Genomic DNA, 230,686 nt, shown 5'->3' with positions numbered 1-230,686 from the left:
GCGATCGTCCCCGATGGACCGGGCGAATGCGGTGATCGCCGGCGGCCCGCCGATGGTGCGCAGCAACATGTTGGCGGCGGTGTTGTCGCTGACCTGCAGCGCAGCTGCGCACAGATCCGCAATAGCCATGGGCTGACCGGCATTGGGCTCGGTACGCGGCGAGTTGGGCTTCAGTTCCGCGGGATCGACCAACATAGTGTCCGTCAGCCGCAACTCCCCGGCCTGCGCCTTCTGCAGCACCCGGGCCGAGAGGTAGGACTTGAACGTCGAGCACATCGCGAACGGGTCGCCGTCCCGGTGCGCCAGATCCACCTTCGAATCCAGGTTCTGGGCATAGAGCCCGACAAATGCGTTATGCCGCTTCTCCAGATCGGCGATGCGCTGCTCGACGGGCGGCAACGGCTCGGCCGGGTCGCTGAGAGTCGGGCGGGCCGGAGAGGGCTTGACGCCACAGGCCGCGAGTACGGACACCGCGGTGCCGGTGACCAGAAGGCGTCGGCGGGACAGGCTCACCGGGCATCCCCGGCCAAAGCCGCCACGATGCCGGCTGCGCTGCCTCCGCTGATCTCCCGCCATGCGGTACCCGCCCACAGGTTGGTGCCGTGCGGATCGCCGGCGGCGACGGCGGCGCGGCGCAGCGGACCGGTCATCTGGTTGACTTCCGGATAACCCAGCGGCGCCACATCGTCATAGCGCGCGGTGAAGTCATTGGCCAGGCCGCGCGCATACCGACCTGAAAAAGCCCGTGTCACAACAGTTTCGGTGAAGTTCTCATCGGTCAGCGCCGCGCGGTGGGCGGCGTTGGTGCCCGCCTCCTCGGCCAGCAAGAACGCCGTGCCCGCCTGCGCCGCGACCGCTCCCCCATCGAGCACCCGCCGGACATCCGCCGCACTGGACAGGCCACCCGCCGCAATCGCCGGCAGGTCGTAGGCCGCGATGATCGCGGACAGCAACGAATCCAACGGCTCATCGCCGGGCCGGACGACGGGATCGAACGTCCCCCGATGCCCTCCCGCTTCTGGGCCCTGCACCACCAGAGCGTCGGCGCCCGCGCCGACAGCCACTGCCGCCTCGTCGAGCCTCGTGACCGTCACCACGACCAGCACACCCCGATCACGTAGACGGGCAATGGTTTCCGGCGCCGGGCAACCAAAGGTGAACGACGCCACCTCCGGTGCGGTATCGGCAACCACGTCGAGCTTGGCCTGCCATGCGTCGTCGTCGGGATGGGGCCGCGCGATCTCGGCACCGTAGTGTTCGGCGAGCGGGGCGAGCAGGTCGCGGTAGCGCTCCAGCTCACCGGCATCTGCCGCCGACGGCTGCGGCACAAAGAGGTTCACACCGATCGGTGCCGACGTCAACGCCCGGGCGCCGGCAATCACCTCGGCGAACTTCTCCGCAGTCAGATAGCCGGCTGCCACGAAACCCAGACCACCAGCGTCGGACACCGCGGCCGCCAAGGCGGGCGTGCTCGGACCGCCTGCCATTGGTGCACCGAGAATCGGTACCGCCAAATCCTGCAGGCTGAAAGGCACGGCTAACTCCTGATCGTCCGAAGTGGCTGCGGTAGAGATCGTTTGGACTTGTGCGGGCCTAAGACGGCCGCACCGAACGGCTTGGTCAGCACCTGGCGGGCAACCGCGTTGACCTGATCCAGGGTGACTTCGTCGATGCGCTCCAGCGTGCTCGCGACACTGCGGTACTCACCGTAGTTCAGCTCACTGCGACCGAGACGGTGCATCCGCGACGCCGAGTCCTCCAGGCCGAGCACCAGGCCGCCCCGGATCGAGCCCTTGGCAATCCGGCACTCCGCCTCGGTGATGCCATCACGGGCGACGCCTTCGAGGACCTCGGTGGTCAACCGCACCACCTCGTCGAAGCGCTCGGGAAGGCAGGCCGCATACACCGACAATGCCCCGGCATCCGAGAAGCTGTCAACCGAGGAGTACACCGAATAGGCCAACCCGCGGTTCTCCCGAATCTGTTGGAAGAGCCGGGAACTCAGACCGCCGCCGAGGGCGGTGTTGAGCACCGACAGGGCCCAGCGGTGCGGCCAGTGCCGCCCCGGCACGCGAACGCCCAGCGACAGATGGGTCTGCTCGGCCTCACGACTGATCAGCTCCAGCCGGGGTGCGCCCGCTGGTCGGCTGGTGCCCTTGCGCGGAGCCTGCGGTGTGCGGCCTTTGACCAGATGCGCCTTGAAGTGCTTGCGCACCAGCCGGACTACCTCGTCATGCTCGATGTTTCCTGCGACCGCCACGACCATTCGCTCCGGGGTGTAGCGGCGCACGTGGAATGAATGCAGCTGCGATCGGGTCATTCCCGACACCGAATCGACACTGCCGATCACCGGCCGCCCGACCGGATGGTCCCCGAACATCGCCGACAGGAACACGTCGCCGAGGGCGTCTTCGGGATCGTCGTCGCGCATCGCGATTTCTTCGAGCACGACGTCACGTTCCAGTTCGACGTCATGGGATGCGCACACACCGTTGAGCACCACATCGGCCACCAGATCGACGGCCAACTCCAGGTCGTCGTCCAGCACGTGGGCGTAGTAGCAGGTGTGTTCCTTGGCGGTGAACGCGTTGAGCTCACCGCCGACGGCGTCGACGGACTGCGCGATCTCCACAGCGGTGCGACTCGGCGTCGCCTTGAACAGCAGATGCTCCAGGAAATGCGCGGCACCGGCGACAGTCGGACCCTCGTCGCGGGAACCCACGTTCACCCATACGCCCACCGAGGCCGATCGCACCGAGGGCACATACTCGGTGACGACCCGCAGACCACCGGGAAGAACGGTGCGCCGCACCGCAACCGGCGCCTCACTGGAGAGGCGCCGGCCGCGGCGAAGTGCGGCTGTGTTGATCCCCGTGTCGCTTCGCTCCTGCCCGCCGGAACTAGCTGCTGGCGGTCGCGGCATCGGCATCAGCGGGTGCCGGTGCAGCGTCCTCGGGAGCGTCTGCCCCGTCTTCGGACACCAGGATCAGCGAGATCTTGCCGCGGTTGTCGATGTCGGCGATCTCCACGCGGAGCTTGTCACCGAGCTTGACGACATCCTCGACCTTGGCGATCCGCTTGCCCTTGCCCAGCTTCGAGATGTGCACCAGGCCGTCGCGACCGGGCAGGAGCGAGACGAAAGCTCCAAAGTCGGTGGTCTTCACCACGGTTCCGAGGAACCGCTCGCCGACCTTGGGCAGCTGCGGGTTGGCGATCGCGTTGATCATGTCGATCGCCGCCTGCGCCGACGGGCCGTCGGTGGCGCCGACGAACACGGTGCCGTCATCCTCGATGGAGATCGACGCGCCGGTCTGCTCGGTGATCGAGTTGATCATCTTGCCCTTGGGGCCGATGACCTCGCCGATCTTGTCCACCGGCACCTTGATGGCGGTGACGCGAGGCGCGTACGGGCTCATCTCGTCGGGCTCGTCGATGGCCTCGGCCATCACGTCGAGGATCGTCAGGCGAGCGTCCTTGGCCTGAGCCAGAGCGCCGGCCAGCACCTGCGAGGGAATGCCGTCCAGCTTGGTGTCCAACTGAAGCGCGGTGACGAAGTCCTTGGTGCCTGCGCACTTGAAGTCCATGTCGCCGAAGGCATCCTCGGCACCGAGGATGTCGGTCAACGTGACGAACCGACGCTCTCCATCGACATCGTCGGACACCAGGCCCATGGCGATACCGGCAACCGGGGCCTTCAGCGGCACACCGGCGTTCAGCAGCGACAGCGTCGAGGCGCACACCGAGCCCATCGAGGTGGAACCGTTGGAGCCCAACGCTTCCGACACCTGGCGGATCGCGTAGGGGAACTCTTCGACACTCGGCAGCACCGGCATCAGAGCGCGCTCGGCGAGCGCGCCATGGCCGATTTCCCGACGCTTCGGGGAGCCGACGCGACCGGTCTCACCGGTCGAATACGGCGGGAAGTTGTAGTGATGCATGTAGCGCTTGGAGGTTTCCGGCCCGAGCGAGTCGATCTGCTGGGCCATCTTGACCATGTCGAGAGTGGTGACACCCATGATCTGGGTCTCGCCGCGCTCGAACAACGCGCTGCCGTGCGCCCGCGGGATGATCGCGACCTCGGCGGACAGCGCGCGGATGTCGGTGACGCCACGGCCGTCGATGCGGAAGTGATCGGTCAGGATGCGCTGGCGCACAAGCTTTTTGGTCAGCGAGCGGTAGGCCGCGCCGATCTCCTTCTCTCGCCCGGCGAATGTCTCGCTGAGCTCGCCGAGGACCTCGTTCTTGATCTCGTCGGTGCGCTCGTCGCGCTCCTGCTTGCCTGCGATGGTCAGCGCCTCCGCCAGCGGGCCGCCGGCCACGTGCGAAACGGCCGCGTACACGTCGTCCTGGTAGTCCGGGAACAGCGGGTAATCGGCGACCGGCTTGGCGGCCTTGTCGGCCAGCGCCTGCTGCGCGTCGCAGAGCGCGGCGATGAACGGCTTGGCGGCTTCGAGACCTTCGGCCACCACGGCCTCGGTCGGTGCGCCAGCGCCGCCGGCGATGAGCTCGATGACGTTGTCGGTGGCCTCGGCCTCGACCATCATGATCGCGACGTCATCGCCCGCCTTGCGGCCCGCGACGACCATGTCGAACACCGCTCCCTCGAGCTGCTCGACGGTCGGGAACGCCACCCACTGGCCGTTGATGAGGGCGACGCGGACGCCGCCGACCGGACCGGAGAACGGCAGACCGGAAATCTGAGTGGACGCCGACGCGGCGTTGATCGCCAGCACGTCGTACAGATCCTTGGGATCCAGGCTCAGGATCGTGACCACGACCTGAATCTCGTTGCGCAGGCCCGAGACGAACGTCGGGCGCAGCGGCCGGTCGATGAGCCGACAGGTCAGGATCGCGTCGGTGGAGGGACGGCCTTCGCGGCGGAAGAACGAGCCGGGGATGCGCCCTGCGGCATACATCCGCTCCTCGACGTCGATCGTCAGCGGGAAGAAGTCGAAATGATCTTTGGGGGTCTTGCTGGCGGTGGTCGCGCTCAGCAGCATGGTCTCGTCGTCGAGGTAGGCGACGACGGAGCCTGCGGCTTGCTGCGCCAGCCGGCCGGTCTCGAAACGTACGGTGCGGGTGCCGAAGCTCCCGTTGTCGATGACGGCGGTCGCTTCGAATACGCCTTCGTCGATTTCAGCTACAGACATGGATGCCCGTTCAGCCTTTCTGAATTCACTGTTCAGCTGTTTCGCGCCATCACAGGTGCATCCAGTCGGCTACGGCCGTCGATCGAAGCGGCCGGGCGCTCCCCAAATCATTTGGGGCCCGGCAGCCACTACCGAAGACCGCCCGATCAGGGAAGCTTCGCTGTGACACGCAGGAACGGGACACGCGGATCTGCATGCACCGCACCCGTTGTTCGAGCCGCAATCCGGCTCGCAACGCCCCTATGTTACACGGCGGGTCGTGCGCCTCAGCGGCGCAGACCGAGCCGCTCGATCAGTGAGCGGTAGCGCGCGACGTCCAGGTCGGCGACGTACTTGAGCAGCCGGCGACGGCGGCCGACCAGCAACAGCAGACCGCGCCGCGAGTGGTGGTCGTGCTTGTGCTGCTTGAGGTGCTCGGTGAGATCGACGATGCGCTTGGTCAGCAGCGCCACCTGGGCTTCCGGCGAACCGGTGTCGGTCTCGTGCAGACCGTACTGGCCCAGGATTTCCTTCTTCTGCTCGGCGGTAAGCGCCACGAAAACATCTCCATCAATCGGTGCCGCGAGGAATCGAATACGTGGGCCGCCGCGGACTGCAGCTCACGCCAGAACGACGACTTTACCAGCGCACACGTCGTGAATCGAAATCGCCGAGGGCCCACCCCTTGACAACATACAACCATTTGGTTGTATGTTGGATCGGTGACCGTAGCTGCCGAAGACCGTGCGGACGCCCTGTTCCACGCTCTCGCCGACCGGACCCGTCGCGACATCATGCGCCGGGCACTGGCCGGTGAGCATTCGGTGTCCGCGCTCGCGCTGAAGTACGACATGAGCTTCGCCGCAGTGCAAAAACACGTCGCCGTCCTGGAGAAGGCCGGCCTGCTCACCAAGCGACGCCACGGCCGCGAGCAGTTGGCCAGCGGTGACGTCACCGCAGTGCGGTCCGTGGCGGCGATGCTCACCGAACTGGAAGAGGTCTGGCGCGGCCGCGTCGGCCGTATCGACGACCTCATCGCATCCGAGAAGAAGGAGGACTAGCTGATGCCTGTCACCGACGTGAAGCATGATCCGGAGAACCTGACGCTGACCATCACCGCTGACTTCGCGGCACCGGTGCAGCGGGTCTGGCAGATCTACGCCGACCCTCGTCAGCTGGAGAAGGTATGGGGGCCGCCGTCGCATCCGGCGACCTTCGTCGACCACAGCCTCACCCCCGGCAGCCGGGTCACCTACTTCATGACCGGCCCGGACGGTGAGAAATACGCCGGGTACTGGGACATCACCAGCGTCGACGAGCCGACGAGCTTCGCATTCCGGGACGGGTTCGCCGACGCGGACCTGAACCCGAACCCCGATATGCCGGTCTCGGAGAACGTCTACACCTTCACCGAACACGACGGCGGCACGCGCGCGGTCTACGTCAGCACATTCGCCTCCGCCGAAGGGCTGCAGCAGGTACTCGACATGGGTGTGGTCGAGGGCTCCACGTCGGCGATCAACCAGATCGACGAGCTGCTGGCGTCTTGAAGGCGGTCAGTCCTGCGCGGACAGGATCGCCCGAGCTTTCTCGGTGTCCTTGCCCATCGCCTGGATGAGGTCATCCACCGAATCGAATTTCAGCTGCCCACGCAGTCGGGCGACGAAGTCGACCGCAACATGCTGGCCGTAGAGGTCGGCGGCGGTGTCGAGGACAAACGCCTCCACGGTGCGGGTGCGCCCGGAGAACGTCGGGTTGGTGCCCACCGACACCGCGGCCTGATACCGCTCCCCCGGAATCACCGAACCGGTCACCGGGCCGTGGCCCAGCACGGTGAACCACGCCGCATACACCCCGTCGGCGGGAATCGCGGAGTACATCGGCGGCGCGACGTTCGCGGTCGGGAAGCCCAGCACCCGGCCACGGCCGTCGCCGCGCACCACCACGCCCTCGACGCGATGCGGGCGGCCCAGCGCCTCGGCGGCCGTCACCACGTCGCCGGCGTCGACGCAGGACCGGATGTAAGTCGATGAGAACGTGACGGTTTCGCTCTGGTGGTGTTCAGCGACCAGCGACAAGCTCTCGACGGCGAAGCCGAAGCGTTCACCTGCCTTGCGCAAGGTGCCGACGTTGCCGGCCGCCTTCTTGCCGAAGGTGAAGTTCTCGCCGACGATCACCTCGACGACGTGCAACCGCTCCACCAGCAGTTCGTGGATGTAGCGCTCCGGGGTGAGCTTCATGAAATCGGTCGTGAACGGCACCACCAGGAAGACGTCGATGCCCAATTCCTCGGCCAGTTCGGCGCGCCGGGTCAACGTGGTCAGCTGTGCCGGATGGCTCCCCGGGAAGACCACTTCCATGGGGTGCGGGTCGAACGTCATCAACACCGTCGGGACCCCGCGCGACCGGCCGGCCTTGACCGCTCGGCCGATCAGCTCCGCGTGCCCGCGGTGCACACCGTCGAAGACGCCGATGGTCACCACGCATCGGCCCCAGTCCGAGGGGATCTCGTCCTGTCCGCGCCACCGTTCCACGACGGCAAGCCTACGGCGCGCCGAGCCGTCCGGACACGCCAGATCCCCAGATCAGGTGATGATTGCCTAAACTTTTGGATGTGAGTCCTGACGACAACCCCAACCCCGGGGTACACGACCTGACAACGGTCGCCCAGGACTACCTCAAGACGATCTGGTCGGCCCAGGAGTGGTCGCTCGACAAGGTCAGTACCAAGCTGCTCGCCGAGCGCATCGGGGTGTCGGCCAGCACCGCCTCGGAATCGATCCGCCGGCTCGCCGACCAGGGCCTGGTGGACCACGAGAAGTACGGAGCGGTCACGCTGACCGAACGCGGACGGCTCGCGGCGCTGGCGGTGGTCCGGCGACACCGGCTGTTGGAGACGTTCCTGATGCGCGAGCTCGGCTACAGCTGGGACGAGGTGCACGACGAGGCTGAGATTCTCGAGCACGCCGTCAGCGACATGATGCTCGACCGCATCGACGCCAAACTGGGTCATCCCGTTCGCGACCCGCACGGTGACCCCATCCCGACCGCCGACGGCCGGGTCCCCACTCCGCCTGCCCGGCAGCTGTCCGCATGCGTCGATGGCGAACTCGGCACCGTGGCACGGATTTCCGATGCCGACCCGGAGATGCTGCGCTATTTCGACACGGTCGGCATCAGCCTGGACTCGCGGCTTCGGGTGCTCGCGCGGCGCGACTTCGCCGGTGTCATCTCGGTATCGGTGGAAGCACCGGACGGCGCGGCCAACACTGTGGATCTGGGAAGTCCTGCCGCACAGGCCATTTGGGTCGTCGGCTAGTTCCCGCGCCGGCGACTACAGCGTGGCCGGCCGGATCACCACGACTGATCTCGTCCGACTGCCCTTGTCCTCCAGCAATGCGATGACGCGGCGCTCGGGATCCGTTGCGGCATAGACCCCGTCGATTCCCGCCGCGCTCAGTGGCCGCCCGTGGCTGGCGTCCTCGGCCTCGGCAGCGGTGATGTCGCGGCGCGGGAACGCCAGAAGGCACGCCTCGTCAAGCGAGTAACTCAGCCGCGGATGTTCGGCTAGTTCGTCCAGCGACCGGGCGTGGTCGAGCCCGTAACCGCCAACGCGGGTGCGGCGCAAGGCCGTCAGATGCCCACCGACACCAAGTGCATCACCGAGGTCGCGGGCCAGTGCCCGGATGTAGGTACCCGACGAGCAGTCCACCGCGACGTCGAGGTCCACGAACGCGCCATCGCGCCGGACCTCGCACACGTCGAACCGATCGATGCGCACGCTGCGCTCGGCCAGCTGCACGTCCTGGCCCTCGCGTACCAGTTGGTAAGCCCGCTTGCCGCCGATCTTGACCGCACTGACCGCGGACGGCCGCTGCGAGATGTCGCCGCGCAGGTCCGCGATACCGGCGTGGATCTGTTCGTCGGTGATATCGGCCGCGGAAACATCGTGCAGCACTTCACCTTCGGCGTCATCGGTAGTGGTCGACCGGCCCAGCCGGATGGTTGCGGCATAGGACTTCGAGGTGGCGGTCAGCAGCCCGAGGATCTTGGTGGCCCGCTCGATCCCGATGACCAGCACGCCGGTGGCCATCGGGTCCAAGGTGCCGGCATGACCGACCTTGCGGGTTCCGAAGATCCGCCTACAGCGGCCCACCACATCGTGACTGGTCATACCACCGGGCTTGTCGACGACGACGATCCCGGGCTCCGGTGCGCCGGACGTCACAACACGATCGCCGTCAGCACCAGGCCACCGCCCACCGACCACCGGCCGGCCAACTCGGTCAGCGGCGGGCCGGAGCGCGCGGCCGGGTCGATCAGGATCCGCGACACGAACGTCCCGGTGACGCCGGACGGATCGACACCGAACGTGATGTGGGCATCTTCGAACCCCAGCCAGCGCTCGGTCAGCGGGAACCACACCTTGTAGGTTGCTTCCTTGGCGCAGAACAAGATTCGATCCCAATGTAGTCCACCAGGAAGGGCACCCAGCTCATATCGCTCGGCGGGAAGGCTGACCGCGTTGAGCACCCCGTCCGGCAGCACGCCGTGCGGTTCGGCGTCGATGCCGACCGAGCGGACCGCCGTCGTGCGCCCGACCACCGCGCCCCGATAGCCCTGGGTGTGCGTCAGGCTGCCCACCACGCCGTCGGGCCAGCACGGCTCACCTTTCTCCCCTTTGAGGATCGGTGCCGGCGGGATCCCGAGCTGCCCCAACGCCACCCGCGCGCAATGGCGGACGGTGATGAATTCGTTGCGCCGCTTGGCCACCGACTTCGCGATCAGCGGCTCTTCCTCGGGCAGCGGAGCCAAATCCGGCGGATCGTCGTAGGTCTCAGCGAACACCAGACCGTCGCGGTCGGGCAACACCGCCCGCATGAGCTCGCTCATTCGCGCCGGCTTCGCAGCCGCTCGCGGAGCTTCGTCGACTGTTCCTTCATCTCCTCGGTGATGACGAAGTGGCCGCCGAAATCGTTCAGGTAGCCCGGCGCGTACTGCGGGTCGGGCAAGATCTGGCGCAGCCAGCGATAAGGCTTGCGGCGCCGCCACTCTCGCGGATAGCCGACGGACACCTCCTCGAAGCGCACGTCGTTGTACCAGGTGGTCCGCGGGATGTGCAGGTGGCCGTACACCGAGCAGACCGCGTTGTAGCGGGTGTGCCAGTCGGCGGTCTCGGTCGTGCCGCACCACAGCGAGAACTCCGGGAAGAACAACACGTCGCAGGGCTCGCGGCGCAACGGGAAGTGATTCACCAACACCGTTGGCGTCATCCAGTCGAGCTCGTCAAGCCGAGCCTTGGTGTGGCGCAGCCGATCCCGGCACCATACGTCGCGGGTGGCGTAGGGCTCACTGGACAGCAGGAACTCGTCGGTGGCCACCACATTGCGTTCCCGGGCGATCGCCAGGCCCTCGGCCTTGGTCGTCGCGCCTGGAGGCAGAAATGTGTAGTCGTAGAGCAGGAACATCGGCACGATGGTCGCCGGCCCACCCTGCTCGGTCCACACCGGAAACGGATGTTCGGGGGTGACGATGCCCATCTCGTCGCACATGTTGACCAGGTAGTCGTAACGGGCCCGGCCGAACACCTGGACCGGGTCCTTTCCGGTGGTCCACAGTTCGTGGTTGCCCGGCACCCAGATCACTTTGGCGAAGCGCCTGCGCAGCAGATCCAGCGCCCAGCGGATGTCGTCGGTGCGCTCGGCGACGTCACCGGCGACGATCAGCCAGTCGTCCGGCGTCGAGGGATATAGCGATTCGGTGACCGGCTTGTTGCCGGTGTGACCCGTATGAAGGTCACTGATCGCCCAGAGCGTGGGTGCCACAACACGCCAGCCTACTTGCGCACGTCACGCCGCCCCAGTTCCGGGTGATGAAGCCCACCGTTGGAACAAGCCGGCTACGCACTACATATTCTGAACGCGTGCGCAGCAGTCGGGTTCGGAAGATTGTCGACCGATCCCTTTCCCGCGCGCTTCGCATCACGGCGCCGACCACGGACTATGCCGTGCATCGCGGCGTCGAGGTGCCGATGCGCGACGGCGCGATCCTGCGCGCCACCCACTACGCGCCCACCAGCACACCGCTGGGCACGATCCTGGTCCGCTGCCCGTACGGCCGAGCCTTCCCGTTCTCCCTGGCCTACGCACAGCTCTACGCTGCCCGCGGCTATCACGTCCTGCTGCAGAGTGTTCGCGGCACATTCGGCTCCGGCGGCGAGTTCGTGCCGATGGTCCACGAAGCCGACGACGCCGCCGACACCGTGGCCTGGCTGCGCCACCAGCCGTGGTTCACCGGCACCTTCGCCACCATCGGGCTGTCCTACCTGGGCTTCACCCAGTGGGCGCTGCTGTCGGACCCGCCGCCGGAGTTGGTCGCCGCGGTGATCACCGTCGGCCCGCACGACTTCCACGCCTCGTCGTGGGGCACCGGCTCGTTCTCGCTGAACGACTTCTTGGGCTGGTCGGACATGGTCGGTCATCAGGAGCAAGCCAACCTGCGCCGGCTGGCCTTCCAGACCCGTGCGGCGCGCCGGCTCGAACAGGCCACCCTGGGGTTGCCGCTGGGGGCCGCCGGTCGCGATCTGCTGGGGTCCGCATCACCGTGGTACGAGTCGTGGATCGACCATCCCGACGCCGACGACCCGTTCTGGGACACCATGCGGATGACCGCCGCTCTCGACCGCTGCGAGGTGCCGGTGCTGTTGCTCAGCGGCTGGCAGGACCTGTTCTTGGAGCAGACCCTCACGCAGTATCGCCACCTGCGCGGGCGTGGGGTCGACGTCGCGATGACGATCGGGCCGTGGACGCACACCGACATGATGATGAAGGCGGGGGGCACCGCCACCGCCGAGACGCTGGACTGGCTCGGTACGCATCTGGCCGGTGCTCCCGCCAGCGCCCGGCGCAGCCCGGTGCGGGTGTACGTCGCCCATCACGGCTGGATCGAGCTGCCGGACTGGCCGCCGCCCACCGGCACAGGCGTGATGTACCTGCAGCCGGGCGGGCGGCTCGCCGCCACCGCTCCACCGGCCGACTCCGCCCCATCGACGTTCCGTTACGACCCCGCTGACCCGACCCCGACGGTCGGCGGCCGCCTGCTGTCACAGCTGAGCGGCTACCGCGATGACGCACCGCTCGCCGAGCGCGCCGATGTGCTGAGTTTTACCAGCGGCCCGCTGGACGCCGATCTGTATGTGTTCGGTGAGCCGGTGATCGAACTGGCCCACCACGCCGATATCGATCACGTCGACGTGTTCGTACGCGTCAGCGAGGTCGACGCGCGCGGGCGCTCCCGCAACGTCAGCGACGGCTACCGGCGGCTCACGGCCAGGACACCCGGGCCGACTCGCGTCGAACTCGACGCGGTCGCGCATCGCTTCGCCGCCGGAACCCGGATCCGGGTGCTCATCGCAGGCGGCTCGCACCCGCGGTACGCCCGCAATCTCGGGACCGGCGAACCAGTGCTCACCGGAGCACGGATGGTCCCTTCGCAGCACACCGTGCACCACGGGGCGGGTGGGTTGTCCATGCTGCTCCTGCCCGCGTCGGCGGACCTGCCCTCAGGCGACGGCAGCGCGAACGCGGGCGGCGATTCCGGCGAGGGCGGCGGCGTCGTGCACCGGGGCGCCGACCGCGGCGGTCGCGGGTAGCTGCACCCAGCTGGTGCAGCCACGGTACTGCGGTTCCCGCGGCAACCGGATCGCCTCGGCGAGCGGAAAGGCCTGGACCACCAGCACGGTCAACTGGTGACGGGGCCGGAAGTCCAGCCGGTCGGCCTGCACCGATTCGGCGGTCCAGATGTGCAGGTCCTCGATGTCGGTCAGCCCCTGCGGTTCGGAAACAGCAACGGCGGCAACTACTTTGGCGGCGGCCCTGATGACCACATGATCATCGGCACTGTCCGGTTCCGCCCCGGCAAGTAAGTCCCGATGTTCCGGGCGTACTCGTTCGGCATGACTGTGCGCGACGGTGGGGAACAGCAAGAACTCCTCGGCCGCGACAGCGAACCGCTTCTCGTGGATACCGCCCTTACGCAGCAGCACGGTCTGCCTGCCGTCCAGCAGTGCGTGCACCGCCGCGCTCCACTCCTTGAGCGCAGTGGTCATGTCGCAAGCCGCGCCCGCACTTCGGGGCGCCGCAGCGGCGGAATGGTTTTCGGTGGCTGACGCCGGGCGGGCAACCCGTCCAGCAGCCGGGTCGTGGTGGCCGCGACCTCGGCGACCGCGATCTCGAAGACTTCGGCAACAGCATCAGACGGCCGGGTGATCCCGCTGACCTTGCGCACATACTGACGGGCCGCCGCCGTGATCTCTTCCTCGGTCGCCGCCGGTTCCAGGCCACGCAACTCGGTGATGTTTCGGCACATGACACCCAGCATGCCCGCCTTCACCCCGGACTTCACGGCCGAAGTGCTGATCGGATTGATATCCGGCACCCATCTGGCTCACACGTTCGCGATCTAGCCTGGCCGCCGAGCGTGTCGAATTCGTGTGACGAGAAGGGTGCACCATGACCGCGGGAGTGGCGTCACCTCGGCCTCGAGTGACTAAGCGGGCGGTCGGCCGGCCGCGCGGCTCGAACACCGATGCGCGACGCGAGATGATCATCACCGCCGCGATCCGGGTCTTCGCCTACCGCGGATATGACGCCGCCACGGTGCAAGAAGTCGCCGATCTCGTCGGCATCACCCGACCGGCGATACACCACCATTTTCCGGGCAAAGCGCCGCTGTACCGGGCCGCGCTGGACCGGGCCTATGACATCGCCATGACGCCGGCCGGCATCGGAGCGGAGCGGTTCACCAGCCCCGACCATGACGAATTACGCATGGGCTGCGCACTTTTGGGAACGTCGCTCGCACACTCACACCGAATCGCCGACGTCGCACCCCGCATCACCGGCGTCTCGGCCGACCTGCGGCGAATGTGCGCCCGGTCAGTGGGCCCGCACGATGGCGCGGATCAGGTGGATGCCCTGATCACCACGATCGTCGGCCGATGGGTACTGACCGCGTGCGAGCTCACCTGGATCGATCTGCAGATGGACGTAGACGTGCTGTGAGCAAACTCCCGGCTGCCGGTTCGGCACGGTTGCGACCCAAGGACGCTGCGCGGGAGTAGATTTGCGCCTGGTCTGATGAGTGCGTCACGCAGGCCGCAGTGCATGCGACGAAGGGTTGGAGGTCCCGTTGCGAATGCGACGATGGGGCCGAACCCTTTCCGCTGTCGCTCTGCTCGCCGGCGCGGCTGTCGTCCCGGCCTGCGGCGGTCCCGGCAACCTCACCGAGATCGCCAACAACCTCCAGTCTGAGCTGATGTCCATGCCGGGAGTGACCGACGCGTGGGTCTATCACGACCAGAGCTACGCCGAAGGCATCGTCTTCACCGTCGCGGTCGACGTCCCCGACGCGACTCGGTCTCAGCTGGTCGCGGTGGCGGACAGGATCGCCGAGACCCCGATCAGTCTGGTCTCGAATTACATCGAAGACGTCGAGTTCTGGGTGACGCCCGACAAGCCCGTGACGGTCAGACGGCAGTCGCACCTCGATTCCGCGCAGATCGCCGACGATGCAGAACGATTACGGATGATCGCCGCGCACACCGACGGCAGGATCGACTGGTTCCGGGACGACGACGATGCCAACCAACTGGCGGTCACCGACAGCCACACCGCGGGATCCGACCTCCTCGACACCGTCCGGCGAACCGCGGGCGACACCGGCCTGACGTTGACGGTGTCGCCGGCGTCGCCCTCGCCAAGGACACCGCGGATGCGGGTGTCGTTCCCGCTCACCGCCGAGAGCCGAAACTCGGTCGGGCAGTTCCTCGACACCGTCCCGGTCGATGTCTTCGGAGTGCGGATCGACGACGGTGGCGTCCGCGTGCTGCAGGCCATGGTGCCCGCCGACCCGGCCGTCGCCGAGCAGAAACTGTCCGCTGTCATCCAGGAGAGCAAAGCTGTCACGGCAGGCCCGATGTGGTTGGCGTGGTACGTCCCCAGTGCACTCGGCGGCGTACCGATGTTCGGCGGCGTCGTCGAAGTTCACGACTGTTCGGTTACGGCAGCGGCGATTCATCAGGCGTCCCTGCGCTCGGAACACCAACCGGGTCCCTCGTTGCAGGACCGTCTGCAGTCCATGATCGACACCTGCGCGGCGCCGGCGCAGATCGGCGCCGCCGCGGCCGTGCCATCGACCGGCCAGCCTAACTCTGACTCTGCCTCTGCCTCTGCCCCAACAACATTGGTTGATCGTCAGGCGCCCGACCGGGCACGCGTCCCCGATGCCGTCGCCGTCGCCGTCGCTCCGGCACCGAGCGGCAGCACAGCCCACCGCACCTCGCCCGCGGGGGCCATGCCGCCCCTGCCTGGACGAACCGCCGCGGTGCCCCCGCGCCCGGCGGCGGCCGTCAATCCAGGGGCGCCGCAGCCCGATAGCGGTCCGGCCGTCACCACCGGCGGTTCACCGCATCCCGCGACGGCACCTCATCGCCCGACGAGCCGGAGCGCACGCCCGGGTCGTTAGGGGTGCCGATACGGTGTCCGTATGACCGGCGACGACATCCTTCTCATTGAGACCACCGACCGCGTCCGCACGGTGACGCTGAATCGGCCCAACTCGCGCAACGCGCTGTCGAGCGCGCTGCGCAGCCGTTTCTTCAGCGCGCTGCGCGACGCGGACGCCGACGACGGCGTCGACGTCATCATCGTCACCGGCGCCGACCCGGTGTTCTGCGCGGGGCTGGACCTCAAGGAGCTCGGGGACACCACCGAACTGCCCGACATTTCCCCCAAGTGGCCGCCCATGACCAAGCCCGTCATCGGCGCGATCAACGGCGCTGCGGTGACCGGCGGACTCGAACTCGCGCTGTACTGCGACATCCTGATCGCCTCCGACAACGCCCGCTTCGCCGACACCCACGCCCGGGTCGGGCTGCTGCCGACGTGGGGCCTGAGCGTGCGGCTGCCGCAGAAGGTCGGCGTCGGAATGGCCCGGCGGATGAGCCTCACCGGGGATTACCTGTCCGCTGAGGACGCGCTGCGAGCCGGCTTGGTGACCCAGGTCGTCGCCCACGATGAGCTGCTCCCCACCGCGCGGGCGGTGGCCGCCTCGATCGTCGGCAACAACCAGAAGGCCGTGCGCGCCCTGCTGGCGTCGTATCACCGCATCGACGAGGACCAGACCGGCTCGGGTCTGTGGATCGAGGCGATGTCGGCACGGAAGTGGATGGCGGCGACGTCCGGTGACGACATCGCCGCCAGCCGCGCCTCGGTGATCGAACGTGGTCGCAGCCAGGTGAAATAGCTTCTCGCTACACCGCTTTCGCGGCGGCGATGAGGCTCTGCCATTTGGCCAGCGTGCCGGCGTCCTTGGCGATGATGTTGCCTGCCTGCAGTTGACTGAGCGTCACGCCGGCCAGTGTGTACGTGTGGTTGTTGCCGACGACGGAGATCACCACCGAACCGCCCTTCTCGGTGACGTCGAACTCGCTGGGCTGCATCCAGACGAAGTCCAGGGTGTCTTTTGCCGGGTTGAAACTCAGCACAGGGTCGCTGCCCCAGCCCCACGTGATCGTCGTGGTGGTGCCGCCGGTCACCGGGGTCACGCCGCCGGTTCCACCGGTGCCTCCGGTTCCACCGGCGCCTCCGGCGTTGCTGTAGTCGACGACGTTGATCGTGCCGTAATCGTTGAACACCGTGCTGAATGCGCCCTGCGGGTCACTCAATCCGGAGGCCCCGGTGCTCGCCTGCCCCAGTGTCCCCGGGGTGTCGCGGAGAACCTGCCACATCGACAGCATGCCGATCCCGTTGGCGCGGGCGAAGTCCTCGAGCGCCTGCGCGTCGGCCACCGTGAACACCTCGGTGAGGACGTCGTTGACGCCGAGCATCGGAGTTACACCGATCTGGCTGTAGCCGAAACTCTGTCCGTACTTGCCGTACAGCGCTGTCAGCTGCGTGTAGGTCGATTGGGCTGATTGAATTGCATACGCGCCCATGGTCTTTGCGCCCGCACCGCTGGTGGGGGCGGCGGACTCGCCGTAGTCCATCGCCATTACGTTCACGCCGTCGAGTGTGACGCCGGCCTTGACTGCGGCGTCCACGACGTTGAGGCCGTCGGCGGTCAGCCCGGTCGGCAAAACCGGCAGCGTGTACCAGATGTGCACGTCCGGCTTCTGCTTCTGCAGCAGTGCGAGCGCTTGGCTATTGAGCGCAACCGACGCCGGGTCGGCGACGGCGGCACCTTCGATGTCGAAGTCGATGTGAGTGACGCCGTAGGTGTCGATCACCGCGGCATAGGCGTTGGCCAGCTCCTGGGCGCTGCGACCCTTGGCCGCGTACGCCTGGGCGAGGCTGGTGCCCGACGCACCGCCGAACGAGATCATCACGTCGCCGCCGGCCGCCTTGAACGTGGCGATCGAGGTGTTGATGGCGACGGCCTGTTCGTTGGTCGAACTCGGTTCCAGCGCAGCCAATCCCGCCCAGGCGAGGTTGCCGTTCTGGTCGGCTTGCATGAAGCCGAGAGTCACCAGCGAGGTGCCGTAGGTCTTCGACAGCGCGAGCAGGTTCGGCACCGGGTAGGCGCCCATGTCGACGTAGGGCGCGAAGAAGCTCGTCCCCCACTGCGCGGTTCCGCCCGGTGTGGTCGCGGTGTCGTCGTTGGTGATCGTGCCGACCGCGGAGCCGTCGGCGATGGTGGCGCCGGACGCGTTCGACAGCGTGACGGTGAACGTCTCGGTCGGCTCGACCGTCGTATCCCCCAGCACGCCGACGTTGATCACCTGCGAGGTCACGCCGGGCGCGAACGTGACCGTGCCGGAGCCGGCCGTGTAGTCCTGCCCGGCGGTCGCGGTGCCGTTGGCCGTCGTGTAGTTCAGCGTGACCGTTGTGGTCGAGGCTGTGGACAGCGTCACGGTGAACCCCATCGAGGTGCTGCCGCTGTTGCCCTCGGCCACAGTGGCGTCGGCGATCGAGATGCTCGGCAGCACCGGTGCGGTGTCGTCGTTGGTGATGGCGCCCGTGGCGGTGGCTCGACCGAGGGTCGCACCCGACGGATTCGAGAGCGTGACGGTGAACGTTTCGGTGGGTTCGACCGTGGTGTCGCCGAGCACGCCGATATTCACCACCTGCGAAACCTGCCCTGCGGCAAACGTCACGGTGCCGGAGCCGGCTGTGTAATCCTGGCCGGCGGTGGCCGAGCCGTTGGCGGTCGTGTAGTTCACCGTCACCGGTTTGGTGCTTGCCTTGGACAACGTGATCGTGAACGCGGCGTTCGTGGTGCCGCTGTTGCCTTCGGCGACCGTCGTGTCAGCGACCGACACACTGGGAAGCGCGGTCTGCGCACCGCTGATCAGCGACTGCCACTTCGTCACGGTGCCCGCGTCCTTGGCAACGATTTTGGTCATCGAGAGCTGACTCAGGCTGACGCCCTGCAGCGTGTAGGAGTGGTTGTTGTCGACGACCCCGATCACCACGGATCCGGACTTCTCGACGACGGTGAACTGGCTCGGCTGCATCCAGCCGAAATCGAGCTTGTCGGTGGCCGGGTCGAAGGCCAGCACCGGGTTCGAGCCCCACGCCCAGGTGACCGTGGTGGTCGTGCCGGTGGTGGCGGCGGACAGGCTGCGGGTGGCCGGAGCGGCCGTCCACGCCCTCACCTGGTTGACCACCGACTCGATGTCGCGCCTGATCAGCGCCAGCGCACCGGTCAGCAGTTGAATCGGGGCCGGCGGCAGGCCGGTGCCCGGCCTCAGACCGAAGATCGAGAGGAATCCCGACACGATGCTCGGTGGGCGAATCGCGGAGGCCGCGGCGTGCCGCGCCGGGGCAACGAGCGCCGCCGGTACGGACACAGTGGCGGCGGCTGGCAAATCCTGCTCGGTTGCAGGCGCTACGGCGGCGGCAGGGTTCTGCACGTCGAGATCCGTCCGATCACCGGCCTGCACCTTCACCGTGGGCGTTGCGCCTAACGGGGTGGTCACCGACGCGTCCGACCGAGCCGCGGCACTGGGCCGCGTTGCCGACGGTCGGCCGTTCGACTTCTTCTGCGGGCTGCCGGCTCCGAGGGGCTGCTGCGCCGCACGCCGGGACGAGCCGACAGAGCGCGGCCCTGATCGGTCCGAATCAGCGGAGTCTGACGAACCGGTCGATTTTGACGACGTCGAGGAGTGCGCGGTAGAACCGGAGTCCGGGCCTTCAGCTACGGCAACTCCGGGGTTGCTGGCAACTGCCACACCCAGGCCCATGGCGAACGCTGCGGAACCGATGCGAAATCCAAAGTTGGTCGAACTCATGGAGCCCCCGTCACGAATCGATGTACCAGCAACGTCATTAATAGCCCACCGGCGACCCACGGGGAAGTAACTCAGCAAAAATCGATACATAGCCACGCAACATATTTGACGGGCTATTCATTTACGCTTGCCCACATGAATGAGGCGCACGAGGTCTGCGGCAGTGACGAATGGCGCACGATCATGCGGGAGCAGATCCTGCCGTGGGTCCTCGGTGACGCCGACCTCGGCGATGACGTCCTGGAAGTGGGGCCGGGCTTCGGCGCGGCCACCGACGTGTTGAGCCGGACTGTGCCACAGGTGACGTGCGTCGAGATCGATGAGCGGCTCGCGACGATGCTCGGCGAGCGGTTCGCCGGGGTGCCGTCGGTCCGGATCGTGCGCGGCGACGCGACCGCACTGGAGTTTCCCGACGCCCGGTTCTCGGGTGCGGCGTGTTTCACGATGCTGCACCACGTTCCGACCCCCGAGCTGCAGGACCGACTGCTCGCCGAGGTGGCTCGGGTGTTGCGGCCGGGTGCCGTGCTGGTGGCCAGCGACGGCATCGGTGACGACGACATGGCTGCCGCACACGTCGGCGACACCTACAACCCGATCGATCCGGCCGGCCTCGCGGACAGATTGACCGCAGCTGGATTCGAGCGAATCGACGTGCGCACCAACGACTTCGGCTGGGCGGCGATCGCCCACCGCTAGTTGGTGCCGGGCACCAGCCAGCGCCCGGAGAACGCCCGCCATCCGACGAACACCAGTCGCAGCACCATGAACGTGCTCAGACCCGACCAGATACCGAGCAACCCCCAACCGAACGCCAGCGACAACCAGATCAGCGGCAGGAAACCGACCAGGGCGCTGACCAACGTCGCGGTCCGCATGAACGCGGCGTCGCCGGCGCCCAGCAGCACTCCGTCGAGCGCGAACACGACTCCGGCGATGGGTAATTGGGCCACCATGAACCACCACGGCACCCCGATCTTGGCGAGCACCGACCGATCGTCGGTGAACAGCGATGGCAGCACCGATGCGCCGGCGGCGAACACGAACGCCAGCACCGCGGCGGCGATCGCGGAGAACACCGTCACCCGCAATGCGACCGACTTCGCGTGCTCCGTCCGGCCCGCGCCCAGCGCGGCGCCGACCAGCGACTGCGCGGCGATCGCCAGCGAATCCAGCACCAGCGCAAGGAAATTCCACAGCTGCAACACGACCTGGTGTGCGGCGACCGCCGCCGCACCGAACCGGGCGGCCACCGCGGCGGCGGACACGAAACAGGCCTGGAAGGCCAGGGTTCGCAGCACCAGATCCCGGCCCATCACCACCTGCGCGCGCAGCACCGAGGTATCGAGTCGCAGCGACACCTTCTCGGCGAGCAGCGCCCAGCAGAAGAGAACCGCGGCCAGCCACTGCCCCACCAGGTTGGCGATCGCCGAGCCCGCGAGTTCCAGCCGCGGCAGACCCAGCCACCCATAGACGAGCAGCGGGCAGAGCACCGCGGAGACACCGAAACCCACCAGCACGTAGCGCAGCGGGCGCATGGTGTCCTGCACACCGCGCATCCAGCCGTTGCCTGCCGCGGAGATGAGGATGGCCGGCACACCGAAAATCGCGATCCGCACCCACGGCAACGCGGCGCCGGCGATGTCGCCGCCACCGGACTTCGTGCCCGCGATCGCCGACACGATGGGAACCGCAGCCAACTGCACTGCGGCCACGATCGCGACGCCCATCCCCAGCGCCAGCCAGGTGGCTTGCACCCCTTCGCCGACGGCGGCGGCCCGGTCACCCGCGCCGTAGAAGCGCGCCGAGCGAGCCGTCGTCCCGTACGACAGGAAGGTGAGCTGCGCGCTGACGACCGACAGGATCAGGCCGCCGATCGCCAGGCCGGCCAGGCTCAGCGCCCCGAGCCTGCCGACGATCGCGATGTCGAACAGGAGATAGATCGGTTCGGCAGCAAGGACACCCAGCGCGGGCAGCGCCAGCGCCGCGATCCGCAGGCTGGTTACCGGGCCTACGTCGTCGGCCGAGTCAGTCACCGAATTTCACCTTTTGCAGCCAAAGTGCGAGTAGATCGCGACCAAACGTGAAAGTCGATTGGGGGGGACGCCAACTCAGCCAAGGGCGGCGGTCAGCTGCGCCACCACGTCGTCGATCGGTCCAACGGCGGAGTACCCGGCGGCCAACGTGTGCCCGCCGCCGCCGAAACCACTGGCGACCGCAGCCAGGTCATAGCTCTTGGCCCGCATCGACACCGACCAATGCCCGGGCTCGATTTCCTTGAAGACCGCAGCGACCTCGGCTTCGTGCGTGGTGCGGACGATGTCCACGATGCTCTCGACCTCTTCGGAGCGGTTCCCCATCCACTCCTCGTGGGCGACCACCGCGTAGACCAGCCCGCGCCCGCCTGCCGCCTCGAGCACCAGCTGGGCGCGGGACAGAACACGCGACAGCAAGGGCAGCCACACGAACGGATGCGTGTCGAACAGCTCACGGCTGATCGCGGCGTTGTCCACGCCGAGCTCGACCAGGCGGGCGGCAAGCCGCAACGCGCCCGGCGATGCCCACCGGAACGAACCGGTGTCGGTGGTCAATCCCGCGTACAGGCACGATGCGACGTCGCGGTCGATCTCCTTGCCCCACGCATCGAGCAACTCGGCTACCACCATGGTGGTCGAATCCGCTTTCGGATCAACAAGATTCACGCTGCCGAACAGGGTGTTCGACTTGTGGTGGTCGATGACGAGCACCGCGCAGCCGAGCTGGGTGAACTCCGAGAGCGCGCCGAGGCGGTTCACGCTCGGGGCGTCGACGGTCACCACCAGGTCGACGTCACGACGCATGTCACCCGGGGCCACCAGCAGGTGTCCGCCGGGCAGCATGCGCAGCGATTCCGGCAGCGTCGACGGCGTCGCGAAACTCACTTCGACATCGACACCGTCACGCTCGAGGATCAACGCCAGGGCCAGCCCGGCTCCCACGCTGTCAGCGTCGGGGTGGACGTGGCAGATGACGCTCACCGCGCCTGCGCCACGCAGGACCTCGACGGCGCCATGCGCGTCCACCCGCCGTGAAGGGCGGGTGATCTCAGTCGTCGAGTCGATCGCGGTCACCGGCGTCCTGGTCGTCCTGGTCGTCCTGCGAAGAAGATGTTCCCTCTTCTCCTACCACACGGTACGGCTGCGCGTCTCCTGCAGGAGTGGCCCCGGCCCGAATCCGGGCCACATCGGCGTCGGCAGCCCGCGCCTTGGCGAGCAGCTCCTCCATCTTCTGCGCGGTGTCGGGCACCTTGTCCAGAACGAAGGACAGGGTCGGAGTGAACCGCACACCGGTGCCCGCACCGACCTTGGTACGCAGCGCACCTTTGGCGCGCTCGAGCGCCGCGGCCGCACCGGCATAGTCCGGCTCGTCATCGAGGGTCTTGCCGCGCACCGTGTAGTACACGGTGGCGTCGTGAAGGTCACCGGTCACCTTGGTGTCGGTGACCGTCACGAACGCCAGCGGCGGATCCTTGATCTCGAACTCGATCGCCGAGGCGACGATGGTGGCGATGCGCTTGGAGAGCCTGCGGGCCCTGCCAACATCAACCACTAGACGCGCTCCTTCTCGACCAGCTCGTAGGTCTCGATGACGTCGCCTTCCTTGATGTCGGAGTACGTCAGCGTCAGACCGCATTCGTAACCCTCGCGCACCTCGGTGGCGTCGTCCTTCTCCCGCTTGAGCGAGGAGACCGTGAGGTTCTCGGCGATGACGACATTGTCACGCAGCAACCGCGCCTTGGCGTTGCGCCGCATGATCCCGGACTGCACCAGGCAGCCGGCGATGTTGCCGACCTTCGACGACCGGAAGATCGCGCGGATCTCGGCGCGGCCGAGTTCCTTCTCCTCGTAGATCGGCTTGAGCATGCCCTTGAGCGCGCTCTGGATCTCGTCGATCGCCTGGTAGATCACCGAGTAGTACCGGATCTCCACACCCTCGCGGTTGGCCAGTTCGGTGGCCTTGCCCTCGGCGCGCACGTTGAAGCCGATGATGATCGCATCCGAGGCCGACGCCAGGTTGACGTTGGTCTCGGTGACGCCACCGACACCGCGGTCGATGACGCGCAACTCCACCTCGTCGTCGATCTCGATGCCCAGCAAGGCTTCCTCGAGCGCCTCGACGGTGCCCGAGTTGTCGCCCTTGAGGATCAGGTTCAGCTGGCTGGTTTCCTTCAGTGCCGAATCCAGGTCTTCCAGGCTGATCCGCTTGCGGGTGCGGGCGGCCAGTGCGTTGCGCTTGCGCGCGCTGCGCCGGTCGGCGATCTGGCGGGCGATGCGGTCCTCGTCGACAACCAGGAAGTTGTCGCCGGCACCCGGCACCGACGTGAAGCCGATGACCTGCACCGGACGTGACGGCAACGCCTCGGTGACGTCCTCGCCGTGCTCGTCGACCATCCGGCGAACCCGGCCATAGGCGTCGCCTGCGACCACGGAGTCGCCGACCCGCAGCGTGCCGCGCTGGATCAGCACGGTCGCCACCGGGCCGCGGCCGCGGTCCAGGTGCGCCTCGATCGCCACACCCTGGGCTTCCATATCGGGGTTGGCCCGCAGGTCCAGTGCCGCGTCGGCGGTCAGCAGCACCGCTTCTTCCAGCGCCTGGATGTTGGTGCCGTTCTTGGCCGAGATGTCGACGAACATGGTGTCGCCACCGAAGTCCTCGGCAACCAGGTTGTACTCGGTGAGCTGCGCCCGGATCTTCTGCGGATCGGCGCCCTCCTTGTCGATCTTGTTGACCGCGACCACGATCGGCACGTCAGCGGCCTGCGCGTGGTTGATGGCCTCCACCGTCTGCGGCATGACGCCGTCGTCGGCGGCGACCACCAGGATCGCGATATCGGTGGCCTTCGCACCGCGGGCGCGCATGGCGGTGAACGCCTCGTGACCCGGGGTGTCGATGAAGGTGATCGGGCGCTCGACACCGTCGTGCTCGACGGTCACCTGGTAGGCGCCGATGTGCTGGGTGATGCCGCCGGCCTCGCCCTCGCGGACGCTGGCCTTGCGGATGGTGTCCAGCAGTCGGGTCTTGCCGTGGTCGACGTGACCCATGACGGTGACCACCGGCGGGCGGACCTCCAGGTCGCCCTCGTCGCCTTCGTCCTCCCCGTAGGTGAGGTCGAACGACTCCAGCAGCTCACGGTCTTCGTCTTCCGGCGACACGACCTGCACGACGTAGTTCATCTCGCTGCCGAGCAGCTCGAGGGTCTCGTCGCCGACCGACTGGGTCGCGGTCACCATCTCGCCGAGGTTGAACAACGCCTGGACCAATGCGGCCGGGTTGGCGTCGATCTTCTCGGCGAAGTCGCTCAGCGACGCGCCGCGGGCCAGCCGGATGGTCTCGCCGTTGCCGTGCGGCAACCGCACGCCACCGACGACCGGAGCCTGCATGCTTTCGTACTCAGCGCGTTTTGCCCGCTTCGACTTGCGACCACGACGCGGGGCACCGCCGGGACGGCCGAACGCACCGGCCGCGCCACCGCGCTGACCGGGACGACCACCGCCACCACCGCCACCGGGACGGCCACGGAAACCGCCGGCGGCAGCTCCGCCGGCACCACCACCGCCACCGGGACCGCCGGTGCGGTAGTTACCGCCGCCACCGCCACCGGGACGGCCGCCGCCACCGGGGCCTCCGCCGGGGCGGGGACCGCCACCGGGCCGCGGGGCACCGGGCCGGCCGGGCGCGCCGGGGCGGGCGCCGGGCGGACGAGGAGGCATGTTGCCGGGTGTGGCTCCACCCGGACGCGGCGCGCCGGGACGCGGGCCACCGGCACCGGGCCCGGGACGCGGACCCTGGGGACGCGGCGCGGGACGCTCGACCGGCTGAGCCGAGGAGAACGGGTTGTTGCCGACACGCGGCGGCCGGGGCATGCCCGGCTTCGGTGCGGCCGGTCCCGGACGGGGACCGGGCGTCGGCCCGGGGCTGGCGGGCGCGGGTGCCGCGGGTGCGGCGGGGGCCGCCGAGGCCGCGGGTGCAGCCGGAGCTGCAGGCGCGGGCGGCGCCGGAGTCGGCGCAGCCGGGGCGGGAGCCGGTGCCGGGGCGGCCGGCTTGGGGGCGGGCGCCGTGGGCCGCGGGGCCGTGACAGCGCCATCGGAGACGGGCGCGGGCTTGGGTGCCGGCGCTCCGTTTCCGGCCGCGCCGGCCGGTGCGGCTTTCGCCGGGGCCTTGTCGGGCTTGCCGCCGCCGAACGATTCCCTCAGCCGGCGTGCGACGGGGGCTTCCACCGTCGACGACGCGGATTTGACGAATTCGCCCTGATCGCTCAGTCGGGCGAGAACTTCCTTGCTGGTGACACCGAGTTCCTTGGCCAACTCGTGTACGCGGGCCTTACCTGCCACTACATCTCCTACTCAAGAGGCGACAGCGGTGGTAGGCCGCGCCTCGGGTTTAGCTACGACGCATGGTCATCGTCGGGACTTCACGGTGTGCTCATGTTCTTCGCTGCCTGTTCTCTTGCCGGGCTGGTCTGGCCCGTCGATTTCTCGACGTACTCGACCACCGCGGATGTATCCGGTGAACCGGTGATGCGCAACGCTCGCCCGAAAGCTCGCCGTCGGAACGCTGCCTGCAGGCACCGGTCGTCGGGGTGCAGCCACGCACCCCGCCCCGGGAGGTTACCTGCCTGGTCAACGGTTAGGGCGCAATGGCCGTTCCCGTTCGACACAGCCACCACTCGGAGGAGATCGACGGCCAACTCTCGCTTCCGGCACCCGACACATGTCCGCACCGGACCTTCGGTACGTCGATGCGGTCGCTCGGGAGTCGGAGTCTCGCGCTGGATCACGGCATAGTCTACCGTCATCGCGGCACCGCCCAGAACCACCCTTGGCTGCGCGACGCCGGTCCGGCCGTCAGCCTGCTTTCTCCTGATAGCGCGAATATCCGTCGCGCCCGACCACGCCCGCATGGTCGGCGGGCAAGGCCCCCGCCCGCGCTCCCAGGTCCCTCGCCTGGTCGAGGTTGATGTAGATCCCGGCCCCCTGACGTCCCGTGGCGACAATCCCCTCGCCGAACCGGCGAAGCGCTGTGTCGAGTTCGTCGAACAGGTGGGCGGCGGCGTCGAAGTTGGCGTATGCGTCGGCGGCCATCTCGGATCCGAGGAACTCGAATGAACCGCCGTTGAGCAGGATCGACATGTCCTTCGATGCGGTGGATCGGACATCGAACGTCTCACCGGACGGCACGGCGTACTCCAGGCCGATGACGCCGGAGGGACAGTTCAGCGTTTTCCACTCGCCGTAGTTGTTGAACCGGTGCGCCCGCACGCCCGCGTCGTGGGTGTACAGCCACTGGTAGCCACGCCAGGTCGGCGGCGCGTCAGGCAGTCGCACCACACCGACGACAAGGTCGCGCCGTCCCGAGGCCTGCGCGATCGCGGCGGACAGCTCGGTCAGTCCCAGGCTGGCGGCCAGGTCATCGGGTCGCCCGGTCCAGATGATCCGCCCGCAGGACACAACGTGCTCTCCGCCGGGCCCCGACACGGTGACGGTGAATCGTCCGCCACAAGATCTGCTGATGGCGGCCACCGCGGAGTCGAACAGCCAGTCGACTTTTCGTCCCAGCGATGCGGCCAGGCGCGACCACAGGACTCCCGCGCCGCCGTGCGGGTAGATGAATCTGTCGGTCGGCTCATCGGGGCGGGTGGAGTCCCGCAGCCGCGGCAACGCGGTGGCCAGTACCGAGGCGAGTCGCGGCGAGAGAATCCGCTGAGACGCCCACGCCGCCGGAATGTTCTTCGGGTCGATGCCGAACACCTTCCGGGCGTGCGGGGCCATGAATTTCTCCGACAGGTACGGCCCGTACCGGTTCTTGACCCAGTCATCGAGCGTGTCGTCGGCGCGGCCGGTCGGCGCCGTCAGCTTCCAGGCGATGAGCGAAGCGGCGCCGCGGGCACGGACGGACAACGGCGCCGAATGACGGAACTGCTGCCAGTCGAACGGATAGCTGACCACGTAGCCTTCCCGCAGGATTCCGCTGTGCCGGTCGATATCCGACATCGGGATACCGCCGAGCCGCTCGGCGAAGTCGAGCCACACCCGGCGCTGCTCCGGCGTCGCAGAGAGCAGCCGGTGACCGCCGAGGTCGACGTCATGCCCGGCCACCGTCGCCGGACGGGCCAACCCGCCCACAAAGCCGGTTCGCTCCACTATCGCTACCGAAGAGCCGGCCGCCACACACGCATCAGCCGCCGTCAGCCCGGTCGGGCCCGCTCCGACGACGAGCACGTCGACGGACTGCGCAGCGCCGAGTTCTGCCAACGAATTCCCCCCTAATTGACGATGGTGTACCCATCTAATTGACGATGGTGTACCCACCGATGGCCGATGCGGCTACATCAGCGGCTCAGCGCTCGGTTCTCGTCAGTGCTCCACGTCGTGCGACGCGGCAGGGTGCGGGTCTGCTTCCGGCGCCGCGGCGTCGCTGCGGATGTCGATGCGCCACCCGGTCAGTCGGGCGGCCAGGCGGGCGTTCTGCCCTTCCTTGCCGATCGCCAGCGACAGCTGGAAGTCGGGCACCACCACGCGCGCGGCGCGGGTGTTCGCGTCGATGACGGAGACGGAGACAACCTTCGCCGGTGACAGCGCGTTGGCGACGAACCGCGCCGGATCCTCGTCGAAGTCGATGATGTCGATCTTCTCGCCGGACAGCTCGCTCATCACGTTGCGCACCCGCTGGCCCATCGGGCCGATGCAGGCGCCCTTGGCGTTGAGTCCCGGAACCTTCGAGTGGACCGCGATCTTGGACCGATGTCCGGCCTCCCGGGCCACCGCGACGATCTCCACGGAGTTATCGGCGATCTCGGGCACCTCCAGCGAGAACAGCTTGCGAACGAGATTGGGGTGTGTGCGCGACAGCGTGATCAGCGGTTCGCGCGCACCGCGGCTGACTCCGACGACGTAGCAGCGCAACCGGTCGCCGTGCTCGTAGGCCTCCCCGGGCACCTGCTCGGCAGCCGGGATGACACCTTCGGCGCCCTTGGTTTCACTGCCCAGCCGCACGACGACCAGGCCGCGTGCGTTGGCGCGGGCGTCGCGCTGGATGACGCCGGCGACGATGTCGCCCTCGCGGGCGGAGAACTCCCCGTAGCTGCGCTCGTTTTCGGCGTCGCGGAATCGCTGCAGCATGACCTGGCGGGCCGTCGTCGCCGCGACCCGGCCGAATCCCTCTGGCGTGTCGTCCCATTCGCTGATCAGGTTGCCGTCTTCGTCGGTCTCGCGCGCAATCACCTGCACCGCACCGCTTTTGCGGTCGATCTCGATGCGAGCATCGGGCTGATGCCCCTCGGTGTGCCGGTACGCGGTCAGCAACGCCGTCTTGATGGTGTCGAGCAACTCGTCGACCGAGATACCGCGATCGATTTCGATCGCATGCAGGGCGTTCATGTCGATGTTCATGCTTCGGCCTCCGTTCCGGCTGCTCCCGCAAGTTCGAGCTCGCGTGGCTTTGGTGGTGAAAACTCAACCTGGACAACAGCTTTGACGATGTCTGCGAGTGGAATCCGGCGCACGGTCCAATCGTTGCGTTCGCGCACCACCAGGTCGACGGCGTCGTCAGACACCATGCCCAATCGGGCGGTGAGAGTGGTTCCGTCAGCAAGCTCGGCGTCGACCAAGCGGGCGTGCGCGCGACGGAAATGCTTCTCCGTGGTCAACGGTCGGTCCACCCCCGGCGAGGTGACTTCGAGAACGTAGGCGTCATCGCCGCTGATCAGGTCATCCAGCAGTACCGAGGCGGAGCGCGAGAGCGCGGCGACGGTGTCCAGGTCCAGTGGCTTGTCGCCGTCGGCGATGACGGTGATGCGCGGCGGCTGCGGGCGGCTGTCGATCACGACGTCTTCGATTTCGTATCCGGCGCGCACGAACTCACCAGCGAGTAGCTCGATCACCTGCTTCTGGGTTGGTAGCCCCGTAGAACGGCCAGCCACGGCGAGCTCCTCATCTTGAGTTGTCCTGATCAGCTGCGTCGAATGCAGGGCTCTCGAGAGAGCCAGCCCTCCACGATACGCCAGCACCGGGCGCCGCAATGGCAGGATGTTGGCGTGCTGAGCCGAGATCCCCGCCCATTCGGTGGGATATCCCGACGACGAGTTCTCATCGACGGCGGCCGCGGGTTGGCGCTGCTCGCCGCGGTGGGCGCGGCGGCGACCGGCTGCGGAAACCCTGCGCCACCCGAGCCCGACCCGCTGGAGCAGCAGGTCGAGCTGGCCCGCCATGACAGCGAACTGGCGGCCGCCGCGGCCAAGACCGCTCCCCCCGCGCTGGCGCCGGCATTGACCGAGCTGGCGGCCGAGCGGGGGAAGCACGCCACAGTGCTGGCCGCCGAGGTCGCGCGGCTCTCCGGCAAACCGGCATCGACGACGAGCTCCACCGCTGCGTCCACAACGGCGGCGGCCGGCGCCCCGGCACCTACGGTGGCCGACGTGGTCGCCGCGCTGCGCAGCTCGGCGGACAGCGCCACGTCCCTGGCGCCCACCCTGTCCGGGTACCGGGCCGGGCTGATCGGCTCGATCGCCGCGTCGTGTGTCGCCGGATACACGGTGGCGCTTGCCGCCGGAAAGGCCGGGCAATGACATCACCGACATCACCGACATCTCCGACTCCGTCGACCACGCGAAATCCCGACCGGCCGTCGGAGCCCGCCGCGGCGGCGCTGTTCGACGCGGTGGCCACCGAGCACGCGACGATCTACGGATACGGCATCGTCTCGGCCCATAGCTCTCCGGACGAGAACGATCTGGTCTCCGAAGCGATGGCGCAGCACCGCGAGCGACGCGAAGCCGCCATCGCGTTGCTGACCGGCCGCTCGGCCAAGGCGCCGGTGCCCGCCGCCGGCTATCAGCTGCCGATGGCGGTGAACACTCCAACCGACGCGGGCAACCTCGCGATCCGCATGGAGGACGACTGCGCGACGGCCTGGCGTGCGGTGATCGAACAGGCGACGACCGATCAGGACCGCGCCTTCGGTGTCAGCGCGCTGACCGAGACGGCGGTTCTGACCGCACGCTGGAAGCAGGTGCTGGGCATTCGCCCGCTGACCGAGGCGTTCCCCGGCGGCACCGAGTAGCTAGGCGGTGAGTGCGGCCGCTATGTCTGTGACGGCACCGTCGGCCGCGACCTCGCGCTTCTCCCCGGTGAACCGGTTGCGCAGTTCGACCACCCCGTCGGCCCAGCCACGCCCGACCACGACGATCCACGGCACACCGAGCAGCTCGGCATCCTTGAACTTCACCCCCGGCGAGGCCGTGCGGTCATCGAGCAGAACCTCCAGGCCCAGGCGGTCCAGGTCGCGGGCCAGTTCCTCGGCGCCGGCGCGGGCCTGCGCATCCTTGTTGGCGATCACCACGTGCACGTCGAACGGTGACACCGACGCCGGCCAGCGCAGCCCGAGCTCGTCGTGCTGCTGCTCGGCGATCACCGCGACCAGCCGGGACACCCCGACCCCGTAGGAACCCATCGTCAGCCGCACCGGCTTGCCGTCCTCGCCGAGCACATCCGCGGCGAAGGCATCGGTGTACTTGCGGCCCAGCTGGAAGATGTGACCGATCTCGATCCCCCGCGCCGACACCAGCGGTCCGGCGCCGTCGGGAGACAGGTCGCCGTCACGCACCTCGGCTGCCTCGATGGTGCCGTCGGCGACGAAATCCCGGCCGGCGACCAAACCGACGACGTGCTTGCCGGTTTCGTCGGCACCGGTGATCCAGGACGTCCCGTCCACCACCCGCGGATCCACCAGATAGCGAACTCCGTTGGCCAGCAATCCTTTCGGGCCGATGTACCCCTTCTTCAAGAACGGGTACCTGGCGAAGTCGGCGTCGTCGAGCAGCGCATATTCGGCGGGCTCCAGCGCGGCACCGAGGCGTTTGTCGTCGACCTCCCGGTCACCGGGCACGCCGATGGCCAGCAGTTCCCAGTCACCGCCGGGCACCCGGACCTTGAGCAGCACGTTCTTGAGGGTGTCGGCAGCGGTGATCTCCCGGCCCAGGCCGGCGGAGTTCGCCCACTCGACCAGGGTGGCGATGGTCGGAGTGTCGCCGGTGTCGTGCACGGTCGGCTCCGGCAGACCATCGAACGGCATTGCCTCCGGGACGGCGGTGACCACCGCCTCGACGTTGGCCGCGTACCCGGATTCCACGCACCTCACGAAGGTGTCCTCGCCGATCTCGCTTTCGGCCAGGAATTCCTCGGAGGCCGAACCGCCCATCGCACCGGACACCGCCGAGACGATCACATAGCGAATTGCCATGCGCTTGAACATGTTCTGATAAGCCTCGCGGTGCGCGTGGTACGCGGTCTTGAGGCCGTCGTCGTCGACGTCGAACGAGTACGAGTCCTTCATGATGAACTCGCGCCCGCGCAGAATCCCGGCCCGCGGCCGCGCCTCGTCGCGGTACTTGGTCTGGATCTGGAACATCAGCAGCGGGAAGTCCTTGTAGGAGCTGTACTCCCCCTTCACCGTCAGGGTGAAGAACTCCTCGTGGGTGGGGCCCAGCATGTAGTCGTTGCCACGGCGATCCTTGAGCCGGAACACCCCGTCGCCGTATTCGGTCCAGCGGTTGGTGGTCTCGTAGGGCGCTTTCGGCAGCAGTGCCGGGAACAGGATCTCCTGGCCGCCGATCGCGACCATCTCTTCGCGCACGATCTTCTCGATCTTGCGCAGCACCCGCAGCCCCAACGGCAGCCAGGTGTACAGCCCCGGCGCCACCGGCCGGACATAACCGGCGCGGATCAACAGTTTGTGGCTGGGCACTTCGGCGTCGGCTGGATCGTCGCGCAGGGTGCGCAAGAACAGCTCGGACATGCGGGTGATCACGGTGGAACAGCCTAGCGATGAGCGCCTGCGCGAAAAGCCGAGGACTCCGGTAGCCCTCAGTCGCGCCCCTGCCAGGTGCAGATGCAGGCTTCGTTGCCCTCCGGATCGGCCAGCACCCAGAACGCGGGTGCCCGGCTATCGGACAGCAGTGTTCCGCCCGCCGCGATCGCGGCATCGATGCGCGTCGACGCCAGGTCATGCGGCACGTCGATGTCGAGGTGGACGCGGTTGCGCTGGGGCCGCGGCGCATCCATCTGTTGAAACCAGATCGCGGGACCGCGCCCGGCCGGGTCGACCAGACCGTCGGTCAGATCCGACGGCCCGCCCTCATCGACGTACCCGGTGACCGCCTGCCAGAAGGGTCGGACCGCGCCGATGTCCAGCGCGTCGATCGCGACCTCGAACGCCTGCACCGAGCTTGGCGTGAGCGGCACGCCGCGTTCCATCATGGCCGACGAAATCGATTGCGCTGCAGCGATATCCACATTTGTGACCGTCCCGGCGGCTGCCGACCGCAGCCGCACCACCACCCGGTCGGCCCTGATGTCGATGTTCACGTGGTCCTGCCCGTCGGCGCCGACGGCGACCAGCACCAGCGCGGCCACCTCACCAGCCTCCGTCAGCGACGACACCGTCGCCTCGGCGTAGATCGCACCGAGCACCAGCCGCCAGCCCAGGTCGGTGACCGCATCGGAAATTTCCTGGCGACTCGGTCGGTCCGGCGCACTCACGGAGGTCAGCCTAGCGATCTGGGCGGCCCGCGCCTCGGGGTGCATAATTTCCCGCGCGCGCCACCGCCGCGGCGTGTTCTGATGTGCGGGCACGCACGACGCGGGAGGTGCGCAGTGTTACCCGAAGTGTCCGACAGCCCCAGTGACGACTCCGGTCCACCCGCTGTCGTCGCCCGAGGGATCAGGGTGCGCGGACCATGGGGGCCGGTCTATGGTCCCGTCGATCTCGAGGTTCCGGCACGCGGCGTCAACGTCCTGGTGTGTCCGGCGGGATCGGGACGCACAGCGTTGCTGATGACGATCGCCGGGCGAATGGCACCCCAGTCCGGCGAGCTGACCGTCTTCGGCGACCACGACGTCCGAAGCATCTTCGCCAGATCCGCCCTCGCGGGTATCGACGAGCTCGACACTGTTCCCGAGTCGGTCACCGTCCGCGATCTGATCACTGAACAATTGCGGTGGGACGCACCGTGGTTTCGCCTCGTTCGCAGGGCCGACATGGCGGCGCTGACAGCCGTCTGCGGACCCGTGTTCGGGCCGCATCCGCTACCGCCCCTCGACGAGTACTTCGAAGAGCTCTCCGAGCTCGACCGGCTGTTGCTTCGTATCGCCCTGGCCAACACCAAGCGCCCGCCGTTGCTGGTCGTCGGCAACCTCGATTTCGTCACCCGCGACCTCAACCGGGACCTGCTCATCGAGCGGCTGATCGATCTGGGCCGTGAACAGACGATCGTCACCGCGACGGTCAACGGGGTGGCCGGCCACAACGTCCGGTCACAGATTCCGGTCGCCAACGCCGACCGGGCCGAATTGTCGGAATCCCAGAAAGGGACGGGTTGACCATGCTCGCCGGAATGTCACTGGGCACCGACCTCAAGCGATACTCCCGGGGCGTCCTGCCGCGCATCGCCCTGATCACCATCATCCTGATGCCACTGCTGTACGGCGCGATGTACCTGTGGGCGTTCTGGAATCCGTTCGCCGCGGTCAACAAGGTTCCCGCCGCCCTGGTCAACGAGGACAGTGGTGCCCAGGCCCAGGGCAAACCCCTGCGGGCCGGGGACCAGGTGGCCAAGGCGCTCAAGGATTCCGGCCAGCTGCAGCTGCACGAGACGTCGGCCGCCGACGCCGCCCGGGGGCTCGCTGACGGCAGCTATTACTTCACGATCACGATCCCGGCCGATTTCAGCGCCGACATCGCCTCACCCTCCGGCAATGAGCCGACCCCGGCCAGCCTGAGGTTCACCTTCAACGACGCCAACAATTACCTCGGCTCGATCATCGGTCAGAACGCCGCGCGGGAGGTCATCAATCAGGTCAACTCCAGTGTCGGCGAACAGACCGTCGGTACGGTGCTGACCGGGCTCACCGACGCCGGTGCCGGCCTCAAGGCCGCAGCCGACGGCGCCGACCGGCTGGCGTCCGGACTGGACACCGCCGATGCAGGGGCTCATCAACTCGCCGCCGGTTCGACCACCCTGGCCACCAGCATGGCCACCGCCCGCGATGGCGCAGCCCAATTAGTCACCGGCACAAAGCAATTGAATGCGGCAGTCACCACCGCGACGGATCCGCTGGTGCACGTGCTGGAGCGGGTCGACGGGCTGGGCCTGGATCCGGCCGAGGTCGGCGCGGTCGCCGAGCACCTCAGCGGGGCGGTGCGCTCGACCTCGGACCGGATAGCGGCATTGAACATCGACCAGAGGCAGGCCGCGGCCCTGGTCGATCAGGCGGTGGCCACGTTGTCGAACAACCCGGACCCCACGGTGCGCGACGTCGGGACAGTCCTCGCCGGCGCCCAGCGGCTGCTTCGGGCACAGGGTATCGATCCCGCGACCGACGACGGGCTCGCCCGGCTGCGCAACAGCGCCGCCCAGCTCGAAACCGAGTTGGGCGACCCCACCAGCAAGTTGCGGACCTTCCTCACCGCGGCGGTCGACGGAAGCCTGCGCGCCGATGTCCTGAAGTTGCGCAGCGGCGTCCAGCAGCTCGACTCCGGCACGCAACGGCTGAGCGCGGGGCTGGTGGCGCTGACCGACGGCAGCCGTCAGCTGGCGGCGGGAGCTCAGCGGCTGGCCGACGGCACCGGCCAGTTGCGTGACGGCAGTCAGGAGCTGGCCGGAAAGCTACGCGAAGGCTCGACGCAGGTGCCGTCGTGGACACCGCAGCAACGTCAGGTTGTCGCCAAAACCGTTGCCTCCCCGGTGAATCTGGACATGGAGACGCACAACCCGGCGGCCACGTTCGGCACCGGCTTCGCCCCGTTCTTCCTTCCGCTGGCGCTGTTCATCGGGGCGCTCATCATCTGGATGCTTCTGACGCCGTTGCAGTCCCGGCCGATCATCAACGGGCTCGGCGCGCTGCGGGTGGTGCTGGCGTCCTACTGGCCCGCTCTTCTCGTCGCGGTGAGCCAGGTGTTGGTGATGTACGTCGTGGTGCATTACGGCGTCGGGCTGAAGGCCCGCTATCCGCTGGCGACGGTGGCGTTCCTGATCCTGGTCATCGCCGCGTTCCTGGGCATCATCCAAGCGTTCAACGCCGTGTTCGGTGTGGCGGTCGGACGCGTCGTCACGCTGGCGTTCCTGATGCTGCAGCTGGTTTCGGCCGGTGGGATCTATCCGGTGGAGACCACTGCCAAACCCTTCCAGGTGATCCACCCGGCAGATCCGATGACCTACGCCGTCAATGGTTTACGCCAACTCATCAATGGTGGGATAGACCACCGATTGTGGATCGCGGTGGCAGTACTGTCCGGCGTCCTCGCCGCCTCGCTGGCGGCGACCTCGTGGGCTGCCCGGCGAAATCGGCAATACACGATGGAGCGGCTGCACCCACCCATCGAGGTGTGAGCGCGGCGGCCTCTAGGGTGGGTGGGTGACAACCGAATCGTCGCCTGCAGGTTCTGCCGGGTCTTCGCTGGCCGCCCAGACTTACGCCGGCCGGATGCCGTCGCACGTCGGTGACATGGCAGTCGAAACCCACGGCATCGCCCCCATCCCGCCGGGCAACCGGTACGGCGGCGCCCGCCGGCTGTTCACCGTCTGGTTCGCCCCGCAGGTGAACATGACGGTGGTGTTCACCGGCACGCTGGCCGTGGTGCTCGGATTGGGCTTCTGGCTGGGCCTATTGGCAATGGTGATCGGCACGGTGCTCGGTTCGCTGGCCGTCGCGTACCTGTCCACCTGGGGACCGCGCACCGGTACCGCGCAACTCCCCAACGCGCGCATGGCATTTGGCGGCACTGTCGGCGTGGTCGCGGTGATCCAGTGGCTGTCGTCGATCGCCTGGGACGGCCTGGTCGGCTTGTTCGGCGGTGAGGCGCTGGCCGAACTGCTGGGCATGCCGTTCTGGCTGGCGGTGGTGATCGTGCTGGCGGCCCAGGGCGCGGTCGGCGTCTTCGGCTACGAGGTGATCCACCGGGTGCAGGCGGTGATGACGGTCGTGCTGATCGTCACGTTCGCGGTGTTCGCGTGGAAGCTGATCAGCGGGCATCAGGTGATCTCACTGCCTACCCTGGGCGGCGCCGACCTGGCCGGTGCCTTCGCTCTGGAGGTCACCATCGCGCTGAGCCTGGCGATCTCGTGGGCCAGTTACGCCTCGGACTACAGCCGGTATCTGCCTGTCAGCACATCGCGCACGGCGGTGTTCGGCTACACCTTCGGCGGCCTGGCGGTGGCCTACATCGCCGTGCAGGCGATCGGGGTGGCCGCGGCAGGCACGCTCACCGATCAGACCGCGCAGGGTGTGCGCGACATCATGGGCGGCGGCGTGCTGGGCGCGGTGGCGCTGCTGGTGATCGCGCTGGGGTCGGTGGCCTCGAACGCGATGAACGACTACAGCGGGTCGCTGGCGCTGCAGACCGTCGGGGTGCGGGTGCGCAGGCCGGTGTCCGCGGTCGTGGTGGTGTTGATCGCGTTCGCGCTCATCATGTGGCTGCACTCGGGCGACCTGGCGTCACGCTTTCAGGGTGTGCTGCTGTTCGTCAGCTACTGGATCCCGGCGTTCGTGGCGATCGTGGCGATCGACTGGCGGTTCCGCAGCGCAGGCCGCGACGCGGTGAACCCGGCCGACGAGGTCACGCCCCGCACCGACGCCGTCGTCGCGCTGGCGGCGTTCTTCGTGGCGTTCGCGGCGGCGGTCCCGTTCATGCATACCAACCTGATCGTCGGCCCGGTGGCGACGGCCCTGCACGGCGCCGATCTGGCGTACTTCGTGAATTTCCTTGTCGCAGGCGCGGTTTACGGCGGCTATCGGGTGATTCGGGGGCGAGCGAAGCGACGGGGAATGATGTCGTCGCGCAGGTCCTAGAGCTCGCCGGCCTCGACGGCCTCCCGGGTGTGCTGGGCGGCGGCGATGTCGCGGGACGAGAACCCGATGCCCAGGGCGGCCACCCCTACCAGCACGGCGATGCCGGCCACCCACAGCAGCGAATAGGTGTACCCCTGGCCCAGCGCGTCGAGCTGGGCGGGTGTCATGTATTTGACCGGCCCCGTCGTCCCACCCAGATACAGCGTGCGCGACGTCTGCACGGCCTGGACGATCACCAGGACCAGCGGACCGCCGAGGTTGAACACCATCAGCGTGACCGACGAAACCGGACCGATCTCGCGCGGGCCGACGCCGGCCAGCGTGCACAGCGGCAGGATCACCGAGATGATCCCGATACCCAGACCGCCGACGACGATCGGGACGAACAGGTCGGGGAAATATGGGATCGACCGATTCAGCGTCGACCCGTAGAGCATGGCCGCCAGCACCAGCAGACCACCACCGAGGATCACCCACCGCGGAGCGATCCGCAGCGCAAGTTTGGTGGCCGCGACGTTGCCCACCACGAACGCCGCCGCAAACGGCATGAAGCAGATCCCGGCACGCAACGGCGAGTACCCGAGTACATCTTGAACGAGCAGACCGATCATCACGCTCAGCGTCAGCATCACGCCGCCGGCCATGAAGTACGCCGCGAAAGACGCAACGCGGCTGCGATTGTCGAAGATCGAGAACGGCACCAGCGGGTTGTCGGCGCCCCGCTCGACGATCAGGAACGAGATGAAGAACACCGCCGCCGCCACACCGGCGCCGATCACCCACGGATCGATCCAGCCGCGCGGCGGGCCCTGGGTGAAGACCAGCACGGCCGAGGTGCATGCCAGGGTGGCCAGCAGCGCGCCGGTGATGTCGAGCTTGAGCCTCTCGTGCCGGGTTTCCTCGAGCCGGGTCAGACCCACGACGATGATGAAGATGCCGATCGGCACGTTGACGAGGAAGGCCAGCCGCCAGGACAGGCCGGTCACCGCGCCGCCGGCGACGAGGCCGAGAACCGATCCCAGGCCCTGCATCGCGGCCGAGACGGCGAGTGCCTGATTGCGGGCGTGTCCGACGGCGTATGTGGTGGCGATCAGTGCCAGGCCGGTGGGGGCGGCCACCGCGGCGCCCATTCCCTGCACGGCGCGGGCCACGATCAGCGTCCACTGGTCGTTGGCCAGGCCGCAGGCCAGTGACGCGATCGTGAACACTCCGACGCCGGACATGAACGCGCGTTTGTGGCCGACGGCGTCGCCGACGCGGCCACCGAGCAGCAGCAAGCCGCCGAACGCCAGTACGTAGGCGGTGATCACCCAGCTCTTGGAGGCATCCGACAGGCCGAGTTCGGCCTGCATCCGCGGCAGCGCGACGATCACGATCGTGCCGTCCAGCGTGGACATCAGCTGCATACCGGTGATCGCGACGATCGCCAGCCCCAGCACTCTGGAGGAAAGCGGTCTGGTGGTCGGCTGACGACCACTCACACCAGACATGGGTCACAACCCTACTGGCCGCCGCGGCGGTCGTCGGTGAGCCCTCGCGGAGTTACAGCTCTCCCGCGTCGATCGCTTCCTTGACTTCCTGGGCGTGCGCGACCTGCGCAGCGGTGTAGCCGATGAACAGCGCGACCACGCCCACGATCACCGCGACGGCCGCGACCCACAGCAGGCCGTAGGTGTAGCCCTGGTCCAGGGCATGCAGCTGTGCGGGGTTCATCTTCTTCACCGGGCCGGTGGTGCCGCCCAGGTACAGGGTGCGCGACGTGATGACGGCCTGGATGATGGCGAGCACGACGGGCCCGCCGAGGTTCTGCAGCATCAGCGCGATCGCCGACACCGGGCCGATCTGGTCGAAGCCGACACCCGCGATGGCCGACACGGTCAGCGGCACGACGATCATGCCGATGCCGAAGCCGCCCACGGTGATCGGGAGGACCAGGTTCGGGAAGTACGGAATGCCGCCGTTGAGCGTGGAGCCGTACACCATCGCGCCGAGCACCAGCACGCCACCGGCGATCACCAGGAGCCGCGGCGGGAAGTGCGACACCAGCTGCGACGACAGTCCCAGACCGATGCCCAGGGCGATCACGAACGGGATGAAGCCGATCCCGGCCTTCAGTGCGCTGTAGCCCATGATGTCCTGCACATACAGGCCGATCAGCACGGTCAGCGTAAACATCACGCCGCCGGCCAGGAACACCGCGGCGAACGTGGCCAGCCGGTTGCGGTCGCGGAACAGGGCGAACGGCACCACGGGGTTGACCGCGCGACGTTCGACGAACGCAAACGCGACGAAGGCCAGCACGGCCGCCACGCCCGAGGCCAGGGTGATGGGCGACTGCCACCCGTTCTCGGGCGCCTGGGCGAAGCCGAAGACGGCCGCGGTGCAGCCGACGGTGGCCAGCAGTGCACCGGCGGCGTCCATCTTCATGCGCTCGCGGTGGGTCTCGCGCAGGGTCTTGCGAGCCAGGTAGATCATCAGCAGGCCGATCGGCACGTTCACCAGGAACGCCAGCCGCCACGACGCCTCGACCAGCGCGCCGCCGACCACCAGACCCATCACCGAGCCGATGCCCGTCATCGCGGCGAACACCGCGGTCGCCGCGTTGCGGGCCGGGCCCTTCGGGAAGGTGGTGGCCACCAGGGCCAGACCGGTCGGTGAGGCGATCGCGGCACCGACACCTTGGAGCAGCCGTGCGATCACCAGCGTCGCCTCGTCCCACGCGACGCCGCACAGAACCGACGCGATGGTGAACAGCGCGACGCCGACGATGAAGGTGCGCTTGCGACCGATGGTGTCGCCGAGCCGGCCGCCGAGCAGCATCAGCCCGCCGAACGTCAGCACGTAGGCGGTGATGACCCAGCTACGGCCGGCATCGGACAGCGCCAACTCGTCCTGGATCTTGGGCAGCGCGACGATCGCGACCGTGCTGTCCATGGTGGCCAGCAGCTGCATGCCACCGATGGCGGTCACCGCGGCGAAGAACCGCCGAGACGGTAACCAGCTCGGGATGTACTTGTTGGTCTTCGCCAGTGCTGCCGGCTCGAGGCGCATCGGGACCGCGCGCTCAGAACTGTTGGCGGTCGCCCGCGCAGCGTCGTTGAGGGCCGTCATACCGAGCTACCCTACAGTAATCTTAAGGATTCTTTAAAGGCCGAAAGCCTCGGGAAGGCCCGCGACCGGGCCGATAACGATGATTGCCGGGGGCCTAATACCGTCGGTTCGAATTCGATCAGGCGCATCGCTCAGGGTGGTCCGGAGTACGCGTTCGGCCGCTGTGGTGCCGTGTTGCACTACCAAGACCGGCGTTTCCGCAGGTCGGCCGCCTGACATCAATGCCTGGGCAAACAATTCGATGCGTTCGACGGCCATCAACAAAACTAGCGTTCCCGACAATTGCGCCAGCGCATTCCAATTCACTAACGATTCCGGATGGTCGGGTGCCAAATGGCCGCTGACCACCACGAATTCGTGATTGACAGCGCGGTGGGTGACGGGCACACCGGCCATCGCCGGCACCGATATGGCACTGGTCACACCGGGAACGACTGTGACCGGGATCCCGGCCTCGGCGCAGGCGAGAACTTCCTCATATCCGCGGGCGAACACGAACGGGTCGCCGCCCTTGAAGCGGACGACGAACCGGCCCTCCCGGGCGCGGTCTATAAGGATTTTGTTTATGGCTTCCTGAGCCATCGCCCGGCCGTACGGAATCTTCGCGGCGTCGATGACCTCGACGTGCGGTCCGAGCTCGGCGAGCAGTTCGGGCGGAGCCAACCGGTCGGCGACGACGACGTCGGCGCGGGCCAGCAACCGCCGGCCCCGCACGGTGATCAGCTCGGGGTCGCCGGGACCGCCGCCGACCAGCGCGACGCTGCCGGGCGTGACGTCGTCGGGAGCTCCGGCGGTGATCAGTCCCTGCTGGAAGGCTTCGCGGATGGCCGTGCGGATCGCCGCCGACCGGCGGTGCTCCCCACCGGCCAGCACACCCACGAGGAGTCCGTCGTGGTCGAACGAGGCCGGGGTGACGGCGCTGCCTTCGCGGGCGATGTCGGCGCGCACACAGAAAATTTGCCTCCGGTCGGCCTCGGCGACGATGGCGGCGTTGACGGCCGGATCGTCGGTGGCGGCGATGGCGTACCAGGCGCCCTCGAGGTCGCCGTCGCGGTAGTCCCGCAATTCGAGTGTGATGCCGGGGTTGGTCGTGGTCAGCACTTCGACGGCCGGCGTCGCCGCCCGCGCGATCACGTGCACGTCGGCATCGCGCGCCATCAGCAGCGGAATCCGGCGCTGGGCGACTGTCCCGCCGCCGACCACGACGACCTTCTTGCCGCCCAGGCGTAAGCCGACGAGGTAGGCGTTCTCGGTCACCGGGGCAGCCTAGTCAAGGTTGCGTGCCCGACAAATCGAGCGATCGAGTGCGGTTGAGCGACCGGGTGGGTGTGCAGATACGACGCGTGCACCCCGGCGTGGACGGCGCCCTCCCGCACAGGCCGGCCCTCATGTTGCCGGAACGCCCAGGCCGGCTCCGGCGATTGAGTGAATTCCGCTGTGGTGCGGTGGAATTCGTGTCCGACGACCCGTTGGCCCGCGGGGTGCAGCGAGGAATCACACACCGCGACGGCCTCGCGGTAGCCGAGTGTCAGCCTCGGGGTGAACCTGGCAGAGCCGGCCAGCACCCCGCACATCGGGTGGCCGTCCAGATCGTCCATCAGGTAGGCAAGGCCGCCGCATTCGGCCTGCACAGGGGCGTGGCGGGCGACTTCGCGGATCTGGGCACGCAATTCGGTGTTGGCCGACAGGTCGGCCAGATGCTGTTCGGGGAAGCCGCCCGGCAGGATCAGTGCCGCGGTCCGCGCCGGCAGGGTGTCGGTCAGCGGATCGAACTCGACGACCTGCGCCCCGGCAGCCCGCAGCAGCTCGCGGTGTTCGGCGTAACCGAAGCTGAAGGCCTTGCCCGCAGCCATCGCCACCACGGGCAGTCCGGCCATCGGCTCCCCGACCACGTCCTCGGGTGCCCACGCCGGCGCCGACACTCGTGAGGCACCGAGCGCGATGACGGCGGGAAGATCGACGTGGCGGGCCACGAGTTCGGTCATCGCGGCGACCGCGGCGCGGGCCTGTTCACCGTGTTCGACGGCGGTGATCAACCCCAGATGCCGTGACGGCACCGCCAATTCGTCATGGCGCGGGATCGCCCCAAGCACCGGCACCCCGACCGCCTCGCATGCTTGACGCAACACCTGTTCGTGGCGGTTGGTCCCGACCCGGTTGAGAATCACCCCGACGATGCGCACCCCGGAATGAAACGTCGAGAAGCCTTGCAGCACAGCGCCGATGCTCTGCGACTGGCCGCGGGCGTCGACCACCAGGACGACGGGGGCGCCGAGCAGTTCGGCGACGTGGGCGGTGGAGCCGCGCGCGGGTGTGACCGGGTGCTCGTCGATGCGCCCGTCGAAAAGGCCCATCACACCTTCGATCACGGCGATGTCGGCGTCGCGGCTGCCGTGCCGGTACAGCGGGCCGATCAGCTCCTCGGGCACCAGAACCGGGTCGAGGTTGCGGCCCGGTCGGCCTGCGGCCAGGCCGTGGTAGCCGGGGTCGATGAAATCCGGCCCGACTTTGAACGGAGCGACCCGCCGACCGGCAGCCCGCAGTGCGCCGATCAAACCCGTTGCAATGGTGGTCTTTCCGCTTCCCGATGCGGGCGCGCCGATCACCACGCCGGGGATGCTGGTCATGCTCACCACTCGATCCCGCGCTGACCCTTGCGGCCGGCGTCCATCGGGTGTTTGAGTTTGGCCATCTCGGTGACCAGGTCGGCGGCGTCGAGAAGGCGTTGCGGCGCATCACGACCGGTGATCACGACGTGCTGACCGCCCGGCCGGTTCACCAGCACGTCGACCACCTCGTCGACGTCGATCCAGCCCCATTTGAGCGGGTAGGTGAACTCGTCGAGGACGTAGAAGTCGTGGCGTTGTTCGGCGAGGCGCCCGGCGATTTCGGTCCAGCCTTCGGCGGCGGCCCCGGCGTGATCGTCGTCCGAACCGGACTTGCGGCTCCAGGACCAGCCCGAGCCCATCTTGTGCCATTCCACCGCACCGCCGATCCCCTGCTCGTCGTGCAGCTTGCCGAGCGCGGCGAACGCCGACTCCTCACCGACCTTCCATTTGGCACTCTTGACGAACTGGAAGACCGCCACGCTCATCCCGGCGTTCCACGCGCGCAACGCCATTCCGAAGGCCGCGGTGGATTTGCCCTTGCCCGGGCCGGTGTGCACAGCCAGCACCGGGGTGTTGCGGCGGGCCCGGGTGGTCAGCCCGTCGTTCGGCACGGTGAGCGGCTGACCCTGCGGCATGGACGTGAACCTTTCCGAACGCTAACGCTGCTTCAAGCGGCCCTGCGCACGGCCTGTGCCAGATAGTCTGCGCGCAGCTGCTCCAGTTGCAGCAGGGGGGCTTCCAGATGCTCGGCCAGATCAGCGGCCAACCCCAGCCGGACGTAGGACGTCTCGCAGTCCACGACCACCGCGGCCGCGCCCTCGGCGACCAGCCGGCGGGCCGCGGAACGGCTGCGGCCCAACGGGTCCGGCCCACCAGTGGCCCGGCCGTCGGTGAGGACGACCACCAGCGGGCGCCGGGTACGGTCGCGCACTCGTTCGCGGACCACGACGTCGCGCGCGGCCAGCAGGCCTTGTGCCAACGGCGTGGTGCCACCGGTGTCGAACCGGGTCAACCGCCGCGACGCGATGTGCGCCGACGCCGTGGGGGGCAGTAGTTCTCGTGCGCCGTCCTGCCGGAAGGTGATGACCGCGACCTTGTCCCGGCGTTGGTAGGCGTCCCGCAGCAGCGACAGCGCCGCACCCGATACCGCCGACATCCGGTCCCGCGCGGCCATCGACCCGGAGGCGTCGACGACGAAGATCACCAGGTTGCCCTCGCGTCCGACCCGGATGGCGCGCCGGATGTCCTCGGGTTGCGGGCGCAGCCGGCGGTTGCCCGCGGCGGTGAGCACGGTGGCGAACAGGTGTAGGCCGTGCCCCTGCCCGGGGGCATCGGTCGCGGTGATGACGGCTCCGGAGCGGTTGCGGGCCCGCGAGCGCCTGCCCGGGTTGCCCTCCCCCACGCCGGGCACGGTCAGCGCGCGGGTCCGAAACGTCGCGGCGGGCGGCGCAGCCGGCTTGGGCGCAGACGACGAATTACCCTGCGGTGCAGACGGTTGCGAGGAACCCTCGCTTGGCTGTCCACCGCCGGGGGGATCGGGCTCAGGTTCCGGCTCGGGGCCGGGTTCAGGGTCGGTCGAGGCCAGCGCCTCGTCGAGCTGCGCCGGGTCCAGGCCCGGGTCGTCGAACGGGTCGCGGCGGCGGCGGTGCGGCAACGCCAGTTCGGCGGCCACCCGGATGTCCTCACTCGTCACCGCCTGAGCACCGCGCCAGGCCGCGTGCGCCACCGCGGTGCGGGCCACCACCAGGTCGGCCCGCATACCGTCGACGTCGAACGCCGCGCACAGTGCCGCGATCCGGTTCAGTTCGGCATCGGGCAACACCACCGCCGGCACCCGGGCTCGGGCGGCCGCTATCCGGGCGGCCAGCTCGCTGTCCGCGCCCGCGTGCAGGGCGGCAAATCCGGCGGGATCGGCCTCGTAGGCCAGCCGCTGGCGGATCACCTCGCTGCGCACGGCGACATCGCGGGAGGCGTGCACGTCGACGGTCAACCCGAACCGGTCCAAGAGTTGCGGACGCAGTTCGCCCTCTTCGGGATTCATGGTTCCGATGAGCACGAACCGGGACTCGTGGGAGTGCGAGATGCCGTCGCGTTCGATATGCACCCGGCCCATCGCGGCGGCGTCGAGCATGATGTCGACGAGGTGGTCGTGCAGCAGGTTGACCTCGTCGACGTAGAGGACGCCGCCGTGGGCGCGGGCCAGCAGTCCCGGCGAGAAGGCGTGCTCGCCGTCGCGCAGCACCTTCTGCAGGTCCAGCGATCCGACGACCCGGTCCTCCGTCGCCCCGATCGGCAACTCGACGAGCCGGGCACCGGGATCCACCTCGGCCAGGATCGCGGCCAACGCCCGCACCGCCGTCGACTTGGCGGTGCCCTTCTCGCCGCGGATCAGCACCCCGCCGATCTCGGGCCGAACCGAACACAGGATCAGGGCCAGGCGCAGCTGGTCGTGCCCGACGATCGCGCTGAACGGAAAAGCGGGTGCGCTCACGGCTTCTCGGTCAAGATCGGTGCAGCCGGGCGCAACATCGGAACGTGCGGGATCCCGTCCTCGACGAATTCGGCGCCGTCGACCACGAATCCGTGGTTGGCATACATGTCGACCAGGTAGGTCTGGGCGTTGATCCGGCAGGCGTGATCACCGACATCGGCCAGTGCGGCCTGCATCAGCCGGGTGGTGTGGCCTTGACCGCGGGCCGCACGCTGGGTGCACACCCGGCCGATGCGAAACGCCTTCTCGCCCCCGGCGTGCTCTTCCATCAGCCGCAGTGTGGCGATCACCGTGCCGTCGGGTTGCTCCAGCCAGAAATGCCGGGTCTCAGCCAGCAGGTCGCGGCCGTCGAGTTCCGGGTAGGGACAAGCCTGTTCGACGACGAACACCTCGACCCGGAGCTTCAACAGCTCATAGAGGGTCGCCGCGTCGAGGTCCTTGGCCCACGACCGGCGCAAGGCGACCGTCACACCACTCCCGCAGGTTCCGGGTCACCGGAATCCGATGCGGCCGGCGTGCTGTCGGGACCGGCGGTCCGCGCGGCGCGGCCGGCCTGGGTTCCGCTCTCCAGGCCGAGCACCTTGGTGCCGTGCGCCCACACCTCGCCGAACAGGTCCGGATTCTCCGAGAGCTTGACGCCCAGCGAGGGCACCATCTCCTTGAGCTTGGGCAGCCAGCCCTGATAGCGGTCGGCGAAGCAGCGTTCGAGAACCTCGATCATCGCCGGTACCGCGGTGGAGGCGCCCGGGGAGGCACCGAGCAGGCCTGCGATCGAGCCATCGGCCGCGGCCAGCACCGTGGTGCCGAACTCGAGGACACCGAGCTTCTTCGAGTCGCGGCGGATGACCTGCACCCGCTGGCCGGCGATATCCAGCTCCCAGTCGGAATCCCGTGCGGTGGGGGCGAATTCGCGGAGATTGTCCACCCGGTCGGCCTCGCTGAGGGCCAGCTGCCCGATCAGGTATTTCAGCAGGCCCATCTCGGTGAGCCCAACGCCGATCATCGACGCGAGGTTGTTGGGCTTGACCGACAGCGGCAGGTCGGTGACCTTGCCTTCCTTGAGGAACTTCGGCGACCACCCGGCGAACGGGCCGAACAGCAACCAGGACCGTCCGTTGATCACGCGGGTGTCCAAGTGCGGCACCGACATCGGCGGAGCGCCCAGCGGGGGCAGGCCGTACACCTTGGCCTGGTGCGCGGCCGCCAATTCGGCGTTGCCGGTGCGCAGCCACTGGCCGCTGACCGGGAAACCGCCGTAGCCCTTGGCCTCGGCAATGCCGGCCTTCTGCAGCAGCGGCAGCGCACCACCGCCCGCGCCGACGAACACGAACTTCGCCGACAACTTGCGCTTCTGCCCGGTGCGCCGGTTGTGGATCTTGACCGTCCAACCGCCGCCGGACTCCTTGTGCAGATCGAGGACGTCGTGGCCGAACAGGGTGCTCATACCCCGCTCGGTGCCGAAGGAGAGCAGCTGACGGGTCAACGAGCCGAAGTCCACGTCGGTGCCGTCCTGGGTCCAGTTCAGCCCGACCGGCTCGGAGAAGTCGCGGCCCTTGGCCATCAACGGCAGCCTGCGGCTGAACTCGTCGCGGTCGTCGATGAACTCCATGGTGGCGAACAGCGGGTTGCGCACCAGGGTCTCGCGGCGGCGGCGGAGGTAGTCGACGTGCTCGGCGCCCTGCACGAAGCTGACGTGCGGGATCGGGTTCAGGAAGCTGCGGACGTCGGGCAGGATGCCGTTCTCGTGGGCGTAGCTCCAGAACTGGCGAGTGACCTGGAACTGCTCGTTGACGGTGATGGCCTTGGCGATGTCGATGGTGCCGTCGGCCTTCTCCGGCGTGTAGTTCAGTTCGCACAGTGCGGAGTGCCCGGTGCCCGCGTTGTTCCACGGATCGGAGCTCTCGGCGGCGGCGGCGTCCAGGCGTTCGACCAGCGTGATCGACCAGTCCGGCTGGACCAGCCGCAGCAGGGCGCCCAGCGTCGCGCTCATGATTCCCGCGCCGACCAGTACGACATCGGTCTTGGTGGTATCTGACACCGGATCGTCGTCCTTTACTTGTGACAGCTGTATAGACAGTCAGGTTATCCCGCCCGACACCGACTTATTCGCGAGAGTCGCCAGCACCACACCCCGCATGGCTCACAGCTAGGGTAGGGGCTGTGACGCCACGGCAGGCCGAATGGGTTGACGACGTCCTTTCCGGCTACCAACAGGCCACGATGGCGTTGGGGCCGGACCCCGACGGTGAAGGCGATCTGTTCGCCACTCTGGTGCGCCGGGCGGATGGCGAGCCGGCCGCACACACCGTGCTTGCGGTACACGGATTCACCGACTACTTCTTCAACACCGACCTCGCCGACCACTTCACCGGGGCCGGATTCCGGTTTTACGCCCTCGACCAACACAAATGCGGGCGGTCCTGGCGGGACGGCCAGACCCCGCACTTCACCACCGACCTGGCCCGCTACGACCGTGAGCTCGAGCGGGCGGTGGCGGTGATCGCCACCGAGAATCCCGGCACGACGATCCTGGTGTACGGCCACTCGGCCGGCGGGCTGATCGTGTCGTTGTGGCTCGACCGGGTGCGTCGGCGCTTCGCGACCGCGGCGCTGTCCATCGGCGGCCTCGTGCTCAACAGCCCGTGGTTGGATCTGCACGGGCCCGCGATCCTGCGCACGCGGCTGACGTCGACGGCGATCGGCGCGATGTCGCGGGTTCGGAAGACGCGGGTGGTGCGCGGCACCAGCAAGGGCGGCTACGGGTTGACACTGCACCGCGACTACCACGGTGAGTTCGACTACAACCTGGAGTGGAAACCGCTGGGGGGCTTCCCGGTGACGTTCGGCTGGATCCACGCGATCCGCCGGGGTCACGCCACGTTGCACCGCGGTCTGGACGTCGGCGTGCCGAACCTGATCCTGCGTTCTGATCACAGCGTCACCGAGAGCGCGGACGCGGCAGCTATGCAGCGGGGTGATGCGGTGCTCGACGTCGCGCAGATCGCGCGCTGGGCGGGGTGTATCGGTAACCGCACGACGGTGGTGCCGATCCGCGACGCCAAGCATGACGTGTTCCTGTCGTTGGCCGAGCCGCGCGCCGACGCCTACGACGAGCTGTCGAACTGGCTCCATTTCTATCGTGCGCATCTGGCGGCGGCCTCATCGGCCGCCGGTCGGGGTTAAGGGGATTTCGTTGCAACACTTCGACATTGCGATCATCGGGACCGGTTCGGGCAATACGATCCTCGACGAGCGGTTCAGCGACAAGAAGATCGCGATCTGCGAGCAGGGCGTGTTCGGCGGCACCTGCCTGAATGTCGGGTGCATCCCCACCAAGATGTTCGTCTACGCCGCCGAGGTCGCCCAGACCGTGCGCGACGCCGCCCGATTCGGCGTCGACGCCCACATCGACGGCGTGCGCTGGACCGACATCGTCTCGCGGGTGTTCGGCCGGATCGATCCCTTGGCGGCCGGCGGGGAGAACTATCGGCGCTCCTCGCCGAACGTGACGGTCTACGACAGCCACACCCGATTCACCGGCCGCGACGGTGACGACTACCGGCTGCGGACCGATGCCGGTGACGAGTTCACCGCCTCGCAGGTGGTGATCGCCGCCGGCGCCCGGGCGATGGTGCCCGACGCGATCGCCGGGTGCGGCGTCGACGTCCACACCAGCGACACGATCATGCGCATCCCCGAGCTCCCCGAACATCTGGTGATCATCGGCGGCGGCTTCGTGGCGGCCGAATTCGCGCACGTCTTCTCGGCATTGGGTAGTCGGGTGACCATCGTCATCCGCGGTGCTGCCATGCTGTCGCACTGCGACGACACGATCTGCGAGCGCTACACCGACATCGCCGGTAAGAAGTGGGAGATCCGCAGTCACCGCAATATGACCGGGGCGCACATGGACGGGTCGCAGACCGTCGTCGAACTCGACGACGGATCGCAGTTGCACGCCGACGCCGTGCTGGTGGCCACCGGCCGCAAGCCGAACGGCGATCTGATGGACCTGCACCTGGCCGGGGTGAAGCTCGACGAGAACGGTCTGGTCGCGGTCGACGACTACCAACGCACAACGGCGCGCGGCATTTTCGCGCTCGGTGATGTGTCGTCGCACTATCAGCTCAAGCACGTCGCCAACCACGAGGCCCGGGTGGTGCGGCACAACCTGCTGCAGGACTGGGACGACACCGACGCGCTGATGTACTCCGATCACCGCTTCGTACCGTCGGCGGTGTTCACCGACCCCCAGATCGCCTGCGTCGGGCTGACCGAAAACGAAGCCCGTGCAGCCGGATACAAGATCAACGTCAAGGTGCAGGACTACTCCGACGTGGCGTACGGCTGGGCGATGGAGGACAGCACGGGGTTCGCGAAGCTCATCGTCGAGCAGGACAGCGGCAAGATCCTGGGCGCCCACATCATGGGGTACCAGGCCTCTTCGTTGATCCAGCCGCTCATCCAGGCGATGAGTTTCGGGCTGCCCGGCCAGGAGATGGCCCGTGGCCAGTACTGGATTCACCCGGCCCTGCCCGAAGTGATCGAGAATGCGCTGCTGGCGTTGTGCGGCGAGCCGCCCTGGCCGCCGTCGCGCCGGCACTGACGGCTCACCTTTCTCTCGCGAGCAGACACAAACACCTCCGAAAACCGGCGTGTCGCGGACCCTTTGTGTCTGCTCGCGGTCGTCAGTGGCAGCTCGGCTTGACGTGACGCACACAACACTCCACACTTGCAGTCATGTGCGGTCAAAAATCCACAAAATCGGTCAGCTGAGATGCTGCCCGTCGCACGCCAGGAAGCGATCGTGGAGGCCGTCAGCAGCTCCGGCCAGGCCGTCAGCACCGATGAACTGGTCCGCCGCCTGGGTGTCTCGGCGGAGACCGTGCGCCGCGATCTCGCACTGTTGGAAGAGCGTGGTGTGATCCGCCGGGTGCATGGCGGCGCCGCCGCGGTCGACCAGCGCCGAGCGATGGAACCGTCGTTCACCGAACGTTCGCTGATCCGGCATCAGGCGAAGGCCCAGATCGCGAAAGTCGCGGTGGGACTGATGGAGAACGGCCAAACGGTGGTGCTGGACATCGGCACGACGGCGGTCGCCGTCGCCCGGGCGATCCCGCGCGGATTCACCGGCACGATCGTGACGCCGTCACTGCCGGTGGCCGTCGAATTGGCCGACCGCCCCGGCATCGAGGTGCTGCTGTCCGGCGGTCGCGTCCGACCCGGCGACCTGGCCTGCTCGAACGCGCACACCAAAGCCTTTTTCGCGGATATCTATCCCGATATCGCCCTGATCGGGTCCGGCGGGGTCGACGCCCGCTCGGGGCTCACCGATTTCCATCTCGACGAGATCGACGTCCGGCGCACCATCATCGCCAACAGCGCCCGGAGCTACATCCTGGCCGACTCGTCCAAGCTCGGCCAGGTCGCGCCGCACCGCGTGTGTGCGCTCAGCGCGGTCAACGGACTGATCACCGACCAAAGCACCGACGCGGCTGTCGCGGCAGCATTCGACGAGACGGGAGGTGTGGTCTTGTCAGCGCGGCCACCGGCCGCAGCCACTGCCTGAATCGCTCCCCCCACATGGGTGCGGGCGGCGTTGCAGCGCCGCCCGCGGGACCGAGCCTCATATCCGAAACACTCAGAGTCAGAAAGACCGATCCAGTGACGCATTCTTCCACACCGCCATCCGAGGGAACCGTTTCTCACGGCACCTATACCGACACTCTGGAGCGCTCCACCGGGCGATTCGCCTCCTTCGCGGTGGCATTCGCCTTCGTATCGATTGCCACCGGCATCTTCACCACGTACGGCAGTGTTCTGAAAAGTTCTGGCCCACTGGGTATCTGGACGTGGCCCATCGTCATCGTCGGGCAGCTGGCGGTCGCTCTGCTGCTGGGCGCGCTGGCCGCTCGGATTCCGGTCACCGGCTACGCGTATCAATGGGTGTCGCGGCTGGCCAACCCGATCCTGGGGTGGATCACCGGCTGGATCTCGTTCACCTTCCTGGCCATCGTGGCGGTCGCGGTGGACTACACGGTCGCCGCGACCGTCGTTCCTGCGTTGTTCGATTTCACCGGCACCGCACTGACGTCGTTCTTGATCACCGCCGCCGTCCTGCTGTTGCAAGGTCTTCTGGTCGCGGTCTCGACCAAATGGACCGAACGGGTGAACAACTTCGCGGTCAGTGCTGAACTGATCGGCATGGTGGCGCTGGTCGTCCTGCTGTTCATCGTGGGTGTGATCACCCACAAACTGTCGGCGGGCAACTTGTTCTCCCGCGGCGACATCCCTGCCGAGGGCTACTGGAACTTCGGCACCGCAACGGCTGCCGGCCCCTGGATGCTTGGCTTCCTGCTCGGCGCGTTCACCATCGTCGGCTTCGAATCGGCAGCCAACCTGGCGGAGGAGACCAAGAGACCGGAAGTTGTTGTGCCACGGGCGATGTGGCAGGCCGTACTGGCCTCCGGCGTGCTGGGCTTCCTGTTCTTGCTGGTGGTGACCGCCGCCGTCAACGATCCGACGGCTCTGGCCGAGTCGGGAACTCCGATCGCCGACGTCATCCGCGACATCCTCGGGGAGTTCGTCGGCACCGCCCTGCTGATCCTGGTCGCCATCGCGATCTTCGCGTGCGGTTTGGTGATCGTGATGAGCGGTGTGCGACTGACCTGGGCGATGTCCCGCGATCAGCGCTTCCCGGGGTGGCAGGCCTTGCACAAGGTGTCCCCCCGCACCAAGACCCCCTTGAACGCCACCATCGCGATGACCACGATCTCGGCGGTGATCCTCGGTGTCTTCTCCACCAGTACCGACGCGCTGTTCATCCTGTTCTCCGCGGCGACCCTCCTGCCTGCGGTCATCTACACCATCACCGTGGCGCTCTACATCGCCAAGCGGCGTCAGCTGCCGCAGAGCGATGCCTTCAGCCTCGGCCGGTGGGAGATCCCGATCATCGTCGTGGCAGTCGCGTGGCTGGTGTTCGCGCTGTCGTTGTTCCGCGACGCCTCGTTCCGGCAGCCGTGGCTCTATGTCCTGGTGATGGTGGCGATCGGTGCGGTCTACTTGGGCTACCTGCTGAGCACCCGCGGTCGCGACGGACTGAGAATGCCCGAATTGCGTTCCATCGATGCCGAACTCGACAATGTGGCCGGCACCCGGGACGTCGCCGAGGACGTGCCACGATGACAGTCCTGGCCATCGACCAGGGCACGTCGGGCACCAAGGCCATCGTCGTCGACCCCGACGAAGGCGTGGTGGGGCTGGCCGAGGTCGCGGTGCATCCGCGCTATCTCGAAGGCGGTGGCGTCGAACAGGATCCGGACGAATTGCTGGAGTCGGTCCTGACCGCCGGGCGCGGGGCGGTAGCGCAGGCGAACCGCTCGATCGATGCCGTGTCATTGGCCAATCAAGGCGAAACGGTTCTGGCCTGGGACCCGGACACCGGTCGCGCATTGACGCAGGCAATCGTATGGCAGGACCGCCGCGCCGAACCGCTGTGCGCGGCACTGAGCGAGTCCGGCGACATGCTCGCCGCCCGCACCGGCCTGGTGCTCGATCCGTACTTCTCGGCGCCGAAAATGGCCTGGTTGCGTCGCAACGTCGAGACCGCCGGCGTGGTCACCACATCGGACACCTGGCTGCTGCACCAGCTGACCGGAGCGTTCGTGACCGACGCCACCACCGCCAGTCGGTCACTGGCCGTCGATCTGGGCGCCGCAGAATGGAGCCACGAGTTGCTGGCACTGTTCGAGCTCGACGGTGAACGCCTGCCCGACATCGTCGGAAACGACGAAACGATCGGCACAACAACGGCATTCGGCGGAGAAATACCGGTAGGCGGGATCGTCGTCGACCAGCAGGCAGCCCTGCTGGCCGAAGCCTGCTTCGAGCCGGGCATGGCCAAATGCACCTTCGGCACCGGTGCATTCCTGCTGGCCAACACCGGAACCACCGGCGTGCACTCCACAACCGGGTTGACCTCCTCGGTGGCCTGGCGGATCAAGGGCCGCGACACGTTCTGCGTCGATGGCCAGGTGTACACCGCAGCGTCGGCCGTGCGGTGGCTCAGCTCGCTCGGCATCATCGGCGGCGCCGAGGAGATGGACGGCATCGCGGCACCGCAGAGCAACGGGGTGCTGTGTGTGCCCGCACTGGCCGGGCTGGCCGCACCGTGGTGGAAATCGCAAGCGAAGGCCGTCATTTCGGGGATGACGTTGTCGACCGACCGTGGGCATCTGGTGCTGGCCGTCCTGCAGGGCATCGCCGCCCAGATTGCCGAATTGGCCACCGCGATCAACGCCGACAGCACGACACCGCTGACCACGCTGCGCGCCGACGGTGGGCTGACCCAGTCAGGTGTCCTGATGCAGGCGTGCGCCGACATCCTGCAGGTGCCTGTCGAGGTCTACCCGTCCGCCCACGCCACCGCCCTCGGTGCGGCGGCCCTGGCCCGGCTGAGCCAGTCTCCGGATCAGTCGCTGTCCGACGTTGTTGCGGCCTGGACACCTTCGGCTACCTACGAACCGAATTGGACGGGACAGCGAGCCAACGAATTTCGTGATCGGTGGCGTGAGCTTGCCGCCACCACCTACCCCTCCCAGGAGATGTGATGACCACCCGCACCGCCTACGACGTCGTCGTCATAGGCGCGGGCATCGTCGGATCGGCGATCGCTCGTGAACTGTCCGGCCACCAACTCTCGGTGGCGCTCATCGACGCCCGCTCCGACGTCGGCGACGGCACCAGCAAGGCCAACACCGCGATCCTGCACACCGGCTTCGATGCCAAGCCCGGCACGCTCGAGTCAGCGATGGTGCACCGCGGCTACCATCTGCTCTCCGACTACGCCACGCACACCGGCATCCCCGTCGAACGCACCGGGGCCATCCTGGTGGCCTGGGACCAGGAGCAACTGGACGCCCTGCCGCACCTGTTGACCAAGGCCGAAGACAACGGCTATCACAGCTGCGAGATCATCGACGCCGCAGCCGTTTACGCGGATATCCCGAACCTCGGACCGGGCGCACTCGGCGGCTTGACCGTCCCCGACGAATCGATCATCTGCACATGGACGGTGAACCTCGCACTGGCCACCGATGCCGTCAACCGCGGCACCGTGCTGCTGACCGGCCACCGGGTCGACGCCGTCGACATCGGAACCGAGACCACCATGCTTGCGACCAGCGGCGGAGAGGTCACCGCACGCTGGATCGTCAACGCAGCGGGACTCGGCGCTGATCTCATCGACGCTCTATTCGGCCATCAGCGGTTCACGGTCACCCCGCGCCGCGGCGAACTCATCGTCTACGACAAGCTCGCCCGCGCCCTGGTGGACAAGATCGTGTTGCCGGTACCGACCGCGCGCGGCAAGGGCGTGCTGGTCAGTCCGACCATCTACGGCAACGTCATGCTGGGACCCACGTCCGAAGATCTACAGGACCGCACCGCCACCGGCACCTCCGAAACCGGCTTCGAATTCCTGCTGGGCAAGGGCAAAGCTCTGATGCCGCGCCTTCTCGACGAAGAGGTCACCGCCACCTACTCCGGGCTCCGTGCGGCCATCGACCACGGCGACTATCTGATCGAGGCCGACCCCGCTCAGCGCTACCTGCTGGTCGGCGGTATCCGCTCCACCGGTCTGACCGCCGGGATGGCCGTGGCCGAATATGTCCGTGACGAACTCGCCGACGCCGGCCTGTCGTTGACACCGAAGCCGGAACTGCCTGCGCCCCCGCAGATGCCGAACCTGGGCGAGGCATTCCCGCGTCCCTTCCAGCAATCCGACGTCATCGACGCCGATCCCGCCTACGGGCGGATCGTGTGCTTCTGCGAACGCGTCACCGAAGGTGAGATTCGCGATGCCTGCCATTCGGTGATCCCGCCCACCACCATGGACGGACTGCGGCGGCGCACCCGCGTGATGAACGGTCGCTGCCAGGCGTTCTTCTGCGGCGCCGAAGTCCAGTCGTTGTTCGACCGTGAGACCCGCCAGGAGACCCGCCGATGACCGCCACCGAAACGGTCGACGTCGCGATCGTCGGCGCCGGCCCCGCCGGCCTGACGGCCGCTGCCGACCTGGCGCGCTCCAGCAGACTGAATGTCGTTGTCCTGGAACGCGAATCGGAGCCCGGCGGGATCCCGCGGCACAGCGATCACCCCGGCTACGGAATGCGTGACCGGAAGACGTTCATCAGCGGGCCCGCCTACGCTGCGCGGCTCACCCGGGATGCCCGCGCCGCAGGCGCGACGATCCGCACCAACGCGATGGTCACCGGCTGGGCCGACGATCACACTCTCGAGATCACCTCGCCGCAGGGGCGCTACGACCTCGCCGCCCGGGCCATCGTGCTGGCCACCGGCGCCCGTGAACGCCCACGCCCGGCCCGGTTGATTCCCGGTGATCGCGGGGCGGGCGTCTACACCACCGGCCTGTTGCAGAACGCGGTGCATCTCAAGCATCGCACCGTCGGCAGGCGTGCCGTCGTGGTCGGCGCCGAGCTGGTCAGCTACTCGGCGGTGCTCACCCTCAAACACGTCGGCTGCCAAACCGCCTTGATGACAACCGAATACCCGTCACCGGAATCGTATGGCGTATTCAACCTGGCCGGCCGGTCACCGCTGCTGGGACTGCAGATCGCCACCCGCACCCGAGTGGTGCGGATCATCGGCAAGCCGACCGTCACCGGCGTCGAGGTCGAGAACCTCGACACCGGGCGTCGGCGCATCGTCGACTGCGACACCGTCGTCTTGACCGGCGATTGGATCCCCGATCACGAACTGGCCCGCAGCACCGGCCTCGACATGGATCCCGGAACTCTCGGTCCCGTCGTGGACACGGCGCTGCGTACCAGCAGATCCGGCGTCTTCGCCATCGGCAACCTGCTGCACCCCGTCGACACCGCCGACATCGCTGCCCTCGACGGTCGCCACGTGGCCGACCAGGTCCGCGCCCACCTCGCCGGGAACCGGCCTGCCGATGCGGGAGTTCCAATCCACGCCGAGGCGCCGTTGCGCTGGGTGGCCCCCAACCTGCTGCGTCCCGGCGATCCGGCGCCCGCCCGGCACCGGCTGCTGTTGTGGACTGATCGGCTGGTGCGCATTCCCACAGTCGTTGCCCGCCAAGACGGCAGGACCGTGGGGCGAAAAACCCTCCCCTGGCCCGCATCCCCTGGTCGAGTGTTCCGGGTGCCGTCGAAGATCCTGGACGGTGTCGACGCACGGGGCGGGCCGGTCACGCTGTCGCTGGCCAACTGAGGGCTCAATGTTCCTCGTGAGCAGACAGAAACTCGGGGAAATCCTGTTCGATTGATGCGATTTTGTGTCTGCTCGGGAAAGGATCAGCGCGCGGGAACCACGAAGCCCCAGGGCAATTCGAGCCGGTGGGCGGCCAGCAGTTCGGCGTTGGACAGCACGGCCGTGACGCTGTCGTCTGCGACCACCGCGCCCCCGTCGAGAATGATGGCCCGGTCGCACAGCTGCGCGGCATACGGCAGGTCGTGGGTGACGATCACCATCGTCGCCGGCAGCGTGGCCAGCGTCTGCGCCAGTTCCCGGCGCGCGACCGGATCGAGGTTCGCCGAGGGCTCGTCGAGCACGAGTATCTCTGGCTCACAGGCCAGGACGGTCGCCAGTGCGGCGCGGCGGCGCTGCCCGCCGGACAGGTGCCCGGGACTGCGGTCGGCGTGCTCGGTCATCGACACAACCTCCAACGCGGCGGCCACCCGGGCAGCCAGCGCGTCGCCGGTGAGCCCGAAGTTGGCCGGGCCGAATGCGACGTCCTGGGCGACCGTGGGCATGAACAGCTGATCGTCGGGATCCTGGAACACCAGCCCCACTCGGCGCCGGATGTCGCGAAGGCTCTTGCGGGTCAACGTGATTCCACTGATCTCTATCACGCCCGACGAGGCTGTCAGCACTCCGTTGAGATGCAGCATGAGCGTGGTCTTGCCCGCCCCGTTGGGGCCGAGGATGGCCACCCGCTCGCCGGGCGCGATGCTGAGATCGACACCGTCGAGGGCCACGCGGCCGTCGGGATAGCGGTAATGCAGACCCTGGACGCGGACCGCCGGCGTGCTCATCGCAGCACCCACGCCGAGGCCGCCACCGCGGCCGCCGCCACCGCCGGCGTCAGCGCGAACACCCACTGCGCCCCCGAGGCGCGCGGACCGGCTCCGACGATCGCCAACTCGGGCACCTTGCCGTCGAAGCCGCGTGACGTCATCGCCAGGTACACGCGCTCGCCTCGCTCATACGACCGAAGGAACAGCGCTCCAACGCCTTTCGCGATCGCACCAACCTGGTGCAGGGCGCGCGGGGAGTCACCGCGGGAGATCCGAGCCATCCGCATCCGGCTGACTTCCGCCGACAGCAGGTCGATGTAGCGGATCATCAACACCAGCATCGAGGTCACCAGCCCCGGCACGCCGAGCCGGCTCAGCGCCAACGGCAGCTCCCGCGCCGATGTGGTGGCGGCGACGGTGAGCGAGGCGGCCACACCGAGCGTGCCCTTGACCACGATCCCCCACGCCGCCCACAACCCGGCCACCGACAACTGCAGACCGCCGACCGTGACGCGTTCGCCGCCTTCAGCGAACGGCAGCAACACGGCCAGCACGATGAACGGCGCTTCGATCAGCATCCGCGGCAGGATCCATCGCAGCGGGATCGAAGCCACCCGCCACACCACCAAAACGATCCCGGCGTAGACGGCAAACGGCCAGATCATCTCCCGCGGGGTGGCCACCACCGCAAGGACGAACAACACGAGTCCGGCGATCTTGACTTCCGCGGGCGCGCGATGCACCACCGATTCGCCGTCGCGATACAGCGGGTGAGAGTGCCCGGCGCCCATCTCAGTCCTTCGCGCGGCGGCTGCGCGCGATCAGCCAGAACCCGCCGAAGGCGATGCCCAGCACGATGACGGCGCCGATGACGCCGGCGAGTCCACTCGTGGCCGGGTGCCCGAAGATCGTGTAGTCGGCCAGCGGCGAGGCCGCCATCGTGTGTTCGGTCGCGTGCTGGGCGATGCAGCTGCCGGTCAGTTGCTCACCGTGGTCGGTGTGCACGACCTGACAGCCCTGCAGAGTCGCCGAGTCCAGCCCGTCCGGGCTCGAGCTGGCCAAGTAGGACACCACGCCGGCGATCAGCAGGATCGCCACCCCGAAGCCGACCCAGAACCGCCAACTGCGGGCCACCGCCTGAGCGCTCACGCGGGCACCGCCTCGCGGTCGCGATCACGGCGCAGCAGATAGACGAGGTCGGGACGGGACCGGGCGACGGCCATCACGGTCACCGCCGTGATCAGTCCTTCGCCGATGCCGATCAGGACGTGGGTACCGAGCATGTAGGCGCCGACCGTGCCCAGCGAGGTCGGCGCGGAGCCGCCGATCGCGTATTCCGCGACGAAACCCATTGCCGCGCAGACTGTTCCGAACAGCGCAGAGAGGAAGCCGACGACTCCGAGCGCCGGTACCGAACCGGGACGACGCCGTCGCACCAGCGCGTAGAAAACCCGCGCGGCGGCGTATCCCGCGGCGACGCCGATCAGCGCCATGTTGGTGATGTTCATTCCCAGTGCGGTCACTCCGCCGTCGGCGAACAACAGCGACTGCACCACCAGCACGATCGTGATGCACAGCACGCCGGTGTACGGGCCGACCAGGATCGCGGCGAGCGCGCCGCCGAGGAGATGGCCGCTCACGCCGGGCAGGATCGGGAAGTTGATCATCTGGACCGCGAAGATGAAGGCGGCGACCAGCCCGGCCAGCGGGACGGTGCGTTCGTCGAGTTCGGTACGCGCCCGCCAGCCGCACAACGCCACCGCGGCGATCGCCAGCACCCCGAACATCACCGAGGTGGGCGCGTTGACCAGGCCGTCGCTCATGTGCATGGCCGTGACCTGGACGCTCAACGTGTCTCCTTGCGATCGGGTGCGATCGGGTCCGTCCCCACCAATCAACCCTAATCGGCCGGCCAGATATCTGTCTACCTGTACAGATAATGGAGTGAAGAGTTCACTCACTCGGAGTGAGCGGCACCGATCCAGTGCAGCAGATCATGCACGGTGTGATCTTCCAGCCGGTAGCTGACCTGACGCCCCACTCGCGTCGAGGTGACCCAGCCCTGCTGGCGTAGCACCCGAAGCGCTTGCGAGACAGCGTTTTCCGAGCGGCCGACGGCGGCGGCGAGATCGCCGACGCAGATCCCCGGCGCCCGGTGCAGCCCGAGGAGGATCTCCAGCCGGTGCGGGTCGGACAGCAGGTCGAAGCGCTGCGTCCAACTGTGGATGTCCACATCGGCCAGCGCGGACGAGGCCAGCTCGACCTTCGCCGTATCGCCCGGGGCATCCATGCCTAGGAATCTAGCCCAGCAGGGGGGCCGGACCCGGGACGCTGGAACAATCCGGCGTCCGTACGCGACTATTGATGCGTGGACTGCGATGTCGCCCGGGAGGCGTTGTCAGCCCGGATCGACGGCGAACGGGAACCCGTTCCCGCGGCCCGGGTCGACGAGCATCTCACCAGCTGTGACCAGTGCGGGGCGTGGTACGCCCGGGCCGTCGAGCAGACGCAGCAGCTGCGCCGGCTGGCCGGCCGGTCCCAGGTGGCGGCTGTCGCTGCGCCGAGCCCACCGTCGCGGGCGGTACGCCCGCCGGCCGGCACCTGGCTGCGGTGGACGCTGGCGATGATCGGGGTGGCGCAGATCGTGCTCGCGGCGGCCCAGGCGCTGGGTCTCAACGTCGGCACGTCCGGGGCGGCTCACCACGCCATGATGGGCGGGCATCTGCTCAACGAGTCCACGGCGTGGTCGGCGGCGTTGGGTGTGGTGATGATCGTCGCGGCGGCGCGACCAACCGCGGCCGCGGGCCTGGCCGGGGTGCTGTCGGTGTTCACCGCGATCCTCACCGCCTACGTGGTCAGTGATTCGGTGACCGGTGCGGTGAGCCTCGACCGGGTGCTCTCCCACCTCCCGGTGCTGGCCGGCACAGTCGTAGCACTGTTGGTGTGGCGAACGACTCGGGCGCCGGGTCCGCAGCCTCGAACCGACAGCTTGCCCGCCACCGCCGACGTGGTGTTGCCCGACAACGCCTCTCGCGGGCGCCGCCGCGGACACCTCTACCCCACCGACGGCGCTGCGTGATCCGGCGGGAACTTTCGCCGACCTCCCACGACCAATCCACTGTGCGTTTCCTGAACGTCTGCTGTGCGGGATCAGCCCCACACGGCGATGGTCTAGGGCTCGCACGCGGCTGACGGAAACAGGGTCAGCCGGCCCGCCAGGGCATAGGTATGCCGTCGATTACTACGCCCTGTAGTAGATCGGGTGCACGAACACGGGAGAGATGCATGAAGGTCAGAAAACACAGTGGGGTGCCGCGACTCCTGGGCGCGTTCTTGGCTGCCGGAGCGCTCACATTCAGCGCCGCCCTGGCGGGAAATGCGGCAGCGCATCCCGGCCACGACCACGGCTCGGACTCCGGCGACAGCGGCAGCGGCAGCGGCAGCACCGACAGCAGCGCCAAGCGCGGAGCCGCCGGCACCCGCGGCGGAGCCGGTGCCGGTGCGGCCACCGGTGGCGGCACCGGGTCCAAACCGATTTGCCCGGACACCGGCGTGCCGACCACGGCGGCATGCAACAGCCAGAGCCGTTGAAAAACAACACCATTGACGAAAGGCAGACTCACATGATCACGCAGCACGTCATTCCCCTACGCCGCGTTCGCGCAGGCGCCGCACTGAGCGGGACCGCTCTGGCCGCGGTACTGATGGTGGCGACTCCCGGAGCGGGTATCGCACACGCCCATGGCTACAGCACGCCGTCGGGCGACGCCGTCGGCCGGCCAGGCTTCGGAAGTGAAAGCACCCCGGGCAATCCGGCACCGGGCGTGCGCGCGGTCCAAGCCCTCGGCGACCGGGTGTTCAACCAGAACACCGCGTTCAACAAGGCCCTGGACGATTCCCCGCTCGGGATCAACTACCACAACGCATTCGGAACGCCGAACTATGAGCATCCGACCCACGGATCGAACGGCACGGTGACCGGCCTGTTGAACGGTGGCCTGATCCAGACGACCTACGACTCCCTGCAAACCAGGGGTGCTGCGCTTCCCGACGAGGCAGACCTCTCCGCAGCAGTGATCCGCCAACTCAGCGGCCACCACGTCACGGTCGCTCCGCACCGTTCCGTGGCTGCGACCGCCAGTTCGTGCACAGTGCGGGTGGCCAAGACGTCGCTGCGGGCTCAGGGCTCCTGTTAGAACGACACCACCGATGCTGTGGCTTGATCCGAGGTCGGGCCACAGCGCGGTGTCGGCTAGAGCATCACGCCGAACATGATCGCCATCCCGGCGGCCATCATCGACTGACACAGGATTCCGAGCGGCCGCGCTGTCGCAGCGGGCTCGCGGTTCATCCGTACCGCCAGGTAGCGATACAGCCAGAACACCGCGGCCACCGCGAACCCAATGGTGCACACCCAGTTCAGCGTGTCGATGTAGGCCGGGTATCCGCCGCCGGTGCTGTCCGCCGCGGCCGCAGTGCCGGACATGTCCATGCCGGGCATGTTCATCCCCGCGTGACCGGCATGGCCCGACGACCCCGCCGGGGTCGCCGGATCGCCCGTAGAGGACGCCTGCCCGGGCAGCAGCCGACCGTTCATCACCGCATACATCCACGCCATCGCCAGCATCATCAGTGCGTGATAAACACCCGCGATCCGATGGCCGGCGCAGATCGGGCTCGCCGTGACAGCGACGAACCACAGGGTCGCGAGCAGGAAGAACACCATCGGTGCGACGGTCGGCAACGCCGCGCCCCACGGCCAGGCCATCACCGCCATCGCCACCGCCATCACGACGTGTAGCAGTTGGCTGACGACAGCGGGCGGGCGCCGGTCACCGACCACGAGTGTCGACAGACACTCCGCGGCGGCGAAGACGAACAGCAGCGTGACGACCCAGCGCAGCGTCAGATCCGCGATCACCGATCACTCCGTTCTTCGCTCAGCACGTCAGCAATGGTCGATCCATCGCACCAGAAAGTTCCCACCACGGCGACTCGACTACGACGACCAGTCGTAGACTCGCCACGATGGAGGCCATCCACGCAACCACCCGGCCGGCGGGCCGGTGGATCCTCGGTGGCTACCTGGGCCTGCTCGCCGCGCTCGCCGGCTACGCCGTGGCCTCCGGCGACCGGCGCTTCACCGCAACCGGCGACTCCTACCCCGGCCTGGCGACCAGCGTCGCCGGGCTGATCGGTTATTTCACCGCGACGCTGGCCGCCGCGATCTGCCTGGGCGCGCTGGTGTTCATCGCCGTCACCGCGGAGCCCGACGACCGCGGCGTGCTCGACCCGGCGTCGTTCCGGGTGCATCTGCTGGCCGAACGCCTCGCACCGGTCTGGCTGCTGACCGCGCTGGCGATGATCCCGATCCAGGCCGCCAACGCCACCGGCGTGCCGGTCACCCGGCTGATCACCGGTGGAGGCCTCGGAAGTGCGCTCGGCGCATCGGAAATGAGCCGCGGGTGGGTCGCCGCCGCTGTCGTCGCGGCTGTGGTGACCGTCAGTCTGCGGGCCACCGTGCGCTGGTCGTGGCACGCCGTGCTGCTGGTTCCCACGTTCATCGGCGTTATCGCGCTACCGGTCACGGGCAACGCCGGCCAGGGGCCCGACCACGACTACGCGACCAGCGCCGTGATTGTCTTCGCCACTGCGCTGGCCGTGCTGACCGGAGTGAAGGTGAGCGCGGCGATCGCCCCGCCGAAAGACGAACTGCGCAGACGGGTTCTGCTCACCGAGCTCGCGGCGGGCACGGTGGCGTTGCTGTATGGCGCGCTGCTGTGGTTCCTGCTGGCCGCACCGGGCGGCGTCCACTCGGACTACGGGCGATTCGGCGTGCTGGCCGCGGCGGCGTTGCTCATCAGCCTGCTCGTCAAACCCAGGCCGGCCGCCGCAGTGGCCGGCGTCATGGCGGTCGCCGCCGTGTCGGCGATGGCGGTTCAGACTGCGCCCCGGCTGCTGGCACACGAGTTCACCGCGTGGGACGTCTTCCTCGGCTACCAGCTCTCCGACCCGCCGAATGCGCTTCGGCTGCTGACTGTCTGGCGTTTCGACGTGCTCCTCGGCGTCGCGGCGGTGGTCTTGGCGCTGGGCTACGTGATCGGGTACCTCCGGCTGCGACGGCGCGGCGACGCCTGGCCGCCCGGCCGGTTGGTGGCATGGCTGCTGGGTTGCGCCGCTCTGCTCCTCGCAACCAGCTCGGGGGTGCGCGCCTACGGTTCGGCGATGTTCAGCGTGCACATGGCCGAGCACATGGCGCTGAACATGTTCATCCCGGTGTTTCTGGTGCTGGGAGCACCGATCACCTTGGCGCTGCGCGCGCTTCCGGTGGCGGGCGCCGGCCATCCGCCGGGTGCCCGGGAACGCCTGCTGTGGCTGGTGCATTCGCCGGCGTCACGGTTCCTGTCCCATCCCGCAACTGCTTTCGTGTTGTTCGTCGGATCGCTGTACGCGGTGTACTTCACACCGGTGTTCGACACGCTGGTGCGCTACCACTGGGGTCACGAGTTCATGACCCTGCACTTCCTGATCACCGGGTACCTGTTCTTCTGGGGGATCATCGGTATCGACCCGGGCCCCAAGCGGTTGCCGTTCATCGGCCGGCTGGGCCTGCTGTTCGCGGTGATGCCGTTTCACGCCTTCTTCGGCATCGCGACCATGACCATGACCTCGGTGCTCGGCGGCACGTTCTATCGCTACCTGCACGTCCCGTGGCTGGCCAGCCTCAACGACGACCAACACCTCGGCGGAGCCATCGCCTGGGGTTCGAGCGAACTGCCCGTCATCGTCGTGGTGATTGCACTGGTGTACCAATGGGCGCGCCAAGACCGGCGGACCGCCACCCGCACCGACCGGCACGCCGACGCCCACTACGACGACGACCTCGACGCCTACAACGCGATGCTGCGGGAGTTGGCCAAGAACCGGCGCTGAATCCCCCGGTCAGGCAAGGCCGCCCAGCGGTCTGCCGGTCGCCGCGGTGAACCGGTCCGCAACGTCGGCCCAATTCACCACATTCCAGAACGCCGTGACGTAGTCGGCCTTGACGTTCTTGTACTGCAGGTAATACGCGTGCTCCCACATGTCGACCTGCAGCAGCGGCACGATTCCCGGCGGCACGTTGGCCTGCTGGTCGTAGAGCTGGAACGTCAGCAGCTTGCCGCCGAGCGGCTCGTAACCCAGGACCGCCCAACCGGAACCCTGTAAGCCGTTCGCGGCGGCGGCGAATTGCGCGCGGAACGCATCGAACGACCCGAACGCATCGTCGATGGCGGCCGCCAGTTCGCCGATGGGTTTGTCACCTCCGTTGGGCGACAAGTTCTTCCACCAGATCGAGTGGTTGAGATGGCCGCCGAGATGGAATGCCAGGTTCTTCTCGTTCGGGAAGATCGCGGCGTGGTCGGCGTTGGCGCGAGCCTCCTCCAGTTTGGCCAACGCGTCGTTGACGCCTTTGACGTACGTCGCGTGGTGCTTGCTGTGATGAATCTCGTTGATCTGACCCGAAATATGGGGCTCGAGTGCGCTGTAGTCGTAATCCAATTCAGGCAAGGAGTAATCCGTCATGCCACCAACTTATATGTTCACGTGTTCAGATGATAGGGTGTTTACGTGGCAGGTCGGTCGTGGGCGACGAGTCGATGCAGCACATCGCCAAGCCTCACCCTGAGGTGGTAACTCGCGACCGGCACTGCCCACCACCTTGCGCGACAAGGATTCCCGCTAGGACGCCGCGATGACCTCACTGATGACACCGGCGAAGCGCTGACCCATGCGCACGTGGGCCTGTGGCCCGGGGTGCAGCCGGTCTGGAAGCGGGAAGTCGGCGAAGTCCGCGGGACCGTAGAGATCCAGGCCGTCGACATAGCGCAGATTCGGGTCGGCGTTCGAGCGCTCGCTGACGATGCGGGCGAGCTCGTCACGGATGACGCGCAGCGTCAGCTTGCCCGCCGACACCTCGGTCGGACTTCCGGTGGCGGCGAATGCCAGTGTTCCGTTGCTGAAGTCAGGAGCCAATGGTCCCGGCGTGTCCTCATGGATGGGACAGTGCACCGCGGAGACGACGACAATCGGCGTGACCGGATGCCCGTCGCGGATGGTGTCGAGGAAGCCATGGACTGCGGGCCCGAATGCGCGCAGGCGCATCAGGTCGGCATTGACGATATTGATCCCGATCTTGACGCTGATCAGGTCGGCGGGGATGTCGCGCATCGTGCGGGCGGTGAAAGGATCCAGCAGCGCCGCCCCGCCCACGCCCAGATTGATCAGTTCGACACCGGCACCGGCGGCCGCCACCGCGGGCCAGGTGCCGGTGGGGTGCACGGCATTGGAGCCGTGGCTGATGGAGCTGCCGTGATGCAGCCACACCGGCCTGGTGATGGGGCGAGGCTCCAACGGGTGATCGCTCCGCAGAGTAATCAGTTCGGTGATCTCGTTGTGCGGCAACCAGATTTCGACGGACTTGGCCCGGTCCGGCAGGCCGGTGAAGCGAATCGTTCCGGGCGGGCCGGCGATGAGTTCCTCGGTACCGGCGGCGGCATCCTTCATGAGTACGTTGCCGCCGGTCAGGCTGGCCTGGGCCGCCAAATCCCCGTCGATCACCAAATCGTAGAGGCCATCGGGTCGCATGGGCATGCCCACATAGGCCGGCCGGGTACGCAACGCGTCCAATTCTATTTCGGTGGACCGGGTTTCGAACACCAGCCGGCATCCGGCCGGTTGAGCTTCCGCCATTGCCAGTTGCGGGTCGGCACATTGCGCTCGGGCCCAGCGGGGTAGCCGATGCGGCAGCAGACCGTGGTTCGTGCTTTCGAGTTCCTGCGCCCCGCGCACCAGGTCCATCGTGATCGGAACCTCGGACGGTTCGGGCATGTGCTTGTTCTCGCTTCTCGATCCTGGGTGACCGCTCGGCAGGTTGCCAGGTTATCGGAGTCCGGCAGGCCGACGACATCGCATATGGGGGCGGCGTAGGTTGGGTACTCCCGTTGCTCACCGCGCACGGCAAGGAGCCGATGATGGCCGAAATCTCGATCACGGATTCGACGGCTGGTCGCGATGGCGCCATATTGACTGCGCTACCGGACATCCGGGAGTGGCAAGAGGATCTCTATCGCGACCTGCACCAACACCCAGAGCTCTCCCACCAGGAACACCGGACCGCAGGCCTCGTCGCCGAGAAACTGCGCGAGTCGGGAATCGAGGTCCTCGAGGGAATAGGCGGCACGGGTGTCATCGGCATCATCCGGGCCGGCGAAGGCCCGGTGGTGCTGCTGCGCGCGGATATGGATGCCCTGCCGGTCGCGGAAGCGACGGGTCTGGCCTACGCCAGTACGGAGCGGACCATCGACGCCTCCGGCGATGAGGTTCCGGTGATGCACGCCTGCGGGCACGACATTCACGTCGTCTGCCTTCTCGGTGCCGCGACCCTGCTTGCTCAGGCGACCCACCATTGGCACGGAACGGTCGTGGCCCTGTTCCAGCCCGCTGAAGAGGTCGGTGACGGTGCGGGGGGAATGGTGGATGACGGCCTGCGCGAAGCCATTCCGGCCGTTGACGTCGCCCTGGCGCAGCATGTGCTCCCGGTACCGGCCGGCGTGGTCGGAACGCGGCGCGGCCCGGTCCTGTCCGCGGCCGACAGCATGCGGATCACCGTGTTCGGCCGCGGGGCGCACGGCTCGATGCCTCAGGCGGCGGTGGACCCGGTGGTTCTCGCGGCGATGATCGTGATCCGCCTGCAGACGATCGTCTCGCGAGAGGTTGCTCCCACAGACACTGTCGTCCTGACCATCGGCAGCATCCGGGCCGGCACGAAAAGCAATGTGATCGGTGATCACGCCGTTCTCGAACTGAACCTGCGCACCTATGACGAATCGGTGCGCACCGCGGTGCTCACTGCGATTCGGCGCATCGTCGTCGCCGAGTGCCAGGCCTCCGATTCACCCAGAGAGCCGGAATTCGAACTCTACGATTCGTTTCCGCTCACCGTGAACGACGATGAGGTGACCGACCGAGTCCACGATGCGTTCGCGCGGCATTTCGGCACACGTCTGCACGCCATGCCGCAGGGATCCGCGAGTGAGGACTTCAGCGACATCCCCACCGCGCTCGGTGTGCCGTACACGTACTGGGGCATCGGTGGAATCGATGAGCAGCAATACCGTAGGGCAGCCGAGAACGGGCGTGTCAGCCAGGACATTCCGGTCAACCACTCGCCGACATTTGCCCCGGTCATTCAGCCCACCCTGGACACCGGCACCGAGGCGCTGGTCGTCGCGGCGCTCGCCTGGCTGAATTCCTGAACCTCAGCGGCCGGCGCCGAGCGGGCCCGGCGCGTTGAGACCGAACCGAACCCCGAGCATCCGGATGATGAAGCACACCGCCGCGGCGCCCAAGGCAGCCGCCAGCCCGTAGCAGTCCAGCCGGATCGCGCCGATCGTGATCGCAGCCGCTGCCAAGGCCGGGATCGCATACAGCTCGCTGCGCAGGACGGTGGGGATCTGCCCGATCAGGACGTCGCGAATCGTGCCACCCCCGACGGCGGTGACCACGCCCAACAGCAACGTCGGGGCGACACCCAACCCGAACGCCGCCGCCTTGGACGTCCCGATGACCGCGAACACACTAAGCCCCACCGCATCGAACACCGTGATCGCGGCCTCCAAACGGTGCAACAACTTGCTGAGCGCGAAGGCGAGCAGGCCGCCGGCGACGGCGAGCGCGAAGTATCGCCAGTCACGGAACGTCGCCGGCGGAATGTCACCGATGATCACATCGCGGATGACTCCACCGCCCAAAGCGGTCATCATGCCGAGTGTGACCACCCCGACGATGTCGAGACGCGCGGCGCGTACCGCCGTCAACGCACCGTTGAGCGCGAACACAAACGTCCCGATCAGATCCAGCGCAAGCCATAACATGGCTTCGGGAGTCACTGAGTCGTCCTCGGGCGCTTGAGTTCTCAGCCTACGACGGTGTAATCCTCGTCCGCCAGCGCCTCGCGCACCTGGTCGACGGTGACGTCGCCGTCGACCCGCACGATCGACGCGCCCTCAGGGTCGAGGTCGATGTCGACGGTAGCGACCGTCGGCAGCGCCGTGAGGGCACCGGTGACCACCCGCACGCAGCTCTGGCAATGCAGACCGGTGATCGTGAACGTGTTCGACACGAGATATGCCTTTCGTTAGCGGGCGTCGAAGTTGCGCAGCCGCAGGCTGTTAGAGACGACGAAGAACGATGAGAACGCCATCGCCGCACCGGCGATGAGCGGATTGAGAAATCCAGCAGCGGCAATCGGGATGGCCGCCACGTTGTAACCGAATGCCCAGAACAGGTTCGTCCGAATCGTGCGCATGGTCGCACGGGCCAGGTCGAGTGCCTGCGGGACGATGTCGAGATCGTCGCGCACCAGGATGATGTCCGCGGCGCCGATCGCCACGTCCGTGCCGCGCCCGATGGCCAGGCCAAGGTCCGCGGACGCCAGCGCCGGGCCGTCGTTGATGCCGTCGCCGACCATGGCGACCACTCGGCCCTGCTCTCGTAGCTGCTCGATGACGTCGACCTTGCCTTCGGGCAGCACCTCGGCGATGACTTCCTCGATGCCGACCTGCGCGGCCACCGCACCCGCAGCGGCGGCGTTGTCGCCGGTGAGCAGCACCGTGCGCAGGCCCCGGCGGTGCAGAGCGGCCACCGCATCGGCGGCCGATTCCTTCACCGCATCGGCCACCGCCACGGCGCCGCACACCTGTCCGTCGACGGCGACGAATACGACTGTCTCGCCACGAGATTCACCGCGACGCCGCGCCGACTGCACCGGCTCGGGGACCTGGGCCTGCCCGGCGACCCAGGACGGGCGGCCGACTGTCACCCGGTGCCCCGACACTGTGCCGGTGACCCCGCGACCCGGATGGGCGCGGAAGTCCTCCACCGGCCTGCGCTCGTCGGTGGCGGTCGTGATGGCCACTGCGACAGCATGTTCGGAGGCCACCTCGACCGCCGCGGCGAGCGCCAGGATCTCGTCGGACTGCCCGCCGTCGACCACCGTCACCTCGGTGACCGCCAAGTGCCCGGTGGTCAGCGTGCCGGTCTTGTCGAACACCACGGTATCCACTGCGCGGATGGCTTCGAGCGCGCGGTAACCCTTGAGGAAGATGCCGAGCTGCGCGCCCCGTCCGGACGCGACCATCATCGCGGTCGGGGTGGCCAGTCCGAGCGCACAGGGGCACGCGATCACCAACACCGCCAGCGCCGCCGAGAACACCCGATCGGCGTCCGCACCGGCCAGCCACCAGCCCGTCGCCGTCAGCGCCGCGATACCGAACACCACCGGCACGAACACGCCGGCGACCCGGTCGGCCAGCCGCTGCGCATCGGCCTTCTGGGCTTGCGCTTCTTCGACCAGCCGCACCATCCCGGCGAACTGGGTGTCGGCACCCACGGCGGCCGCCTCGACGATCAGCCGGCCGTCGAGCACCACCGTTCCGCCGACCACCGGGCCACCGGGATGGGCACGCGACGGCTTGGCTTCGCCCGTCATCGCGCTCATGTCGATGGCGGCGTCGCCCTCGATCACCAATCCGTCGGCGGCGATCGTCTCGCCGGGGCGCACCACGAATTTCTGCTGCTCTTTGAGTTCGTCCGCCGGAAGCACCATCTCGCTGCCGTCGGCCAGCAGCACCGTCACGTTCTTGGCGCTCAGCGCGGCCAGCGCGCGCAACGCGCTGCCGGCCCGCGACTTCGCCCGCGCCTCCAAATAGCGGCCGGCCAGGATGAAGACGGTGACGCCGGCAGCCACCTCCAGATAGATCGAATCGCTGCTCAGCAGCGCCTGCCAGATACCGTCACTGCGCCGGTCGCGATGCCCGATGAAGATCGTGTACAGCGACCACAGTGTGGCCGCGGTGACCCCGACCGAGATCAGCGTCTCCATCGAGGCGGTGCCGTGGCGGGCGTTGCGCAGGGCGACCCGGTGGAAGGGCCAGGCGGCCCACGTGACGATCGGCGCCGCCAGCGCGACGAGCAGCCAACCCCAGCCGGTGAACCGGGTGCTGGGGACGACCGCGAACATCACCGACAGGTCGGCCAGCGGCACGAAGAGCACGGCGGCGATCGCCAGCCGCCGCAGCAGGCTGCGGGCCAGCGTGTCGTCGGGGTCCACCGTCTCGGCCGTCGATGCCGCGCGCGGAGCGGCGTCGTACCCGGCCTTGCGGATCACCTCGCACAGATCCTCGGTACCCACCGACTCGGGGGCATCGACGCTGGCCACCCGAGTCGCGTAGTTGACCGACGCGTGCACCCCGTCGACCTTGTTCAGCTTGGTCTCGACCCGGGCGGCGCACGCCGCGCAAGACATTCCCGAGACGTCGAGTTCGACCCGGTGCGCGGCGCCGGACACGCCCGGAGCGGCTGAGCCGCCCACGACCGATACCGTCATCGCTCTCCTTGGCTGTGTTGCGGACCCGAGGGAACAGTCGGCTGCGCCGGCCGTCGGGTTCCCCAGCTTCCTAAAATACGCGCCGGCAACAGGCCGGGAATCCGCCGGTCATGGTGATCCCCTAGTCTCACTGAGCGTGGCCGAACGCAACGACGACCCCGTGACTGCGCTGGCCCTTGCCGCAGGCCGGGGTGACGCGGCCGCACTCGAGGCGTTCATCAAGGCCACCCAGCGCGACGTGTGGCGTGCGGTCGCCTTCCTCGGTGACCCTGGTCACGCCGACGACTTGACCCAGGAGACGTTTCTGCGGGCCTTGGGCGCACTCCCCCGGTTCTCCGGTCGGTCCTCGGCCCGGACCTGGCTGCTGTCGATCGCCCGCCGCGTCGTCGTCGACCAGATCCGCCGCAATCAGGCACGCCCGCGCACGACGTCCGCGATCGACCTGGAGCAGGTGCTCGACGCCCGGCGCAGCGCGGGCCGGTTCGAGGACATCACCGAGATCAGGATGCTGCTCGACGGCTTGGACACCGACCGCCGCAACGCGCTGATGCTGACCCAGGTCCTGGGACTGTCCTACGCCGAAGCCGCTGAGGTGTGCGGATGCCCGGTGGGCACCATCCGCTCCCGGGTGGCGCGAGCGCGCGAGGATCTGCTCAGCGCCGCCGGTCGCGACGATCAGGTCGGCTGAACGACTCGAGGCCCGCGGGCGATTGTTTGTCGGTCGACAACTGTTGCGCTCTGATTGGCATCTCGCCCGGCGGGAACATGTCGCCATGCTGGTGGTGATCGTCGTCGCCTCCTGCCGGTGCTGTTCCTGCTCGCGACGCTGCTGTCCGGCGACGCCGTGTTGCCGACCGCCCACCACACCGACCTCTACCTCACCGCCCTGGCCGGTCTGCTCACGGTGGTGTACGTGACAGGGTTGATCTTCCGACCACAACTCGATCGCAATCGTTGTGCTGTACATCGTCGGCATTGCCGAGCTGGCATTCATCAGCGGGTAATGATTGATTCACAGCAATCATTACGCCCTAACAAGGGACTGAGCACGTCGCCGAGCGGGTACGCCTCAACCATGCGTGCGTTGACAGTACAGCCCGGCCAAACCGACTCCCTCGCCGTCGAGGATGTCGACGAGCCCACGGCCGGGCCCGACGAGCTGAGAGTGGCCGGGTTGGCGATCGGGGTGTGCGGAACGGACAAGGAAATCGCCGCCGGCGAATACGGTTGGGCTCCGCCAGGTCGTGATCGGCTGGTGTTGGGCCACGAGTCGCTGGGGCGCGTGCTCAGCGCGCCCGACGGCAGCAACTTCGACGAGGGCGATCTGGTGGTCGGGGTGGTGCGCCGGCCTGATCCGGTGCCGTGCGGGGCCTGCGCCCACGGCGAGTTCGACATGTGCCGCAACGGTCAGTACACCGAACGGGGCATCAAGGAGATCGACGGGTACGGCAGCGAGATATGGTGCGTGAAAACCGATTACGCAGTCAAACTCGACGACGGACTGGCCGATGTCGGAATGCTGATGGAACCGACGACCGTCGTGGCCAAAGCCTGGGAGCAGGTGTACCGCATCGGGCAGCGGGCCTGGTTCGAGCCGCGCACCGCGCTGGTCACCGGCGCGGGCCCGGTCGGTCTGTTGGCCGCTCTGCTTGGCGTACAACACGGCCTCGACGTCCACGTGCTCGACCAGGTCACCGACGGGCCCAAACCTGAGATCGTGGATGCCCTGAACGCCACCTACCACCACACCAGCGTCGAGGAGGCGGTCGGAAAGCTCCAGCCGGACATCGTCATCGAGGCCACCGGGGTCGGCTCACTGGTGTTCGACGCCATGACCGTCACCGGCTCGTACGGCATCGTCGCGTTGACCGGTGTCTCCCCGCGGGGCCGGGCCCTCACTGTTGACGCCGGCGGCCTCAATCGCGACATCGTTCTGGAGAACGACGCGGTGGTCGGTTCGGTCAACGCCAATCTGCGTCACTACCGGCAGGCCGCCGAAGCGTTGGCGAAGGCTGACCCGAAGTGGTTGGCGAGCTTGATAACCCGGCGTGTCCCTCTTGCGGAGGCGACGAAGGCATTCACCGCCGAACCCGACGACGTCAAGGTGATCGTGACCCTCGAAGAATCGACCTAACGCTTCGTCGCCGTCATCACCAGATACTCGGCCGAGTACGCGGTGCGCCCGGGCTGATCCGACTGGTTCCACTGCTCGAGGAACGCCAGGAAGTCGCGGTCGAGGTTCGCCACCTGGTCGGGGCGGTCCGCGGTGAAGCTGTACACGGCGATCGTCGGTCCGTAGTTACGTTTCCAGTATTCACGGAACTCCAGCGGGCTCGGGCTGTGCGCCATGTGAAGGACCCTCCGTTCCACGGTGAGGTCGGTGACCTTGTCGCCGAACAACTCTCGTACATGGTTCTCGTCGCCCCACAGCGGTGCAGGTGAGGCGCCCGGGGGTGGCGGCGCGGCGTAGGGCTTCATGGTGGCGAACAACTGGCCGATAAAGCCCTGCGGCGTCCAATTGATCATCCCGATCTTCCCACCCGGCCGGCACACCCGCACCAGCTCATCGGCGGTCGCCTGGTGATGCGGGGCGAACATCGCGCCCAGACACGACACGACGACATCGAAGTGGTTGTCGGCGAACGGAAGTGCCTCCGCGTCGGCCTCGACCCACTCCAATTCGACACCACGGGCGGCGGCGATCCGCCGGCCTGCGTCGAAGAGCTCCGGCGTGAGATCACTGGCGGTCACCCGCGCGCCGGCTTCGGCGGCCGGAATCGAGGCGTTGCCCGCGCCGGCGGCCACGTCCAGCACCAGTTGGTCCGGCCGGATGCCGACAGCGTCGACGAGCTGCGGTCCGAGTTCGGCGACCAACTCGGCGGCCACCGTCGGATAGTCACCCGATGCCCACAGGGCACGGTGCTTGGCCTTCAGTGCGCGATCAGCGGAATCATCGTGTCCCGGTCCGGTACCCATCCCAGATCTCCTTCACAACGGCCATGGGCACAGGATGCGCGCGCGTGTCGAAGCAGACGCCGAAATGGCAATAAAGCCGCGGGTTTGAACTAGTCCAGAAAGCCGTGCAGCAGGGCCGCCGACCCGGCCACGTGCGCCTGCATCGCGGCGCCGGCGGCGTCGGGATCGCCGGCGAGGATGGCGATGACGATGGCCTCATGCTGCTCGTCGGAGTGCGCAATATTGCGGCGCAGCAACGGAATCTGATCCAGCAGCGCGTTCAGCCGCATCCGGTTCTCCGCCACCAGCGGCACCAGCGATGCGGATCCGGCGGCCTCCGCGATGGCCAGGTGCAGGCGGGAGTCCAGCCGCCGATAGTCCTCGGCGCACGAGCAGCGCACGTCGGTCAGCCGAGACCACAAACCTTCCCGCTCGCCGGCGGTCAGCGTTCGGGTCGCCGCCATCCGGGCGGCGCCGACCTCGAGAATCTCGCGCAACCGCAGTGCATCGTCGATATCGGCGCGGCTGAACCGCACCACCCCCTCGGTGGGCGCGGGTAGCGACTCGGCCAGGAAGGTACCGCCGTAACGCCCGCGCCGCGACACCAGATAACCGGCGTCGGCCAGGGATTTGATCGCCTCCCGGACGGTGTCCCGGCTGACGCCGAGACGGGTGGCGAGTTCGCGCTCCGGAGGCAGCGAGTCACCCGGGGTGAGCACACCGAGCTTGATGGTCTGCAGCAGCCGGCCCACGGTGTCCTCGAAAGCGTTACCGAGGCGCACCGGACGCAGCAGGGCCTCGTGGGCCTGCTGCGGTTCCGGGTCGCTGACCACTTCCCGGGTCACTCCGTTCCTGCCCGCCGAACCATGACGCTTACAGCGGAGTGACGTAGTGGCCGGTGATGCCGCCGTCGACCAGGAAGCTCGACCCGGTGATGAACGACGAGTCGTCGCTGGCCAGGAATGCCACCGCGGCGGCCAGTTCCTCCGGCTCGGCGAACCGGCCCATCGGCACGTGCACGAGCCGGCGGGCAGCCCGCTCCGGATCCTTGGCGAACAGCTCCCGCAGCAGCGGGGTGTTCACCGGGCCGGGGCACAGCGCGTTGACCCGAATTCCCTGACGCGCGTACTGGATTCCGAGTTCACGCGACATCGCCAACACGCCACCCTTGGAGGCGGTGTAGGAGATCTGGGAGGTGGCCGATCCGTTGACCGCCACGAACGAGGCGGTGTTGATGATCGAGCCGCGCTGCGCGGGCACCATGTGCCGCAACGCGGCCTTGCAGCAGAAGAAGACCGATTTCAAGTTGACGTCCTGCACGCGGTCCCAGGCGTCGATGCCGGTGTTCTCGATGAGGTCGTCGTCGGGCGGGCTGATCCCTGCGTTGTTGAACGCGATGTCGACGCCACCATGCAGCTCGAAAGCGGTGTCGAACAACTGATCCACCGCGACCTGATCAGAAACGTCGACCTGGACGAACGTCACGTTCAAGTCATTGGCCACGGTCTTGCCGGTCGTCTCATCAAGGTCCCCGATGACGACGATCGCGCCCTCGTCCCGCATCCGCTTGACGGCTGCGAGTCCGATACCGCTCGCACCACCCGTGACGACGGCGACCTTGTCCTTGAGTCGCTGGGACAGATCCATCTAGCTCTCCTCTACAGCAAAAAAGACGTTCTTGGTTTCGGTGAAGTGCAGGGGTGCGTCCGGGCCGAGTTCACGGCCGAGTCCAGATTGTTTGAAGCCGCCGAACGGGGTGTTGTACCGGACCGACGAATGCGAATTCACGCTCAGATTGCCTGCCTCGACCGCACGTGACACCCGCACTGCCCGAGAGAGATTGTCAGTCCAGATCGACCCGGACAGGCCGTATTCGGTGTCATTCGCCAGCGCGATGGCATCAGCCTCGTCGTCGAACGGCAGCACCGCGACGACAGGTCCGAAGATCTCCTCTGTGACGGTGCGGTCGGTGCGTTGCGGGGTGAGCACCGTCGGGGGAAACCAGAACCCGGGCCCACTCGGCGCCGAACCGCGGAAGGCGACGTTGGTGTCGTCGGGGACGTAGGCGGCCACGGACTCGAAGTGCTTGCGCGACACCAGCGGTCCCATCTCGGTGTCCCTGGCAGCGGGATCGCCGACAACCAGGCCCTTGACCGCCGGCTCGAGCAGCTCCATGAACTTGTCGAACACGCTGCGCTGCACCAGAATCCGGCTGCGCGCACAGCAGTCCTGGCCGGCATTGTCGAAGACGCCGTACGGCGCGGTGGCCGCGGCCTTCTCCAGATCGCAGTCCGCGAAGACGATGTTGGCGCTCTTTCCGCCGAGTTCCAGGGTGACCCGCTTTACCTGATTGGCCGCGCCGGCCATGACCTTGGTACCCACCTCGGTCGAACCGGTGAACACGATCTTGCGCACATCGGGGTGGCTGATGAACCGCTCACCCACCACCGAACCCCGGCCGGGCAGCACCTGGAACAGGTCTTGCGGCAGACCGGCGTCCAGCGCGATCTCACCGAGTCGCATCGACGTCAGCGGCGTCCACTCGGCCGGCTTGAGCACCACCGCGTTGCCTGCCGCCAGCGCGGGCGCGAAACCCCACACCGCGATCGGCATCGGGAAGTTCCATGGCGTGATCACCCCGATCACACCCATCGGCTCGTTGAACGTCACGTCCAGGCCGCCGGCCACCGGAATCTGCTTGCCCGACAAGCGCTCCGGAGTGGCGGAATAGAACTGCAACACGTCGCGCACGTGGCCCGCCTCCCACTCGGCAGCGCCGATCGGATGACCGGAGTTGGCGACCTCCAGCGCGGCCAGTTCCCCGACGTGGGCGTCCACTGCGGCGGCGAACGCCCGCAATGCGGCCGCCCGCTCGGCGGGCGCCTTTGCGGCCCAGACCTTTTGTGCGACCTTTGCGCGGGCAACGGCGTCGTCGACGCCTGCGACGTCGGTCAGCTCGACCGTGCGCAGCGACTCTTCCGTGGCCGGATTGACCAGTTCGGTTGTACTCAATTCACTCTTTCCGTTGTGTAGGCCCGGGCTGCCTCGACCACGCCGGCGAACACGCGAAGATCGTCCAGGGTTTCCTCGGGATGCCATTGCACGGCCAGGACGAAATCGTCGCCAGGCAACTCGACGGCCTCGATGACGCCCTCCGCGTCGAACGCGCTGATCATCAGTCCGTCACCGAGCCGGTCGATGGCCTGGTGGTGGTAGCACTGCGCAGTCGTGCTCTCTCCGATCAGGCCGGCCAGCCTGCCACCCGCCACGGTGCGGATCGACGAGGTGGTGAACACCGCGTTGCCCTGCTGATGACGGGTGTGCCCGACGACGTCAGGCAGGTGCTGATGCAGGGTGCCGCCCAGCGCGACGTTGAGCACCTGCGCCCCCCGGCAGATGCCGAGCACCGGCAGGTGCCGGCGGATCGCCGCGGCAACCAGCGCGAGTTCCCAGGCGTCGCGGACGCGGTCGGGCACATCGGTGGCGGGGTGCGGGTCGTGGCCGTACGCGGACGGATCGACATCCCTGCCGCCGGTGACGATCAAACCGTCGATGCCGTCGAGGATCTGTTCGACGATGCCTGCGTCCACGGGTTGCGGCGGGAGCAGGGTGGCGATACCCCCGGCCAGTGTGACGCCTTCGATGTAGATGCCGGGCAGGAAGCTGGCGTGTACATCCCAGATGCCGGTCTGGGCCTGCTGCAGGTAGGTGGTGAGGCCGATGACAGGACGGAGCCGGGCCTGCTCAGAGCCGCTCAAAACCGCGCACCCTTTCCCAGTCGGTGACCGCGGAGTTGAACGCGGCAAGCTCGACACGGGCGTTGTTCAGGTAGTGCTCGACGACGTCGTCGCCGAAGACCTCGCGCGCCACCGTCGAACCCTCGAACAACGCGGCGGCCTCGGCCAGCGTGGTCGGCAGCCGCTGCGCGCCACTGGTGTAGGCATTGCCGTCGACTGCATCGGGCAGCTCCAGCTCGTTGTCGATGCCGTACAGCCCGCCGGCGATCAGCGCCGCCACCGCGAGGTACTGGTTGACGTCACCGCCTGGTGCGCGACACTCCATCCGCATACCGGACCCGTGGCCGACCACCCGCAACGCACAGGTGCGGTTGTCCATCCCCCACGCGATCGCGGTCGGAGCAAAACTGCCATCGACAAACCGCTTGTAGGAGTTGATGTTCGGCGCATAGAACAGCGTCAGCTCGCGCAGCGTCGCGAGCTGGCCGGCGACGAAGCTGCGAAACATCGGCGACATCCCGAGTTCGTCGGAGTCATCGGCAAATACCGCGGAGCCGTCGGTGCCGCGGAACGAGATGTGAATGTGGCAGCTGTTTCCTTCCCGCTCATCGAATTTCGCCATGAACGTCAGGCTCTTGCCGTGCTGATCGGCGATCTCTTTCGCGCCGTTCTTGTAGATCGTGTGGTTGTCGCAGGTGACCAGCGCGTCGGCGTACCGGAACCCGATCTCCTGCTGGCCGAGGTTGCATTCGCCCTTGACGCCTTCGCAATACATGCCGGCACCGGCCATCCCGTTCCGGATGTCGCGCAACAGCGGCTCCATTCGCGTCGACGCCAGCATCGCGTAGTCGATGTTGTAGTCGGTGGCCGGAGTCATGTCGCGGTAACCGGACTTCCACGCGTCGCGATAGCCCGTGTCGAACGCCATGAACTCGAGTTCGGTCGCGGCGACCGCACACATATCGCGTTCGGCGAGCCGGTCGAGCTGCTTGCGCAGGATGCTGCGCGGCGCCTGGCTCACCGCCCGGCCGTCGGTCCAGGACAGGTCGGCCATCACCAGCGCGGTCGCCGGCAGCCACGGAATGCGGCGCAATGTGCTGAAATCCGGCGTCATCACCATGTCGCCGTAGCCGGTCTCCCAGCTCGAGATCGCGTAGCCGCCGACGGTGTTGTTGTCGACGTCCACCGCCAGCAGGTAGTTGCAGCACTCGGCGCCGTGGGCGGCGACATCGTCGACGAACAACTCGGCCGAGATCCGCTTGCCGGTCAACCGGCCCTGCATGTCGGCGAAGGCCACGATCACGGTGTCGATCTCACCGGCGGCGACCATGGCATCCAACTCGGCCTGCAGCAACAGACCTGGCCGGCGTCGGCCTGCACCATCAGGCGTCACGCGTGCCCCTCTCGATAGCCCGGGATCGGGTTGATTCGACGGAAAGTCAACCATTGGATGCCGCCGGCGCGGCGGCGTCGTGGTCCAGGTTTACATAAACGTCACTCCAAAGGTAGGACACCAGACCAATAGCACTCTATTGTCCCTACTCAGGAGAGCGCCGGTGGGCGCCTCTTCGTCATCACGCCCAGAAGGAGACACCGTGCCAGAGGGTCACGAACTACTCGACGACGACGAACGACACCTCGCCAGCCTCGGGTATACCCAGGAGCTGCACCGGTCCTGGTCCGGCTTCAGCAATTTCGCCATCTCGTTCTCGATCATCTCGATCCTGGCCGGCTGCTTCACCTCGTTCGGCCTCGGCTGGAACAACGGCGGCCCGGCGGCGATCGCCTGGGGCTGGCCGATCCTGTCGGTCTTCATCCTGCTCATCGGGCTGTGCATGTCCGAGCTGGTGTCGGCCTTCCCCACATCCGGCGGAATCTACTGGTGGGCAGCCAAACTGGGCGGGCCGAAGGCCGGGTACTACACCGGTTGGCTGAACCTGATCGGCCTGATCGCGATCCTGGCCTCGGTGGCCTACGGGTCGGCGACCTTCCTTGACCTGACGCTGGGCACCTTCAGCGAGAGCTGGCTGGCCGGCTACAGCCTGACCAGGACCTTCATCATGTTCCTGGTCATCCTGGTGATCGTCGCGACCATCAACATCTTCTCCAGTCACCTGCTGGCCGTGATCAACAACATCTCGGTCTGGTGGCACGTCATCGGCGCCGCCGCGGTGATCGTCATCCTGTGGCTGATCCCCGCCCAGCACGCCAGCTTCTCCACGGTGTTCGCCACCACGGTCAACAACACCGGCTTCTTCGGCGGGTCCACCTCCGGCTTCGGCTTCCTGCTGTTCGTACTCCCGATGTCGGCGATCCTGACCCAGTACACGATCACCGGCTACGACGCGTCGGCGCACTTGTCCGAGGAGACCAAGAGTGCGGCCGATGGCGCGGCGAAAGGCATCTGGCGGTCGATCTTCTATTCCACGATCGGCGGCTGGATCCTGCTTCTGAGCTTCCTGTTCGCCGTGCAGGACGTCGACGGCGTCACCAAGGGCGGCGGCGCCGTCGCCACCATCTTCAGCCAGGCGATGGACTCCAAGTGGGTGGCGATCGTGCTGTTGATCTCCACCGCGGGCCAGCTGTTCTGCACCACGGCGTGCCAGACCAGCGCCTCGCGCATGCTGTTCGCATTCAGCCGCGACCGGGCGGTGCCCGGCCACCAGCTGTGGTCCAAACTCAGCGCGAAGAAAGTGCCCGCCAACGCCGTCATGATCACCGCGGCGATCGCGGCCATCCTGACGCTGCCCGCCCTGGTCCAGGTGGACATCAATGGCGCCCCGGTGCCGATCGCCTTCTTCGCCGTCGTCTCGATCGGGGTGGTCGGCCTCTATCTGTGCTTCGCGGTGCCGATCTACTACCGCTGGAAAGCCGGCGACTCATTCCCCCTGGGCAAATGGAACCTGCGGGGGCACCACAAGTGGATGGCACCCCTGGCGTTGGCCGAGATCATCATCACCTCGATCATCGCGATGTTTCCCACCTCGCTCGGCGGCGCCCCCTGGGACGCCAGCTTCGAGTGGAAGTTCGTGAATTACACCCCGTTGGTCGTCGGCGGCGTGCTGATCCTGCTGTACATCTACTGGCACGCGTCGGTGAAGAACTGGTTCACCGGGCCGGTGCGGCAAATCGACCTCACCGGTGAAGAACTGGAGGGGGTTTCCTAACACTGCAGGAGACCACACCCCAGGCCCTCCGTGAGGCGGGCCCCGCGCCCCTCGTGCCCCAGGCCGAGGGGCGCGGTTTTTGTGAGGACCGTCTCGGTCCGGTTAAGACTCGTTCGTCGGGGGTAAATAGGAACGCCGAGAACAGCGAAACAGACGGGATTGGTCGGGAACGATGTGTGGAGCGGCGGGTGAAGTCCGTCTCGACAATCAGGCCCCCGATGTGGCCGCGGTGGCTGCGATGGCGGAGACGATGGAGCCCCGCGGGCCGGACGCGTCGGGTGTGTGGTCTCAAGGCCGGGTTGCGCTCGGCCACCGTCGGCTCAAGATCATCGATCTGTCCCAGGCCGGCGCCCAGCCCATGGTCGATGCGGAGCTCGGACTGACCATCGCCTGGAACGGCTGCATCTACAACTATGAAGCCCTGCGCGACGAGCTCGCCGGTCACGGCTACCGCTTCTTCTCCCAGAGCGACACCGAGGTGTTGCTCAAGGCCTATCACCACTGGGGCGACCGGTTCGTCGACCGGCTCTACGGGATGTTCGCGTTCGCGATCACCGAACGTGACAGCGGCCGCGTGCTGCTCGGTCGCGACCGGTTGGGCATCAAACCGCTGTACATCAGCGAAGATTCCCACCGCATCCGGTTCGCGTCGTCATTGCCCGCCCTGCTGGCCGGCGGTGGCGTCGATACCCGCATCGACCCGATCGCGCTGCACCACTACCTGACCTTCCATTCGGTGGTTCCGGCCCCGCGCACCATTCTGTGCGGTGTCCGCAAGCTCTCCCCCGGCACCCTGCTGGCCATCGAGCCTGACGGCAAGCGACGTGAGATCACCTACTGGGCACCGGATTTCAGCCGTCGCACGGACCGGTCGGACTGGAGCGAGCGAGATTGGGAGGACGCGGTTCTCGAGTCGCTGCGGGCCGCCGTGAAGCGTCGCCTCGTCGCCGACGTGCCGGTCGGCTGCCTGCTCTCGGGCGGGGTGGACTCGAGCTTGATCGTCGGCCTGCTCGCCGAAGCAGGCCAGCATGGACTGAAGACCTTCTCCATCGGTTTCGAGTCGGTCGGCGGCGTCAAGGGTGACGAGTTCGTCTACTCCGACATCGTGGCCGAGCGTTTCGACACCGACCACCACCAGATCCGTATCGACACCGCGCGGATGCTGCCTGCACTGCAGGGCGCGATCGGCGCGATGAGTGAGCCGATGGTCTCCCATGACTGCGTCGCGTTCTACCTGCTGAGCCAGGAGGTCGCCAAGCACGTCAAGGTGGTTCAGTCCGGCCAGGGCGCCGACGAGGTGTTCGCCGGCTACCACTGGTATCCCCCGATGGCCGAGCCGGACGCGGCCAGTGTCGACGGTTCCGTCGCGCGCTACCGCGGAGCGTTCTTCGATCGCGACCACGACGGCGTGGCCGCGCTGCTCGCCGACGACCGGCTCAGCGGCCGTGACGATCCCAGCCTGTCGTTCGTCGCCGAGCACTTCGCCCAGCCCGGCGCGCAGACCGGCGTGGACCGCGCACTGCGACTGGACACCACCGTGATGCTGGTCGACGACCCGGTCAAGCGCGTCGACAACATGACGATGGCGTGGGGGCTGGAGGGCCGGGTGCCCTTCCTTGACCACGATCTGGTGGAACTGGCGGCGACCTGCCCGCCCGAGCTCAAGACCGCCCACGGCGGTAAGGGTGTGCTGAAAGAGGCTGCCCGCCAGGTGATTCCGGCCGAGGTGATCGACCGGCCGAAGGGTTACTTCCCGGTGCCCGCGCTCACCCACCTGGAAGGCCCGTACCTGGAGATGGTCCGCGACGCGCTATACGCGCCCCAGGCCAAGGAACGCGGCCTGTTCCGGCCCGAGGCTGTCGAGCGGCTGCTGGCCGACCCCAACGGACGGCTCACCCCGCTGCGCGGCAACGAGCTCTGGCAGATCGGACTCCTCGAGCTATGGCTACAGCAGCACGGCATCACGGGGCCGGCCGCATGAGCACCTCGTCGCACACCGAGGCCATCACGATGAGCCTGCACGAGGCCTCGCCCGAAGACCTGGTCCGCGAGATGTCGGACGACACCGTCCTCGAATTGGGTTGGGGCCGATTGATTTTCGGCCAGACCTTCGAAAACCCCGACAAGCTTGCCGCGGTGCTGCAGCAGGAGGAGCAGGGCAGGCGCGACATCTGCATCTACGCCCGCGAATCGCATGTGCTGGTGGCCAAGTCGCCTGCTGAGCTGTTCATCGACCCCAGCCACACCTACCGCTGGCGGCTGCACCCCGACGACCCCGACGTTCCGACACCCGCCGGGTTCACCGTGCGCCCGCTGCGCGATCAGGCCGAGGCCGACGAGATGAACCGGGTGTACGTGCGGTGCGGCATGGTCCCCGCTCCCACCGAACTGATCTGGAACAACCACCTGCACCGCGACGCGGTGGAGTACCTCGTCGCGGTGCGCGACGACGACGGGTCTGTGGTCGGAACGGTCACCGGCGTCGACCACAAGCGGCTGTTCAACGATCCCGAGGACGGCTCCAGCCTGTGGTCACTCGCCGTCGACCCGACCGCCAGCCTGCCCGGCATCGGGGCATCGCTGACCCGCACCCTGGCCGCCGTCTTCCGCCGGCGCGGCCGCGCCTACCTGGACCTCTCGGTGGCCTACGACAACGAGGCCGCAATCGCGCTGTACGAGAAGCTCGGCTTCCAGCGCGTCCCGGTGCTGGCCGTCAAACGCAAGAACGCGATCAACGAGCCGCTGTTCACCCCGGCGTCCGAGACTGTCGACGATCTGAACCCCTACGCGCGCATCATCGCCGACGAGGCCATGCGCCGCGGGATCCGGATCGAGGTCCTCGACGCCGAAACCGGTGAGATGAGACTGTCCTACGGCGGCCGCAGCGTTGTGACGCGAGAGTCGTTGAGCGAATACACCTCCGCAGTCGCGATGAGCCGGTGCGACGACAAGCGACTGACCCGTCGCATCGTGTCCGAGGCCGGCATCGTCGTGCCACGCGGCCGGCTGGCCACCTTCGACCACGAGGACCACGCCTTCCTGGCCGAGGTCGGCGACGTCGTCGTCAAACCGACCCGCGGCGAGCAGGGCAAAGGCATCACCGTCGGGATCGACAGCCCCGAAGCGCTGGACGCCGCCCTGGCCCGCGCCCGTGAACAGCACCCCGAAGTGCTGATCGAACAACGCGCCGGCGGCGACGATCTTCGCCTGGTGGTCATCGACGGCAAAGTCGTCGCGGCCGCACTACGCAAACCGGCCGAGATCGTCGGCACCGGCGAACACACCGTCCGGGAGCTCATCGAGACCCAGAGCCGCCGCCGTGCCGCGGCCACCGGTGGCGAATCGCGTATCCCGCTCGACGAGGTCACCGAAGCGACTGTCGCCGAGGCCGGTTGGTCGTTTGACGACGTTCTTCCCGAAGGCGAGCGGCTGCGCGTGCGCAAGACCGCAAACCTGCACCAGGGCGGCACCATTCACGATGTGACTGCCATCGTGCATCCCGAGTTGTGCCGGGTCGCCGTGGTGGCGGCCGACGCGATCGGTATCCCGGTCACCGGCATCGATCTCCTGGTGCCCGACGTGACCCGCGACGAGTACGTGTTCATCGAAGCCAACGAGCGACCCGGGCTGGCCAATCACCAGCCACAGCCCACCGCACAGGCTTTCGTCGACTTCCTCTTCCCGGGACAGCCGGGTCTACCGCAAGCGTGGACTCCTCAGGAAGCGACCGACGCGCCGCCTCGTTAGATTCACCAGGTGCTGGTGCGTAACACGATCTCCGCGGCCAGCTGCGCGGTGGACTCGGCGGCATTGCGCCTGCCGGTGAACTCGACCATCCGGTAGTCGCTGTACACGTAGCGCTGACTGGCCCTGGCCAAGGCCCGGGCCGCAGGGGTACTGACCAGCGCGGTGGTGTTGACCTCCACCGGCGGGCAGTCTTCGTCGCGGACTACCCCGTTCTGGTCCGGAACGCGCGGATGTCCGCGGTCGATCACGACCAGGCCGGTGAACCGGTCGAGCCGGGTGGCCGCCAATTCCCACGCGAGTTCGGCGCCCGCCCGGTCCCCCACCAGGATTCCCCACCGGACGTCGAGGGCGTCGAGAATGCCGATGACCGCTTTGGGATGTAGCCGAGGGTCGGCGCCGATGACGACCGTGCGGACCGACGCCGTGTGCAAGCGCTGACAGACGCCGTCATAGGCAGCCGGTGCGTGCTGGGCTGCGCCCAGCAAGACGACATAGGGGCCCTTCTCCGGTCCGGTCACGCTGACCGGGACGGGGAACCCGTCGACAGTCACCATCGTCGAAGGCATTTCGCCACGTTACTGCGAATGCGGGGGGCCCGAGGCAGTTTCCGCAGGGTTCCTCATCTCCTCAGATCGCGTTACGGATCTTGACAGCTTGTTTGGCAAACACGTCCAGGAATGTCTGCGGCAGAGACGCTTTGGCATCGATGCTGGGATCAGGTGTGGGAAAAGCGATTCCGAAAACTCCGTACCGGCCCACATTCTGGAACGCCATGTAAACACTACTGGCCGAACCCATCAGCTGCATCGTTTGCTGATATGCCAGCGCATCGTCACTCAAGCCGGGAAGTTCGGTGGTGGTGATCGGGATGCCCTTGCTGCGGGCGTCGAAGTAGGCTTCGAACTGGGCGCAGCGGCTGGCCGCCGCCTCGAGCCTGTCCAGATCCAGGGGCCACGACAACACCGTCATCACGATGCGCGCGCCGTCGTAGGTGGCCGCGTATTTGGCCGCGCTTCCCGGCCCGCGTTCGGCCGAATCGGCGATGACATTGGTCAGCGCGTTCGCGCAGCCGTCCGGTCGCGACCGCATCGACGGCGGACTACCGGTGTTGTCAGGCTGACCGAGTTGCTCGACGATGCGGTCGTACTGCACGCCGGGCGGGAAATCGGCGGGCGCCAGCGTGGCCTTCTCGAGCGTGGCGCCCGGCCACGTCGCGGTGCCCGACACCGTCGAGCCGCAACCGGCGACGACCAGGACCGCAGCCGCCGACGCGGCGACCAGAACTGCCCGACCCGACATGAGTTCAGGGTAGGCGATGTAATCGGGTGCTCACCCTCGGACGCACCGGCGCAGGTCCGCTGATCAGGGACAACAGGGCAGGTATGTCGAGGTGGGCGACCAGCAGATCGGCCATCAGATCGAGCTGGGCGTCCCGCCGCGCCGGCACGCTGACATCGGTCGCGACCTCGAAACCGGTCCGGCCCGCGGCCGCCGCGGCCGCGGTGAGCCACCCGCGCCGGAACTCGTCGTTGTCCAGCAAGCCGTGCCAGTGCGTGCCGAACACTGCGCCCCGCACATAACCCTGGACGGCGCCGTCGGCGTCGAACCAGCCGTCCTCGCCACAGCGCGATACCCGGCCGTGGTGGATTTCGTAGCCGCTCAACGGACTCTCCCAGTGCCGCAGCACCTTCTCGGGCGCGAAGTCGATCTCGGCATCGAGCAGTCCCAACCCGTCGACATCACCCGCACGGGTTTCGACGGTGTCACCGATGCGCCGTGCCAGCATCTGAAAACCGCCGCAGATGCCCAGCACCGGGCGACCGGAGTGCGCATGCGCGGTGATCGCATCGGCCAGGCCCCGCTCCCGCAGCCAGCCGAGGTCGGCGACGGTCGCCTTGCTGCCGGGTATGACGACGACGTCGGCGTCTGCCAACTCCGCCGGCTCGCTGACCCACCGGACCAGCACGCCCGGTTCGCAGGCCAGCGCTTCGACGTCGGTGGAATTGGAGATGCGCGGTAGCCGGATCGCCGCGACGTGAAGCCGCTGCCGGCCGCGCGGCGGAGCCGGGATACCGACCACACGCCCGGCCACCACCGACACCGAATCCTCGGCGTCGAGCCACAGCTCGTCGCTGTACGGCACGATGCCGTAGGTGGGCCTGCCGGTGAGCTCGGCGAGCTGGTCGAGGCCGGGAGCCAGCAGCGCCGGATCCCCGCGGAACTTGTTGACGATGAAGCCCGCGATCAGCGCCTGATCTTCCGGCGACAGCACGGCGACGGTGCCGAACAGGTGAGCCAGCAGACCACCGCGGTCAATGTCGCCGACGATCACGACCGGCAGATCGGCCGCCCGGGCCAACCCCATGTTGGCCAGATCGGTTGCCCGCAAGTTGATTTCGGCAGGCGATCCCGCGCCTTCGCACAGCACGACGTCGAATTCCGCGCGCAGCGACGCCAGCTCGTCGGCGACCACGCCGGCGAGTCGGTCGCGATGCTGGATGTAGTCGGCCGCGCCGACCGTGCCGACCGGGTGGCCCCTGACCACCAACTGGGAGGTCCGGTCGCTACCGGGCTTGAGCAGCACCGGGTTGAACCGGGTGCTGGGCGCCAGTCCGGCCGCGCGCGCCTGCATACCCTGGGCCCGGCCGATCTCGCCACCAACCCCGTCCGCGTCCAGGGCGACCACCGAGTTGTTGCTCATGTTCTGCGCCTTGAACGGCGCCACGCGAATTCCCTTGCGCACCAACAGTCGGCACAATCCGGCGACGACCATCGACTTGCCGGCATCCGATGTGGTGCCGGCGATCAGCAGCGCGCCCCCGCTCACTCTTACGCGCCGAGTGTGCGGTGGCGTACGCAACCCGCCGCGACTAGCGTACGAGGACGCACACTCGCCATGATCACGGCGCCAGCGTCAGGATTTCCGCACCGTCCTCGGTGACGACCAGCGTGTGCTCGAACTGGGCGGTCCACTTGCGGTCCTTCGTGGCAACCGTCCAACCGTCGTCCCAGATCTCGTAGTCCAAGGCCCCGAGGTTGATCATCGGTTCGATGGTGAACGTCATCCCCGGCTCGAGCACGGTCTCCACCTCAGGCTGGTCGTAGTGCAACACCACCAGTCCGTTGTGGAACGTCGTGCCGATTCCGTGACCGGTGAAGTCGCGAACAACGTTGTAGCCGAACCGATTTGCGTACGCCTCGATGACCCGGCCGACCACCGACAGGGCCCGGCCGGGCTTGACGGCCTTGATCGCGCGCATCGTCGCCTCGTGCGTGCGTTCGACGAGCAGGCGATGCTCCTCGCTGACGTCACCAGCAAGGAAGGTGGCGTTGGTGTCACCGTGCACGCCATTGATGTAGGCCGTCACGTCGATGTTGACGATGTCGCCGTCCTCGACGACGGTCGAGTCGGGGATGCCGTGGCAGATGATCTCGTTGAGCGACGTGCAGCACGATTTCGGAAAGCCCTTGTAGTGCAACGTCGAGGGGTAGGCGCCGTGGTCGATCATGTATTCGTGGGCGATGCGGTCGAGCTCGTCGGTGCTGACCCCCGGCGCGACGGCCTTACCCGCCTCGGCCAGCGCGCCCGCGGCGATCCGGCCTGCGATGCGCATCTTCTCGATCACCTCGGGGGTCTGGACCCACGGCTCGCTACCTTCGGCGACCGTCGACTTACCGACGTATTCCGGTCGCTCGATCGCCTTCGGGACAGGCAGTTCCGGTGCGACGGTTCCGGGCCGGAGTGCAGTTCGTACGGGCATGTCGCCAGCCTAGTGGCGACGGAGCAGCGGACGCTTGGGCCCGCGAACGTTGACGGACCCCATGACCACCCTGCCGGTAAGCACGACGTGCGGAGTGCCTTCGGCGGGCGCGTCCTTCCGACGGTCGCGGGCACTGCCGGCGTACACGGTGACGTCGTCGATGGAGGCGCTGGCGCCGTCGGGCAGCCGCAGATCCAACGACCCGCGCACCATGTCGAGCTCGATCACGACGACCGGTCCGGCGAACCGGGCGTTGGTCAGGTCGAGGTCGACCGAACCCAGACGACGCACCAGCGCCAGCCGGGTCGGCACCATCCATTCGCCCTGCCGCCGCAGCGACCCCATCCAGCCGCGCAGTTCGACCCGGTCGGCCGCGGAGGTGACGATCGCTCCAGGGCCCGGCAGGTCGTCGACCAAAACCTCGAGATCGGAATGCATCCGCGCCGCCGACACCTGAGCCGACCGTTCCTCGAATTCGCCGATGTCGATCAGCCCGAGCGCGACGGCGTTGTGCAGCCGCCGCAGCGTCCCGTTGCGGTCGGCGTCGGAAACCCGCAGTCCAGGGGTGTGTTCGATTCCGGTCATGGCCTATCCACGGTACCTGCTCGACCTCGGGGATCGGGCTGGCTAGCCTGGGCCGATGAGTGCGTCGATCTCCGGGCTGCCGCGCCGAACAGTCCTGATCGGGGCCGCCGTCGCACCGATCGCCGCGTGCAATTCCAATACCGGTGAGCTGGTGTCCCCGCCGACGACCAGCGCGCCGGGTCAGGTGCTGGCCGCGACCAGCGACATCCCGGTGGGGTCGGGCAAGGTGATCGGCGACACCGTCGTCACCCAGCCCACCGCCGGCGTCTTCGAGGGATTCGTGGCCCGGTGCACGCACGCCGGCTGCAAGCTGTCCACGGTGACCGACGGCACGCTCGATTGCCCGTGCCACGGCAGCAGATTCGGCCTGGACGGCGCCGTGCTGCGCGGCCCCGCCGTGACGCCGTTGGCCCAGGTCGCGGTCAAGGTCGAGGGCGGCAACGTCGTCGCCGGGTGAGTCAGAGTCGGGCGGCAGCTCCGGTGAGGAAGCCCTGCGCGCCAAGCCAGGTGTCGCGGACGATGTCGGCGACCGGCAAAACCTCGCCGATCCGCGACGAGACCTGACCGGTGTTGGCCACGCTGGCCTCCATGTCGCCCTCGAAATAGAGCTCGGTGACGCCGCTGATCAGCGGCGCGGAGGCGCCCTCGGTCGACACCCGACGAGCCAGACCGACGTGCAGCACCCGCATCGTGGGATTCCCGGGAAGGTCGAGCAGGATCGTCCCGGAGTCGTCGGCGGCCACGATGGCGTCCTTGAAGTTGGCGTGCACCGCAGCCTCGCGGCTGGCCAGCATGCGGGTGCCCATCTGGACGCCCTCGGCCCCCAGGACCACCGCCGCGGCGGCTGAGCGGGCGTCGCAGATCCCGCCCGCCGCGATCAGGGGCAGGTCGATCTGGTCGGCGATCAACGGCAACAGCACCAAGGTGGACGCACCGAGCGCCGATTTGAATCCCCCGCCCTCGACACCCTCCACCACCAGCGCATCCACGCCGGCGTCGACGGCTTTGAGGGCGCCGCGCAGCGATCCCACCACGTGCACCACCGTCATTCCGGCGTCGTGCAGCCGCGCGGTGAACAGCGCCGGGTCGCCCGCGGAGGTGAACACGTGGCGCACGTTCGCCTCGGCCAGCACGTCGACGATCGACGGGTCCCGTTTCCAGCCCTGGATCATCAGGTTGGCGGCCACCGGCCGGTCGGTCACATCACGCACGCGAAGCAGGTCGGCGCGGCCCTCCGCGGTGAGGGTTTCGATCACGCCGAGCCCCCCGGCCTCGGACACCGCCGCGGCCAGCGTGGCCCGCGCGATGTAGGTCATCGGGGCCTGGACGACGGGGTACGCAACGCCCAGCAGAGTCTGAATCCGGTTGACCACGCCTCATCTAAGCATCGGGGGTTGCACGGTCTCGCGCCAGCAGCGACGCGCCGAAAACTCGACACGACGCAGCATTTTTGGCAAACTCTTGTAGAGTCTTCGACACGCTTTCTAGCTGCATATTTCGAGGTGGTGCGATGCGTTATCAAATTGTTGCCCGGCGGATGTCACCCGCCGATAGCCACGATTATCGCCATCTGGTCGCGGTTCAGTATCAGGTCGGGAACGATGTCGACAGTTGTCGTCGCGAACACATGGTTCGCCGACTCGAGCGCGGCGACACGGCGTACGTCGCGACCGATCAACACCACTCCGAAGTCGGCGTGTTCGACCTCTTCGGCGACAAGGCGTTTCGAAAGTCCAAGTACCTGCGCAGCTACGGTGACGACGACTTCTGGAACGAGAGCCTGTCGTACCTGCCGACGTTCTGACGGCTGGGGTTACGCCAGGTAGTCGGCGGGCAGCTCCTGCAGCATCATCTTGACCATCCGGACCGCATACTCCGAACTTCCGCCGCCGACGATCAGCGCGGCGAACGCCATGTCACCGCGATAGCCGGCGAACCAGGCGTGTGAACCACCTGCGAACTCGGCCTCACCCGTCTTACCGCGCACGTCGCCGGCGTCGTTGATGTCCTTGGCGGTGCCGTTGGTCACCACCAGGCGCATCATCGGGCGCAGACCGTCGAGCATCGCCGGCGTGATCGGCGGGTGATCGCCGGTCTCGGAGGTTTGGCTGCCCACGATCAGGTGCGGGGTCGGCGTCTTGCCCGCGGCCACCGTCGCGGCCACCAGCGCCATCCCGAACGGCGTGACCAGCACCTTGCCCTGGCCGAACCCGTCCTCGGTGCGTTCGGCCAGATTCACCGTCGGCGGCACCGTGCCTGTCACCGTGGTCAATCCGTCGATGGTGTAGTCCGGGCCGATGCCGTACTGCGAGGCCGCCACGGTCAGCGCCGTCGGGGGCATCCGGCTGGCCAGTTCGGCGAACGTGGTGTTGCACGAATTGGCGAACGCCTTCGACATCGGGACCGTGCCGAGGTCGAACTTGTTGTAGTTCGGCACGGTTCGGTGGCCGATGTCGATCTCACCCGGGCAGCCGAGCAGCGTGTTGGGGGTGGCCATGTTGCGGTCGATGGCCGCGCCGGCCGTGACGATCTTGAAGGTCGAGCCGGGCGGATACAGGCCGGTGGTGGCCGCCGGTCCGTCGGCGTCGGCCGCCGCGTTCTGCGCGATGCCGAGGATCTCGCCGGTCGAGGGCTTGATCACCACCAGCATCGCCTTGCGCCCCTGGGTGTCGACGGCATGCTGGGCGGCGTTCTGCACGGACCGGTCCAGGGTGATCGAGATCGACGGCGCCGGGGTGGGCGCCACCTCGTGCAGCACGTCGATGTCGGCGCCGTTCTGGTTGACGCTGACGACTTTCCAGCCCGCCTCGCCGTCGAGCTCGTCGATCACCGCCTTTTTCACCTGGCCCATGACGGCCGGGGCGAAGCGGTCGTCGGTGGGCAACAAGTCGGCCTGCGGGGTGACGACCACGCCGGGCAGCATGTCCAGCGCCTGAGCCACCTTGTCGTGGTCCACCGGCTTCAGGGTGACCAGATCCAAAGGGGCGCTGGACGAACTGGCCTGCTCGGCGAGGCGCTGCGGGTCCAGCGTGTTGTCGAACTGCCGCAGCTGGTCGGCGACCACCCGCGAGGTGGACATCAGCGCGGGACCGGCCTTGGCGGCGTCGAGCTGATAGCGGTAGAGGTTGGCCGGAGCGAGCACGTCGGTGCCGCCGAGTTCATTGACCGACGCGCGCCGCGGCGGATCAGATCGCAGCGAAAAGTGCTGGTGTTCACCAAGTTTCGGATGCAATCCGGCTGGAGTCCAGCGGACGTGCCAATTCCCTTCGTCGCGGATCATCTGCAGCACGCCGTCGTAGGTCCAGGTCCGCTTCTTGGGCAGCTGCCAGGTGAAGCGGTAGTTCACACTGCCGGTGTCCTCGGTGTAGCGCGAGCCGAGGATCTGAGCGTCGAGGTGGGTGGCCTGCAGACCTGCCCACGCCTCGTTCAACGCGGCCTGCGCGTCGGCCGGGCGGTCAGAAAGCTGGGCCGCCGAGGCGGTGTCCCCCTTGGTGAGGTCGGCGAAGAACTTCTCCGCGGCCGGGCCAGGCCCATCGGGCCGCGGTGTGCAGGCCGACAGGGTCGCCGACGCCGCCACCACCGCCAAAACCGAGATGACGCCTGTTACTCGTGTTGCTAATGAGGTGCAAGTAGCCATTGGGGCAAATGTTATGAGCCCGTGACCGCAAAGTGCCGCAAACACACCGCGCCGAACTCGATCGGAACCTCAGCGATGCGCGGTGATTGGCGAGAGTGGGACGATCTCGGCTCAGATCAGGCGACTGCCGACGTAAGACGACATTCAGTCGAGCAGCACAGTCGCGAACATCCCGACCTCAGCGAAACCCACGCGTGCATAGGCCGCACGAGCGACGGCGTTGAAGCTGTTGACATAGAGGCTTGCGATACGGCCACTGTTGACCACGGCGGCGGCCACTGCCGCGGTGCCCGAGGTGCCGAGCCCGTGGCCTCGCCACTCCGGATGCACCCACACGCCCTGGATCTGGCCGACCACCGGAGACTGCGAACCCACCTCCGCCTTGAACACCACCTGTCCGTGCTCAAAACGGGCATAGGCTCGGCCTGCCGCGATCAGGCTGGCGACCCGGCGACGGTAGCCGCGGCCGCCGTCGCCGATCCGTGGATCGATACCGACCTCGCCGATGAACATGTCGATCGCGGCAACCAGGTAGGCATCGAGCTCGTCGACCCGCACGCGTCGCACGGCCGGATCGATCCGCGCGGACGGCGACACACCCAGTGCCATGAGCGGTTGGTGGTCGCGCACATCGCGCGCCGGCCCCCACGCGTGCTGCAGGCGGTCCCAGAGCGGCAGCACCAACTCGGCCCGGCCGACCAGAGACGAACAGCGCCGGGCGGTGCTCATCGCCTTGTCGGCGAACGCATGCAGGTCCGGCTGCGCACCGCGCAGCGGGATCAGATTCGCCCCGGCGTAGCAGAGGGATTCCTCAGCACGCCGACGCGTCCACAGCTCGCCACCGATGGCCTGCGGCTCGACGCCGTGGTCGGCAACCCGCGCCGCGACCATGCAGGAACCGACCGGATCGTCGGCCAACACCCGGTTCACCGCCGCGACGTCGCGCGCAGGCGACACCCGTCGCTCGTCGACCAGACGAAACAGTGGCGGAGCCGACATGGGCCTTACTTTCTGCGGAGTGAAACCCTGGCGGGTTACGCCATCAGCTTACGGTCACGACAGGGGAACCGCTGGCAGATGTATCCGTGCCGCGCTGATCCTCGGCAAGTCTCATTGCCTCTTCAATCAGCGTCTCGACGATCATCGCCTCGGGCACGGTTTTGATCACTTCACCCTTGACGAAAATCTGTCCCTTGCCGTTGCCCGAGGCCACGCCGAGATCGGCTTCGCGCGCCTCCCCCGGACCGTTGACGACGCACCCCATGACGGCCACCCGCAGCGGCACGTCGAGCCCGTCCAGACCGGCCGACACCGCGTTGGCCAGTGTGTAGACGTCGACCTGGGCCCGCCCGCACGACGGGCAGGACACGATCTCGAGACCGCGCGGCCGCAGGTTCAGCGACTCCAGGATCTGGATGCCGACCTTGACCTCCTCCACCGGCGGAGCCGACAGCGAGACGCGGATGGTGTCGCCGATCCCCCGGGACAACAGCGCGCCGAAGGCGACCGCGGACTTGATGGTGCCCTGGAACGCGGGCCCCGCCTCGGTGACGCCGAGATGCAGTGGGTAGTCACACTTTTCGGCCAGCTGCTCGTAGGCGGCCACCATCACGACCGGATCGTTGTGCTTGACGCTGATCTTGATGTTGCCGAAGCCGTGTTCCTCGAACAGCGAGGCTTCCCACAGCGCCGACTCGACGAGCGCTTCCGGGGTGGCCTTGCCGTGCTTCTCCATGAACCGCTTGTCCAGGGACCCGGCGTTGACCCCGATGCGGATCGGAATGCCTGCAGCACCCGCGGCCTTGGCGACCTCGCCGACCCGGCCGTCGAACTCCTTGATGTTGCCCGGGTTGACGCGCACGGCCGCGCAACCGGCGTCGATCGCGGCGAAGATGTACTTCGGCTGGAAGTGAATGTCGGCGATGACCGGGATGTTGCTGTGCTTGGCGATCTCGGACAGCGCGTCGGCGTCCTCCTGGCGCGGACACGCCACCCGCACGATGTCGCAGCCCGCGGCGGTCAGCTCGGCGATCTGCTGCAGCGTGGTGTTGACGTCGTGAGTCTTGGTGGTGCACATCGACTGCACCGAGATCGGGTAGTCGCTGCCGACGCCGACGTCGCGCACCATCAGCTGGCGGGTCTTTCGTCGGGGCGCGAGGACGGGTGCGGGCGGGGCCGGCATGCCCAGGCCAATGGAAGTCACGTGGGTTCTCCTACTGGAACAGTCGAATCGGGTTGACCAGGTCGGCGGTGACGGTCAACAGCATGTAGCCGACCACCACAACGAGGATCACGTAGGTGGCGGGCATCAGCTTCAGGTAATTGACCGGCGCCGCGGCGACTTTGCCGCGCGCCGACCGGAGGAGGTTGCGGATCTTCTCGAACACCGCGATCGCGATGTGGCCGCCGTCGAACGGCAACAGCGGCACCAGGTTGATCGCACCGAGTACGAAGTTGAGCTGGGCCAGGAAGAACCAGAACGCCACCCACAGACCGTGATCAACGGTGTCGCCCCCGATGATGCTGGCGCCCACCACGCTGATCGGGGTCTCGGGATCGCGCTCACCGCCGCCGATGGAGTGCACCAGGGCGCCGACCTTGGTCGGGATCTTCGCCAGCGACTTGCCCAGTTCGACGGCCAGGTCACCGGTGAACGCGAACGTCGCGGGGACCGCCGACAGCGGGTTGTATTGCGTTGGCGCGAAAACCTCGGGCGCGACGCCGATGGCGCCGACGGTCGTCGGTGCGGTCGCGTCCTTGGACGTCCACCGCTGGGTCGTGGTGACGTCGACAGTGGTGGTGAACTCGCGGGACTGCCCGTTCTCGACACGGTCGACGGTGAAGACGGTGGGACCGTTCACCTTGCGCACCGCGGCGACGAGCTCGTCGAACGTCTTGACTGGGGCGTCACCGACCTTGGTGATGACGTCGCCCTTCTTGATGCCGGCCAGCGCGGCCGGACCGGGTCCAGCGCAGTCACCGGCTTTATCTTTGCTGACTTGCGCTGCGACACAAGCGGTTTCGCCGACCATCGCGTTCGTCGGTTGATGCAGGTTGGGCAGACCCCACACGATGGCGATCCCGTACACCAGCACCAGACCGATGATGAAGTTCATCGCAGGCCCGGCGAACAGCACCGCCACCCGCTTCCAGGTGTCCTGCCGGAACATCGCGTAGGGGCGCTCGTCGGGCTTGAGTTCCTCCACCGACGTCATGCCTGCGATGTCGCAGAAGCCGCCGAGCGGGACGGCCTTGACGCCGTACTCGGTGGACCCGAGCTTGTTGGGCCGGTGCGTCGACCACAGGGTCGGTCCGAAGCCCACGAAGTAGCGGCGCACCTTCATTCCGGTGGCGCGGGCCACCCACATGTGACCGCACTCGTGCAGCGCCACGGAGATGAGGATGCAGAGTGCGAACAGCACGATGCCGATAACGAACATCATCGGATTGAAGCGACCTCCTGTGTGACGGCCTCGCGGGCCCGTTGCCGTGCCCAGCGCTGCGCGTCAAGTACTTCTTCCACGGTAGCGGGTTCGGCGGCCCACTGGTCGGCGGCGTGCAGCACGTCGGCGATTGTTCGCACGATGGCCGGGAACCGGATCTTTCCGGCCAGAAAGGCCTCAGCGGCCTCTTCGTTGGCCGCGTTGTAGACCGCGGTCAGGCAGCCGCCGGTCTGTCCGGCCTCGCGGGCCAGGTCGACGGCGGGAAACACCGAGGCGTCCAGCGGTTCGAACTCCCAGGTGGAGGCCGTGGTGAAGTCGCAGGCCGCGGCCGCGGCCGGTACCCGGCCGGGCCAGCCCAGCGCGAGTGAGATCGGCAGTTTCATGTCGGGCGGACTGGCCTGGGCGATCGTCGAGCCGTCGGTGAACGTCACCATCGAGTGCACGATCGACTGCGGATGCACCACGACCTCGATGCGCTCGTAGGGAACACCGAACAGCAAGTGCGTCTCGATCAGCTCAAGACCCTTGTTGACCAGCGACGCCGAATTCAGCGTGTTCATCGGGCCCATGTTCCAGGTGGGGTGGGCGCCGGCCTGCTCGGGCGTGACGGGCTCCAGCTGCGCGGCCGACCAGCCGCGGAACGGGCCCCCGGAGGCGGTGAGCACCAGTTTGGCGACTTCGTCGGGGGTGCCTGAGCGCAGGCACTGGGCCAGCGCCGAGTGCTCGGAGTCGACGGGCACGATCTGTCCGGGACTCGCCGCCTTGACCACCAGCGGTCCGCCTGCGACCAGCGATTCCTTGTTGGCCAGGGCCAGGCGGGCGCCCGAGGCCAGCGCGGCCAGCGTCGGTTCCAGTCCCAATGCCCCGACCAGCGCGTTGAGCACGACGTCGGCGTGCACGTTCTCCACCAACCGGGTGGCGGCGTCGGGGCCGCGGTAGGTGACATCGCCGACTCTGTCGGCGGCCGCCTCGTCGGCGACGGCGACATTCGTCACGCCGGTCTGCGCGCGCTGGCGGGCCAGCAGGTCGGGATTTCCGCCGCCGGCGGCCAGTCCGACGACTTCGAACCGGTCCGGATTCTCGGCAATGACCTCCAGCGCCTGGGTTCCGATGGAACCGGTGCTGCCCAAGATCAGGACCCGGAGACGGTTGACGGCGCTCACCACTCAATTGTGCCGCGTGCGGACCGCAATCCCGGCATCGCTGCCGATTCGCCCCCGCCGAGACTGTGACGCGTTTGTGACCCCACCCCGGGCGGACCCGTCCGGAAGCCGGTGCGTCCCGAATTGCCTGTGCATTGCCGATCAAGGCCGGTCGGACCGACTGGAACCGATTCACACGACAAAGGAGTCACCTATGGCATTTCATCGCACCGTTCTGAGCGCTGTCGGACTGACGGCGGCCGCCGTGCTCTTCGCAGGGTGTTCTTCGACCAGTACGACTGCGGAATCGTCGTCGAGCACCTCTCCTGCCGCGTCCACCACGACCACGACCACCACCTCGGCCGCGGCCGCACCGGCAGGCACGCTCGTCGGCCCCGGCTGCGCAAGCTACGCCGAGCAGGTTCCCACCGGACCCGGTTCGGTCGCAGGCATGTCGAAGGACCCGGTGACGGTGGCAGCCAGCAACAACCCGTTGTTGAAGACTCTGACGTCGGCGCTGTCGGGCAAGCTCAACCCGAACGTCAACCTCGTCCAGACTCTCGACAGCGGGCAGTTCACCGTGTTCGCCCCGACCGACGACGCGTTCGCCAAGCTCGATCCCGCCACCGTCGAGAAGCTCAAGACCGATTCGAACCTGTTGACCTCGATCCTGACCTACCACGTGGTCCCGGCGCAGGCCAGCCCCGCTCAGGTCGTCGGCCAGCACAAGACCGTCCAGGGCGCGGAGGTCACGGTGACCGGCTCGGGTGACGCACTGAAGGTCAACGACGCCAACGTCGTCTGCGGTGGTGTGCAGACGGCGAACGCCACGGTCTACCTGATCGACACGGTGCTGATGCCGCCTGCCCAGTGACTCGGCGCGCTCGGCGCAATCACGACAACTCGCAACACATCACAACGGTGCACTGACCTCTTCTGGCGCAACGTATTACGAAAGGAATGATCGAATGTCGATGACAGTATCCAAGAAGCTGGGTTCCATGGCCGGCCTCACCGTGGCCGCGGTCCTCACGGTGGGGTTGTCTCCCCTCGCCGCCGCCGACACCACTGCCGGCCCCGTTGGCCCCGGCTGCGCGGCCTATGCCCAGCAGGTTCCCACCGGGCCGGGCTCGGTGAGCGGTATGTCGATGGCCCCGGTCGCCACGGCGGCATCCAACAACCCGATGCTGACCACTCTGACAGCTGCGTTGTCCGGCAAGCTGAACCCTGAGGTCAATTTGGTCGACACCCTCAACGGTGGCCAGTTCACGGTCTTCGCTCCGACCGACGACGCGTTCGCGAAGATCGACGCGGCCACCATCGACCAGCTCAAGACCAACAAGGATCTGCTGACCTCGATCCTGACCTATCACGTGGTTCCCGGCCAGGCCACACCCGACAAGGTGGTGGGGACCCACAAGACGGTCCAGGGCGCGGACCTGACGGTCACCGGCTCGGGCGATCACCTGCAGGTCAACGGGGCCAACGTCGTGTGCGGTGGGGTGCGTACCGCCAACGCCACGGTGTACCTCATCGACACGGTGCTGATGCCCCCGGCGCAGTAGACGGCGGGACCCGCGCGTCAGCCGGCGGCATCCATCGAGACCGCCGGCGGCGTGCGGGTCACCCGCGTCGCGCATACCTTCTGCACGGAAAGGGCAGCATAAGGAACATGCCCACACTGCTGTGGTTCCGCCGCGACCTGCGCCTGAACGACCTGCCTCCATTGCTGGAAGCGGCCGCCGATGGCGCCGAGGTGCTGGCCTGCTTCGTACTGGACCCGCGCCTGGAGAAGTCATCAGGTGCGCGGCGACTGCAATTCCTCGGGGACTCGTTGCGTACCCTCGCCGACTCGCTCGACGGCCGGCTGTTGATCACCCGCGGGCGGCCCGAGGAGCGAATTCCGTTGCTCTGCAAGCAGATCGATGCCACCGAGGTGCACATCTCGGCGGACTTCACTCCGTTCGGGGTGCGGCGCGACGCGGCGGTCGAGGCCGCCCTGGCCGATATGGGAGCCACGCTGCAGGCCACCGGTTCGCCCTATCTCGTCACGCCGGGTCGTGTCACCAAGGACGACGGCACCCCGTACAAAGTCTTCACACCGTTTCTGGCCCGGTGGCGCGAAGTCGGGTGGCGCGGGCCCGCCGCCTCGGCAACGGCGACGGTGAACTGGATCGACCCGGCGGACCTGCCTGCGAAGCTGCGGGCCGACGCTCCCGACCCGGGCGCCGACCTGGATCTCGAGGCCGGTGAGACGGCGGCGCTGGCCGGGTGGAAGGAGTTCGTCCGTTCTCAGTTGGCCGATTACGACGAGGATCGCAACCGGCCCGACAAAGCGGCCACCAGCCGCATGTCGGCGCACCTGAAGTTCGGCACGATCCACCCCCGGACGATGGCCGCCGACCTCGACTTCCGCGCCAAGGGCCCGGCCTCGTATCTGCGGGAGCTGGCGTTCCGGGACTTCTACGCCGCGGTACTCGACCAGTGGCCGGACAGCACCTGGTGGAACTGGAACCGCAATTTCGACGCCATCGAGGTGGACAGCGGACCCGAGGCGACGAAGGCGTACGAAGCCTGGAAGGAAGGCCGCACCGGTTTTCCGATCGTCGACGCCGGGATGCGCCAACTGCGCGACTCGGGATTCATGCACAACCGGGTACGGATGATCGTGGCGTCCTTCCTGGTCAAGGATCTGCATCTGCCGTGGCAGTGGGGCGCGCAGTGGTTCCTCGAGCAACTCGTCGACGGCGACATGGCCAACAATCAGCACGGCTGGCAGTGGTGTGCCGGCTCGGGGACCGACGCAGCCCCCTACTTTCGGGTGTTCAACCCGACCACCCAGGGACAGAAGTTCGACCCCGACGGCGAGTACATCCGGCGGTGGATACCCGAGCTGGCCGAGGTCGACGACGTCCACAAACTCAAGGCCGGTCCGCCGCCCGGTTATCCGGAGCCGATCGTCGACCACGCCGCCGAGCGGGTCGAGGCCTTGCGACGCTACGGCCAGATCGGCTGAGCCCGCCCTGATCGGGTGTGCCAGAATTACCGCAATTGCCGAGTGACAGGAGCCGCAATGGTCAGCACCGAGGTGGAGCGCTATTCAGAGGTCGATACGGCCGACGTACCCTCAGCTGCCTGGGGCTGGAGCAAGATCAACCCGCGCACCTGGCACGCTCTGGGCATCTTCGTCACGGTCTTCCTGCTGGCGATGCTGAAGGGTAACCACGTCGGCCACGTCGAGGATTACGTGCTGATCGTGTTCGCGGTGCTGGTATTCGGTGTCACCGTGCGCGACTGGTGGGGTCGTCGCCGCGGCTGGATCCGCTAAGACCTAACCGCTGGCGGCGAGTTGACCGCAGGCCGCCGCGATCTCACGTCCGCGGGTGTCCCGCACCGTGCACGACACTCCCTGAGCGCGCACCCGGCGGACGAACTCGCGTTCCACCGGCTTGGGACTGGCGTCCCACTCACTGCCCGGCGTCGGGTTCAGCGGAATCAGGTTCACGTGCGCCAGCGGGCCGAGCGCCTGATGCAGCTTCTTGCCGAGTAGGTCGGCCCGCCAGGCTTGATCGTTGACGTCGCGGATCAAGGCGTACTCGATCGACACCCGCCGGCCGGTCTGGTCGGCGTAGTACCGGGCCGCATCAAGGACTTCGCTGACCGGCCACCGGTTGTTCACCGGCACCAGGGTGTCGCGCAGTTCGTCGTCCGGGGTGTGCAGTGACAGCGCCAGCGTCACACCGAGGTGTTCGTCGGCGAGCTTGCGCATCGCCGGTGCCAGCCCGACCGTCGACACCGTGACCGACCGCGCGGAGATCCCGAAACCCTCCGGCGGCGCCGCGGTGATGCGCTGTACGGTGGCCAGCACCCGCGAATAGTTGGCCAGCGGCTCGCCCATCCCCATGAACACCACATTCGACAGACGCTCGCCGAATTCGTCGCGCGAGGTCACCGCGGCCGCCCGCACCTGCTCCACGATCTCGGCGGTGCTCAGGTTGCGGGTCAGGCCGCCCTGGCCGGTGGCGCAGAACGGGCACGCCATGCCGCAGCCGGCCTGCGACGAGATGCACACCGTATTGCGGTTCGGGTAGCGCATCAGCACCGACTCGAACGTGGTCCCGTCGTGGGCGCGCCACAGCGTCTTTCGGGTCTCCCCCGCGTCGCACTCGATCTCTTTGGCCACCGAGAGCAGCTTCGGGAACAGCGCGTCGGCGACGGCGTCGCGGACCGCTGCAGGCAGATCTGTCATCTGCTGCGGGTCGGCGAGCAACCGCCCGTAATACTGCTGCGCGAGCTGTTTGGCCCGGAATGCCGGCAGCCCGAGTTCGGCCACCGCGGCCGCGCGGGCTTCGGCGTCCAGGTCGGCGAGATGCCGCGGCGGTAACCCACGCCGCGGCGCCTCGAAGACGAGCTCTTGTTTCATTGGCTCCAGTATGGCGGTCAGGCCAGCAGGGTCAGGACTATCCAGCCGGCGACTGCCGACGGCAGCATCGCGTCGATGCGGTCCATGATCCCGCCGTGGCCCGGCAGCAACGTGCCCATGTCCTTGATGCCGAGGTCGCGCTTGACCTGGGACTCGACCAGGTCGCCGAGCACTCCGGTGATCACCAGCATCAGCCCGAGCGGCACACCGATCCAGGCCGGTTTGTGCAGCAGGAACGTGACCGAAAGCACGGCAGCGGTGACGCCGAACAGCAGTGAGCCGCCGAGGCCCTCCCAGGATTTCTTGGGGCTGATCGCCGGAGCCAGCAGATGCTTGCCGAACAGCACGCCGGCCGTGTAGCCGCCGATATCGGCGAACACCACGGTGGCGATGACGGTGAAGACCCGGGCGCCGCCGTTGTCCTGGAAGATCAGCAACGCGGTGAAGCTCGCGAACAACGGCACCCAGGTGGCCAACAGCACCGAGGCGGCGATGTCACGGAGGTAGTTCACCGGCTGCTCGCGTAGGCCCTGACCGAGCAGGCGCCACACCATCGCGACCACGATCGTCCCGCCATAGGCGCCCAGCGTTCCTGCCACGCCCCACGGCCACGCCAGCCAGATCATCGCCTGCCCGCCGACCAGCAGCGGCACGACGGGCATCACATAATCGTGTTCCCGAAGCCGGCGGACCACCTCGTGGGTGGCGATCGCTATCGCGACCGCCAGCAGCGGCATCCACCACTTCGGGGCGAACAGCAGGCTGCCGATCGCCATCGCGCCCAGCACGACGCCGACGGCGATGGCGGCGGGCAGATCACGCCCGGCGCGCGAGCTCTTGGGCGCTGGCTGCGCGGCCGCGCCGCCGGTATCGGTTTCCGCCACTTCGATGCGTTGCTGAAAGGTGGCTACACCTCCAGCAATTCGCCTTCCTTGTGCTTGACCAATTCTTCGATCTGGCCGACGTAGGTGGCCGTGGCCTTGTCCAGGTCCTTCTCCGCGCGCCCGACCTCGTCCTCGCCGGCTTCGCCGTCCTTGCGGATCCGGTGCAGTTCCTCCATGGCGCGACGGCGCACGTTGCGCACCGACACCTTGGCGTCCTCACCCTTGGACTTGGCCTGCTTGACCAGGTCGCGGCGGCGTTCCTCGGTCAGCTGTGGGATCGACACCCGGATGATGTTGCCGTCGTTGGTCGGGTTCACCCCCAGGTCGGAGTGGCGGATCGCGTCTTCGATCGCCCGAAGCTGCGACGCCTCGTAGGGCTTGATGACGACCATCCGCGCCTCGGGCACGTTGACGCTGCACAGCTGGGTGATCGGCGTCGGCGACCCGTAGTAGTCGACGACGATGCGCGAGAACATTCCCGGGTTGGCCCGTCCGGTACGGATGGACGCCAAGTCGTCGCGGGCGACCGCGACGGCCTTCTCCATCTTCTCCTCGGCATCGAAGAGAGCCTCTTCAATCACGCGCCGCTCCTCCTCATCGCTTCGCTCTGCATCGTCGCCGGCGGAATCACTTGGGCATCCTCAACCGCTGACCAGAGTTCCGATCTTCTCACCTGCGACCGCCCGGGCGATATTCCCGTCGGTGAGCAGGTTGAAGACCAGGATCGGCATTCCGTTGTCCATGCACAAACTGAACGCCGTGGCATCGGCGACCTGAAGCCCGCGGTCGAGCACTTCGCGGTGGCTGATCTCGGTGAGCATCTCGGCGTTCGGATCCTCCCGCGGGTCGGCGGTGAAGACGCCATCGACCGCTTTGGCCATCAGCACGATGTCCGCGCGGATCTCCAGAGCACGCTGCGCGGCGGTGGTGTCGGTGGAGAAATACGGCAGACCCATGCCGGCGCCGAAGATGACGACGCGCCCCTTCTCCAGGTGCCGCACTGCACGCAATGGAATGTAAGGCTCCGCGACCTGCCCCATGGTGATGGCGGTCTGGACCCGGGTGACGATGCCTTCCTTCTCCAGAAAGTCTTGCAGCGCAAGACTGTTCATCACTGTGCCGAGCATGCCCATGTAATCGGAACGGGTACGTTCCATCCCGCGCTGCTGCAGCTGCGCACCGCGGAAGAAGTTTCCGCCACCGATGACGACGGCGACCTGGACGCCGCTGCGGACCACCTCGGCGATCTGGCGGGCCACCTGGGCGACGACATCGGGATCGAGGCCGACCGATCCGCCGCCGAACATCTCCCCGCCGAGTTTGAGTACCACCCTGTTGAAATGCGGGCGCAATTCCCCCGTGCCGGCACCGTTGCTGTTGGCCGTCTCCCCCATCAGACTCCTCGGACTAGTCGGGCTCCTGGCATGAGAGTGCCATCCCGGCGACATTCGGGACGGCAGTTCCATCCTGCCTCATCGCCGAAGGTGCCGATTTCCCGGGTTCTCCCTGGTGCGCGCATCACCACAGCACGGCGATACCCGCTGCGGCCAGCGATAAGGCCCCGACCGAGAGAAAGACCGGACGCGGCACGGGCTCCCCGGTCCGCCGCTGCCGGGCGTTGCCCATCCCGAGCAGGCCGCCGATCACCACCAGGATGGCGAGCTTGACCCCGATCTTGGGATAGTTCAAGACAATTCCGGCCGGCCACGGCGCGGCCAGCGCGAGCCCGGTGAGCAGTGACACGAGCAGGCCGTAGTCCATCAACCGGGTGGTGCGAAATCTCCGGGCTGCCCCTTCGGCCGCCCACGCGCCGAACGTCACCGCGAAGCCGACGATGTGCACCAGCACAACTACATGACGTAGTAGCTCCATGCGGCAGAGCCTACGACAGACCCGCCAGATTTCAGCCGAGATGCGCCGACAACAGCCAGGCCGCCATCGACTTTCGCCCCTTGGGCTCGTCGCGGAGATCGCCGCCGGCGAACTCGACCATATGGGCCATCTCTTCCGGCACGTTGGCGTGTATCCGCGCGGGCCGAATGTCGTCGATCACCCAGTACGGCTCGACGGCGGCGCGCAACTCCTCGGCGGTTACCGGATGCGCCGGCCCGTTGGCGGGCATGGTTCCGGCATCGAAGACCAGGACGAAGTAGGACGCCCCGGGCGCGGCCGCGCGCACGATCGACCGTTGATAGCCGTCGCGAAGTTCGACCGGCATCGAGTGGAACAGCGTCGAGTCGACGATGGTGCCGAATCTGCCGTCGTAGCCGTCGAAGTTGCTGATGTCGGCGACCTCGAAGCTGGCGTTGGCGAGTCCGCGTTTGGCCGCCTCCGCGCGGGCGAGTTCGATGGCCGTGGGCGAGAGGTCGAGCCCGACGGTGGTGAAGCCACGTTCGGCGAGGTACATCGAGACCGCCGCCTCCCCGCAGCCGGCGTCGAGGACGTCGCCGTGGAACTTGCCCTGCTCGATGAGTGCGGCGATTTCCGGCTGGGGTTCGTCGATGCTCCAGGGCGGCCGGAAGCCCTCGAATTCCGGGGCAGACTGACGGTAGGCGGAATCGAAGAGATCTTCTGTGCTCATACCTCCAGGAATATCAACATGGTTGATATATGTCAATATCATTGACATGGGTGGAGGTCACGACGAGCCGCTGGGCTACCTGCTGTACCGGGTGGCCTCGGCGTTGCGCGCCGAAGTGAGCGCCACCGCGCTGGAACCACTGGGCTTGTCATTTCCGCAATACATCTGCATGCGGATCCTGTCCCGCTTCCCCGACCGCTCCAACGCCGAACTGGCCCGCGACACGGGAGTCTCGCCGCAGGCGATGAACATGGTGCTGCGCAGCCTCGAAGAACGCGGGCTGGTCACCCGCCCCGACACGGTGGCGTCGGGGCGTTCGTTACCCGCAAAACTGACCCGCACCGGCGTGGATCTGTTGGAGCGCACCGACGCCGGAGTGCGCGCTGCCGAACAACGGCTGATGGTCGGCCTGAGCGCCGAGCAGCGGCGAGAATTCCGAACGATTCTCGCCGCCCTCGGCGACTAGCTCAGTCGTTGCGGATCTCGTGGTGCTCGGTGGTCTGCCAACCGCCCGCGATATCGCCGTGGTGATGGGCGTGGCAGGCCTTCGGCGGTGACGGCGGCAGGTCCAGCGCGGGATTTCCATCGAAGAAGCCGATCGGCTTCAAATGGAATCCCGCATAGGCGCACGGCATCACCGGCCAGTCCTCCGGGCGGACGATGTGGTGAGCGCCGAGGGTGTACCAAAGCACCACGTCGGTGTCGTCCAGCGGAGCGTCGTCCGCAAGGAACTCCGGCAGCCCCTGGGCGTCCGGCGACTGATACATGTAGTCGCCGGCGGCGAACTTCTCGGCCGGGTCGTACTTCGTCACCCACAGGTTGTGCTGAACGAACTTCGCCCGGTCGTAGATGTAGGAGCCTTCCTGAACCATCACCGGCACGATCTCGCGCGGCACCAGCTTGTAGGCCACCGGGCTGCCGAGTTCATTCTTCTTCGACGGGTTGGTGACCTTCCAATACCGGCCGGTGTCCCAGTTCCAATCCCTGGCGCCTTCAGCTTCCGAGGCGACGAGGGTGTCCCTGGTGATCCAGGCATTCTTGTGCGGATTGAGCTCCGGATCCGGCTCCGGGATCGAATCAACCTCGTAGACACTATTTTTCGCCCCGTCGACGGTCATGTCGAGTCGGAAGTTGAAGAAGTGCTGATGGTTGGGTCCGTAGATGCCGGGCGCGACGAGCTTGCCCCACCGCGGCGACTCCCCTTCTTCGACCGCACCCGTGGTGAGCACGCCCGACAGCTTGACCTCGACCTCGATCGACGCGTCGTTGTAGAAGTACCAGAAGAATCCGTACTCGTAGTTGCCCACGGTGCAGATCATCGAGACGACCAGCCGTCGTGAGCGCCGGACCTCCACCTCACCCGTACGGAAATCCGTGTGCTTCCACGAGATTCCGTAGTCCTCCTCATGCATGCAGATCGCGTTCGGAATGGTGACCGCCTTGCCGTCGGAATCGTGCACCATGCCGTCGAAGTAGAAGATCTCACCGAGACAGTCGCAACCCAGGGTCAGCGGATTGGCCGAGAAGCCCATGCCCACTTCACCCATGTCGAACACGTTCTTGTTCCAGTGGGTGGGCGACGTGTCGCCGTAGGGCACCACCATCTCCGAGAGCGAACCCCGATACAGGATCGGGCGGGTTTCACCTCGGTCGGTGTAGGTCACCTCGTGAATGGTCAGCCCCTCGCGGGGGTTGAATCCCACCCGCAGAGACCACTTCTGCCATTGGACCTTCCAGCCGTCGACGGTGAAGCTCGGCCCGTCGGGTTGGGTGATCTCGATGGTCTTGACGTCGTCGCGGAATTCGGTGAAGGCGGGGCGGTTGTCCTCACTGAACATGAATTCCGGCGAGTAGTTGCCTGCTTTGGGCGGCAACGGCACCACGCCGTGGTCTTCGACGTCGAGCACCGTCATGGAGTCGAGGTCGAAGGTCACGATCACCCCTTCCACCGGACGCGCGTAGCCGTGCTCCGATGGCGCCGCCCGCATGAACGTCAGCGGGCGACAGATCAGCGGCGAGTTCTCGTAGTGATCCTGCGCGCCGTAATAGCCGGCCGGCCAGGGGTCGATCATCGCCAGGTCGAAATCGGTGACGCCGCGCTTACGCATCGCCTCCTGCCAGCGCGGGTCTGCTCGGACCACCTCCTCGACGCCCGTCATGTGCTCGACCAGGTACGACGGGAATCGGCCGGGAATCGCGGTCCACGACTCCACCACCCGGGCGCCGATGTCGACGACCGATTCGTAGACCAGCTTGGCTGCCGCGTCGTACATCGTGCAGAACGCGCGCCGCGGGACATCGGTCATCGACTCAAATGTCAACTGCGCGTTCTTGTCCGGCTCGGCGAGCTGGATCATCACGAATTTCAGTGTCGGAGTCGCATAGTCGGACTCTTTGACGATGGTGGCCGCCATCTCGATCTCGGCGCCGCTGAGCGGGTCGAGCGGGTAAGCGGCACGGTCGTCGGTCGTTCCCGTGCTCAGCACGGTGCTGTCCATGGTCATTGTCGGTCAAACCGCCTCAGGGCTCGGTGATTCGGACTTCTTGAGGTCGAGCACGGCCAGATGGGCCAGTGCGTCTTCTTTGGTCATCTTGCGTGCTGAGCGGCGGCCGAAGATGTAGACGACGACGCCCAGGGCGAACATGCCGACCGCGATGCTGCCGGTCCACATCATCCAGGTGCTGTCGGAGACATCCTTGATCCACGACTTGGCGAACGAGTAGTAGATGCCGCCCAGGGTGCCCAGCGTGCCGATGGTCACGGTGACCCAGACGCCCACCGTGCCGCCGGGGATCCGCCAGAACTTCTCGGCGGCATAGCGATCGGCGTACTTCTTGCGCGCCAGGATGACCGGGAACAGGAAGAAGAACCCGGAGATCAGCCACGCGATGGACAGGCCGCCCTGCAGGAACACGGTGACGTTGGCCATGCTGCTCTGCGAGTACAACCCCACGATCAGCAGTGAGGACAGCACGCCCTGGATCAGCACGGCGGTGACGGGGTTACGCGTGCGCGGGTTGAGGTGGGTGAAGATTCGCGGCAGGTGACGCTCGAGGCCGGAGACGAAGATCAGCCGCGAGTAGGTCACCTGGTAGCTCATCAGCGCGACGAACACGATGCAGGCCAACACCACAGCCGCGACTTCCATCACGCCCTTGGGTGCGGCGGTGCCCAGCATGCCGATGACGCCGGTGACCGGGTCGACCTGATCGGCAGGCAACACCATCACGGTGCCCAAGGTGGTCAGCAGATAGATCAAGATCAGCGCGATCGATCCGTAGACCACCATCTTCGGGCCGCTCTTGCGGACCGAAAGGAACTCCGCGCCCATGTTGTAGGGAGTCTCGACACCGACCAGGTAGAGCAGCACCGTGCCGTACAGGAAACCCGCACCGGCGAAATCGGGCACCAAGGCGGCGTGCGCGGTGAACGGCTGCGCCGAGCCGTTGCGGAACGCGTAGACGACACCGGCGATGAAGATGACGGCCGTCAGGGCCCAGTAGATGACGAAGACGGTGTTCATGATGCGTTGGTTGGCCGCGAGTTTGGCCAGGGCCAGGCCGATGACGGCCCACAGCAGCGCCACCTGGATGATGATGGTGAGCGTCAGGCCCAGCTCGGCGTGGAAGGCCAGCAACAGGAACTGCAGGATGATCGCCGGCGACGACGCGGAGTTGAGGACCACCGGGATCCACGACAGGTAGCCGCCGATGAATCCCCATGTCTCGCCCATGGTTCGGGTCGCCCAGATGTAGACACCACCTTCCCCTGGCCACAGGTTGCCGAGTTCGGCGACCGCCATGCCCGCGGGGATCAGGAAGGTGAGGATGCCGAGAATCCACATCGGAATCGCGGTCCATCCACCGGCGGCCATGATCGACGAGCCGGTGATCCAGCAGATGATGAAGACGTAGGTGGCGGTCAGGCCGAAGGTGGTCATCACCTTCGGCAGGACCTGCTCGGGAACGAGCTCTGTGGTCAGCAGCTTGTCACGCCCGGCCGAGGCCGGCGCGTCTATTTGTTGCGTCATACGTAACTCCCCATCGGAGTTGGATCAATTGATGATTTGTCCGTCTCTCATCCGGACGACACGGCTCGCTTCATCGGCCACCGTGGGATCGTGGGTGCTGGCGACGACCGTCACGCCCAGCGTTGAGCACAGGTCACGCAGCATGCGCACCACCGTTTCCCCGGTACGGTGGTCCAGATTTGCCGTCGGCTCGTCGGCCAGCACCAATGTCGGGTTGCTGATCAGCGACCGCGCGATCGCGGTGCGCTGTTGCTCCCCGCCCGACATCTTGGTCGGCTGGTGGTGCACCCGGTGGCTCAGCCCGACCAGGTCGAGCAGATCGAGTGCACGCTGCCGCAACGCCTTACGGTCATACGGCTCGAACATCAGCGGCAACTCGACGTTCTCCACCGCGGACAGGAACGGGATCAGGTTGTAGCTCTGGAAGATGAACCCGATGGTGTCGTGGCGCAGTGCGGCGAATTGACTTTCGGTCAACCTCGCGGTGTCCCGGCCTGCGATCAGGACCGACCCTTTGGTCGGCCGGTCCAGGCCGCCGATGATGTTCAACAGCGTCGACTTGCCGCTGCCGCTCGGGCCCATCAGGCAGACGAATTCGCCTGGCATCACGGTCAGTTCGGCGGAGATCAGCGCTTTGACGACTTCGTCGCCGAGCTTGTGCAACTTCCACACGTCGCTGATCTCGATCACCGGCGACGGTTCGGGCGCCGATCCGACGTCGGGGGCGGCGTCTTCGACTGCGGTCATGTCTAACCTCCGGTCGACAGGGAGTGGACAGGGGGACGCGACGCCGCGTTCCAGGTGGGTATGACGCTGGTCGCCAGGGCGGCGGTAATGCTGACGGCGATCGCGATCGCCGCGCCGAACCCGAGGCCGCCCGCCGACACCCCGGTGGGCACCAGACCGAGCATGCCGAGTACGACGGCGGCGATGATTGCAAGTACCACACCGACTATCGCTCCGAGCGTTGCCGCGACCGCGGGTTCGACGAGCAGTGCGGCGATGACGGGACGACGCGGCACCCCGGTGGCACCGAGCACCCCGAGTTCGCGGGTGCGGTGCGCGATCGTGCGGGTGGTCGCCACGGCCACCTCGACGACACCCACCAACAGCACGGTGATCGCGATCAGGATGACGGCCCGGCCGATCTCGTTAGCATGGCCCAGCGACGCCGACTGTTCCTGAATGCCGGCCGACATTCCGAAGACGATGACGACGAGGAAGGCACCCGTCGCGGTGGTGACGATCGGTAGCACCATCTCGCGGACCCGGCGCCGCGCCGCCAGCCAGCCGTAGGAAAGTCCGAACCTCATCATCAGCGCGCTCCGAGTAGGTCGACCGGACGGTTCTGCAGTAGGCGATGTACAGGTATCAGCGCGCCGAGGATGGACATCGCGGGCAGGAAACCTGCCACCATGCCCGCCGCCTGCAGCCAGGCGACCGGGGTGGCGATCCCAGGAATCACCAGCCAGACAGCGACTCCGGCGGTCAGAACGCCCACCACATAGGCCGCCACGAACACGACGGCGGATTCGACGAGGAAGAAATAGAGCACCTCGTCGGCCAGGCCGATGCTGGACATGATGCCGAATTCACGACGGCGTTCCTGCACGGCCGCCAGGAAGGACGACACGGCGATGATGAAGCCCAGCACCAGTCCGATGATCGAGATGATGCCGAGTGTCGAACTGGTGACCTTGCCGGAGAACAGCGCGGAGAACTTCTGATCGAACGTCAGCGGGCCGGTACCGCCCACCGTGTCGTAGATCAGGCCTGGGCCGCCGGGATCGGGTTTGACGGACGGATCGGAGGTGGACCGCAGGCCCACCGCGTCACCGAAAGTGCTGCCGAGGCTGCGGCTCTTCTCCTGACCGGTCGGCGCGTAGACGGTCCACCACCCGTTGTCGCCCACCACCGTGCGCGCCAACGGCGTCGGAACCGTGACCGATTCTCCCGCGCCGCGCACCACCACAGCGAGGTTCTGTGAGCCGACGCTGATCCGGTCACCATCGTGCAGACCCAGTCGGTGCGCGATGCCGGAGCCCAAAGCTGCTTGCCCGTCCGGGATTTCGTCGTTGCCGCGCAGCGATACCGCCGTCCCACTGATGTCGGTGACTCCCGACAGCGTCTTGATCGCACGCCACCCCCCGGGGGCTTCGATCGCCGGTGCCGGACCATCGGCGACGAGCGCCTGGACCGAGCTGTCGTAGTGGACGCCCGCGGCAGGCACCGCCCACAGTTGAGCACCGCCGAGCACGTCGGTCACCGAATCGGCGCCGGTGATGGCGAAGCTCGACGAAATTGTGCGCACCACCGTCACGCAGGTGATCGCCAGGGCGATACCGAGAACCGACAGCACAAACCGTTCGGGCCGCCGGCGGATGTTCGCCCAAGCAAACCGGAGCAGACGCACGAACGTCTTGTTTCCAGATGTTGTGGCGATCACCGATGGCCGCGAAATCGTTGTGGAGGCAGAGGTTTCCACACCGAAATATTCGGCGCGGACTGTTTCGGCCACCGAATCCGCTGATGTCACTCGAGTTACGCGAACACCCCGGCTGTTAAATCAAGGTGTCTGCGGCAACTAGTGCGACAGCGGCTGTTGGTTCGCGGTGTCCATGCGCGGCCATGGCTGGGCCGCCTCGAGTTCGTAGGCGAGCTCCAGGAGTCGGCGTTCGTGGCCGAGCGGTCCGGCCAGCATCATGCCCACCGGCATCCCGGACGCGGATTGGGCCAGCGGCAAGGAGATCGCGGGCTCGCCGGTGGCGTTCTGCAGAGGGGTGAAAGCCACCCAGTCGATCAGTCGGTCCATGATCTGCTGGAAGTCCGCGGTGGGATCCAGATGACCGATGCGGGGCGTCTCCTAGGCGAGCGTGGGCATCAGGATCACGTCGTAGGTCTGATAGAGCCGGGCGGTGACTCGCCGCAGCCTGCGCAACCGCGTGATGGCGATCGGCAACTTGTGCAGGTTTCGACTGGCGTGCCGGTCGAGCCCCAAGGTGAGATTGTCGAGCTTCGTCTTGTCGAAACTCTGACCGAATGTCCGCTGCCCGGTTCGCACCAACGTCATCGCCAAAAACGCCCAGTACAACAGGAAGTCGTCCAGGAAGTAGCGCGGCACCGGCGGCTGGTCGAGGTACTCGACGTTATGGCCAAGGCCGGCAAGCAATTCGGCGGTCTTCAGGGTGTGGTCACGGATACTGGGTGCGGCCTGACGAATGACCGATTGGGTGACGACCGCGATGCGCAGCCGGGCGGTGCCGGGCCCGGTGACGGCACCGATCGGCGGAAGTTTTCGGTCACGCCAGACCCGCTCGGCTTCCCGGTAGAACGCGGCGGTGTCGCGCACACTGCGGGTCAGCACCCCGTCATTGACGATGCGCACCGGCATCTGTCGGGTCATCTTGTCCTGCGGCAGCCTGCCGCGCGACGGCTTCAGGCCCACCAGGCCGTTGCAGGCGGCGGGGATGCGGATGGAGCCGCCGCCGTCATTGGCGTGGGCGATGGGCACCACACCGGCTGCGACGAACGCACCGGAGCCCGACGATGACGCCCCGGCGGTGAAGTCGGTGTCCCAGGGATTGCGGACCGCGCCCAGGCGCGGATGCTCGGCAGAGGCACTGAACCCGAACTCCGAGAGCTGCGTCTTGCCCAGCGGCACCAGACCGGTGGCCAGAAAGAGGCTGGCGAACTCGCCGTGCGCGGGTTGTGGACGCGGCTCCCAGGCATCGGTGCCCTGCATCGTCGGCATGCCCTCGACGTCGACGTTGTCCTTGATGAACGTCGGCACCCCGTCGAAGTATCCGCGCCCGCCGGCGTACGCGCGCGCGAGTGCCCGCTCGAACGTCTGATGCGCCAAACCGTTGAGCGAGGGGTTGACCGCCTCGGTCCGCGCGATAGCGGCCTCCACGAGCTCGGGACGGGACACTTTGCCGGTGCGCAGGGCATCGACCAGGGCCACAGCGTCCATCGTGCCGAGCGCGTCGTCGCGGTAGGCGTTCACATGTTGCATTCCGCCGACGCTAGCAGGCACGTGTTCAATAACGCCGATGCCCGATATGGCAAAACCCCGCGTCTCCGGGATCGCCGGATGTGACGCGGGGTTTCCAGTGGACGGTTGGTGTGCCGTCCAAGTTTGGTGTCGAGCTAGGCCTGGCCGACTTCGAACCGGACGAACCGGGTCACGGTCACGCCGGCCTCGTCGAGCAGCGCCTTGACAGTCTTCTTGCTGTCGGACACCGACGGCTGGTCGAGCAGCACGACGTCCTTGTAGAAGCCGGTGACCCTGCCTTCGATGATCTTGGGCAGTGCCTGCTCGGGCTTGCCTTCGGCCTTGGCGGTCTCCTCCGCGATGTGGCGCTCGTTGGCCACGATGTCGGCGGGGACGTCGTCACGGGTCAGGTACTTGGCCTTCAGCGCGGCGATCTGCAGTGCCACCGAGTGCGCCGCCTCTTTGTCCGAACCGGTGTACTCGACCAGCACGCCCACGGCGGGCGGCAGGTCGGCAGCACGCTTGTGCAGATAGGCCTCGACGTTGCCGTCGAAGAACGTCGCACGGCGCAGCTCGAGCTTCTCGCCGATCTTGGCCGACAGCTCCGCGACAGCTTCCTCGACTGTCTTGTCACCGATCTTGGCGGCCTTGAGCGCCTCCACATCGGCGGCCTTGGACTCCGCCGCGGCCGCGACCACGTCGTTCGCCAATTTCTGGAACTCGGCGTTCTTGGCGACGAAGTCGGTCTCGGAGTTGAGCTCGATCATCGCCCCGCCCTTGGCGGCGACCAGGCCTTCGGCGGTGGCGCGCTCAGCGCGCTTGCCGACGTCCTTGGCACCCTTGATGCGCAGCGCCTCGACAGCCTTGTCGAAGTCGCCGTCGCTCTCCGCCAGGGCGTTCTTGCAATCGAGCATGCCCGCACCCGTGAGCTCCCGAAGCCGCTTGACGTCGGCAGCGGTGTAGTTAGCCATGTGGCCCTTTCCTAAGAACTAAGAACCTTCAGTGGTGGTTTCGGTCGCGACCGGCCCAGCGTCGTTGGGGGCCGACGCGGTTGCACTGGCGAGCAGCTCCTGCTCCCACTCGGCGAGCGGCTCGGCCGCGGCCCCGGAACCGGAGTCGGCCTTGTCGCCCGAACCGACGCCGGAGCGTGCCTGCAGACCTTCGGCCACCGCGGAGGCGATCACCTTGGTCAGCAGCGCCGCGGAGCGGATCGCGTCGTCGTTGCCCGGGATCGGGTAGTTGACCTGATCGGGGTCGCAGTTGGTGTCCAGGATCGCGATGACCGGGATGCCGAGCTTGATGGCCTCGCTGATGGCGAGGTGTTCCTTGTTGGTGTCGACGACCCACACCGCGGACGGCACCTTGGCCATGTCGCGGATACCGCCGAGGGACCGCTCGAGCTTGGTCTTCTCGCGGGTCAGCATCAAGATTTCCTTCTTGGTCCGACCCTCGAAGCCACCGGTCTGCTCCATGGCCTCGAGCTCCTTCATCCGCTGAAGGCGCTTGTGCACGGTCTGGAAGTTGGTGAGCATGCCACCCAGCCAGCGCTGGTTCACATACGGCATGCCGACGCGCGTCGCCTCTTCGGCGATGGACTCCTGGGCCTGCTTCTTGGTGCCGACGAACAAGATCGTGCCGCCGTGAGCGACGGTCTCCTTGACGAACTCGTAGGCCTGATCGATGTAGGTCAGCGTCTGCTGCAGATCGATGATGTAGATGCCGTTGCGGTCGGTGAAGATGAACCGCTTCATCTTGGGGTTCCAGCGTCGGGTCTGGTGCCCGAAGTGTGTGCCGCTGTCAAGCAGCTGCTTCATGGTTACAACAGCCATGGTTCGGCCATTCCTTATGTGTTGTCGGTTGTCGCCCGGCTTCGGGTGAAGCCAAGCCCTGGCGCCTGAGGCGTGCCGACCCGTCGTTGTGAATCCTCGGACGAGACCAACCGGCATGCTGTGGTGCAAGTGTCGACGTGGCGAACTTGCGGAACAGGCGCGCGAAGTCAACCCGCTCGCGCGAGTTGCAGGGGAAAGTTTACACCGCTCGAGGGGGTGCTTTGTCCACAGCGCCGCGCCCGTCCACAGTGTGGCTCCCGGCGGCTTTCGCATCACCGCATATCGCACTGAACTGCGGTGATGCGGGTCGTCGCGGTGGTGGTAGTGGCGTTGCTGGTGTGCGCGGGTACCGGCCGTGCCGACGCCGGCCGGCTGCTGTGGCCGCTGCGGCCTGCGCCGCCGGTGACCAGGGCCTTCGACGCTCCGTCACCGGACTGGCAGCGCGGCCATCGCGGCGTGGACCTGGCCGGAACGCCTGACCAGCCGGTTTACGCCGCCGGCCCGGCGACGGTGGTCTTCGCCGGGAGGCTGGCCGGGCGCCCGGTGGTGTCGCTGGCGCATCCCGGCGGGTTGCGCACCAGCTACGAACCGGTCGAGGCCACGGTGCGGGTCGGCCAGTTGGTCGATGGGTCGACGGCACTGGGCCGGCTCCTGCCCGGGCATGCGGGCTGTCCGGCACCGGCGTGCCTACATTGGGGCGCGATGTGGGGTCCGGCGTCACGAGCCGACTACATCGATCCGCTGGGCCTGCTGGTGAGCACGCCGGTCCGGCTCAAACCGTTGGCGGGGTGAGAATCCCAACCGCGAGCAGACACAAACTCGTACGAACTGGCTCTCGAAAATGCGAGTTTGTGTCTGCTCGCGAGAAGTAATTCTCCGTAGGCTGGTCGGCAATGAGCATCGCGCCCGACACGACCGTCGTCCTCGGCCACCGATTCGCCGCCGAGTTGCCCGAGATCGCGCTGCGCTGGCAGGCCGAAGCGGCACCCGATCCGCGGTTGCTCGTGCTCAACGAGCCGCTGGCCGCCGAGCTGGGGCTGGACCCCGCGTGGCTGCGCAACGCCGACGGCATCGGTCTGCTTGTCGGGAACCGGCTGCCCGCGGACGCCGAGCCCGTCGCTCAGGGGTATGCCGGCCACCAGTTCGGCGGCTGGGTGCCACGGCTCGGTGACGGTCGCGCTCTGCTGCTCGGTGAGCTGGTCGACGCGGGTGGGCGGACCCGCGATCTTCATCTGAAGGGTTCGGGCCGCACTCCGTTCGCCCGCGGCGGCGACGGTTTGGCGGCTGTCGGTCCGATGCTGCGCGAATACCTGATCAGCGAGGCGATGCACGCGCTGGGCATTCCGACCACCCGCTCGCTGTCGGTCGTGGCCACCGGGCGCATCGTTCAGCGCGAGACCGAGCTCGACGGTGCGGTCCTGGCTCGTGTCGCATCGAGCCATCTGCGCGTCGGCAGTTTCCAATATGTCTCTGCGGCAGGCGAATCAGAGGTGCTGCGCCGCCTTGCCGACCACGCGATCAGCAGGCACTACCCCGCCGCCGCCGAGGCCGACAATCCGTATCTGGCGCTGCTCGACTCGGTGATCGCCGCCCAGGCTCATCTCGTCGCACAGTGGATGCTGGTCGGGTTCGTCCACGGCGTGATGAACACCGACAACATGACGATCTCCGGTGAGACGATCGACTACGGGCCATGCGCTTTCATGGATGCCTTCGACCCCAAGACGGTGTTCAGTTCGATCGACTCGTGGGGCCGCTACGCATACGGCAACCAACCTTCCGTCGCCACCTGGAATCTCGCCCGCTTCGCCGAGGCGCTGCTCGGGCTGATCGATGAGGATCAGGACCGTGCTGTCGAGCTGGCGACCGAGTCGCTTCAGCAGTTTTCGCGGCTGTATTCAGTGGCATACGTGGCGGGTATGCGCCGCAAGCTCGGACTGAGCGACGACGTCGAAGACGCTGCGGCACAGGGACTCTGCGAGGACCTCGTGGCGCTGCTCGAGAGTGAGCGCGTCGACTACACGTCGTTCTTCCGCAGGCTTGCCGGCGGAGCGGTAGAGCCGGCATTCGAGGGGTGGGCGGGCCGGTGGCGCGAACTGAATCCCGACCTCGAAGCGATGCAGCGGGTGAATCCCGCCTATATCCCGCGCAATCACCTGGTCGAGGAGGCGCTGGCGGCAGCGTCCGCAGGCGACATGGAGCTGTTCGACCGGCTGCTACAGGTGGTCAGTTCGCCGTACGACGAGCGTGCGGGGTTCGAGCGCTACGCCGAGCCCGCACCCGAAGAATTCGGCAGCTGCTACCAAACCTTCTGCGGCACTTAGACCTTCAGGCGCGTGGGTGCGCCTGATCGTGCACGGCGCGCAGGCGCGCGACGGTCACGTGGGTGTAGAGCTGGGTGGTGGCCAGCGAAGAATGGCCCAGGATCTCCTGGACGATGCGCAGGTCGGCGCCACCTTCGAGCAGATGGGTTGCGGCGCTGTGGCGCAGACCGTGCGGGCCGATGTCGGGCGCGCCGTCGACCGCCGACATCGTTTGGTGCACGACGGTTCTCGCCTGACGGGGGTCTAGCCTCTTCCCGCGAGTGCCCAGCAGCAGCGCTGGGCCAGAGTCAGCGGTCGCGAGTTGGGGTCGGCCGTCGGTCACCCAGGCGGTCAGCGCCGCCAGAGCCGGCGCCCCGAACGGTACGGTGCGCTGTTTGTTGCCCTTGCCCAGGACGCGCACAACTCGCCGGCCGGTGTCGACGTCGTCGACGTCCAGGCCGCACAGTTCGCTGACGCGGATGCCGGTGGCGTAGAGCATCTCGACGATCACTCGGTCGCGCAGCGCGAGCGGGTCGCCCTGCTCGGCGCCGAGGTCGGCCGCGGCCATGGCAGCCATCGCCTGGTCCTGGCGCAACACCGCGGGCAGGGTGCGGCGCGCCTTGGGCAGCTGCAGCCGCACGGCCGGGTCTTCTGCCAGCAGTCCGCGGCGTGTCGCCCAGGCGGTGAAGGTCTTGACCGCCGAGGTGCGGCGCGCCAGCGTGGTGCGGGCCGCCCCGCTCGCGGACTGGGCGGCCAGCCAAGAGCGCAGAATCGGCAGGGACAGGCCGGCCAGCCCGGCGCCGGGTGCGCGTTCGTCGAGAAAGGCGAACAGCGATTTCAAATCGGTGAGATAGGCCCGTTGAGTATGTTCGGAGCGGGCGCGCTCCAGCGCGAGATGCTCGGCGTAATCGTCGAGGATCGCCGCGTAGTCACTCGGGTCCATTCCCCTACGGTTGCATCCCTGCGCACATGTGCGTGCACGAGCGCGCGGCGTGTCCCACGACGTGACTATTCCGTTGTAAGTGTCTGCGCCGCCATGCACCCGTCCCGCGGCTGCCGAACCACCCATCGTCGGTGCCTGCCGGCGCGGGCCGATCAGAAACCGGTCCGGCACTGAGGTAGTGCCAAAAGTCACTCTGGCTCGCCGGCGGGATGGGGGTCACCGGTGGCTTTCGCCCCTGCCTCCTGCGATCGCGCAGTGGTCCCATGAGCAAAGACACCACAAACGCCGAGACTCACCGTTGTTCGAAGGAGGACACGAATGAACTCTTGGCTACAGACCCTGCCTCCGACCGGGACGGTCGTACCCGTCCCGGGATCCGCACCGTCGCGATCATCGCAGCCCATCCCGAAATTGACAGGCCCGCTCTGTCGGCGTAGGTCGCCAACGCGGTGTGGCCCTGGCTCGCCGGTGCTGTTACCTCTTGAACGGGTTCCAGCGCGACCGCGGTGCTTCACTCGCGGCGTGACCCGAGCACCACTGCCCGGCGGGCACACCACGGCGTACGGCGTCGACGTGCATACCGCAGCCCGCCCAGGTCGTCTTGCCGCACACTCGGCACTTCACGGCTCGGCACATAGTGGTTCCTTTCCGAGAGAGCCGGCTCACGCCAGGCTCAAGAACAATCTCTCCAACTCATCGATCGTCAACGTCTGCGCTCCCCCGCCTGCGGAGGGGTCGATGCATTCGCGCAGGCCGGTGGCGATGATCGTGAAGCCCGCGCGGTCCAACGCCTTTGACACCGCCGCGAGCTGGGTGACGACCTCCTTGCAGCCGCGGCCGTCTTCGATCATCCCGATCACACCGCCGAGTTGACCGTGCACGCGGCGCAGCCGCGTCAGGGTTGCGGCGACGGCGGCATCGCACTGCGGCTGCTGATCTTTCTCGACGTCAGCACCGTCGGCTTTTCCGTTTCGCACCGTTTCTTTATACCATACCCCCTATGGTATAGATACCTGGGACGGAGCCCGCGTTATGCGGTCTGAGTCGGGGCACACGAAAGGGAGACGCCGCCAATGTTTGGCTTGTTGAAACGGTTCTGGGTGGCGGCGATCATCGTCGTCGCCCTTATAGCCGCAGTCGCCGTGGTCGCCCGGCTTCGAACCTTCTTCGATTCCGACAAGCCCTACATCGCCGCCGCGATGCCGGCCGACGCAATCAAGCCGATAAACACCAAGCGGGTGACGTATGAGATCGTCGGCCCGCCAGGCGCTTCCGGCCGGGTGAGCTACCTCGACGTCAACGGCAAGACGATCGAGGCGGCCTTTACCGACTTGCCGTGGTCGGTGACGGTGAGCACGACCGACCCAGGCGTGCTGGCCAATGTGGTCGCTCAGGGTGACACCGACGCATTGGGCTGCCGGATCCTGGTCGACGACAAACTCGTCGCCGAGAACTTCGCCAACGGCCGCGACGCGCAGGCCTTCTGTCTGGACAAAGCCGCATGAGCGCGCACACCAAGGAAACCCGGACCCGGATCCCCCGCACGATCCGGGCGCTCGCGGTTCCGATCATTCTGGTCTGGGTGGCCTTCACCGCGGCCGTGAATCTGCTTGTCCCACAGGTGGAGAAGGTCGGCATGGCCAACGCTGTGTCGATGTCGCCGCAGGACGCGCCCGCGGTGATCGCCGCCAAGCGGATGGGGGCGAAATTTCAGGAGTCCAGTTCCGACAGCATCGCCATGGTGGTGCTCGTCGGCGATCAACCCCTCGGCGACCCGGCGCACCGCTACTACGAGACCCTCATCGAGAAGTTCAAGGCCGACACAAAGCACGTCGAGCACGTCCAGGACTTCTGGGGTGACATGATCACCGCCGCCGGCGTGCAGAGCAGTGACGGCAAGGCGGCCTACGTCCAGCTGAACCTGGCCGGTGATCAGGGCAGCACCGAGGGCAATCATTCGGTGGATGCCGTCCGCACGATCATCGACGAAACCCCGCCTCCCGCAGGGTTACATGCCTACGTCACCGGGCCTGCGCCGTTGACAACGGATTCACTGGAGGCCAGCGACCGCGGCATGATCAAGATGACCGTGGTCACGATGATTGTCATCACGATCATGCTGGCCCTGGTCTACCGATCGGTGAGCACAGTGCTGCTCATTTTGGCAATCGTCGGCATCGAGATGGGTGCCGCCCGCGGCGCGGTCGCGGTGATCGGCCACCTCGGGATCATGGACTTCTCGACGTTCTCGGTCCCATTGATGACAGCACTGTCGATCGCGGCAGGTACCGACTACGCGATCTTCCTGATCGGGCGATACCACGAAGCCCGACAGAACGGCGAGGATCCGGAATCGGCCTACTACACCGCATTTCACGGCGTCGGTCACGTCATCCTGGGCTCCGGGCTGACCATCGCGGGTGCGATGCTGACGTTGCGGCTGACCCGGCTGTCGTACTTCAATTCGCTGGCCTACCCGTCGGCCATGGCCCTGATCATCGTCGTCGCCGCAGCACTGACCGTCGCGCCGGCCATCCTGGTCGTCGCCAGTCGGTTCGGTCTGCTGGATCCCAAGCGGATGATGAAGACCAGGGGGTGGCGCAAGGTCGGTACCGCGACCGTCCGTTGGCCCAAACCGATTCTCGCCGCGGCAACCAGCGTCGTGCTGCTCGGTCTGCTGGCCATGATCGGCTACAAGACGAGCTACGACGACCGCCGTTACATTCCCTCAGACGTCCCGGCCAACGTCGGGTACACAGCAGCCGAAAAACACTTCAGCACAGCGCGGCTCAACCCCGACATCATGACCATCGAGTCGGACCACGACATGCGCAACCCCACCGACATGATCGTGCTCGACCGGATTGCCAAGGCGCTGTTCAGAATCAAAGGCATCGCGATGGTGCAAAGCATCACCCGGCCGTTGGGCTCCCCCATCGCCCACAGCTCCATCCCGTATCAGATCAGCATGTCCTCGGTACCGATCACCCAGAATCTGCAGTTCTTGAAGCAACGCGTGGGTGACATCAGCAAGATGAGTGACGACATGAGCGCGATGATCGGCTCGATGACGCAAATGCAGGCGCTGATGGTGAAGTTCTCCGATGCGATGCACACCACCGTCGGTTCGGGCAACGGCATGGTGGACTCGGCGCACCGCAGCGTCGCCGACATGAACACCATGAAGGCGACGCTGGACCAGATGCGGGATAACATCGCCAACTTCGACGACGAGGTGCGGCCGTTCCGTAACTACTTCTACTGGGAGCCGAACTGTTTCAACATCCCGGCCTGCTTTGCGGTGCGCTCGGCGTTCGACGCCATGGACGGCGTCAACACCTTCAGTGACAACATGGCCGCGCTGCAGACCGACATGACCGCGATGGTCGACGGCATGGACAAGATGGTCAACGGCATGACCAGCATCGACGCGCTGGTGCCGCAGATGGTGCAGCAGTTCGGTCCGATCATCGCGACCGCCACCACCATGCAGAACACCCTGCAGACCATCCATAGCAGCTTCGACGGGCTGATCCAGCAGATGCAGCAGATGACCGACACGGCGACCGCGATGGGTGAGGCATTCGACGCATCCAAGAGTGACGACTACTTCTATCTGCCGCCGGAGGTGTTCGCCAATCCGGACTTCCAGAAAGGGCTCAAGCTGTTCCTCTCACCGGACGGCAAGGCAGCCCGGCTGATCGTCACCCACGACGTCAATCCGGCGTCGGAAGCGGGCATCTCGGTGGTCGACGATCAGCTGACGGCAGCGCACGAGGCGATCAAGGGCACCGCACTGGCCAACGCGGACGTCTACCTGACCGGCACCGCGGCGACCTACCGCGATGTGCAGGCAGGAGCCAAGTACGACACCATGATCGCCGCGTTCGCCGCTCTGACACTGATCTTCATCGTGATGCTGATCATCACGCGTGCGCTGGTGGCGTCGATGGTGATCGTCGGGACGGTCGTCATCTCGCTCGGTGCCGCGTTCGGCCTGTCGGTGTTCATCTTCGAACGAATCGTGGGCATCGAATTGAACTGGATCGTGCTGGCATTCGCGGTGATCATTCTGATGGCCGTCGGCAGCGACTACAACCTGCTGCTGGTGTCGCGGTTCAAGGAGGAGATCGGCGCGGGTATCAACACCGGGATCATCCGGTCGATGGGCAGCACCGGCACCGTGGTCACGGCGGCTGGACTGGTGTTCGCCTTCACGATGGGCTCGATGATCTCCGGGGACCTGCTCAATGTGGGCCAAGGCGGGATGACGATCGGGATCGGCCTGTTGCTCGACACGTTGATCGTCCGGTCCTTGATGACCCCGTCGATCGCCGCCATTCTGGGTCCCTGGTTCTGGTGGCCGCTGAGGGTGCGTCAACGTCCGGCCTACAGCGAGCGGATGCCTGCAGTCTCGCCCAAGCGGGATGTCAAGCCCGGACCCGGAGACGACACCGAGGTGCTCGCCCCGGCTTAACCGTCCCCCGCTTCGGCCTCAGCGAGTTCACGCTTCCACTGTTTGAACGTCTCTTCGGTGCGGCCGCGCCGCCAATAGCCGGAGATGGAGGCCCACTTGGCGTCGACGCCGCGCTCCTTGCGGATGAAGGGGCGCAGGTTGTGCATGACCGCTTGGGCTTCACCGTGGATGAAGACCTGGACCTGGCCCGGTAACCACAAGGTGGTGGTGACGGCCTCGACCAGCGGTGCGTTGTCGCCGGCCCGGTCGTCGCCGACGAGGTCGGCGCGCCCGCCGCGGTAGATCCAATTGATGGCCACGGATTCCGGCGCGTTGAGCTCGACCTCATCCTCGGGTCCGGCGACTTCGATGAACGCTTTGCCGACAGCGCTGGGCGGCAACGCTTCCAGGGCCGCACTGATGGCGGGAAGTCCAGCCTCGTCGCCGGCGAACAGATGCCAGTCGGCGGCCGGGTCCGGCGCATAGGCCCCGCCAGGCCCCATCAGATAGACGGTGTCGCCGGGCGTGGCGGCCGCCGCCCACGGTCCGGCCACGCCGTGCTCACCGTGGACCACGAAATCGACCGTGATCTGGCGGGCATGCGGGTCGACGCGGCGCACCGTGTAGGTGCGCACCGTGGGCTGCTGTTCGGCCGGAAGGCCGGCGAAGCTGTCCAGCGTCAGCGGGTGCGGCAGTGACGCGATGTCGACGTCGTCGCGGACGAAGACGAATTTGACGTAGGAGTCGGTGAACTCACCGGGTGTGAACGTATCGAACCCGGTGCCGCCGAGGACGACGCGCACCATGTGCGGCGCCAGCTGCTCGGTACTGACGACCTGAAATGTGTGTAGTGGTCGACCCGCCACAATCGCCTCCCGACGAAAATCGATAGCCAACCGTCTCGACTATACGTTTCGAGCATGTGTTCCGGCCGTCTACCTTGGTGAGGCCGGCCTGCGCACCAGCCGCCAGCAGCCGTCATCACGGCGGGCGAGTCCGGCGATCTCCAGCATCGCCAGCGGACCGAGCACTGCGGTCGGCGCCAGGCCGGATGCCACCGCGATCTCATCGACGCTGCAGACACCGCGGGCCGGTAGTGCCTCGTACACCTGCTTCTCGGCGTCACTCAAGGCGTCCAGCGGGCCAATCGGTCGCGGCTCCTCGTCGGCGAATTCACCGGCCCGCCCGACCAATTCGATGACCTCCTCGGCTCGCGTCACCAACTCGGCACCGGTGCGCAGCAGGGTGTGGCAGCCCATCGACGACGCCGAGGTCACCGGCCCGGGCACCGCACACACCACCCGGCCGAGCGCCCGTGCCCACGCTGCGGTGTTCGCGGCCCCGCTGCGGACACCGGCCTCCACCACCACGGTGGCCGTACCCAGCGCCGCCACCAACCGGTTACGGGTCAGGAAGCGGTGCCGCGCGGGCCGCACGCCCGGCGGATACTCCGTCAGCAGGAGGCCGGAATTACCGATCCTGTGCAGAAGCGATGAATGGCCGGCCGGATACAGCACGTCGATGCCGCCGGCCAGCACCGCCACTGTCAACCCCTCGGCCGCCAGCACGGCTCGGTGCGCCACGCCGTCGATGCCGTACGCGCCGCCGGAGACCACGGTGACGTCCTGCTCGGCCAGTCCTGCAGCCAGATCGGCGGCGACGTGTTCGCCGTACCCCGATGCCGCTCGCGTTCCCACGATGGCCGCAGCCCGCTCCGCGGCCTCGTCGAGCCGGGCCGGACCGATCGCCCACAGCGCCATCGGCGCTCTGCCGTGCGGCCTTTCCCGCACCGCGGATCCCCCGAAGGACGCGAACGCCAGGGTTGGCCACTCGTCGTCGTCGGGCGTGATCAGGCGACCTCCGCGGCGCTCGAGCAGATCCAGATCCGCTTGAGCTGCATCGATGTCGCGCCGGGCGGCGGTGCGTTCCCGTAGCGCGTCACTGACCTCGCCCGCGGCGACCCGGTGGGCGGCGTCCAGCGGGCCGACGTCGCCGACCAGCGCGGCGATTTCGTCGCAGGGCGGTTCGGCGACCCTGGACAGATACGCCCATGCCAGAGTCCTTGCCTCGTCTGTCACGGCTTTGCTCCTCCCTGACGGAAGCTCAATGCCACCGCCACATCGTCGATGCTCGGTGTGGTGCGTCCGGCCAGATCCGCCAAGGTCCACGCGACCCGCAGTGAGCGGTCCACGCCCCGGATACTCAGCACACCGCGCTCCAGTGCGGTCTTCAGCGGCGCCATCGCGGTGGCGTCCAGCCGGAACTTTCTGCGCAGCACCGACCCGGTGACCTCGGCGTTGGTGGTGAAGCCGTATCGGCGCCACCGCTCAGCGGCCGCAGCGCGTGCCTGTGCCACCCGATCACGCACGGCAGCAGTGGGTTCCGCGGCATCGGGCGCGAAGGCACCGGCGCGCACCATATGCATCTCGACCCGCAGGTCCACCCGATCCATCAACGGCCCGGACAGCTTGCCGAGATAACGGCGCTTCTCCACCGACGTGCAGAGGCAGTCCTTCGGGTCGGTTTGCGCACAGGCGCAGGGATTGGCCGCCATCACGAGCTGAAACCGAGCGGGATAGCACGCCACCCCATCGCGGCGGGCAAGCCGAATCTCGCCGTCTTCCAAAGGTGTTCGCAGGGACTCGAGGACGCTGACCCGAATTTCGGCACATTCGTCGAGGAAGAGCACGCCGCGATGAGCGCGACTGACCGCACCGGGCCGCGCCATGCCTGAGCCGCCGCCGACCAGGGCGGCCACACTCGACGAGTGATGCGGCGCGATGAACGGCGGCCGAGTGATCAGTGGGGTGGTTTCGGACAGCATTCCGACCACCGAGTGGATCGCCGTCACCTCCAAGGCCTCGCGCTCGGTGAGTTCCGGAAGTAGACCCGGGAGTCGTTGGGCCAGCATGGTTTTCCCAACGCCGGGTGGACCGGTGAGCATCAGGTGGTGCGCACCGGCGGCGGCCACCTCGACGGCGAACCGCGCGTGCGTCTGGCCAACCACGTCGGCCAGGTCGGCAACCGAATCAGCGTGCGGCGCCGGTGTGTCGACGCGACCGACGAGGGCGGCCTTTCCCGTCAACCAGCCTTGCAGCTGCCGCAACGTCTGAGCGCCAAGGACTTCGATGCCGTCGACCAGGCTGGCTTCGGCGAGGTTGGCGACCGGCACCACCACGGTGGGCCAGCCTTGTCGCTTGGCCGCAAGGACAGCCGGGAGCACACCGCGCACCGACCGGATCCGGCCGTCGAGTGCCAGCTCTCCCAGCAGCACGGTCTTCTCCAGCCGATCCCACGGCTTCTTGTGGCTTGCCGAGAGCACCGCGGCGGCGATCGCGATGTCGTACAGCGAGCCGGCCTTGGCCAAGGTTGCCGGCGACAGCGCCAACGTCAGTCGCGACGTCGGCCACTCGTTGCCGCAGTTGGTGATTGCCGCTCGTACCCGGTCCCGGGACTCGCGCAGCGCGGCGTCGGGCAATCCCACCAGATACACCCCGGGGAGCCCGGCGGTGATGTCGGCCTCGATCTCGACGATCTCGCCGTCGAGGCCCCGTACCGCGACGGAGTAGGCGCGCCCCAAGGCCATCAGCCGACTCCACGCAAATGGGTGATCTCCGGTGTGCGCTGCCTGCCGATGCGCACACCGATCACGTCGATGCGGACCGCTGCCCAACCGCGCTCCTGCGCGGCCAGCCAAATCCCGGCCAGCCTTCGGATCCGCCGCACCTTGGCCGGGGTGACCGCGTACTCGACCCCGCCGAATCCGTCACCGGTGCGGGTCTTCACCTCCACGAACACAACCGTGCCGTCGGACGCCGCCGCGATCACGTCGAGTTCGCCATAGCGGCAGCGCCAATTGCGAACGATGATCCGCCAACCCAGCGACTCCAGATGCTCGACCGCCAGCTGCTCCCCCAGCGCACCGAGCTGGTTGCGGCTCATCGTCGTCATGGGTGCAGCGTCGGCGATTCGACCGACACGGGCAGACAGCCGAGAACCGAATCGCCGCGAAAAGGGCTGACTTATCCCCAGATCCGCGCTCATCCACAGGCTGGCCCCGCGCTGATCGAGCGCCAGCACCGGGTATGCCGTTCGCGGTGACTGACCGCTGTCCGTAGACTGCGCGCATGGTGCGCATCGTGTCGACCCTGGTTGCCGGAGTCGCACCGCTGGTGCTCGTATCGTGCAGTCACCCCGAAGCCGCAGCGCCGTCACCAAGCCCGATGGCGGCCTCGAGCTCAGTCGCGCAGCCGCCCCCTGTCGGGCCGGCCTTTGGCCAGTCATGTCACCTCGCGCCCGTGCGCGACCTGTTAGAGTGGCACCGCTCGGTCCACCCGCCCGGCCCGGACGGCTCTACCGGACCGCCGGCCTCGGCCGTGAAGTTCGGTGACGTCAACCTCGTGGGTTGCAAGAGTTCGCTCGATGGATGGGTTGAACGGCACTCGGACAGCGCAGCCGACACCGCGGCCGGGTTTCGGGACTGCAGCGAAATCGCCTGGGCTGACGACAATCCCGGCTACGACATCCATGCACTGCCTGCGCCGCGCCTGAAACACGTTCTCTTGCAAGCGGGTAACGACTGCTGATAAGACCGCTGCGACGGAAACTAGTGGTGCGCGACCGTATAGCCGAGATCGCCGGGGATGCCGAGCCCAACCGGACTCAGCACGTCACTGGTCGCCTCAGATCAGCTCGATCGCCTCGGCGATCGACGGCAACACCCGCGCCGGCCGGAACGGGTACCGCTCGATGTCCTCGACCGTCGTCGAACCGGTCAGCACCAGAATCGTTTCCAGCCCGGCCTCGATACCGGCCACCACGTCGGTGTCCATCCGGTCGCCGACCATCACCGTGCTCTCCGAATGCGCCTCGATCCGGTTCAGCGCGCTGCGGAACATCATCGGGTTGGGTTTGCCCACGAAATACGGTTCGCGCCCGGTCGCCTTGGTGATCATCGCGGCCACCGAACCCGTTGCCGGCAGCGGCCCCTCCGCCGACGGCCCGGTCACGTCGGGGTTGGTGGCGATGAACCGTGCACCCTGGCCGATCAACCGGACGGCCTTGGTGATGGCCTCGAAGGAGTAGGTGCGCGTCTCACCGAGCACCACGAAATCCGGACCGGTGTCGGTCAGTGTGTACCCCGCCTCGTGCAGTGCGGTGGTCAGACCCGCCTCGCCGATCACATAGGCCGATCCGCCCGGCAGCTGGTCATTCAAGAACGCGGCGGTGGCCAGCGCCGAGGTCCAGATGGCGGCCTCCGGCACGTCGAGGCCCGAGCGGGCCAGCCGCGCCGCAAGGTCACGCGGGGTGTAGATCGAGTTGTTGGTCAGCACCAGGAAACGTCGCTGCTTTTCGATCAGGCACTGCAGGAACTCGGCGGCCCCCGGCAGCGCGTGGTCTTCGCGGACCAGGACGCCGTCCATGTCGGTCAGCCAGCATTGCGGTGTCGCGCGCACGGTCCTCCCTTCGGAGACGTTGTCTCCATCAGTGTTGCCCGCCGACGGGTGACAAATCCCGTGATCGAGCAACGCGGTCATGACGCGATGTGAGCGGTCCGCTGGTGCTGTACGACGCATCCGGCGCCCGAGTGGGCCCGGGTGAACGTCGCCACCGGTGTTGTGCGCAGGGTCTCGTCCGCCGCGACACTCGGAACGCTCTGTCGAACAGATGATTCCGGCCCGAACAGGACACTCCAGTCCACCGAGCCGTTGCCGTCGGAATGTGCGACCAGAATTGAGTCGCGCACCGACATCTGGTCCAGCAGTGTTGCGAGCGCATAGTCGGGTTCAGCCAGCACGACGACGGGTTCGGCGCCGAGCTCGGCCAGCCGCGCCACTTCGTCGCGTAGTCCGGTCTGTTCCGTCAGCAGGATCTGCAGGAGCATCCGATCACTTGATGTATCCCTATGTACTGCACCGACTTTGGTGCGCACCCACATGCCACCCACCAAACCCTCGATGTGCTCGACGACCGGCGGCAGGGCGCGACGGTCCACGTGCAGCCGGGCCGACAGGCACGTCCGGTAGGAGGCACGGGCCTCGGCCATCGTGTTGGCGCCGCCGGCACAGCCGCTCGGCACGCCGCGGAAGGCCAGTACAGGCTGGTGGTCGGGGGCGTAGCGAAAAATCACATGCTCGGCCATCAGGTCGCCTCCCGCCGGGCGGCCCGCTGCCCCACGACAATCGTCACACGTTGACGTGCAGGCAGATACAGATCCACGCACATCGGATCCCGCCCTCTCAGGAGAAAAGCCACCATCGCGCGGATCATGAGGACACCGCCGCAGACCGACGCTGCAGTGCCACTGAGACGCTCAACACCACCAGACCGACGACCGCCAGCACCGCACCCGCGGCGGCCGGCGCGGTGTAGCCGTACCCTGCCGCGATCACCAGCCCGCCGATCCAGGCGCCCGACGCGTTGGCGATGTTGAGGGCCGAATGGTTGAGCGCGGCGGCCAGCGTCTGCGCCTCGGCGGCGACATCCATCAGCCGGGTTTGCAGCGCGGGCGCGATCGCCGCTCCGCCGGCGCCGATGCCGAACAGCAGCACCATCGCGGTGAACGGGTTGTGCGCGCCCGCGACGAAAGCCGCGAGCACCAACGCAAGCGCCGTCATCGACACGTACAGACCGCGAATCACCGACCGGTCGGCCATCCGGCCCCCGGCCAGGTTGCCGACCACCATGCCGGCACCGAAAACCATCAGCCCCAAGGGAACCCAGGAGCGGGAGACACCGGTGACGTCGGTCAGTGTGGTCGCGATGTAGGTGTAGACCGCGAACATGCCACCGAAGCCGACCATGCCGATCGCCAGCGCCAGCCAGACCTGGGGGCGCCGCAGCGCACCCAGTTCGGCACGGGTGCTGGTGCTGCTGGTCGCGGCCAAGTCGGGGAGCCACATCCAGATCGCGGCCAACGTCACCAGTCCGATCCCGACGACAAGCGCGAACGCGCTTCGCCAGCCCAGCAACTGGCCGAGCCAGGACGCCAGCGGCACCCCGATCACGGTCGCCACGGTCAGGCCGGTCATCACTTGCGCGACCGCTTTGGCCCGCCGCTCGGGCCCGAGTAGTTGCGCAGCCACCAGTGCCGCCACACCGAAGAACGCGCCATGTGGAAGGCCCGCGACGAACCGGGCGGCGATCAGGATTCCGTAGCCGGGTGCCAGCACGGTCATCACGTTGCCTGCGGCGAACAACGCCATCAGGGTCATCAAGACGACTTTGCGATTGAATTTCGCCGTCAGTGCGGCGATGACCGGCGCACCGACCACGACGCCGAGCGCGTAGGCGGAGATGACATGGCCCGCGGTGGGTTCAGAGATCCGCAGGCCGCCTGCGATCTCGGGCAGCAGGCCCATCGCGACGAATTCGTTGGTACCGATGCCGAACGCGCCGAGAGCCAGGGCAAGAATGCCCAGCCCCGTCTTGGTCGGGCAGAGCGCGGGAGACGCCGCCGGTGCGGCGGGTCGGAGCGTGAGGGTCACGGGTGCTATCGACTTTCTGTGCGGTGGCGGATGCTGCCGCGGTGCAGCGCTCGGTCCCTGTCCCCCGACCCTACCGTCACTTAAACCACACATCCAACCGACTTTTGTTTAAATCTGGTCAAAGTGATGGGCGTCTCCATTGCTTTGCCTGACCGATTGATCTTGGTTCAATGGAAAGATGCCGGTAACCAGGCGTTCCGCTGCCCCCGCCACGACCGGGGACGTTTTCGCCCTGATCCGCGCCGGCACGGCCACCACTCGAACCGAAGTCCGGGAACTGACCGGCCTGTCCCGGACAGCTGTCGGCAGCCGTATCGCCGCTCTCGCACGCCGCGGGCTGGTCGGCGAAGGCGAGGAAGGACCGTCGACCGGCGGCCGGCCACCGGCGCTGGTGCGGTTCAACGCCGAAGCGGGTGTGGTCCTGTCGGCGGCCGTCGGCCGTAGCCGCACCCGGCTCGCGGTGTGCAACCTGGCCGGCGACATTCACGCGCTGGCCGACATGGACTCCGAGATCCGCATCGGCCCCGATGATCTGATGCCCGACTTGGTCAAACGCCTCGAAGTCCTGCTCGACGAGAGCGGCCGACCCGCGGACGACGTGCTCGGCGTCGGGGTGTCATTACCCGGCACGGTCGACCAGCAGCGCGGCTGCAGCCTGGCGTCTCCGGTGATGAGCGGTTGGGACGGCGTTCCCTTGGAGCCGTACTTCCGAAAGCTGACCGCGGCGCCGATCGTGCTCGACAACGACACCAACGTCCAAGCACTCTCGGAACGCCGCGGCCCCCTGCGAATTCACGACGATCTGCTGCTCATCAAGGCGTCCACCGGCCTCGGAGCCGGGATCGTGTGCGGCGGTGTACTCCAGCGCGGCGCCGTGGGCGCAGCCGGCGAGTTCGGCCACAACAAGACTGCCGCGGCCGCGGGCATACCATGCCGCTGCGGCGACACCGGGTGCTTGGAGGCGATCGCCGGTGGATGGGCATTGGTACGCACACTGCAGGAGCAGGGCCGGCCGGTGCACCACATCCGCGATGTCGTCGAACTGGCCAACCACGGCGACGGCGAGGCGCGCCGGCTCCTGCGCGAAAGCGGCCGTCACGTCGGGGAGGTGATCGCCGCCGCGGTGAACCTGCTCAACCCCGAGGTTCTCGTCGTCGGCGGCGATATGTCGGGCGCGTACGACGTCTTCGTGGCCGGGCTGCGAGAAACGTTGTACGGCAACGCAACCGCACTGGCCACCCGGCACCTGCAGGTCGTACCGTCGACGTACGGCGACCAGGCAGGCAACATCGGCAGCGCGATGCTGGTGTTGGAGAAGATCTTGTCCCCCAGCGCCATCGACGCATCGCTGCGCTGACGAGAGCTACCGCTGCACCACCGTGTAGCCCAGATCTTCGAGGATGCCGAGTTCGACCGGGCTCAGGGTCCGCACTTCCGCGCCGTCGCCGTCGTCACCGGGGTTCATCATCTTCTTGTTCTCACCGGTGAAGACATGGCCGTTCAGGTGCGCGATGTTGCTGACGTTCCACGTGGGATCGGTCAGCAGAGGTACCGGCTTACCGTCGTAGGCCGCCATCGCGTGCGGCCCGCCGAAAAACAGACCGCCGTCACCGCCGGTGAGGTTGGGCTCGAACGCGGTGTTGAACGTGTAGTCGTCGTTGATCACCTTCGTCCCGTCGGCGTTGACGACGAAGCTGTCGAAGATCGGATGGTTCTTCATCGGCGGTGAACCCGGGCCCGGGATACCGGTATCGAAGCCCAGCGTGTGCACCAACTCGTGCATGATCGTCGCCTTGAAGTCGTCCTGGCTCTGGGTGCCTGCGTCGTCGTCACCCTTGGCGATGTCATCACCCAACGCCCAGTTGGCGTTCCAGTTCACGTCGATATCACCGTCGGGTTTGTCGCCGTTCGCGTCCTCCCCGGTGATCAGCTTCTGCTGCACCACCGTGCGGAAATAGCCGGCCGACTCGTCGTCGACCCGATCGCTGCTCGCCTGCGCGAGGTGGTTGGGCTCGTTGTCGTCCGCAATCTTGTAGGTGAGGGTGACCGGCTTGGGCGCCACGATGTATGCGGCGATGGCGTTGGCGGCATCGTTCAGCGACGCTTTGGCGTCGTCGGTCCAGTGTTGATCCCCGTCGGGATAGATGAAGTCGAAGGCGATCGCGTTGCCGCTGCCGTCCCCCTCCTTGAGGTGGGCGGCCTCGTCCGGGCCTGCCGCCACGACACTCGAGGCCACCGAACTCCCGGCCGTCGTCGGCTCCGCCTGGGGCTGATTCGACGAACATCCCGACATGACAACACCGATGGCCGCACCTGCCGCCCCTACCCGCAACCAAGCCTTGGCAGCAGCCATGTTCCTCCGGCCTCGTCGATGAGTCGCACCACCGCGGCGTCACCGCAAGCTGCGAAATACCGAAAAGCGTACGTCAGCAATTCGGACTCAGAAGGCGATTCACTGATAACACACGCGCCAGTAAGGCCGACGCACAAGCAAACACGTTGCGCTGTAGCGGATATCGTGATGGCCCGCGCCAATTACCTCACGCCGGCGAAGGAGACAGGAAAGGGGTGCGCAAACATGGCGGCCCGCCGACCCTGACCTACTCGGGCAGCCGCAACTCGGGCTTCTCGACCTCTTCGATGTTGACGTCCTTGAACGTGATCACCCGAACCTGCTTGACGAACCGTGCCGGGCGGTACATGTCCCACACCCACGCATCGGAGAGCCGCAGCTCGAAGTAGACCTCACCATCGGTGTTGCGCGGCACCAACTCGACGCTGTTGGCCAGGTAGAAGCGGCGCTCGGTCTCCACGACGTAGCTGAACTGCCCCACGATGTCCTTGTATTCGCGGTACAGCGAGAGCTCCATCTCGGTCTCGTATTTTTCGAGATCTTCGGCACTCATCGGTTCAGCTGTCCTCTTTGTCTTGTCGTGGTGCTATCCATCTTGACTCACACCTGATCGTCCCGCTGCGGGGGTGGGCACTCCATCACCATCTCGGTACCACCGGCGCGTGCCACCCGCCGGACATTGATGTAGGAAAACCGGTGCTGACGGCAGGGGCCGAGGTCGGTCAGCGCCGCACTGTGCGCCGGGGTGCTGTACCCCTTGTGGTCGGCGAAACCGTAGCCCGGGTGTTCGTCGTCCATCGCCACCATCAGCCGATCGCGGCTGACCTTGGCCAGCACGCTGGCCGCGGCGATACAGGCCGCCGCGGCGTCCCCGCCGATCACCGGCAACGACGGCATCGGCAGTCCCGGAACGCGGAATCCGTCGGACAGCACGTATCCCGGCCGCACCGACAACCCCGCCACCGCGCGCCGCATCCCCTCGATGTTGGCCACGTGCACACCGCGCCGGTCGACTTCGGGAGCCGGGATGAAAACCACGTGATAGGCCAGCGCGTACCGGCGGATCAACGGGAACAGTTCTTCGCGCGCCTTCTCGGTCAGCTTCTTGGAGTCGTCGAGCGCCGACAGGCTCTCCATCCGGTTGGGCCCCAGCACACACGCCGCCACCACGAGCGGACCCGCACACGCGCCACGGCCGACTTCGTCCACTCCCGCCACCGGGCCCAAACCGCTTCTATACAAAGCGGATTCGAGGGTCCGCAGTCCTGACGATTTGCGGATCACCGTCCTCGGCGGCCACGTCATCGCCGGCACGGTTCAGCCCTGCTGCGGGTCGAACGAGGACACACCACCCCAGCGCGACGGCGGCCACGCGATGAACCGCGCCTTACCGATGACATTGCTCACCGGAACGGTTCCGGCCATCGGATCACCGGTGCACAGAATGCCCTTCTGGGCGTCGGCAGGTGTGCTGGTGCAGTGGGCGCGCGAATCCGCCGAATGCGTGCGGTTGTCGCCCATCACCCACAACCGGCCCTCGGGCACCTTGACCGGGCCGAACTCGTTGCCCAGGCACGGGTAGACTGCAGGGTCGGCCATCATGGTCTGGGCGTTGAGATACGGCTCGGTGAGTGGCTTGCCGTCGACGGTCAGTCCGGTGTCCGCACGGCATTGCACCGTCTGGCCGCCGGTGGCGATCACACGCTTGACCAAGTCGTTCTCGTCTGGCGGCACGAAACCGACCACCGACAAGGCGTTCTCGATGTAGCGGACCGCGGTGTTGGTGGACCGGATCGACTTGTACCCGACGTTCCAGTTGGGCGGGCCCTTGAAGACGATGACGTCACCGGGTCGCGGGTCGGCGAACCGATAGGTGACCTTGTCGACCATGATCCGGTCGCCGACGCAACCCGCGCAGCCGTGCAGCGTGGGCTCCATCGATTCCGACGGAATCAGGTACGGACGCGCGATGAACGTGAGCATCACGTAGTACAGGACTATGGCGATGGCAACGAGGATCGCGCCTTCGCGCAGCGCCGACTTTTTCTTTTCCCCGGTCTCCGGGGCCGCGTCGGCGGGAGTGTCGTCCGCCCCGTCCGTCGCGGTGAGGTTGTCCGGCGTGGAGTCGTTCGAGCCCGTGTTGTCGGTCACGTCGTCAGCGTAGTCAGACCGGCTGACCGGTCAGCGACTCGAGCACGTCGAAGCTCAGCGCTTTTCCTTGATCTTGGCCTTCTTGCCCCGCAGCTCGCGCAGGTAGTACAGCTTGGCGCGCCGCACGTCACCGCGGGTCAGCACCTCGATGTGGTCGATATTGGGCGAATGCACCGGGAAGGTGCGCTCCACACCGACGCCATAGCTTTCCTTGCGCACGGTGAAGGTCTCGCGGATGCCACCGCCCGAGCGGCGCAGCACGACGCCCTTGAAGACCTGAACGCGCTGCTTGTTGCCCTCGATGACCTTCACGTGGACATTGATGGTGTCCCCGGGGCTGAAGGTCGGGATGTCGTCGCGCAGCGACGCCTGGTCGACGAAGTCCAGCGTGTTCATCGGTGACACTTCCTTGCGGTTCGCGGCGCAGCCACCTGCCTGCGCGGAAAGCGCTGGCGATCGCCGGGCCGATGGATTCGGGCACGTGATGTTTGGCGCAGCAGGCGGAAAAGTCCCAGCCCGCGCGGCAACTGCTCAATTGTGCCAGATGCACCGCGAGCAATGAAATCGCGCGACCCGCCGAAGCGCCGCTGATCTGTCAGCGAACTGAACGCGCGGTGTAGAAAAGGTACCGTTAACCTGGACTAAGGCCGGGCGGCAACGCGGCACCCCGGGTCTCAGCCTTCCACCGGTCCCGAGGAGATTGACATGCGACGGCATCTGTCGATGCTGGTCACCGGCACCGCGGCGGCAGTGATCGGCGTCTTGGTTGCCGCCTCGTCCGCTCAGGTGAACGCCGGCCCCAGCGACGCGGCGGCCCGTCCGGTGAATCTGCTGTCCATCGACCCGAACGCCGTCGCGCAAGCCCCTGCCCTCGGCCCGCTGCCCGACGCCCCGCCGGATGTCTCGACCAACCTGGACCTGCGCGCGAAAGAGGCGGCGTCCGAGGCCGCCCAGGACGGCGCCGACATCAGCTTCACCCTGCTCGACCGCAGCACGGGACGGATCCTCAAGGGCGGTGACGACGCTCCGTTCCCGGTCGCATCGGTGAGCAAACTGTTCATCGCCGACGACCTGCTACTGCAGGTGGCCAAGGGCCAGCGCCAACTCACCCCGGCAGAGCAGCAGTCCTTCGACGTCATGCTGCGGTCGTCCGACGACAGCGCCGCCGAAGTGTTCTGGGGCGAGGGCGGCGGCAGCGCGATCATCAGCAGGGTCACCGCGCGATACGGACTCACCTCGACCAGCGCGCCGTACGACGGCAACTGGTGGAACACCATGAGCACCACCGCCGACCTGGTGCGGTACTACGACATGCTGCTCGACGGTGCGGGCGGACTGCCTGCCTCGCAGGCCTCGGTCATCCTCGGCGACCTTTCGGCGTCGACCCCCACCGGCGCCGACGGCTACCCGCAGCGGTTCGGTATCCCCGACGGGCTGTTCGCCGAACCCGTTGCGGTCAAACAAGGGTGGATGTGCTGCTGGAACGGCGGCAACTGGCTGCACATGTCCACCGGGGTGATCGGACCGGACCGGCGTTTCGTGCTGGCCATGGCCTCACTGCAGCCGGTCGACGACGCGACCGCGCGCAACACGATGACCCAAGCCGTCAAGACGATGTTCCCCGACGGGCGGATCTGATCCCGCACCGCTGTCACCGCCGCGGCGGTCCCGGCGGCGGCTGACGGAGTTCGGCCCGAGCGCGGAACGGTCGCGTCGGTTCGTTGCCCGCGCTCGCAGCCATGGCAGTCGTGTTCGCCATCGGACTGACAAGCCGCGTCGTCGGTGCAGTCGGGCTGGCGGCGCGTCGCGGACCGAGCACCAGTGGACGGGTCGCCTGAGCGCTCTCGTCATCGTTCTGTTCCAGCACCCTGCGGGCGATCCGCTCGATCGCGCCCTGCACCTGCATGCGGTCCGGGCGGCCTTCGAACGCAGGCGACCGGGTCAGAGTGTCGGTGATCCAGCTCGCCAGCATGTTGCGGGCATGGTTGACTTCCGCGGCGCCGGCCGGGGTGAGCCACAGCTGATCGCCGCTGCGCTGGGCGTAGCCGTTGGCCACCAGCCGGTCGAACGTCGGCTCCAGGATTTCCACCGGCACCCGGTGATGGGCGGCCACTGCGCTGAGGTCCGCCGTGCCCGCGACCTGTGCATGCCGGTAGATCCGCAACGCGGCCCACATCAACGGGACATCGAGACGGGTGCCGCCTGCTCGAGCCAGGGCGGGCAGGTGCTGGCCGCGGCTTTCGCGGAGCAGTCGGCTCACGGCGACCTCCAGCACCTTCTCCGCCGGTTCCGTGGTCGGCATACCGAAGCCCTCACCGAGGTCGGTGCTGCCGGTGGCAGCCGCATCGCGCAGCGGCACCTGCTTGAGGAACAGGGCCAGCACGAACCCGACTATCGCCACCGGCGCCGCGAACAAGAACACCTTGCTCAGCGAGTCGGCGTAGGCGTCGACGATCGGCGCGGCCGCCGCAGGCGAAAGCTTGTGCAATGCCTGCGGTGATTGCGCCACCTCCGGCGAGGCACCGCTGGCGGCGAGAGCCGCAGGCAGCCGGTCGGCGAGGAAGTTACTGAACAGCGAGCCGAAGATCGCGGCCCCGAACGAACTGCCGATGGTGCGGAAGAACGTGACACCCGAGGTGGCCACCCCCAGGTCGGTGAAGTCGACGGTGTTCTGCACGGTCAGGATCAGGACCTGCATGCTCAACCCGATTCCGGCGCCGAGAACCAGCAGGTCCAGCGACTGCACGAGCGTCGAGGTGTGCGCGTCCATCAGCGACAGCAGGATGAATCCCACCGCCATGATCGCGGTGCCTGCGACCGGGAAAATCTTGTAACGCCCGGTGCGACCGACGATGACACCACTGGTCAGCGAGGTGGCCAGCAAGCCGGCGACCATCGGCAGGGTGTGTAGGCCGGACACGGTGGCCGACACCCCGTCGACGAACTGCATGTAGGTCGGAAGGAACGTCAGCGCCCCGAGCATCGCGAATCCGACGACGAACGACAGCACGCAGCACACCGTGAACACCGGATCGGCGAACAGCCGGATCGGCAAAATCGGTTCGGCCGCCCGTTTTTCGACGAACACGAAGGCCACCAGAATCGCCACGGAGCCGACGAACAGGCCGATGATCGTCGGCGAACCCCACGGATAGGTGGTGCCACCCCAGCTGGTGGCCAGGGTCAGACCGGCAGCGCCCAGACCCACCAACACGATGCCCGGATAGTCGATGACCGGTCGTGATGTGCGGCCCAGCGCCGGAATCGCCACCGCCGCGACCGCGAGCACCACCACCGCGACCGGCACGTTGACCCAGAACGCCCACCGCCACCCGAGGTGGTCGGTGAACAGCCCGCCCAACAGCGGACCCACGACGGTGGTGACGCCGAACACGGCGCCCAGCGCACCCTGGTAGCGGCCCCGCTCGCGCAGCGGTATCACTTCGCCGATCACCGCGACCGCGGTGACGGTGATCGCACCGCCGCCGATGCCCTGCAGCGCGCGAGAGGCGACCAGCATCGACATCGATCCGGCCAGGCCGCACAGCACCGAGCCGGCGAGGAAGAACAGCACCGCGGCCTGGAAGACCGGTTTGCGGCCGAAGGTGTCGCCGAGCTTGCCGACCACTGCGGTCACGATCGTCGACGCCAGCAGGTAACTGGTGACGACCCACGATTGATGGCCTGCGCCGCCGAGATCGGCGACAACGGTGGGCAGTGCGGTCGCGACGATGGTCTGGTCAAGGGCGGCCAACAGCATGCCGAGCACCACAGCGAGGAAAACGAAGTTGCGCTGCCGGCCCGTCACCTGCGCAGCCGCCGGTGCTGGCGGAGCGCCGGTGGATGGACGAGTCACGCCTTCCTCAATACCCTGCAGCGACCGCGGGTAACCCGCGCCGCGCCGTGCAGTTAGTCACCCAACAGGTCCGGCCGACGCTGCCGGGTCCGCTGGAGCGCCTGCTCGCGACGCCAGGCCGCGACTTTGCCGTGGTCACCGGAAAGCAGGACGTCCGGAACCGGCAGTTCGCGCCAGGTCGGCGGACGCGTGTAGCTCGGGCCTTCGAGCAGACCGTCTTTTTCCGGCGAGTGCGAATCATCCTGGTGCGAGCGCGGATTGCCCATCACGTTGGGTAGCAACCGGACCACCGCCTCGATCATCACCAGCGCCGCCACCTCACCACCGGCCAACACGTAGTCCCCGATCGAGACCTCCTCGACCCGCATCCGCCGCCGCGCGTCCTCGGCGACCCGTTGGTCGATGCCTTCGTAACGGCCACAGGCGAACACCAGATGCCGCTCCCCCGTCCAGGCTTGGGCGTCGTTCTGGGTGAACAGCCGCCCCGCCGGCGTCGGGATCACGAGAACTGTGTCCTCGGTGCAGATCTCGTCGAGGGCCTCACCCCAGACCGGGGCCTTCATCACCATCCCCGGGCCGCCGCCGTAGGGGGCATCATCCACCGAGTGGTGCACGTCGTGGGTCCAGCGACGCAGATCGTGTACGGCGAAATCCACGATGCCGGACTCGATGGCCTTGCCGGGCAACGACTGTCGTACCGGGTCGAGATACTCGGGGAAGATCGAGATGACGTCAACCTTCATTGCTGCGCATCTCAGTCCAAGCCGTCCAGATCCAAAAGCCCGTCGGGAGGATCGATTTCGACGATCCCGTCGGCCAGCGACACCGACATCACGATCGCTCCGACGAAGGGCACCAACACTTCGGTGCCGTCAGGTCCGCGCACCGCCAACAGCTCCGCGCCCGCGGTGTGCAGCACTTCGGCGACCGAGCCGACGACGCGGCCGTCGACGGTCCGCACTGTCAGGCCTTCGAGCTGATGGTCGTAGAACTCGTCGGGATCCTCGATGGGAGGCAGTTCCGCGGAGTCGACGACGAACAAATGACCGCGCAATGCGTCGGCCGCGTTGCGGTCCGACACCCCGCGCAGCCGTACCAACAGCCGACCGCCGTGCGGGCGGACCGCCTCGACGACGACATCTTGGCCGCCATCACCGCGAGATGGCCGCAGCCGCAAGCGATTTCCAACTGCGAACCGCTCTTCGGGGTCATCCGTGCGGACATCGACCACCAGTTCCCCGGTGATCCCGTGAGCCTTGGCCACCCGTCCGGCGACGAGTTCCATCGTGCTACTGGTCGGTGTCCACCACGTCGACGCGGATCCCTCGGCCACCGATACCGGCGACCAGGGTGCGCAACGCGGTCGCGGTGCGACCGCCGCGGCCGATCACCTTGCCGAGGTCCTCGGGGTGGACGTGGACCTCAACCGTGCGTCCCCGCCGGTTGGTGACCATGTCGACGCGGACGTCATCGGGATTGTCGACGATCCCGCGGACCAGATGCTCCACGGCGTCGACGACGACCGAACTCATTCTGCGGCGGCCTCAGTGGACTCGGCAGCCGGCTCGGCGGTCTCGGCGGCGGGCTCGGCCTCGGCGGCGTCAGCCTTCTTGGCCGGCGCTTTCTTCTTCTTGGCCTGGGTGGCCTCGCCACTCGGCGCACCGTCGGCCTCGGCCAGCGCGGCGTTGAAGAGGTCCAGCTTGCTGGGCTTGGGCTCCTTGACCTTCAGCGTGCCCTCGGCACCGGGCAGGCCCTTGAACTTCTGCCAGTCACCGGTGATCTTCAGCAGGTTGAGAACCGGCTCGGTGGGCTGGGCGCCAACAGACAGCCAGTACTGAGCGCGCTCGGAGTCGATCTCGATCAGGCTCGGCTCTTCCTTGGGGTGGTAGCGGCCGATGACCTCGATCGAGCGGCCGTCGCGGCGGGTGCGCGCGTCGGCGACAGCGATGCGGTACTGGGGGTTGCGGATCTTGCCAAGCCGGGTGAGCTTGATCTTGACAGCCATGAACTAACTCCTGTGGGTATCACGCTGCAATTCAGCGATGCCGGCGGATTGCCGGATCCGGTTTTGCCTCGCGTGCGTGACCGGCCTGCGGCCCATCCATTACGGAAGCCGCGGTCGGACAGCCACCGATTGTGCCAGACGGCCCTGGTCAGGTGTTAATCGCGCGACCTGGCGCTGGCCGGGTCAGACGATCTTCTGGATGCACTTCTGCTCGACGCGTCGCGTCATCCGCCAGCCGTCGGGGGTGCGGACGAACGCGTCGTCGTACCAGAGCCCGCAGAACATGATCTGGCCGTCGTCGCCGAGCGCCATCGGATTGAACAGGATCGTCCGCGACGTCGCGGTGTCGCCGTCGAGGCGGATGTCGAAGTTTCCGAGCATGTGAAAGTAGGCCGGGAAATTCGGCAGCACCTCGGCCAGCCAGGCCTTCACGTCGGGAAAGGTGCCCGCAATCCCGCCCAGCTCGGTGTAGTCGATGTGGGCGTCCGGGGTGAATACGCGATCGAGGTCGTCGAAGCGGCGGCTGTCGATCGCCGTCGAGTAGTCGACCAGCAACTGCTGGATCTCCATCCGATCCGACATCTCTTCAAGGCTCAGCATGCGCGTGATTCAACACCCGATCGGCGGGCGCGGCCGGCGTGGTCCACACCTGCGGGACAATTCCTACTAAGGTTTGCCTAACCAAAACAGATCGGAGTGGGTGTGGTGGAGCGTCCCGGTTTCTCGCTGATCGTCGGCTACGCCAGCGACATGGGCACCGCCGAGTACATCGCCATGCAGCTGGCTGATGCCATCAAAGACGCCGGGATCGACGCCACCGAGACCGAGCTCAACGACGTCGCCCTCGACGAGGTCCGGGCCGCGACCCACTTCGTCGTGGTGGCCTCGACGTTCGGTGAGGGCGAGGTTCCCGACAACGGCACCGTGTTCTGGGAGGAGCTGACCGCCTGCGAGACCCGGCTCGACGGACTCGGTTACGCGGTCCTGGCGCTGGGCGACAGCTCCTACGAGCTGTTCTGCAACGCAGGCCGGATCATCGATGCCCGCCTCGCCGAACTGGGTGCCCACGCGCTGGCCGAGCGCGCCGAATACGACTGCTACCGGGAGGGCGACGCCCGCGAGTGGATCGCCGACATCGCCAAGATCGTCATCGAGGCCTCCGCCGCCGCACCCGCCTCGGCAGATATCGCCGCCCCGAAGGTGGCACCGCGCCGCCGTCACGAAGCCACCCCCTGGACCGATGCGAATCCCTTCACCTCGACCGCCCTGGTGAACCGTCTGCTGACGGCACCGGAGTCCGACAAGGAGGTCCGCCACATCGAGCTGGATCTCGCGGATTCCGGAATCACCTATCAGGCCGGCGATTCGGTGGCCGTGCATCCGGTCAACAATCCCGAGCTCGTCGAGGCTGTGCTGGCCAGGCTCGGGGTCGACGGTACGTACGTCGCAGCAGACCACGATCGGCCGCTGGGCGAACTACTCGCCGGCGACCTCGACATCTGCTCTCCGTCGCGGGCCTTGCAGGCGTTGGTCGCTGCTCGCACCGGTGACACCGAGGCGGCCGCGGCATTACGCTCCCCCGACCCGGCGGTGGTGTCGTCGTGGTTGTATGGCCGCGACGTGCTCGACCTGCTGCATCTTGCCGAGCTCTCGGTCGGAGAGGTATTGGAAACGTTGCGGCCCTTGCAGTTTCGCGACTATTCGATCGCCTCGAGTCCGCTGGCCCATCCGGGCCGGTTACACCTGACGGTGGCTACCGTGCGCTACCACTGTCGAGACCGCGCCCGCGGTGGCGTCGCCTCCACCTACCTGGCCGACAACGTCTCCACTGGACAGCCGGTGCGAATTCACCTGCGGCCCAACCACAATTTCCGGCTGCCGGCCCCGGATGTTCCGATCATCATGATCGGGCCGGGCACCGGCATCGCGCCGTTCCGAGCGTTCCTGCACGAACGTCAGGCGACCGCCGCACCGGGCAGGTCCTGGCTGTTCTTCGGCGACCGGCGGCGAGCCACCGACTTCCTCTACGGCGAGGAGCTGACGCGCTTTCACGAACGCGGCGTACTGACGCGACTGGACCTGGCGTTTTCGCGGGAAAGTGCCGGGCCGAAAACCTACGTCCAGCACTGCATGAAAGACAACGCTCGAGAGCTGTTCGCGTGGCTCGACGGCGGCGCGCATCTGTATGTGTGCGGCGACGCCGAGCGGATGGCCAAGGACGTCGACGCGGCCCTGCACGAGATCGTCGCCGAGGCCGGTGACATGGACGCCGCCGCCGCGCACTCCTACGTCAACGAACTGATCAAAGCCCATCGGTACGTGCGCGACGTCTACTGACCGAGCGGGTTAGGCTCAGGGCCCATGCGCAGACTTCTCGCGGGCCTGACGACGGCGCTCACTGTACTGACGGCGACGGCAGGGATTGCCAACGCGGACACCGTCGATCAGCCACCGGGCTCGGTGCCGATTCCCGATGGACCCGCGCCCGCGTGGATCGTGGCCGACATGGACACCGGACAGGTGCTGGCCGGTCGTGACATGTACGCCGCGCATCCCCCGGCCAGCACGATCAAGACGCTGCTGGCCCTGACCGCGCTGGACGAACTGCCCGACCTGAACGCGACGGTGGTGGCCAACAACTCCGACACTCTCGTCGAATGCAATTGCGCCGGTGTGCGACCCGGTCGCGTCTACACCGCGCGTCAGCTGCTCGACGGACTGCTGCTGGTGTCGGGCAACGACGCCGCCAACACCCTGGCCGACATGCTCGGCGGCTACCAGCAAGCGGTCGACAAGATGAACGCCAAGGCCATCGCGATCGGGGCGACCAACACCCATGCCACCACACCGTCCGGCCTGGACGGGGCGGGCGGGCCGGGCTGGACCACCCCGCACGACCTCGCCGCGATCTTCCGCGCCGCGATGGCCAATCCGGTGTTCGCTCAGATCACCGCCCAGCCGGTCGCGATGTTCCCGACCGAAACCGGCGAGAAGCCACTGGTGAATCAGGACGAACTGCTGGCCCGCTATCCCGGAGCGATCGGCGGCAAGACCGGTTTCACCGACGCCGCCCGCAAGACGTTCGTCGGCGCCGCCGACCGCGGCGGCCGCCGTCTGGTCATCGCGATGATGTACGGGCTGATCCACGAAGGTGGCCCGACGTACTGGGATCAGGCGGCGGCGCTGCTGGATTGGGGCTTCGCCCAGAACCCGTCCGAGAGCGTCGCCGCCCTGTAGTAGTCCGGCCGGCTAGCGGTGTCCGCCGCCCGCATTGAACCCGGGCTGGGCGGCATCACCTTCGGTGATCTGGTAAGGCGCAGGTGCCAGGTCGTTCGGGGTCGCCACGATCGCCGAGTTGTCTCCGGACGGCGGAGCACTGGCAGGAGCCGAGTTGTCCGGGACGACCTGGAAATTCTCGTCGGAATCCGGCACGACGACAGGCGCCGCGGTACTACCCGGGTTGCCTGGAACCCAGGCCAGGAGGTCGCGGGTGCCGTCGTTGAAGACAACGCTGTTCGGGATGTCGCCCACGACGTCGAAGTAGAGCTTTCCGCTATTCGACGCGCCCCAAATAGACGGGTAGAAATCGCCGGACTCGGCCCGGGCACCGAAGCGCTCGATGAACGGCGGGTAACTGCCACCAAACCCGTCGATCGTGAGCTGGGCCGAATACAACGTGCCGTTGTGCGGCACCGGATCCGAACTGGGCTTCAGCTTGCCCACGGCATAGCCGATGTAGGGCAGGCCATTGGGTCCGTTCAACGTCTCCTGCTCACCGAACACTCGCACGCTGTCGGTCGCCCATGCCGGTGCGGCACAGACGCCGGCCATGCCCAACGTGACGACGGTGGCGGCCACCCCGGCCATTTTCGCGATCTTCACAGTCTCTCCCCAGCTGATCAGTGCCAACATCCCGGCAATCGTTTTCGTAAAGTTTACTGTTACCTACCTGCTAGCACCGGCTTTAAACGGCATCTCCTCGACTGATCACGACGCTCGCCGCGGCGTCTTAAACCTGTCGCACGTCATCGCAATACATTCGAGACTCGCTCGCGTCGTTGCCGAGGCGCAGTTTGGTTAGCGTCGGCACTCATGCCGGCCCGCCCATTCGTCGCGATGGTGGGCATCGCTGCGTCCTTGGTGCTGGTGGCGCCGGCCGCGGCCGCGCCGACCCCGCAGCCGGTCGGAGCGGTGACCGCTCCCCCCGACGGTCCGGCGCGGGCCTGGCTGGTCGCCGATCTCGACACCGGCCAGATCCTGGGCAGCCGTGAACCCTATAGCGCGCACGCACCGGCGAGCACCATCAAGCCCCTGCTGGCCATGGTCGTGCTCGACACGTTGGCGCCCAACGCCGCGATCCGGGCGACTGCGGCCAACACCGGAGTCGAATGCTCCTGCGTCGGACTGGTGCCCGGCCAGATCTACACCGCCCGCCAACTGCTCGACGGGCTGCTGCTGGTGTCGGGCAACGACGCCGCCAATCTGCTCGCCGACATGCTCGGCGGACAGCTTGCGGCGGTGCAGAAGATGAATGCGAAGGCCTACCAACTCGGCGCCCGCAGCACCAGGGCCGGATCGCCGTCGGGGTTGGACGGGCCGGGCTGGGAATCGGTCACCACGCCACACGATTTGGCGTTGATCTACCGGGAAGCGTTGCGCTATCCCCTCTTTGTGCAGATCGTCCACCAGACCTCGGCGCAGTTCCCCGACCGCTCCGGTTATCGGGAGATCAAAAACCAGGATCGCCTGCTGCGCAGCTACGCCGGCTTCATCGGCGGCAAGAGCGGCTACACCGATCTGGCTCGCGAAACCTACGTCGGAATGGCGCAGCGGAGCGGACACCGGCTGATCGTGGTGGAGATGTACGGCGACGACGATCTGTGGAACCAGGCCGCCCAACTGCTCGACTGGGGCTTCAGCCACTACACCTCGTGAACGACCGCAAACGCGGCGCTATCCGGTTGACAACGGAAACATCAACGATTCACCGAATCCGGTGAATTGACGACCCTTCGAGCTAATTAGCTTTACTCTCAGATCGGCCAATGTCGGCCATTCTTATCAGCGTTGTTGTCGGGACGGGGATCGTTGATGAACTACAGCACGGGTCAGACGCGCAGGCGCAGGGCCGCACACAAATTTGCTGCGTGGCTGGCGGCAGGCACCATCACCGCGGGCCTCGGCGTCGCGATGGTGGGCGGCACCGCCGTGGCATACGCGGACACCGGGTCGGCCGGCTCGCCGTCGCATTCGGCGTCGGACACCTCCAACAGCTCTTCGAGCAAGCGCGATTCGACAGGCTCCTCGCGCAGGGCTGTCGGTAAGCCGTCGCCCAAGGTCAAGGCCACCGGCGGCGCGGTGATATCGCCGTCGGCGCAGGGTCTGGCGACGCCGACGGATTCCAAGCCGTCCCTGTCCCTGGTGACCACCGACGCGACCGCCAAAGCGTCTGCCACACCGAAGATTCCGACTGTCCAGTCGGTGCTCAGCGACATCGCGCGCCAGATCGACTACACGTTCTTCAACAAGGCGCCCACCGCTTCGCCCACCCAGGACGCGCAAGCGGGCGTCAACAAACAGGTCGACGGAGCCGTCAACGGCAGCAGCAACAACGGATTCGATCCGACCTACACGGTCACCGAAAAGCCCAAGTACGGCACAGTCACTCTGGATCCGAGGACCGGGCAGTACACCTACGTCGCGCGGGACGAGCTGATCACGCCCGGCATCACCGACCAGTTCACGGTCAGCGTGAGCAACGGTGCCGCCGCCAAGCTGCCGGGCCTTCTCGGCCAGCTGCAGTTCGTACTGCACTCGATGGCCGTCGCCCTGGGCGTAGCCAAGCCCGACACCATCGAAAAAGACATCGTCGTCAAGATTTCCGGCACCGGGAAGTACGGGACCCCCGCCGACCAGGCGCAGTACTGGCTCGAGCAGACGATCGACAACGACTGCGTGCTGATCGCCGACGCCGCGATCATCGCCCAATTGGGCGGCCCAAAGTTCACCGAGGACGAAATCGTGGCGATCGGCAAGAGCACACCGAGCGTCGTGGATCCCACCAAGCCGATTTACGTGGGCACCAAGGCGGACACCGGTTCGGGCGGGGTGTACACCAACGATGGCGTTGCGCTGCTGAAGAAGTACGGGATCGACGCCACCTACACGTCCTACGTCGATGACCCCGAGCCCGGTGAGGCCCCGAACAAGGCGACCCAGGTCGACGGTCAGCGCGCTCTCGCCGATGTCGAAGCCGCGCTGGCCGCTGGCAAGGCGGTGGCCGTCGTCGTCGACGCCGGCCTGATCGTCAACGCGTCCGGTCAGAACGTCGAGACGCCCGCACCCGAGGCCAACCACTGGGTGGTGGTGACCGGGGTGGACATCAGCACCGGCAAGATCTACCTCAACGACGGCAACCTGACGGGCGGCAGCGCCCCGGTGTCCGTCGCGGGATTCATGTGGTCCTGGCAGTCAAGCGATTTCGGTGTGATCGTCGCGTCCAAGGCCCCGGCCCCGGCGGCGGCCATCGCCGCCTGATCTAGTACGCCCGGCCGCGCAGGATCACCAGGTCGGGGTTGGACAAGACGTCGGCGCCGCCGCGCGGATCCTCGGTGTAGCACACCAGATCCGCCGGCGCGCCGTCGTCGAGAACCGGCCTGCCCAACCACCGGCGCGCATCCCAGCACGCCGCGCCGAGCGCGTCGGTCGGGTTCATCCCGATGTGCTTCAGTGCTTCGACCTCGTCAGCGATCCGGCCGTGGACGATCGTGCTGCCGGCATCGCTGCCGGCATAAATCGGCACGCCGGCTTCCCTGGCCGCGGCCACCCGCGGGTAGCAGCTGGCGTAGAGCTCGCGCATGTGGGCGGCGTACGTCGGGTATTTGCTTGCGGCGTCGGCGAATCCGGGGAAGTTCTCAATATTGATCAATGTGGGCACCAGCGCGGTGCCGTGCTCGACCATCATCGCGATGGTGTCGTCGGTCAGCCCGGTGCCGTGCTCGATGCAGTCGATGCCCGCACCGATCAATCCGGGTAATGCGTCCTCGCTGAATACATGCGCCGTGACCCGCGCGCCCTCGTCGTGGACGGCGGCGATCGCCGCGCGCAGCACGTCGTCGGACCACAGCGGCGCCAGGTCCCCCACCGAGCGGTCGATCCAGTCGCCGACCAGCTTGACCCATCCGTCGCCGGCGCGGGCCTGGGCGGCCAGTGCCTCGGGCAGCTGCCACTCGTCCTCGAGTTCGATGGCGAAGCCGCGCGAATAGCGTTTGGGGCGGGCCAGATGCCGTCCGGCCCGGATGATCCGCGGCAGGTCGTGGTGATCGTCGAGGCTGCGGGTGTCGGTCGGCGATCCGCAGTCGCGCAGCAGCAGCGCACCGACCTCGCGTTCGCGCTCAGCCTGAGCGATCGCCTCGTCCAGCGGGATCTCGCCATCGTTGCCGAGCCCGACGTGGCAGTGCGCGTCGACCAGGCCGGGCAGGATCCAGCCGCCGTCAAAGATGGTCTCGGCATCGGCGACCGGTTCGGCGGACAGAACACCGTCGACGATCCACCACTCCACGATCTGACCGTCGGGCAGGCCGCGGCCCCGAACGTGGAGCCGCACGCTAGTTCTTGCCCGGGAACTTCAGCTTGGAAAGATCGAAGTCAGCCAGGCCGGGCGGCAATTCGTTGAGGCCGTCGGGCATTCCGGACAGGTCCGGGAAGCCACCGGGCATGGCCCCGGCTAGCAACGGATTTGTCTTCGGCGGGGTCGGCCCACGCCCGCCCTTCTTCTTGCCCGCCTGCTTGTTCTTGCCCTTGGCCGCCTTCTTCGATGAACGCTTGCCGAACGGCATGCCCATCGCACCGGCCATCTGCGACATCATCTTTCGCGCCTCGAAGAAGCGATCGACGAGCTGGTTAACCTCCGACACCGTGACACCGGAGCCGTTGGCGATACGCAGTCGGCGCGAGGCATTGATGATCTTCGGGTCGGCGCGCTCCTGCGGCGTCATGCCGCGGATGATCGCCTGCAGCCGGTCGAGCTGTTTGTCGTCGACGGTGGCCAGCGCGTCCTTCATCTGACCCGCACCGGGGAGCATGCCGAGCAGGTTGCCGATCGGGCCCATCTTGCGGATCATCAGCATCTGCTCGAGGAAGTCCTCCAGCGTCAGCTCGCCGGAGCCGATCTTGGCGGCGGCCTCCTCGGCTTTCTGCTGATCGAAGACCTGCTCGGCCTGCTCGATGAGAGACAGCACGTCGCCCATGCCGAGGATGCGGCTGGCCATCCGGTCGGGATGGAAGACGTCGAAGTCTTCGAGCTTCTCACCGGTGGACGCGAACAGGATCGGCACGCCGGTCACCTCGCGGACCGACAGGGCCGCACCACCGCGGGCGTCGCCGTCGAGCTTGGTCAGCACCACGCCGGTGAATCCGACACCGGAACCGAACGCTTCGGCGGTGGCCACCGCGTCCTGACCGATCATCGCGTCGAGGACGAACAGCGTCTCGTCGGGGTGCACGGCGTCGCGGATCGCGGCGGCCTGCTCCATCAGCACCTCGTCGATGCCCAACCGGCCCGCGGTGTCGACGACGACGACGTCGAAGTGCTTGGCCTGCGCCTCGGCCAGGCCCGCGGCAGCGACGGCGACCGGATCACCGGGGCCGGCGCCTTCGGTGTCGGCGGCGTCGGGTGCGGTGCCCGGATGCGGGGCGAAGACGTTGACGCCGGCGCGCTCGCCGACGATCTTGAGCTGGTTGACCGCGCCGGGCCGCTGCAGATCGCAGGCCACCAGCAGCGGGGTGTGGCCCTGGCCCTTGAGCCATTTGGCCAGCTTGCCGGCCAATGTCGTCTTACCGGCGCCCTGCAGGCCGGCCAGCATGATGACCGTCGGCGGGTTCTTGGCGAAGGCCAGCTGCCGGGTCTCCCCGCCGAGGATGCCGATGAGCTCCTCGTTGACGATCTTGACGACCTGCTGGGCGGGGTTGAGCGCACCGGAGACCTCGGCGCCGCGCGCCCGCTCCTTGATGCGGTTGACGAATGCGCGCACGACCGGCAGCGAGACGTCGGCCTCGAGCAGCGCCAGCCTGATCTCGCGCGTGGTGGCGTCGATGTCGGCGTCGGTCAGCCGGCCTTTGCCGCGCAGGCCGGTGAGCGCGCCGGTCAACCGGTCGGACAGGGATTCAAACACGCAGTAAGCCTAGCGGGCGAAGTCGGGCGCCGAGATCGACGTCATGGTCGCGCCCGCTTCGCCAACCACAACCATGGTGTCGGTTTCGCGTGGGACTAACTGGCTTCTTCGGCCGGCTTGGCGGGCGGCGGGCTGGGGAGCACGTCATAGAGATCGCGCTCCAACTCGGACCGGGCGGTATCGGCGGTGCGCGACGCCGGGACCGAGATGCCGAATGCGTCGACCACCGACGATCCCAGGGTGGTGATTTTGGCCCAGTCGATGTCCGCGCCGGCCCGCTCCAACACGCCGGTGAGCGTCGCGAGCAGGCCGGTGCGGTCGGTGGTGCGGATCTCCACAATCAGCCGGCCCTCCTCGCTGCCGTCGTGCCACAGAATGCGCGGCGGGGCCGGCACAGCGTTGATCGGCACGGCCGGCTTGTGCTCCCCCACCGGGCCGGTGCCGTACTGCGCGGCGTCCGCGTCACGCTTCTCCAGAGCCGACATCACGTCGAGCTCGCCGCTGAGCGCGAGAATGAACTGCTGCCGGAGAAGTTCTGCCGCGGGCGGCGCACCGAAGCGCGGTGACACCACGAAGGTGTTGATCGCCGAACCGCCGGTGCTGTTCACCGACGCTGAATGCACGCGCAGCGAGTTGAGCGCCAGCACCCCGGCCGCCTTGGACAACAACCCGCGCCGGTCCGGCGCGATCATCGTGACGTTGAAGTTGTGCACACTGTCCCCCGGCGTCATCTCGACGTGCACGCCGCCGTCCGCCGCCAGTGAAAGATGTTGTGGATCAATCGGATCCGCATGCGGTTGCGGCTCGCCGGCCAACATCAGCCGGCAACGCCGGACCAGGTCGCCGATCAGCGAGGCCTTCCAGTCCCCCCACACCCCGGGCCCGGTCGCCAGCGAATCCGCCTCGGCCAGCGCATCGAGCAGCTCGAGCAGCACCGGGTCGCCACCGAGTGCGTCGATGACGCCGGAGATGGTCTTGGGATCCTGCAGGTCCCGGCGTGTCGCAACGTCGGGCAGCAGCAGGTGATAGCGCACGATCGCCGAGAGCACGTCGATGTCGGACGGCCACAGGCCCAGCCGGGTGCCGACCTGGACGGCCAGCTCGGCGCCGATCACACTGTGGTCCCCGCCGCGACCCTTGCCGATGTCGTGCAGCAGTGCGCCCAGCACCAGCAGATCGGGGCGAGACACCCGCGTGGTGAATGTGCTTGCCCGCGAAACCGTCTCGACCAGATGGCGATCGACTGTCCAGATGTGCACGACGTCGCGGGGCGGCAGGTCGCGGACAGCTCCCCATTCGGGGAACAACCGTCCCCACAACCCGGTGCGGTCGAGCGCCTCGACGGTGGCCACCGTCGTCGGGCCTGCGGCCAGCAGCACCAGCAGGTCCTTGAGCGCATCGCGCGGCCACGGCGTGCGCAGCTCGGGAGCCGACGCGGCCAGCCTGTTCAAAGTCGACGCCGACATCGGCAGTCCGGTGGTCGCCGAGGCAGCCGCGACCCGCAGGATCAGGCCGGGATCGCGTTCCGGGCGGGCGTCCCTGGCCAGGATCACCTCGCCGGCGAATTCCACCACCCCTTCGTCCAGCGGACGGCGGGTCGGCCGCCTCAGCACCGAAAGACCGCGCTTGGGAAGGGCATTGGCCGCTGTCCGGAGCCCGGCGTCCACGTAGTAGCTGATGGTGCGCGCTGCGTCGGAGAGCACCCGGGCAAGATCGAAGCGGTCGCCGATGCGCAGGGCGGCACCGATCTCGTCGGCGAACTGGGCCAGTAGTTGGTCACGGCCGCGTTTGGACGAACGGTGTAGTTCGGTGCGCACGTTGAGCAGCGCCAAATGTGCGCCGCCGAGCGAGCCGGTCGGCGACACCAGCGAATGGCTCGGGTACACATCCGCCAGTTGTGCGATGGCCAGCGCATTGAGCAGCTGAACGTCGCGCAGTCCGCCCCGACCGCACTTGAGGTCCGGTTCGGCACGGTGTGCGATCTCCCCGCTGCGCTGCCAGCGCGCTTGGGTGAGCTCGACGAGTTCCTCGAAGCGGGAACCGATTCCGGTGCGCCATTGCCGTCGCGCCCCGCCGATCAACAGCTGGGACAGTTCGGCGTCTCCGGCGATGTGCCGCGCCTCCAGCATCGCAAGGCCGGCCGAGATGTCCTCGTTCGCCACCGCGAGCGCCTCGGGCACCGTGCGGACACTGTGGTCCAGCCGAATGTTGGCGTCCCACAAGGGGTACCACAGAAGTTCGGCCACCTGCGTGACGATGTCTGCAGGCATGTTGTCGTGCAACAGCATCAGGTCGAGGTCGGAGTACGGCACGAACTCGCGGCGGCCCAAGCCGCCGGTGGCGACGATGGCGAACCCACTGGTGGCCGTGATACCGATCTCGGTGGCCTTGGTGGTCAGCCAGAATTCGTGCAGATCCAGCAGCGCGTCGCGCAGGGCAGCCGAATCCAGATGGCGCTGACCGCCTTCCAGTAGTTGCTTGTTCGCGGCGGCAAGATCCTTCGCGGGTTTCGACGAACCCGCCGCCGGTGCCTCCCATCGGGAAGCGCCGGCGGCGGAATCTCTTGATTGCTTTGTCATCTCAGTCCTCCAACGGCCGACGCTCGACTAACGCTTCTTCGGTGCGGCCGCAGAGAACCTCACAACGTCTGCGTCAGAGAGCGTCGGACCCCCGCTCACCAGTGCGGACCCGAACGACGGTCTCCACCGGACTGACCCACACCTTGCCGTCGCCGATTTTGCCGGTTCGTGCGGCCTGCACGATGACGTCCACGACCTTGTCGACCGCGGAGTCATCGACAATGACCTCCACGCGCACCTTCGGCACGAAGTCCACGGAGTACTCCGCGCCTCGGTACACCTCGGTGTGACCCTTCTGACGTCCGTAACCCTGGACCTCGCTGACGGTCATCCCGAGGATGCCCGTCTGCTCCAGACCGGTCTTGACGTCTTCCAGCGTGAACGGCTTGACGATCGCAGTAATCAGCTTCATTTCCCTCATTCCTCCGCGCCGTGACGACCGAGAACCGAGCCCGTGCCGGCGGTCGCGAAGTCGTACGCGGTTTCCGCGTGCTCGGCTTCGTCGATACCGGATGCCTCTTCCTCGCGATCAAGCCGCAGTCCGATGGTGTACTTGACGATCAAGGCCAAGATAGCTGTCCCGATGGCGGAGTACCCCAGAACCGCGAACGCACCGATGGCCTGCTTGATCAACTGATCGAAGCCACCGCCGTAGAACAAGCCGGAAACCGCCGCCGGTGCCTCCGAGGTGGCCACCAGGCCCACCATCAGGGTGCCGAACAGACCGCCGACGAGGTGCACACCGACGACGTCGAGCGAGTCGTCGAAGCCCAGCTTGTACTTCAGGCCCACCGCGAGGGCACAGACGATACCCGCGCCCGCGCCGATCGCCAGCGCGCCAACCACATTCACCGACGAGCAGGACGGGGTGATCGCGACCAGGCCGGCCACGATGCCTGATGCCGCACCGAGGGTGGTGGCGTGGCCGTCACGAATCCGCTCGGTGAGCAGCCAGCCCAGCATGGCGGCACCCGTCGCGACCGTGGTCGTGATGAAGGTGACACCGGCAATTCCGTTGGAGCCCACCGCGGAACCAGCGTTGAATCCGTACCAGCCGAACCACAGCAGACCGGCGCCGAGCATCACGAACGGCAGGTTGTGCGGCCGCATCGGGGTGCTGGGCCAGCCGAGGCGCTTGCCCAGGATGATCGCGAGGACCAGGCCCGCAGTACCGGAGTTGATGTGCACCGCGGTTCCACCGGCGAAGTCGATTGCCTTGAGCTTGTTGGCAATCCAGCCGCCCGTCTCACCGGTGACACCGTCGAAGGCGAACACCCAGTGGGCGACCGGGAAGTACACGAACGTGGCCCACAGGCCGGCGAACACCAGCCAGCCGCCGAACTTCAGGCGGTCGGCGACCGCACCGGAGATCAGGGCGACCGTGATGATCGCGAACATGAGCTGGAATGCCACGAAGACGACCTGTGGAATGGTTCCGGCCAGCGGGATGGAGACGGCCGCATCCTCCGGCTTGAGTTGCAGGTAGGTGCCGCCGATCAGCCCCTTGAGGCCGAAGTACTGGCTGGGGTCACCGAACAGGTTGAACTTGTCGTTGCCGAACGCCAGTGAGTAGCCGTACAGCACCCACAGCACCGTGACCAGGCCCATGGCACTGACGCTCATCATGATCATGTTGAGCACGCCCTTGGCACGCACCATGCCGCCGTAGAAAAAGGCCAGGCCCGGCGTCATCAGCAGCACGAGCGCGGAGCTCGCAAGCATCCATGCTGTGTCGCCGGTGTCCGGCACACCCATTACGGGAAATCCATCCACTCGCAGTTTCTCCTTCACCCATGCCACGGTTAGGCACCGTTGACCTAGGCCAAGACAATGCGCAGTGGTTGTTTCAGCTAAGACGCCTAGGTGTTTCGCATATGTGAACGGATCGGCTGTCTGCGTTTCGCGGGTGTTACATCCCGCAATTCGTGCCGCTCAGAACGGTTTCCGGGGCTAGCCGAGCAGCGCGTCGACGAACGCGGCCGGCTCGAATGGTGCGAGATCGTCTGGGCCTTCACCCAATCCGACGAGCTTAACCGGTACGCCGAGCTCCTGCTGAACCCGGAAGACGATGCCGCCCTTGGCGGTGCCGTCGAGTTTGGTGAGTACCAGCCCGGTGATGTCGACGACCTCGGCGAACACCCGGGCCTGCGCCAGTCCGTTCTGGCCGATCGTCGCGTCGAGAACCAGCAGCACCTCGTCGACCGCGGCGCGTTTGCTCACCACGCGCTTGACCTTGCCGAGCTCATCCATCAGGCCGGTCTTGGTGTGCAGCCGCCCGGCGGTGTCGATGACGACGACGTCGGCGCCGGCTTCGATGCCTTTGTCCACCGAATCGAAGGCCACCGAGGCCGGGTCGGCGCCCTCCGGGCCGCGGACGACCTCGGCACCGACCCGCGACGCCCAGCTCTGCAACTGATCGGCGGCGGCGGCGCGGAACGTGTCGGCCGCGCCGAGGACCACCCGGCGCCCGTCGGCGACCAGGACGCGGGCCAGCTTGCCCACCGTCGTCGTCTTGCCCGTTCCGTTCACGCCGACGACCAACAGCACCGACGGCTTGTCGGCGTGCGGCAGCGCTTTGATGGAGCGGTCGAGCCCCGGGTCGAGTTCGGTGATCAGCACGTCCCGCAGAACGGCGCGGGCTTCGGCCTCGGTGCGCACGGTCGTGGCGGCCAGCCTGCTGCGCAACTGGGCGATGACGGAACTGGTCACCACCGGGCCCAGGTCGGCGATCAGCAGGGTGTCCTCGACCTCTTCCCAGGACTCCTCGTCGAGATCGCCGCCGCCGAGCAGACCGAGCATGCTGCGGCCCAGTGCGTTCTGTGACTTCGCGAGCCGCCCGCGAAGCCGCTCGAGGCGGCCTTCCGTCGGCGCGATGCCGCTGAGATCGGGCGCGGTCGGCGCGACCGCGGCGGGCGCGGGGGTCTCGTCGACGACAGGCTCGTCGGGGACGGTCTCCGCAGCGGCGGGCGGTTCGGCGACGACCGGCGGTTCGGGTAGCCGCACATCCTCGATCGGGCGCTTGACCGAGTCCCGAGGCAGCGCGGCATCGTCGCCGACTCCGGGCAGCCCCGTGGTGTCGATCGTGGGCGGCGTGGCGGGCGCCTTGGGGGGCGCTGTCGTTACTGACGATTGTGTGAACGAAATGCCGCTCGACGCGCTGTAGCCGCCGGATCGGTCAATTGGTGTGGGACTCTCTGAGCTGCGGCGCAGACTGATTTGGCGCCGCCGATAGCGGACCAGACCGATGATGAGTGCAGCAACGACCAGGACGGCGATGACCGCGATAGCGATCCAGAGACCCTCTGACACCGTGCCATTGTTTCAGGGCGCGGGGATGGTCCGCGCCACCCCTGGGGTACGGGGTACCTCGTGACGATGGAGGAGTCGGAGGTTGGTACCGGCGGGCTGGGGGTACCGCCCCGCCGAAGGCTAGGGGGAGAGCGAAGCGACCCGGGAATCGGGATCGCAAGTCGCAAGCTGCGCCACATCGACGCCTGCCTTCATGGGCCGGTGCAATACGAGACGGTGACGACCGGCTTCGAGCGCTATCGACTTCCGTACAACGCCCTGACCCAGACCAACCTCGGCACCATCGACCTCAGCGCCGGCTTCCTCGGCGCGCAGCTGCGCGCCCCGGTTCTGATCGGGGCGATGACCGGCGGGGCCGAGCTGTCCCGCACGATCAACCGCAATCTCGCCGAGGCCGCCCAGAAGCTCGGGATCGGCATGATGCTCGGCTCGCAGCGCATCATGCTCGACGACCCCGACGGCACTGTGGCGGCATCATTCGACGTCCGCGATCTGGCCCCCGACGTCCTGTTGATCGGCAACATCGGCCTGGCCCAGCTCTCCGATGCCGCGATGCCCAAGATCGCCGCGGCACTGGATCGCATCGGCGCTGACGCGCTTGCCGTGCACACCAATCCGCTTCAGGAGGCGATGCAGGCCAACGGCGACACCGACTTCACCGGGTCGCTGGAACGGTTGCGCATGCTGGCCGAGGGGCTGCCCTACCCGATCCTGGTCAAGGAGGTCGGCCACGGGATCGGGGCGGCGGCCGCCGAGCGGCTGCGGGATCTGCCGATCGCGGCGATCGACGTCGCCGGGGCCGGCGGAACGTCGTGGGCCCGGGTCGAACAGCTGGTGCGCTACGGCGAGGTGCGCTACCCGGCGGTCGCCGAGTGGGGGGTGCCGACCGCGCAGGCACTCACCGAAGTTCGGGCCATCTTGCCGGGTATGCCCCTGATGGCCTCCGGCGGAATCCGCACCGGGGTCGATGCCGCCACTGCGCTGGCGTTGGGTGCCGATGTGGTCGCTCTGGCCCGCCCGCTGCTGGCCCCGGCCATCGAGTCACCGGCCGCCGCACTCGATGCGCTGCACGGCTTCGTCGAAGAGCTGCGGGTCTGCCTGCACGGCTGCGGCGCGGATGACGTCGCTGCGCTGAAACGTCTGGACCTCACGCGCCTCGGCTGAGTCGATCGACCGCGATCTGCAGGGACGCGACGACCTCGAAGACCTCGGTCAATCCGATCAGCTTCAGCGGTCTGCTGGTGCCGGGACCGTCGGCGACCACCGCGAATCCGATGTCCGGGGATGCCGCCTCGTAGGCGTCGACCAGCACCTGCATTCCGGCCGAGCCGAGGAAGCTCACCTCGGTCAGGTCCACGATCAGGGCGGCGGGGCGTTGCTCGAGGGTGCTGGTGACGAGTTGCTCCAGACGCGGCGACGTCAGCAGATCGAGTGCCCCGGAAGCACTGACGACGGCGGTTCTTCCCAGCCAATACTGGCGGGAATCGTAAGCGTCCAAAGCCACCCTTCGACGATCGGTGCCCGGCCGGCGGGCGACAACTATCGGAAGGCTGCTGCTTGAACCTCGGCGAACAGATTAACTCACGCCGTTGGGTCGCTCTAACGGCCAGGCCTGGCCCTGCGGCGACGATTCCCGCTAGCGTGGAAGCGATGGCAAACCAGTTCGCGCCCGATGTCGCGCACCGCGACGTCGAGACCGCGATGAACGGATCGCTCAATCTGCGGCGCACCGTGCTGAATCTGCTGAGCGCGGTCCAGCCGCGCCTGGCGGACTGGGCGGTACTGGCGATGCCGGATCACCGCACCGGTGGGCTGACCGTCTACGGCGGGGCCAACGTCGGATTCTCCGATGTCATCGCGCGATCGTCGCCGTCCGAACGCGGTCTGGATCAGGTGCTGCGCACCGGCCAACGACTCCACCGCCACATCGGTCACGACATGTCGCTTGCCGATATCGGCACTCGCCTGCGGCACCGCGCCCTCGCCGAGGAACTCGCCGCATTGCGTCCGGCTGACGTGCTGACCCTGGCGCTGACCGCCCGGGGCACGACGCTGGGCGCGTTTGTTCTGGCCCGCACGGCCGGACGGCTGTTCGACGCGGACACTATTGAGGAGGCCGAGCGGCTGGGTGCGACCGCGGCGGTCGCGCTGGATTCGGCTCGGCTCTACGAAGAGCGCGGGCAACTGGCCGCGGCCCTGCAGCGCAGCCTCAGGCCGCCGAAACTTCCTGCAGCCACCGGGTTTTCGGTCGCGGCACGGTATCGGCCCGCTGTGGAGCATCTCGAGGTCGGCGGTGACTTCTACGATGTCGTCGGTAGCGGCGACGACGTGGTGCTCACCCTGGGCGATGTGTGTGGCAAAGGGGTCGATTCCGCCGCGCTCACGCTGCAGGCCCGCCAAACCATCCGCACCTCCGCGCATTTCGACCGCAGCCCCGACCGGGTTCTCGACACGCTGAACACGGTGCTCTGCGAGCAGGCGGTGGGGCGGTTCGTCACCACGCTGTGCGCGCGGGTACGCGGCAGGACCGACGGTGAATGGGCCGAGGCGCACGTCGCCGCGGCCGGACACCCCGGTCCGATCGTGGTTCGGGCCACCGGCGATGTCGAACAGATCGAGGTCTCCGGGATCGCCGCCGGAGTGAAGCTCGGCGTGCAGTATCACTCTGCCGCTGTGCGATTGGAGCGTGGCGACACCATGCTGATGTTCACCGACGGGGTCGAGGAGGCCCGCCGCGACGAACGCCTGTATGGCGTGCACCGGTTGCTGGAACTGCTGCCCGCCTATGCAGGCGCCGGCGGAGAGGTGATCTGCGAGGCGGTCGAACGCGATGTCCTGGAGTATTTGGACGGTGATCCGCACGACGACATGGCACTGCTGGCGGTCACGTGCGGGAGCTGACACCGCTGGCCGACTACCAGCAGGCGTTGGCGAACAGGAACCGAACGCAGGCGACCGGTGTGGTCACCCAATTGCTCACGGACGGTGTCGATCCCGTGACGGTGCTGACCGACGTGATAGCCACATCGCAGCGTGAGGTCGGAATGCGGTGGCAACGCGCCGAATGGACCGTCGCCGACGAGCACGCCGCCACCGCGATCTCGGTCGCCGCCACCGGCGCCGTCGCCGACTTTGTGAGCGCAATTCCGTTGCGGGGCAGATCGGTTCTGGTCGCCTGTGCCGAACGGGAATTCCATGAACTGCCCGCCATGATCATCGCCTGCGCCTTGCGCGCGCATGGCTGGGACACCACGGTGCTGGGCGCGGCGACCTCACCGATGCGTCTGAGCCAGCATCTCGTCGACCACGGTCACGACGCGGTGGCCATCAGCTGCTCGGTGCTGGGCGCCTTGCCGACCACCCGCCGCTTCATCGAGGCGGCCACCGCGGCGGGGGTGCCAACCCTGGTCGGGGGCCCGGCATTCGGTTACGACGACGTGCGCGCCCGGGCGCTGGGCGCGACCGCGTGGGCATCCAGCGCACACGCCGCTGTCACGGCGATGGAGGGATTGCCGACGGTTTCCGGTGTGCTACCAGAGATTTCGCCGGCGGCGAGCGCCGAGCAGGCGCAGCTGGATCTCCATCACCGGCGGATCGTCGAGTCGCTGCGCGAACGGTGGTCGTTGACCCGCGACTCGTCGCAGAACACCATGTTCGCGAACCTGACCCGCGACACGTTGAATCAGGCTCTGCACGCACTGTCGGCGGCGCTGCTCACCGGTGACCCTCGGCCGATCGCGGAGACCGCGTGGTGGATCAGCGACGTGTTGCAGGCCCGGGACGCCGACCCCGCGTCGGTGGCCGAGCTGGCGGGCCTGCTCGCCGACACCCTCGCGGACTATCCGCTGGCGCGCGAGCTCGTGCGGACACATTTCACCATCGAATCCAGCTGAGCCGCAGACGGTTAGGACGTAGCGCTGGCGACCAGTTCTTCGCCACGCATCCGCTGCGAGATCACCGTGGTGATGCCGTCACCCTGCATCGTCACGCCGTACAGCGCGTCGGCGATCTCCATGGTCGGCTTCTGGTGGGTGATGACGATCAGCTGTGACTGTGAGCGCAGCTGCTCGAACAGCCCGATCAGTCTGCGCAGATTCACGTCGTCGAGGGCGGCCTCGACCTCGTCCATGACATAGAACGGTGACGGTCGGGCCCGGAAGATCGCCACCAGCATGGCCACCGCGGTCAGCGACTTCTCACCGCCGGAGAGCAGCGAAAGCCGTTTGACCTTCTTGCCCGGCGGGCGCGCCTCCACCTCCACGCCGGTGGTCAGCAGATCGCTGGGGTCGGTCAGCAACAGCCGGCCTTCACCGCCGGGGAACAACGTCGCGAACACCTGCTCGAACTCGCGCTCGACGTCGGCGTAAGCCTCGGCGAACACCTGCAGGATGCGCGCATCGACGTCGGCGATCACGTCGAGCAGGTCCTTGCGGGCGGCCTTGACGTCTTCGAGCTGGGTGGACAGGAAGTTGTAGCGCTCCTCCAGAGCGGCAAACTCTTCCAGCGCAAGCGGATTCACCCGGCCCAGTTCGGACAGCTCGCGTTCGGCCCGCTTGGCCCGCCGTTCCTGAGTCGGACGGTCGAACCGCATCGGCGCCGGCGCCATGACCTGCTCGCCGCGCTCCTTGGCCTGTTCGTATTCGGCCATCTCCAACTCCGACGGCGGCAGCGCCACGTCCGGGCCGTATTCGGCGATCAGATCGTCGGCGGACATACCGAACTGCTCCAGCACCATCTGCTCGAGCTGTTCGATGCGCAGCGACGCCTGTGCCTTGGCCACCTCGTCGCGGTGCAGCGAATCGGTCAGCGCGGCGATCCGCGTGTTCAGCGCGGTGACTTCCTCACGCGCAGCGGTCATCGCAGTGGCTCGTTCCTGCCGCTCGGCGGCCAGCGCATCACGGCGCCGGGACGCCGCTGCCACAACACCGCTGAGGTGCCCGGCCACCCGGCGCCCGGCCTCGGCCACCGCGGCCGCTACCGCGGCGGCGTGCTCGCGGGCCGCGCGGGCGCGCTGGGCCCGAACCCGCGCCTCTCGCTCGGCCGCAGCGGCTCGCCGCAGCGAATCCGCCCGTCCGCGAACGGCATTCGCACGCTCCTCCGCGGTACGCACCGCCAGCCGCACCTCGACCTCGACCGCACGGGCCTCCTCGGCGGCGGATTGCATGTACTGGCGGTCCTCGGGCGCGTCTTCGACCTCGGTCGCCCCGTCCTGGGCGGCGGCCAGCCGGTTCTCGAGCTCGGTGAGCTCCTCCACCGTCCGCTGCCGCCCGGCCTCGAGCTCGTCGCGCTGAGCCTGCTGACGGCGCCACTCCCCCTCGGCGGCACGGGCTTCCTGCCCGAGCCTGCCGAGCTGTTCGTAGATCGCCGCGATCGCGGCATCGGATTCGTTGAGCGCCGCCAGCGCCTGTTCCGCGGCATCCTGCCGCTCACCCTGTTCGGTGAGCGCACCGGCCAGCGCAGCCGACAACTCGGCAACCTGGGTCTCGGCTGACGCCAGTTCGCGTGTGGCCTTGTCGATTTCGCCGGCGATCTCCAGTGTGCTCGGCTTGCGGTCGGAGCCGCCGCTGACCCACCCGGCACCAACCAGGTCACCTTCGAGGGTGACCGCACGCAGCGCCGGGCGTGCGGCGACCAGATCCAGCGCGGCACCGAGATCCTCGACGACGGCGACGTCGGCGAGCATCGCCGTCATGGCGCCCTGGAGTCGTCCCGGCGCCTCGATCAGATCCAGCGCCCACAACGCGCGCTCGGGCAGCGAACCGGTCTGCCGCGGTGCGATCGGCCAGTCCCCCAACACGATCGCCGCCCGGCCGCCGTCGGCGTCCTTGAGTGCTCGCACCGCCGAACTGGCGACATCGAAGTTCTCCGCGGCCACCGCGTCGGCCGCGGCGCCCAGCACCGCCGCCAATGCGCCCTCGTAGCCCGAACGCACCTTGACCAAATTGGCAATCGTCCCGAAAAGTCCTGCGCCACCACGATTTTCCGTCAGCCAGGCCGAGCCGTCCTTACGCTCCAGCCCGACGGCCAACGCATCGATACGGGCCCGCAACGAGGCAACCTGCCGTTCGGCAGTGCGCTCGGCGGCCTGTAACTCCGCGACCCGCTCGTCGGCCAGCCGCAGCGCGGTGATCGTGCGATCGTGCTGTTCGTCGAGGCCGACCTCGCCTTGATCCAGCTCGCCCACCCGGCCCTGCACGGTCTCGAACTCGGCCCTGGCGTGCTGGGTGCGGGCGGCCGCCTCCTCGATCGCGGTGGTCAGCCGTGCGATGCCGTCGTCGATCGATTCGACCCGGGCGCGCACGGTCTCGACCTGACCGGCCAGCCGGGCCAGGCCCTCCCGGCGGTCGGCCTCGGCCCGCACAGCGGCCATATGGGCACGTTCGGCTTCCGCGGCCGCGCGTTCGCGTTCTTGAAGCTCGGCACGGGCGAACTCGAGCCGCGACTGCGCTTCGGCCAGTTCGGCCAGCAGCTCCTGCTCCCGCGCGGCGACCTCGTCGGCCTCGGCTTCCAGCTCGTCGGGGTCCGGACCGGTGTTCGCGGTCGGTTCGGTCTCGAGGTATTGCGCTCGCTCAGAAGCGATCCGGACCGTAGCGCTGACCCGTTCGGCCAGCGCCGAAAGGCGAAACCACGCTTGCTGGGCGGCGTCGGTGCGTTCGGACAGCGTGGCCACCGCGGCCTCATGTTCGGCCAGCGCCGCGCCTGCGACGTCCAGGCGTCTGGCGGCCTCGTCGTGCTCGCGACGCAACGTGGTCTCGGTGTCGTCGGCGCCGGCGAACTCGGCCCGCCGGGTGACCAGGTCGTCGGCGGCCAGCCGCAGCCGCGCGTCGCGCAGGTCCGCCTGAATGGTCTGGGCTCGCCGCGCCATCTCGGCCTGGCGGCCCAGAGGCTTGAGCTGGCGGCGCAGTTCGGTGGTCAGGTCGGTGAGCCGGGCCAGGTTGGCCGCCATCGAATCGAGCTTGCGGACCGCCTTTTCCTTGCGTTTGCGGTGCTTGAGTACGCCGGCGGCCTCTTCGATGAAGGCTCGGCGGTCTTCTGGCCGCGACTCGAGGATCTGGGACAGCCGGCCCTGGCCGACGATCACGTGCATCTCACGGCCGATGCCGGAGTCGCTGAGCAGCTCCTGGACATCCATTAGTCGGCAGCTGCTGCCGTTGATCTCATACTCTCCGGCGCCGTCGCGGAACATCCGCCGGGTGATCGACACCTCGGAGTACTCGATGGGCAGCGCGTTGTCGGAGTTGTCGATGGTCAGCGTCACTTCGGCGCGACCCAGCGGCGCCCGCGACGAGGTGCCGGCGAAAATGACGTCTTCCATCTTGCCGCCGCGCAGCGTCTTCGCGCCCTGCTCGCCCATCACCCAGGCCAGCGCGTCGACGACATTGGACTTACCCGAGCCGTTCGGACCGACCACGCAGGTGATGCCGGGCTCGAGGCGCAGAGTCGTCGCCGCTGCGAAGGACTTGAAGCCCTTCAGGGTCAGACTCTTGAGGTACACGGCGTGCCAGACTACCGCTCGCTAAAGCCTGCGATGGCTTCGCCGCGCGGTGACCAATCGACAACAACCTTGTCGACGTGCCCCGCCGTTTTCCCACTATTGAGCAGCTGTAACAGCCGTTCACACGCGTCACGCGGGCCCTGTGCGACGATCAGCACCCGGCCATCGGCCTGATTGGACGCGTACCCGGTCAAACCCAGCTCCAGCGCACGAGACCGGGTCCACCAGCGGAAACCCACGCCCTGCACGTGGCCGTGCACCCAGGCGGTCAGGCGGACATCAGAAGCGTCAGGATCGGCCAACGTCATCCACCCCGAATCGGACCTCGGTGCCGGATTTGAGGGTCCGACCCACGGTGCAGACCTGGTCGATCGCGCGGTTGACCACCACCACCAGCCGGTCGATCTCCTCCGGGGACAGCCCGGACAGGTCGATCTCCAGCTTCTCCTCCAGCAGCGGGTAGCGCTCCTGCTCCCGGTCGGCAGGCCCGGACACCCGGATCGTCGCCGGATAGTCGTCGCCGAGACGGCGGCGCAACGGCTGATCGCTGCTCAGGCCGCTGCACCCGGCCAGCGCGATTTTGAGCAGCTCACCGGGGGTGAAGACACCCTCGTCGGTCTCCGAGCCGATCAGCACCTCCGCGCCGCGGCTGCTGCGCCCGGTGTAGCGGCGGATGCCGGTGCGTTCCACCCATAGGTCAGTCATGTGTCTCCTTGGTCTCGACCGGGATCAACGCCTGGGCCGCGGCTGACATTTCGGGCAGTAGAACGACGAGCGGTTCATGAACTTCTCGCGGCGGATCGCGGTACCGCAGCGCGGGCACGGCAGATCCTCGCGGCCGTAGACATTCAGCGACCGGTCGAAGTAGCCGGACTGCCCGTTGACGTTCACATAGAGCGAATCGAACGAGGTGCCGCCCTGGCCGAGCGCTTCACGCATCACCTCTCCCGCCGCGTCGAGCAGCTCCCCGAGTTGGCGGCGCGTCAGGTTCTCGGCCAGCCGCGCGCCGTTGATCTTGGCCCGCCACAGCGACTCGTCGGCGTAGATGTTGCCGATGCCGGACACCACGGTCTGATCGAGCAGCTGCCGTTTGATCTCGGAGTGCTTGCGGCGCAACACCGTAACGACGGCCTCGCGATCGAACCGGGGATCCAGCGGATCGCGGGCGATGTGCGCCACCGGCTCGGGCACCCGGCTGCCGTCGACGTCGATCAGGTCGGCCAGTTGCCACCCGCCGAACGTGCGCTGATCGACGAAACTCAGTGCGGTGCCGTCGTCGAGCAGTGCCGCGATGCGCAGATGGTTGGTGTTGGGTACCGGGCCCAGCAACATCTGGCCGCTCATCCCCAGGTGCACCACCAGTGCGGTTTCGTCATTCAGGGTGAGCCACAGGTACTTTCCACGCCGGTCGGTCCCCGTGATGTGCGCGTCGAGCAGCCGGGCGGCCAGATCGGCCGCACCGGCAACGTGGCGGCGCACAGCCCGCGGATGGTGCACCCGAACCGCGGAGATCGACCGGCCTGCGACGTGGGCCTCCAGGCCGCGCCGCACCACCTCGACCTCAGGCAGCTCAGGCATCGAGACGAAAAAGTCTGTGGCTCAAGCGTTGTCCAGCGCGTTCCAGGCAGCGGCGGCGGCCTTCTGTTCGGCTTCCTTCTTCGACCGTCCGACGCCGTTGCCGTACTCGGTGTCCATCACCAGGACGACGGCGGTGAACTCCTTGTCGTGGTCGGGCCCGGTGGAGGTCACGACATAGGACGGCGGTCCCAGACTGCGCGACGCGGTGAGCTCCTGCAGGCTGGTCTTCCAGTCCAGGCCTGCACCCAGCGTCGGCGCCGTGTCCAGCAGATTGCCGAACAGCCGCAGGATCACGTCGCGGGCAACGTCGATACCGTGCTGCAGATACACCGCGCCCAGCAGTGATTCCATACCGTCGGCCAGGATGCTGGACTTGTCGGCTCCGCCGGTGTTGACCTCGCCGCGGCCCAGCAGCAGGTGCGCGCCGAGGCCCTCGTCGGTCAGGCCCCGTCCCACGTCGGCCAGGGCCTGGGTGTTGACGATGCTCGCGCGCAGTTTGGCCAGGTCACCTTCGGTGCGTTCCGGGTGGCGATGGAACAGCTCGTCGGTGATCGTCAAGCCGAGCACCGCGTCGCCGAGGAACTCCAGGCGTTCATTGGTGGGCAGGCCGCCATGCTCGTAGGCATAGCTGCGGTGAGTCAGCGCCAGCGTCAGCAGGTCTTCCGGCATGTCGACGCCGAGAGCGGCAAGCAGATTTTCGCGTGGCGGGCTCACGACGCGCCGGCCCCCGGTTCGGGGGTGTCGGCATCCGCTGCGGGGAACATGTCCGCCAGCTTCGCGAACCGCGGATCGATCACGTCGTGCTGGTGGCCGGGTTCGCTGGCCAGCGCGACACCACACTGCGGGCACAGCCCGGCACAGTCGTCGGTGCACAGCGGGGCGAACGGCAGCGCCAGACCGACGGCGTCGACGATCGGCTGTTCCAGGTCGATGGTCTGGTCGACGACGTGGCCGACCTCGTCTGCCTCGGTGGTGGATTCCGTCGCGCTGTCGGGGTAGGCGAACAGTTCGGTGAGCGAGATCTCGACGTCACCGGTGACCTCGGTCAGGCAGCGGGAGCACTCGCCACGGGTCGGCGCGTACACCGTGCCCGTGACCAGGACCCCCTCGGACACCGACTCCAGTCGCAGATCCAGAGTCAGGTCCGCGCCGGCTTCGATCGCTACCAGGTCCAACCCGATTCGCGATGGGCTGGGCACGGTTTCGTGCAACTCGAGCATCGAGCCGGGGCGGCGCCCCAAGCGGGAGATGTCGAGGACGAGCGGCGACCGGGGTTTGCGCTTCGTTTGAGCACTGTGTGAGGTCGCCATCATCCGATCTTAAAACCCGGCGCCGCGCGTTTGCGCCAGTAGGCGCGGGCCGGGAGGCTCAGCGCTGCGCGTAGTCGTGGGTGCCTGCGGCGGTGCGCAGTTGATGACGACCGCGGCTCACCGAGCGCAACGTGCCGTTGAGGTAGTCCTCGAACTGGGCGAGCTTGTTGTCGACGTAGATGTCGCACTCGCCGCGCAGCCGGTCGGCTTCGGCGTGGGCGGTGTCGATCAGCCGGGTCGACTCGGCGTTGGCCGCCTGGACGACCTCGGTTTGCGAGACCAGCCGCTGCTGCTCCTTGATGCCTTCCTGCACGGCTTTCTCGTAGGAGATGTTGCCGCTTTCCACGAGCCGGTCGGCCTCGGCCTTGGCCCTGCTGGTGGCCGCTTCGTACTCGCGCTTGGCGGTCGCGGCCAGGCGGCCGGCCTCGTCGCGGGCCTCGGCGACCATGCGTTCGCTGTGCTGACGCGCCTCGGCGACCATTCGGTCGGCCTGCGACTTGGCGTCGGCCAGCAGGCGGTCGGCCTCGGCGCGGGCATGGCTCAGCAGGGAGTCGGCCTCGGCGGTCGAGTTCGACACCATCGAGTCGGAGTGCTCTTTGGCCTCGCGCAATAGTGAATCGCGGGCGTCCAGCACATCCTGGGCGTCGTCGAGTTCACCGGGGATGGCGTCCTTGATGTCGTCGAGGAGCTCCAGCACGTCACCGCGCGGCACCACGCAACCAGCCGTCATCGGAACGCCGCGGGCCTCTTCGACAATCGCGCTCAACTCGTCGAGCGCTTCAAAAACTCGGTACACGGCGCCACCCTCCTGGGCGTAGTTGGTAGTGACCAGTGTGCCTGGTGTTACGCCTGTGACTGTGGTGGCGGCCCGGTGTGTCGGGCAGACATTTCTGGCAACCGCACCGGTCAGGGGCGTCTCGCCGACGATTATGTCGGTCCGGCGCCCCCGCCGAGGCGGTTCGGTCGCTACTTGAGCGCCGCCGAGATCACGTCGCGAGCGCGGTCGAGCATCGAGGCGAACGGACCGACGGCGAAATTCAGCTTGGCCGATTCGACGCCGGGGTGCGGCCGGGTCGGCGCGATCGCCTGGGCTGCGCGCACCGCGCCGACCATCCGCTCCAGGTCCGGCGCATCCAGCTCGGCCTGCAGCTGGTTGAACTCCTCGTTCTCCTCCCGCTCGGCGTGTTCGACCACGGCGTCGCGGAACCTGGTGAGCTCGTCGAGGAACTCCTGGGAATCGATGTCCATCTTCTCCAGAGCGGAGAGCTGCTCCTTGGCCTCGTGCTCCTCGGCCAGCCGGGCGTCGACGATGCTGTCGCCGTCGGCCACCTCCATCCGCGCGCGCGGATGGACGACCATCTCTTCGGCGGTTTCGTGGACGGCCAGGAGCTGCCGCAGTTCGACGAAGGCCTTTTCCCTGGCCTGCGGATCCGACGCGTGCAAGACGTCCTCGAACATGTCCTTGATCAGGTTGTGCTGATCCTTGAGGAAGTCGACGACGTCGGTCGTGGACTGCACGAATGTTTCGACCACAGCATTACCTCCGCTGCTTGGTGGGCTTGTCGGCGCGGGGCTGTGCGCCATCGAGGCGATACCCGGGCCAGCGGAGCCCAAACGTCAGCGCGCGCGCTGGGCCAATTTGGCCTGCAGCCTGCGGTTCACCGACTCCGGCAGCAGCGCCGAGACGTCACCGCCGAATGCCGCCACCTCTTTGGCCAGCGACGAGGAGACGAACGAATACTGCGGTGTGGTGGCCACGAAGAAGGTGTCCACTCCCGCGATGTGCTTGTTCATCTGGGCCATCTGCAGCTCGTATTCGAAATCTGTTCCGGTGCGCAGACCCTTGACGATCGCGGTCATACCGCGCTGTTTGACGAAGTCGACGACCAGCCCCTGCCCGGACTCGGCACGCAGGTTCGGCAGATGGGCGCACGCTTCGGAGATCATCGCGATCCGCTCGTCGATGTCGAACATCCCGGACTTGTTGGGGTTGATCAGCACGGCGACGATCACCTCGTCGAATTGCGCTGCGGCCCGCTCGAAGATGTCGACATGACCCAGCGTCACCGGATCGAACGACCCCGGGCATACCGCGCCACTCATGGGCAGTGACGCTAGCAGGCCGCGATCTCGATCCGGGTATCTCCATACCGCCGGTTGTCCCAGGCCGTCCAGCCTGTCGGCCAGGACAGTTCCGCCGACGAAGTGGCGCGCTCGACCACCACGACGGTGCCTGGTGCGACCCAGCCATGTCGGCCCAAACTTGTCAGCACGGCCTCGATGTCGGCGCTGGACACCTCATACGGCGGATCGGCCAGGACCAGGTCCACCGGTACGTCGGTGCCTGCGGCGAGCACCGCGGCGACCGCGCCGCGGCGTACCGTCGCCCCCGGCAGCCCCAGCGCCGCGACGTTTCGTTTGATGACAGCGGCTGCGCGCGAATCACTTTCGACGAACAGCGCCGAGGCCGCGCCGCGCGACAACGCTTCCAGCCCGAGCGCACCCGAACCGGCATAGAGGTCCAGAACGCGTAGACCGTCGAAATCCCGCCGCGCGGCAAGGACATTGAACAGTGCCTCACGGACCCGGTCCGTGGTCGGCCGGGTCCCACGGGGCGGCACATCGAGGCGGCGGCCACCGGCACTGCCCCCGACGATGCGAGTCAGGCCGATCCTCCGGTCAATCCCTCCGAACCGATCACCACCAGCAGGTCACCGCCTTCGACCTGCGCGGTGCTACTGACGGCGACGCGGGTGACGGTGCCACTCTTGGGCGCGGTGATGGCGGCCTCCATCTTCATCGCCTCGATGGTGGCGATGGTCTGGCCCGCTTTGACCTTTTCGTCGACCGCGACCCCCACGGTGACCACCCCGGCGAACGGAGCGGCGACGTGATCGGGATTGTTACGGTCGGCCTTCTCCGCGGCCGGCACGGTTTCGGCGATGTTGTTGTCGCGCACCGACACCGGGCGCAGCTGACCGTTGATGATGCACATGACGGTGCGCATGCCGCGTTCGTCGGGTTCAGAGATGGCCTCCAGCCCGACGATCAGCTCGACGCCGCGCTCGAGCTCGATGCGATGTTCGTCACCGTGCCGCAGGCCGGACCAGAACTGGTTGGCCGACAACCCCGAGGTGTCGCCGTATTCCTCGCGGTGCGCCTCGAATTCCTTGGTGGGGCCGGGGAACAGCAGCCGGTTCAGCGCGGCCTGACGCGCCGGGCCCGGTTCGCCCAGCACCTTCTCGTCCTCGACCGACAGCGACTTCTCGGGCTTGGCCGCCCCGCGTCCTTCCAATGCCTTGGTGCGCAACGGTTCCGGCCAGCCGCCGGGCGGGTCACCCAGCTCGCCGCGCAGGAACCCGATGACCGAGTCCGGGATGTCGTGGCGCGCCGGATCTTCGGCGAACTCCTCGGCGGTGATCCCCGCACCGACCAACGCCAGCGCCAGATCGCCGACCACCTTGCTCGACGGTGTGACCTTCACCAGCCGGCCCAGGATCCGGTCGGCTCCCGCGTAGGCGTTCTCGACGTCCTCGAACCGTTCGCCGAGCCCCAGCGCGATGGCTTGGGTGCGCAGGTTGGACAGCTGGCCGCCGGGGATCTCATGGTGGTACACCCGGCCGGTCGGTGCAGGCAGGCCGGCCTCGAACGGGGCGTACACCCGGCGCAGCAACTCCCAGTACGGCTCCAGGTCGCACACCGCGTCGAGGTTGATGCCGGTGTCGTACGGCGTGTGCGCTGCGGCGGCGACGATCGCCGACAGCGGAGGCTGGCTGGTGGTGCCCGACAGCGGAGCAGCCGCTCCGTCCACCGCGCTGGCGCCGGCGTGCCAGGCCGCGGTGTAGGTGGCGAGCTGACCGCCCGGGGTGTCATGGGTGTGCACGTGCACCGGCAGGTCGAAGCGGCTGCGCAGCGCGGAGACCAGCGTGTGCGCCGCCGGCGGGCGCAGCAGCCCGGCCATGTCTTTGATCGCCAGCACGTGGGCGCCGGCGTCGACGATCTGCTCGGCCAGCCGCAGCCAGTAGTCCAGCGTGTACAGCGTCTCGGCCGGGTTGGACAGGTCGCCGGTGTAGGACATCGCGACTTCGGCGACCGCCGAGCCGGTCGCGCGCACCGCATCGATGGCGGGGCGCATCGATTCGACGTTGTTGAGCGCGTCGAAGATTCGGAAGATGTCGACACCGGTGCGAGCCGCCTCGTCGACGAACGCGTGCGTCACCGTCTCCGGGTAGGGCGTGTAGCCGACGGTGTTGCGGCCGCGCAGCAGCATCTGCAGACAGATGTTGGGGATCGCTTCACGCAGCGAGGCCAATCGCTCCCACGGGTCTTCCTTCAGAAACCGAAGCGCGACATCATAAGTCGCTCCACCCCAGCATTCGATGGACAACAGCTCCGGCGTCATCCGGGCGATGTACGGGGCGACTTTGAGCAGTCCCGAGGACCGCACGCGGGTCGCCAGCAGTGACTGGTGGGCGTCGCGGAACGTCGTATCGGTCACGCCGATCGCGGGACTTTCCTTGAGCCACTTGGCAAATCCCTCGGGACCCAGTTCGTCGAGGCGCTGCTTGCTGCCGGGCGGTGGGGCGCTCGCCGCGATATCGATGTCGGGCAGCTTGTCCTGTGGGTAGTACCGGGGCCGGTCGCGGTACGGCGAGTTGACGGTCACCTCGGCCAGGAACTTCAGCATCTTGGTTCCGCGGTCCGCGGAGGTCCGCGAGGTCAACAGTTCGGGACGCTCGTCGATGAACGACGTGGTGATCCGCCCGGCCTGGAAATCCGGATCGTCCAGAACCGCTTGCAGGAACGGAATATTCGTCGACACACCGCGGATCCGGAATTCGGCCACCGCCCGCTTGGCCCGGGCCACCGCGGTGGGGAAATCGCGGCCCCGACAGGTGAGCTTGACCAGCATCGAATCGAAATGCGCGGCGACCTCAGCGCCCAGATGGGTCCCGCCGTCGAGCCGGATCCCCGCGCCACCCGGCGACCGGTAGGTGGTGATCCGCCCGGTGTCGGGGCGGAATCCGTTGGCCGGGTCCTCGGTGGTGATGCGGCATTGCAGTGCCGCGCCGTGCGGCGCGATCGCGTCCTGGCTCAGACCCAGATCGGCCAGCGTCTCCCCGGAGGCGATCCTCAGCTGCGCCGACACCAGGTCGACGTCGGTGATCTCCTCGGTCACGGTGTGCTCCACCTGGATCCGCGGATTCATCTCGATGAACACGTGCCGGCCGCGCTCGTCGAGCAGGAACTCGACGGTGCCTGCGCAGGTGTAACCGATGTGGCGGGCGAAGGCGACGGCGTCAGCGCAGATCTGGTCGCGCAAAGCGGGATCCAGGTTGGGCGCCGGGGCCAGTTCGATGACCTTCTGATGACGACGCTGCACACTGCAGTCGCGCTCGTAGAGGTGGATGACGTTGCCGTAGGTGTCGGCGAGGATCTGCACCTCGATGTGACGTGGATTCACCACGGCCTGTTCGAGGAACACCGTGGGATCACCGAACGCCGACTCGGCCTCGCGACTGGCGGCCTCGATGGACTCCGGTAATGCCGACGGCTCGGTCACCCGACGCATCCCGCGTCCCCCGCCGCCGGCGACGGCCTTGACGAACAGCGGGAATTCCATCTCCTGCGCCGCGGCGACCAGTTCCTCCACCGACGCCGACGGCGCCGACGACATGAGCACCGGCAGGCCCGCCTCGCGGGCGGCGGCGATCGCCCGTGCCTTGTTGCCGGTGAGTTCCAGGATCGAGGAGTCGGGGCCGACGAAGGTGATATTCGACGCCGCGCAGGCGGCCGCCAATTCCGGATTCTCCGACAGGAAGCCATAACCGGGGTAGATCGCGTCCGCGCCGGCGGCCCGCGCGGTGGCGACGATCTCGTCGACCGACAGATACGCCCGCACCGGATGGCCGATGTCACCGATCTGATACGCCTCGTCGGCCTTGAGGCGGTGCAACGAATTGCGGTCCTCGTACGGGAAAATGGCGACCGTGCCGATGCCCATTTCGTAGGCGGCGCGGAAAGCTCGGATCGCAATCTCACCGCGGTTGGCCACGAGGACTTTGGAAATCACTCAGATACCCTACCCGCGTGACCTGGCCTGTGGCGGGCGACTAGATCAGCGTGGACCAGTAGTTCCAGAACCTGACCAGGATCAGCAAGATCAGCCCGGTGAACCACAGCGTCACGATCGACCAGCGCCAGGTGTAGATCACCCGGGCGATCGCGTTGCCCGCGAGTGGACGAAGCGCGATCGAGGACACCACCACCAACAACGGAATGGTGACCGCCCACACCACCATGCAGTACGGGCACAGTGCGCCGATGCGGTACAGCGTCTGGAAGATCAGCCAGTGGATGAACACAGTGGCCAGTGCGGTGCCGATGGTGAGTCCCAGCCAGTACCACCGCGGTAGCCGTACCTTGGCCACCGCGAGCACGCCGGTGGCCACGACGACAGCGAATGCGGCGATCCCGATCAGCGGGTTCGGGAAGCCGAACGCCGACGCCTGCGGCGTGATCATCACCGATCCGCAGGACAGCACCGGATTGATGCTGCAACTCGGCACGTAGGCCGGGTTGACCAGGATCTCGATCTTCTCGATCGTCAGGGTGGCCGACGCGATCAGGCCGATTACGCCCGCGATCAGCACCCACCATGCGCTGGCCGGTCGCACGGCGACCCCGCCCGACTGGTCTTTCGACTCGACGGGTTCGGTCGGTTCGACCGGAGCCGGGGTCGTCACGCTCATGACGTCGGGGCCGGCGTGGGCTGGGTCGGGCTCGGCGGCGCGGGGGCGTTGTCCAGGCCGGGCACGTTACCGACGACGGCCTTGACCTTGGCGATCAGATCTTCGGGCGACGCGGGGCTGATGTCCTGGCCGTTGAGCCGGATCGTCGGGGTCGCGGTGATCTTCGATGCCGCGGCCAGACCCTCGACCATGTCGCTGTACTTGCCGGTGTTGATGCACTGCGGAACACCCCCGGCCGCACCGGCCTGCCGGGCCGTCTCGATCAGGGCGTTGTTGTCCGGCGCGACGCCGGAACCCTCCTCGGGCTGCTGGGCGAACAGCGCGCCGTGGAAACGGAGGAAGGCGTCCTTGTTCTCGTCGGCGACGCAGTAGGCCGCATTGGCGGCGCGCGTCGAATAGTTCTTGTTCGCCGACGAGTTCAGGATCGCGACCATGTTGTAGTCGGCGGCCACAGCGCCGGTGCTGACCAGCTTGGAGATGGTCGGGCCGAAAGCCTTCTCGAAATCACGGCAGTGCGGGCACTGGAAGTCCTCATAGAGCGACAGAACCGCCTTCGGCTCGTCGGTGCCGTCCTTCTTGATCAGCTGGGCCGACGTGATCCGCACCGCGTGCGCGTCGCCGGCGGCGGCAGTCTTCTTGTCGTGACTCATCACGATGTAGAGCACCAGGGCCACGGCGAAGATGACGACGATGCCGGTCAACCCCAGCTGGATGGCCAGGTTGCGCTTACGGTCCTGGGCTTTCAGGTCGTAGCGGGGGGCGGATTTCTTGTTCGTGGCCACGGCTCGGCTGATCCTCGCTGTCAAGACTGGAGTGTTGGCGCCTCTAGAGTACCGGCGCTCCTACCCGCGGAATTTCAGGCGCGGGCGAGGTGGGCACGCAGTGCCGAGATCATCTCGGCGTTGCACCGGCTGACCTGCCCGCCCAGCGCGTTCAGGTTGAGGAACGCATGAGTCATCGGACCCATCTGCCGAACGTCGGTCAGCACGCCCGCTGCCTGCAGCTTTGCCGCGTACTGCTCACCTTCGTCGCGCAGCGGATCGAATCCCGCGGTGATGACCAGCGCCGGTGCAAGCCCGCTGAAATCATCGGCCAGCAACGGCGAGACCCGCGGATCGGTGATGTCGACGCCGGATCCCTCGACGTAGGCGTCGGCGAACCAGTCCATGTTGTTCTTGGACAGCAGGAATCCGTCGGCGAACAGCGTGCGTGAGCGGGTACCGCCGCGCAGGTCGGTCGCCGGGTAGATGAGCCACTGCAGGCTCGGCTGGCGGCCACCGCCGTCGCGGGCCAGCTGGGCCACCACCGCGGCCAGGCAGCCGCCGGCACTGTCGCCGCCCACCGCGATGCGGTCGGGGTCGGCGCCCAACTCTGCTGCGTTCAACACGGCCCACAGATAGGCGGCGTAGGCATCGTCGACGGCGGCCGGTGCCTTGTGCTCGGGTGCCAACCGGTAGTCGATGGACAGAACGTGCACCCCGGCGTCGCGGCAGATCAACCGGCAGGCCGAGTCGTGGGTCTCGAGGTCGCCGAAGACGAATCCGCCACCGTGGTAGAAGACCAGCAATGGCGCACCGTCGCCGTCGGCGGGGCGATAGTGCCGGGCCGGGATGATTCCGGCAGGACCGGGAATGTCGAGCGGAGAGATCTGAGCGACGTGGATGTCGGCCTCATCCAGGCTGGCGGTGGCTTCCCGGTTCTGACGGCGGGTGGCGATCGGATCCCCGGTGACCGCGAGGCTGCTCATGCCGACCGCGCGCTGGGCGGCAAGCATCATCTGGATCGACGGATCGAGAGTGTTCCCGTCGATTGTGATGGCGCGGCCACCCGACAGCAGTCTCTTGACGGCACTCGGCAGGTGTGGGATGGCCTTGACGCCGGCGCGGTTGGCTACCGGCAGCGCCCTCTTCAGGAACCGGCTTCGCGCGGTGCCGGACACGGTGTTTGTCATTGATATTCCTCGGTTCTGTTGCGCAGTACCGGTATCGCCGCAGCGTACGGGACCGCGACTGTCGACGACCCGTCAGCCCCGCCCGGGGTTCGCGGTTGACGAATACGACAATTCGACCATTTCTCGGCGGCGGCGCGCCGGGCCTGCTCAAACCACATATCGCCGTGGGTACTATCGTCACCCGAAGTCGGTTGACCCCGGAGCCGATTGCGCCGGGTCCTGTCCCCGACTCATTCGACTCCACAGACAGGTGACACGATGCCGGCGGCCGCGATCCCCACCGTCACGCTCAACGACGACAACACCCTTCCCGTGCTGGGGCTCGGCGTCGCCGAGTTGTCCGCCGAGGAGACCGAGAGCGCGGTGGCCACCGCCCTGGAGGCGGGTTATCGGCTGATCGAAACCGCGAAGGGCAACGAGGAGGCCGTCGGGCGCGCCATCGCCGCGTCGGGTGTCCCCCGCGACGAACTGTTCATCGCCACCAAGCTCGCCACCGAGGACCAGGGTTTCCAGTCCTCCCAGGACGCCATCCGGGCCAGCCTCGAACGCCTGGGCCTGGAGTATGTGGACCTGTATCTGATGGACTGGCCCGCCGAGCAGAACGGCAAGTACATCGACGCCTGGGGCGGGATCATGCGGTCCCGCCAGGACGGCCTCATCAAGTCGATCGGTGTCGCGAACTTCACGCCGGAGAACCTGTCGGACATCATCGACCTGAGCTATTTCCCGCCGGTGGTCAATCAGATCGAAGTGCACCCTTTGCTCAACCAGTCCGAACTGCGCGGTGTGCACGCCGGGCATTCGATCATCACCGGGGCCTATATCCCGACCGACGAGGGCACGCTCGCCGACAATCCCGCGATCGCCGAAGTGGCTGCGGCGCATGGGAAGTCACCGGCACAGGTGCTGATCCGCTGGAGCCTGCAGCAGGGCGATATCGTCGTTCCGCGGTCGGCTCCGGCACAGATCGCCGCGAACGCCGAGGTGTTCGACTTCGAACTCACCGCCGCGGAGATCGAGACCCTCAACGGTCTCGACGACGGGACCCGGTTCCTGCCGAATCCGGCAGCCTAGGCCCCGCCGTCGAAACCGGCTGCGGCTCAGGCGTCCAGCAGCCAGTCGTTCGGGCTGAACAGCTCGCAGTGCACCCGATCTGCGGGGATGCCGCGGCCGGCCAGCTGGGCGCGCACCGCCTGCACAAAACCGTCGTTCCCGCACAGGTAGATCTCTGCACCGTCGGCGATCTCGAGGTCGTCGAGGTTCATCAGTCCGTCGTGGATGCGGGGGTTGTCGCCGTCGACGCCCTCGGCATACCAGAGATCCAGGCTGGCATCGGGCAGGATGTCGACGAGTTCACGGTGCCGCTTACGCAGCGGATGCGTCGTGACTCTGCGGTCGGCGTGCAGCACCTGCACCCGCGCCGCATGTGACTGCCCGACAAGGTATTCCAGGATTCCCACCATCGGCGTGATGCCGATCCCGGCGGAGATCAGCACCACCGGCGCGTCACGGCGCGGCTCGGGCAGATCGCCGAACGGCACCGTGACGTCGAGCAGATCGCCGACCCGGACGCAGTCGCGGATCCAAGTGGACACCTCGCCCGCCGGGCTCTGCCCGACAGCGTCGACCGGCTTGACCGCGAAGGTCAACTCGGAGGCACCGGGAGCACTCACCAAGCTGTACTGCCGCAGCTGACGCGCGCCGTCGGGCAGCGTCACTCCAACCGAAACATATTGCGCCGCACCAGCTCCGGTCACTCCATCGGCACCAACTGTCACCAGCACGGCACCGGAGGGGTCGTCTTCGCGGGCGGTGACCCGAAGCCGCCGGAAGACGTCGCCGGCGTCGACCCCGGCGTCGGCATAGAGATCGCGTTCCAGAGCGATCAGGGTGTCGGCCATGATCCAGTACACCCGGTCCCAGGCCGCGGCGACGTCGGCGGTCACCGTGTCGGCGCCCAGCACCTCGACGATCGCGGCGAACAGATGCTCGTGCACGATCGGGTACTGGTCGGCGGTGACGCCCAGCGACGCGTGCTTGTGGCCGATGCGCGACAGCAGTTCGCTCGGGTGCGGCAGGTCCGGATTGACAAGGTGCGTAGCGAAAGTCGCGATGGAGGCGGCCAGGGCCCGCTGCTGCGCTCCCTGCGCCTGATTGCCGCGGTTGAACAGGTTGCGCAGCAGTTCCGGGTGACGACCGAACATCCGCCGATAGAACACCGAAGTGATCTCGTCGATGTGCGCGCCGACGAGCGGCAGAGTCGCCGTGATGATCTCCGCGTGCTCCGGCTCCAGTTCCCGAGCCTCGGCCGCCTCGACTGCGGTGCTGGTCATCTCAGATTCCCTTCGGTTGTGCGGTTGTGAGTTGTAAAACGACGGGCAGCATCTGGCTGCCTACGAGATCGGCGATCGTGTGGCGATCGAGCTCGGCGTAGAAGGCCTCTTTGGCATCGGCGAGCACCCGACGCAGGCGGCAGCCGGCGATCAGCGGACAGGCCGACTGGCCGGTGCAGTCCACGACTTCGCGATCGCCTTCGAGCCGGCGCACCAGCCAACCCAGCGATGCCTGGCGGCCGGCCTCGGTGAGTTCGAGGCCACCGGCGCGGCCGCGGCGGGAGTGGACCAGCCCGAGCTCGGTCAGCCGCGACACCGCTTTGGCGACGTGATTCTCCGACGCGCCTGCCGCGGCGGCGACCGTCCTGGTGGTGACTCGCTGCTCGCGAGCCTGGCCGGTGGCGAGCAGCATCATGGCCCGAAGACCCAGGTCGGTAAACCGTGTGAGCTGCATGAATCCGACGCTAGATTATTCCGCATCTGTAATGCGCATTTTCTGCGTGTGGGCTTGAATACACGAAAACGTGCGGATTTTTGACCTGCGGCGTTGCCCGCTCACGCCTCCGCGCTGGCGGCCAGCCACTTGTCCCAGGGCACGCTCCAGTCCCCGTTCTGCCAGATCTGAAGCGGCTCTCCGCCGGTATTGCGGACTTCGACGACGTCTCCAGGCTGAGAGAAATCGTAAAACCATTGCGCGTTACCGCTATTGACGTTGAGACAGCCATGGGAGACGTTCGTGTTGCCTTGTGCCCAGACGGTGCTCTCGAGCTGGTGGATGTATATGCCGTCAGTGCTCAGACGGACCGCGTAATTGATGGTCTCCTTGTAACCCAGGCGCGAATTGATGGGCAGCCCGTAAGTTGAAGAGTCCATGATGACGGGGTTGGCCTTGTCCATCACCGTGTAGGTTCCGGATTGGGTCCAGAATGAAAGAGTCTGGTCCCCAATCGTTTCGGTCCCACCCATGCCCATCGAGGTGGGGATCGTGCGGACCAGCCGGCCGTTGTCGTAGACGCTGATGGTCTTGGTGGTGTCGTCGGCGATGGAGACATGCGAGTCGCCGATCGTGAACGACACCGTGACATCTTCCTGACCGTAGAGTCCCTCACCGAGATTGGCGCCGTAGACGTCGGCCGCGGCGGTCACAGCGGTTCCCGGCCGGTAATACTGTTGCGGCCGCCAATGTGCGTTCTGATCGTCGACCCAGTACCAGGAACCCTGCACCGCGGGTTGGGTGCGGACCGAAAGGCGGCGCTGGGCGGCGGCACGGTCGGTGACGGGTTCGTCGAAGTGGGCGACGACGACGGTGCCCACCCCGTAGGTGCCACCGTCGGTCAACGGTGCGCCGGCGGTGGTGGTCAATGTCACCTTGGTCTGATTGCTTGGCGTCAGGGTGCTGAACGTCGAGGTCTGGGTTGCGGCGACCCCACCGAGACCGCGACTGGTCACCGTCAACGTGTAGGTGCGCCCGTACCCCAGCGGAACGCTCGGCTTCCATACCTGCGCGTCGGGAGTCAAGATGCCGGGGATGGGCTTGGCGTCCTCGTTCGTCATCTTCACGTCGGTGAGGATTCCGTGGGTCGCCGATACACGTACCGCGCCGAGCGGGTCGACACCGACGGCGCCGGGCCCCGGCAGGATTGTGATGTGCGCAGGGTCCGGCGACGGAGGCGCCGCCGTCGGTGCGACGGTGCCGGCGCGACTGCTGATCCACCAGCCGAGCGACACGCTGATCAGTACGACCACGGCTGTGGCGGTGGCGATGACGGGGCGGCGGCGGATGGCCACGACGCGACTCCTCGAAAGTTGTTGCCGGCAGGATCAATGACCGTCAGACCGTGAGGCCGTGGCTGGCGGCATTGCTGAACTCGTCGTCGACAAGAACCACGCTGCGTTCCGGCGAGTCGATCAGCGAAGCGGCGATGGACGCTCGGTATCCAGACCCGCAGTGGACCCACACCTGGCCGCGGGGTACTTCGTCCAGGCGGGCGATCAACTCGTGCAGCGGTACGTTGATGGCTTCGGCAATGTGGCTGTCGCCGAATTCGTTTCGCTGGCGGACGTCGAGGACGGTGAGATCGTCGGCTCCGCGTGCCGTGGCGAGGGACGCGAAGTCGGCGACGCCGTACGTGGCAAGGGGTTGATCACCGGCGAGAGTACCGATCTCGCCCGAGGCCGAGCCGGTGACGTTGTCGACGCCGATGCGGGACAGCTCGCGGCGCGCATCGAGGATCTGGTCGACGTCCTCGCCGATGAGTGTCACCGGGGCGCCCCATGCGTAAAGCCAGCCCAGGTAGGTGACGAACTGGGTGGACAACTCAAATCCCATCGTGCCCGACAAATGCCCGGCAGCGAACGCCGTGCGACTGCGGAGATCGACGACCCACTCGCCGGCCTCGACGCGCCGGCGCAGTTCTTTTGCGTCCACGGGTTCGGGTAGTGACAGGTCGACGGGCGCCGGGCCCATCGCGTTGATGACACCCATGTGTGCGTAATAGGCGGGGTAGTCGGACAAGCCGGCGATCAGTTCGTCGACGTAGGTCTGCTCGTCTTTGGTCAACGCCGGGTTGGTGGTGCGTTCCTCGGCGACCGTCGACGAGTCCCCGCCGGCCGGGCTTGCTGAGCAGAAGCTGCCGAACCCGTGCGTGGGATAGACCTGGACGTTGTCGGCGAGCTCGGCGGCCAGCCGCCGCACGGACCGGAACTGCGCGTGAGTCAACTCTTCGGTGTACTCGGCGCCGATCAGGTCGGTGCGCCCGGTGGAGCCGTGCAGCATCGAGCCGCCGGTGAAAACGCCCACCGCCCGCCCTGCCGTATCTCGGAGCACATAGCTGACGTGGTGGTGGGTGTGTCCGGGGGTGTGCAGTACCACGAAGCTGAACGGCCCCGCGTCGATGACGTCCCCGTCGCACACGGCGCGTCGCTCGTAGCCCACGTGGTCGCCGGCGGCCACGACGTACTGCGCGTTGGCTGTGCGCGCCAGCTCGAGGCCGCCGGTGACGTAGTCGTTGTGGATGTGGGTCTCCAGTACGTGAGTGATCGTTGCGTCCCGGTCTGCAACGAGCGCCAGCACGCGGTCGATGTCTCGCTGCGGATCGATGGCCGCGGCCACGCCGTCCGCGCAGACCAGGTAACTGCGATCGCCCAGTCCCGAGGTGTCGATGACGGTCACGTCCATTGTTGATTTCTCCGTTCGTATGGTGTGGTGCCGGCGTGCGTGGTCAACGCGGCCAGATGGTGTCGACAACGACGAACGTCGCGACGGCGAACGCTGAACGCCAGCTCAGCGCGTCGCATCCAAGCCCGTCATACCGGCCGGCGACCGGAGCAGGGCGACAACCAGCGAACAGCTGTAAGCGCTTCATTAGCAACATAATTGACGTGCCTGCTGCACTAGTGGAGCTCCTCCTCATCATCGAGTTGCGGGCCACAGGGCAGAAGCCCTCCCTTGAAGGGGGATACCCCGCCAGGTATTGTCTAATCATCTGCGGAGAATGAAATCGTCGTGAATCGGCACGAGATCCGGGACCGCGCTCCGGTGCCTCTGCTGGTCACGGCCTTTGACGGAGTGCCCCGACACAACCAGAACGCGCTGCGGCGCTACGGAATCCGATCGGGCTACATCAACAAACCCGTGGGCCCGCATCACCCTCACCGTCACGTGACCAGACTTTTTGGAAGGCAGCCACTCCCGTGCCAGGACACACCTCGCCCACCACAACGAGCCGACGACGCGATGTCATCCTCCTCGGCATCGCAGTGACCGTCGCCGTAGCTCTGGGCGCTGTATTGCTGATTCGCCAAGGCCACCACGACAACGCCGCCCCATCGACACCCGGCACGCAAGGAGGCGCGAGCTCGGTTACCGCGCCGACATCGGCCACCGCCGCGGACCGACCATCGCTGGGTCCACTCGGCGAGGTGGCTCGTCGCGAGGCGGGAGACCCGCTGGCACAAGGCTCACCGACAGCACCCATCGTGCTGATCGAATTCGCCGACCTGCGCTGTCCGTTTTGTGCGCAGTTCTCCCGCCAGACCGAACCGGTCCTGGTCGAGCGCTACGTCAAGAAGGGTGTCCTGCGCATCGAATGGCGTGACATGCCGATCTTCGGGGCCCAGTCCACGGCCGCCGCCCGCGCAGCCCGCGCAGCGGCCGCGCAAGGCTGGTTCTGGCCGTTCGTCCAGACCGTCTATGCCGCCGCCCCGTCCACCGGTCACCCCGACCTGACCGCCGCAACGCTGCACGACCTCGCCCGGAAAGCCGGCGTCCCCGACCTCGTCCGCTTCGACGCCGATTCGACGTCCACCCAGTTCGATGCCGCCATCCACGCCGACCTCGAACAGGGGCAAAGCCTCGGGATCCCCTCCACCCCAGCTTTTTCGGTGAACGGACACCCTGTCCTCGGCGCCCAACCGACCGATGTCTTCACCACCCTCATAGACCAGTTGGTCGCCGGAAAGCCGATCACCGGGTGACCCACGTCGGCGTAATCGGTGCCTTTCTGGGCGGTCTCTTCGCGCTTCTGAGCCCCTGCTCTGCATTGCTGCTGCCGTCGTTCTTCGCTTACGCGTTTACCGGCTGGAAGTCCACAGTGGCGCGCACCGTAATCTTCCTCCTCGGTCTGGCTACCGTCCTGGTACCGCTGGGAGCGGGCGTCGGCGCGGTCAGTGCAGCCATCACGGCGTACCGCAGTCAAACGACCATGATCGCCGCCATCGTCGTCATCGTTTTCGGCGCAGCGATGATCTTTGGCAAAGGCTTCACCGTGGGGCCTGCTCATCGCGCCGCCGCGTCCCTGCGCGTCCGGACTCCGCTGTCGGTCTTCGTGCTAGGCACCGTCTACGGTCTGGCCGGCTTCTGCTCTGGCCCGTTGCTCGGCGCGGTCCTCACGGTCGCCGTCACGGGAGCCGATCCTCTCTACGGAGCCTTACTCATGGCGGTGTATTCACTCGGCATGACTGTGCCGCTAGCTTTCCTGGCGTTGCTCTGGGACCGGCTGCGACTCGCCGAGAAGCCCTGGCTGCGCGGTCGGCCGCTCCGCATCGGACCACTGCGCACCCACACCACCTCCCTCATCTCCGGTGCATTGTTCATCGCGATCGGCGTGATGTTTCTCGCCACCGCCGGCACCGCCAGCCTTGGCGGCATCCTTAGCGCTGACACTGAAGTCGCACTTCAAGGCTGGCTCGGCCGCGCCGCCGCCGATACCGATCTGGTTCTCGTCTTGGCCCTGGCCGCCACCCTCATCGTCATCGCTGTGCTCGCCCTGCGGATCCGAACGCCGCGCCGCCGCACACCGCCCGCGATCACCTTTGAGGAAAACACCGACGGCTGAGGAACACAGCCCACCATCACTGCACCACAGCGCGGGGTGCAGGTGGTTGCACGGTCGATATCAGCGACTGGGACAGGTGGCGGCGGACTTTCGAAGCTCGTCGGCTGAGGCCTGGTCCACCGGAAGTGCGTAACCGCGCAGCACCGCGATGAACTGCATCGCGTACTGGCACCAGAACGCATGATTGGGCGGCATCCAGCTGCCGGGTGGCTGGTCACCCTTGTCCTGGTTGACCTGACCGTCGACAGCCAGCAGGTTGGCCGGATCGTTCGCGAATCGAATCCGCATGTCGGCCGGCCAGTTTCGCGCGCCCATGTCCCACGCGTACGCCAGCGGCACCAGGTGGTCGATCTGCACCGCCGCTCCGACCTGCGCGCCGCGGGTGAACGGGATCGTCGCGCTGGTGTACGGGTCATGCAGGACACCGGTGGCGACCGCCTGCGGGCAGCGTTTGGTGAACACGAAGGTTTTGTCGACGAGGTCGCGGTCAAGCACGTCGTCGCGAGTGTCGCAGCCGTTGTGCCCGCCCGGCGCCGAGTTGTTGTCGTCCCACGCGTCGCCGAACGCCGCGCGCCGATAGTCGTTGCCACGCAATCGCTGCGGGATCACCACGATCCCGTCGAGCACGTCGGTTCCCGGCACCACCGTCGGCACGTCCGCGCGGGCGATCATCGCGTCCGGATGGTTGGCCGAGGACGTCACCTGCACGGAGACGATCACCGACAGCGCCGCGATCACCGCCAGCCAGATCAGGTGCCGCCGTCTCACGACTTGTCCAGATAGTCGATCCGGTCACCGCCGGTGAACTGGCCGGCCAGGACCGTCATGCCGGGGTTCGCGGGATCGCGCGCATAGATCGACTGGGCCACCTCTCGCGCGTCGACGATGACCTCGAGGTGCTCGGCCAGAGACAGAAAACGCAGCGTGATGGGACGGCCGGATTGGTTGAGCCCCAACACATCCCCCTCGCGGCGCTCCTGCAGGTCCAAATCCGCCAATTCGAAGCCGTCCAGTGTGCTCGCCACCGCGGTCAACCGGTCGCCGGCCTTGGATCCCTCCGGAAGCTTGGTGGCCAACAGGCACAGGCTGGCGTGCGAGCCGCGGCCGATCCGCCCGCGCAGCTGATGGAGTTGGCTGATGCCGAACCGGTCGGCGTCCATCACCACCATCACCGTCGCATTCGGCACGTCCACACCCACCTCGATGACCGTGGTGCACACCAGGACGTCGATCTCGCCCGCCCGGAACGCGGCCATCACCGCGTCCTTCTCGTCGGCGGGCAGCCGACCGTGCATCAAGCCCAGTCGCAGCCCGGCCAGCGGCCCGTGACCCAGATGCTTGAACAGGTTGACGACGGTCTCGGCAGGCGGACCCGCCTCCTGCTCGCCCGCCTTGTCGTTCTCGTCAATCCGAGACGCCACGACGTAGGCCTGCCGGCCTTCGCCGACCTCCTCGGTGATCCGCTGCCACGCCCGCGCCAGCCACTGCGGCTTGTCCTTGATGAAGATCGTGTTGGTGGTGATCGGCTGCCGCCCGCGCGGAAGTTCACGCAGGGTCGAGGTCTCCAGGTCGCCGTACACCGTCAGTGCGACGGTGCGTGGGATCGGCGTGGCCGTCATGACCAGCAGATGCGGGGTCAGTCCCGCAGGGGCCTTGGCGCGCAACCGGTCTCGCTGCTCCACCCCGAACCGGTGTTGTTCGTCGACCACGACGAAGCCGAGCTTGTGAAATTCGACCGCATCCTGCAGCAGCGCGTGGGTGCCGACGACGATGCCCGCCTCTCCGGACGCCACCTCGTCGCGGACCTGCCGTTTCTGCGCCGCCGACATCGATCCGGTCAGCAGTGCGACGCGAGTCGCCCCGTCCTCGCCGCCGAGTTGACCGGCCATCGCCAGCGGGCCGAGTACACCGCGGATCGACTGGGCATGTTGGGCGGCAAGGACTTCCGTCGGCGCCAGCAACGCACACTGGTAACCCGCATCAACCATCTGCAGCATGGCCACCACCGACACGATCGTCTTGCCGGAGCCGACCTCGCCCTGCAACAGCCGGTTCATCGGCTTGCTGGCGGCCAGTTCGCCTGAGACGACGTCGAGGACCTCACGTTGACCCGCCGTCAGCGCGAAGGGCAGTCGGTCGATCAGTGCGGCGGCCAAACCGTCCTCACGGCGCGGCGCGACGGGGCCGGACTCGGAGAGCTCGCCGTGGCGGCGCTGCGCGAGCGCCCACTGCATCCCGACAGCCTCGTCGAACCGCAGCCGCTCGCAGGCCGCCTCCCGCTCGGGCTCCCGCTCGGCGATGTGGATGGCGCGCAACGCCTCGTCCTCGGAGATCAGACCCCGTTGGCGCACAACGCTTTCGGGCAGCGGATCGGGTATCGGGTCGAGCACCGCGAGTACCTGCTGCACACAGGCGTAGATGTCCCAGCTCTGCAGCTTGGAGCTGGCCGGGTAGATCGGGAAGAAGTCGCGCTCGAACGCCGACATCGCCAACTCGCCGCTCTGTGACGTCGAGGTGTCGGCGATCGTTTTCAACGACTTGCTGCCGAATACTCGCCCCTTCGGCGACTCCAGAACCAGGAAATCCGGGTGCGTCAGCTGCATGGCCCCCCGGAAGAAGCCGACCTCCCCGGACAGCATCAGCCGGACGCCCTCGATCAATTCCTTCTTGAGCCACTTGGCGTTGAAGAACGTCGCGGTGACCTTGCGTCGACCCTTCCCCAGGGTGATCACCAGATACTCGCGCTTGGGTCCTCGCTGAGGCAGTCGGGTGACGGCACTCTCGATCTCGCCGACCAGCGTGATGTGCTCGCCCTCCTCCGGCGGCACCTCGTCCTCACCCCACACCGACATTCCGTGGATGTACTTACGCGGGTAGTGCCGCAGCAGGTCGTCGACGGTGCGGATGCCGAACACGTCGTCGAGCAGGCCGGCGGCCTTGCCGCCGACGACCCCGTCGAGACGGTCGGTGAGACTGACCACGACTACTCCACCCCGATCAACAGCTCGTCGCCGCGGTGACCGGTTGCGTAGGTGGCGAATTCGATTCCGGGATGGCGGCGGTGGATGTGCTCGGCGAGCGCCTCGGCAACGGCCGGATCGGTGCCGGCACCGGTCAACACGGTCACCAGCTCACCACCGGCCACCAGCAGCAGGTCGATCAGCCCGGCGGCCGCACCGGTCACATCCTCGGCGACCACCAGGACTTCGTCACCGGCGATGCCCAGCCCGTCACCCGGTTCGCAGCTCCCCGCCCATGTGAGCGCCTGTTCGGTGGCGGTGCGCACCGAACCGTGCCGGGCCGCGGCCGCCGCCCTGGCCATCGAGTACCCGTCATCGACCGCCTGCCGGGCCGGATCGTGGACCGCGAGCGCGGCCAACCCCTGCACCATCGAACCGGTCGGCAACGCGACAACGTCGATGCCCCAACCGATTCCGGCCGTACACCCGGCGACCAGCTCCTCGGCCGCCACGTAGCCGTTGGGCAGCACCATCACCTGAGCGGCGCCGGCATCGACAAGCGCGCGCAGGAGTTCGCGGGCGCTGACGCCGTTGACCGGATCAGCCAGCTCCGCGTCCGGGCGCAAGACGCAGGCGCCTTCCTGGCTGAAAAGCTCTGCGGCACCGTCACCGTCGACGACGGCCAGCACCGCACGCTCCCGGCTCCAGCTCCCGGGAGAAACCCGGGCGGGCCCGGTGCTCAACACCGAGATCTGGATCCTGCTCACCGCGCCGGCCGCCAGCCCGGCCTCCACTGCGGCGCCGGCGTCGTCGGTGTGCACGTGTACCGAATAGCGTTGCGCCGACGCGGCGATCGCGACCGAGTCGCCGAGCTGCTCCAGCCGGGTGCGCAGCGGATCGAGGGCGGCCGGATCGCAGCCGGCAAGCAGATACATCACCTCGAATTGCGGCGGAGCCGGTTCCGCGGTGACGGTTTCGATCAGCGGCGGGCCCGGTTCGTAGGCGTGCCGGTGCGGCGCATGCCCGGTGACGGTGGCAGTCAGCGCGTCGACGAGAACAAGGAAGCCGCGCCCGCCCGCGTCGACCACCCCTGCCTCGGCCAGCGCGTCGAGCTGTTCGGGCGTGCGGTCCAGCGCGGTGACCGCGGCTTCTCCGCCTGCGGTGAGCGATTCGGCAAGACTGGCGCCGTCGGCGGCCCACTGTTGAACGGTGTCGGCGACGGCCTGCAGCACCGAGACGATGGTGCCGGCCACCAACTGCCCGCCCATCGAGGAGACCACCAGCCCGACGGCGTGCCGCAGGGCCGCGCCCAGCAGTACCGCGTCGATGTCGGCGAGGTAACCGTCGGTGTCGGCGGCCGCCGCGGCGGTGACGTCGGCCAGGCCGCGCAAGATCTGCGACAGGATCACCCCGGAGTTGCCCCGGGCGCCGTGCAGTGCGCCTTCGGCGAGTGCGGCGGTCAGCTCGCCGACGCCACCGGAGCCGGTCACCGACTCCGCCTCGCTCAGCGCCGCCCGCATGGTGAACAACAGGTTGGTTCCGGTATCGGAGTCGGCCACCGGGAACACATTGAGCCGGTTGATCTCGTCGGTGTGGGTGATCAGATCGCCGACCGCGGTCGAGGCCCAGTCGCGCAGGGCAGATGCGTCCAGCCGCCGGTCCGGCATCGGCACCTCCTCGCGATCCCTGGCCATCACACGGCGTCGTCGCGCCAGCCTATCCAGTCCACCCGACACCGCGACGCCGCCGCGGCTTCGGGCCGTGGGATGGTGGTATCACCGCAGGTCAGCGCTGCGCGGATGGCGTCGTTGAAGCGTGGCGGCGGCGCATTTTGGCGTTCGGTTCGCCGGACGGCTATCCTAGTCAGGTTGTCGGGTCACCCGTTTTCGGTCGTTGGCCCCCAGGAACACGTTCGATAGAGGAGTTCTACATGGCTGCCGTGTGCGACGTCTGCGGAAAGGGCCCCGGCTTCGGCAAGTCGGTGTCGCATTCCCATCGCCGGACCAGCCGTCGCTGGAACCCGAACATCCAGACCGTGCGCGCCGTGAGCCGCCCCGGTGGCAACAAGCACCGCGTGAACGTCTGCACCTCCTGCCTGAAGGCCGGCAAGGTCAGCCGCGGTTAATTCCGCTCTTCCGCCCAAACCGACGTTCGGGCGGGAAAGTCCGAGAGAGGTTCCCTGCGAAACGTCGATCTCGGCGTGCGTTAAGGCAACCGCCAGTCGATCGGCTCGGCGCCCATCCCGGCCAGCAGTTCGTTGGCCCGGCTGAACGGCCGTGATCCGAAGAAACCTCGTGACGCCGACAGCGGCGACGGATGCGGCGACTCGATCGTTTGGGTACTGCCCAGCAACGGCTTGAGCGTGGACGCGTCGCGTCCCCACAAGATCGCCACCATGGGTTGATCGCGCGCCACCAGGGCGCGGATCGCGCATTCGGTGACGGCCTCCCAACCTTTCCCCCGATGCGATGCCGGAGTTCCCGGCCGCACGGTCAGCACCCTGTTCAGCAGCATGACACCGCGCTGCGACCACGGCGTGAGGTCACCGGTCGACGGCTGCGGGTGGCCGAGGTCCGCGGTGTATTCGGTGAAGATGTTGGCCAGGCTGCGCGGCACCGGCCGCACCTCGGGGGCCACCGAGAAGCTCAGACCCACCGCGTGCCCCGGCGTGGGGTACGGATCCTGGCCCACGATCAGCACCCGCACCTCGCTGAACGGAAAGGTGAAGGCGCGCAGCACATTCTGGCCTGCGGGCAGATAGTGCCTGCCTGCGGCGATCTCATCGCGCAGGAACTGGCCCATCTGGGTGATCTGGTCACTGACCGGGCCGAGCGCCTGCGCCCAGCCCTCGTCGACGAGTTCGGCCAGCGGCCGGGCGGTGGTCGTCACCGAGGTAACCTAACGCGCGCCGTCAGTCGAAGGATTGCCAACCCGCCGCGCCACTCCACCTGAGCCCGTCGACCAGCACGCCGGGGCCGCCGTCTCGCACGGTGCCGATCACCCGCCAGCCGGGCGGAACCGCCGCGGGAAAGCAGGCCACGAGGGCGTGATCTTCGCCACCGGAGAGCACCAGTTCGCGGGGATCGGCATCGGCCGCCGCGGCTGCGGCGGTCACGGCGTCGACGTCGGGTCGCAGCGCGTCGGCGGCGAGGTCGATGAGAACCCCGGAGTCGCGGGCGATGTGGCCGAGATCGGCCAGCAGGCCGTCGGAGACGTCGGTCATCGCCTGCGCGCCGGCCTGCGCCGCCACAATGCCCTGCCCGTAGGGCGGACGCGGGACCAGGTGCCTCTGTCGCAGCTCGCTGAAATCATCAATACCCTTGTGCCAGAGCAGATACCCGGCAGCGGAGCGGCCCAGCTCGCCACTGACGGCGACCACCGACCCCGGCCGCGCCCCACTGCGGAGCACCGGCGGGCGGCCGGACAGCTCGCCGAACGCGGTCACCGAGACCACCCACTGCGGGCTGGCGACCAGATCCCCTCCGACTATTCCGGCACCCAGCGGACCGGCCTCCAGCCACATTCCGTCGGCCAACTCCTGCGCTCGGGCTGCCGGGGTGTCGGGCGGGGCGCCGAACGCGACGACGAACGCAGTGACCCGCGCACCCATCGACTCGATGTCGGCGGCGTTCTGCGCGATGGCTTTTCGGCCGACCTGCAGCGGAGAGGACCAATCCAGCCGGAAGTGACGCCCTTCGACGAGCATGTCGGTGCTCACGACGACCCGGCCGTCCGGCATCGCCACCACCGCGGCGTCGTCTCCCGGCCCGACCGTCACCGCCGCGGGTTGACGGCGTCCGGCCACCAGCCGGTCGATCACCGGGAACTCGCCGAGCTGGCGCAATGTGGGGTCGCCGCCGTCGGCCACGAGGTCTGCCCTCCTCCCGTCGCCCAGGCTGATCGGCACGGCAACCTGCGGTACGTTGGGGCCTTGCCGGCACCCGGACATGCCAGTCTAGGGCGGCGCCGCATGCGGGCGGCCATCGAGAGGAGGCGACGGGTGGTGGAGGCGTACATGCTGATCCAGACCGAGGTCGGCCGCGCCGAGGTCGTCGCCAAGCAGGTGGCCGCGCTGCCGGGCGTACTGTCCGCCGAATACGTGACCGGTCCGTATGACGTGGTGGTCCGAGTCGCCGCGGCCACCAAAGATGACCTGACCACCGCCGTGGTGCCCAGCGTTCAGCAGATCGCCGGGATCACCAGAACCCTCACCTGCCCCATTGCCGATGCCGACTGAGCCTCTTCCCGTCGCCAGCGAGGACAGCACACGGGACGGACCGCCCCGCGCCTTCCTGATCGCCGCGGTCGTCGTGGCGGTGGTGGCGATCGGCGCCGTGCTCGCGATCGCAGCCAGCCGCAAAGCTCCGGTCCAGCCGGTGGTCATCGCCGCCGCCCCAGCGCCGCAAGCGGATTCACCGAGCTGCCGGGATCTGATGGGCGCATTGCCGGAAAACCTCGGCGAATTCCATCGGGTGGCGGCGGCCGAGCCGGTGCCGCCGGGCGCGGCAGCCTGGCGTGGGGAGGCCGACAATTACCCGGTCATCCTCCGCTGCGGCATCGACCGGCCCGCGGAGTTCATGGTGGGCTCCCCCATCCAGATGGTCAACGCGGTCCAATGGTTTCAGCTCGACGATCCCCAGACCGACCGCAGCACCTGGGTCACCGTGGACCGCCCGGTGTACCTGGCACTGACCCTGCCGAAAGAATCTGGCCCCACGCCCATTCAGGCGTTGTCGGACGTGATCGCGCGAACGTTGCCCGCGGTTCCGATCGACCCGAATCCGCCTCGCTGAGTCAGCGCAGGCCGGTTCCGCGCGCCAACGCCGTCTCCACCATGGTGCCGACCAGCGTCGGGTAGTCGATGCCGCTGGCAGCCCACATCCGCGGATACATCGAGATCGTGGTGAACCCGGGCATGGTGTTGATCTCGTTGACCACCGGGCCGTCCTCGGTGAGGAAGAAGTCCACCCGCGCCAAACCCTGGCAGTCCAGCGCTTTGAAAGTCCGAATTGCCAAGTGCCGCAATTCCTCTGCCACGTCGTCGTCGACCTTCGCGGGGACGTCGAGTTCGGCGCCGTCATCCAGGTATTTGGTGGCGAAGTCGTAGAAGCCGTCTTCGCGGCCTGCGATACCGGCGACCCGGATCTCCCCGATCGCGCTGGCTTGCACTGAGCCGTCCGGGAATTCAAGGACACCGCACTCGAGCTCGCGGCCTTCGATCGCGGCTTCGATGATGACCTTGGGGTCGTGTGTGCGTGCATCGGCAATCGCCGCGGGCAGCTCGTCGGGGCTCATGACCCGGTTCACCCCGATCGAGGACCCACCGCGCGCGGGTTTGACGAACATCGGAAAGCCAAGTCGCATGATGTCATCGAGCGTGGGGGCCTTCTCCTGCGGCCGCAGCACGACGTGCTCGCCGATCGGGAGACCGTCCGCGGCCAACAGCTTCTTGGTGAACTCCTTGTCCATGCCTGCCGCGCTGGCCAGCACGCCGGCGCCGACGTACGGCACGCCCGCCAACTCGAGCAGACCCTGGATGGTGCCGTCTTCGCCGTAGGGCCCGTGCAGGATCGGGAAGACGACGTCGACCGCCGTCAGCACCTCGCCGGCGGCCTGACCCAACGACACCAGCTCGCCGTGCCGCTGCGGGTCGGCAGGCAACGCCAGCGCGGTGCCGGAGTCACCCGTGACCTCCGGCAGCCGCCGGTCGGTGATGGCCAGGGTTTCCGGCTTGCCGTCGGTCAGCACCCAGGAGCCTTCCGGGGTGATGCCCACGGCGACGACCTCGAACCGTTCCGGGTCGAGGTTCCGCAGGATGCTTCCGGCCGACACGCAGGAAATAGCGTGCTCGGAGCTGCGGCCCCCGTAGACGACGGCGACGCGGATACGAGAGGTCACAAACTAGAGAGGCTACAGCCCAGCCGGTTCGAGCACGATGTGACGCTGTGAGCAGCGACTATTCGACGTCGAGGGCGGCGAGGACATCGGCGACCAGGTCGTCGGTGTCCTCGATGCCTGCTGAGATCCGAGCGAAGCCGGCGGGCACCGGGTCGCCCCACCGGGCCCGCCGGTCGACACAGGTGTGGATGCCGCCGAAGCTGGTCGCGGCCACCAGCAGGTCGCTGCGCCGCACCAGGGCGTGGACGGCGTCCGCGTCGGCGAGTTCGATCGACACCAATCCCCCGAAGCGCCGCATCTGCGCCGCGGCCACCGGGTGGGCCGGGTCGTCGTCCAGCCCCGGGTAACGCACCGAACGGACGCCCGGGTGGCTGCGCAGCGCGGTGGCCAGCGCGAGGGCGTTGCGGCATTGCCGGTCGAACCGAAGGCCGAGGCTGCCGAGGCTGCGCAGCACCAGCCAGGCTTCGAACGACCCCAGGATCGCACCTGACAGCAGCCGCTCCCGCTCCAGTGCGGCCATCAGGTCGGGATCGGTGCCTGCGATGTACCCGGCCAGCAGATCGCTGTGACCCGACAGGGCTTTGGTGGCGCTGGCCACCACCAGATCGGCGCCCAGCGCCAGCGATTGCTGACCCAGCGGTGTTGCGGTGGTGTTGTCGACCAGCAGCCGCGCGCCGCGGTGCCGGCAGATCTGGGCGAGCCGGCGAAGGTCCACCACATCCAGCGCCGGATTGGTCGGGGTTTCCGCCAGCACCACGTCGGCGCTACCGGCGGCGTGGTAGATCTGCTCTGCATTGGCTTCGTGAACCGTGATGCCTTGCGGGGCAAGATATTCCGCGGCATAGCGGCGCACCTGGTAGTAGCCGTCGGCCGGAACCACCAGCACCGAGCCCGGCGTCGCCGTCACGCGCAGCGCGGCGGTGATCGCGGCCATCCCGGAACCGAAAACCAAGGCTGCGGCGGCCCCTTCGAGCTCGGCCAGTGCCGACTCGAGCTGCCGCCAGGAGGGGTTGGTGGCGCGGCCGTAGGTGTTGTGTTCGCTGCCCTCGTCGTCGGAGAGGTGGTACGCCGACGCCGGAACCGGACCCGGCGCAACCGGATCCCCCGGAATCGGCAGCGAACTCACAGCTTTGACGGCGCGGGTCGAGTCGCCGTAGCGGGCGGTCATTCCGGTTTGGTGCTGCGGCCCAACAACAGCGCCACCGCCTGGTCGACGGACAATCCCTTGTGGCACACCTGGTGGACCGCATCGGTCAACGGCATCTCGACGTCATAGCTCGACGCCAGCGCCAGGATCGATTCGCACGACGTGACGCCTTCGGCAACGTGCCCGCCGGCGGCCAGCTGGGCAGCCTCCATGGTGCCGCCGCGCCCGAGTCGCCCACCGAAACTGCGGTTGCGCGAGTGCGGCGACGTGCAGGTGGCGACCAGGTCGCCCACCCCGGCAAGACCGGCCAGCGTCGAGGTCTTGGCGCCCACGGCGATGCCCAGTCGCATGATCTCCGCGAGACCACGGGTGATGATCGCCGCGGCGGTGTTCTCGCCCAGTCCCACTCCGGCAGCCATCCCGCAGGCCAGCGCGATGACGTTCTTGCACGCACCGCCGATCTCGGTGCCGATGACGTCGGCATTCGTGTAAGGGCGGAAGTAACCCGTGCTCAGTGAGCGCTGCAGGGTGATCGCGCGCCCGGAGTCGGTCGAGGCCACCACCGTCGCGGCGGGCTGGCCCTGCGCGATCTCGTCGGCCAGGTTCGGACCCGAGACGACGGCGACCTGGCTGGGGTCGACGCCCGTGACCTGAACAATGACCTGGCTCATCCGCATCAGGCTGCCCAACTCGATGCCCTTGGCCAGGCTGACCAGGGTGGCGCCGCCGGCGATCAGGCCGCGCCACTGTTCGAGGTTGGCGCGCAAAGTCTGCGCGGGCACGGCGAGCAGCACCGTGGTCAGCCCGTCGAGCGCCTCGGCGGCATCGGTGGTGGCGCGGATCGTGCCCGGCAGCATGATGTCGGGAAGGTATCCGGGGTTGGCGTGCGTGGTGTTGACCGCCTCGGCGACTTCCGCGCGGCGAGACCACAACCGGACCTCGGAGCCGGCGTCGGCGAGAACTTTGGCCAATGCGGTTCCCCAGGCGCCGGCGCCCATCACCGCGGCGGTGCCCACCGTGCTGGTCATGGTCATTAACGTAGCCCACGCCGCTGCGACCGCTTGCCGGCCAGGAATGCGGGAGACCCGAACGACGCTGGAAGGATGGTGAACATGAGCGCGGACCTCGGCGTGATCATTGCGGTGAAACGCCTCACGGCCGCCAAGACCAGACTCAGTCCGGTGTTCTCGGCGAGTACCCGCGAGCAGGTGGTGCTCGCGATGTTGATCGACACCATCACCGCGGCCCGTGCGGCCGGCGCCGTCGCGTCGATCACCGTTGTCACCCCCGACGACACCGCCGCCGCCGCCGCCCGTGAGCTCGGCGCCGAGGTGCTGTTCGACGCGACGCCGCCGACCGAGCCCGACCCGTTGAACACCGCCGTGCGATTCGCCTGGGCCGCCGTGAGCAGAAAGACGGCCAATACTGTTGTGCTGCAAGGTGATTTACCCGCGTTACAGACTCACGAACTCACCGACGCGGTCGCGCACGCCAGGGCACACCGGCGCAGTTTCGTCCCCGACCGTCCCGGCACCGGCACCGCGGCGCTGTTCGCGTTCGGCACTCCGCTCGACCCACTGCTCGGCCGGGATTCGGCCCGTCTGCACCGCGACTCCGGTGCCGTGGAACTGACCGGTGCATGGCCGGGGTTGCGCTGTGACATCGACACCATCGAAGACCTGGAGGCGGCGCGGCTGCTGGGTGTCGGGGCGGCGACGACCAGGGCAATCAGCCACCACTGACAGTTAACAACGCCTGAACGGCCAGCAACTTTGGCCTGCCTCGGTCCGCGCACTCCGCGGATGGGGGATGATCGAGGGCGTGACGGACATGGAGACCGATGCGCGATCGACGGACGATGGCTGGCAGCCCGGCGACGCAGCGCCGGAGGCGCCGCCGGCGGCCACGGCCGCGGCCGTCGAGAACGAACTGCCCGAGGACCGGTACCTCAATCGCGAGCTGAGCTGGCTGGATTTCAACGCCCGCGTGCTGGCGCTGGCGGCCGACACTTCGCTGCCCCTGCTGGAGCGCGCGAAGTTCCTGGCGATCTTCGCCTCCAATCTCGATGAGTTCTACATGGTCCGGGTGGCTGGGCTGAAGCGCCGCGACGAAATGGAATTGTCGGTCCGGTCGGCCGACGGCCTGTCGCCGCGCGAGCAGCTGCGCCGCATCGGCGAGCGCACCCGGCAGATCTCGTTGCGCCAAGCCGAGGTCTTCATCCAGTCGGTGCGTCCGGCCTTGGCCGACGAGGGAATTCACATCGTCACGTGGGCGGACCTGACCGACGCGGAACGCAGTGAGCTGTCGACGTATTTTCATGAGCAGGTCTTTCCGGTTCTCACACCGCTCGCCGTCGACCCCGCGCATCCGTTCCCGTTCGTCAGCGGGCTCAGCTTGAACCTGGCGATCACCGTGAAGTCGCCCGACGACGGTGGCGAACACTTCGCCCGTATCAAAGTTCCCGACAACGTCGACCGCTTCGTTGTACTCAAGGGCACCAACGGAGATAGCGACGTCGTCCGGTTCCTGCCCACCGAGGAATTGATCGCGGCTTTCCTGCCGGTGTTGTTCCCCGGTATGGAGATTGTCGAGCATCACGTCTTCCGCATCACCCGCAACGCCGACATGCAGGTGGAGGAAGACCGCGACGAGGATCTGCTTCAAGCGCTCGAGCGTGAACTGGCGCGACGGCGATTCGGTTCTCCGGTGCGCCTCGAGGTTGCCGACGATATGACCGAGCACATGCTCGAATTGCTGCTGCGGGAACTCGACGTCCACCCCGGCGACGTGGTGCAGGTGCCTGGGCTGCTGGATCTTTCGTCGTTGTGGCAGGTTTACGGCGTCGACCGCCCGACGCTCAAGGACCGCCCGTTCGTGCCGGCCACCCATCCGGCGTTCGCCGAACGAGAGACGCCCAAGAGCATCTTCTCCACCCTGCGCGACGGTGACGTGCTCGTGCACCATCCGTACGACTCGTTCTCGACAAGTGTGCAGCGCTTCATCGAACAGGCTGCTGCGGACCCGAATGTGTTGGCCATCAAGCAGACGCTGTACCGGACCTCCGGTGACTCCCCCATCGTCAACGCGCTCATCGACGCCGCCCAGGCAGGCAAGCAGGTGGTCGCCCTGGTGGAACTGAAGGCGCGTTTCGATGAGCAGGCCAACATCAAGTGGGCCCGCACGCTGGAAGATGCGGGCGTGCATGTCGTTTACGGGCTGATCGGGTTGAAGACCCACTGCAAGACCTGCCTGGTGGTGCGCCGCGAGGGCTCGACGATCCGTCGCTACTGCCATATCGGCACCGGGAACTACAACCCGAAAACCGCGCGACTGTATGAGGACGTCGGCTTGATCACCGCCGCACCCGACATCGGCGCGGACCTGACGGATCTGTTCAATTCCCTTACCGGATACTCCCGCAAGGTCAGCTACCGCAACCTGCTGGTCGCCCCGCACGGAGTGCGCAAGGGAATCATCGAGCGCATCGATCGCGAGATCGACGCGCACCGCCAGGGCAAGAACGGCCGGATTCGGCTGAAGGCCAACGCCCTCGTCGACGAACAGGTCATCGACGCGCTATACCGTGCATCGCAGGCCGGCGTCCGTGTCGAGGTGGTTGTCCGCGGCATCTGCGCCCTCAAGCCGGGCGCCCAGGGTTTCTCCGAGAACATCGTCGTACGTTCGATTCTCGGCCGGTTTCTCGAGCATTCACGAATCTTCCATTTCAATGCGATCAACGAGTTCTTCATCGGCAGCGCCGACATGATGCACCGCAATCTCGACCGGCGCGTCGAGGTGATGGCACAGGTGAAAGATCCCCGGCTGACCGCGCATCTCGACGAGATCTTCGAATCGGCGATGGATCCCTCGACGCGATGCTGGGAGCTGGGACCCGAGGGCCACTGGACCGCGGCGCCGCAGGACGGCAGGCAAGTCCGAGACCATCAGGTGTGGCTGATGGAACGTCATCGGCAGCGCTGAGTGCCGTCCCCGTTGCGACCCACCAGATCCGGTCCCGAACAGGGCCCCGAAATGATTTGCGGGAGTTGACGTGGCCAAGAGAGCGTCACGTGACAGCTCGAGGACCAAATCGACGAACAAGGCAGCGACAAAGAACGGTAAGACGCTCAAGCGTCGGGTGATTGCCGCCGGTGCGGCGCTGTGGCGACACGATCCCGACACGGGCGAGTTACACGTCGCAGTGATTCATCGACCACGCTACGACGACTGGTCGCTACCCAAGGGCAAAGTGGATCCGGGCGAGAACGAACCCATCGCCGCGGTACGCGAAATCTGGGAGGAAACCGGCCAGCGGTCTGTGCTGGGCCGGCGCCTGATCCAGACGCACTACCCGATCCCGCAGGGGACCAAGATCGTTCACTACTGGACGGCGCGGGCGCTGGGCGGCGAATTCACGCCAAACGCCGAAGTCGACGTGATGGAGTGGCTGCCGGTCGCCGACGCGGCGCAGCGCCTCACCTACCCGCACGACCGGGAAGTGCTGAAAGCGTTCGCCAAACAGCCGGCCGACACCACGACGGTCTTGATCGTCCGGCACGGAACCGCGGGCATCAAGTCCCGCTACAAGGGCGACGACCGGAGCCGGCCGCTGGACAAGAACGGTCGCGCACAAGCGGAATCGTTGGCCGGCCAGCTGATGGCATTCGGGGCCACCGACGTCTACGCGGCCGACCGGGCGCGCTGCTTTCAGACGGTCGAACCGCTGGCGCAGGAACTCGGTGTGACGATCTCGGGCGAGCCCAGCCTCACCGAAGAGGCGTACGCCGCCGACCCGGACGCCGCGCACAACCGCATCATCAAGATCGCCGCACAGGGCGGGACACCGGTCATCTGCACACAGGGCAAGGTGATTCCCTACCTGCTGGCGTGGTGGCGTGGCACCGAAAAGCCGGACAAGTCACGTAACCGCAAGGGCAGCACCTGGGTGCTGTCGCTGTCCGGCGACCGGGTCGTGGCCGCCGACTACATCGACAGTCCACTGGCAACCCGCCCCTGACACGCGAATACGCCGCGGGCGCCCGGCCCGCGGCGTATTCAACTTCAGCTATTTAGCGACGGCCCTTTTTGGCCGGAGCCTTTTTGGCCGGAGCCTTCTTGGCCGGTGCAGCCTTCTTGGCGGGCGCGGCCTTCTTGGCCGGAGCCTTCTTGGCCGGTGCAGCCTTCTTGGCGGGCGCGGCCTTCTTGGCCGGAGCCTTCTTGGCCGGTGCAGCCTTCTTGGCCGGTGCGGCCTTCTTGGCCGGAGCCGCCTTCTTGGCAGGAGCCTTGGTAGCAGCCTTCTTCACGACCGCCTTGCGAACGGCCTTCTTGGCCGCTGCCTTCTTGACGGGTCCGCCGACAGCACCGCGCTTGACGGCGGGGCCCTCCGAAGGAAGCTTCTGTGAACCAGAGACGACGGCCTTGAATTGAGCGCCGGGACGGAAAGCGGGAACGGAAGTCGGCTTCACTTTGACGGTTTCGCCGGTGCGCGGGTTACGCGCCACACGAGCGGCACGACGCCGCTGCTCGAAAACGCCGAAGCCCGTGATGGTCACGCTGTCGCCCTTGTGCACCGCGCGCACAATGGTGTCGACGACGTTCTCCACCGCCAGGGTTGCCTGCCGACGATCTGAGCCCAATTTCTCCGTGAGTACGTCGATGAGCTCTGCTTTGTTCATTCAATTCCTCCGAAGCCAGTGGTCCACTTTGGACCGACTGCAGAACACGGTAAACCCAAGAGCTGCAGATTTCCAAGAGCCACGCCCAATTTCAGGCTTTACTTAGGAGGATTTCAGCAATCCGCTTGCCGCCCTAGGGCGGTGATTTCCGGGCGTCCGAACCCCCTTTTTGGCGCGGGATTTCGGCGTCCCGCGTCGTTCAGGACGGCGTCGTAATGCGCGGCTTCCAACTCGGACGAGCCTCCTCGAAGGCTGCAATCTGATCGCGTTTCCGCAGCGTAAGACCAATATCGTCGAGACCTTCGAGCAGTCTCCACGCGGTGTAATCGTCAATCGTGAACGGCACCACGGCTGTTCCCGCGGTGATATTTCGATCTTGAAGATTCACAGTCAGTTCCAGCCCCGGATTCTGCTCGATGAGCTTCCACAAAAGTTCAACATCATCTTGAGCGACTTCGGCAGCCAGCAGCCCGGCCTTGCCCGCGTTGCCGCGAAAGATGTCGGCGAAACGGGAAGAGATGACAACCCGGAATCCGAAGTCCATGAGCGCCCAGACCGCATGCTCGCGCGACGAGCCGGTGCCGAAGTCCGGTCCCGCGACCAGAACCGAACCCCGGTCGAAGGGGCTCAGATTCAAAACGAATGAGGGATCGTTGCGCCACGCGGCGAACAATCCGTCCTCGAAACCCGTTCTGGTTACCCGCTTCAAATACACCGCCGGAATGATCTGGTCGGTGTCGACATTGGACCGCCGCAACGGAACACCGATGCCGGTGTGGGTGTGAAATGCATCCATCGTGGTCTCCTTAGCAGGTCTATTTTTCGAGATCGGCAGGCGAGGACAGCGTTCCGCGCACTGCGGTCGCGGCCGCGACCGCGGGCGAGACGAGATGTGTCCGCCCGCCCTTGCCCTGCCGGCCTTCGAAATTCCGGTTGGACGTCGACGCGCAGCGCTCCCCCGGCGCCAGCTGATCGGGGTTCATACCCAGGCACATCGAGCAGCCCGCCTGACGCCAATCGGCGCCGGCGGCGGTGAAGATCTCGCCCAGCCCTTCGCTTTCGGCCTGTGCGCGCACCCGCATCGAGCCCGGCACGATCAGCATGCGCACCCCGTCGGCGACTGTGCGGCCACGCAGCACGTCGGCCACCACCCGCAGATCCTCGATGCGTCCATTCGTGCACGACCCGACGAAGACGGCGTCGACGGCGACCTCGCGCATCGGCGTGCCCGCCCGAAGGTCCATGTATGCCAACGCCTTCTCGGCGGCCTGCCGCTCGGCATCGCTGGTCATCAACTCGGGATCGGGCACCGAGTCGGCCAGCGGAACACCCTGGCCGGGGTTCGTGCCCCACGTGACGAAGGGGCTCAGCGTCGTGGCATCGATGTAGACCTCGGTGTCGAATTCGGCACCCTCGTCGGTCTTCAGCGCCTCCCACGCGGTCACGGCCGCATCCCAGTCCGCACCGGTCGGCGCATAGGGACGGCCCCGCAGGAACTCATAGGTCGTCTCGTCCGGCGCCACCAATCCCGCACGGGCACCGGCTTCGATACTCATATTGCAGATCGTCATCCGGCTTTCCATCGACAGCGATTCGATGGTGCTGCCCCGATATTCGATGACGTAACCCTGACCGCCTCCGGTGCCGATCTTGGCTATCACGGCCAGGATGATGTCCTTGGCGCTCACCCCGGCCGGTAGGGCACCGTCGACATTGACCGCCATCGTCTTGAACGGACGCAGCGGAAGTGTCTGGGTGGCAAGCACATGCTCGACTTCAGACGTGCCGATCCCCATCGCGATCGCCCCGAACGCGCCGTGGGTGGAGGTGTGGCTGTCGCCGCACACGATCGTCATTCCGGGCTGGGTGAGTCCCAGTTGGGGCCCCATCACGTGAACGATGCCCTGCTCGGCATCGCCCATCGGATGCAGCCGAACCCCGAATTCGGCGCAGTTGTGGCGCAGGGTTTCGACTTGGGTCCGGGAGATCGGGTCCGCGATCGGCTTGTCGATGTCGACCGTCGGGACGTTGTGGTCCTCGGTGGCGATCGTGAGATCCGGTCGGTGCACCGGACGGCCGGCGAGCCGCAGCCCGTCGAAGGCCTGCGGGCTCGTCACCTCGTGGATGAGATGGAGATCGATGTAGATCAGGTCGGGTTCACGTGATGAGCCGGTGCCGGTTCCGGGGACCACGACGTGGTCGTCCCACACCTTCTCGGGCAGTGTCCTGGGCTTGACGGACTGAGCCATGGGTTCTCACTTCACTTCTCGATTCCCGGACCGCAAGAGTGGCTATCTCACATTTCGGGACGCTAGTATCTCTCTATGAGACAGGATAGCGGCATCGGCGTGCTCGACAAAGCCGTGGGCGTACTGCACTCAATCGCCGAGTCCCCCTGCGGATTGGCCGAACTCTGTGAGCGGACCGGCCTGCCCCGTGCGACCGCGCACCGGCTGGCCGCCGGCCTGGAAGTCCACCGCCTACTGGCCCGCGACAGCGCGGGACGGTGGCGACTCGGGCCAGCCATCTCCGAACTGGCCGCCCACGTCAACGATCCGCTGCTCGCCGCGGGCGCCACGGTGTTGCCCCGGCTGCGGGAGATCACCGGCGAGAGCGTGCAGCTCTACCGCCGCGAGGGCACCACGCGGATCTGCGTCGCCGCATTGGAACCCCCTGCCGGGCTTCGCGATACGGTGCCCGTCGGGGCGCGCCTGCCGATGACGGCAGGGTCGGGCGCGAAGGTTCTGCTGGCGTTCAGCGACACCGCCACCCAGCAAGCTGTCCTGCCGACGGCGAAATTCACCGAGCGCACCCTCGCCGAGGTCCGCCGCCGAGGCTGGGCGCAAAGCGCGGCCGAGCGCGAGCCCGGGGTGGCCAGTGTCTCGGCTCCGGTACGGGATCGCACCGGCTCGGTGGTGGCAGCGGTGTCGGTGTCGGGTCCGATCGACCGGATGGGCCGCAGGCCCGGCGCGCGTTGGGCGGCCGATCTATTGGCCGCCGCCGACGCTCTGACGCGCCGACTGTGATCCCCGCGACAGCCGCGCCGCAGGGCCTGACAAACTGACGCCATGGGAACCAATCAGCGCAACCAGATCGTCATGTCGGACGACGAAGTCGCCGACTTCGTCGCACGCAGCCGCACCGGCACCATGGCGACCATCGGAGCCGACGGGCAGCCGCATCTCGTGGCCATGTGGTACGGCGTCCTCGACGGCGAGATCTGGGTCGAGACGAAAGCCAAGTCACAGAAGGCCGTGAATCTGCGTCGCGACCCGCGGGTGAGCTTCCTCATCGAGGACGGCGACACGTACGACACCCTGCGCGGTGTCTCCTTTGAAGGTGTCGCCGAGATCGTCGAAGATCCCGACACCATCTTCAAGGTCGGTGTCAGTGTGTGGGAGCGCTACAACGGTCCCTACACCGACGACCTCAAGCCGGCCGTCGACATGATGATGAACAAGCGTGTGGCGGTACGCATTGTGGCCAAGCGCACCCGATCCTGGGATCACGGCAAGCTCGGCCTGCCCCCCATGCCGTTGGCCGGCTCTACCGCGCCTGCCGAGTAACTCGGCGGAGAAACGACGAATCGCCCGGTCCATGACCGGGCGATTTGATTTGGTAGCCCCGATGGGATTCGAACCCACGCTACCGCCGTGAGAGGGCGGCGTCCTAGGCCGCTAGACGACGGGGCCAGAACCAAATCCGTGGCGCGCCGCGTGGCGCACCGGGTTGCCAGCATAGCCCAGAGGGCGTTGCCGACATAATTGCTGGGGTACCAGGACTCGAACCTAGAATGAGGGAATCAGAATCCCTAGTGTTGCCAATTACACCATACCCCATCAACGGCCTATAACCGCAGGTCAAGCGACCTTTACCTGATTTACCAGGAGGTGAAGGCCGCTCCGCCGTGGTTGCGGGCCGACGAGCAGACTATCAAAGATTTTACCCGTCTTTTTCCGGCCCCCCGGCCTGCTCGTGCGCTTCCCGCAGTCGCTGCAGGCTGCGGTCACGACCGAGCAACTCCAGGGACTCGAAGAGCGGGGGGCTGATCGTGGATCCGGTCACCGCGACCCGGATCGGGCCGAAGGCCTTGCGCGGCTTGAGTTCGAGCCCCTCGAGCAGCGCGGCCTTGAGCGCCTCTTCGATGGTCGGCGTCGTCCACTCCGACACCGCGTCGAGTGCGGTGATCGCCGCGGCCAGCACCGGTGCCGAGTCGGGACCGAGCTCCTTGGCGGCCGCCTTGGGGTCCAGCTCGTAGGCGTCGTCGTCGAAGAACTTCAGCAGTGACCACCCGTCGGAGAGCACCACAATGCGGGTCTGCACCAGCTGGGCGGCGGTGGCGAAACCCGCGTCATCGAGCCCGGTGTCATGGCCGTGCGCGTCGAAGTAGGCGCGCAACCGCGCGGCGAACTCCGCCTCGTCGAGACGGCGGATGTGCTCGGCGTTGATCGCGTCGGCCTTCTTCTGGTCGAAGCGTGCCGGGTTGGAGTTGACGTCCACGACGTCGAAGGCGGCGACCATCTCGTCGAGTGTGAAGATGTCCCGGTCCTGGGCGATCCCCCAGCCCAGCAACGCCAGATAATTCAGCAGCCCCTCGGGGAGGAATCCCCGGTCGCGGTGCAGGAACAGGTTCGACTCCGGGTCACGCTTGGACAGCTTCTTGGTGCCCTCCCCCAACACCGGTGGCAGGTGCGCGAATTCGGGCACCCGCTCGGCCACCCCGATGCGCATGAGCGCCTGATACAGCGCGATCTGACGCGGCGTCGAGGGCAGCAGGTCCTCACCGCGCAGCACGTGGGTGATCTTCATCAGTGCGTCGTCGACCGGATTGACCAAGGTGTACAACGGTTCTCCGGTGGCCCGGGTCAGGGCGAAGTCGGGAACCGTGCCTGCGGCGAACGTCGTGGTGCCGCGGACCAGGTCGTGCCAGCTGATGTCCGCGTCGGGCATCCGCAGCCGCATGACCGCGGTGCGCCCCTCGGCGGCGAACGCGGCGCGCTGCTCGTCGGTCAGGTCGCGGTCGTAATTGTCATAGCCCAGTTTGGGATTGCGGCCTGCCGCCACATGTCGGGCCTCGACCTCCTCGGGCGTGGAGTAGGCCAGGTAGGCCTCGCCGGAATCGAGCAGACGGGCCAGCACATCGCGATAGAGCTCGGTACGTTGCGACTGCCGGTACGGCTCGTGAGGCCCGCCGACCTCCGGGCCCTCGTCCCAGTCCAGACCCAGCCACCGCAACGCCTCAAGCAGTGCGGCGTAACTTTCCTCGGAGTCTCGCGCGGCGTCGGTGTCCTCGATGCGGAACACGAATGTGCCACCGGTGTGCCGGGCGTAGGCCCAGTTGAACAGTGCGGTGCGCACCATCCCGACATGCGGGATCCCGGTCGGCGACGGGCAGAACCGTACGCGCACCGTGTCGTTGGCGGCCGCGGTCATCAATTGGCCTTTCGGATCACGGGATTGGACAACGTTCCGATGCCCTCGACACTGATGCTGACGGTGTCGCCGTTCTCGATCGGACCGACGCCTTCGGGCGTACCGGTCAGGATGAGATCACCGGGCAGCAACGTCATCACCGCCGAGATCCACTCGATGATCGCGCCGATGTCGTGGATCATCATCGAGGTCCGGCTCAGTTGACGTACCTCGCCGTTGACCTCGGTGCGGATCTCCAGATCCGAGGGATCGAGGTCGGTGACGATCCACGGGCCGACGGGGCAGAACGTGTCGTGGCCCTTCGCGCGCATCCACTGGCCGTCAGCTTTCTGCTGATCGCGGGCGGACACGTCGTTGGCGATGGTGTATCCGAGGATGTTCTCGGCGGCACGGGCGGCAGGGACGTCCTTGCAGGGCCGGCCGATCACCACGGCGAGTTCACCCTCGTGGTGTACCGGTGAAGCATTGGCGGGCAACTGAATTGGCACACCGGGCCCGATGATCGCGGTGTTGGGCTTGAGGAAGATCACCGGATCTTCCGGAGCCTCACCGCCCATCTCCGCGATGTGCGCCGCGTAGTTCTTGCCCATGCAGACCACCTTGCTGGCCAGGATCGGCGCCAGCAGGCGCACATCGGCCAGTGGCCACGTCCGGCCGGTGAACGTGGGCGTGCCGAACGGGTGTTCGGCGATTTCACGAACGATTTCGCTCCCGCGGTCCCCTTCGATACTGACGAAGGCGACCCCATCGGGGCTGGCGATTCGACCCAGGCGCATGGCAACAGCCTAGTGCTCGGGCCTGCGACTCCCGCTATCACCCAGCTGTCTCATATTTTGAGAAATGGATTCAGCATTGTGGGACACCGATGGAATCATGGACGCATGGCCGTGGACACGATCAGCACTGTGCGCCGATGGATGATGCTCGTGATCGCGCTGTTCGCAACCTTGTCCGCCAACGTCTTCATCAACGGGGCGGCGTTCCTCATTCCGACCTTGCACACCACGATGGGCCTCGACCTGGCGAAAGCGGGCCTGGTGTCGGCGATGCCGAGCTTCGGCATGGTCGTCACCCTGATCGCCTGGGGCTATGTGGTGGACCGGGTCGGTGAGCGTTTCGTGTTGTCGGTCGGCTCCGCGCTGACCGCCGCCGCGGCGCTCGCAGCCGCCGCAGCGCATTCGCTGTTCGTGGTGGGCGTCTTCCTGTTCCTGGGCGGAATGGCGGCAGCGAGCAGTAATTCGGCCAGCGGGCGGCTGGTGGTCGGGTGGTTTCCGCCACACCAGCGCGGGCTGGTGATGGGCATCCGCCAGACCGCCCAGCCGCTGGGAGTGGCCTTCGGTGCGTTAGTGATTCCCCGGCTCGCCCAATCCCACGGCGTTGGCGTCGCGCTGCTGTTCCCGGCGATCGTGTGCGGTGTGGCGGCACTGGTGTGCGCCGTCGCCGTCGCCGACCCGCCGCGGCCACCGCGAGCCGAGGCGCCGGCCGAGCACCTGGCGAACCCCTATCGAGGCTCGGCGCTGTTGTGGCGCATCCACGCGGTGTCGGTGCTGCTGGTGGTGCCGCAGTGCGTGGTGTGGACGTTCACCCTGGTGTGGCTCATCACCGACCGCGGCTGGTCCGCGGAGTCCGCGGGCCTGATGGTGATGTTCGCGCAGATCCTGGGAGCGCTGGGGCGCATCGCCGCCGGACGCTGGTCGGACCGAGTTGGTCTGCGGCTACGGCCGATTCGCACGATCGCGTTGGCCGCAGCGGCGGCGATGTTCCTGTTGGCACTGACCGACGCGCTGCACTCGCCGCTGAGCATCGCGGTGATGGTCGCGGCGTCGGTGATCACGGTGAGCGACAACGGGTTGGCGTTCACCGCGATCGCCGAGATCACCGGTCCGTTCTGGAGCGGCCGGGCGTTGGGCGCGCAGAACACCAGCCAACTGCTGACCACCGGTATCGCCCCGCCGCTGTTCGGCGCGCTGATCGGCGTCCTGGGCTATCCGGTGGCCTTCGCCGTGTGCGCGCTGTTCCCGCTCGTCGCGCTCCCTCTGGTCCCGACGGACCCGCCGCGACGGGACTAGAGCGCTTCGCGGATGCGGTCGCCGACCTCACGGGTCGAGTAGGTCGCATCGCCACGGCTGGCCAGATGCGCACCGACCGCGTTGTCGACGCGGTCGGCGGCCGCGTCCTCGCCGATGTGGCGCAGCAACAGCGCCACCGACATCACCGCCGCCGTCGGATCGGCGATGCCCTGCCCCGCGATGTCGGGCGCACTGCCGTGGACGGGCTCGAACATCGACGGATTGGTGCGGGTGGCATCGATATTGCCGCTCGCGGCCAGACCGATTCCGCCGCAGACCGCGGCGGCCAGGTCGGTGATGATGTCGCCGAACAGGTTATCGGTGACGATGACGTCGAACCGACCCGGATCGGTGACCATGTGGATGGTGGCGGCGTCAATGTGTTGATAGGCGACTTCGACATCGGGAAATTCGGCGCCGACCTCGGCGACGACTCGCGACCACAGGCTGCCCGCGAACGTCAGCACGTTCGTCTTGTGCACCAGCGTCAGATGCTTGCGCCGGGACTGCGCGCGGGCAAACGCATCACGCACCACACGCTCGACTCCGAACGCGGTGTTCACACTGACTTCGGTGGCCACCTCGTGCGGGGTGCCGACACGCAGCGCGCCGCCGTTGCCGGTGTACGGGCCCTCGGTGCCTTCGCGCACCACCACGAAATCGATACCGGTCACCCCGGACAGCGGGCTGTCCACACCGGGATACAGCCGACCCGGTCGCAGGTTGACGTGATGGTCCAGGGCGAACCGCAATTTGAGCAGCAGCCCGCGCTCCAGCACCCCGCTGGGTACCGACGGGTCGCCGATCGCGCCGAGCAGGATGGCGTCGTAGCCCTTGAGCTCCTCGATGGTCTCCGCGGTGAGCAGCTCACCGGTCGCGTGGTAGCGCCGCGCGCCCAGGTCATACTCGGTGCGTTCGACACCGGGCAGCACCACGTCGAGCACCTGCAGCGCTTCGTCGATGACCTCCGGACCGATGCCGTCGCCTGCGATTACCGCCAGTTTCATGACAGGTCCACCACTTCCAGTGTCGTCGCGCCGACGGCCGTGCGGATCGCCGACCGGACGTCATCGGACACATCGCGGTCCAGCCGCAGCATCAGGGTTGCGGCCTCGCCGCTGGTGTCCTGGCTCAGCTGAGCCGCCAGGATGTTCACGTCGGCGTTGCCGAGCATCGTGCCGATCTTGCCGAGCGCACCGGGCTGATCCGAGTAGTGCAGCACCAGGTTCACCCCTTCGGCGCGCAGATCGAAGTTGCGTCCGTTGATCTGGACGACCTTCTCGACCTGCTGCGGGCCGGACAACGTTCCGGACACGTTGGTGGCCGTGCCGTCGGGACTGACCACCCGGACGTCGACGAGGCTGCGATGGTTCGGGCTCTCGCTCGCCGTCGTCAGTTCGCTCTGCAGCCCGCGTTCGGCAGCCAGGTTCGGTGCGTTGACGAATGTCACCTGCTGATCGGTCACCGTCGAGAAGAACCCGCGCAGCGCCGAAAGTTTCAGCACCTCAACATCTTCGGAGGCGATCTCGCCGGACACCCGGACCGACAGGTTCGACGCCGCCCCGGTCGACAGCACGCCGACGAGCAGGCCGAGCTTGCGGGCCAGATCCAGCCAGGGCGCCACCTCTTCGCTGACCGCGCCGCCGCCGACGTTCACGGCATCCGGCACGAACTCACCGGCCAGCGCCAGCTTCACGCTCGCCGCGACATCGGTGCCGGCCCGGTCCTGAGCCTCTTCGGTGGAGGCACCCAGGTGCGGGGTGACGACCACCTGCGGCAGTTCGAACAGGGGGCTGTCGGTGCACGGTTCGGTGCTGAACACGTCGAGGCCGGCGGCGCGGACGTGACCGCTGGTGATCGCGTCGGCCAGTGCCTGCTCGTCGATCAGACCACCGCGGGCAGCGTTGACGATGACCACGCCCTTCTTGGTCTTCGCCAGTGCCTCCTTGCCCAGCAGACCGGCGGTCTCCGGGGTCTTGGGCAGGTGCACGGAGATGAAGTCGGCGCGGGTCAGCAGGTCGTCGAACGACATCAGCTCGATGCCGAGCTGGGCAGCGCGGGCGGCCGGCACGTATGGGTCGTAGGCGATGACGTGGGTGCCGAAGGCGGCCAGGCGCTGCGCGACCAGCTGTCCGATCCGGCCCAGACCCACCACGCCGACGGTCTTGCCGAAGATCTCGGTGCCCGAGAACGACGAGCGCTTCCAGGTGTGCTCCCGCAGCGTCGCGTCGGCGGCGGGGATCTGGCGCGCGGCCGACAGCATCAACGCCAGCGCATGCTCGGCGGCGCTGTGGATGTTCGACGTGGGCGCGTTGACGACCAGCACCCCGGCTGCGGTGGCGGCGTCCACGTCGACGTTGTCCAGGCCGACACCGGCGCGGGCGATGATCTTCAGCTTGGGCGCGGCGGCGATGACCTCGGCGTCCACCGTGGTGGCCGAGCGCACCAGCAGGGCGTCGGCGTCGGCGACGGCGGCCAGCAGTTTCGGCCGGTCCGGGCCGTCGACCCAGCGCACCTCGACCTGGTCACCCAGGGCTGCGACGGTCGACTCGGCGAGCTTGTCTGCGATCAGTACAACGGGCAGATTCACGCCGGTCAGCCTAGTGGTTGTCGCCCGGTGGACGATCATCGGCCGTGGTGCGGTCTACTTAGGCGGTGGACGTGACCGTCGTCGGTAGTGGTCCCAATGGGTTGGCGGCCGCCGTCATCTGCGCGCGAGCCGGCTTGTCGGTGCGCGTCATCGAAGGCCAGTCGACATTTGGCGGCGGTGCCCGCACGGCGGCCGACCCGGAGTACCTCGGCGTCCGGCATGACATCTGCTCGGCCGTGCACCCGCTGGCACTGGCCTCGCCGTTCTTCGCCGAGTTCGACCTCCCGGCGCGCGGGGTGCAGCTGGTGGTTCCGGAGATCTCGTACGCCAACCCGCTGCCGAACCGGCCCGCCGCGATCGCCTATCACTCACTGCAGCGCACCTGCGCCGAGCTCGACGAGGGCAACTCATGGCGCCGGCTGTTCGGTCCACTGGCATCTCACCCCGAGGGTGTGCTGGGATTCTTCCTCGGCGACAAGCGCTCGCTGCCGCCCGACCTCCTCACCACCGTGCGATCGGGGCTGCGGGTGCTCGCCCAGGGCAGTCCGGCGTGGGGCGTGCTGCGCGGTGAGGATGCCCGCGCGTTGTTCACCGGCGTTGGCACCCATGCTATTTCGACGATGCCGTCGCCGGTCAACAGCGGCGCCGGGATCATGCTCGGCACGGTGGCGCACACCGCGGGCTGGCCGGTGCCGGTCGGTGGCAGCCAGGCGATCGTCGACGCGATGCTCGCCGATCTGCAGGCCCACGGCGGCGAACTGGTGGTCGGTGAGCCGGTGACCGCCCCACCGCCGGGTGTGGTGATCTACGACACCGCGCCGACAGCGCTGCTGGACATTTACGGCTCGGCCGTGCCGGATGGTTACGCAAAGTCTTTGCGGCGCTACAAGTTCGGACCGGGTGTCTGCAAGGTGGACTTCGTGCTCTCCGGCGACATCCCCTGGCGTGACGAGCGGATGGCGAACTCCCCCACCGTCCACATGGGTGGGACCCGCGCGCAGATGGCCTACGGCGAGAAGGAGATCGCCTCGGGGCGGCACGCCGAGTGGCCGATGACATTGGCGGCGCTGCCGCACCTGTCCGACCCGTCACGGATCGACTCCGCGGGACGTCGACCGCTGTGGACCTACGCCCACGTTCCGTCGAACTCCACCGAGGACGTCACCGAGACGGTCATCCGGCTGTTCGAGAACGCTGCGCCGGGTTTCCGGGATCTGGTGCTGGCGTCGCGATGTGTGACCGCGGCGCAGATGCCCGAGCACAACGCAAACTACGTCGGCGGCGACATCATCGTCGGCGGGGCGACGCTGTTCGGAGCGATGGTCGGGCCGACGCTGCGCTGGAATCCGTGGACCACCCCGATCCCCAAGGCCTACCTGAGTTCGTCGGCGACTCCACCAGGCACCGGGGTGCACGGGATGTGCGGCTACTACGCCGCGCGGACGGTGCTCAAGCGGGAATTCGGCTTGCCGCTACCGTCGCTCGCACCATAATCGGGCGCGATTTCCGGTGCTGTACCCCGGAAATCGCGCCCGATTCGTAGCTACGCGGTTTCGGTGATGGGCCGGTCGACCCAGCTCATCAGGTCGCGCAGCTTCTTGCCGGTGACCTCGATCGGGTGCTCGGCGTTCTTCTTGCGCAGCGCCTCGAGCTCCTTGTTGCCGCCCTCGACGTTGGCGACCAGGCGCTTGACGAAGCTGCCGTCCTGAATGTCTTTGAGGATGCCGCGCATCCGCTCCTTGGTGTCGGCATCGATGACGCGCGGACCGGAGATGTAGCCACCGAACTCCGCGGTGTCGGACACCGAGTAGTTCATCCGGGCGATGCCGCCCTCGTACATCAGGTCGACGATCAGCTTGAGCTCGTGCAGCACCTCGAAGTAGGCCATCTCCGGGGCATAGCCCGCCTCGACCATGACCTCGAAGCCGGCCTTGACGAGTTCCTCGGTGCCACCGCACAACACGGCCTGCTCACCGAAGAGGTCGGTCTCGGTCTCTTCCTTGAAGTCGGTCTTGATGACGCCCGCGCGGGTGCCGCCGATGCCCTTGGCGTAGGACAGCGCCAGCGCCTGGCCTTCGCCCTTCGGGTCCTGGTCGACGGCGATCAGGCAGGGCACGCCCTTGCCGTCGACGAACTGGCGGCGCACCAGGTGGCCGGGGCCCTTGGGGGCGACCATGCCGATGGTGACGTTGGCGGGCGGCTTGATCAGACCGAAGTGGATGTTCAGGCCGTGGCCGAAGAACAGCGCGTTGCCGTCCTCGAGGTTCGGCTCGATGTCGTTCTTGAAGATCTCGGCCTGCGCGGTGTCCGGGGCCAGCAACATGATGACGTCGGCCCACTTGGCGACCTCGGCGGGAGTGTCGACCTCGAGACCCTGCTCGGTGACCTTCTCGCGAGACTTGGAGCCCTCCTTGAGGCCGACCTTGACCTGCACACCCGAGTCACGCAGGCTCAGCGAGTGCGCGTGGCCCTGGCTGCCGTAACCGATCACCCCGACCTTGCGGCCCTGAATGATCGACAGGTCGGCGTCATCGTCGTAGAACATCTCAACTGACACGATTGAACTATCCTTTTCGTTGTTTTCTTCGGTGGGGCTTTTACTTGGCGCCGGTCATACCGCGCGGTCCGCGCGACAGTGACACCACGCCGGACTGCACGATCTCGCGCACGCCGTACGGTTCGAGCACCCGGAGGAACGCCTCGATCTTCTCCTGGGTGCCGGTCGCCTCGATGGTCAGCGACTCGGTGGACACGTCGATCACCTTGGCGCGGAACAGGTTCACCGCCTCGATGACCTGACCGCGGGTGCCGGCGTCGGCGCGGACCTTGATCAGCGCGAGTTCGCGGTGCACCGAGTTCTCGACGTCCTGCTCGACGATCTTGATCACGTTGATCAGCTTGTTGAGCTGCTTGGTGATCTGCTCGAGCGGCGTCTCCTCCGCGGTGACGACGATCGTCATCCGCGACATGTTCTTCTGCTCGGTGGCACCGACAGCCAACGACTCGATGTTGAAGCCGCGCCGGGAGAACAGTGCGGCCACCCGGGCCAGCACACCGGGTTTGTCTTCGACCAACACCGAAAGGGTGTGGGTGACAGTGTTTCCCGCCATCAGGCCCGTCCCTCCTCGTTGTCGTCGAACAGCGGGCGAATATTGCGCGCCGCCATGATCTCGTCGTTGCCGCAGCCCGCGGCGACCATCGGCCACACCTGGGCGTCGGCGCCGACGATGAAGTCGATCACCACCGGCCGGTCGTTGATGGCCCGAGCCTGATTGATCACGTCGGCGACGTCTTCTTCACGCTCGCAACGCAACCCGACGCACCCGTAGGCCTCGGCCAGCTTGACGAAATCCGGGATGCGGTGGCTGTGGGTGGCCAGATCGGTTTGGCTGTACCGCTCTTCGTAGAACAGCGTCTGCCACTGCCGCACCATGCCCAGATTGCCGTTGTTGATCAGCGCGACCTTGATCGGCACGCCTTCGACTGCGCAGGTGGCCAGCTCCTGGTTGGTCATCTGGAAGCAGCCGTCACCATCGATCGCCCACACCTCGGCATCAGGGCGGGCCATCTTGGCGCCCATGGCCGCCGGGACGGCGTAGCCCATGGTGCCCAGACCACCCGAATTCAGCCAGGTGCGCGGGTTTTCGTAGGAGATGAACTGCGCGGCCCACATCTGGTGCTGGCCGACGCCCGCGACATAGATGGCGTCCGGCCCGGCGATCTTGCCGAGTTGCTGGATGACGTACTCCGGGCTGAGGCTGCCGTCGTGCTGCGGGTCGTAACTCAGCGGATAGGTCGCCTGAATCCCGTTCAGGTACTCCCACCACGCGCCCTGGTTCTCGCGCGGCGAAGCGCCGATCTTGCGCAGCGCCTCGATCAGCTCGCTGATCGCCAACTTCACGTCGCCCACGATCGGCACGTCGGCGTTGCGGTTCTTGCCGATCTCGGCCGGGTCGATGTCGACGTGGATCACCTTCGCCTCGGGGGCAAAGGAATCCAGCTTGCCGGTCACCCGGTCGTCGAACCGTGCACCCAGCGCGATCAGCAGGTCGCTCTTCTGCAGACCGGCCACCGCGGCGACGGTGCCGTGCATGCCCGGCATACCCAGGTTCTGCTGGTGGCTGTCCGGGAACGCACCCCGCGCCATCAGGGTGGTGACCACCGGGATACCGGTCAGCTCGGCCAGCGTCCGCAACTCGGCCGTCGCGTCACCGCGGATCACGCCGCCGCCGACATAAAGCACCGGCTTGCGGGCCGCGGCGATCAGCTTGGCGGCCTCGCGGATCTGCCGGCTGTGCGGCTTGGTGTTGGGCTTGTATCCGGGCAGGTCGATCTGCGGCGGCCACGAGAACGTGCACTGTCCCTGCAGGATGTCCTTGGGGATATCAACAAGAACAGCTCCAGGCCGTCCGCTTGACGCGATGTGGAATGCCTCGGCGATCACCCGCGGGATGTCGTCGCCGTTGCGCACCAGGAAATTGTGCTTGGTGATCGGCATCGTGATGCCGGAAATGTCCGCTTCCTGGAATGCGTCGGTCCCGATCAGCGTCCGTCCGACCTGCCCAGTGATGGCGACCACCGGGATGGAGTCCATCTGGGCGTCGGCCAGCGGGGTGACCAGGTTGGTGGCACCCGGGCCGGACGTGGCCATCATGACGCCGACCTTGCCGGTGGCATGCGCGTAACCGCTGGCGGCGTGGCCGGCACCCTGTTCGTGGCGAACCAGCACATGGCGCAGTTTCTGGGAGTCGTAGAGCGGGTCGTAGACCGGCAGCACCGCGCCGCCGGGGATGCCGAAGATCGTGTCCACACCGATCTCCTCCAGCGAGCGGACTACCGCCTGGGCGCCCGTGAGCTGCTCCGGGGCGACGCGCTTGGCGGCGGTCGTGCCGTTCTTACCGGCGGAATGTGCTGCGCCTGGGCGGTCGGCGGTGGCCGACGGCTCGGGTGGTCGCGTAGGTGCGCTCACGATGTCGTCCTTTTCGGTCTGCGGTCATTTCTTCGGGCAAGAAAAAACCCCCGTCAGCTCGGCGGCTGATCGAGGGTTGCGCGCTGGTGCGTGTGGCTATGCCCGTGTCGGGGCAAGCGCGGCACCAACGCGCTGGCCAATTACTACGAGCATTCCGCCGGTCTTCATAACCTGCGACGGTAGCCTCCGCACTGGTCAGGCGTCAAATCCCGACGCAGGCCCCATGTCGCGCCGCCGGCGGGTGGGATGATGGCAGTCATGGCCTCCCGTCGTGCACCAGAAGAATCGACGACCAAACCTGTGGTGATCCGGATGTCGCCGATGGCGCATTTCGCCTCCGGCTTCCTGGCGTTGGGCCTGCTGGTGATGATCACCGTCTTCCCCACCTGGGGTGCGGTGTTCATGGTGCTGCCCATCCTGGCGTCGGTCGCGATCGTGCGACTGCGCACCGTGGCCGACCGCAACACACTGACGGCGCGCACGCTGTTCGGCAGCCGGACAGTCAGCTGGGATGAGGTCGACGGTCTCGGGTTCGAGCGCACCTCGTGGGCACGGGCGCACTTGCGGGACGGCTCGCAGCTGCTGCTGCCCGCGGTGACGTTCACGACGCTGCCGCTGCTGGCGCAGGCCAGCGGCGGCCGGGTGCCCAATCCTTACGAGTGAGTGATCAGGCCAGTGGGTTGTTGCCGTGCAGGAACACCCACGCCGCGATGCCGCCGCCGATGCCGAGCAGCAACGCGATGAACGACCCGACGAAGGGGCGCCTGGCCCAGCCGCGGCCGCCGTCGAATCCGTAGCGGCCGGGGCCGACCAGGATGACTGCCGAGGTCGCGACGATCAGCACCAGCAGGTACTCGATGCCGTCCGGTCCCAACACGGCGAGGTAGCCGTCCTGGCGCTGCGCCGAGATGATCGTGAGCAAGCTGTTCACCAGATAGGCGACCCCGCCGGCGGCGGCGATCGGGGTGAAAAGCCCGAGGACCAGCAGGACACCCACCAGGATCTGGGCGCCGGCACCGGCATAGGTCAGCACGCTGGCGTGCTGATAGCCGGCGTCGGCGAGCGCGGTCTTGAAGCCGTCCAGCCCCTGGCCGCCCCACCAGCCGAAGGCCTTCTGCAGTCCATGCCCGATGAACGCCGCACCGATGATGACGCGCAACAGCAACAGGCCGAGGTCCTGGGTACCGCGGCGCCCCGCGGCCTTCGCGCGTTCTTCGGCGTCGATGGGTTCGATTTCCATCGGCGTGGCCTGCGAGGGCGTCGGGTCCAGGTGCGGCTGCACGTAGGGCAATGGCTCGGGGTCGTGCAGCAGGCCGTAGCCGGTTGATGGCGCTGAACCCGGCAGTCCCGACGTGTAGTGCGGAATCGTCGTGGTCTCGAAGTCGCCACCGTAGGTGGATGAGGGGAGATCGTCCTCCGGGTCGACCAGCTTGGCCGACGTCGGCCGGGCCGAGGAATCGTCGGGGCGCTGCCAGTGCGGATCGGGGCCTTGACTCGTCACGGGAGTCAGAGTAAGGCCACCCGGGGTGCAAACCTGGGATTTGTGCGGCGCTTCTGGCGGCCAATATTGCCTGGATTTCGCGTCGCAGGCGGGCCGTCGTGGCGAACATCGGCGCGATATCCGTAACCTGGCGGGCATGCAGGTACGCCGGTCGGTTCGCGGAGTGCTGGCCGGGCTCTGTGCAGTGACGGTCGTCGCCGGGTCGTCGGCGGGCTGCGCGAAGTTCAACAACGACATTTCGCAGCCCTTCACCACGGCCCCGCAGCTGGCGCCGGGCCAGTCGTCGACCCCACCGCCACCACCGCCGCTGCCACCCAAGCCGTTCCCCAAGGCCTGCCCCGCGCCCGGTGTCATGCAGGGCTGCCTGGAGAGCACCAGCGGCTTGATCATGGGCCCGGACAGCAAGACCGCACTGGTGGCCGAACGCACCACCGGTGCCGTCAAAGACGTGTCGGTGAGCGCCGAGCCGAAGATCCGCACCGTCATCCCGGTCGACCCCAGCGGTGACGGCGGACTGATGGACATCGTGCTGTCCCCGACCTACTCGCAGGACCGGCTGATGTACGCCTACATCAGCACGCCCACCGACAACCGGGTGATCCGGGTCGCCGACGGTGACATCCCCAAGGACATCCTGACCGGGATTCCCAAGGGCGCCACCGGCAATAGCGGATCGTTGATCTTCACCAGCCCGACGACGCTCGTCGTGCAAACCGGCGACGCGGGGAATCCGGCCCTGGCTGCGGATCCGAAGTCGTTGGCCGGCAAGGTTATCCGCCTCGAACAGCCGACCACCGTGCAACCTGCGCCGCCCACCACGGCGCTGTCCGGGATGGGTCCGGCCGGTGGCATGTGCATCGATCCCACCGACAAGTCGCTCTACATCACCGACCGCTCCGCGGCCGGTGATCGCCTGCAGCGCATCACGCCGGACGCCAAGACCTCCACGGTGTGGACATGGCCGGATCGGCCCGGCGTCGCAGGCTGCGCCGCACTGGATGGCACGATCCTGGTGAACCTGGTGAACGCCAAGCAGACTGTGGCGGTGCGACTGGCGAAGGGCACCGGGTCGGTGACGGGTGAGCCCGAGGTGGTGCGCCAGGACACGCACGGCCACGCCTGGGCGCTGCAGGTCGCCCCGGACGGAAACATCTGGGGCGCAACGGTCAACCGCACCGCAGGTGACGCCGAGAAGCTCGACGACGTGGTCTTCCCGCTCTTCCCGCAGGGCGGCGGCTTCCCGCGCAGCAATGCCGACAACACCTGACACCGAAACCAAACGCGTCTACCGGAGCTTGTCGTTTTTGATCCACATCCGCAGGTAGTGGGCCTGTCAGCCAGCCCGGCCCTGGTAGCGTCCACCAAATATTGGTTCCGGCCGTTGGAGGAGTCGTGGGTCGCTCGCGCATGACACCGAACGCGGGGCCCAGCCATGCCTACGACGACGGCACGCGCCGCACCGAGATCTTGCAGACCGCGGCTGCCATCATCGCGACGTCCGGCCTGCGCGCGTCCTTGCAGGAGATCGCTGACGCGGCAGGCATTCTTCCCGGCAGCCTGTACCACCACTTCGATTCCAAAGAAGCGATCCTCGTCGAGTTGCTGCGCCGCTATCACGAGGACCTGGACCGGATCGCCGACGAAGCGCAGAGCCGTCTCAACGATCCCGACTTCCACCCGGCCTTCGACCAGATCGCCGACCTGTGCAAGGCGATCGCGCAGTGCTCGGTCACCCATCGCGCCGCCTTGCAGATGTCGTTCTACGAAGGCCCGAGTTCGAATCACGAGCTGACCGCTCTGGCGGCACGCCGCCCTACCGCGCTGCTGCAGTCGATGCTGGAAACCCTTCGTGCGGCGCGCTGGAGCGGCTACCTGAGGTCCGACGTGGATCTGACCGTCCTGGCCGAGCGGATCGTGCAGACGATGCTGCAGATCGGGCTCGATGTCATACGCGGCAACGCAAGCTCCGACAAGTCGGCTGCGCTGCTGTGCCGAATCCTTCTCGAGGGCCTGGCGGCGGGCTCACCGACCGACGAACAACTGGATGCGTCCGCGGCGTTCCTGGCCGCCGAAGCCGTCGTCCGGTCCTGGACCGACGACGTCGACGCCGATGCCGACGACAAGGCGGCCCACGTACGCGCGGTCGCCAGAACCGAATTCGGCAAGAAGGGCTACGAGGTCACGACCGTCCGCGACATCGCGTCGGCGGCCGGCATGGGTACCGGCACGGTGTACCGATTGATCGGGTCCAAGGACCAGCTGCTGGCGGCGATCATGCAGTCGTTCGGCGAGAAGGTCGCGCTGGGGTGGTCGAAGGTGTTGGCGTCGGACTCCTCGAGTGTCGAGAAGCTGGACGCCCTGAGTTGGATCAACACCAACGCGATGGACCGATTCGCCGACGAGTTCCGGATTCAACTGGCGTGGATGCGGCAGTCTCCCCCGGACACGCCGAACCCGGGATGGCTGTTCACCAAGCGGGTGCGTCAGATGAAAGCCTTGCTCTCCGAAGGCATCAAGTCCGGCGAGATCAGCATCGACAGCCCGTCCAACGATCTGCTCGCGCGCTCGGTGATCGGAGTCGGGTGGATTCCCGAGAGCATCCTGCGCGAGATCGGCACCCGCGCCTCGCTGTTGTGCGTGCGCGACACCTCACTGCGCGGCGTCGTCGTCACGCGGTCGTAGTTTCGTACCCGCAGATCGCGGCGACCTTCTCGGCCGAGGCCGATGCCGGATCGAACTCGTAGCCCAGCCATTCCGCCGCCAGTCGGCGGGCCAGTTCGACACCGACCACCCGCTGCCCGAAGCACAGAACCTGCGCGTCGTTGCTCAGGATCGCCCGTTCCACAGAGAAGCTGTCGTGCGCGGTGACCGCACGGACGCCGGGGACCTTGTTCGCGGCGATCGCGACCCCGAGACCGGTTCCGCAGATCAGCAGCGCCCGGTCGGCTACCCCCTCGGCCACCATGCGGGCCGCCATCACCGCGACGTGTGGGTACGCGGTGTGCTCGTCGGGGCCGACCCCGACATCGACCACCGACTCCACTCGCGGATGCGATTCGAGATCGCGACGCAGGATGTCCTTGTATTGCAGACCGGCGTCGTCACAACCCACGACGATCCGCAGGGGTTGGCCGTTCATCGTTTCTCCTCGATCAGTTGAGTAACCGTGGTGATACACAGGGCCAGCGACACCGCGCCGGCGTCGGGAGTACCGATGCTGCGCTCGGCGAGCGGACGAGCCCGGCCCACCATGGGTCGCAGTTCGGCGGTCGACGCGGCCGCCTTGTGCGCCACCTCGGCTGACTGCGACCATGCGGATCGCCAATCTGCGCCCGCATTAACGCTTTCGGCGAACGCGTCGACGAAGGGGCCGAACGCATCGAGCATGGTCTTGTCTCCACGCGCGGCCTTGCCCAGTGCGGCGAGCGCGTCGTACCCGGCTCGCAGCGCCGCTGCGACAGCGGTATCGCCGGGCAGCCCGTGATCTCCGAGGACGCCCGCGGCGGCGTTGAGCGCCGCGCCCCACAACACCCCCGATGTTCCGCCGGCCTTGGCAGCCCAGGCGTCGCCTGCGGCGCGAAGCACCGATGCGATTCCCCCCGCCTGGGCTGCCACTGCCCGCGCTGCCTCGGCGGCAGCGGTGGATCCCTTGACCATGCCACGGCCATGGTCACCGTCACCCGCGACTGCGTCGATCTTGCCCAGATCGTCCTCGGATTCGACCATCTGCGCAGCGATCGCCGAGAAGCTCTCCGCCACAACGCGACCACCGGCTTGCGACGCCGGGTCCGCGTCGGCGACCGCGACATGCACCGCGGCCTGCGTAAACTGGGAGCGCCCCACCCCGGCCTGGGCCGAGACGCCACCCTTGCGGTAGGCGGGGGTATCGGCCGGCGACGTCCACAACCGTTCGAGTTCCTCGTCGAGCCACATCACGGTCAGCGAGCACCCCGCCATGTCCAGGCTGGTGACCAATTCGCCGACCTCGGGATGCACTACGGTGTAACCGGATTCGGCCAGCAGCGCGGCCACCGAGTTCCACACCACGAACAGCTCCTCATATTTGGTGCGTCCCAGACCGTTGAGGATCACGGCCACCCGACCCGATGCACCTGCCGGCTTCTCGGCGACCACGCCGGAGACCAGCAGGCGGGCCAGTTCGGCGGCAGTGGGCATCTCATGGCTGGCGATGCCCGGCTCCCCGTGGATGCCCAATCCCAGGCCCATGGTGCCGGCCGGGACGGTGAACAGCGGCCGATCCGCTCCAGGCAGGGTGCATCCGTCGAAGGCGACGCCGAGAGTACGGGTTGCCGCGTTGGCCTTGACCGCCACCCGCTCGACCTCGTCCAGGTCGGCGCCTTCTTCGGAACACGCTCCAGCGCAACGGAATACCGTGAAGTCGCCGGCGATACCACGCCGCCTGACCAGATCTTCGGGGCCCGCACTGGCGATATCGTCGGTCACGGTGAGAAACCGGGCGTCGATCCCGTCGGCGCGCAGCTGCTCGACGGCGAGTCCGAAGTTCATCACGTCGCCGGCGTAGTTGCCGGTGAGTAGCAGGACGCCGGCGTCGCCGTGGGCGGCTCGTGCCACCGACACCGCCTCCTGCGCCGACGGTGAGGTGAAGATGTTACCCACCACCGCCCCGTCGGCGAAGCCCGCTCCGACCACACCGCAGAACGCCGGGTAGTGACCAGATCCGCCGCCGACCACCACCGCCACCTTGCCCGGCGGTGTCTCGGTTGCCCGCACAACGCCGCCGGGTACCCCGACCACGTACGACGCGTGGATGTCGAGAAAGCCGCCGAGCATGTCCTCGGTGAACGTGGCCGGGTCGTTGAAGAGGCGTGTCATGTCATCACCTAGTGAATGTGGCTGCCGCCGTTGATATCAACGGTGGTTCCGGTGAGGTAACTGGCGTCCGCGCTGGACAGGAAAGTGAAGACGGCTGCCACCTCGTCGGTGGTCGCGGTACGGCCGACCGGAATGGCCGCGGCCAACGCCGCTTCCTGCTCATCGGTCGAACCAACCCGAATATTGGTGTCGACGGCGCCCGGCGTCACGGCATTGACGGTGACGCCCTTGTCGGCGACCTCGCGGGCGAGCGCCTTGGTGAAGCCCAGGACCGCGGCCTTGGCCGAGGAGTAGGGCACCTTGCCGAAGACGCCGCCACCGCGCTGGGCGGACACCGACGACATGTTCACGATGCGGCCCCAGCCCTGAGCGATCATGTCCGGTAGGAACGCCTTCGTGACCAGGTAGGTGCCAGTCGCGTTGACGGCGAACACCTTGTTCCACAGCTCGAGGGTGGTCTCCAGAAACGGCACCGGGGAGGTGATGCCTGCGATGTTGGCCAATGCGCCGACCGGAGGCAGGTTGCCCGATGCCACCTCGGCTGCCACAGCTGCGTGCGCGGCTGTCACCGACTCCTCCGAGGTGACGTCCACGGCGTGGCCAAAAGCCGGAACTGCGAACTGGTTTCCGATCTCGGCAGCGACCTTGGCCGACTTCTCCCCGTCCAGGTCCAGGATGACGACGGCCCAGCCTTCACTGGCGTAGCGCTGAGCGACGGTCACCCCGATTCCCTTTTCCGAGGTGGCGCCGGTGATGACTGCGGTCTTCTGGTCCATGGTTCTCCTTGTGTGCTTCTCAGATGAGTTCGGAAATGACCTGGCCCGCACGGACTGCCGCCGCGGGGCGCTCGTCGTCGCTGATGTCGCGGGTTTCCAGCTCGAGGGCGAAGTGGCCGCTGTAGCCGGTGTCGGCCAGCGCCTTGAGACCGCGGCCGAAATCGACCGCGCCGTTGCCCACGGACAGATTGATGTTGCCCGGCACCGCATCTCGGATGTGCACATGCGTGATACGGGTGCCGAATCGGCCGGCGAAGTCGGCCGGGTCGCCGCCGGAGGCGACGATGTGGCTGAAATCCATCACGATCCCGACGTCCTCACCCAGCCGGTCGTGAAGCTGCTGCGCACGTTCGATGTCGAAGCACAGCCGGTGAAAATGTAGGGATTCGGTCCACAGCTCGACTCCGCAATCCCGCGCTGTGTCCGCGGCGGCATGCAGCTCGGCGGCAACCCGGTCGAGATCGGCATCGAGACCTGCCACCGGCTCGTGGCCCAGCGCCCCGCACGGCAGCACCAGCGCGCGCGCCGCGGTCACTGCCGCGAGGGCGATGAGCATGTCGAGGTGGCGGGACCTCGCTGAGCGCTGTGCGCCATCGAGGGGGACGTTCAGATCACCCACGTCGCCGTTGATCGATCGAATCGTCAGACCGGAGCGATTCACGGTCGCGGCCACCTGTTCGACGGCCGCATCGTCGAGCACCCATGGCACGTGATCGCACACGCCGGGCAGCGCGCCGAGGTCGATCTCGGTGAAGCCGAGACCGGCGATCGTCGTCAGTGCCTGCGGCAGCGACTGGTGCCGAAAAGTGATGGTCGAACAGCCGAGACGGCCGTGGAGCGCGGCGCTCATGTCACCTCCAATCCATGTGATGGCGACCACAGTAGCGATGATGACTGTTAACAGTCAACTACCAACATCCAATCGTTGTTGACTGTTGACAACCCGTTGTGGGCGTGGTCACACTAGTGATCTGACGCACTGTTGACAGTCAGCAGTGATGTGGAGGGCCTGTTCAAGACCACCTGGGACGGGAGTTTGAAAGGATGACCAGCATGAGCGACGACGCTCTGAGAATGCGGGGCCCGGTGAACGGCACACCGGACGCCAAGCGGGTTGCGATCGGCTCCGGAGTGGGCGCCGTCATCGAGACCTATGACTTCATCGGTTTCGGGACGGCCGCCGCGCTGTACTTCGGGCACGCGTTCTTCCCCAACTCCAGCCCGGTGGCCGGCACGCTGGCGGCGTTCGCCACCCTCGGTGTCGGCTTCGCCGCGCGCCCGCTGGGCGGGATCATCGGTGGCCACCTCGGCGACCGGCTGGGGCGCAAGCCGGTGCTGGTCGCCTCTCTCATCGTCATGGGGTTGGCCACCTTCGCGATCGGCCTGCTGCCGACCTACGCGGCCGTCGGCGTGCTCGCCCCGGCTCTGCTGGTTGCCGTGCGCATCATCCAGGGCCTGGCATTCGGCGCCGAATGGGGCGGTGCCATCTTGATGAGCTACGAGCACGCACCGTGGAAGCAGAAGGGCCGCTACACCGGCATCGTGCAAGCCGGCTTCCCGGTGGGACTGCTGCTGGCCAACCTCGTCTTCCTGGTCAGCGTTCACATCGGCGGCGACTGGGCCTGGCGGGTCCCCTTCCTGGCCAGCATCGTGCTCGTCATCGTGGGGCTCATCATCCGCGCCCGGGTGCCTGAGTCCCCGGTCTTCACCGACGTCAAGGACGAGGGCAAGATCGTGAAGTCCCCGATCACCCAAGTCATCAAGACCGATTGGCGAAACATTTTGCGCGGCATCGGGCTTCGCATCGCCGAGACCGCTGGATACGCAGTCTCGATCACCTACATGATCAGCTACCTGAAGAACGCGCAACTCGCCGACAAGACCGAAACCCTTGTGGCATTGTGCATCGCGTCCTTCGTCGGCATCTTCGCCACCATGGCGTGGGCGCGGCTCACCGACAGGGTGGGACGACGCCCCGTCTACATCTGGGTCTGCGCGTTCGGTATCCCGTTCGGCGTGTTGATGTTCCTGCTCGTCAACACCGGCTTCTTCCTCGTCATCATCGCCACCTTCGTCATCGCATACGGCGTGTGCCAGAACGCGTTGGCCGGCGCCCAGGGCGCCTGGTTCCCCGAGCTGTTCACCGCCAACACGCGCGCCTCCGGAGCCTCACTGGCCTACCAGATTTCGGCCATGGTCTCCGGGTTCACCCCGTTCATCACGACGCTGCTCTATGAGGGTTTCGGCTGGATCGGCCCCGCGCTGCTGTTCTCCGCTTATGCCGCGATCGGCCTGGTGGCCGCCATCGCCACCCGCGAGACCTGGGGGGCGACCGAGCGCAGCGCAGCCGAAACCGCGACCGCCGATGCGTCGGCTCGACACTCTCTGGCCGCGTGATGGCTGCCGATACCCGGATCACGCGCGTCAGCGAGGCCGCCTACCGAATGCGTCATCACGCTCTGAACATGGGTGAGGCACAAGGCCAGGGCTACGTCGGTCAGGCACTGGGTGCCGCCGACATGCTCGCCGCGGTATACGCCGACCAACTGAATTACCGTGCAGACGATCCGCAGTGGAGTGAGCGGGACCGGTTCCTGTTGTCCACCGGCCATTACGCCATCGGCCTGTACGCCGCACTGGCTGAGGCAGGCATCGTGGACGTCGACGAACTGGCCACCTACGGCTCGGACGATTCCCGTCTGCCGATGTCGGGAATGGCAAGCTACACACCCGGAATGGAGATCTCGGGTGGCTCGCTCGGACACGGATTGACCGTCGCCGTGGGCATGGCGCTGGCGCTACGCCATCAAGGCAACACAGCCAGGGTGATCAACTTCCTGTCCGACGGCGAGCTCGACGAGGGTTCGACATGGGAGGCGGCGATGGGAGCGTCTCATCACGGGCTGTCGAATCTGATTGCCATGGTGGACATCAACGCCCTGCAGGCCGACGGCCCCACCGCGGGTGTTCTGCGCACCGAACCGGTTGCCGACAAGTGGGCCGCCTGCGGCTGGCACGTCCAGCGCGTCGACGGCAACGACGTCGCGGCACTGCTGACCGCGTTCGATCAGGTCAGCGCAGACAAACCATCAGTCATTCTGTGCGACACCAGGATCGGGCGGGGCGTTGCACTCCTCGAGAACCGGGAGAAGGCCCACTTCATGCGGATCGACGCTGACGAATGGCAGATCTGCCGCGATCAGCTGACCGCAGGTTACGAAGGAGTTCCGGCATGACCACCGCGGCACCGCAGAAGTTGAAGACCTCGGCGATGATCGCGTCGTTCGCCGACCCGGGCCAGAAGACGGCGCCGGCACCGTTCGGCCACGCGCTGGTGAAGGCGGCCCGAGCCGATGATCGGATCGTCGGACTGACTGCCGATCTCGGCAAGTACACCGACATGCACATCTTCGCCAACGAGTTCCCCGACCGCTTCTTCCAGATGGGGATGGCCGAACAGCTGCTGTTCGGTGCGGCGGCGGGGATGGCCGAGACGGGCCTGATTCCCTTCGCCTCGACCTACTCGGTGTTCGCCGCGCGACGTGCCTACGACTTCATCTGCCTCGACATCGCCGAACCCGATCTCAACGTCAACGTCGTCGGCGGGTTGCCCGGGCTCACCACCGGATACGGCCCGTCACACCAGGCCACCGAGGACATCGCCATCTTTCGGGGGATGCCGAACCTGACGATCGTCGACCCGTGCGACTCCGTCGACATCGAACAGGCGGTCCCCCAACTCGCCGACCACCCCGGACCCACGTACCTGCGCTTACTGCGCGGCAACGTGCCCACCGTGCTCGATGAATACGACTACCGATTCGAACTCGGCAAGGCCAAGGTGCTCCGGGGCGGCGCAGACGTGGTGCTGATCGCCAGCGGCCTGATGACCATGCGGGCGTTGCAGGCTGCCGACCGGCTCGCCGCCCACAAGGTCGACGTCGCGGTGGTGCACACCCCGACCATCAAACCGTTCGACGCCGAAACGGTTCTGGCCCAAGTCGATACCGACCGGCTTGTCGTCACCTGCGAAAACCACACGGTCGTCGGCGGACTCTTCGAAACGGTGGCCTCGGCCGCGGTACGACGCGGACTGGGCACACAGATCACTCCGATCGCACTGCCGGACGAATTCCTGGCGGCCGGCGCACTGCCGACCCTGCACGACCGGTACGGCCTGTCGACGGACAAGATCGTCGCCACCGTGCTGGACCGGCTGTAGGATTCACTGTTGACAAACATATGTTGACAGCTGGGAGGCGCCTGATGTCCGTGGAACCGACGTCGCTGCTGCGCCTGGAGAAGACCAGCCTGCGCGAGCAGGCGCTCACCGCACTGCGACGGGCCATCACCACCGGCCAGCTGACACCGGGGACCCACCTGGTGGAGACGGAACTGTCTGAGGCACTGCAGATCAGCCGCGGAACGCTGCGAGAGGCGATGCGGCAGCTTCAGCAGGAAGGCCTGATCTCCTCCGGCCCACGCGGCCGGCTGTCGGTGCGTCACCTCGACGCCAAGGAAATTCGCGACATCTTCGGAGTCCGGGCCGCATTGGAAGCGCTGGCCGCCCGCGAACTGGCCGCGCTGCCCGATCGCGACGCGGCAGTGGCGACGTTGCGGCACGCCGTCGATGAGATGGACAAGTGGGCCGCATCCAATCTGGAAGACCGGATCGAAGCGGATCTGCGCTTCCACCGGACCATGTGTCAGCTGACCGGCAACGAGACTCTGCTGCATCAGTGGTCCTCGCTGGAAGGCAGCATCCGGATGTCGATCATGTTCGCCGGTGTGGACCGGGCCATCAAGAACATGAACGCCAGGCGCCACCACGACATCGTCGATGCCATCGAATCGGGCGACGGTCAGCGTGCGGCTGCCGCGGTGCAGGAACACATGACCGGCGCCGCTTCGGTTCTGGTGGCCTGAGACCTCGCTACCGACGGAAGAAGGACAGCAATTCGGCGTCAGCCGCTCAGCAGATTCTCGGAAGTTGCTCGCCCAGTTCACGTTCGATGACCCGGGTGGTACCGAAGGGGGTCCGCCCCACCACCATGCCCGGATGCTCCTCGACAGCCCGGCCGATGACGACCGCCCCCGCCCCCTCGGGCCGGGATCGCATGGCCGCCAACACAGCATCGCTGTGCGCGGGATCGACGAAAGCCACCAGCTTGCCCTCGTTGGCGACCTGGAGCGGATCTAGCCCGAGGAAACTGCACGCCGAGGCGACCGTATCCGGCACCGGGATGCGTTGCTCGTCGAGTTCGACGCCGACACCGGCGGTGCGGGCGATCTCGACCGCGGATGCGACCAGCCCACCTCGGGTCGGATCGCGCAGCACATGTACGGCGCCGGGGTCGGGGACCGCCGCCAGCATCGCGGCCACCAATTGGTGCAACGGCGCGCTGTCGGTCGTCACCGTCGTGCCGAAGTCGATACCCTCGCGCACGCTCATGATCGCCACACCGTGCTCGCCGATGTTGCCCGACACGATCACGTGATCGCCGGGGCGAGCCAGCTCGGGTCCGATCCGCACACCGTCGGGCACCACGCCGACCCCTGCGGTGTTGATGAAAAGCCCGTCCGCACTGCCCCTTCCGACGACTTTGGTGTCACCGGTGACGATGCCCACCCCCGCCTCGGCGGCCGCCTTGCCCATCGTCTGGGCGATGACCCCGAGCACCTCGACCTCAAGGCCCTCCTCGAGGATGAAACCCGCCGTCAGCCCGATCGGCTGCGCGCCGCTGCACGCCAGGTCATTGACAGTGCCGTTGACCGCCAGATCGCCGATGTTGCCGCCCGGGAAGAACAGTGGGTTGACCACATAGGAGTCGGTGGTCAATGCGATGCGCCCGCCATCGACCGCGAGCACCGCGGAGTCGCGGGACGGCCCGCCCGCCGAGCCGAACGCAGGCAGGAACAGATTCTCGATCAGCTCCTCGGACAGGATGCCGCCGCCGCCGTGGCCAAGCACTATCCGCTTGGTCTCGCGTAATGGCAACGGACAGAACCAATCCGACGGATCGATTCCGACCGTGTCCATTCCCCGAGTCGCTTCGCTCCTGCCCGCCGGATCAGACATGAGCGGTCTCGAGCCGTCGGAATTGGTAATACGCCGCACACGCTCCCTCGCTGGACACCATGGTGGCGCCCAGCGGGGTGCGGGGCGTACACGTCGTTCCGAATGCCGGGCACTGATTGGGCTTCAGCAGACCCTGCAACACCTCGCCGCTGTGACATTCGGCCGACTCCTTCACCTGCAGGTGGCCGACGCCGAACTTGAGTTCGGCATCGAACTCGGCGTAGCGCGGCGAGAGCGCCCACCCCGATTTCGGGATCATGCCGATCCCGCGCCACTGCCGGTCGACCACCGTGAACACATCGGCAAGCGTCTGTTGCGCCACCGTGTTGCCGGCGTCGCTGACCGCCCGCGGATAGGCGTTGCGCAGTTCGGCCGTGCCCGATTCGAGCTGATCGACCACCTGCCGCACACCTTCGAGCAGGTCCAGCGGCTCGAATCCCGTTACCACGATGGGCACTCCGAACTTCTCGACGAGCGGACCGTACTCCGCGGTGCCCATCACGCTGCACACGTGGCCGGCGGCCAAGAAGCCCTGCACGCGGTTGGTGGGCGAGCTCAGGATGGCCGTCATCGCGGGAGGGACCAGAACGTGTGAGATGAGCACCGAGAAATTGGTCAAACCGAGCCGCTGGGCGTGCAACACCGCCATGGCGTTGGCGGGGGCGGTCGTTTCGAACCCGACGCCGAAGAACACCACCTGCTTGTCCGGGTTGTCGGCGGCGATCCGGGTGGCGTCCAGCGGCGAGTAGACGATGCGGACATCACCACCGCGGGCGCGCACGCTGAACAGGTCGTGGCGGCTACCCGGCACCCTGAGCATGTCGCCGAACGAACAGAAGATGACGTCGTCGCGGGCAGCCACCTCCAATGCCCGATCGATCATCTCCAGCGGGGTGACGCACACCGGGCAGCCCGGACCGTGAATGAACTCGACCGCACCGTCGAGCAGCTGATCGATGCCGTTGCGGATGATCGAATGTGTCTGCCCGCCACACACTTCCATGATCGTCCAGGGGCGACTGGCCCGGCGCCGGATCGCGTCGACCAGGGTCCTTGCGGCAGCCGGATCGCGAAACTCATCGAGATACTTCATGCCGGCTCCCTCCTGCCCTGTCCCTCGGTGCCGCCGAGTTCTTCATCGAGCACACCGAGTTCCTGGAACATCCGCAGCGTTTCGTTGGCCGAGGCCTCGTCGAGCCGGGTGATCGCGAAACCCGCGTGGACGATCGTGTATTCGCCGATCTCCATGTCGGGCAGATATGCCAGGCACACGGTCTTGGTGGTGCCGCAGAAGTCGACGCATCCCATCTTGGTGCCGGCTTCCTCCCAGATCTCGATCACCTTGCCGGGAATTCCGAGGCACATACGCCGTTCCTTTCCGATACAGCCGGGGCGCGCCCGTCGGCGAGCGTCGCGGCGGCAATGGTGGCCTGGCCGAGAGCCAGCCCGCCGTCATTACAGGGCACCACCCGGTGACTGAGTACCTCGAAGCCATCTGCGGTCAGCGTCTGCCGCAGACCCTGCAGCACAAGGCGATTCGCGAACCCGCCGCCAGTCAGTCCGATGACCGAGATCCCCGCCGCGCGAGCGCATCCGGTGGCTGCCGTCGCTGTCGCGCGAATCACCGCGTCGTGGAAGCCGGCCGCCAGATCGGCCGCCGCGGTACCGCGCCGCAGCCCCTCGGCGATCCCGGCGATCACCGGTGCAGGGTCCAAGACGCCGTCGGCGACACGAAAGTCCAATGGACTCGGGTCACCGCACCGAGCCACGTGTTCGAGCTCCACTGCCGCCTGGCCTTCGTAGCTCACCTCCTGGCAGACGCCGAGCAGGCTGGCCACCGCGTCGAAGAGCCGCCCCATGCTGGTGGTCGGCACGCAACCGAGGCCGCGCGGGATCTGCTGACGCAGGATGTGCAGGGCGGTCTCGTCGAGCGCGGCCACCGGCGGCAGGTCGCAGGTCCACTCGATGCCGGCACGGTGCATTAGGTCCAGCGCGATTCTGCTGGGATTGCGCACGGCGCCGTCCCCGCCGGGCAACGCGAATTCGCGAACGTGGCCCACCCGGGTGAAGCGGGCGGCATCGGTGATCGCCAGCAGCTCGCCGCCCCAGATGGTGCCGTCGGTGCCGTAGCCCGTGCCGTCAAAGGCGACGGCGATGACCGGCGTACCCAGCCGGCGGTGTTCGGCGAGCAGCGAGACGGCGTGTGCGTGATGGTGCTGGACGGCGATGACGGGCCGGCCCCCGGCGCAGCGCCGCGCCCATGCGGTGGTGGCGTAACCCGGGTGCAGGTCGCAGGCGATCGCGTCCGGCGTGCGATCGGTCATGAACGCCAGATGGTCCAGTGCCGCTTCGAAACACCCCTGGGTCCTCGGGTCGGCCATGTCACCCAGATGGGAGGACATGTGGGCATGCCCGTCGGCACCCACCAGACAGAAGGTGGTCTTCAGGTCGCCGCCGGTGGCGAAGATGACCCGTTCCGGGAGCGGGCCCGGCACCGTCACCGGCAGCGGGGCGTATCCGCGCGAGCGCCGCAGCGGCACATGCGCACCGCGGTCGTCGATCATGACGACCGAGTCCTCGCACGGCACGTGGATGGGCCGGTCGTGGGTGAGCACGGCATCGGCAAGCCCGTCGATCCAGCCGAGGTCGTCATCGCGGAACACGATGGGCGACCCGCCCTGGTTCGCCGACGTCATCACCAGCGGAACCCGGCCGATCCGATCGAACAACTGGTGATGCACCGGCGAGTAGGCGAGCATCACGCCCACGTCGGCCAAGGCCGGCGCGACATCGTCGGCTACCGTGCCCGGCCGGCCGGTGACCAACACGATGGGCGCCGACGGCGCGATCAAGGCGGCGGCCGCCGCTTCGTCGACTACCCCGATCTCGCGGGCGCCCTCCAGATCGGCGACCATCACCGCGAAGGGCTTGGCCGGCCGGTTCTTGCGGTGGCGCAGTTCGGCGACGACGGCCGCATCGTCGGCGCGGCAGGCCAGGTGGAAGCCGCCGATCCCCTTGACCGCGACGATCAGCCCGGCCCGCAGCGCGGCCACCGCCGCGCCGATCGGGTCATCGACGTCCGGCGAGCCGTCGGCAGGCTGCCAGCTCAGCCGCGGCCCGCACTCCGGGCAGGCGATCGTCTGCGCGTGGTAGCGGCGATCGAGTGGATCGTGGTACTCGGCGTCGCATGCCGGACACATCGGGAAATCGGCCATCGTGGTCGCGGGCCGGTCGTATGGCAGATCGGTGATCACGGTGTAGCGCGGCCCGCAGTTCGTGCAGGTGATGAACGGGTGCCCGTAACGGCGGTCGGCCCTGTCATGCATTTCGCGCAGACAGTCCGCGCACACCGCGATGTCGGGTGGAACGAGGGTGCGTGACTCATCGCCGCTTTGGCTGCCGATGATCTCAAAACCGTTGTCGCCGCGCGGTTCCAGGGGCCGACGGGACAGGTCGTCGATCCGCGCCATCGGCGGGCTCCGGTGCCGGATCGCCTGAACCGCCGCCTCGACGTCGGCAGCGGGGCCCTCCAGTTCACAGTGCACCGAACCCGCGTCGTTGTACACGAAGCCACCGAGGCGGTATTCGGCCGCGATCCGTGCGACCGCCGGACGGAAACCTACGCCCTGCACGACGCCGGCGATATCCAGACGAACCCGCACCGTCATCGGATCGCCGTCATCTCGGGCCCCGGACACCGCCGGCGGAAGTCGATGCTCATGAACCTCCTGAGCAGATGAAGGCCACTCGCGCCGATGGGCTGTCCACGCGGGTAGATCACCATCACGCTAATCCCGCGGTGCTGGGTCCACAATCACAATCTCGCAGCGAAAGTCTGCGTTTTTCCGTCCAAAAGGCCCTCGGCTGCGGCCGCGGGGGGCTGTAGGGTGCAGGCCTGCCCGACTCCGAAAACGGAAAGATCGACAGTGCACGAATTGTCGCTGTGCCATGCGATTGCCGGGGTGGTGCGGCCATACGCGGCCGGCCGCCGTGTCGATGTGGTGCGGGTGCAGATCGGCGCGCTGCGGCAGGTGGTGCCCGACTCACTGTCGTTCTGCTGGACGCTGGTCCGCGATCACGAGAGCATGCCGGAGGCCGAGTTGGAGCTCGAGTTCGTCGCCGCGGAGGTGGTGTGCCGCAACTGCGGACAGCGTTCGGAGATCGCCTCCCGCTGGACGGTGTCCTGCCCGCAGTGTGAGAGCACCGAGGTGGACATCGTTCGAGGCAACGAATTCCTGGTCACCTCACTGGACGTGACATGACCTGCGGAGCGAAAGGTGGTCGGCATGGGTAGGTTTCATCGTCACGACGACGGCACCGTACACAGCCACGAGCATCTTTCCCATGACGACGGCGACCATGACCATGACCATGACCATGACCACGGCGACCACAGCGGTTATGTCACCGGCTCGCAGCGGGTCGAGGTACTCGAACACATCTTCGCCGAGAACGACA

The 230,686-nt window shown here is 67.3% G+C and carries 218 protein-coding genes, 2 tRNA genes and 1 pseudogene (2 of these 221 cut by a window edge); 73 read left to right on the top strand and 148 right to left on the bottom strand.

Annotation, left to right across the window (positions count from 1 at the left end; all coding sequences use genetic code 11):
* The 5 genes from bla to rpsO all read right to left on the bottom strand — a co-directional run.
* A protein-coding gene (bla, locus tag BST42_RS02215; protein ID WP_237159165.1) for a class A beta-lactamase crosses the window boundary here: on the bottom strand, positions 1-513 show its 5' portion. The gene continues 402 nt to the left of window position 1, outside the view; only the first 513 of its 915 coding nucleotides appear in the window; it begins with the start codon at positions 511-513; its stop codon lies beyond the left edge, outside the window.
* On the bottom strand, positions 510-1,535 hold the full coding sequence (locus BST42_RS02210; RefSeq protein WP_083116908.1) for a nitronate monooxygenase: 1,026 nt from the start codon (positions 1,533-1,535) through the stop codon (positions 510-512). Before BST42_RS02210 ends, bla begins: the two co-directional genes overlap by 4 nt.
* A gap of 2 nt (positions 1,536-1,537) precedes the next feature.
* Positions 1,538-2,923, bottom strand: coding sequence for a M16 family metallopeptidase (locus tag BST42_RS02205; RefSeq protein ID WP_083117243.1), 1,386 nt, complete (start codon positions 2,921-2,923; stop codon positions 1,538-1,540).
* A complete protein-coding gene (locus BST42_RS02200) occupies positions 2,901-5,150 on the bottom strand; it encodes a polyribonucleotide nucleotidyltransferase (protein WP_083116907.1) in 2,250 nt (749 codons plus the stop codon). The genes BST42_RS02205 and BST42_RS02200 overlap by 23 nt, the downstream gene beginning before the upstream one ends.
* A 266-nt stretch (positions 5,151-5,416) precedes the next feature.
* Complete coding sequence (rpsO, locus tag BST42_RS02195) at positions 5,417-5,686, bottom strand: 30S ribosomal protein S15 (RefSeq protein ID WP_083116906.1); 270 nt, start codon at positions 5,684-5,686, stop codon at positions 5,417-5,419.
* 165 nt (positions 5,687-5,851) lie between these two features.
* Between rpsO and BST42_RS02190 the strand changes: the two genes are divergently transcribed.
* Together BST42_RS02190 and BST42_RS02185 are read left to right on the top strand one after the other, a co-directional pair.
* Positions 5,852-6,190 carry an ArsR/SmtB family transcription factor gene (locus BST42_RS02190; protein ID WP_083116905.1) on the top strand — a complete coding sequence of 113 codons (339 nt, stop codon included), beginning with the start codon at positions 5,852-5,854 and terminating at the stop codon, positions 6,188-6,190.
* A 3-nt stretch (positions 6,191-6,193) separates the two neighbouring features.
* Entirely contained in the window at positions 6,194-6,679 is a 486-nt protein-coding gene (locus BST42_RS02185) for an SRPBCC family protein (RefSeq protein WP_083116904.1), read from the top strand.
* 6 nt (positions 6,680-6,685) lie between these two features.
* Here BST42_RS02185 and BST42_RS02180 read toward each other — a convergent pair whose 3' ends face one another.
* Positions 6,686-7,663: a bifunctional riboflavin kinase/FAD synthetase gene (locus BST42_RS02180; protein ID WP_115319438.1), complete on the bottom strand. Its 978-nt coding sequence runs from the start codon at positions 7,661-7,663 to the stop codon at positions 6,686-6,688.
* 80 nt (positions 7,664-7,743) lie between these two features.
* Between BST42_RS02180 and mntR the strand changes: the two genes are divergently transcribed.
* Positions 7,744-8,448 carry a manganese-binding transcriptional regulator MntR gene (gene mntR / locus BST42_RS02175; RefSeq protein WP_083116902.1) on the top strand — a complete coding sequence of 235 codons (705 nt, stop codon included), beginning with the start codon at positions 7,744-7,746 and terminating at the stop codon, positions 8,446-8,448.
* Between the two features lie 15 nt (positions 8,449-8,463).
* Here mntR and truB read toward each other — a convergent pair whose 3' ends face one another.
* The 3 genes from truB to pptH are packed head-to-tail and all read right to left on the bottom strand — an operon-like array spanning position 8,464 to position 10,954.
* Positions 8,464-9,357, bottom strand: a complete 894-nt coding sequence (gene truB, locus BST42_RS02170) for a tRNA pseudouridine(55) synthase TruB (protein WP_083116901.1) — start codon at positions 9,355-9,357, stop codon at positions 8,464-8,466.
* Positions 9,354-10,022, bottom strand: coding sequence for a 4'-phosphopantetheinyl transferase PptT (gene pptT / locus BST42_RS02165; RefSeq protein WP_083116900.1), 669 nt, complete (start codon positions 10,020-10,022; stop codon positions 9,354-9,356). Before pptT ends, truB begins: the two co-directional genes overlap by 4 nt.
* A complete protein-coding gene (gene pptH, locus BST42_RS02160) occupies positions 10,019-10,954 on the bottom strand; it encodes an ACP phosphodiesterase PptH (RefSeq protein WP_083116899.1) in 936 nt (311 codons plus the stop codon). Before pptH ends, pptT begins: the two co-directional genes overlap by 4 nt.
* 47 nt (positions 10,955-11,001) lie before the next feature.
* Between pptH and BST42_RS02155 the strand changes: the two genes are divergently transcribed.
* The gene (locus BST42_RS02155; RefSeq protein WP_083116898.1) at positions 11,002-12,780 is read left to right on the top strand and encodes a CocE/NonD family hydrolase; all 1,779 of its coding nucleotides are present in this window, start codon (positions 11,002-11,004) and stop codon (positions 12,778-12,780) included.
* Here the strand turns inward: BST42_RS02155 and BST42_RS02150 are convergent.
* A complete protein-coding gene (locus BST42_RS02150; RefSeq protein ID WP_083116897.1) occupies positions 12,691-13,236 on the bottom strand; it encodes a DUF1802 family protein in 546 nt (181 codons plus the stop codon). The genes BST42_RS02155 and BST42_RS02150 overlap by 90 nt on opposite strands.
* A complete protein-coding gene (locus BST42_RS02145; protein WP_083117242.1) occupies positions 13,233-13,496 on the bottom strand; it encodes a DUF2277 domain-containing protein in 264 nt (87 codons plus the stop codon). The genes BST42_RS02150 and BST42_RS02145 overlap by 4 nt, the downstream gene beginning before the upstream one ends.
* Positions 13,497-13,672: 176 nt before the next feature.
* On the opposite strand from BST42_RS02145, the gene BST42_RS02140 reads away from it, so the two are divergent.
* The 3 genes from BST42_RS02140 to BST42_RS02130 all read left to right on the top strand — a co-directional run bounded on the left by BST42_RS02140 (position 13,673) and on the right by BST42_RS02130 (position 16,433).
* Positions 13,673-14,191 (top strand): helix-turn-helix domain-containing protein, encoded by a 519-nt coding sequence (locus BST42_RS02140; protein WP_165760758.1) that lies wholly within the window; start codon positions 13,673-13,675, stop codon positions 14,189-14,191.
* Between the two features lie 133 nt (positions 14,192-14,324).
* A complete protein-coding gene (locus BST42_RS02135) occupies positions 14,325-15,653 on the top strand; it encodes a hypothetical protein (protein WP_083116895.1) in 1,329 nt (442 codons plus the stop codon).
* A 21-nt stretch (positions 15,654-15,674) separates the two neighbouring features.
* Positions 15,675-16,433: an enoyl-CoA hydratase gene (locus tag BST42_RS02130; protein ID WP_083116894.1), complete on the top strand. Its 759-nt coding sequence runs from the start codon at positions 15,675-15,677 to the stop codon at positions 16,431-16,433.
* Positions 16,434-16,440: 7 nt separating this feature from the next.
* Here BST42_RS02130 and BST42_RS02125 read toward each other — a convergent pair whose 3' ends face one another.
* Positions 16,441-19,107: a Calx-beta domain-containing protein gene (locus BST42_RS02125; protein WP_237159160.1), complete on the bottom strand. Its 2,667-nt coding sequence runs from the start codon at positions 19,105-19,107 to the stop codon at positions 16,441-16,443.
* Positions 19,108-19,554: 447 nt separating this feature from the next.
* Between BST42_RS02125 and BST42_RS02120 the strand changes: the two genes are divergently transcribed.
* Positions 19,555-20,115 carry a class I SAM-dependent methyltransferase gene (locus tag BST42_RS02120; protein ID WP_083116892.1) on the top strand — a complete coding sequence of 187 codons (561 nt, stop codon included), beginning with the start codon at positions 19,555-19,557 and terminating at the stop codon, positions 20,113-20,115.
* On the opposite strand, the gene BST42_RS02115 is transcribed toward BST42_RS02120, so the two are convergent.
* The 8 genes from BST42_RS02115 to rimP all read right to left on the bottom strand — a co-directional run bounded on the left by BST42_RS02115 (position 20,112) and on the right by rimP (position 29,374).
* Entirely contained in the window at positions 20,112-21,452 is a 1,341-nt protein-coding gene (locus BST42_RS02115; protein ID WP_083116891.1) for an MATE family efflux transporter, read from the bottom strand. The two genes, BST42_RS02120 and BST42_RS02115, sit on opposite strands and share 4 nt — an antisense overlap.
* A gap of 75 nt (positions 21,453-21,527) precedes the next feature.
* The gene (locus BST42_RS02110; protein WP_083116890.1) at positions 21,528-22,526 is read right to left on the bottom strand and encodes a DHH family phosphoesterase; all 999 of its coding nucleotides are present in this window, start codon (positions 22,524-22,526) and stop codon (positions 21,528-21,530) included.
* Positions 22,501-23,004, bottom strand: a complete 504-nt coding sequence (gene rbfA / locus BST42_RS02105) for a 30S ribosome-binding factor RbfA (RefSeq protein WP_083116889.1) — start codon at positions 23,002-23,004, stop codon at positions 22,501-22,503. Before rbfA ends, BST42_RS02110 begins: the two co-directional genes overlap by 26 nt.
* Positions 23,004-25,787, bottom strand: a complete 2,784-nt coding sequence (gene infB / locus BST42_RS02100; RefSeq protein WP_083116888.1) for a translation initiation factor IF-2 — start codon at positions 25,785-25,787, stop codon at positions 23,004-23,006. The genes rbfA and infB overlap by 1 nt, the downstream gene beginning before the upstream one ends.
* Before the next feature lie 80 nt (positions 25,788-25,867).
* Positions 25,868-26,251 carry a YlxR family protein gene (locus BST42_RS02095; RefSeq protein ID WP_110918454.1) on the bottom strand — a complete coding sequence of 128 codons (384 nt, stop codon included), beginning with the start codon at positions 26,249-26,251 and terminating at the stop codon, positions 25,868-25,870.
* Between the two features lie 49 nt (positions 26,252-26,300).
* Positions 26,301-27,707 (bottom strand): NAD(P)-binding protein, encoded by a 1,407-nt coding sequence (locus BST42_RS02090; protein WP_165760757.1) that lies wholly within the window; start codon positions 27,705-27,707, stop codon positions 26,301-26,303.
* Positions 27,708-27,809: 102 nt separating this feature from the next.
* Entirely contained in the window at positions 27,810-28,844 is a 1,035-nt protein-coding gene (gene nusA, locus BST42_RS02085; RefSeq protein ID WP_083116886.1) for a transcription termination factor NusA, read from the bottom strand.
* Positions 28,841-29,374, bottom strand: coding sequence for a ribosome maturation factor RimP (gene rimP, locus BST42_RS02080; protein WP_083116885.1), 534 nt, complete (start codon positions 29,372-29,374; stop codon positions 28,841-28,843). The genes nusA and rimP overlap by 4 nt, the downstream gene beginning before the upstream one ends.
* A 114-nt stretch (positions 29,375-29,488) precedes the next feature.
* Here rimP and BST42_RS02075 point away from each other — a divergent pair, with 114 nt between their 5' ends.
* The gene (locus tag BST42_RS02075) at positions 29,489-30,019 is read left to right on the top strand and encodes a hypothetical protein (RefSeq protein WP_083116884.1); all 531 of its coding nucleotides are present in this window, start codon (positions 29,489-29,491) and stop codon (positions 30,017-30,019) included.
* Positions 30,016-30,513, top strand: a complete 498-nt coding sequence (locus tag BST42_RS02070; RefSeq protein ID WP_083116883.1) for a ferritin-like domain-containing protein — start codon at positions 30,016-30,018, stop codon at positions 30,511-30,513. The genes BST42_RS02075 and BST42_RS02070 overlap by 4 nt, the downstream gene beginning before the upstream one ends.
* Here the strand turns inward: BST42_RS02070 and BST42_RS02065 are convergent, their stop codons facing one another.
* Both BST42_RS02065 and BST42_RS02060 read right to left on the bottom strand, forming a co-directional pair.
* A complete protein-coding gene (locus BST42_RS02065) occupies positions 30,514-32,259 on the bottom strand; it encodes a proline--tRNA ligase (RefSeq protein WP_083116882.1) in 1,746 nt (581 codons plus the stop codon).
* A gap of 56 nt (positions 32,260-32,315) precedes the next feature.
* Positions 32,316-32,990 carry a 4a-hydroxytetrahydrobiopterin dehydratase family protein gene (locus BST42_RS02060; protein ID WP_083116881.1) on the bottom strand — a complete coding sequence of 225 codons (675 nt, stop codon included), beginning with the start codon at positions 32,988-32,990 and terminating at the stop codon, positions 32,316-32,318.
* A 126-nt stretch (positions 32,991-33,116) separates the two neighbouring features.
* Here BST42_RS02060 and BST42_RS02055 point away from each other — a divergent pair, with 126 nt between their 5' ends.
* From BST42_RS02055 to BST42_RS02045, 3 genes are all read left to right on the top strand, one after another.
* Positions 33,117-33,830, top strand: a complete 714-nt coding sequence (locus BST42_RS02055; RefSeq protein WP_207569421.1) for an ATP-binding cassette domain-containing protein — start codon at positions 33,117-33,119, stop codon at positions 33,828-33,830.
* A gap of 14 nt (positions 33,831-33,844) precedes the next feature.
* Positions 33,845-35,839: a YhgE/Pip domain-containing protein gene (locus tag BST42_RS02050; protein WP_083117240.1), complete on the top strand. Its 1,995-nt coding sequence runs from the start codon at positions 33,845-33,847 to the stop codon at positions 35,837-35,839.
* Between the two features lie 94 nt (positions 35,840-35,933).
* Positions 35,934-37,298 carry a purine-cytosine permease family protein gene (locus BST42_RS02045; protein ID WP_083116879.1) on the top strand — a complete coding sequence of 455 codons (1,365 nt, stop codon included), beginning with the start codon at positions 35,934-35,936 and terminating at the stop codon, positions 37,296-37,298.
* On the opposite strand, the gene BST42_RS02040 is transcribed toward BST42_RS02045, so the two are convergent.
* Genes BST42_RS02040 through mqo form a run of 8 tightly spaced genes read right to left on the bottom strand, consistent with a single transcriptional unit; the run spans position 37,295 to position 47,547 of the window.
* Positions 37,295-38,788, bottom strand: coding sequence for an MFS transporter (locus tag BST42_RS02040; protein WP_083116878.1), 1,494 nt, complete (start codon positions 38,786-38,788; stop codon positions 37,295-37,297). The genes BST42_RS02045 and BST42_RS02040 overlap by 4 nt on opposite strands.
* A 52-nt stretch (positions 38,789-38,840) precedes the next feature.
* Complete coding sequence (locus BST42_RS02035; RefSeq protein WP_083116877.1) at positions 38,841-40,409, bottom strand: MFS transporter; 1,569 nt, start codon at positions 40,407-40,409, stop codon at positions 38,841-38,843.
* 33 nt (positions 40,410-40,442) lie between these two features.
* Entirely contained in the window at positions 40,443-41,666 is a 1,224-nt protein-coding gene (cobA, locus tag BST42_RS02030; protein WP_083116876.1) for a uroporphyrinogen-III C-methyltransferase, read from the bottom strand.
* Positions 41,663-43,036, bottom strand: coding sequence for a cobyrinic acid a,c-diamide synthase CobB (locus BST42_RS02025; RefSeq protein ID WP_083116875.1), 1,374 nt, complete (start codon positions 43,034-43,036; stop codon positions 41,663-41,665). Before BST42_RS02025 ends, cobA begins: the two co-directional genes overlap by 4 nt.
* A 2-nt stretch (positions 43,037-43,038) precedes the next feature.
* Positions 43,039-43,653 carry a cob(I)yrinic acid a,c-diamide adenosyltransferase gene (gene cobO, locus BST42_RS02020; protein WP_083116874.1) on the bottom strand — a complete coding sequence of 205 codons (615 nt, stop codon included), beginning with the start codon at positions 43,651-43,653 and terminating at the stop codon, positions 43,039-43,041.
* Between the two features lie 32 nt (positions 43,654-43,685).
* Positions 43,686-45,509, bottom strand: a complete 1,824-nt coding sequence (locus BST42_RS02015; RefSeq protein ID WP_083116873.1) for a VWA domain-containing protein — start codon at positions 45,507-45,509, stop codon at positions 43,686-43,688.
* Positions 45,506-45,979 carry a GNAT family N-acetyltransferase gene (locus BST42_RS02010; RefSeq protein ID WP_083116872.1) on the bottom strand — a complete coding sequence of 158 codons (474 nt, stop codon included), beginning with the start codon at positions 45,977-45,979 and terminating at the stop codon, positions 45,506-45,508. Before BST42_RS02010 ends, BST42_RS02015 begins: the two co-directional genes overlap by 4 nt.
* Positions 45,976-47,547: a malate dehydrogenase (quinone) gene (mqo, locus tag BST42_RS02005; RefSeq protein ID WP_083116871.1), complete on the bottom strand. Its 1,572-nt coding sequence runs from the start codon at positions 47,545-47,547 to the stop codon at positions 45,976-45,978. The genes BST42_RS02010 and mqo overlap by 4 nt, the downstream gene beginning before the upstream one ends.
* Positions 47,548-47,729: 182 nt before the next feature.
* Between mqo and BST42_RS02000 the strand changes: the two genes are divergently transcribed.
* The 7 genes from BST42_RS02000 to BST42_RS01970 all read left to right on the top strand — a co-directional run bounded on the left by BST42_RS02000 (position 47,730) and on the right by BST42_RS01970 (position 56,762).
* Positions 47,730-48,692, top strand: coding sequence for an alpha/beta hydrolase (locus BST42_RS02000; RefSeq protein ID WP_083116870.1), 963 nt, complete (start codon positions 47,730-47,732; stop codon positions 48,690-48,692).
* 10 nt (positions 48,693-48,702) lie between these two features.
* The gene (gene mtr / locus BST42_RS01995) at positions 48,703-50,115 is read left to right on the top strand and encodes a mycothione reductase (protein WP_083117239.1); all 1,413 of its coding nucleotides are present in this window, start codon (positions 48,703-48,705) and stop codon (positions 50,113-50,115) included.
* 171 nt (positions 50,116-50,286) lie between these two features.
* Complete coding sequence (locus tag BST42_RS01990; protein WP_083116869.1) at positions 50,287-51,078, top strand: DeoR/GlpR family DNA-binding transcription regulator; 792 nt, start codon at positions 50,287-50,289, stop codon at positions 51,076-51,078.
* A 95-nt stretch (positions 51,079-51,173) separates the two neighbouring features.
* Positions 51,174-52,694 (top strand): amino acid permease, encoded by a 1,521-nt coding sequence (locus BST42_RS01985; protein ID WP_237159158.1) that lies wholly within the window; start codon positions 51,174-51,176, stop codon positions 52,692-52,694.
* Positions 52,691-54,118: an FGGY family carbohydrate kinase gene (locus BST42_RS01980; RefSeq protein ID WP_083116867.1), complete on the top strand. Its 1,428-nt coding sequence runs from the start codon at positions 52,691-52,693 to the stop codon at positions 54,116-54,118. Before BST42_RS01985 ends, BST42_RS01980 begins: the two co-directional genes overlap by 4 nt.
* Positions 54,118-55,515, top strand: a complete 1,398-nt coding sequence (locus tag BST42_RS01975) for an NAD(P)/FAD-dependent oxidoreductase (protein WP_083116866.1) — start codon at positions 54,118-54,120, stop codon at positions 55,513-55,515. Before BST42_RS01980 ends, BST42_RS01975 begins: the two co-directional genes overlap by 1 nt.
* Positions 55,512-56,762, top strand: a complete 1,251-nt coding sequence (locus BST42_RS01970; RefSeq protein WP_083116865.1) for an NAD(P)/FAD-dependent oxidoreductase — start codon at positions 55,512-55,514, stop codon at positions 56,760-56,762. Before BST42_RS01975 ends, BST42_RS01970 begins: the two co-directional genes overlap by 4 nt.
* 83 nt (positions 56,763-56,845) lie before the next feature.
* Here BST42_RS01970 and BST42_RS01965 read toward each other — a convergent pair whose 3' ends face one another.
* From BST42_RS01965 to BST42_RS01945, 5 genes are all read right to left on the bottom strand, one after another.
* Positions 56,846-57,586 (bottom strand): energy-coupling factor ABC transporter ATP-binding protein, encoded by a 741-nt coding sequence (locus BST42_RS01965; RefSeq protein WP_083117238.1) that lies wholly within the window; start codon positions 57,584-57,586, stop codon positions 56,846-56,848.
* On the bottom strand, positions 57,583-58,359 hold the full coding sequence (cbiQ, locus tag BST42_RS01960; protein ID WP_083116864.1) for a cobalt ECF transporter T component CbiQ: 777 nt from the start codon (positions 58,357-58,359) through the stop codon (positions 57,583-57,585). Before cbiQ ends, BST42_RS01965 begins: the two co-directional genes overlap by 4 nt.
* Before the next feature lies 1 nt (position 58,360).
* Complete coding sequence (locus BST42_RS01955) at positions 58,361-58,717, bottom strand: PDGLE domain-containing protein (RefSeq protein WP_083116863.1); 357 nt, start codon at positions 58,715-58,717, stop codon at positions 58,361-58,363.
* Entirely contained in the window at positions 58,714-59,418 is a 705-nt protein-coding gene (locus BST42_RS01950; protein ID WP_083116862.1) for an energy-coupling factor ABC transporter permease, read from the bottom strand. The genes BST42_RS01955 and BST42_RS01950 overlap by 4 nt, the downstream gene beginning before the upstream one ends.
* 107 nt (positions 59,419-59,525) lie before the next feature.
* Complete coding sequence (locus BST42_RS01945; protein ID WP_083116861.1) at positions 59,526-59,858, bottom strand: ArsR/SmtB family transcription factor; 333 nt, start codon at positions 59,856-59,858, stop codon at positions 59,526-59,528.
* 78 nt (positions 59,859-59,936) lie between these two features.
* Between BST42_RS01945 and BST42_RS01940 the strand changes: the two genes are divergently transcribed.
* The 3 genes from BST42_RS01940 (at position 59,937) to BST42_RS01930 (ending at position 61,764) form a co-directional block, all read left to right on the top strand.
* The gene (locus BST42_RS01940; RefSeq protein WP_083116860.1) at positions 59,937-60,647 is read left to right on the top strand and encodes a zf-HC2 domain-containing protein; all 711 of its coding nucleotides are present in this window, start codon (positions 59,937-59,939) and stop codon (positions 60,645-60,647) included.
* A gap of 206 nt (positions 60,648-60,853) precedes the next feature.
* Entirely contained in the window at positions 60,854-61,159 is a 306-nt protein-coding gene (locus tag BST42_RS29290; RefSeq protein WP_083116859.1) for a hypothetical protein, read from the top strand.
* A 32-nt stretch (positions 61,160-61,191) separates the two neighbouring features.
* A complete protein-coding gene (locus tag BST42_RS01930; protein ID WP_083116858.1) occupies positions 61,192-61,764 on the top strand; it encodes a hypothetical protein in 573 nt (190 codons plus the stop codon).
* Positions 61,765-61,820: 56 nt separating this feature from the next.
* Here the strand turns inward: BST42_RS01930 and BST42_RS01925 are convergent, their stop codons facing one another.
* A complete protein-coding gene (locus BST42_RS01925) occupies positions 61,821-62,489 on the bottom strand; it encodes a DUF5134 domain-containing protein (protein WP_083116857.1) in 669 nt (222 codons plus the stop codon).
* Between the two features lie 107 nt (positions 62,490-62,596).
* On the opposite strand from BST42_RS01925, the gene BST42_RS01920 reads away from it, so the two are divergent.
* On the top strand, positions 62,597-64,501 hold the full coding sequence (locus BST42_RS01920) for a cytochrome c oxidase assembly protein (RefSeq protein ID WP_083116856.1): 1,905 nt from the start codon (positions 62,597-62,599) through the stop codon (positions 64,499-64,501).
* A 9-nt stretch (positions 64,502-64,510) separates the two neighbouring features.
* Here BST42_RS01920 and BST42_RS01915 read toward each other — a convergent pair whose 3' ends face one another.
* Both BST42_RS01915 and BST42_RS01910 read right to left on the bottom strand, forming a co-directional pair.
* Complete coding sequence (locus BST42_RS01915; protein WP_083116855.1) at positions 64,511-65,131, bottom strand: superoxide dismutase; 621 nt, start codon at positions 65,129-65,131, stop codon at positions 64,511-64,513.
* Positions 65,132-65,287: 156 nt separating this feature from the next.
* Complete coding sequence (locus tag BST42_RS01910; RefSeq protein ID WP_083116854.1) at positions 65,288-66,436, bottom strand: GDSL-type esterase/lipase family protein; 1,149 nt, start codon at positions 66,434-66,436, stop codon at positions 65,288-65,290.
* A 143-nt stretch (positions 66,437-66,579) separates the two neighbouring features.
* Between BST42_RS01910 and BST42_RS01905 the strand changes: the two genes are divergently transcribed.
* Positions 66,580-67,863, top strand: a complete 1,284-nt coding sequence (locus tag BST42_RS01905; protein ID WP_083117237.1) for an amidohydrolase — start codon at positions 66,580-66,582, stop codon at positions 67,861-67,863.
* Between the two features lie 3 nt (positions 67,864-67,866).
* Here BST42_RS01905 and BST42_RS01900 read toward each other — a convergent pair whose 3' ends face one another.
* Genes BST42_RS01900 through BST42_RS01890 form a run of 3 tightly spaced genes read right to left on the bottom strand, consistent with a single transcriptional unit; the run spans position 67,867 to position 70,994 of the window.
* Positions 67,867-68,481, bottom strand: coding sequence for a trimeric intracellular cation channel family protein (locus BST42_RS01900; protein ID WP_110918428.1), 615 nt, complete (start codon positions 68,479-68,481; stop codon positions 67,867-67,869).
* Positions 68,482-68,522: 41 nt separating this feature from the next.
* Positions 68,523-68,729, bottom strand: coding sequence for a heavy-metal-associated domain-containing protein (locus BST42_RS01895; protein ID WP_083116852.1), 207 nt, complete (start codon positions 68,727-68,729; stop codon positions 68,523-68,525).
* A gap of 15 nt (positions 68,730-68,744) precedes the next feature.
* Positions 68,745-70,994 carry a heavy metal translocating P-type ATPase gene (locus BST42_RS01890; RefSeq protein ID WP_083116851.1) on the bottom strand — a complete coding sequence of 750 codons (2,250 nt, stop codon included), beginning with the start codon at positions 70,992-70,994 and terminating at the stop codon, positions 68,745-68,747.
* 136 nt (positions 70,995-71,130) lie between these two features.
* Here BST42_RS01890 and sigC point away from each other — a divergent pair, with 136 nt between their 5' ends.
* Together sigC and BST42_RS01880 are read left to right on the top strand one after the other, a co-directional pair.
* Entirely contained in the window at positions 71,131-71,682 is a 552-nt protein-coding gene (gene sigC / locus BST42_RS01885; RefSeq protein WP_083116850.1) for an RNA polymerase sigma factor SigC, read from the top strand.
* 387 nt (positions 71,683-72,069) lie between these two features.
* The gene (locus tag BST42_RS01880) at positions 72,070-73,128 is read left to right on the top strand and encodes a glucose 1-dehydrogenase (RefSeq protein ID WP_083117236.1); all 1,059 of its coding nucleotides are present in this window, start codon (positions 72,070-72,072) and stop codon (positions 73,126-73,128) included.
* On the opposite strand, the gene BST42_RS01875 is transcribed toward BST42_RS01880, so the two are convergent.
* The 6 genes from BST42_RS01875 to BST42_RS01850 all read right to left on the bottom strand — a co-directional run bounded on the left by BST42_RS01875 (position 73,125) and on the right by BST42_RS01850 (position 79,016).
* Positions 73,125-73,970 (bottom strand): class I SAM-dependent methyltransferase, encoded by an 846-nt coding sequence (locus BST42_RS01875; protein WP_083116849.1) that lies wholly within the window; start codon positions 73,968-73,970, stop codon positions 73,125-73,127. The genes BST42_RS01880 and BST42_RS01875 overlap by 4 nt on opposite strands.
* A gap of 89 nt (positions 73,971-74,059) precedes the next feature.
* Positions 74,060-74,782: a FadR/GntR family transcriptional regulator gene (locus tag BST42_RS01870; RefSeq protein ID WP_083117235.1), complete on the bottom strand. Its 723-nt coding sequence runs from the start codon at positions 74,780-74,782 to the stop codon at positions 74,060-74,062.
* 40 nt (positions 74,783-74,822) lie between these two features.
* The gene (locus BST42_RS01865; RefSeq protein WP_083116848.1) at positions 74,823-75,596 is read right to left on the bottom strand and encodes a 3-oxoacyl-ACP reductase; all 774 of its coding nucleotides are present in this window, start codon (positions 75,594-75,596) and stop codon (positions 74,823-74,825) included.
* Positions 75,597-76,961 carry an aldehyde dehydrogenase family protein gene (locus BST42_RS01860; RefSeq protein ID WP_083116847.1) on the bottom strand — a complete coding sequence of 455 codons (1,365 nt, stop codon included), beginning with the start codon at positions 76,959-76,961 and terminating at the stop codon, positions 75,597-75,599.
* Entirely contained in the window at positions 76,958-77,707 is a 750-nt protein-coding gene (locus tag BST42_RS01855; RefSeq protein WP_083116846.1) for a gamma-glutamyl-gamma-aminobutyrate hydrolase family protein, read from the bottom strand. The genes BST42_RS01860 and BST42_RS01855 overlap by 4 nt, the downstream gene beginning before the upstream one ends.
* Entirely contained in the window at positions 77,694-79,016 is a 1,323-nt protein-coding gene (locus BST42_RS01850) for a glutamine synthetase family protein (RefSeq protein WP_237159220.1), read from the bottom strand. Before BST42_RS01850 ends, BST42_RS01855 begins: the two co-directional genes overlap by 14 nt.
* A 265-nt stretch (positions 79,017-79,281) precedes the next feature.
* Between BST42_RS01850 and BST42_RS01845 the strand changes: the two genes are divergently transcribed.
* The 3 genes from BST42_RS01845 (at position 79,282) to ngg (ending at position 84,600) form a co-directional block, all read left to right on the top strand.
* Entirely contained in the window at positions 79,282-80,853 is a 1,572-nt protein-coding gene (locus BST42_RS01845; protein ID WP_083116844.1) for an amino acid permease, read from the top strand.
* Positions 80,854-81,025: 172 nt separating this feature from the next.
* Complete coding sequence (locus tag BST42_RS01840) at positions 81,026-82,834, top strand: N-acetylglutaminylglutamine amidotransferase (protein WP_083116843.1); 1,809 nt, start codon at positions 81,026-81,028, stop codon at positions 82,832-82,834.
* On the top strand, positions 82,831-84,600 hold the full coding sequence (gene ngg, locus BST42_RS01835) for an N-acetylglutaminylglutamine synthetase (protein WP_083116842.1): 1,770 nt from the start codon (positions 82,831-82,833) through the stop codon (positions 84,598-84,600). Before BST42_RS01840 ends, ngg begins: the two co-directional genes overlap by 4 nt.
* 2 nt (positions 84,601-84,602) lie before the next feature.
* Here ngg and BST42_RS01830 read toward each other — a convergent pair whose 3' ends face one another.
* The 5 genes from BST42_RS01830 to BST42_RS01810 all read right to left on the bottom strand — a co-directional run bounded on the left by BST42_RS01830 (position 84,603) and on the right by BST42_RS01810 (position 88,946).
* Positions 84,603-85,166 (bottom strand): alpha/beta fold hydrolase, encoded by a 564-nt coding sequence (locus tag BST42_RS01830; protein WP_083116841.1) that lies wholly within the window; start codon positions 85,164-85,166, stop codon positions 84,603-84,605.
* Between the two features lie 61 nt (positions 85,167-85,227).
* Positions 85,228-85,899: a hypothetical protein gene (locus BST42_RS01825; protein ID WP_083116840.1), complete on the bottom strand. Its 672-nt coding sequence runs from the start codon at positions 85,897-85,899 to the stop codon at positions 85,228-85,230.
* 4 nt (positions 85,900-85,903) lie between these two features.
* Positions 85,904-87,427, bottom strand: a complete 1,524-nt coding sequence (locus BST42_RS01820) for a cobyric acid synthase (RefSeq protein ID WP_083116839.1) — start codon at positions 87,425-87,427, stop codon at positions 85,904-85,906.
* Between the two features lie 73 nt (positions 87,428-87,500).
* Positions 87,501-88,361, bottom strand: coding sequence for a type I methionyl aminopeptidase (map, locus tag BST42_RS01815; RefSeq protein ID WP_083116838.1), 861 nt, complete (start codon positions 88,359-88,361; stop codon positions 87,501-87,503).
* Between the two features lie 9 nt (positions 88,362-88,370).
* On the bottom strand, positions 88,371-88,946 hold the full coding sequence (locus BST42_RS01810; RefSeq protein WP_083116837.1) for a DUF1707 SHOCT-like domain-containing protein: 576 nt from the start codon (positions 88,944-88,946) through the stop codon (positions 88,371-88,373).
* 55 nt (positions 88,947-89,001) lie between these two features.
* Between BST42_RS01810 and BST42_RS01805 the strand changes: the two genes are divergently transcribed.
* The gene (locus BST42_RS01805) at positions 89,002-89,403 is read left to right on the top strand and encodes a QcrA and Rieske domain-containing protein (protein WP_083116836.1); all 402 of its coding nucleotides are present in this window, start codon (positions 89,002-89,004) and stop codon (positions 89,401-89,403) included.
* A gap of 1 nt (position 89,404) precedes the next feature.
* Here the strand turns inward: BST42_RS01805 and BST42_RS01800 are convergent, their stop codons facing one another.
* Complete coding sequence (locus BST42_RS01800; protein WP_083116835.1) at positions 89,405-90,319, bottom strand: NAD(P)H-dependent flavin oxidoreductase; 915 nt, start codon at positions 90,317-90,319, stop codon at positions 89,405-89,407.
* A gap of 137 nt (positions 90,320-90,456) precedes the next feature.
* On the opposite strand from BST42_RS01800, the gene BST42_RS28930 reads away from it, so the two are divergent.
* Entirely contained in the window at positions 90,457-90,750 is a 294-nt protein-coding gene (locus tag BST42_RS28930; RefSeq protein ID WP_110918427.1) for a DUF3892 domain-containing protein, read from the top strand.
* A 9-nt stretch (positions 90,751-90,759) separates the two neighbouring features.
* Here BST42_RS28930 and BST42_RS01795 read toward each other — a convergent pair whose 3' ends face one another.
* The 5 genes from BST42_RS01795 to dxr all read right to left on the bottom strand — a co-directional run bounded on the left by BST42_RS01795 (position 90,760) and on the right by dxr (position 97,189).
* Complete coding sequence (locus BST42_RS01795) at positions 90,760-92,583, bottom strand: penicillin-binding transpeptidase domain-containing protein (protein ID WP_083116834.1); 1,824 nt, start codon at positions 92,581-92,583, stop codon at positions 90,760-90,762.
* Between the two features lie 144 nt (positions 92,584-92,727).
* Entirely contained in the window at positions 92,728-93,582 is an 855-nt protein-coding gene (locus BST42_RS01790) for a GNAT family N-acetyltransferase (protein WP_083116833.1), read from the bottom strand.
* 43 nt (positions 93,583-93,625) lie between these two features.
* The gene (gene ispG, locus BST42_RS01785; RefSeq protein WP_207569435.1) at positions 93,626-94,765 is read right to left on the bottom strand and encodes a flavodoxin-dependent (E)-4-hydroxy-3-methylbut-2-enyl-diphosphate synthase; all 1,140 of its coding nucleotides are present in this window, start codon (positions 94,763-94,765) and stop codon (positions 93,626-93,628) included.
* Between the two features lie 31 nt (positions 94,766-94,796).
* Positions 94,797-96,026 (bottom strand): M50 family metallopeptidase, encoded by a 1,230-nt coding sequence (locus BST42_RS01780; protein WP_083116831.1) that lies wholly within the window; start codon positions 96,024-96,026, stop codon positions 94,797-94,799.
* Positions 96,023-97,189 carry a 1-deoxy-D-xylulose-5-phosphate reductoisomerase gene (gene dxr, locus BST42_RS01775; protein ID WP_083116830.1) on the bottom strand — a complete coding sequence of 389 codons (1,167 nt, stop codon included), beginning with the start codon at positions 97,187-97,189 and terminating at the stop codon, positions 96,023-96,025. The genes BST42_RS01780 and dxr overlap by 4 nt, the downstream gene beginning before the upstream one ends.
* A gap of 193 nt (positions 97,190-97,382) precedes the next feature.
* On the opposite strand from dxr, the gene BST42_RS01770 reads away from it, so the two are divergent.
* The 4 genes from BST42_RS01770 to BST42_RS01755 all read left to right on the top strand — a co-directional run bounded on the left by BST42_RS01770 (position 97,383) and on the right by BST42_RS01755 (position 100,496).
* Entirely contained in the window at positions 97,383-98,042 is a 660-nt protein-coding gene (locus tag BST42_RS01770; RefSeq protein ID WP_083116829.1) for a fasciclin domain-containing protein, read from the top strand.
* A gap of 100 nt (positions 98,043-98,142) precedes the next feature.
* Positions 98,143-98,733 carry a fasciclin domain-containing protein gene (locus tag BST42_RS01765; RefSeq protein ID WP_083116828.1) on the top strand — a complete coding sequence of 197 codons (591 nt, stop codon included), beginning with the start codon at positions 98,143-98,145 and terminating at the stop codon, positions 98,731-98,733.
* 107 nt (positions 98,734-98,840) lie between these two features.
* On the top strand, positions 98,841-100,184 hold the full coding sequence (locus tag BST42_RS01760; RefSeq protein ID WP_083116827.1) for a cryptochrome/photolyase family protein: 1,344 nt from the start codon (positions 98,841-98,843) through the stop codon (positions 100,182-100,184).
* A 57-nt stretch (positions 100,185-100,241) separates the two neighbouring features.
* Positions 100,242-100,496: a DUF2631 domain-containing protein gene (locus BST42_RS01755; protein WP_083116826.1), complete on the top strand. Its 255-nt coding sequence runs from the start codon at positions 100,242-100,244 to the stop codon at positions 100,494-100,496.
* A gap of 3 nt (positions 100,497-100,499) precedes the next feature.
* Here the strand turns inward: BST42_RS01755 and rlmN are convergent, their stop codons facing one another.
* From rlmN to BST42_RS01725, 6 genes are all read right to left on the bottom strand, one after another.
* Entirely contained in the window at positions 100,500-101,591 is a 1,092-nt protein-coding gene (gene rlmN / locus BST42_RS01750) for a dual-specificity RNA methyltransferase RlmN (RefSeq protein WP_083116825.1), read from the bottom strand.
* Between the two features lie 17 nt (positions 101,592-101,608).
* Positions 101,609-102,475 carry a phosphatidate cytidylyltransferase gene (locus BST42_RS01745; protein WP_110918426.1) on the bottom strand — a complete coding sequence of 289 codons (867 nt, stop codon included), beginning with the start codon at positions 102,473-102,475 and terminating at the stop codon, positions 101,609-101,611.
* 23 nt (positions 102,476-102,498) lie between these two features.
* Positions 102,499-103,056, bottom strand: a complete 558-nt coding sequence (gene frr / locus BST42_RS01740) for a ribosome recycling factor (protein WP_083116823.1) — start codon at positions 103,054-103,056, stop codon at positions 102,499-102,501.
* 60 nt (positions 103,057-103,116) lie between these two features.
* Positions 103,117-103,869: a UMP kinase gene (pyrH, locus tag BST42_RS01735; protein WP_083116822.1), complete on the bottom strand. Its 753-nt coding sequence runs from the start codon at positions 103,867-103,869 to the stop codon at positions 103,117-103,119.
* Between the two features lie 124 nt (positions 103,870-103,993).
* A complete protein-coding gene (locus tag BST42_RS01730; protein WP_083116821.1) occupies positions 103,994-104,347 on the bottom strand; it encodes a Fe-S protein in 354 nt (117 codons plus the stop codon).
* Between the two features lie 31 nt (positions 104,348-104,378).
* Positions 104,379-105,056, bottom strand: coding sequence for a class I SAM-dependent methyltransferase (locus BST42_RS01725; protein WP_083116820.1), 678 nt, complete (start codon positions 105,054-105,056; stop codon positions 104,379-104,381).
* 46 nt (positions 105,057-105,102) lie between these two features.
* Here BST42_RS01725 and BST42_RS01720 point away from each other — a divergent pair, with 46 nt between their 5' ends.
* Entirely contained in the window at positions 105,103-105,522 is a 420-nt protein-coding gene (locus tag BST42_RS01720; protein ID WP_083116819.1) for a MarR family winged helix-turn-helix transcriptional regulator, read from the top strand.
* Position 105,523: 1 nt separating this feature from the next.
* On the opposite strand, the gene BST42_RS01715 is transcribed toward BST42_RS01720, so the two are convergent.
* The 8 genes and pseudogenes from BST42_RS01715 to rpsB all read right to left on the bottom strand — a co-directional run bounded on the left by BST42_RS01715 (position 105,524) and on the right by rpsB (position 114,907).
* Positions 105,524-107,560, bottom strand: coding sequence for a primary-amine oxidase (locus BST42_RS01715; protein ID WP_083116818.1), 2,037 nt, complete (start codon positions 107,558-107,560; stop codon positions 105,524-105,526).
* 6 nt (positions 107,561-107,566) lie between these two features.
* Entirely contained in the window at positions 107,567-109,087 is a 1,521-nt protein-coding gene (locus tag BST42_RS01710; protein WP_083116817.1) for an APC family permease, read from the bottom strand.
* Positions 109,088-109,111: 24 nt separating this feature from the next.
* Positions 109,112-109,834, bottom strand: coding sequence for an ABC transporter ATP-binding protein (locus BST42_RS01705; RefSeq protein ID WP_083116816.1), 723 nt, complete (start codon positions 109,832-109,834; stop codon positions 109,112-109,114).
* Between the two features lie 2 nt (positions 109,835-109,836).
* Positions 109,837-110,403, bottom strand: coding sequence for an ABC transporter permease (locus BST42_RS01700; RefSeq protein WP_083116815.1), 567 nt, complete (start codon positions 110,401-110,403; stop codon positions 109,837-109,839).
* The gene (locus tag BST42_RS01695) at positions 110,403-111,572 is read right to left on the bottom strand and encodes an FtsX-like permease family protein (protein WP_083117234.1); all 1,170 of its coding nucleotides are present in this window, start codon (positions 111,570-111,572) and stop codon (positions 110,403-110,405) included. The genes BST42_RS01700 and BST42_RS01695 overlap by 1 nt, the downstream gene beginning before the upstream one ends.
* A gap of 99 nt (positions 111,573-111,671) precedes the next feature.
* A pseudogene (locus tag BST42_RS01690) lies at positions 111,672-113,099 on the bottom strand (amidase).
* A 134-nt stretch (positions 113,100-113,233) separates the two neighbouring features.
* On the bottom strand, positions 113,234-114,049 hold the full coding sequence (tsf, locus tag BST42_RS01685) for a translation elongation factor Ts (RefSeq protein WP_083116814.1): 816 nt from the start codon (positions 114,047-114,049) through the stop codon (positions 113,234-113,236).
* An 18-nt stretch (positions 114,050-114,067) separates the two neighbouring features.
* Positions 114,068-114,907, bottom strand: coding sequence for a 30S ribosomal protein S2 (gene rpsB / locus BST42_RS01680; protein ID WP_083116813.1), 840 nt, complete (start codon positions 114,905-114,907; stop codon positions 114,068-114,070).
* A gap of 300 nt (positions 114,908-115,207) precedes the next feature.
* Between rpsB and BST42_RS01675 the strand changes: the two genes are divergently transcribed.
* Together BST42_RS01675 and BST42_RS01670 are read left to right on the top strand one after the other, a co-directional pair.
* Positions 115,208-115,699 (top strand): M23 family metallopeptidase, encoded by a 492-nt coding sequence (locus BST42_RS01675; RefSeq protein ID WP_083116812.1) that lies wholly within the window; start codon positions 115,208-115,210, stop codon positions 115,697-115,699.
* Positions 115,700-115,800: 101 nt separating this feature from the next.
* On the top strand, positions 115,801-117,231 hold the full coding sequence (locus tag BST42_RS01670; RefSeq protein ID WP_083116811.1) for a protein adenylyltransferase SelO: 1,431 nt from the start codon (positions 115,801-115,803) through the stop codon (positions 117,229-117,231).
* Between the two features lie 4 nt (positions 117,232-117,235).
* Here the strand turns inward: BST42_RS01670 and BST42_RS01665 are convergent, their stop codons facing one another.
* From BST42_RS01665 to BST42_RS01655, 3 genes are all read right to left on the bottom strand, one after another.
* On the bottom strand, positions 117,236-118,153 hold the full coding sequence (locus BST42_RS01665; protein ID WP_083116810.1) for a tyrosine recombinase XerC: 918 nt from the start codon (positions 118,151-118,153) through the stop codon (positions 117,236-117,238).
* Positions 118,154-118,627: 474 nt separating this feature from the next.
* Positions 118,628-118,789: a DUF8730 family Cys-rich protein gene (locus BST42_RS30505; RefSeq protein ID WP_494337760.1), complete on the bottom strand. Its 162-nt coding sequence runs from the start codon at positions 118,787-118,789 to the stop codon at positions 118,628-118,630.
* 26 nt (positions 118,790-118,815) lie between these two features.
* Positions 118,816-119,052 (bottom strand): metal-sensitive transcriptional regulator, encoded by a 237-nt coding sequence (locus BST42_RS01655; RefSeq protein WP_237159217.1) that lies wholly within the window; start codon positions 119,050-119,052, stop codon positions 118,816-118,818.
* Positions 119,053-119,226: 174 nt separating this feature from the next.
* On the opposite strand from BST42_RS01655, the gene BST42_RS01650 reads away from it, so the two are divergent.
* Positions 119,227-119,658, top strand: a complete 432-nt coding sequence (locus BST42_RS01650) for an MmpS family transport accessory protein (protein WP_083116807.1) — start codon at positions 119,227-119,229, stop codon at positions 119,656-119,658.
* Positions 119,655-122,630, top strand: coding sequence for an MMPL/RND family transporter (locus BST42_RS01645; RefSeq protein ID WP_083116806.1), 2,976 nt, complete (start codon positions 119,655-119,657; stop codon positions 122,628-122,630). The genes BST42_RS01650 and BST42_RS01645 overlap by 4 nt, the downstream gene beginning before the upstream one ends.
* On the opposite strand, the gene BST42_RS01640 is transcribed toward BST42_RS01645, so the two are convergent.
* The 4 genes from BST42_RS01640 to BST42_RS01625 all read right to left on the bottom strand — a co-directional run bounded on the left by BST42_RS01640 (position 122,627) and on the right by BST42_RS01625 (position 126,560).
* Complete coding sequence (locus BST42_RS01640; RefSeq protein WP_083116805.1) at positions 122,627-123,475, bottom strand: siderophore-interacting protein; 849 nt, start codon at positions 123,473-123,475, stop codon at positions 122,627-122,629. The genes BST42_RS01645 and BST42_RS01640 overlap by 4 nt on opposite strands.
* A gap of 69 nt (positions 123,476-123,544) precedes the next feature.
* Positions 123,545-124,717: a DNA-processing protein DprA gene (dprA, locus tag BST42_RS01635; protein WP_435406005.1), complete on the bottom strand. Its 1,173-nt coding sequence runs from the start codon at positions 124,715-124,717 to the stop codon at positions 123,545-123,547.
* Positions 124,684-126,195: a YifB family Mg chelatase-like AAA ATPase gene (locus tag BST42_RS01630; RefSeq protein WP_083116803.1), complete on the bottom strand. Its 1,512-nt coding sequence runs from the start codon at positions 126,193-126,195 to the stop codon at positions 124,684-124,686. The genes dprA and BST42_RS01630 overlap by 34 nt, the downstream gene beginning before the upstream one ends.
* A complete protein-coding gene (locus BST42_RS01625) occupies positions 126,195-126,560 on the bottom strand; it encodes a YraN family protein (RefSeq protein ID WP_083116802.1) in 366 nt (121 codons plus the stop codon). Before BST42_RS01625 ends, BST42_RS01630 begins: the two co-directional genes overlap by 1 nt.
* 176 nt (positions 126,561-126,736) lie before the next feature.
* Here BST42_RS01625 and BST42_RS29285 point away from each other — a divergent pair, with 176 nt between their 5' ends.
* Positions 126,737-127,195 (top strand): hypothetical protein, encoded by a 459-nt coding sequence (locus BST42_RS29285; protein WP_133057399.1) that lies wholly within the window; start codon positions 126,737-126,739, stop codon positions 127,193-127,195.
* Between the two features lie 96 nt (positions 127,196-127,291).
* On the opposite strand, the gene BST42_RS01615 is transcribed toward BST42_RS29285, so the two are convergent.
* From BST42_RS01615 to BST42_RS01605, 3 genes are all read right to left on the bottom strand, one after another.
* Positions 127,292-128,065, bottom strand: coding sequence for an HAD-IIA family hydrolase (locus tag BST42_RS01615; protein ID WP_083117233.1), 774 nt, complete (start codon positions 128,063-128,065; stop codon positions 127,292-127,294).
* A 77-nt stretch (positions 128,066-128,142) separates the two neighbouring features.
* Positions 128,143-128,751, bottom strand: coding sequence for a hypothetical protein (locus BST42_RS01610; protein ID WP_083116800.1), 609 nt, complete (start codon positions 128,749-128,751; stop codon positions 128,143-128,145).
* A 124-nt stretch (positions 128,752-128,875) separates the two neighbouring features.
* Complete coding sequence (locus BST42_RS01605; protein WP_110918425.1) at positions 128,876-130,096, bottom strand: MFS transporter; 1,221 nt, start codon at positions 130,094-130,096, stop codon at positions 128,876-128,878.
* A gap of 178 nt (positions 130,097-130,274) precedes the next feature.
* Between BST42_RS01605 and BST42_RS01600 the strand changes: the two genes are divergently transcribed.
* A complete protein-coding gene (locus BST42_RS01600; RefSeq protein WP_083116798.1) occupies positions 130,275-131,453 on the top strand; it encodes an ROK family protein in 1,179 nt (392 codons plus the stop codon).
* Positions 131,454-131,459: 6 nt separating this feature from the next.
* Here BST42_RS01600 and BST42_RS01595 read toward each other — a convergent pair whose 3' ends face one another.
* From BST42_RS01595 to rplS, 5 genes are all read right to left on the bottom strand, one after another.
* Complete coding sequence (locus BST42_RS01595) at positions 131,460-132,449, bottom strand: hypothetical protein (protein ID WP_083116797.1); 990 nt, start codon at positions 132,447-132,449, stop codon at positions 131,460-131,462.
* Positions 132,450-132,696: 247 nt separating this feature from the next.
* Positions 132,697-133,002, bottom strand: coding sequence for a DUF2469 domain-containing protein (locus BST42_RS01590; RefSeq protein ID WP_005148868.1), 306 nt, complete (start codon positions 133,000-133,002; stop codon positions 132,697-132,699).
* 47 nt (positions 133,003-133,049) lie between these two features.
* Positions 133,050-133,763, bottom strand: coding sequence for a ribonuclease HII (locus tag BST42_RS01585; protein WP_083116796.1), 714 nt, complete (start codon positions 133,761-133,763; stop codon positions 133,050-133,052).
* A gap of 3 nt (positions 133,764-133,766) precedes the next feature.
* Positions 133,767-134,600, bottom strand: coding sequence for a signal peptidase I (lepB, locus tag BST42_RS01580; protein WP_083116795.1), 834 nt, complete (start codon positions 134,598-134,600; stop codon positions 133,767-133,769).
* Positions 134,601-134,654: 54 nt separating this feature from the next.
* A complete protein-coding gene (gene rplS / locus BST42_RS01575; protein ID WP_036339053.1) occupies positions 134,655-134,996 on the bottom strand; it encodes a 50S ribosomal protein L19 in 342 nt (113 codons plus the stop codon).
* Between the two features lie 309 nt (positions 134,997-135,305).
* On the opposite strand from rplS, the gene BST42_RS01570 reads away from it, so the two are divergent.
* The gene (locus BST42_RS01570) at positions 135,306-136,238 is read left to right on the top strand and encodes a serine hydrolase (protein ID WP_083116794.1); all 933 of its coding nucleotides are present in this window, start codon (positions 135,306-135,308) and stop codon (positions 136,236-136,238) included.
* 13 nt (positions 136,239-136,251) lie between these two features.
* Here BST42_RS01570 and BST42_RS01565 read toward each other — a convergent pair whose 3' ends face one another.
* The 6 genes from BST42_RS01565 to BST42_RS01540 form a co-directional block, all read right to left on the bottom strand.
* The gene (locus tag BST42_RS01565; RefSeq protein ID WP_083117232.1) at positions 136,252-138,360 is read right to left on the bottom strand and encodes an MDR family MFS transporter; all 2,109 of its coding nucleotides are present in this window, start codon (positions 138,358-138,360) and stop codon (positions 136,252-136,254) included.
* Between the two features lie 149 nt (positions 138,361-138,509).
* Entirely contained in the window at positions 138,510-139,199 is a 690-nt protein-coding gene (trmD, locus tag BST42_RS01560) for a tRNA (guanosine(37)-N1)-methyltransferase TrmD (protein ID WP_083116793.1), read from the bottom strand.
* Between the two features lie 11 nt (positions 139,200-139,210).
* On the bottom strand, positions 139,211-139,741 hold the full coding sequence (rimM, locus tag BST42_RS01555) for a ribosome maturation factor RimM (RefSeq protein WP_083116792.1): 531 nt from the start codon (positions 139,739-139,741) through the stop codon (positions 139,211-139,213).
* Between the two features lie 4 nt (positions 139,742-139,745).
* Positions 139,746-139,988, bottom strand: coding sequence for an RNA-binding protein (locus BST42_RS01550; RefSeq protein ID WP_005148848.1), 243 nt, complete (start codon positions 139,986-139,988; stop codon positions 139,746-139,748).
* Positions 139,985-140,461 (bottom strand): 30S ribosomal protein S16, encoded by a 477-nt coding sequence (rpsP, locus tag BST42_RS01545; RefSeq protein ID WP_083116791.1) that lies wholly within the window; start codon positions 140,459-140,461, stop codon positions 139,985-139,987. Before rpsP ends, BST42_RS01550 begins: the two co-directional genes overlap by 4 nt.
* A 183-nt stretch (positions 140,462-140,644) precedes the next feature.
* Positions 140,645-141,061 carry a nuclear transport factor 2 family protein gene (locus tag BST42_RS01540; RefSeq protein WP_083116790.1) on the bottom strand — a complete coding sequence of 139 codons (417 nt, stop codon included), beginning with the start codon at positions 141,059-141,061 and terminating at the stop codon, positions 140,645-140,647.
* A 102-nt stretch (positions 141,062-141,163) separates the two neighbouring features.
* Between BST42_RS01540 and BST42_RS01535 the strand changes: the two genes are divergently transcribed.
* Together BST42_RS01535 and BST42_RS01530 are read left to right on the top strand one after the other, a co-directional pair.
* Positions 141,164-142,798, top strand: coding sequence for a diflavin oxidoreductase (locus BST42_RS01535; RefSeq protein ID WP_083117231.1), 1,635 nt, complete (start codon positions 141,164-141,166; stop codon positions 142,796-142,798).
* A 24-nt stretch (positions 142,799-142,822) separates the two neighbouring features.
* The gene (locus BST42_RS01530) at positions 142,823-143,698 is read left to right on the top strand and encodes a D-alanyl-D-alanine carboxypeptidase family protein (protein ID WP_083116789.1); all 876 of its coding nucleotides are present in this window, start codon (positions 142,823-142,825) and stop codon (positions 143,696-143,698) included.
* 12 nt (positions 143,699-143,710) lie between these two features.
* On the opposite strand, the gene BST42_RS01525 is transcribed toward BST42_RS01530, so the two are convergent.
* Positions 143,711-144,343 (bottom strand): DUF1942 domain-containing protein, encoded by a 633-nt coding sequence (locus BST42_RS01525; RefSeq protein ID WP_083117230.1) that lies wholly within the window; start codon positions 144,341-144,343, stop codon positions 143,711-143,713.
* Positions 144,344-144,553: 210 nt separating this feature from the next.
* Between BST42_RS01525 and BST42_RS01520 the strand changes: the two genes are divergently transcribed.
* Together BST42_RS01520 and BST42_RS01515 are read left to right on the top strand one after the other, a co-directional pair.
* Complete coding sequence (locus tag BST42_RS01520) at positions 144,554-145,396, top strand: D-alanyl-D-alanine carboxypeptidase family protein (RefSeq protein ID WP_083116788.1); 843 nt, start codon at positions 144,554-144,556, stop codon at positions 145,394-145,396.
* A 156-nt stretch (positions 145,397-145,552) separates the two neighbouring features.
* The gene (locus BST42_RS01515; protein ID WP_083116787.1) at positions 145,553-146,998 is read left to right on the top strand and encodes a hypothetical protein; all 1,446 of its coding nucleotides are present in this window, start codon (positions 145,553-145,555) and stop codon (positions 146,996-146,998) included.
* Position 146,999: 1 nt separating this feature from the next.
* Here the strand turns inward: BST42_RS01515 and BST42_RS01510 are convergent, their stop codons facing one another.
* The 6 genes from BST42_RS01510 to ftsY form a co-directional block, all read right to left on the bottom strand.
* Complete coding sequence (locus BST42_RS01510) at positions 147,000-148,067, bottom strand: metal-dependent hydrolase family protein (protein WP_083116786.1); 1,068 nt, start codon at positions 148,065-148,067, stop codon at positions 147,000-147,002.
* Between the two features lies 1 nt (position 148,068).
* Positions 148,069-149,634, bottom strand: coding sequence for a signal recognition particle protein (ffh, locus tag BST42_RS01505; RefSeq protein ID WP_083116785.1), 1,566 nt, complete (start codon positions 149,632-149,634; stop codon positions 148,069-148,071).
* Positions 149,635-149,729: 95 nt separating this feature from the next.
* Positions 149,730-152,213 carry a [protein-PII] uridylyltransferase gene (locus BST42_RS01500; RefSeq protein WP_083116784.1) on the bottom strand — a complete coding sequence of 828 codons (2,484 nt, stop codon included), beginning with the start codon at positions 152,211-152,213 and terminating at the stop codon, positions 149,730-149,732.
* Between the two features lie 73 nt (positions 152,214-152,286).
* Positions 152,287-152,625: a P-II family nitrogen regulator gene (locus tag BST42_RS01495; protein ID WP_036339085.1), complete on the bottom strand. Its 339-nt coding sequence runs from the start codon at positions 152,623-152,625 to the stop codon at positions 152,287-152,289.
* A gap of 5 nt (positions 152,626-152,630) precedes the next feature.
* Positions 152,631-153,968, bottom strand: a complete 1,338-nt coding sequence (locus BST42_RS01490) for an ammonium transporter (protein ID WP_110918424.1) — start codon at positions 153,966-153,968, stop codon at positions 152,631-152,633.
* A gap of 195 nt (positions 153,969-154,163) precedes the next feature.
* A complete protein-coding gene (ftsY, locus tag BST42_RS01485; protein ID WP_083116783.1) occupies positions 154,164-155,522 on the bottom strand; it encodes a signal recognition particle-docking protein FtsY in 1,359 nt (452 codons plus the stop codon).
* A 96-nt stretch (positions 155,523-155,618) separates the two neighbouring features.
* Here ftsY and fni point away from each other — a divergent pair, with 96 nt between their 5' ends.
* On the top strand, positions 155,619-156,686 hold the full coding sequence (fni, locus tag BST42_RS01480; RefSeq protein WP_435406004.1) for a type 2 isopentenyl-diphosphate Delta-isomerase: 1,068 nt from the start codon (positions 155,619-155,621) through the stop codon (positions 156,684-156,686).
* On the opposite strand, the gene BST42_RS01475 is transcribed toward fni, so the two are convergent.
* Positions 156,670-157,026, bottom strand: a complete 357-nt coding sequence (locus tag BST42_RS01475) for an STAS domain-containing protein (protein ID WP_308207489.1) — start codon at positions 157,024-157,026, stop codon at positions 156,670-156,672. The genes fni and BST42_RS01475 overlap by 17 nt on opposite strands.
* Before the next feature lie 146 nt (positions 157,027-157,172).
* Between BST42_RS01475 and BST42_RS01470 the strand changes: the two genes are divergently transcribed.
* On the top strand, positions 157,173-158,423 hold the full coding sequence (locus BST42_RS01470) for a PP2C family protein-serine/threonine phosphatase (protein WP_083117228.1): 1,251 nt from the start codon (positions 157,173-157,175) through the stop codon (positions 158,421-158,423).
* Positions 158,411-159,415, top strand: a complete 1,005-nt coding sequence (locus BST42_RS01465) for a cobalamin B12-binding domain-containing protein (protein WP_083116780.1) — start codon at positions 158,411-158,413, stop codon at positions 159,413-159,415. The genes BST42_RS01470 and BST42_RS01465 overlap by 13 nt, the downstream gene beginning before the upstream one ends.
* Positions 159,416-159,426: 11 nt before the next feature.
* On the opposite strand, the gene smc is transcribed toward BST42_RS01465, so the two are convergent.
* From smc to BST42_RS01395, 14 genes are all read right to left on the bottom strand, one after another.
* Entirely contained in the window at positions 159,427-163,017 is a 3,591-nt protein-coding gene (gene smc, locus BST42_RS01460; RefSeq protein WP_083116779.1) for a chromosome segregation protein SMC, read from the bottom strand.
* Positions 163,018-163,028: 11 nt separating this feature from the next.
* Positions 163,029-163,319: an acylphosphatase gene (locus BST42_RS01455; RefSeq protein WP_237159156.1), complete on the bottom strand. Its 291-nt coding sequence runs from the start codon at positions 163,317-163,319 to the stop codon at positions 163,029-163,031.
* Entirely contained in the window at positions 163,306-163,722 is a 417-nt protein-coding gene (locus BST42_RS01450) for an OsmC family protein (RefSeq protein WP_083116777.1), read from the bottom strand. Before BST42_RS01450 ends, BST42_RS01455 begins: the two co-directional genes overlap by 14 nt.
* A gap of 24 nt (positions 163,723-163,746) precedes the next feature.
* Complete coding sequence (gene mutM / locus BST42_RS01445) at positions 163,747-164,595, bottom strand: DNA-formamidopyrimidine glycosylase (protein ID WP_083116776.1); 849 nt, start codon at positions 164,593-164,595, stop codon at positions 163,747-163,749.
* A 21-nt stretch (positions 164,596-164,616) separates the two neighbouring features.
* Positions 164,617-165,264, bottom strand: a complete 648-nt coding sequence (gene rnc / locus BST42_RS01440; protein ID WP_276010076.1) for a ribonuclease III — start codon at positions 165,262-165,264, stop codon at positions 164,617-164,619.
* Between the two features lie 41 nt (positions 165,265-165,305).
* Positions 165,306-165,905: a YceD family protein gene (locus BST42_RS01435; RefSeq protein ID WP_083117227.1), complete on the bottom strand. Its 600-nt coding sequence runs from the start codon at positions 165,903-165,905 to the stop codon at positions 165,306-165,308.
* Between the two features lie 58 nt (positions 165,906-165,963).
* Entirely contained in the window at positions 165,964-166,701 is a 738-nt protein-coding gene (sepIVA, locus tag BST42_RS01430) for a cell division protein SepIVA (protein WP_083116774.1), read from the bottom strand.
* Between the two features lie 170 nt (positions 166,702-166,871).
* The gene (locus BST42_RS01425; RefSeq protein ID WP_083116773.1) at positions 166,872-167,438 is read right to left on the bottom strand and encodes a hemerythrin domain-containing protein; all 567 of its coding nucleotides are present in this window, start codon (positions 167,436-167,438) and stop codon (positions 166,872-166,874) included.
* An 84-nt stretch (positions 167,439-167,522) separates the two neighbouring features.
* Entirely contained in the window at positions 167,523-168,008 is a 486-nt protein-coding gene (coaD, locus tag BST42_RS01420) for a pantetheine-phosphate adenylyltransferase (protein ID WP_083116772.1), read from the bottom strand.
* A gap of 11 nt (positions 168,009-168,019) precedes the next feature.
* Entirely contained in the window at positions 168,020-168,571 is a 552-nt protein-coding gene (rsmD, locus tag BST42_RS01415) for a 16S rRNA (guanine(966)-N(2))-methyltransferase RsmD (protein ID WP_083116771.1), read from the bottom strand.
* Complete coding sequence (locus BST42_RS01410) at positions 168,568-171,978, bottom strand: pyruvate carboxylase (protein WP_083116770.1); 3,411 nt, start codon at positions 171,976-171,978, stop codon at positions 168,568-168,570. The genes rsmD and BST42_RS01410 overlap by 4 nt, the downstream gene beginning before the upstream one ends.
* A gap of 40 nt (positions 171,979-172,018) precedes the next feature.
* Positions 172,019-172,657 carry a vitamin K epoxide reductase family protein gene (locus BST42_RS01405; RefSeq protein WP_083116769.1) on the bottom strand — a complete coding sequence of 213 codons (639 nt, stop codon included), beginning with the start codon at positions 172,655-172,657 and terminating at the stop codon, positions 172,019-172,021.
* Positions 172,654-173,439 (bottom strand): DsbA family protein, encoded by a 786-nt coding sequence (locus tag BST42_RS01400; RefSeq protein ID WP_083116768.1) that lies wholly within the window; start codon positions 173,437-173,439, stop codon positions 172,654-172,656. The genes BST42_RS01405 and BST42_RS01400 overlap by 4 nt, the downstream gene beginning before the upstream one ends.
* 74 nt (positions 173,440-173,513) lie before the next feature.
* Positions 173,514-174,608 carry an alpha/beta hydrolase gene (locus BST42_RS01395; RefSeq protein WP_083116767.1) on the bottom strand — a complete coding sequence of 365 codons (1,095 nt, stop codon included), beginning with the start codon at positions 174,606-174,608 and terminating at the stop codon, positions 173,514-173,516.
* 258 nt (positions 174,609-174,866) lie between these two features.
* Here BST42_RS01395 and BST42_RS01390 point away from each other — a divergent pair, with 258 nt between their 5' ends.
* Positions 174,867-175,682: an aldo/keto reductase gene (locus tag BST42_RS01390; protein WP_083116766.1), complete on the top strand. Its 816-nt coding sequence runs from the start codon at positions 174,867-174,869 to the stop codon at positions 175,680-175,682.
* A gap of 26 nt (positions 175,683-175,708) precedes the next feature.
* On the opposite strand, the gene BST42_RS01385 is transcribed toward BST42_RS01390, so the two are convergent.
* The 4 genes from BST42_RS01385 to BST42_RS01370 form a co-directional block, all read right to left on the bottom strand.
* On the bottom strand, positions 175,709-176,941 hold the full coding sequence (locus BST42_RS01385) for a globin domain-containing protein (RefSeq protein WP_083116765.1): 1,233 nt from the start codon (positions 176,939-176,941) through the stop codon (positions 175,709-175,711).
* A gap of 1 nt (position 176,942) precedes the next feature.
* Positions 176,943-177,395 carry an RrF2 family transcriptional regulator gene (locus BST42_RS01380; protein ID WP_083116764.1) on the bottom strand — a complete coding sequence of 151 codons (453 nt, stop codon included), beginning with the start codon at positions 177,393-177,395 and terminating at the stop codon, positions 176,943-176,945.
* Between the two features lie 101 nt (positions 177,396-177,496).
* On the bottom strand, positions 177,497-178,729 hold the full coding sequence (locus BST42_RS01375; RefSeq protein WP_083116763.1) for a L,D-transpeptidase: 1,233 nt from the start codon (positions 178,727-178,729) through the stop codon (positions 177,497-177,499).
* 43 nt (positions 178,730-178,772) lie between these two features.
* Positions 178,773-180,119 (bottom strand): MBL fold metallo-hydrolase, encoded by a 1,347-nt coding sequence (locus tag BST42_RS01370; RefSeq protein ID WP_083116762.1) that lies wholly within the window; start codon positions 180,117-180,119, stop codon positions 178,773-178,775.
* A gap of 515 nt (positions 180,120-180,634) precedes the next feature.
* Between BST42_RS01370 and BST42_RS01365 the strand changes: the two genes are divergently transcribed.
* Together BST42_RS01365 and BST42_RS01360 are read left to right on the top strand one after the other, a co-directional pair.
* Complete coding sequence (locus tag BST42_RS01365; RefSeq protein ID WP_083116761.1) at positions 180,635-181,417, top strand: DsbA family protein; 783 nt, start codon at positions 180,635-180,637, stop codon at positions 181,415-181,417.
* Positions 181,414-182,277, top strand: coding sequence for a cytochrome c biogenesis CcdA family protein (locus BST42_RS01360; RefSeq protein ID WP_083116760.1), 864 nt, complete (start codon positions 181,414-181,416; stop codon positions 182,275-182,277). Before BST42_RS01365 ends, BST42_RS01360 begins: the two co-directional genes overlap by 4 nt.
* A 60-nt stretch (positions 182,278-182,337) precedes the next feature.
* Here BST42_RS01360 and BST42_RS01355 read toward each other — a convergent pair whose 3' ends face one another.
* Genes BST42_RS01355 through BST42_RS01345 form a run of 3 tightly spaced genes read right to left on the bottom strand, consistent with a single transcriptional unit; the run spans position 182,338 to position 186,904 of the window.
* Positions 182,338-183,045: an HNH endonuclease family protein gene (locus BST42_RS01355; protein WP_083116759.1), complete on the bottom strand. Its 708-nt coding sequence runs from the start codon at positions 183,043-183,045 to the stop codon at positions 182,338-182,340.
* Positions 183,042-185,258, bottom strand: a complete 2,217-nt coding sequence (gene recG, locus BST42_RS01350; RefSeq protein ID WP_083116758.1) for an ATP-dependent DNA helicase RecG — start codon at positions 185,256-185,258, stop codon at positions 183,042-183,044. Before recG ends, BST42_RS01355 begins: the two co-directional genes overlap by 4 nt.
* A gap of 2 nt (positions 185,259-185,260) precedes the next feature.
* A complete protein-coding gene (locus BST42_RS01345) occupies positions 185,261-186,904 on the bottom strand; it encodes a fatty acid kinase ATP-binding subunit FakA (RefSeq protein WP_083117226.1) in 1,644 nt (547 codons plus the stop codon).
* A gap of 263 nt (positions 186,905-187,167) precedes the next feature.
* Between BST42_RS01345 and rpmB the strand changes: the two genes are divergently transcribed.
* Complete coding sequence (gene rpmB / locus BST42_RS01340) at positions 187,168-187,362, top strand: 50S ribosomal protein L28 (protein ID WP_036339124.1); 195 nt, start codon at positions 187,168-187,170, stop codon at positions 187,360-187,362.
* An 80-nt stretch (positions 187,363-187,442) separates the two neighbouring features.
* Here rpmB and BST42_RS01335 read toward each other — a convergent pair whose 3' ends face one another.
* Positions 187,443-188,126 (bottom strand): uracil-DNA glycosylase, encoded by a 684-nt coding sequence (locus BST42_RS01335; protein ID WP_083116757.1) that lies wholly within the window; start codon positions 188,124-188,126, stop codon positions 187,443-187,445.
* Positions 188,127-188,148: 22 nt separating this feature from the next.
* Complete coding sequence (locus tag BST42_RS01330) at positions 188,149-189,105, bottom strand: thiamine-phosphate kinase (protein WP_237159154.1); 957 nt, start codon at positions 189,103-189,105, stop codon at positions 188,149-188,151.
* 132 nt (positions 189,106-189,237) lie between these two features.
* On the opposite strand from BST42_RS01330, the gene BST42_RS01325 reads away from it, so the two are divergent.
* Positions 189,238-189,474: an Lrp/AsnC ligand binding domain-containing protein gene (locus tag BST42_RS01325; RefSeq protein ID WP_083116755.1), complete on the top strand. Its 237-nt coding sequence runs from the start codon at positions 189,238-189,240 to the stop codon at positions 189,472-189,474.
* On the top strand, positions 189,464-190,030 hold the full coding sequence (locus BST42_RS01320; RefSeq protein ID WP_083116754.1) for a DUF3515 domain-containing protein: 567 nt from the start codon (positions 189,464-189,466) through the stop codon (positions 190,028-190,030). The genes BST42_RS01325 and BST42_RS01320 overlap by 11 nt, the downstream gene beginning before the upstream one ends.
* A gap of 1 nt (position 190,031) precedes the next feature.
* Here BST42_RS01320 and BST42_RS01315 read toward each other — a convergent pair whose 3' ends face one another.
* The 3 genes from BST42_RS01315 to BST42_RS01305 are packed head-to-tail and all read right to left on the bottom strand — an operon-like array spanning position 190,032 to position 193,298.
* Positions 190,032-191,135: a D-alanine--D-alanine ligase family protein gene (locus tag BST42_RS01315; protein ID WP_083116753.1), complete on the bottom strand. Its 1,104-nt coding sequence runs from the start codon at positions 191,133-191,135 to the stop codon at positions 190,032-190,034.
* A gap of 58 nt (positions 191,136-191,193) precedes the next feature.
* Complete coding sequence (locus tag BST42_RS01310) at positions 191,194-192,303, bottom strand: cystathionine gamma-lyase (RefSeq protein ID WP_083116752.1); 1,110 nt, start codon at positions 192,301-192,303, stop codon at positions 191,194-191,196.
* The gene (locus BST42_RS01305) at positions 192,300-193,298 is read right to left on the bottom strand and encodes an NAD(P)H-dependent glycerol-3-phosphate dehydrogenase (protein ID WP_110918451.1); all 999 of its coding nucleotides are present in this window, start codon (positions 193,296-193,298) and stop codon (positions 192,300-192,302) included. Before BST42_RS01305 ends, BST42_RS01310 begins: the two co-directional genes overlap by 4 nt.
* Before the next feature lie 87 nt (positions 193,299-193,385).
* On the opposite strand from BST42_RS01305, the gene cofC reads away from it, so the two are divergent.
* From cofC to mutT1, 3 genes are all read left to right on the top strand, one after another.
* Entirely contained in the window at positions 193,386-194,024 is a 639-nt protein-coding gene (gene cofC, locus BST42_RS01300) for a 2-phospho-L-lactate guanylyltransferase (RefSeq protein WP_083116751.1), read from the top strand.
* Between the two features lie 88 nt (positions 194,025-194,112).
* Positions 194,113-196,263 (top strand): RNA degradosome polyphosphate kinase, encoded by a 2,151-nt coding sequence (locus BST42_RS01295; RefSeq protein WP_237159211.1) that lies wholly within the window; start codon positions 194,113-194,115, stop codon positions 196,261-196,263.
* A gap of 70 nt (positions 196,264-196,333) precedes the next feature.
* Positions 196,334-197,299 (top strand): 8-oxo-(d)GTP phosphatase MutT1, encoded by a 966-nt coding sequence (gene mutT1, locus BST42_RS01290; RefSeq protein WP_083116749.1) that lies wholly within the window; start codon positions 196,334-196,336, stop codon positions 197,297-197,299.
* A gap of 52 nt (positions 197,300-197,351) precedes the next feature.
* On the opposite strand, the gene BST42_RS01285 is transcribed toward mutT1, so the two are convergent.
* The 3 genes from BST42_RS01285 to leuC form a co-directional block, all read right to left on the bottom strand.
* Positions 197,352-197,957 (bottom strand): HU family DNA-binding protein, encoded by a 606-nt coding sequence (locus tag BST42_RS01285; protein ID WP_083116748.1) that lies wholly within the window; start codon positions 197,955-197,957, stop codon positions 197,352-197,354.
* Positions 197,958-198,156: 199 nt separating this feature from the next.
* A complete protein-coding gene (gene leuD, locus BST42_RS01280; RefSeq protein WP_083116747.1) occupies positions 198,157-198,753 on the bottom strand; it encodes a 3-isopropylmalate dehydratase small subunit in 597 nt (198 codons plus the stop codon).
* 19 nt (positions 198,754-198,772) lie between these two features.
* Positions 198,773-200,206, bottom strand: a complete 1,434-nt coding sequence (gene leuC / locus BST42_RS01275; RefSeq protein ID WP_083116746.1) for a 3-isopropylmalate dehydratase large subunit — start codon at positions 200,204-200,206, stop codon at positions 198,773-198,775.
* A gap of 75 nt (positions 200,207-200,281) precedes the next feature.
* On the opposite strand from leuC, the gene BST42_RS01270 reads away from it, so the two are divergent.
* Both BST42_RS01270 and BST42_RS01265 read left to right on the top strand, forming a co-directional pair.
* On the top strand, positions 200,282-200,983 hold the full coding sequence (locus BST42_RS01270; protein ID WP_083116745.1) for an IclR family transcriptional regulator: 702 nt from the start codon (positions 200,282-200,284) through the stop codon (positions 200,981-200,983).
* A 42-nt stretch (positions 200,984-201,025) separates the two neighbouring features.
* Positions 201,026-201,523, top strand: a complete 498-nt coding sequence (locus BST42_RS01265) for a pyridoxamine 5'-phosphate oxidase family protein (RefSeq protein ID WP_083116744.1) — start codon at positions 201,026-201,028, stop codon at positions 201,521-201,523.
* A gap of 50 nt (positions 201,524-201,573) precedes the next feature.
* Here the strand turns inward: BST42_RS01265 and BST42_RS01260 are convergent.
* The 4 genes from BST42_RS01260 to BST42_RS01245 form a co-directional block, all read right to left on the bottom strand.
* Positions 201,574-201,649, bottom strand: a tRNA-Glu gene (locus BST42_RS01260).
* Between the two features lie 75 nt (positions 201,650-201,724).
* Positions 201,725-201,796, bottom strand: a tRNA-Gln gene (locus tag BST42_RS01255).
* Positions 201,797-201,899: 103 nt separating this feature from the next.
* Complete coding sequence (gene gltX / locus BST42_RS01250; protein ID WP_083116743.1) at positions 201,900-203,390, bottom strand: glutamate--tRNA ligase; 1,491 nt, start codon at positions 203,388-203,390, stop codon at positions 201,900-201,902.
* Positions 203,390-204,166, bottom strand: a complete 777-nt coding sequence (locus BST42_RS01245) for a fumarylacetoacetate hydrolase family protein (RefSeq protein WP_083116742.1) — start codon at positions 204,164-204,166, stop codon at positions 203,390-203,392. The genes gltX and BST42_RS01245 overlap by 1 nt, the downstream gene beginning before the upstream one ends.
* A 105-nt stretch (positions 204,167-204,271) precedes the next feature.
* On the opposite strand from BST42_RS01245, the gene BST42_RS01240 reads away from it, so the two are divergent.
* Positions 204,272-205,459 carry an MFS transporter gene (locus BST42_RS01240; protein WP_083116741.1) on the top strand — a complete coding sequence of 396 codons (1,188 nt, stop codon included), beginning with the start codon at positions 204,272-204,274 and terminating at the stop codon, positions 205,457-205,459.
* On the opposite strand, the gene BST42_RS01235 is transcribed toward BST42_RS01240, so the two are convergent.
* Both BST42_RS01235 and serA read right to left on the bottom strand, forming a co-directional pair.
* The gene (locus tag BST42_RS01235) at positions 205,456-206,466 is read right to left on the bottom strand and encodes a 3-isopropylmalate dehydrogenase (RefSeq protein WP_083116740.1); all 1,011 of its coding nucleotides are present in this window, start codon (positions 206,464-206,466) and stop codon (positions 205,456-205,458) included. The genes BST42_RS01240 and BST42_RS01235 overlap by 4 nt on opposite strands.
* Entirely contained in the window at positions 206,463-208,049 is a 1,587-nt protein-coding gene (serA, locus tag BST42_RS01230) for a phosphoglycerate dehydrogenase (RefSeq protein ID WP_083116739.1), read from the bottom strand. Before serA ends, BST42_RS01235 begins: the two co-directional genes overlap by 4 nt.
* A gap of 65 nt (positions 208,050-208,114) precedes the next feature.
* Here serA and BST42_RS01225 point away from each other — a divergent pair, with 65 nt between their 5' ends.
* The gene (locus BST42_RS01225) at positions 208,115-209,542 is read left to right on the top strand and encodes a phytoene desaturase family protein (protein WP_083116738.1); all 1,428 of its coding nucleotides are present in this window, start codon (positions 208,115-208,117) and stop codon (positions 209,540-209,542) included.
* A 50-nt stretch (positions 209,543-209,592) separates the two neighbouring features.
* On the opposite strand, the gene ilvC is transcribed toward BST42_RS01225, so the two are convergent.
* The 3 genes from ilvC to BST42_RS01210 are packed head-to-tail and all read right to left on the bottom strand — an operon-like array spanning position 209,593 to position 213,018.
* Positions 209,593-210,594, bottom strand: coding sequence for a ketol-acid reductoisomerase (ilvC, locus tag BST42_RS01220; RefSeq protein ID WP_174714175.1), 1,002 nt, complete (start codon positions 210,592-210,594; stop codon positions 209,593-209,595).
* Positions 210,595-210,646: 52 nt separating this feature from the next.
* The gene (ilvN, locus tag BST42_RS01215; RefSeq protein WP_083116737.1) at positions 210,647-211,159 is read right to left on the bottom strand and encodes an acetolactate synthase small subunit; all 513 of its coding nucleotides are present in this window, start codon (positions 211,157-211,159) and stop codon (positions 210,647-210,649) included.
* On the bottom strand, positions 211,159-213,018 hold the full coding sequence (locus BST42_RS01210; protein WP_083116736.1) for an acetolactate synthase large subunit: 1,860 nt from the start codon (positions 213,016-213,018) through the stop codon (positions 211,159-211,161). The genes ilvN and BST42_RS01210 overlap by 1 nt, the downstream gene beginning before the upstream one ends.
* A gap of 258 nt (positions 213,019-213,276) precedes the next feature.
* Here BST42_RS01210 and BST42_RS01205 point away from each other — a divergent pair, with 258 nt between their 5' ends.
* Positions 213,277-213,681 carry a PH domain-containing protein gene (locus tag BST42_RS01205; protein ID WP_083117224.1) on the top strand — a complete coding sequence of 135 codons (405 nt, stop codon included), beginning with the start codon at positions 213,277-213,279 and terminating at the stop codon, positions 213,679-213,681.
* 4 nt (positions 213,682-213,685) lie between these two features.
* On the opposite strand, the gene BST42_RS01200 is transcribed toward BST42_RS01205, so the two are convergent.
* Entirely contained in the window at positions 213,686-214,519 is an 834-nt protein-coding gene (locus tag BST42_RS01200) for a DoxX family protein (protein WP_083116735.1), read from the bottom strand.
* A gap of 136 nt (positions 214,520-214,655) precedes the next feature.
* Between BST42_RS01200 and BST42_RS01195 the strand changes: the two genes are divergently transcribed.
* The gene (locus BST42_RS01195) at positions 214,656-215,786 is read left to right on the top strand and encodes a PQQ-dependent sugar dehydrogenase (RefSeq protein ID WP_083116734.1); all 1,131 of its coding nucleotides are present in this window, start codon (positions 214,656-214,658) and stop codon (positions 215,784-215,786) included.
* A gap of 140 nt (positions 215,787-215,926) precedes the next feature.
* Positions 215,927-217,201, top strand: coding sequence for a TetR/AcrR family transcriptional regulator (locus tag BST42_RS01190; RefSeq protein ID WP_083116733.1), 1,275 nt, complete (start codon positions 215,927-215,929; stop codon positions 217,199-217,201).
* On the opposite strand, the gene BST42_RS01185 is transcribed toward BST42_RS01190, so the two are convergent.
* Genes BST42_RS01185 through BST42_RS01170 form a run of 4 tightly spaced genes read right to left on the bottom strand, consistent with a single transcriptional unit; the run spans position 217,188 to position 220,999 of the window.
* Positions 217,188-217,658 carry a ribose-5-phosphate isomerase gene (locus BST42_RS01185; RefSeq protein WP_083116732.1) on the bottom strand — a complete coding sequence of 157 codons (471 nt, stop codon included), beginning with the start codon at positions 217,656-217,658 and terminating at the stop codon, positions 217,188-217,190. The genes BST42_RS01190 and BST42_RS01185 overlap by 14 nt on opposite strands.
* Positions 217,655-219,373, bottom strand: a complete 1,719-nt coding sequence (locus BST42_RS01180; RefSeq protein ID WP_083116731.1) for a dihydroxyacetone kinase family protein — start codon at positions 219,371-219,373, stop codon at positions 217,655-217,657. Before BST42_RS01180 ends, BST42_RS01185 begins: the two co-directional genes overlap by 4 nt.
* Before the next feature lie 8 nt (positions 219,374-219,381).
* Entirely contained in the window at positions 219,382-220,149 is a 768-nt protein-coding gene (locus BST42_RS01175; protein WP_083116730.1) for an SDR family NAD(P)-dependent oxidoreductase, read from the bottom strand.
* A 19-nt stretch (positions 220,150-220,168) separates the two neighbouring features.
* On the bottom strand, positions 220,169-220,999 hold the full coding sequence (locus BST42_RS01170) for a sugar phosphate isomerase/epimerase family protein (RefSeq protein ID WP_083116729.1): 831 nt from the start codon (positions 220,997-220,999) through the stop codon (positions 220,169-220,171).
* 203 nt (positions 221,000-221,202) lie between these two features.
* Here BST42_RS01170 and BST42_RS01165 point away from each other — a divergent pair, with 203 nt between their 5' ends.
* The 4 genes from BST42_RS01165 to BST42_RS01150 are packed head-to-tail and all read left to right on the top strand — an operon-like array spanning position 221,203 to position 225,075.
* On the top strand, positions 221,203-222,546 hold the full coding sequence (locus tag BST42_RS01165) for an MFS transporter (protein WP_083117223.1): 1,344 nt from the start codon (positions 221,203-221,205) through the stop codon (positions 222,544-222,546).
* Positions 222,546-223,385 (top strand): transketolase, encoded by an 840-nt coding sequence (locus tag BST42_RS01160; protein WP_083116728.1) that lies wholly within the window; start codon positions 222,546-222,548, stop codon positions 223,383-223,385. The genes BST42_RS01165 and BST42_RS01160 overlap by 1 nt, the downstream gene beginning before the upstream one ends.
* Entirely contained in the window at positions 223,382-224,371 is a 990-nt protein-coding gene (locus tag BST42_RS01155; RefSeq protein ID WP_083116727.1) for a transketolase family protein, read from the top strand. The genes BST42_RS01160 and BST42_RS01155 overlap by 4 nt, the downstream gene beginning before the upstream one ends.
* A 44-nt stretch (positions 224,372-224,415) precedes the next feature.
* Positions 224,416-225,075 carry a GntR family transcriptional regulator gene (locus tag BST42_RS01150; protein WP_083116726.1) on the top strand — a complete coding sequence of 220 codons (660 nt, stop codon included), beginning with the start codon at positions 224,416-224,418 and terminating at the stop codon, positions 225,073-225,075.
* Positions 225,076-225,121: 46 nt separating this feature from the next.
* Here BST42_RS01150 and hypE read toward each other — a convergent pair whose 3' ends face one another.
* Genes hypE through hypF form a run of 4 tightly spaced genes read right to left on the bottom strand, consistent with a single transcriptional unit; the run spans position 225,122 to position 229,896 of the window.
* On the bottom strand, positions 225,122-226,189 hold the full coding sequence (gene hypE, locus BST42_RS01145) for a hydrogenase expression/formation protein HypE (RefSeq protein WP_110918422.1): 1,068 nt from the start codon (positions 226,187-226,189) through the stop codon (positions 225,122-225,124).
* 31 nt (positions 226,190-226,220) lie between these two features.
* Positions 226,221-227,321: a hydrogenase formation protein HypD gene (gene hypD, locus BST42_RS01140; protein WP_083116724.1), complete on the bottom strand. Its 1,101-nt coding sequence runs from the start codon at positions 227,319-227,321 to the stop codon at positions 226,221-226,223.
* Positions 227,318-227,593 (bottom strand): HypC/HybG/HupF family hydrogenase formation chaperone, encoded by a 276-nt coding sequence (locus BST42_RS01135; protein ID WP_083116723.1) that lies wholly within the window; start codon positions 227,591-227,593, stop codon positions 227,318-227,320. The genes hypD and BST42_RS01135 overlap by 4 nt, the downstream gene beginning before the upstream one ends.
* On the bottom strand, positions 227,566-229,896 hold the full coding sequence (gene hypF, locus BST42_RS01130) for a carbamoyltransferase HypF (protein ID WP_083117222.1): 2,331 nt from the start codon (positions 229,894-229,896) through the stop codon (positions 227,566-227,568). Before hypF ends, BST42_RS01135 begins: the two co-directional genes overlap by 28 nt.
* Positions 229,897-230,154: 258 nt before the next feature.
* Between hypF and BST42_RS01125 the strand changes: the two genes are divergently transcribed.
* A complete protein-coding gene (locus tag BST42_RS01125) occupies positions 230,155-230,490 on the top strand; it encodes a hydrogenase maturation nickel metallochaperone HypA (protein ID WP_083116722.1) in 336 nt (111 codons plus the stop codon).
* A gap of 24 nt (positions 230,491-230,514) precedes the next feature.
* On the top strand, positions 230,515-230,686 hold the beginning of the coding sequence (gene hypB, locus BST42_RS01120; protein ID WP_083116721.1) for a hydrogenase nickel incorporation protein HypB. 632 nt of this gene lie beyond the right edge of the window; 172 of the gene's 804 nt are visible here — the first part of the coding sequence; the start codon lies at positions 230,515-230,517; the stop codon falls past the right edge of the window.

Origin of the sequence: Mycolicibacterium rhodesiae, from assembly GCF_002086695.1 — a bacterium.
GTDB classification, from domain to species: domain Bacteria; phylum Actinomycetota; class Actinomycetes; order Mycobacteriales; family Mycobacteriaceae; genus Mycobacterium; species Mycobacterium rhodesiae.
Note: the sequence above shows the minus strand (reverse complement) of the source record. Positions and strands in the feature narration are given on the sequence as shown.

Bases quoted from the DNA above. Each gene is read 5' to 3' on its own strand.
- BST42_RS02205 (WP_083117243.1), bottom strand. From the start codon at position 2,923: ATGCCGCGACCGCCAGCAGCTAGTTCCGGCGGGCAGGAGCGAAGCGAC.
- BST42_RS02200 (WP_083116907.1), bottom strand. From the start codon at position 5,150: ATGTCTGTAGCTGAAATCGACGAAGGCGTATTCGAAGCGACCGCCGTC.
- BST42_RS02185 (WP_083116904.1), top strand. From the start codon at position 6,194: ATGCCTGTCACCGACGTGAAGCATGATCCGGAGAACCTGACGCTGACC.
- pptT (WP_083116900.1), bottom strand. From the start codon at position 10,022: ATGAGCGAGCTCATGCGGGCGGTGTTGCCCGACCGCGACGGTCTGGTG.
- BST42_RS02155 (WP_083116898.1), top strand. From the start codon at position 11,002: ATGAAGCCCACCGTTGGAACAAGCCGGCTACGCACTACATATTCTGAA.
- BST42_RS02150 (WP_083116897.1), bottom strand. From the start codon at position 13,236: ATGACCACTGCGCTCAAGGAGTGGAGCGCGGCGGTGCACGCACTGCTG.
- BST42_RS02145 (WP_083117242.1), bottom strand. From the start codon at position 13,496: ATGTGCCGAAACATCACCGAGTTGCGTGGCCTGGAACCGGCGGCGACC.
- BST42_RS02135 (WP_083116895.1), top strand. From the start codon at position 14,325: ATGCGACGATGGGGCCGAACCCTTTCCGCTGTCGCTCTGCTCGCCGGC.
- BST42_RS02130 (WP_083116894.1), top strand. From the start codon at position 15,675: ATGACCGGCGACGACATCCTTCTCATTGAGACCACCGACCGCGTCCGC.
- BST42_RS02120 (WP_083116892.1), top strand. From the start codon at position 19,555: ATGAATGAGGCGCACGAGGTCTGCGGCAGTGACGAATGGCGCACGATC.
- BST42_RS02095 (WP_110918454.1), bottom strand. From the start codon at position 26,251: ATGACGGTAGACTATGCCGTGATCCAGCGCGAGACTCCGACTCCCGAG.
- nusA (WP_083116886.1), bottom strand. From the start codon at position 28,844: ATGAACATCGACATGAACGCCCTGCATGCGATCGAAATCGATCGCGGT.
- BST42_RS02070 (WP_083116883.1), top strand. From the start codon at position 30,016: ATGACATCACCGACATCACCGACATCTCCGACTCCGTCGACCACGCGA.
- BST42_RS02050 (WP_083117240.1), top strand. From the start codon at position 33,845: ATGTCACTGGGCACCGACCTCAAGCGATACTCCCGGGGCGTCCTGCCG.
- BST42_RS02045 (WP_083116879.1), top strand. From the start codon at position 35,934: ATGCCGTCGCACGTCGGTGACATGGCAGTCGAAACCCACGGCATCGCC.
- BST42_RS02040 (WP_083116878.1), bottom strand. From the start codon at position 38,788: ATGTCTGGTGTGAGTGGTCGTCAGCCGACCACCAGACCGCTTTCCTCC.
- BST42_RS02035 (WP_083116877.1), bottom strand. From the start codon at position 40,409: ATGACGGCCCTCAACGACGCTGCGCGGGCGACCGCCAACAGTTCTGAG.
- BST42_RS02025 (WP_083116875.1), bottom strand. From the start codon at position 43,036: ATGACCAGCATCCCCGGCGTGGTGATCGGCGCGCCCGCATCGGGAAGC.
- cobO (WP_083116874.1), bottom strand. From the start codon at position 43,653: ATGCCGCAGGGTCAGCCGCTCACCGTGCCGAACGACGGGCTGACCACC.
- BST42_RS02000 (WP_083116870.1), top strand. From the start codon at position 47,730: ATGGCGTTGGGGCCGGACCCCGACGGTGAAGGCGATCTGTTCGCCACT.
- BST42_RS01990 (WP_083116869.1), top strand. From the start codon at position 50,287: ATGCTGCCCGTCGCACGCCAGGAAGCGATCGTGGAGGCCGTCAGCAGC.
- BST42_RS01980 (WP_083116867.1), top strand. From the start codon at position 52,691: ATGACAGTCCTGGCCATCGACCAGGGCACGTCGGGCACCAAGGCCATC.
- BST42_RS01975 (WP_083116866.1), top strand. From the start codon at position 54,118: ATGACCACCCGCACCGCCTACGACGTCGTCGTCATAGGCGCGGGCATC.
- BST42_RS01970 (WP_083116865.1), top strand. From the start codon at position 55,512: ATGACCGCCACCGAAACGGTCGACGTCGCGATCGTCGGCGCCGGCCCC.
- BST42_RS01965 (WP_083117238.1), bottom strand. From the start codon at position 57,586: ATGAGCACGCCGGCGGTCCGCGTCCAGGGTCTGCATTACCGCTATCCC.
- cbiQ (WP_083116864.1), bottom strand. From the start codon at position 58,359: ATGGGCGCCGGGCACTCTCACCCGCTGTATCGCGACGGCGAATCGGTG.
- BST42_RS01945 (WP_083116861.1), bottom strand. From the start codon at position 59,858: ATGGATGCCCCGGGCGATACGGCGAAGGTCGAGCTGGCCTCGTCCGCG.
- BST42_RS29290 (WP_083116859.1), top strand. From the start codon at position 60,854: ATGAAGGTCAGAAAACACAGTGGGGTGCCGCGACTCCTGGGCGCGTTC.
- BST42_RS01930 (WP_083116858.1), top strand. From the start codon at position 61,192: ATGATCACGCAGCACGTCATTCCCCTACGCCGCGTTCGCGCAGGCGCC.
- BST42_RS01920 (WP_083116856.1), top strand. From the start codon at position 62,597: ATGGAGGCCATCCACGCAACCACCCGGCCGGCGGGCCGGTGGATCCTC.
- BST42_RS01915 (WP_083116855.1), bottom strand. From the start codon at position 65,131: ATGACGGATTACTCCTTGCCTGAATTGGATTACGACTACAGCGCACTC.
- BST42_RS01910 (WP_083116854.1), bottom strand. From the start codon at position 66,436: ATGCCCGAACCGTCCGAGGTTCCGATCACGATGGACCTGGTGCGCGGG.
- BST42_RS01905 (WP_083117237.1), top strand. From the start codon at position 66,580: ATGGCCGAAATCTCGATCACGGATTCGACGGCTGGTCGCGATGGCGCC.
- BST42_RS01900 (WP_110918428.1), bottom strand. From the start codon at position 68,481: ATGTTATGGCTTGCGCTGGATCTGATCGGGACGTTTGTGTTCGCGCTC.
- BST42_RS01890 (WP_083116851.1), bottom strand. From the start codon at position 70,994: ATGACGGTATCGGTCGTGGGCGGCTCAGCCGCTCCGGGCGTGTCCGGC.
- BST42_RS01880 (WP_083117236.1), top strand. From the start codon at position 72,070: ATGCGTGCGTTGACAGTACAGCCCGGCCAAACCGACTCCCTCGCCGTC.
- BST42_RS01875 (WP_083116849.1), bottom strand. From the start codon at position 73,970: ATGGGTACCGGACCGGGACACGATGATTCCGCTGATCGCGCACTGAAG.
- BST42_RS01865 (WP_083116848.1), bottom strand. From the start codon at position 75,596: ATGGATCTGTCCCAGCGACTCAAGGACAAGGTCGCCGTCGTCACGGGT.
- BST42_RS01850 (WP_237159220.1), bottom strand. From the start codon at position 79,016: ATGGTCGCCGCCGGTGAGATCGACACCGTGATCGTGGCCTTCGCCGAC.
- BST42_RS01840 (WP_083116843.1), top strand. From the start codon at position 81,026: ATGTGTGGAGCGGCGGGTGAAGTCCGTCTCGACAATCAGGCCCCCGAT.
- ngg (WP_083116842.1), top strand. From the start codon at position 82,831: ATGAGCACCTCGTCGCACACCGAGGCCATCACGATGAGCCTGCACGAG.
- BST42_RS01830 (WP_083116841.1), bottom strand. From the start codon at position 85,166: ATGCCTTCGACGATGGTGACTGTCGACGGGTTCCCCGTCCCGGTCAGC.
- BST42_RS01825 (WP_083116840.1), bottom strand. From the start codon at position 85,899: ATGTCGGGTCGGGCAGTTCTGGTCGCCGCGTCGGCGGCTGCGGTCCTG.
- map (WP_083116838.1), bottom strand. From the start codon at position 88,361: ATGCCCGTACGAACTGCACTCCGGCCCGGAACCGTCGCACCGGAACTG.
- BST42_RS01810 (WP_083116837.1), bottom strand. From the start codon at position 88,946: ATGACCGGAATCGAACACACCCCTGGACTGCGGGTTTCCGACGCCGAC.
- BST42_RS01805 (WP_083116836.1), top strand. From the start codon at position 89,002: ATGAGTGCGTCGATCTCCGGGCTGCCGCGCCGAACAGTCCTGATCGGG.
- BST42_RS28930 (WP_110918427.1), top strand. From the start codon at position 90,457: ATGCGTTATCAAATTGTTGCCCGGCGGATGTCACCCGCCGATAGCCAC.
- BST42_RS01795 (WP_083116834.1), bottom strand. From the start codon at position 92,583: ATGGCTACTTGCACCTCATTAGCAACACGAGTAACAGGCGTCATCTCG.
- BST42_RS01790 (WP_083116833.1), bottom strand. From the start codon at position 93,582: ATGTCGGCTCCGCCACTGTTTCGTCTGGTCGACGAGCGACGGGTGTCG.
- ispG (WP_207569435.1), bottom strand. From the start codon at position 94,765: ATGCCGGCCCCGCCCGCACCCGTCCTCGCGCCCCGACGAAAGACCCGC.
- BST42_RS01780 (WP_083116831.1), bottom strand. From the start codon at position 96,026: ATGATGTTCGTTATCGGCATCGTGCTGTTCGCACTCTGCATCCTCATC.
- BST42_RS01770 (WP_083116829.1), top strand. From the start codon at position 97,383: ATGGCATTTCATCGCACCGTTCTGAGCGCTGTCGGACTGACGGCGGCC.
- BST42_RS01765 (WP_083116828.1), top strand. From the start codon at position 98,143: ATGACAGTATCCAAGAAGCTGGGTTCCATGGCCGGCCTCACCGTGGCC.
- BST42_RS01760 (WP_083116827.1), top strand. From the start codon at position 98,841: ATGCCCACACTGCTGTGGTTCCGCCGCGACCTGCGCCTGAACGACCTG.
- BST42_RS01755 (WP_083116826.1), top strand. From the start codon at position 100,242: ATGGTCAGCACCGAGGTGGAGCGCTATTCAGAGGTCGATACGGCCGAC.
- rlmN (WP_083116825.1), bottom strand. From the start codon at position 101,591: ATGAAACAAGAGCTCGTCTTCGAGGCGCCGCGGCGTGGGTTACCGCCG.
- pyrH (WP_083116822.1), bottom strand. From the start codon at position 103,869: ATGGGGGAGACGGCCAACAGCAACGGTGCCGGCACGGGGGAATTGCGC.
- BST42_RS01730 (WP_083116821.1), bottom strand. From the start codon at position 104,347: ATGGAGCTACTACGTCATGTAGTTGTGCTGGTGCACATCGTCGGCTTC.
- BST42_RS01725 (WP_083116820.1), bottom strand. From the start codon at position 105,056: ATGAGCACAGAAGATCTCTTCGATTCCGCCTACCGTCAGTCTGCCCCG.
- BST42_RS01720 (WP_083116819.1), top strand. From the start codon at position 105,103: ATGGGTGGAGGTCACGACGAGCCGCTGGGCTACCTGCTGTACCGGGTG.
- BST42_RS01715 (WP_083116818.1), bottom strand. From the start codon at position 107,560: ATGACCATGGACAGCACCGTGCTGAGCACGGGAACGACCGACGACCGT.
- BST42_RS01710 (WP_083116817.1), bottom strand. From the start codon at position 109,087: ATGACGCAACAAATAGACGCGCCGGCCTCGGCCGGGCGTGACAAGCTG.
- BST42_RS01705 (WP_083116816.1), bottom strand. From the start codon at position 109,834: ATGACCGCAGTCGAAGACGCCGCCCCCGACGTCGGATCGGCGCCCGAA.
- BST42_RS01700 (WP_083116815.1), bottom strand. From the start codon at position 110,403: ATGATGAGGTTCGGACTTTCCTACGGCTGGCTGGCGGCGCGGCGCCGG.
- tsf (WP_083116814.1), bottom strand. From the start codon at position 114,049: ATGGCTAACTACACCGCTGCCGACGTCAAGCGGCTTCGGGAGCTCACG.
- rpsB (WP_083116813.1), bottom strand. From the start codon at position 114,907: ATGGCTGTTGTAACCATGAAGCAGCTGCTTGACAGCGGCACACACTTC.
- BST42_RS01675 (WP_083116812.1), top strand. From the start codon at position 115,208: ATGCGGGTCGTCGCGGTGGTGGTAGTGGCGTTGCTGGTGTGCGCGGGT.
- BST42_RS01670 (WP_083116811.1), top strand. From the start codon at position 115,801: ATGAGCATCGCGCCCGACACGACCGTCGTCCTCGGCCACCGATTCGCC.
- BST42_RS01665 (WP_083116810.1), bottom strand. From the start codon at position 118,153: ATGGACCCGAGTGACTACGCGGCGATCCTCGACGATTACGCCGAGCAT.
- BST42_RS30505 (WP_494337760.1), bottom strand. From the start codon at position 118,789: ATGTGCCGAGCCGTGAAGTGCCGAGTGTGCGGCAAGACGACCTGGGCG.
- BST42_RS01650 (WP_083116807.1), top strand. From the start codon at position 119,227: ATGTTTGGCTTGTTGAAACGGTTCTGGGTGGCGGCGATCATCGTCGTC.
- BST42_RS01645 (WP_083116806.1), top strand. From the start codon at position 119,655: ATGAGCGCGCACACCAAGGAAACCCGGACCCGGATCCCCCGCACGATC.
- BST42_RS01630 (WP_083116803.1), bottom strand. From the start codon at position 126,195: ATGGCCTTGGGGCGCGCCTACTCCGTCGCGGTACGGGGCCTCGACGGC.
- BST42_RS01625 (WP_083116802.1), bottom strand. From the start codon at position 126,560: ATGACGACGATGAGCCGCAACCAGCTCGGTGCGCTGGGGGAGCAGCTG.
- BST42_RS29285 (WP_133057399.1), top strand. From the start codon at position 126,737: ATGGTGCGCATCGTGTCGACCCTGGTTGCCGGAGTCGCACCGCTGGTG.
- BST42_RS01610 (WP_083116800.1), bottom strand. From the start codon at position 128,751: ATGGCCGAGCATGTGATTTTTCGCTACGCCCCCGACCACCAGCCTGTA.
- BST42_RS01600 (WP_083116798.1), top strand. From the start codon at position 130,275: ATGCCGGTAACCAGGCGTTCCGCTGCCCCCGCCACGACCGGGGACGTT.
- BST42_RS01595 (WP_083116797.1), bottom strand. From the start codon at position 132,449: ATGGCTGCTGCCAAGGCTTGGTTGCGGGTAGGGGCGGCAGGTGCGGCC.
- BST42_RS01590 (WP_005148868.1), bottom strand. From the start codon at position 133,002: ATGAGTGCCGAAGATCTCGAAAAATACGAGACCGAGATGGAGCTCTCG.
- rplS (WP_036339053.1), bottom strand. From the start codon at position 134,996: ATGAACACGCTGGACTTCGTCGACCAGGCGTCGCTGCGCGACGACATC.
- BST42_RS01570 (WP_083116794.1), top strand. From the start codon at position 135,306: ATGCGACGGCATCTGTCGATGCTGGTCACCGGCACCGCGGCGGCAGTG.
- BST42_RS01565 (WP_083117232.1), bottom strand. From the start codon at position 138,360: ATGCTGTTGGCCGCCCTTGACCAGACCATCGTCGCGACCGCACTGCCC.
- trmD (WP_083116793.1), bottom strand. From the start codon at position 139,199: ATGAAGGTTGACGTCATCTCGATCTTCCCCGAGTATCTCGACCCGGTA.
- rimM (WP_083116792.1), bottom strand. From the start codon at position 139,741: ATGGAACTCGTCGCCGGACGGGTGGCCAAGGCTCACGGGATCACCGGG.
- BST42_RS01550 (WP_005148848.1), bottom strand. From the start codon at position 139,988: ATGAGTTCGGTCGTCGTCGACGCCGTGGAGCATCTGGTCCGCGGGATC.
- rpsP (WP_083116791.1), bottom strand. From the start codon at position 140,461: ATGGCTGTCAAGATCAAGCTCACCCGGCTTGGCAAGATCCGCAACCCC.
- BST42_RS01540 (WP_083116790.1), bottom strand. From the start codon at position 141,061: ATGCTGAGCCTTGAAGAGATGTCGGATCGGATGGAGATCCAGCAGTTG.
- BST42_RS01530 (WP_083116789.1), top strand. From the start codon at position 142,823: ATGCGCAGACTTCTCGCGGGCCTGACGACGGCGCTCACTGTACTGACG.
- BST42_RS01520 (WP_083116788.1), top strand. From the start codon at position 144,554: ATGCCGGCCCGCCCATTCGTCGCGATGGTGGGCATCGCTGCGTCCTTG.
- BST42_RS01515 (WP_083116787.1), top strand. From the start codon at position 145,553: ATGAACTACAGCACGGGTCAGACGCGCAGGCGCAGGGCCGCACACAAA.
- BST42_RS01500 (WP_083116784.1), bottom strand. From the start codon at position 152,213: ATGACAAAGCAATCAAGAGATTCCGCCGCCGGCGCTTCCCGATGGGAG.
- BST42_RS01495 (WP_036339085.1), bottom strand. From the start codon at position 152,625: ATGAAGCTGATTACTGCGATCGTCAAGCCGTTCACGCTGGAAGACGTC.
- BST42_RS01490 (WP_110918424.1), bottom strand. From the start codon at position 153,968: ATGGGTGTGCCGGACACCGGCGACACAGCATGGATGCTTGCGAGCTCC.
- BST42_RS01470 (WP_083117228.1), top strand. From the start codon at position 157,173: ATGGCAAACCAGTTCGCGCCCGATGTCGCGCACCGCGACGTCGAGACC.
- BST42_RS01450 (WP_083116777.1), bottom strand. From the start codon at position 163,722: ATGACTGACCTATGGGTGGAACGCACCGGCATCCGCCGCTACACCGGG.
- mutM (WP_083116776.1), bottom strand. From the start codon at position 164,595: ATGCCTGAGCTGCCTGAGGTCGAGGTGGTGCGGCGCGGCCTGGAGGCC.
- rnc (WP_276010076.1), bottom strand. From the start codon at position 165,264: ATGCCGGAAGACCTGCTGACGCTGGCGCTGACTCACCGCAGCTATGCC.
- BST42_RS01435 (WP_083117227.1), bottom strand. From the start codon at position 165,905: ATGGCGACCTCACACAGTGCTCAAACGAAGCGCAAACCCCGGTCGCCG.
- coaD (WP_083116772.1), bottom strand. From the start codon at position 168,008: ATGAGTGGCGCGGTATGCCCGGGGTCGTTCGATCCGGTGACGCTGGGT.
- BST42_RS01405 (WP_083116769.1), bottom strand. From the start codon at position 172,657: ATGAGCGTGACGACCCCGGCTCCGGTCGAACCGACCGAACCCGTCGAG.
- BST42_RS01395 (WP_083116767.1), bottom strand. From the start codon at position 174,608: ATGACAAACACCGTGTCCGGCACCGCGCGAAGCCGGTTCCTGAAGAGG.
- BST42_RS01390 (WP_083116766.1), top strand. From the start codon at position 174,867: ATGCCGGCGGCCGCGATCCCCACCGTCACGCTCAACGACGACAACACC.
- BST42_RS01385 (WP_083116765.1), bottom strand. From the start codon at position 176,941: ATGACCAGCACCGCAGTCGAGGCGGCCGAGGCTCGGGAACTGGAGCCG.
- BST42_RS01380 (WP_083116764.1), bottom strand. From the start codon at position 177,395: ATGCAGCTCACACGGTTTACCGACCTGGGTCTTCGGGCCATGATGCTG.
- BST42_RS01370 (WP_083116762.1), bottom strand. From the start codon at position 180,119: ATGGACGTGACCGTCATCGACACCTCGGGACTGGGCGATCGCAGTTAC.
- BST42_RS01345 (WP_083117226.1), bottom strand. From the start codon at position 186,904: ATGCCGGACCGGCGGCTGGACGCATCTGCCCTGCGCGACTGGGCCTCG.
- rpmB (WP_036339124.1), top strand. From the start codon at position 187,168: ATGGCTGCCGTGTGCGACGTCTGCGGAAAGGGCCCCGGCTTCGGCAAG.
- BST42_RS01320 (WP_083116754.1), top strand. From the start codon at position 189,464: ATGCCGACTGAGCCTCTTCCCGTCGCCAGCGAGGACAGCACACGGGAC.
- BST42_RS01310 (WP_083116752.1), bottom strand. From the start codon at position 192,303: ATGACCGCCCGCTACGGCGACTCGACCCGCGCCGTCAAAGCTGTGAGT.
- cofC (WP_083116751.1), top strand. From the start codon at position 193,386: ATGGTGAACATGAGCGCGGACCTCGGCGTGATCATTGCGGTGAAACGC.
- BST42_RS01295 (WP_237159211.1), top strand. From the start codon at position 194,113: ATGGAGACCGATGCGCGATCGACGGACGATGGCTGGCAGCCCGGCGAC.
- BST42_RS01285 (WP_083116748.1), bottom strand. From the start codon at position 197,957: ATGAACAAAGCAGAGCTCATCGACGTACTCACGGAGAAATTGGGCTCA.
- leuD (WP_083116747.1), bottom strand. From the start codon at position 198,753: ATGGATGCATTTCACACCCACACCGGCATCGGTGTTCCGTTGCGGCGG.
- leuC (WP_083116746.1), bottom strand. From the start codon at position 200,206: ATGGCTCAGTCCGTCAAGCCCAGGACACTGCCCGAGAAGGTGTGGGAC.
- BST42_RS01270 (WP_083116745.1), top strand. From the start codon at position 200,282: ATGAGACAGGATAGCGGCATCGGCGTGCTCGACAAAGCCGTGGGCGTA.
- BST42_RS01265 (WP_083116744.1), top strand. From the start codon at position 201,026: ATGGGAACCAATCAGCGCAACCAGATCGTCATGTCGGACGACGAAGTC.
- gltX (WP_083116743.1), bottom strand. From the start codon at position 203,390: ATGACCGCGGCCGCCAACGACACGGTGCGCGTACGGTTCTGCCCGTCG.
- BST42_RS01245 (WP_083116742.1), bottom strand. From the start codon at position 204,166: ATGCGCCTGGGTCGAATCGCCAGCCCCGATGGGGTCGCCTTCGTCAGT.
- BST42_RS01240 (WP_083116741.1), top strand. From the start codon at position 204,272: ATGGCCGTGGACACGATCAGCACTGTGCGCCGATGGATGATGCTCGTG.
- BST42_RS01235 (WP_083116740.1), bottom strand. From the start codon at position 206,466: ATGAAACTGGCGGTAATCGCAGGCGACGGCATCGGTCCGGAGGTCATC.
- ilvC (WP_174714175.1), bottom strand. From the start codon at position 210,594: ATGTTCTACGACGATGACGCCGACCTGTCGATCATTCAGGGCCGCAAG.
- ilvN (WP_083116737.1), bottom strand. From the start codon at position 211,159: ATGGCGGGAAACACTGTCACCCACACCCTTTCGGTGTTGGTCGAAGAC.
- BST42_RS01205 (WP_083117224.1), top strand. From the start codon at position 213,277: ATGGCCTCCCGTCGTGCACCAGAAGAATCGACGACCAAACCTGTGGTG.
- BST42_RS01195 (WP_083116734.1), top strand. From the start codon at position 214,656: ATGCAGGTACGCCGGTCGGTTCGCGGAGTGCTGGCCGGGCTCTGTGCA.
- BST42_RS01190 (WP_083116733.1), top strand. From the start codon at position 215,927: ATGACACCGAACGCGGGGCCCAGCCATGCCTACGACGACGGCACGCGC.
- BST42_RS01185 (WP_083116732.1), bottom strand. From the start codon at position 217,658: ATGAACGGCCAACCCCTGCGGATCGTCGTGGGTTGTGACGACGCCGGT.
- BST42_RS01180 (WP_083116731.1), bottom strand. From the start codon at position 219,373: ATGACACGCCTCTTCAACGACCCGGCCACGTTCACCGAGGACATGCTC.
- BST42_RS01175 (WP_083116730.1), bottom strand. From the start codon at position 220,149: ATGGACCAGAAGACCGCAGTCATCACCGGCGCCACCTCGGAAAAGGGA.
- BST42_RS01170 (WP_083116729.1), bottom strand. From the start codon at position 220,999: ATGAGCGCCGCGCTCCACGGCCGTCTCGGCTGTTCGACCATCACTTTT.
- BST42_RS01165 (WP_083117223.1), top strand. From the start codon at position 221,203: ATGAGCGACGACGCTCTGAGAATGCGGGGCCCGGTGAACGGCACACCG.
- BST42_RS01160 (WP_083116728.1), top strand. From the start codon at position 222,546: ATGGCTGCCGATACCCGGATCACGCGCGTCAGCGAGGCCGCCTACCGA.
- BST42_RS01155 (WP_083116727.1), top strand. From the start codon at position 223,382: ATGACCACCGCGGCACCGCAGAAGTTGAAGACCTCGGCGATGATCGCG.
- BST42_RS01150 (WP_083116726.1), top strand. From the start codon at position 224,416: ATGTCCGTGGAACCGACGTCGCTGCTGCGCCTGGAGAAGACCAGCCTG.
- hypE (WP_110918422.1), bottom strand. From the start codon at position 226,189: ATGGACACGGTCGGAATCGATCCGTCGGATTGGTTCTGTCCGTTGCCA.
- hypD (WP_083116724.1), bottom strand. From the start codon at position 227,321: ATGAAGTATCTCGATGAGTTTCGCGATCCGGCTGCCGCAAGGACCCTG.
- BST42_RS01135 (WP_083116723.1), bottom strand. From the start codon at position 227,593: ATGTGCCTCGGAATTCCCGGCAAGGTGATCGAGATCTGGGAGGAAGCC.
- hypF (WP_083117222.1), bottom strand. From the start codon at position 229,896: ATGACGGTGCGGGTTCGTCTGGATATCGCCGGCGTCGTGCAGGGCGTA.